The sequence below is a fragment of the Streptomyces sp. PA03-3a genome, from assembly GCF_033792735.1.
Lineage (GTDB): Bacteria > Actinomycetota > Actinomycetes > Streptomycetales > Streptomycetaceae > Actinacidiphila.
This window is the reverse complement of record NZ_JARAVM010000009.1, coordinates 1-224,931: the sequence shown is the minus strand read 5'-3', so window position 1 is coordinate 224,931 and position 224,931 is coordinate 1. Positions and strand designations below refer to the sequence as shown.

Sequence of the window (224,931 nt, the reverse complement as noted above, 5' to 3'; positions counted from 1 at the left end):
TGAACAGCACGCCGTGGGCGACGAGGGCCTCGGTGTGCGAGACCGTGTCGGGCGGCAGTTCCGTCACCAGCTCGCCGATCCGGGCCGGGTACAGGGACCGTTCGACCATCACCGGCTCCCCGGACAGCGTCCGCACCCGCAGCACCAGGTGGACCTCGGCGCCGTCCTCCAAGCCGAGCTGGCCGGCTTCGAAGGGCTCGGCGGGCCGCCGCACCACGCTGTCCACCCGGCCGCCCGGGGTCTCCCCGATGGAGCGGGCCCAGTTGGTGAAGCTCAGCAGTTCCGAGAAGCTCTGCGCACGGGGGCCGCCGAGCACCGTGCGCCGGGTGCCGCGGCGCGAGGTGACCAGGCCGTCCGTGCGGAGCACGGCCAGCGCGTGCCGGACCGTGCCGCGCGATACGCCGTAGCGCTCGGCCAGGGTGCCCTCGGGGGGCAGTTTCGTGCCGGCGGCGTACTCGCCCGCGATGATCGCCTCGCGCAGTTCTGCCGCGACCTTCCGGTAGCGCAGCTCGCTGTCCGGGGTGCCCTGCTCCTGCCGCACCGTGGTCTCCTGCGCTGCTCGTGCCGTGCGGGCCGCGCGCGGCCGGTTCCCCCGACCCTACCCGGAGGGGACGGGGGCAGGGGCGACCGCCCGCTCCCCGTCCCCTCCCGCGCGCGTCACACGGCGTGGACGGTTCCCGCGTACCGCTGGGCGAAGCGGGTGCCGGTGCCCGCGGTGACGGTCACGTCGTAGCGGCCGCCGTCCGTGCGCCAGGTCACCCGGGTACGGTCGCCCGGCCGGACCCACACGGTCTGCTCCTTGCCCGCGAAGTCGTTCGGCGTGAGCGTGAAGGCGACCTCGGTGCCGCCGTCGTTGCGCAGGTAGAACTCGACGTTCGCGTTCTCCGGCCGGCCGTCGTGCCGCAGGGTCGCGGTGACGCCGGGCACGGCGACGTCGTCCTGCCCCTCGGGAACGATCGTCCCGGAGAAGCGGCGGACGAACCCGTCGGCGCCGTGAACGGAGAAGTCGTAGCGGCCGTCGGTGGCCGCCGCGTCCCACACATAGGTGCGCGACGAGCGCGGCGGAACCGTGAACGGCGTGCCGGTGAAGGGCAGCGCGATGTTCGGCAGCACCGTGAAGTGGTAGCCGACGGTGCCGTCGTTGATCAGCCGGCAGGTGACCTTGCCCGTGTCGCGGTCGACGGTCGCGTCGGCCCACGGCCGGTACGGCAGCGGGCGGTGCGGCCGCCGCCCCTCCTCCTGCTCGGGCATGGCCGACCGGTCCGGCACCTTCACCGCGGGCAGCGAGTTGTTGGCGTCGGCCTTGGCCATCAGCGCGACGGTGTCCGGCAGCCCGGGGATGCTGTAGTCGGGCTTGCTGAAGTCGAAGCAGCTGGTGAGGTCGCCGCACACGGTGCGCCGCCAGTCGGAGATGTTGGGCTCCTTCACCCCGGTGACGCGCTCCAGGAAGCGCAGCACCGACGTGTGGTCGAAGACCTGGGAGTTGACCCAGCCGCCGCGCGACCACGGCGACACGACCCACAGCGGCACCCGGCTGCCCAGTCCGATGGCCTTGCCGTTCGCGAACTCGTCCTTGGTGCCCGGCTCGGGGAACGGCGGGATGACGTGGTCGAAGTAGCCGTCGTTCTCGTCGTACATGACCAGGAAGACGGTGTGCTTCCAGACCTCGGGGTTGGAGAACAGCGACTGGAGCGCGGTGTCGACCCAGTGGGCGCCGTAGTCGGGGCCGGCCGACGGGTGCTCACTGAACAGGTACGGCGCCACCAGCCAGGAGACGGTGGGCAGGGTGCCGTCCTTGCAGTGCTTGTCGAACGCCGTGGGGTCGAACTTCGTCATGGCGTTGATGTAGCGCGGGTCGTCCTTGGGGAACGCGTGGAACTGCTTGAAGTACGACAGCGCGTTGTCGTCGTAGTCGCCATAGCGGTCGTCCGAGCCGTCCGGGTTGTGGTAGACGCGCCAGCTGACGCCGGCCTCTTCCAGCCGCTCCGCGTACGTCGTCCAGTCGGCCACCGGGTTGCCGGTGACCGGGGTGTTGTCGGTCCACGGGCCCGTGGTGCCGTCGACGCCGGGGCCGGCGGTGCCGGTCCACAGGTAGAGGCGGTTGGGGTCGGTGGGGCCGTTCAGCGAGCAGAAGTAGCCGTCGCAGAGGGTGAAGGCGTCGGCGAGCGCGTACTGGTAGGGGATGTCCTCGCGGGTGAAGTAGCCCATGGTGCGCTCGCCCTTGGCGGACACCCACTTGTCCATGGCGCCGTTGTTGACGGCGGAGTGGCCGCTGTCCCAGTCGTGGGGCAGGCCGCCGGCGTTCTGGGCGTTGTACTTGGTGGTGTCCATGCGGAACGGCAGGAGGTGGCCCTCCTCGCGTCCGCGGGCGGGCTGGCGGAACACGGGGTCGCCGTTGGACAGGACGGCCGCCTGGCGGTCGCCGAAGCCCCGTACGCCGCTGAGGGTGCCGAAGTAGTGGTCGAAGCTGCGGTTCTCCTGCATCAGGATCACGACGTGCTTGACGTCCTCGATGCTGCCCTGCCGCGGGCCGTGCCCGGCGGCCTCGGCCGTTCCGGAGAGCCCGACGGCTGCGGCGGCTCCCGCAGCGGTGCCGATGAAGGCGCGGCGGCTGAACTCGGTCATGGGTGAATGTGTCCTTAGATCGTTCGGGGTCAGCCGCGGGCGGACAGGGAGAAGGTGACGACGGCGGCGGCGTGGTCGGAGGGCCAGCCGTTGCCGGCGGTGTCCGGGACGGGCCGGGGCCGGCCGGTGACCAGGGTGTGCGCCTCGACGACCTTGAGGGGGCCCGCGTACTGGACCTGGTCGATGCGGTCCTGCGGTTCCGCGCCGCCGCCCTCGTGCTGCGGCCTGACGGGCGACCAGGTGGTGCCGGGGTTCTTCACGGGGCTGGAGTGCTCGGCGCGGAAGGCGTCGGTGAGGCCGGCGTCCTCGAGGGCCTCGGTGACGGGCCAGCGGAGCCGGCCGGTCCCCCCGTGTGCGGACGACGTGCGGTTCGTCCAGTCGCGGTGCGATGGCGAGGCCAGGCCGGCGGCGAGCACGACGGGACCGCGCGAGGCGATGTCCTGGCGCATCGCGGCCACCAGGGCCTGCGTCTGCCGGTAGCGCGCGCTGCCCTTCTCCGCCGCCTCGACCTGCGCGGCGGTCCGGCCCGCGAGCACGGCGTACGGGCCGTATCCGGCTTCGTCCAGCTGCGCCGTCCACAGCCGCACGGTGCGGTCGCCGGGCAGCCGCAGCGTCGCGGCGGCGGCGGGCAGCGAGGCAGTGGGGGCGACGGTGCCGGTGAGCGGGTAACGGCTCACGATGCCGAGGCCGCCGGCCTGGTGCACGTGCCAGCCGAGCGCGGCGGCGAGCCGCTGGGCGGCGTCGTCACCGCACTCCTGGAGCGCGACGGCGTCGAGGCCCTGGGTCAGCACCAGCCGCAGCTGCTTCTCCAGCGCGCCGTCGATGTGGCTGCCCGCGTCCCACAGGTTCAGCGTGGCGACCTTGAGGGTCAGCCGGTCCCTGCTCGCGCGGACCGGCACCTGCACGGTGACGGTGTCGGTGCCCACGGCGCTGTCGGTGACGGCGACGACCAGCCGTCCGGGCGTGCGCGGCGCGAGGGACGGGGCCTTGCCGCTGACGGTGCCGTCGGCGGCGACGGTCAGCCAGGGGTCGCCGCCCGCCCGCTTGAAGGTGGCGCTTCCCTCGGCGTTGCCCTCGGGGCGGATCCACAGCCCGCCGAGCGAGAGGGAGAAGGCGGTGCCCGCCGTCTGCGCGGCGGTGGTGAGGGCGTCCACGACCGCGTGCGGGCGGGGGATGACGGGGCGCGGCACGAAGCTGAAGGGCGCGGTGCGGGCCAGGATGCCGTAGCCGTCCTTGGCCAGCAGATAGGCGGTGTACGGGCCGCCGCTGAGGCCGGAGGTGTCGATGGTGATGTCGCCGGAGGCGGCGGGGGTGTACTCCCAGGCGAGGGAGGCGCCGTTGCCGGGGACCCGGTCGCCGTCGTAGACGCCGATCCAGTTCTTGGCGTGGGGTGCGTCGGTCGTCCAGTGGAAGGAGACCTTGTCGCCCTCGAACGGGTGGGGGGTCAGCAGTTCCACGGAGTCGCCGGTGGGCGGGCCGGCGAAGGTGAACGGCTCGCTCTTGGCGAGGATGCCGTAGCCGTCCTCGGCCAGCAGGTACACCGTGTACGGCCCGCCGCTCAGGCCGGAGGTGTCGAGGGTCGTGCGCCCCGAGCTGCCGGTGACGTACGTCCACACCAGCGACCCGCTGCCGCTGCCGGGCTGCCGGTCGCCGTCGTAGACGCCGATCCAGTTCTTGGGGTCCGGAGCGTCCGTCGACCAGGTGAAGGTGAGTTTGTCACCGCGTTGCGGAGGCGTCGTGGAGTCGAGCGCGACGCTGCTCCCGGATGCGGCGACCTGTGGGAGGGATGGCACGGTGTTGGGTCCTCTCCGCCCCGGCGCCGCCGCGGCGGCGTACGGGTGGGCAAAGTTGTCTAGATAACTTCGCTCCCAGCAAGCCGTCCCATGGCGACCATTCCGTGAACGACGGGTTGCCGCCGACCGGGGATCAGAGGGAAATCTGAGGATCGCCCGCGGGGCGGGGCGGGTCGCCCGTCGCCCGCGCAACCCCTCTGAACAGCCGCGTCGCGGCGAACGGGGCGCTCCACAAGGGTTTCTGCACGCGCGGTCGCTGCCTCCCCCCGGGCCACCGCTCGGGGGGAGGCGGCGTCATGCACTGTTCAACGGCGCACGTTCCGCTGCGCACAGGTGGAGTCGTTCAGCAGGTGAGGTTGCCACCCGGGGCGACGCCCAGGATCTGGGTGAAGCGCTGGTAGTTGTTGACGCGGCTCTGCACCTGCGCCGGGTTGCGGCCGTCGCATTCCAGGGAGCCGTTGATGGAGCGGATGGTCTGGCCGAAGCCGGCCTGGTTCACCATGGCGTTGTGCGGGGTCATGGTGCCGGGGCCGCTCTGGGTGTTCCAGTACCAGAGGCCGGTCTTCCAGGCCACGGCGGCGTCCTGCTCGACGAGCCAGGGGTTGTGGAGGAGGTCGATGCCGAGGGCGTCGCCGGCGGCCTTGTAGTTGAAGTTCCAGCTGAGCTGGATCGGGCCGCGGCCGTAGTAGGCGGCCTGGCCGGCGGGGCAGCCGTAGGGCTGGCTCGAGTCGCAGTAGTGGGGGTAGTTGGCCGTGTTCTGCTCGACGATGTGGACCAGTCCGCCGGTCTCGTGGGCGATGTTGGCGAGGAAGGCGGCGGCCTCCTGCTTCTTCACCGTGTCGCTGCCGGTCTTGGCGAAGCCGGGGTACGCGGAGAGGGCCGCGACCAGGCCGCTGTAGCTGTAGAAGGAGTTCCGGCTCGGGAACATCTGGTTGAACTGGGCCTCGCTGACCACGAATCCCGACGGGTTGCCGGGGTTGCCCGGGTCGGTCGTGCCACCGCCGCAGGCGCCCTGGTCGGCCCAGACGCCCCATTCGCCGGTGGTGCCGGGGGTCTCGCCCTGCGTCCACCACTTGGCCTGCCAGTTGTGGCCGCTGTGGGAGGCGGTCATGCCGCCGGTGTAGACCGCGCCGGCGCTCCATGGCGTGGCGCAGGTCGCGGCGGAGGCCGTACCGGCGGGGAGGGCCACCGCCAGGCCGGCGGCGGCCGTGAGTGTCGTCAGGGCGGCGAGGATACGTCGCATCACCGTAACTGCTCCTTGCGTGGGGGGAGTTGTTGCGCTTCGCACTGAGCAATGAACCGGATTGGCCTATACCTGTCAAGGTCTAGACCAACATCCCCCACATGGCCCTGCCACGGCCCCGGGTTGAGGCTCCGCCCCTTGGGCGTAGCGTGGAATCAGGCCGGCGCCGGCGGACGGGCGGGCCCGCGGGCGAGGCGCGCGCCACGTCGATCCGCACCGCCGGTCCCAGGCGGGCCGTGCCCCGGGCGGGGCTCGCGTACGAAGCGCACGAGGAGTGTCGGCCATGGGCAAGCCCTCAATCGACCACTTGCGGGAGCGTGTGCACGGGGCGGTGATCACCGCGGACGACGGCGCCTACGACGAGGCCCGGAGGGTCTACAACGCGATGATCGACCGGCGTCCCGCCGTCATCGTGCGCTGCGCCAACGCCGGCGACGTCATCGCGGCGGTGGACTTCGCCCGGGAGAACGGTCTCGACCTCGCGGTGCGCGGCGGCGGGCACTCCGTACCGGGCTTCGGCACCTGCGACGACGGGGTGGTGGCGGACCTGTCGGTGATGCGCTCCGTACGCGTCGACCCCGGATCGCGCACCGCCCGCGCCGAGGGCGGCGCCACCTGGGCCGACGTCAACGCCGCGACGTACGCCTTCGGGCTGGCCACCACCGGCGGCATCATCTCCACCACCGGCGTCGGCGGCCTCACCCTCGGCGGCGGCATCGGCTACCTGTCCCGGGGGCTCGGGCTCAGCTGCGACAACCTGGTCTCGGCGGACGTCGTCACCGCGGACGGACGTTTCCTCGTCGCCAGCGAGAAGGAGTACGACGACCTCTTCTGGGCGCTGCGCGGCGGTGGCGGCAACTTCGGGGTGGTGACCTCGTTCCGGTTCCGGCTCAGCCCGGTCGGGGACATCTACGGCGGCCCGGTCTTCTACGACCTCGAGGACGCCCGCAGCGTGCTGCACGCCTACCGCGAGATCATCGCCGACGCCCCCGAACAGCTGGGCGCCTTCCCCGCGTTCCAGATCGCCCCGCCCCTGCCCTTCATCCCGCCGGAGCGGCACGGCAAGGTCCACATCGCCGCCGTGACCTGCTGGGCCGGACCCCTGGAGGAGGGCGAGCGGGCACTGCGGCCCTTCCACGACATGGCGCCGGTCGTCGCCGAGCACGTCGGCCCGATGCCGTACCCGGCGCTCAACACCGCCTTCGACGGGCTCGTGCCTCCCGGCCTCCAGCACTACTGGAAGGCCAACTTCGTCACCGAGCTGACCGACGAGGCCATCGCCGCGCACCTCGAGCACGCGCCCGGGCTGCCCGCCCTGAACTCGACCGTGCACATCTACCCGATCGACGGCGCCTGCCACCGCGTCCCCGCGGACGCGACCGCCTTCGCCTACCGCGACGCGTCCTTCGCCACCGTGATCGCCGGCATGTGGCCGGATCCCGCGGCCAACGAGGCCAACACCGCCTGGGTGCGCGACTACTACCGCGACCTGGCACCGCTCTCGGAGGAGGGCGGGTACGTGAACTTCATGGCCGGGGACGACCAGGGACGGATCCGGGCCAACTACAAGGACAACTACGACCGCCTGGTCGAGGTCAAGCGGACGTACGACCCCGGGAACCTGTTCCACCTCAACCAGAACATCACGCCGTGACGACCGCCCCGTCCGGGACCGGGGTCCCGGCCCCGGCCCGGTGGCGGCTCAGGAGAAGCCGACGACGGCGTGCGGCCGGTACGGGCTCTCCAGCTCCTTCAGCTCCTCCTCGGTGAGGCGCACGTCCAGCGCGGCGACGGCATCGCGCAGATGCGCCTCCTTGCCGACGCCGACGACGGGCGCCGTCACCCCGGGCTTCCCCAGCAGCCACGCCAGGGCGATCTGCGCCCGCGACAGCCCGCGCCGTGCCGCGATGGACGCCACGGCCTCGACGATCACCCGGTCCTCCTCGAGGTAGAGGGTGCCGCCGAACGCGTCGGTGTCCTGCCGGGCACTGCCCGCGTCCCAGTCACGGGTCAGCCGCCCCCGGGCGAGCGGGCTCCACGGGGTCACGCCGACGCCCTGGTCGGCGCAGAGCGGCAGCATCTCGCGCTCCTCCTCGCGGTGGAGGAGGTTGTAGTGGTTCTGCATGCTGACGAACTTCGTCCAGCCGTGGCGCTCCGCCGTGTACTGGGCCTTGGAGAACTGCCAGGCGTACATGGAGGACGCGCCGATGTACCGCGCCTTGCCCGACCTCACCACGTCGTGCAGGGCCTCCATCGTCTCCTCGACCGGGGTGTGCGGGTCCCAACGGTGGACGATGTAGAGGTCCACGTAGTCCGTCCCGAGGCGGCGCAGGCTCGCGTCGATCTCGGTGAGGACGGCCTTCCGCGACAGACCCGCCCCGTTCGGGCCCGGGCGCATGCGGCCGTGCACCTTGGTGGCCAGCACGATCTCCTCACGCGGGGCGTACTCGGCGAGGGCACGGCCGACGATCTCCTCGCTGGTGCCGTCGGAGTAGACGTTGGCGGTGTCGAAGAACGTGACGCCGGCCTCGACCGCGGCGCGTATGAGCGGGCGGGCGGCGTCCTCCTCCAGCGTCCACGGATGGCCGCCGCGGTCGGGTGTGCCGTAGCTCATGCAGCCCAGGCAGATCCGCGAGACGTCCAGACCGGTGCTGCCGAGTTTCGTGTACTCCACGTCCATGCCTCCGCGTGTGATGTGGTGGCTTCGATCGCCGTACGGCGCACCCGAGTATGCAAGCCGGTGGATCTTCGCGTCGACGACCCCTGCCCGGAACACGGATGCATTAGTCCGTATCATCCGGAATCTGACCATAAAATCCCTATCCACCATTACAGGACTTCCGCCCCGTCAGCGACGTGGGCGATGTCACATGCACCGATTTGCGCGGTTCATCATGGCTTTGACCTGCGACTTTCCGGAGCATGGCACTCCGCTTCCGACGACTGCGCAGGTCAGGCCCTTGCGCCGGCGGGAATGCTCGCGCAGAGTCCTGACGTATCCGGCCCCGGCCGCGCAGCGCGGCAGCCGGCATTCCGGGCGGGGGCTAGCCGAAAGGGTCCTCGTCTCACATGCGCAACCAGGCCAAGCACCGCCGCGGGCGTTCCCTGCGGCTCAAGCTGTCCGCCGCGGCTGTCGCCTCCGCCGCGGCCTTCGGCGGCACCGCATGGGCACTCCAGCAGTCCGGCTCGGAGGGCTCCGGGGCGGACCGCTCGTCCGGCTCCTCCAAGGTCCACGTCACCTCGATCGTGCCGAGCGCGTCCGGGCAGCCGGAGCGCGGGCTGGCCGAGGCCGACAGCGGTCACCGCGACGCGGCCCCGGAGGCCGAGGAGAAGAAGGACACCGGCACGACGCCCTCCGAGCGCCCCGCCCCGGCGAAGGCCAAGCCGAAGGCGAAGCCCGAGAAGCCGAAGCCCGCGAAGACCACGGCCGGGCCCACGACCACCAAGCCGGCCCAGCCGAAGCCCCCCGCGAGCACGCCGACCCCGAAGCCGACCCATTCCACCACCCCGCCGGCGACGCCCACCCCGACGCCGACGCCGACGCACACACCGGACCCCACTCCGCCGGCGACCACCCCGGCCCCGACTCCGGCACCCACGACCAGCGCCCCGTACACCCCCGCACCCCCGGCTGCCGAGGCGGCCGAGCCCCCGGCGGCGTCCGCCCCGCGAACCGCGCCGCCCACCGCCCCGCACCGCGCGGACACCGAACTGCCGCCGCCCTTCGCGGGGATACCGCACCTCCACGGCCGCGGGCACGCCCACGGCCCCTGGCTGCCCTTCCCGGCGACCGCCCCCGGTCACTCCGCCGGCGCTCCGGGCGGCACCGGCCCGGTCGGCTGAGCCTCCCCCGGAGGCCGCCCCGGGAGCCGTACCGTGGGCGTCCTACGGAAGCGAGGGCGCCGGGGCATGGGTGACAAGAAGGGGCAGGACCGCCTGCCGCGCGGTGTGTACGAGCGGGAACTGCTGCGGCTGCAGGTCGAGTTGGTCAAGCTGCAGGAATGGGTGCGGGCCGGCGGACACCGGCTCGTCGTGGTCTTCGAGGGGCGCGACGCCGCCGGCAAGGGCAGCACGATCAAGCGGGTGACGGAGCACCTCAACCCCCGCATCGCACGCATCGCCGCGCTCCCCGCGCCGACCGAACGCGAGCGCACCCAGTGGTACTTCCAGCGCTACGTCGACCATCTGCCGGCCGCCGGGGAGATCGTGCTCTTCGACCGGAGCTGGTACAACCGCGCGGGCGTCGAGCACGTGATGGGCTTCTGCACCCCCGAGGAGCACGTGCGCTTCCTGCACCAGTGCCCGATCTTCGAACGGCTGCTGATCGAGGACGGCATCATCCTGCGCAAGTACTGGTTCTCCGTCAGCGACGCCGTGCAGGAGCAGCGTTTCCGGGCCCGTCTGGAGGACCCGACGCGCCGCTGGAAGCTGTCGGGGATGGACCTGGAGTCCATCACGCGCTGGGAGGCGTACTCGCGGGCCAAGGACGAGATGTTCGTGCACACCGACATCCCCGAGGCCCCCTGGCACGTCGTCGGGAGCGACGACAAACGCGCCGCCCGCATCAACATGATCGCCCACCTCCTGGCCGGCATCCCGTACGAGGAGGTCCCGCTCCCCGCCATCGAGCTCCCGCCCCGCCCCGAGTCGACCGGCTACCAGCGCCCGCCCCGCGACCTGCAGACCTACGTCCCGGACCACGCGGCGACCCTGCGCCGTTGACGCCGCCGGTGACGCTGTCGGGGATCCGCCGGAAATCCCCTGGAAAACATCGCCAGGCGTGCCCGGGAAAGGCACCGCGGAGGGCCTCGGAGGGGGCGGGGGCGTGCCCGCGGGCGGGGTGCGGACACGGCGGCCGGAGGGCGGGTCCGGTGTGGGGGAGGCGGGCGCACGCGGGGTTCGCACACTGCCGCTGAGCTGGGCTTTCGGGCTCGCACGGCCTAGCGTCTCCACATCGGGAAAGGGGATCTGATGGACCGTGGAATCCGAGACGTCGACGATGTGCTGAGGCTCCTGGACGACCTGTTCGCCGCGGGCGCCGACCGCTGGACGGACGGGGCGGCCGACTGGTGGGACGCGTTCTACGCGGACCGGGCCCGGCCCGTGCCGTTCTTCGTGGACAAGCCGGACGAGAACCTCGTGGAGTGGCTCGACCGGGGCGTGATCGCCCCGGGCGGCAGGGTCCTCGACCTCGGGTGCGGTCCGGGGCGCAACGCGCGGTACCTGGCCGCACGGGGGTTCACCGTGGACGCCGTCGACCTCTCCTCCGCCGCCATCGCCTGGGCCGAGGAGCGGGCCCGCGAGGCCGGGGCGGCGGTGCGTTTCCACCGCGGTGACGCTTTCACGCTGGCCGGGACGGTGCTGCGCGGCCCGTACGACCTGGTCCACGACTCGGGCTGCTTCCACCATCTGCCGCCGCACCGGCGCATCAGCTACCTCTCGCTGCTGGACCGGGTCCTTGCACCCGGCGGGCATCTGGCGCTGACCTGCTTCGCCGCCGGCGCCATGGGGTCCGAGCTGGACGACGCCGACTTCTACCGCGAGTCCCGGCTGCACGGCGGCCTGGCCTACACCCCGGAGTCGCTGCGCCGGATCTTCTCCGGCCTGACGGAGGTCGAGCTGCGCCGCATGCGCGACGAACCGGCGGACTCCGCCCGCTTCGGCGAGGACTTCCTGTGGGCGGCGTTGTTCCGGGCGCCGCGGGGGGCTCGGCCTCCTGCCGGACCAGGGGCCGCCGCGGCTCGGTGACGAGGGCGGCCGGAGCCGCAGCCGGGGCGGAACCGTGCCGGACCGGCACCTGCTCTTCCGCCACCGGGCAGCCGCGCCGCCGCGGCCGGATGCGCGCGGCACGGTACCGCACGCGACACCGCGGGACTTCCGGCCGCGCCCGCGGTAGGGGCGTCGATGCCTTCCTGAGCGAGGCACCACGCACCCGGGTCGACCCGATGCGGGTGACCCTCCCGGGTGATGGCGCGCCGGGGCAGGAGCGGGCACTGTGTGCACATGCCGGAGGGGAGGACGCACATGGACGGTGCCCGGCTCGCCGCCTCACGCCCCGCGCGGGCGCTCGCCGCCGCGCTGCTGTCCCTTGCCCTGCTGTCCGCCTGCGGCGGCTCCGGCCGGGAGCCCTCCGGGGCCCCGTCCCGGACCGGCACACCCGTCGGCACCCCGAGCCGCACATCGCCGGACCCCACCAGCCCCGCCTCCGCGCGCCCGCCCGTGTCCGCGCCCGCGTCCGCCACGGCGGCGCCCCGCCCGGTCCGGGCGGCCGTCTACTTCCTCCACGAGGGCAGGCTGTCTGCCGCGCCGCGCACCGTCACCGGCCCGGCGACCGCCGCGGCGGCCCTGCGGGCCCTGCTCGCGGGGCCGAGCGGCGTCGAGCGCGGCCACGACCGGGTGACGGCGATCCCCTCGGGAACGGCGCTGCGGTCCCTGGCGGTACGCGACCGCGTCGCCACCGTGGACCTCTCGGGCCGCTACGACGACGCCCCCGGCGCTTCCGCGGACGCCCGGCTGGCCCAAGTGGTGTTCACCGCGACCCGGTTCCCCGGCGTCGAGAGGGTGCGCTTCCGCGTGGACGGCGGGCCGGCGGCGGGCCTCGGTCCGGCCGCCGGCGGCCGCCCGCTCGGCCGCGGCGACTTCGAGGACCTCTCGCCCGGCGTCCTCGTGGAGTCACCGCTCCTGGGCGAGACCGTCACCGCCCCGCTGCGCGTGCACGGCACGGCGAACACCTTCGAGGCGGAGTTCCGGCTGCGGGTCTCCGACGGCTCCGGCCGCACGGTCGCCGACGTACGGGTGGCGGCCTCCTCCGGCAGCGGCACCCGGGGCACCTTCGACGTGACCGTGCCCTACCGCGCGGCCGGCGGACCGGGACCGGGCACCCTGACCGCCTATGTGCTGTCCGCCGAGGACGGCCACCGCGTCGTCCTGGACACGGTGCCGCTCACGCTCGCGCGGTGAGGCGGGCCCGGCCGGACCGTGCGCGCGCCGCCGCACCGGCCGAGACTGGAACCAGGGGCACGTCCCGGGTCCAGGAGGCCGCCATGAACGCCGTCCGACAGCCGATGACGGTGGGCGACGTGATGACGTGCAGGGTCGTCGCCGTGACCCGCCGCGCGTCGTTCAAGGAGATCGTGCGGGCCCTGGAGCAATGGCACGTCAGCGCGGTACCGGTGGTGGAGAAGGGCACGCGTGTCGTGGGCGTCGTCTCCGAGGCCGACCTGCTGCGCAAGGAGGAGCGACGCGGGGACGGGCCGCCCCCGGTGGGCGCTTCCGCCGGATCCCGCGGAGCCTCCGCCCTGACCGCCGAGGAGTTGATGACCTCGCCCACGGTCACCGTGCGCGGCGACGCCTCGCTCGCGTGGGCCGCCGGTGCCATGGCGCGGCACCAGGTCAAGCGGCTGCCCGTCGTCGACGAGCGCGGCATGCTCAAGGGCGTGGTCAGCCGGGGCGACCTGCTCAAGGTCTTCCTGCGGTCCGCCGAGGACATCGCCCGCGACGTCCGGGAGAACGTGGTCGCCCGGCTCTTCCCCGGCGCGTGGCGGTCCGTGGAGGTCGACGTCGAGGAGGGGGTCGTCACGCTGAGCGGGCTGCTCGGGGACCGCTCCCTGGTGCCGGTCGCGGACCGCCTGGCGCGGTCCGTGGAGGGCGTCGTGGAGGTGCGTTTCGAGCTGACGCCGAACCGCGTGTGAGGGGGCGGTCCCGGCGCCGGATGCGAGGGCCGCCGGCCGCGCCCACGCTGGGAGGGGGGACACAGCTCAGCCCGAAGGAGCGGAACGCCATGAAGGCATGGGTCTTCCAGGGTCCGGGACGCGCCGCCTGGCAGGAGGTGGCCGATCCCGTCCTCCAGGACACGAGCGACGCCATCGTCCGCGTCGACACTGTCGCGATCTGCGGCACCGACCTGCACATCCTCAAGGGCGACGTGCCGGACGTCGCTCCCGGCACGGTGCTCGGCCACGAGGCCGTGGGCGAGGTCGTCGAGACCGGCGCGGACGTCGACACCGTCCGGCCCGGCGACCGGGTGCTCGTCAGCTGCGTCTCCGGGTGCGGACGCTGCCGGTTCTGCCGTGAGCAGGCCTATGGGCAGTGCCTGGACGGCGGCGGCTGGGTACTCGGTCATCACGTCGACGGCACGCAGGCGGAGTACGTGCGCGTGCCCTACGCCGACACCTCGCTGCACGCGCTGCCGCACAACGTGAGCGGGCACGACGCGGTCCTGCTCTCCGACGTCTTCCCCACGGCCTACGAGGTGGGCGTCCTCAACGGCCGGGTCCGGCCCGGGGACACGGTCGCCGTGGTCGGCTGCGGCCCGATCGGCCTGGCCGCCGTCGCGACCGCCCAGCTCTGCTCCCCGCACACCGTGATCGCCGTCGACGTGGCGGCGGCCCGTCTGCAGGCCGCGAAGAACCTGGGCGCGGACGCCGTGGTCCCGGCGGGCGAGCAGCCGGAGCAGCTGGTGGACGACCTCACCGGAGGGCTCGGCGCGGACGTGGTGATCGAGGCCGTGGGGCTGCCGGAGACCTTCGAGATGTGCACGCGGATGGTCCGGCCCGGCGGCCGGGTGGCGAACGCGGGGGTGCACGGCAGGCCCGTCACGCTCCACCTGGAGAAGCTCTGGAACCGCAACGTCACCATCACCACGGGCCTGGTCGGCACCTACTCCACGCCCACCCTGCTGCGCCTGCTGGAGGCCCGGAAGCTGCCCACCGGCCCCTTCGTCACGCACACCTTCGAACTGCACGAGATGGCGGAGGCCTACGACGTGCTCGCGGCGGCGGCGGACACCGGCGCGCTCAAGGTTGTCCTGGGCGGGCCGCACCATGACGTGCTCGTGCCCAGGTTCTGACCGGAGCGGGCGTGCGGAGCGGGGCGTAAGGGACGCGTCAGGGACACCACGGCCACTCTTGACGGAATCTTAACGGTGTGAGGCTCCCGTACGGGGGTTCGGGAGCCGGCCGATGCGTACGCTGACCAGGCCATCTCGTGGTGGCGGGAATCAGTCGCAGTACGTCAGGAGCCTCCATGACCTCCCCCGTCCCTACGGGTCGCCTGCGCGCGTGGATGCTCGAGGGCCTGTCCGACATGGCCCGGCACCAGCAGGGCGGACAGGCGGCCCCGGAACGGCGTGACCACGGCCAGCGCTGGTGGCGGGTGATGTGCCTGACGGGCGTCGACTACTTCTCCACGCTCGGCTACCAGCCCGGCATCGCGGCGCTCGCGGCGGGACTGCTGTCGCCGGTGGCCACCGTCGTGCTGGTCGTCGTCACGCTGGCCGGCGCCCTGCCCGTCTACCGCCGGGTGGCCCAGGAGAGCCCCCGCGGCGAGGGCTCGATCGCCATGCTGGAGCGGCTGCTGTCGTTCTGGAAGGGCAAGCTCTTCGTGCTGACGCTGCTGGGCTTCGCGGCGACGGACTTCCTCATCACGATCACGCTCTCGGCGGCCGACGCCTCGACCCACCTGGTGGAGAACCCGCACCTGGCGAGCGCGCTGCACGGCAAGCAGATGCTCATCACGCTGGTGCTGGTCGCGCTGCTCGGCGCGGTCTTCATGAAGGGCTTCCTGGAGGCGATCGGTGTCGCGGTCGCCCTGGTGGGCGCCTACCTCGCGCTCAACGTGGTCGTCGTGGTCGCCGGACTGTGGCACGTGGCCACGGCCGGGCACGTCGTCACCGACTGGTCGAACGCCCTCACCACGGAGCACGGAAACGTCCTGGTGATGGTCGGGGTGGCGCTGCTGGTCTTCCCGAAACTCGCGCTGGGCCTGTCCGGGTTCGAGACGGGTGTGGCGGTGATGCCGCACGTCAAGGGCGACGCGTCCGACACCGAGGAACGTCCCGCCGGGCGCATCCGCGACACGAAGAAGCTGCTGACCACGGCCGCCGTGATCATGAGCTGCTTCCTGATCGCGACCAGCTTCATCACCACGCTGCTGATCCCCGCCGACGAGTTCGAGGCCGGCGGCAAGGCCAACGGCCGCGCGCTGGCCTACCTCGCGCACGAGTACCTGGGCAACGTCTTCGGCACCGTGTACGACGTGTCGACGATCTGCATCCTGTGGTTCGCCGGTGCCTCGGCGATGGCCGGGCTCCTCAACCTCATGCCCCGTTATCTGCCGCGCTACGGAATGGCGCCGCACTGGGCGCGCGCGGTGCGGCCGATGGTGCTGGTCTTCACCCTTGTCGCGTTCCTGGTCACGTGGATCTTCGACGCCGACGTCGACGCCCAGGGCGGCGCGTACGCGACCGGTGTCCTGGTGCTCATCTCCTCCGCGGCGATCGCGGTGACCATCGCCGCCCGCAAGGCGGGGCAGCGCAACTGGACGATCGGCTTCGGGGTGATCTCGGCCGTCTTCCTCTACACCACGGTCGTCAACGTCTTCGAGCGTCCGGACGGCGTGAAGATCGGCGCCTGCTTCATCGTCGGCATCATGCTGATCTCACTGCTGTCGCGGCTCGCCCGCGCCTTCGAACTGCGCATCACCGGCATCAGCACGGACGACATGGCCGAGCGCTTCGTACGGGACATCTCCCACCGCACGATCCGCTTCATCGCCAACGAGCCCGACCGGAGGGACGCCGCCGAGTACCGCGACAAGATCAAGCAGATCCGGTCCGACAACGACCTGCCGGCGGAGGAGGACTTCGTCTTCGTCGAGGTGACCGTGGCCGACCCGTCCGAGTTCGAGGCGGGCCTGGTGGTCCGCGGCGAGGTCCTCCACGACCGCTACCGCGTCCTGACCCTGGAGAGCTCCTCCATCCCGAACGCGCTGGCGGCGTTCCTGCTGCACGTCCGCGACACCACCGGACAGCGTCCGCACATCTACTTCGAGTGGACCGAGGGCACCCCGTTCGCCAACTTCTGGCGCTTCTTCCTCTTCGGGCAGGGCGAGGTCGCCCCGGTCACGCGCGAGGTGCTGCGCGAGGCGGAGCCCGACCGGAGCCGCAGGCCCCGCGTCCACGTCGGCTGACCCCCGCACGTCAGGGGCGTGCCAAGACCGGACCGGCCCTCGTCAAGGGGCCGTCAGGGCCGCGCCGGAAGGGTCCGGTCCTGTCTACGGTCGGCCCCATGGAACGGCGAAGGGCTCCCCGGCCCGAACGGCGGGGCACGATCGGCGACCGCCACTGGCGTGCCGACCTGCGACGCGCGCGGGGGTGCGCGCTCGCCTTCCTCTGCCTGGCGGTGCCGCTCGACGCGGTCGCGGGGACGCTCACCCCGCGGCGCGCGGCACTGTGGCTGGTCCTCGCCGTGATCGTGCTCGTGCTGCTCCACCCGGACCGGGTGACCGCGGGCGACGGGTGGCTGGCGGTGCGCGGCCCGCTGCGGGAGCGGCGGGTGCGGACGGACGCGCTGACCCTGGTCCGCCAGTCCCCCGGGGTGTCGCGGCTTCTGCTCCTGTGCGACGCGCACGGCCGGTGGCTGGAGCTCGATCCCCGCGTCCTGGAGGCGAATCCGCTGCTGTGGCACCGGCTGGAGGCAGGGGCGCGGAGTTCCCGCACCGCGGGCACGTTCAGCGAGGGGGAAGAGGTGCTGAGGCGGCTCGGCGAGCGGATCGACGGCGCCACGGCGCGCTCGGTGCTCGATGCGTCCGGGATCGGCTGACCGGCCGCTGCGTCGTCGGTGGTACGTCGGGAAGTGAGGCAGTCCGTGAGCGAGTCGCCGTACCGCGGCGCGTCAGGTGCGGGCCCGCGGGTGGTCGTCGGCCTGAGCGGTTCCCCCGGCAGTCTGGCCGCGCTGCACCGGGCCGTCGCGGAGGCCCGGTCCCGCTCCGCGGGACTGCTGGCGGTGCTGGCGTGGGAGCCGCCACCCGAGGAGTTCGCGCATCGCCGGACGCCGCTTCCGCCGCGGCCGTTCGACTGGGAACAGGAGGCCCGCGAGCGCCTGCGTGCCGCTCTAAGGGCGGCCTTCGGCGCCGACGCCCCGCCCGGGATGCCGGACTTCCGCGCCGGGACCGGGCGCGGGCCCGCCGGGTACGTGCTGGTGAAGGCGGCCGCCCGCGGTGAGGACCTGCTGGTCGTCGGCACGGGGTCGCGCGGACTGCTGCCGCGTGCGCTGCGCGGTTCGGTCGCCCGCTACTGCGTCGCGCACGCGGCCTGCCCGGTGCTGGCCGTACCGCCGTCACGGCTGCCGGCCGGGGTCTGAGCCTCAGCCCCGCAGGTGCTCCAGGACGGTGCGCATCGCGCGCTCCACGGCGCCGCGCGCCGCCTCGCCGTGGTCGGTCGTCTCGAAGCCGTGGGTGCCGTCGGGGAGGTCGAGGACCTCCACGTCCGCCCCCGCGTCCTTGGCGGCGGAGAGGAACTCCTCGACCGTCGCCGCGACCTCCGCCCGCTCCCGCCCCACCCGGGTCAGGACGATCGGCGGTGCGCCCACCGCGCGCACCGCGGCCGCGGGCCGGAAACGGGGGCCGGTCAGGCCCCAGTTGGGCAGCGGCGCGAGGACGGGGTAGGTGGCGGCCACGCAGCGCAGCCACCGCGGGGGCGCGGCCATCCAGTCCGCGGACAGCAGCCCTCCGGCGGAGAAGAACCACAGCGCGACGCGGTCGGCGTCGACCCGCGGATCGGCGCGGACGCGTTCGACCGCCTCGGCGAGGTCCCCGGCGGCGCGGGGGAAGTCGCCGAGTCCGTGCAGCCGGTGGTCGACCATCACGCCGATCGCTCCGAGAGCCGCCGCGAGCCGGCCGTAACCGACGAAGCCCGGCCAGTCGCGCGGTGCCGGCCGGGCGCCGGCCGGCACCGGGCCGCCGTGGACGAACACCACGGCCGGCCGGGGTCCACCGCCGTGGTCTGGTTCCGGAAGGTACAGGTCGGTCCGCTCGCGGCGCTCGCGGGGACACTCGGGCACATCGAGGAGGAACGGCCGCAGGTGCGCGGGCTGTTCGCCCGTCGCGGTGATGCGGTGGCCTTCCCCGGCGGCGGCCTTCAGCAGGACGCCGGCGAGTTCGCCGGGGGCGGAAAGCATCGGCCAGTGGCCGGTGGCCAGTTCGAAGAAGGTGACGCGCGGGTCGGTGAGCGCTTGGAGTCCTGGGTGCCCCAGGGCCACCAGCGCCTCCACCATCGCGATGCTCGAACCGTTGCCCGCGCACAGGACGCCGGTCGTCGGCAGGGCGGCGGCCGCCCCCGACAGGCGCAGCGGCCGGGTGAGCGTCCCGGCGGGCTGGGGCGCGGCGTCGGCGGCGAGCCGCGCCAGCGCCGCCGCGGGCACGCCGGCCGTGCTGCCCCAGTGCTCCCACGCCTTGGGCGCCGGCAGGGTGACGGGCCGCGCGTCGTCACAAGGGGCGGCCGGGGCCGAGAGCCGGGCGCGCATTTCCTGGTCGGGCACCAGGGCCAGCGGCGGGTCGCCGTCCCGGGGCATGCCCGCGTCCAGGTGGACGACGCGGACGACGCGTCCCGGCCGCCGGTCGGCGGCGGCCACCACCGGGTGGATGCCGTAGCCGTGGCCGACGAGCACCACGTCCGCCGCGTCCGGGGAGCCGATACCGTCGATGACGCGCAGGACGTCGTCGACGTGGGTCTCCAGGTCGGTGCCGGGCCCGGCCGGGCCGCCGGAGCCGGCCATGCCGGTGAGGCTCACCGGATGGGCGGCGGCGCCCGACTCCCGCAGCCGCCCGGCGACGTCCTCCCACACCCAGCCGCCCGTGTGGGCCTCGGGAACCAGTACGAACACGGTCATGTGTGCCTCCCCGCACGCGGTGGTCCGCGGTCCGGCCGTCCCCGCCGTCCGCGCTCGCCGGTACGGTAGGAACTCCCCCTGAGGGAGGTTCAAGCGGTGGAGAACGACGGCACGTTGGGCATCGGGGAGCTCGCCGGGCGGGCCGGCCTCTCCGTCAAGACCGTCCGCTTCTACTCGGACCGCGGACTGCTGCCCGAGTCCGGCCGCAGCGCGGGCGGCCACCGCCGCTACGCCCCCGAGGCACTGGCCCGCCTCCGCCTGATCCGCTCCCTGCGCGCCCTGGACCTGCCGGTGCCGGAGGTGGCGCGGGCGCTGGAGCGGGAGGACGCCCTGGAGGACGCCGTCGCCGGCCACCTGAAGACGCTCGGCTCCCGACTGGCCGCCCTGCGCTGGCAGGAGGCCGCTCTGCGGCTGCTCCAGGACTGCACCGCCGAGGAACGCGCCGAGCGGCTGGAGCTCGTCGGCGCCGTCCCGGTGCCGCCGAGCACCGACCCGATGGCCCGCTTCTGGCGCCGCTGGCTGCAGCCCGCGCGGTTGCCCGCTCCCGTGCTGGCCCGGGTCGTCGACCTCGCCGTGCCGCAGCCGCCCGACGAGCCCGGCCCGGCGCAGGTGCTGGCCTTCGCCCGGCTGCACGCCTTCACCTCGGCCTCCTGCCCGCCCGGTGCCGTGCACCGGCTCGCGGCGCACCGGCCCGACGCGGGCCCCCGTCCGGCCATGCTGTACGAGGGGCTCTACGAGGCCTACGAACTGGCCGCGCCGGACGTCCTGGCCGGCCGCGCCCCGGGCGCCGGCGAGGCGCTCGACTGCTTCGTCACCGCCCACGCGCGGTCGTTCCAGGCACGCGACACCCCCGGCTTCCGCCGCAGGCTGAGCGGAATGCTCGCCGTGGAACCCCGCATCGACCGCTACTGGCAGCTCGTGGGCGAGGTCAGGGGCCCGGGCGAGACGACCCCGGGGGCCGCCCACACCTGGCTGCGCTCCGCGCTGGAAGGCCAGGTCACAGCGCGGTGAGGATGCGCGGGCCCTCGTCCGTGACGGCGACGGTGTGCTCGAAGTGCGCTGCGCGGCTGCCGTCCTCGGTGTGCAGGGTCCAGCCGTCGGTGGCCGTGCGGTAGCCGCCGCGTCCCCCGGCCATCAGCATCGGCTCGATGGCAAGGGCCAGGCCGTGCCGCAGCCGGTAACCGCGCCCGGGGCGGCCCTGGTTCGGCACGTGCGGGTCCTCGTGCATCCGTCGGCCGATGCCGTGGCCGCCGAAGTCCCCGGGCATGCCGCACCGGGCCTCGCTCGCGACGGTGCCGATGGCGTGCGAGATGTCGCCGATCCGGTTGCCGACGGTCGCCGCGGCGATACCGGCGTCGAGGGCCCGCCGCGCGGCCTCGACGAGGCGCAGGTCGGCGGGGCGGGCTGTGCCGACGATGAAGCTGATCGCGGCGTCCCCGGTCCACCCGTCCAGTTCGGCACCGCAGTCGACGCTCACCAGGTCGCCGTCCCGCAGCCGGTAGCCGGTGGGGATGCCGTGCACGACGGCGTCGTTCACGGACGTGCAGATCACCGCGGGGAACGGCGTGGGGGCGAACGACGGCCGGTAGCCGAGGAAGGGCGACCGCGCGCCCGCCGCGTCCAGCACGGCACGGGCCGCCTCGTCCAGTTCCCGCAGCGACACGCCGACGCGCGCCGCCTCACGGGCCGCGGCGAGCGCACGGGCCACGACGCGCCCGGCCTCCCGCATGGCCGCCAGCGCGGCGTCCGTCTTGATCTCCACCATGTCCGTTGCTCCTTGTTCCGCCCCCGGGGGCACCCAATTCTTATACCGGTATTAGTATCACGGTCATGGTGCGAACTCCCCTGACCCCCTGGGAACGACAGCGCGGCGAGCGCTTCGGTGCGCTGCTGCGCCGGGCACGCGGCGACCGCAGCATGGTCGAGGTCGCCGCGGCGGCCGGCGTCTCCGCCGAGACCCTCCGCAAGATCGAGACCGGCCGTGCTCCGACCCCGGCGTTCTTCACGGTGGCCGCGCTCGCCGCGGCGCTGGACATCTCGCTGGACGAACTCGCCTTCGCGTGCGTCCCCGAGACGGGGGATGACAGCGCGATGTCCGCGTAGGCGGCGCCCGGTGGGTGTGTGCGGTCCGTTGCGCCCTGCGGGGGGCTGCGCCGGGCTGCCCGGTAGTCGTGTGCGGGTCGCTCACGCCTGCGGAGCGGGTGCCCCGGCTGCCCGGTTGCTCATGTGCGGGTCGCTCACGCCTGCGGTCCGGGTGCCCCGGCTGCCCGGTTGCTCATGTGCGGGTCGCTCACGCCTGCGGCGGGCATCCCCCGCCCTCCCGCCCTCCCCCAGCCTTCGGCCGGGGGGACCCCCATCCGGCGCGGTCAGTGACCGCGTCGCGCGTGCGTGGTGGGCCGGGGGCGGGGCCTCCGGGGCTGCACGTCCTGGACTGGGTTGTTTACGTGCATGGCGGGCGGTACTTGTTGTGCCGTCTCTGCCGCACACAAATATCCCGCAGCGTCCAGAACATCCACCCTCCCCCAGCCTTCGGCCGGGGGTGCCCCCACCTCCCCCGCCCCCTCCGTAGCGTCAGGCGGCTGACGGCCGGAGGGGGGTGAAGAGGCGGTCCGGGTTGCCGCACGCGTCTTGCCGAACCCCACGACGTCAGGCGTGGTCCGGAGGGGCTTTCGAAGGGCTCGGGCCGATGCCAGTGCCGGCTCGGCCGCTCACCGGTGGGCAGGGGTACGCCACTCCCCTGCCACCGGTGCGCGCAGCGTTGTTCGGCCTGCGGGCCCTCTGCTGGGGGCAGTTTCCTGCGGTGTGGGGAGGGGTGGGCCCCATCACCTCCCACCGGGCGTTGGTCGCCCGACGATACGGAGGGGGCGGGGGAGGTGGGGGCACCCCCGGCCGAAGGCTGGGGGAGGGAGGGAGGGCGGGAAACCCCCAACGCCAACCACAGCGCACCCGCACCCGCGACTCAGTCGCCCCCAAAGCCCCCTCCGCCGCCGAAACCCCCACCGTCGCCGAAACCCCCACCGTCGCCGAAGCCGCCGCCGAAATCGCCGCTGTCGAAGTCGCCGCCCGAGTAGTCCCCGCCCTGGCCGTCCGGCGGCGCGCCGCCGTACCCGCCGAGCGAGCTGCCGAGCAGCGTCCCCACGAGGATCCCCGGCAGCATCCCCCCGCCGAAGTAGCCCTGGGCCCAGGGGGCGTAGGCCGGGCCCGCCTCCCAGTACGGGCGGGGGCCACGGGGTGTGTCGACCTGGCGGGCCATGGGTTCCAGGCCGTCCTCGAGCCGGGCGGCGTCGGCGGCGCAGACGGGTACGGTCCGCTCGGCCCCGCCGCCGTCCGGAGTCCACGGCACGTCCTGCACCGACGGCCCGTGGCGGGGGTCGAAGAAGCACGGCGGGCGGCGCTCGGGCAGCGGCCCGCCCTCGATGCGCGCCTCCAGCGTGGCGAGCGCGAAGCGCCCCTCCTCCAGCGCCCGGCTGACCTGCTGCACGTCGCCGGGCGCGTGCGCCCGGTCCATGGCGGTCTTCGCGGTGTCGTAGGCGTCCAGCGCGCGCGTGTAGTCCTCGCGCATGGCGTCGTCGGCCGTCGCGCCGCCGGGGTCGAACCCGATCCGGCCCAGCTCCTCGCCGAACGCGGTGATGTCCTCGTCCACCACCGGGCGCAGCTCGTCGAGCCGGGCACGGTCCCGCTCCTCGCGGCGCCGCTTGGCGCGTCGGGACACAAGGACGGCCCCGCCGCCCCCGACGAGGACCAGGAGGCCGAGCGCGACGAGCACCCCGGTCCCGCCGCCCGTGCCGACGCCGACGGAGCCACCGCCCCACGAAGTGGGGGCGTGGCCGCCGGCCTGCGGCAGTGCCTGCTCGACGAAGCCGGTGACCATCGCCGCGGGGTCGCCGGGGTCGGACCGGCGCACGGCGCCGGTCAGGTTCTCGACGGAGTTGCGCGACATCACGGCGGGGTCCGCTCCGGCGTCGAAGCGGTCGCCGAGGACGACGGCGTACACGCCGGTGATGCCGACCTTGGTCCGCAGGTCCTGCAGGAGGGTGGCGGCGGAGAACTCCGCGGTGTCCGGGAGGACGGCGACGAAGACCGGCCGGTCCGCCTTCTCGATGCGCCCGGCGAGGGTGTCCGCCTCGGCCCGCGACAGCACGTCGCGCGCCCGCGGATCGACGTACACGGGCCCCTCGCGCAGGGCGGCAGCCGCCGTGTCCAGACCGCCCGCGGCCCGCGCTCCGGCGCCCGTCGCGACGGCGATGCAGAGCACCCCGCAGATCACGGCGAGTACCGGCACGAGGCGGAGGATCCGCCGGACGGTCCCCATACCTACGACGCTAACCCAGATCTGGCTGCCGCGGCGCCGCGGCAGCCCGTTCCCCGGGCGGTCTCCGGCATCTCCGATAGGCTGTTCTGTCAGAATTGCCCGACAATGAGCGACATCTACCGGTTGGTTCCGGCGGGTGGGGGCCTGCGGGGACGGACCACATGAGAACGCCCCTCGTTCCCGGGGATGGGTCGTCGCGGTGGACATACAGCAGTCGGCGAAGGATGTCGGTCAGCCCCAGACGGCGGTGGGGCAGGCAGGTGTGTTCCGCGACCTGCTGCCCATCGCGATGTGGCGGATCGACTCGGAGGGGCGCATATCCCAGTGGTCGCTGGCCGCACAGGAGCTCTTCGGCCACACGGCGGAGGAGGTGCTCGGGCGCAGCGCCACCCCGCTGCTGGTCCCCGTGGCGAACTGGGAACTGGCCGACGAGCTGACGCACCGGGTGCTGTCGGGTGAGGCCGTCGTGGGCACGCTGCCGGTACGCCACCGCGACGGCCATCTGGTGACCATGGAGATGTGGATCTGCCCCACCGCCGATCCGCAGGGGCGCACCGGGCTGATGGGCATCGCCGCCGAGACCTCCGCGGTGCTGCGCATGCGGGACTCGCTGGCCGCCCTGGAGGGGCTGTTCACCCAGTCCCCCATCGGTCTGGCCATGCTCGGGCCCGACCTGCGCTACGTAAGGGTCAACGAGGCGCTGGCCCGAATGAACGGCGTCCCCGCCGCCCAGCACATCGGCAGGCGCGTGAGCGAGGTCGTCCCCGGGCTGAACACCATGGCACTGGAGACCGTGATGCGGCAGGTGCTGGCCCGCGGCGAACCCGTGCTGGACTTCCGGGGCCTGGGGCGGACGGGAGCCGACCCCCGCACCGAGCGGGTCTGGTCGTGCTCGTTCTCGCCGCTCCTCGGCGGCGGCGGCCGCCGGCTCGGCGTGATCGCCAGCCTGATCGACATCACCCGGGAGGAGCGCGCGCAGCTCCAGGCCACCCGCGGACGGCAGCGGCTCGCCCTGCTCGCCGAGGCGGGCACGCGTATCGGCACCACGCTCGACCTGCGGCAGACCGCGGAGGAGGTGGTGCAGGTGCTCGTCCCCCGGGTGGCCGACTCCGCCGACGTGCACCTGCTGGAGGAGGTCCTCGACCCGGACGAGGCCACGGCCTCCGCCCACGGCATGGTGCGCCGTCTCGCGGTCGCCTTCGCCGACCCCGCGGCCCCGGCCGAGGACCTGGCCGTCGGCATGACGCACCAGGTCCCCCGGGCGTCGGCGTACGAGCAGGTCATGGTGGAGGGACGGCCGATGAGGCTCACCAGGGCCGACATACCCCGGCTGGTGCCCGGCCCGGAGAACGAGCGGCTGCGGAGCTATCTGCGCACTCTCGGCTGCGCACGCATGGTCCCGCTGGTGGCCCGCGGCACGGTGCTGGGCATCGTCATGGTCACCCGGTCCCGCAGGCGCGAGCCCTTCGACGACCAGGACAACCTGCTCATCGACGAACTCGCCGCCCGCGCGGCGCTCGGCATCGACAACGCGCGGATGTACTCCGCCCAGCGCCGCGCCGCCCTGACCCTGCAGCGCAGCCTCGCCAACACCGCGCTGCCCACGGTGCCCGGGCTGGAACTGGCCGGCCGTTACCTGCCCGCCAGCGACCAGGAGGTGGGCGGCGACTGGTACGACGTCATCGCCCTGCCGGGGGACAGGACCGCCCTGGTCATCGGGGACGTCATGGGCCACGGGGTGCACGCGGCGGCCGTCATGGGGCAGCTGCGGACCACGGTGCGCACCCTGGCCCGGCACGACATACCCCCGGTAGAGCTGCTCCGGTCGCTGGACGCGGCCGTCGCCGATGTCGGCGAGAACGAGATGGCCACCTGCGTCTACGCCGTCCACGACCCGGCGGACGGCAGCTGCCTGGTCGCGCGCGCCGGGCACCCGCCGCCTGCGGTGGCGGGCGCGGCGGGCGAGGTGGCCTTCCTGGACGGCCCGAGCGGTACACCGCTCGGCGTGGGCCGCCGGGACTTCCAGACCGAGCGGGTGCGGTTGCCGCCGGGCGCCGTGCTGGTGCTCTACACCGACGGCCTGATCGAGGCCCGCGACCGCAACCTCGACCAGGGCATGCGCCAACTCGCCCGCGCTCTGCGCCATCGCGGCCGGCCGCTCTCCCGGGTCTGCGACCGCGTCCTCGCCCGTCTGCTGCCCCGGGGCGCGCAGGACGACGTCGCGATCCTGCTGGCCCGGCCACTCCACCCGACCACCCGCCATGAACCCCCGGACTGAGCGCGCGACGGCGCCCGGCGGGCCACGCGCCACCGGCAGGACGGGCCGATACCGGAGCCGTGCCCGTACGGGCGCCGCTCCCGGGCCCCGGCGGGGAACCACCCCCTGTGACGCAGCTCGCCCGGTTCTCCCGCACGTGCGACGGTGGTAGCGATGGACAACCCGGCCAAGACGTTCAGCGAGTCACCGGAGGACCCGTTCTCGGTGCACGGCGCGGCCTCGGTGGTACTGGACGACGACGCCTCCGTGGTGGGGTGGAGCGCGCGCGCCGAGACGCTGCTCGGCCACCGGGCGGAGGACGTGCTGGGCCGGCCGGCCCCGGAACTCTTCGTCCACCCCGCCGACATGGGGCTGGTCCTGGATGTGACCGCGGCGTGCCTGCGCGAGGACGGCTGGTTCGGGGTCGTGCCGGTGCTGCACCGTGACGGACGCCGGGTGGAGGTGGGCTGCCGGGTCCGGGCCGTCGCGCGGGAGGACGACCGCCGCGAGTGGTACGTGGTCGCGGCGCCCGCCACCGAGGTCGTGCAGTGGGAGACCGACCGATGGGTGCTGGACGGGCTGTTCCGCCGCTCCCCCATCGGGCTGGCGGTCTTCGCGCCCGACCTGACCTTCCTGCGCGTGAACCGGGCGATCACCAAGTTCAGCGGCGTCCCCGCGGAGAAGCACCAGGGTCTGCGCACGGCGGACTTCCTCTTCGGGCCGGACGCCGAGGCCGTGGACGACCAACTGCGCCGGGTCCTCGAGACCGGCCGGTCCTCGATCTTCTCCGAGCAGCCCTGCCGGCTGCGCCGCGACCCGCAGCGCGAACTGTACGTGGCGGTCTCGGCGTTCCGCATGGAGGACACCTACGGGCACGTGCTCGGGGTGACCCAGACCGTCGAGGACGTGACCGAGCGCCACCGGGCCCGCCGCAGGCTGGCCCTGCTCAGCGAGGCCGGGGCCCGCATCGGCACCACGCTGGACGTCGGCCGCACCGCCCGCGAACTGGCCGAGGTGGCCGTGCCGGGGCTGGCCGACAGTGCCTCAGTCGACCTGCTGGAGGCCGTCCCGCAGGGAGAGGAGCCCGCCCAGGACGCCTTCCCCGTGGTCTGCCGCGCGGCGGTGCAGTCGGCCCTCCCGGACACCGAGCGCATCATGTACCCGGTGGGCCGGACCATCCGCATCCCCCCGGGTTCCACGCAGGCGCGTTCGCTGGCCGAGGGCCGCCCGGTCTTCGAGTCGGACATGGACCGGGCGTTGGCCTGGCTCGACGAGGACCCGGCGCGGGCCAGGGCGGCCCGCGAGGTCGGCGCGCACTCCCTGATGGTGGTGCCGCTGGTCGCCCGCGGGCTCGTGCTCGGGCTGATCAGCCTCTGGCGGACGCGCGGCCGCGAGCCCTTCGAGGCCGACGACCTCACCCTCGCCGAGGAGTTCGCCGCACGCGCGGCCCTGAGCATCGACAACGCCCGCCGCTACACCCAGCAGCACCAGGCGGCCCTGACCCTGCAGCACAGCCTGCTCCCGGGCAACGTGCCGTGGCACCCCGCCGCCGAGGTGGCCCGCCGCTACCTGCCCGCCAACACCGCCACCGGCGTGGGCGGCGACTGGTTCGACGTCATCCCGCTCTCCGGGCTGCGTATCGCGCTGGTGGTGGGTGACGTCGTCGGCCGCGGTCTGCACGCCGCGGCCACCATGGGCCGGCTCCGGACGGCCGTGCACACCCTGGCCCACCTGGACCCCACGCCGGACGAGGTGCTGTCGCACCTCGACGACCTCGTGGACCGGCTCGCCTCGGAACAGCTCGAGACCGACGAGAACGCCCCGCCGGTCGTCGGCGCGACCTGCCTGTACGCCGTCTACGACCCGGTCTCCCGGCGCTGCTCGCTCGCCCGGGCCGGCCATCCGCCGCCGGTGGTCGTCACCCCGGAGGGACGGGGCAGCCTGGTCAACATCCCCGCGGGCCCGCCGCTGGGCCTCGGCGGCCTCCCCTTCGAGACCGCCGAGATCGAACTGGCCGAGGGCAGCACGCTCGCGCTGTACACCGACGGCCTCCTGTGCACCCGCTGCCGCGACGTCGACGACAGCATCGCGATGCTGTGCGGGGCGCTCACGGCGCCGTCCGGCTCGCTGGAGGAGACCTGCGGCGCCGTCGAGGACACCCTCCTCAAGGGGCGCCGCGCCACCGAGGCCGCCGACGACGTGGCCCTCCTCGTCGCCCGGACCCGCGTCCTCGCGCCGGAGCAGGTCGCCACATGGGACCTCCCCCCGGACGCCACCGCCGCCGGGCAGGCCCGCTCCTTCGTGGAATCCAAGCTCGCGGAGTGGGGGCTGGAGGAGGCGGCCTTCGTGACCGAACTGATCGTCAGCGAGCTGGTCACCAACGCGTACCGCTACGCGGGCGGTCCCATCACACTGCGGCTGATCCGCGACAGCCACCTCATCTGCGAGGTCTCCGACGCCAGCAGCACCTCCCCGCACCTGCGGCGTGCGCGGACGACGGACGAGGGCGGCCGCGGGCTGTTCCTGGTGGCCCAGCTCAGCGAACGCTGGGGCACCCGCTATACGCGCGAGGGCAAGACGATCTGGGCCGAGCAGCCCCTGCAGGGGGACTTCTGACCGGGTACGGCACGTGGGCCTTCGGCCCGTGCGCCCGCCGTGCCGCGCCCCGCCCCCGGGGCTCCGCCCCGGGGGCGGAAGGCCGGAGGGCGCCATGGCCGCGACCGCGTCAGCCGGCTCCCGCACGCCGGCGGCCCCCGAGACCGGATCCCGCGGCTCGCGGCGCCACGCCCGAGCACGACCGCGGCGCGATCGCCATGCGGTCGGCTGCCCGCCGGAATCGCCCACCCCGTCGCCGCGTCCGGTACGACGCCCGTGCGAACGCGCCGCCGTGGACCGCGTCGCCTTTCGCAGGACGGCCCGGCCGCTGCCCACTGCGGGGCCGAGCACGGCTGCGGCGTGATCGCACCGACGGCCGGGCCCGCTGGGCGGGCTCAGCGCGGTGGCAGGGCGGTGCCGCAGCGGGAGCAGTACAGGGCGTCGCTCTCGCCGGACAGGCGGCCGCACTCCACGCAGACGCGGTGCAGCAGGCAGGCCGCGTCACCCGCTTCCGGCGCGGCGGCGGGACCGGCAATGGTGAGGCCCGGGCGGCGGGCGTGCACCGTGAGGTAGGTCAGTCCCGCGGCGCCGGCGGACAGCGCGCGGCAGGTGCCGCGCGGCAGCCAGGCGAGGGCGCCGGGCGCCAGGGTCGTCTGGCGTCCGCCGTCGTCGCCCGAGAGGTGTCCACCGCCGGCCACGACGTACAGCAGGACGTCCAGGTCGGCCTCGACGTGCGGCCGGACCTCCGTGGCCGCCGGAAGGCGGATGACGTTGGCGTCGAGCTGGCGGCGGTCCGCACCGAGCCGCCACAGCGCTCCGCGCTGCCCGACGGGCGTACGGCCGATCAGGTCCGCCACTTGGGCGAGGACACCCGGCACGGGCTTGGTCTCCACGTTCGTCCTCCCTGCACGTGTGGAACAGCCGAACGCTACTCCGGCCCGCGCGCCGCCGCACGGCGGCGGGGAGCGGCGACGCGCGGCGCCCGACGCGACGCGCGCACCGGGGAGGCGGACGATGGGGTCATGACGCCGCAGCGGACGCCGCCGGGGAGGCCGTGATGCCAGTGGGCCGGATCGGGTTGGTCGTGCACGGGGCGCGCGAGGACGCGAGCGAGGCCGCCGCGGCGGTGCAGCGCTGGTGTGCGCGCCACGGGGTCCCCGCGGTGGAGATCGACGTGTGGCGCAAGGACCGCCCCCGGCACAGCGGTGAGGAGGAGGCGGCCTCGGCGGGCTATCCGGACCTGGTCGTGACCCTCGGCGGCGACGGCACGTTCCTGCGCGGCGCGCGGGTCGCCGCGGCGTGCGGGGCGGCCGTACTGGGCGTGGACCTGGGGCGCGTCGGCTTCCTCACCGAGGTGTGCACCGAGGACATCGAACGGGCGCTCGACTGCGTGCACGAGGGCCGGGCCACCGTCGAGGACCGTATGACGCTGACGCTGCGGGCGTCGCGGCCACTGGAGATCCCCGAGGGCATCGAGTCGCTGCTGCGGTACGGTCGCGGGCCGGCGCTCCCGCCGCCGCGGGTACGGCCCAGCGAGCCCGAGGACGTGGGCTGGGGCGTGCCGATGGCCGTCAACGCCGTCAACGACGTCGTCTTCGAGAAGCTCGCCCGGGACCGGCAGGCCAGCCTCGCGGTGTACCTGGGGGGCCGTCTGTTCGCGTCCTACTCGGCGGACGCGGTCGTGGCGGCCACGCCGACGGGTTCCACCGCGTACAGCTTCGCCGCCGGAGGCCCGGTGGTCTCCCCGCGCATCGACGCGATCGTGTTCACCCCCGTCGCACCGCACATGGCCTTCGACCGCACCCTGCTGGCGGCCCCGGACGAGGTCCTGGCGGTCCGTGTGCTGACCCGCTCCGGCCGGGTCGCGGTCAGCATCGACGGCCAGCTGAGGGGCGTCCTGGATCCGGGCGACTGGGTCGGGGTGTACAAGGCCCGGCACCGGCTGCGGCTGATCCGGCTGGGCCCGACCGACTTCTACGGGCGGGTGCGCGACCGCTTCCGGCTCAGTGACGCCCCGGCCGCGGCCGCCGACGGGGAGGCCCCGCCGCTGTACCGGCCGAAGTCGCCCGTCCCGCCCGACCTGCGGAATCTCCGTCTCCCACCGCCGGAAGGGCACTGACCCCGCCCTGCCGGGCGATTCCCGCCAGCTCCCGCGCCGGCCCGGTCAGGTCGCGCCCGCGGGCCCGCACCACACGCAGCGTCCGCGTGAGGTCCAGTCCGGTCACGGGGACGGCGACGACGCTGCCGCTCGCGAGTTCCGCGGTGAGCGCGAGGGAGCTGAGGACGGCCGGGGCGAGCCCGTCGGCGACGGTGGTCTTGATGGCGGTGGTGGAGGGGAGTTCGAGCAGCGGGTCGGCGAGCGCGAGCCCCGATGCCCGGGTCAGGGCGTGCTCGAGGTGGCGGCGGGTGCCGGAGCCGCGTTCACGGCTGACCAGGGGTGTCGCGGCGAGTTCGGCGGCGCCGATGCCGGACCGGCGGCGCGCCCAGGGATGGGAGGGGGCGACGACGACGGTGAGCTCGTCGTGCGCGACCGCCTGGGCGACCAGGCCCCGCGGTACGTCCGGGCCCTCGACGAAGCCGAGGTGGGCCTCGCCGGCCAGGACGGCCGCGGCGACGTCCTCGGAGTTGCCCGCGGTGAGCGCGACCGTGGTGCGCGGGGCGCCCGCCCGCAGGGCCAGCAGCCACTGCGGCAGCAGGTACTCGGCCACGGTCATGCTGGCCGCCACCTGCAGCCGGCACTCGGTGGTGCCGCGCAGCGAGGTGATCCCGGCGTCCAGGGACGCGGCGGCGTCGACGGCGGTGCGCGCCCAGTCGGCGACGAGCGCGCCGTGCTCGGTGAGCCGCGAACCGCGCGGTGACCGTTCCAGCAGGTGCAGGCCGAGCCTGCGTTCGAGGTGCCGGAGGCGCGAGCTGGCGGCGGGCTGGCTGACGCCGTGGGCACGCGCGGCCGCGCCGACGCTGCCGAGGCTCGCGACCGACAGCAGCAGGTCGAACGCCGCCAGGTCGCTCACTCGCTCGGGCAGGGGCATAAGCCCAGTCTATGACCCCATCCGGAAGTGGTCCCTACCGGCGGGACCCGGCCGGGGCGACGCTGAGGGCGTGCCTTCGACGCTCGCCGCCCCCTCCCCGCCCGGCGCCCACCCGCGGACCGGGGCGCCGCGGGACCCGGAACACCGCTCCCGGCTCTTCCGCGACCTCGGCCCCAACTGGTACGCCTCCGTTATGGGCACCGGCATCGTCGCCACGGCGGCGGCCGGACTCCCCGCGCACATACCGGGGCTGCGGACGGCGGCCACGGTCGTGTGGGCCCTGGCGGCCGTCTGGCTGGTGGTGCTCTCCGCGGCCTGGGCGGTGCACTGGACCCGCCACCGCGAGCGCGCGCGGGCGCACGCGGGCCATCCGGTGATGGCGCACTTCTGGGGCGCACCGGCGATGGCGCTGCTCACCGTGGGCGCGGGCACCCTGGCGCTGGGTTCGGACTGGATCGGGCCCCACACGGCCCTGGCCGTGGCCGCGGTGCTCTGGTCTGCCGGCACCGTGCTGGGGCTGGTGACCTGGGTGTGGATCCCGTACCGGGCGATGACCGACCACCGCGTCTCCGCCGACTCGGCGTTCGGCGGCTGGCTGATGCCCGTCGTCCCGCCGATGGTGTCCGCGGCCACCGGGGCCGCCCTGGTCCCGCACCTCCCGGCCGGGCAGGCCCGGCTGACGCTCCTGCTGGCGTGCTACGCGATGTTCGGGATGAGCCTGATCGCGAGCCTGGTGATCATCCCGCAGATCTGGGGCAGGCTGGTGCGCCACAAGACGGGCCCGGCGGCCATGGTGCCGACCCTGTGGATCGTGCTCGGCCCGCTGGGGCAGTCCGTCACGGCGGCCAACCTCCTCGGGCACGCGGCGCCCACCGCCCTGCCCCGCCCCTACGCCACCGGGGCCGAGGTGTTCGGCTACCTCTACGGCGTGCCCACGTGGGGTTTCGCCATGATGTGGCTGGCCCTGGCGGCGGCTCTCACCCTGCGCACCGCGCGGAACGGCCTGCCGTTCACGCTGACCTGGTGGAGCTTCACCTTCCCGCTGGGCACCTGTGTGACCGGCACGAGCGCCCTGGCGCTGCGGCTGCACTCGGCAGCCTTCCAGGGGGCGGCGCTGGTGCTCTACGCGGGCCTGGTGGCGGCGTGGGCGCTGGTCGCGGTGCGTACCGTACGCGCCGGGGTGCGTGGGACGCTGTTCCTGCCGCCCGCCCCGGCGCCCCGCGCGTGAACCGACGGTTCAGAGACCCTGCCAGGCCGGCTTGGCCGCGTAGGTGGCCCGGAAGTAGTCGGCCAGCTTCAGCTTGGACGCGGCCGCCTCGTCGACGACGACGGTGGCGTGCGGGTGCATCTGGAGCGCGGAGGCGGGGACGACCGCCGCCAGCGGGCCCTCGACGGCGAGGGCGACCGCCTCCGCCTTGGCCTCGCCCGTGGCGAGCAGCACGAGGTGCCGGGCCTCCAGGATGGTGCCGATGCCCTGCGTGATGACGTGGTGCGGCACGTCCTCGGGGCGGTCGAAGAACCGGGCGTTGTCCTTGCGGGTCTGCTCGGTCAGCGTCTTGATCCGGGTCCGCGAGGCCAGCGAGGAGCACGGCTCGTTGAAGCCGATGTGGCCGTCGGTCCCGATGCCGAGCAGTTGGAGGTCGACCCCGCCGGCCTCCGCCAGCGTCCGCTCGTACGCCGCGCACGCCTCGACGACGTCCTCGGCGGTGCCGTCCGGTCCCATGAACGACTCCTCGGCGAGGCCGAGGGGCTCGACGACCTCGCGCAGCACCACCGAGCGGTACGACTCCGGGTGCCCCGCGGGCAGGCCGACGTACTCGTCCAGCTGGCAGATCCGGGCGCGGGACACGTCGGCGCGGCCCTCGCCGGCCAGTGCGGCGAGTGACCGGTAGACCGGGAGCGGGGTCGATCCCGTGGCGACGCCGAGCAGCGCGTCGGGCTTGCGGCGCAGCAGGTCGGCGACGGCGCCCGCGATGAGTTCGCCGCCCGCGGCGGCGTCCGGAACGATGACGACTTCCACTTCGGGACCGCCGATCTGGTGAGAGAGACCGCAAACTGGTTTAGACCAATTTAGCAGCCGGGACCCCCGGAGATCCACCACCGGCCCGGGGGTGCCTTCGGGCGAATGCGGCGCCCGCCGCGTTGGACGGCTCACCCCCGGTGGTAGCAAGCAGGGACAGGCGCTCCGGACGCGGGCGTGCGGGCCGGGCGCGACGGGGAGGTGCGGGACGGTGTCCCAAGGACGGCGGGTCCGGATCCGCGCCGGGCGCCGGGAGGTGCGCGGGCCCGCCGGGCGGCCCGGCGTCCGGGTGTTCCCCGCGCTGAACACGGCCGCCGCCTACTCCTGGCGGCTGCTCGTCGTGGGGGCCGTCGTCTACGCCGTGTTCGCCACCCTGGGACGGTTCCACGAGATCGCGGTGGCCGTCTTCCTCGGGCTGGTCGGCACCGCCATGCTGCGGCCGCTCACCGATCTGCTCGCCCGCGCGATTCCGCGCTCGCTGGCCGTCGCCGTCTCGCTGATCGGCAGCATCTTCGTCGTGTTCGGCATCCTGGCGCTGGTCGGCGAGGTGGTCGCCGGCGAGGCCGGCGGACTGCAGCGGGAGTTCGGCGCGGGACTGACACGGATCGAGCGCTGGCTGGAGACGCCACCGTTCCGGCTCGACCCCGCGGCGCTCACCGACCTGCAGTCGAAGGTCGGGCAGTGGCTCTCCAGCCACCGGGCGGCCCTGATCAGCACCGCGCTCAGCGGCGCCGGACGCCTGGTCGAGGTGCTGACGGTCTTGGCGCTGGCGCTGTTCTGCTCGGTGTTCTTCCTGCACTCCGGCGACCGGCAGTGGTCCTGGTTCTGCGGGCAGCTGCCGAGGTCGGTCCGCGGCCGGGTGTCGCTGGCGGGCCGTGCGGCATGGCGTACGTTCACCGGCTACACCCACGGGATCGTGCTGGTGGCGGCGACCAACGCGATCCTGGTGGGGGTGGCGCTGTACCTGCTCGGGGTGCCGCTCGCGCTGCCGCTGGCACTGCTGGAGTTCTTCGCCGCGTTCGTTCCGCTGATCGGCTCGCCCATCGCCCTGGCGGTCGCCGCCGTGGTGGCGCTGGCGGCGAAGGGGCCCATCATCGCGGCGGTCGTCGTCTGCCTGATCGTCGTCATCGGCCAGATCGAGGGCCATGTACTGCACCCGCTGGTGATGGGCTGGGCGGTGCGCCTGCATCCGGTGGTCGTCGCCCTCACCGTCATCGGCGGGGCCATCGCCGCCGGGGTGATCGGCGCGGTGGTGGCGGTCCCGCTGGTTTCCGTCCTCTGGTCGATCTACCAGGCGCTGCGCGCCACGGAGTAGCACGCGCAAGTTTTTGCGGTGCTTCCGCAACACCCTGTCGGCTGGACGACACTCCAGCGCAAGCGCGTGTCGGCTGAGACGAAAGCCCGGTCGGGGGCATAGACGCCCGGAAACACCTCTGCAACTATCGGCTCGGGCCGCGCAATTACCAAAACATTCGACGCAATTTTCTCTGCGTGGCAGCCGCATCGCTGGGACATGTCATGGCACCAACAACTCTGACGAGAGGCACAGGGACGACATGCCAAGGAAACGGTTCATCCGACGGCTGCTGGCGGGGGTGATCGCGGCCGGCCTGGTGCTGCTCGGCCAGTCGGCCCTGCCCGCCGCGGCCGCCGGCGGTCCCAACCTCGCCGCGGGGGCACCGGCCACCGCGAGCAGTTCCCACGCCGAGTACGGGGTCGCCAACATCACCGACGGCAACCAGAACACCTACTGGCAGAGCGCGGGCAGCTCCTTCCCGCAGTGGGTCCAGGTCGACCTGGGCGGCAGTACCAGCATCGACCAGGTCGTCGTCAAGCTCCCCGCCTCCTGGGAGGCCAGGACCGAGACCTTCGCGGTCCAGGGCAGCCCCGACGGCACCACCTTCTCCACGCTCTCCGGTTCGGCCGGGCGCACCTTCGGCCCCGGCTCGGGCAACACGGTGACCATCGGCTTCGCGGCCACCCCCACCCGGTTCGTCCGGCTGAACATCACCGCCAACACCGGCTGGCCCGCCGCCCAGATCTCCGAGCTCGAGGTGCACGGCTCCGCCACCTCGACCGACAACCTCGCCCAGGGCCGCACCCTCACCGCCAGCAGCGGCAACGCGCCCTACGTCGCCGGCAACGCGGGCGACGGCAACCAGACCAGCTACTGGGAGAGCACCAACAACGCCTTCCCCCAGTGGGTCCAGGTCGACCTGGGGTCCTCCGTCGCGGTCACCAAGGTGGTGCTGAAGCTGCCGCCCTCGTGGGAGGCACGGACGCAGACGCTGTCCCTGCGCGGCAGCACCAACGGCACGTCCTTCAGCGACCTGGTGGCGTCCCGCGACTACTCCTTCAAGCCGGCCGACAACAACACCGTCACGATCAGCCTGAGCAGCACGACCACCCGCTACCTGCGGGTCGACGTGACCGGCAACACCGGATGGGCCGCCGCGCAGCTGTCGGAGCTGGAGGTCTACGGCCCGGCCTCGGGTGACACCACCGCGCCGAACGCGCCCACCGGCCTGGCCTACACCGAGCCCGGCTCCGGCCAGATCCGGCTCACCTGGAACGCCGCGACCGACAACGTCGGCGTCACCGGCTACGACGTCTACGCCGACGGCGAGCTGCGCACCAGTGTCTCCGGCAGCACGCTCGCCTTCACCGACAACCAGCCCGACAGCGCCACCGTCAGCTACTTCGTACGCGCCAAGGACGCGGCCGGCAACGTCTCGGGCAACAGCAACACCGTCACCCGGACGGGCTCCGGCGGCGACACGCAGGCGCCCAGCCAGCCCGGTGACCTCGCCCTCACCCAGCCTGCCTCCGGCCAGGTCAAGCTGACCTGGACCGCCTCCGGCGACAACGTCGGCGTCACCGGCTACGAGGTGTACGCCAACGAGGTGCTGCGCACCACGGTGTCGGGCACCACGCTCACGTACACCGACAGCCAGCCCGACAGCGCGACCGTCTCCTACTACGTGAGGGCCAAGGACGCGGCGGGCAACCGCAGCGTCGCCAGCGCCACCGTCACCCGCAACGGCTCGGGCGGCACCGGCTCCAACCTGGCCGTGGGCAAGCCGATCACGGCGTCGTCCAGCACGCAGAACTTCGTCGCCGCCAACGCCAACGACAACAGCGTCACCACCTACTGGGAGGGCGCCGGCGGCAGCTACCCGAACACGCTGACCGTCTCCCTCGGGGCGAACGCCGACGTCACCTCGCTGGTGCTCAAGCTCAACCCGGACAGCGCCTGGGGAACCCGCACCCAGACCGTCCAGGTGCTCGGCCGGGAACAGGGCGCGAGCGGCTTCACCAGCCTGAAGGCGGCGGCCGGCTACACCTTCAGCCCGTCCTCCGCGAACACGGTGACCATCCCGGTCGGCGCCCGGGTCGCCGACGTACGGCTGCAGTTCACCGCCAACAGCGGCGCCGCCGCGGGCCAGCTGGCGGAGTTCCAGGTGATCGGCACTCCGGCGCCGAACCCGGACCTGACCGTCACCGGCCTGTCCGTCTCCCCCGGCACGCCGGTCGAGACCGACTCGGTGAGCCTGTCCGCGACCGTGCGCAACATCGGCGAACTGGCCTCGGGCGCCACGAACGTCACCTTCTACCTGGGCACCACCAAGGTCGGCACCGCCGCCGTCGGCGCGCTGGCCGCCGGCGCCTCGACCACGGTGACGGCGAACATCGGCGTACGGGACGCGGGCAGCTACCCGCTGAGCGCCAAGGTCGACGAGGCCGGGGACGTCATCGAGCAGAACGACACCAACAACGCCTACAACAGCCCGACCCCGCTGGTCGTCAGGCCGGTCGACAGCTCCGACCTGATCGCCTCGCCCACCGCCTGGTCCCCCGGCAACCCGGCCAAGGGCAACACCGTCACCTTCTCGGTGGCGATCAGGAACCAGGGCACGGTCGCCTCCGCGGGCGGATCCCACGGCATCACCGTCACGGTCACCGACTCCGTCTCCGGCTCCGTCGTCAAGACGCTGACCGGCTCCTACAACGGCGCCATCGCCGCGGGCAGCACCACGAGCCCCGTCTCGCTGGGCACCTGGACCGCCGCGAACGGCAAGTACACCGTCAGGACCGTCCTCGCGCCCGACGCGAACGAACTGGCGGTCAAGCAGCAGAACAACACCAGCACCCAGTCCCTGTTCGTCGGACGCGGCGCCAACATGCCGTACGACATGTACGAGGCGGAGGACGGGGTCCTCGGCGGGAGCGCCGCCCTGGTCGGACCCAACCGCACCGTCGGCGACCTCGCGGGCGAGGCGTCCGGCCGCAAGGCCGTCACGCTGAACAGCACCGGCAGCTCGGTGGAGTTCACCACCAGGGCCAGCACCAACACCCTGGTCGTGCGCTACTCCATCCCCGACGCCGCGGGCGGCGGCGGGATCAACTCCACCCTGAACGTGTACGTCAACGGCAGCTTCCTCAAGGCCGTCGACCTCACCTCCAAGTACGCGTGGCTGTACGGCAGCGAGACCGCCCCCGGCAACAACCCGGCTGACGGCAGCCCCCGCCACATCTACGACGAGGCCAACATGATGCTCGGCACGACCGTGCCGGCCGGATCGAAGATCAAGCTGCAGAAGGACGCCGCCAACGGCAGCCAGTACGCGATCGACTTCGTCAACACCGAGCAGGTCTCGCCGATCGCCAACCCCGACCCCGCGGCCTACACCGCGCCGACCGGGTTCACCCACCAGGACGTGCAGAACGCCCTGGACAAGGCCCGGATGGACACCACGGGCACCCTGAAGGGCGTCTATCTGCCGCCGGGCGACTACGAGACGGGCAGCAAGTTCCAGGTCTACGGCAAGTCCGTGAAGATCATCGGCGCGGGCCCCTGGTACGCCCGCTTCCACACGCCGGCCGGCCAGTCCAACACCGACGCGGGCTTCCGCGCCGACTCCACCGCCAACGGATCGTCCTTCTCGGGCTTCTCCTTCTTCGGCAACTACACCTCGCGCATCGACGGCCCCGGCAAGGTCTTCGACTTCGCCAACGTCGCGAACATGACCATCGACAACGTCTGGAACGAGCACACGGTCTGCCTCTACTGGGGCGCCAACACCGACAGCGTCACCATCACGAACTCCCGGATCCGCGACACCTTCGCCGACGGCGTCAACATGACCAACGGCAGCACGGACAACCACCTCGACAACATCGAGGCCCGTGCCACGGGTGACGACAGCTTCGCCCTCTTCTCGGCGATCGACGCCGGCGGGGCGGACGAGAAGAACAACCTCTACGAGAACCTGACGTCCCTGCTGACCTGGCGCGCCGCGGGCATCGCCGTCTACGGCGGCTACGCCAACACCTTCCGCAACATCCTCGTCGCGGACACCCTGGTCTACTCGGGCGTCACGATCAGTTCCCTGGACTTCGGCTACCCGATGAACGGCTTCGGGACCGACCCGACCAACCTCCAGAACATCTCCATCGTCCGCTGCGGCGGGCACTTCTGGGGCAGCCAGACCTTCCCGGGCATCTGGCTGTTCTCCGCCTCGAAGGTCTTCCAGGGCATCCGCGTCAGCGACGTGGACATCGTGGACCCGACCTACAGCGGGATCATGTTCCAGACCAACTACGTGGGCGGCCAGCCGCAGAACCCCATCAAGGACACGGTCCTCACGAACGTGTCCATCACCGGCGCCCACCGCAGCGGTGACGCCTACGACGCCAAGTCGGGCTTCGGCCTGTGGGCCAACGAGATGCCGGAGTCGGGACAGGGTCCGGCGGTCGGCTCCGTCACCTTCAACAACCTGACGATGAACGACAACCACCTGAACATCAAGAACACCACGTCCACCTTCACGATCAACGTCAACCCGTAGCGCGGGGACGCGCGGGCGCCGTGGTCCGGGCCGGTTCTCCGGCCGGGACCACGGCGCTCCGTCATCCCCGCTGCCCGCGGCCGTACGCCCACGAACCCCACCACGCCGGGATCGGCGGATCGGCGGGGGCGGACGTCGGCTGGTCCGGGTGGAGTCCGAGCCGGCGCAGGGCGTCGGCGTCGACCCGTACGCCGAAGGTGCCGTGCCAGTGCCCGTCCTCCCGGATCCCGCAGACGAGGTCGATCACCAGCTCATGGCCGGCGAAGGGCCACCAGTCGATCCCCCGGTCCCGCAGTCAACGCGCCGTCAGCTCGGCGGGCCGGGGGCAGCCCGGCAGGTTCTCGTAGCCGAAGAGGGTCACCCATGTGCCCGGTTCACGGTCCATGCCGCCATCCTCGCGCAGCACGACGGCGTGCCGCGGCGGATTTCCGCCGCGGCACGCCGTGGAGGGGACGGGGGGCCGTGCCGGCCACGGGGATGCGGCGGCACGGCCCGGATCCGGCGCCGGTCAGCGGCGGCCGCTCCAGGACTTCACGTCGACGACCCGGCGGTGGTCATTGCGCAGGGTCGCGGCGTCCCGGCGGTCCCAGACGGAGTTGCGGCGGTCCTGGAAGACGTCGCGCCGGGTGTCGCGGCCGAAGCCGGTGTGCACGCGCACCTTCGAGTGCCCGACGAGCCACACGTTGTTGAAGCGGTAGCGGTTGCCGTCGCGGTCCGACAGCGTCCAGCCGCGCAGGTTGACCGAGCCGCGGCCGGTGTTCACCACTTCGATCCATTCGCCGCCGCCGCGACCGAAGCGGCCGCCGTGACCGTCGCGGGTGTTGACGTCACCGATGACCACCCGGGAGAACCGGCCGTGGTCGCGGGTCTCCGCCGCTCCGGCCGGCAGGGCTACGGCGGCCACGACCGCTCCGGAGGCGAGGACGGTGGCGACGACACGACGAGTGATACGAGCAGACATGATGCCCCCTCAAAAAGGTGCGTTCCCAGCCCTTTCGGGCCGTTCCCGCGGTGCGGATGCTTCGGCGGTTGCCGATGACCCAACTCTGACCCAGCGGCGGCGCGCACAACCGGAACAATCGCTTCGCGTTACAGAATGCGGACATATCCGTAACTGTTAGCTGTAAGCGACATCTGTCAATCTCGGCTGAAATATCGACTGTCTGCGTGATGCAACCACCCGCCGGGCACCGCCGTGCGGGCTTTTCGGTGTCACCCACACGAGTGTCCTGATCGCCGGGCTGCCCCCGGCGGCCGGCGAAGGGCCCCGGTAACGGAGAATCGCGCCATGACGACACGCGGCACGGACCACGGGGGCGTTCCGGGGCACGACCACGGCTATCTGCTGGACAACCGGCGGGCCGAGGCGGGGACACGTTTCGCCGCCTTCGCCGAGCTCTTCGACCCGGTGACGTTCCGGCACGTCGACGCGCTCGGCGTCGGCGCGGGGATGCGCTGCTGGGAGGTCGGCGCCGGGGGCGCCTCGGTGCCCCTCGGACTGGCCGCACGCGTCGGCCCCGGCGGCGCCGTGGTCGCCACCGACATCGACGTGTCGTGGGCCCGTGCGGCCGCGGGCGGCGTCGTCGAGGTGCTGCGGCACGACGTCGCCGCCGACCCCGCGCCTCCGGGCGGCTTCGACCTCGTCCACGCCCGGCTCGTGCTCGTGCACGTCACCGACCGGGCGGAGGCGCTGCGGCGCATGGTCGGAGCGCTGCGCCCCGGCGGCCGGCTGCTGCTGGAGGACGCGGATCCCGGGCTGCAGCCACTGCTCTGCCCGGACGAGTCCGGACCGGAGCAGCGGCTCGCCAACCGCCTGCGCTCGGGCTTCCGCGCACTGATGGCCGAGCGTGGGGCGGACCTGGCCTACGGGCGGACGCTGCCGCGCCTGCTGCGGGAGGCCGGGCTGGAGGAGGTCGGCGCCGACGCGTACTTCCCGATCACGTCACCGGCGTGCGCCGCCTTGGAGGCGGCCACGGTGCGGCACATCAGGGACCGGCTCGTGGCGGCCGGGCTGGCCGCCGACGAGGAGGTCGACCGCCATCTGGCGAACGTCGCCGCCGGCGCGCTCGACCTGGCCACGGCGCCCATGGTCTCCGCGTGGGGCCGCCGGCCGCTCAGCGCGGCGGGCTCCACCCCGGGTCCCGTCCGGTGAGACCGACCAGCCGGTCCAGCGCCGGCGCGGAGTCCGGGACCGGTACAGGCCGGCCGAAGGGCCCCGAGCCGTCGCCGGATGCCGCCCGGGCGGCCGTGAGCAGGGCGAGCGCGACCTCCGTGGCCGACTCGTCGGGGCGGTGTTCGAGCCCCGTCGCCCGGGCCAGGTCCCAGCCGTGCACCAGCAGCTCGTTCAGCGCGAAACGGCCCGCGGCGTCCGCGGGCAGGGAGATCCCGCCGACCCTCGTCTCGCCCTCCCACGCCCCGGGGCCGTTCCAGGCCTCCGCCACCTCGGTCAGCAGGACGGGCAGCAGCTCGCGCCAGGCGGCCGGGAGCTCGGGGACGGAGGCGCCGGGATCGGTGTCCGTGGCCGGGCCGAAGTCCTTGCGGGCGGCGTCGCGGAAGCCGGCGCAGAGCCCGGCAATGTGCCCGATGAGGTGCGCCACCGTGTAGTCGGGACAGGGCGTGGGTGCGTCGAGGTGCTCGTCGCCGATCCGCTCCAGCAGTGCGCTCACGTCCCGGGAGGCCGGGCGGAGGTCGGGATGAGACGTCATGGGGATCTCCTGGGTCGGTTGCCGTCACCATTGAGGACCGGTGCGGTGCCCCGAATTCGTCGCCGTGCGCCGAAACTGCCTCCGTCGGTCGTGTTCCGGCAGGTCGCGACGGTGGGGCACGCACCGCGTGCCCCAGATCTTGACGGCGGGCAGTATTGGTCTGTGGGAATCCTTGGGTGTGCCAGGGCCGGGTGGGCGTGACGGGTGGACATGCGCGGCACGCTGTTCGCCGACGCCCCTGACGGTTTCCCCCGGTCCAGAGGCGACGCCTTCGCCGTCGTCGACGCACGGGGCACCGTGACGAACTGGACCCCCGGCGCGGAGCGGCTGCTCGGCTGGGCGGCCGCCGAGGCCCGCGGACCGGTGTCCCGGCTGCTGTGGTCCCGCGCCGACGGCGCCCGCCTCGCGGGCCTCGTCTGCCCCGAGCACTCGGTCTTCCTGGGCCCGCTGCTCCTGCGGCACCGGGAGGGCACGCCCGTCGGGGTGGTGCTGTGGGGACATCCCCTCGCGCCGGACCAGTGGCTGCTGCAGGCGGAGAACGCCGAGGCGGTGCGGAACGACGACCTGCTCGGCGCGCTGCTGCACGGCCTGTTCACGGAGTCCCCGTTCATCATCGACGTCTTCGACACGGACCTATGCTTCCTGGCCCGCAACGACTCCCAGATCCGCGCGACGGGCTTCCCCGACGACTTCGTCGGGCGCACCATGCGCGAGGTGTCGCCGCCCGGTCTGCTGGACACGGACGCCTTCGAGGCGCGCCAGCGCCTGGTGCTCACCTCGGGCCGGGCGATGATCGGCAGCGAGGTGCGCGGCCGCGACCCCCGCGACCCGGACCGGGACACCGTCTGGTCGGAGACGATCCTGCCCCTGCGCGGTGCCGACGGTGACGTGGTGGCCCTGGCGCACATGGTCTTCGACCTCACCACCGAGGCCCGGGCCCGGGAACGGCTCGACCTGGTCAACGAGGCCAGCGCGCGGATCGGCAGCACCCTGGACGTGCTCCACACGGCTCAGGAGCTGACGGACGTTGCGGTGCCGCGGTTCGCCGACTTCAGTTACGTCAACCTGCTGGACACGGTGCTGGGCGGTGAGGAGCCGCTGCCCGGGCCGGTCGCCGAGACGGTGCCCCTGCGCCGCGCGGCCGCGACCATGGTCCCCGACGGCCCGGCGCGGACCGTGGTCTCGCCGGGTGAGGTGGACCGCTTCGCCTCCACGCCCGGCACCCCGGCCGCCCGGGCCCTGGCCACCGGGAAGCCGGTCCTGCTGACCGGCGAGGAACTGCTGGTCGAGCTCGAGGCCGCCGATCCCGCCCGGGCGCAGCTGATCCGCGGCTTCTCGGTGCGGTCCTGGCTGCTGGTGCCGATGTTCGCACGGGGGGCGGCGCTGGGCGTGGTGCTCTTCGTACGGTTCAGCCGGGCCCACTCCTTCGAGGCGGACGACGTCCTGCTCGCCCAGGAGTTCGTCGCGCGTGCCGCGGTCTGCATCGACAACGCCAGCCGCTACACCCGTGAACGCGCCACAGCGATGACCCTGCAGCGCAACCTCCTGCCGCAGCGGCTGCCGGTGCTGACGACCGTGGAGACCGCCTCGCGCCACCTGCCCCGCGGCGGCCACGCCGGGCTCGGCGGCAGCTGGTTCGACGTCATCCCGCTCTCCGGCGCGCGCACCGCCCTGGTCATCGGCGAGGCGGGCGGGCGCGGGCTGCACTCGGCGGTGTCGATGGGCCGGCTGCGGACGGCGGTGCGGACGCTGGCGGACCTGGACATGGCGCCCGAGGAACTGCTGACGCATCTGAGCGACCAGGTCAAGCGCTTCCAGGACGAGCAGGGCGGGCCCACGCCCGGGGCCACGGCCCCGACCTGCCTCTACGCGATCTTCGACCCGACCACCATGCGCTCCGTGATGGCGAGCGCCGGACACGCGATGCCGGCGCGGCTGAGCCCCGACGGCGAGGTGTCGGTGGGCGGGACCCCGGCTACCCCCGCGCTGGGCACCGGTGGCGTGCCGTTCGAGTGCGCGGAGATGGCCCACACCGACGGCGACCTCCTCGCCCTGTACACCTACGGGCTGCTCGCCCCGGAGTCCGGGGGCGGTGCGGTGGTGCGGCTGGGCGAGGCGCTGGCCGGGGCCGGTGCCTCCGCCGGGAGCGAGCCGGGCGAGGTAGCCGACGAGACCCTGCGCCGGCTGGTGCCCGGCGGGCAGCCCGGGGAGGAGGTGTCGCTGCTGGTGGCGCGGCTGCACCGGCTGCCGCCGGACCGGTACGCGACCTGGGACCTGCCGGACGCGCCGGAGTCGGTCGGGCGGGCGCGCGGGCTGGTGACCCGGAAACTCACCGAATGGGACCTGGCCGAGCTGGAGTTCACCACCGAGCTGCTGGTCAGCGAGCTGGTCACGAACGCGATCCGCTACGGCTCGCCGCCGGTGCGGCTGCGGCTGATCCGCGACCGGCGGCTGATCTGCGAGGTCGGGGACGGCAGCAGCACCTCGCCGCACGTCCGTCGCGCCCTGGAGACGGACGAGGGCGGGCGCGGGCTGTACCTCGTCTCACAGCTCGCTTCGCTCTGGGGCACGCGCTACCACGCCCGTGGCAAGACCCTCTGGGCCGAGCAGCCGCTGCCCGCACCGGACGGGACGCCGGACGACGCCTGACCGCCGTCGGGGCCGACGGCGGTCAGACGGCCGGCGGGTCAGGCGGCCCCGGTCCCGCACACGCCACCGGTGACGGCGGGGACGGGCTGCTCGGTGACGGGCGCGACACCTGAGGTGCTGCGCAGCAGGAGCAGCGCCGCGTCGTCGTGCAGCCTGCCGCCGACGTGGTGCAGCAGGTCCTCGTGGAGCGCGGCCAGGGTGCGCGCCGGTTCGTCGGTCAGATGCCGTGCGACGCGCTCGTCCAGGGGGTAGAAGCGGCGGCCGTGGTCGCGGGCCTCGACGACACCGTCGGTGTACAGCAGCAACTGGTCGCCCTCGGAGAACGGCAGTACCTGGAGCTCCGGCTCCTCCCCGGCCAGCGCGCGCAGCCCGAGCGGCGGGACGTGGCCGGAGGACTCGACGGCGACGACGTCGCCTCCGCGCAGCAGCAGCGGGTGGGCGTGGCCGCAGTTGACGACCTCCATGCGGCCCGGGCGGGGGTGCCCGACGACGACCGCGGTGACGAAGTCGTCCGGGCCGAGGTTGCGGGCCAGACTGCGCTCGATCCGGTCGACGACGTCGAGCAGATCGGGCTCGTCGTACGCCGCCTCGCGGAACACGCCCAGCACCAGGGCTGCGGTGCTCACCGCCGGCAGTCCCTTGCCGCGGACGTCGCCCACGATCAGCCGCACCCCGTAGGGCGTGGGCACCAGGGCGTACAGGTCGCCGCCGATCCGGGCCTCCGCCGCGGCCGCGCTGTAGCGCACGGCGACCTGGAAGGGGCCGACCGTCTCCGGGACGGGCAGCAGCAGCGCCTGCTGCGCGGCCTCGGCGACCGAGCGGACGGCCGCGAGCACGCGTTCGCGGCGCTTGCGGAGCGCCGCGCCCAACCCGCTCGCCACGGTGACCGCGGTCAGCGCGCCCAGCACGATGGCCAGCTTGTCGCCGGGCGTGTCGTTGTAGGCGCCGAGGACGGCGGCCATCGCCACGGCGAGCACACCGGCTCGCAGCACGCGCCCGGGGCCTCCGACGGCCGCGGCGAGCGCCGGGCCGACGGCGAGCAGCGGCAGCCAGTCCGGGCCGCTGCCGCTGCCGCTGACGAAGGCGACGAGGGCCACCGCGCAGATGATCAGAAAGGGCGTTCCCGAGGCGGCGTGCCACGCCGGCCGGCCGCCGCGCCGCTGGTCCGGGGCTTGACTCATGTTCGTCCGCAATCCCTGCCTGTGTGAGGCGTCACACCACTGCCGTCCGTTTCGACCAGTTAATGGGTGTATGCGGCCCGGCCGCAAGGGCGGGGATTTCAGATAGTGAGCGACAGCCCCCGGGTCACGCGGCTCGCCGTCGCGAGCAGCTTGGCGCGCACCTCGTCGCGCGCGGCGACCCGGTCCGCGCGGAGCGAGACACCGAGCGAGCCCAGGGTGCCGCCGCTGTAGACGGGCACCGCGACGCAGACGGTGCCGAGGGCGTACTCCTCCAGGTCCATGACGGCGGGCGGGGCCGGTACGTCCTCGAGCCGCCGCAGCAGTTCGGTGCGGCGGGTGATCGTGCGCGGGGTCAGATCGGCCAGCGGGTGGCGGGAGAGGTAGTCCTCGCGGGACTCCTCGTCCAGCTCGCGCAGCACGCACTTGCCGAGCGCGGTGGCGTGTCCCGCGTCGTCGAAGCCCACCCAGAGGTCGACCCGCGGGGTGCGGGGCCCGTCGACGATGTCCGCCACCCGGATCTCGCCGTCCTCGTAGAAGGTCAGATAGGCGGCGGCCGACAGGTCGTCCCGCAGCGCGGCCAGCGCCGGCCGGACGCGGCTGAGCGGCATCTGCGGACGGCTGGCGGCATGCAGGGCCTCGAGCTTCTCGCCGAGGGCGAAGCAGCCGTCGTCGAGCTTGCGCACATAGCCGTCGTGGGTGAGGGTCCGCAGCAGGTGGTAGGCGGTGGCGAGCGGCAGTTCCGTCTCGCGCGCCAGCTGCTTCGCCGGCGCGCCGGACTCGTGTGCGCCCACCGCCTCCAGCAGGCGGAAGGCCCGCTGGACGGACGTGATGAGCGTCGGCCCGCCCTGAGCAGCCATGCCTCCAGCCTGCGCCCCCCGCGGGGCCCGGGCAAGCGCCGGGGAACAGCGGGATCGTCCTCGACGGCGGCATCCGGCCGGTCGCGCCCTGGCCCGGCCCGCCCGGCGCGCGGCCCGCCCCTCGGCCCGGAGACGGCCTTCGGACAGGGCGGCGTCACCGCCACCCCCGTCCGGGCAGGACATCGAGACCGCCACCCTCGACCTCGAGGCACCCCCCGCACCCGCCGCGGCGATGAGTTCCGGGGGCCCGCTCCGTCATCAAGGGTGAGGGCGACACCACCGGAGGCATTCGATGATCGACAAGCAGTTCACCGCCGTGTTGCGGAAGAGCCCGGCCAAGGGCGGCTGGACCTACGTCGTGTGGCCCGAGGCCGCGGAGTTCTTCGGCACCCGCGGGCTGGTCAAGGTACGGGGCACGATCGACGGGCAGCCGTTCCGCAGTTCGTTCATGGCCCTGGGCGACGGCACCCACAAGCTTCCGGTGAACGCCGGGATCCGCAGGGCGATCGGCAAGGGCGAGGGGGACACCGTCACCGTGCGCCTGGAGGAACGGCTGGACCGCTGAGGGGCGTGCGGCCCGTTCAGCCCGTCTCCGCCAGGGCGCGCACCGTGCCGGCCAGGGACCGCCAGGCCAGGGCCGAGTCAGGCGTGGCGGCGTGCGGGGAGCGGAAGTCGCCGAGGAAGGCGGCGACGTCCGCCAACCGCCAGCGCAGTCCGTGGAGGGCGAGGGCTTCGGGATCCGGGCGGCGGCCGGCCGCGTCCTGGTAGCGGTCGAGGTCCTCGGGCCCGGTGGCGACCAGCCACAGATCACGCTCGGGCAGGGCGAGTCCCACGGTGTCCCAGTCGACCAGCGCGTACCCCGCGCCTTGGCGCAGCAGGTTGCCGGGGTGCGGCTCGCCGTGGGTGACGACGCGTGCGCTTCCCGCGCCCTCGAGGGCGCCGGCCCGCCGGTCGAACTCGTCGAGCCGCCGGCGGAGCACCGCGGCGTGCTCCCTCGTCAGCTCCCTGGCCCGCCCGGCGTACGGGCCCCCGAGCCAGGGGTCGCGCAGCCCTGCGAGTGCCGACTCCAGGGCGGCGCGCCCGGGGAGCGCGAGCCGCACGCGTGGGGTGGGCTGCGGAGGAGGCGTCCGGTGGAGCAGGGCCAGGGTGTCCAGCACGGCGCCGCGTTCGCGCGCGCCCAGGCGGTCGCCGAAACGCCCGGCGACGCCGTCCGCGTGGGGGAAGACGCTCACCCCATACCGCGCGCCGACGCGGTGCACCGTACCGCCGCCCACGGCGGGGACGGGCGCGACCACGAAGTCCCGTCCCGCGCGCTCCCGCAGGGCGAGGGCGGTGTCCATGGCCCGGCTCAGTCCCTCGAAGGCGGCGTCGGCGCCCGCGCCGCAGTGGCTCTTGTGCGCCAGGTCGGCAACGGTGACGAACCACCGCCGGCCGCGGGTGTCGGCCGCCGTCCAGTGGTAGTCGCCGAAGCCCACTGGTTCGTATGTCCATGACGCCACGTCGATCCCCCACGTGCGCAGCGCGGCACCCAGCTCCGGCTCGCCGATCCCTTCGGGCCGTCCTCTCATACGGCGACCCTACGAAGCGGCTTCCGCCCGGGTCCAGGGCGGGGCGGCGGCCGGGGGAAGGCGCATGCGGCATAGAGTGCTGATCATCCGTCCCCCCGGAAGGATCGACGTGCATGTATGACGCACTCCTCGCCGAGACCGTGACCGTCACCGGCCACGGCGGCGACCTGATCGAGGCGTACTCCGCCCGCCCCATGGCCCCCGGTCCCCTCGGCGGCGTCGTGGTGATCCACCACATGCCCGGCTACGACGACCCCACCAAGGAGATCACCCGGCGGTTCGCCGCGGAGGGCTTCGCGGCCGTCTGCCCGAACCTTTACAGCCGTGAGGCGCCCGGCGCCTCGCCGGACGACGCGGCCGCGGCGGCACGCGCGCGGGGCGGCGTGCCCGACGAGCGGTTCCTGGGGGACGCCGCGGGCGCCGCCGCGTACCTACGGGGCCTGCCGTCGTCCAACGGCAAGGTCGGCGTGATCGGTTACTGCTCCGGCGGGCGCCAGGCCTTCCTCGCCCTGGCCTCGCTGGACGTGCAGGCCGGCGTGGACTGCTACGGCGCCTTCGTCGCGGGCCGGCCGCCGGAGGGCTTCCCGCTCCAGGTCGAGCCCGTCGTCCACCTGACGAAGGACCTGCACGGCCCGCTGCTGGGGCTGTTCGGCGCGGAGGACAGCTACCCCTCCCCCGAGCACGTCGCCGAACTGGAGGCCGAGCTCAAGGCGCAGGGCAAGCCGTACAAGTTCCACACCTACGAGAACGCCGGCCACGCCTTCTTCGCCGTGAACCGTCCGAGCTACCGCAACGAGGCGGCGGTCGACGGCTGGTCGAAGGTCCTGGCCTTCTTCAGGGAGCACCTCTGATGTGCACGTACCTCACCGAGAAGATCCGCATCGACGGCAGCGGCAAGGGCGCCCAGGGCTACTTCGGGCTGACCGAGGCCATGGTCTACGTCGACCACCCGCAGCACGCGCCGTACGAGCACACCGTCAACATCGACTTCCTCAACCCGGCGCTGGGGGCCTCGGCCCGGGTCGCCGTCGAGCTCACCGAGGAGGCGGCACTGGCCCTGGTCGACGCGATCCGCTCCGCGCTGGCGGCGGCCCCGCCGGGGCTGGCCTCCTCCGGGCAGGCCGCGCCGGCGGCGCACTGACGGAGCGGGCCGTCACCCCGGGACCGTGACCTGGATCAGGGCGTGCGTGCCGCTGGTGCGCCACGCGGTGCCGCCGGCGTCCAGCCGGGCCACGGTCTCGGGGGCGAGCCCCGCGACGGTGTCGGACTTGAGGGTGCGCAGGGTGGCGACCGGCCCCGGGAACCAGGCGGTGACGTCCGCGAACGGCACGGTCGCGGGCCAGAGCCGGTCGTCCACCAGGCGCCGGTAGTTGAGGTCGCCCTTCATCACCGTCAGCCGCGCGGCGGCGAAACGTTCCCGCAGGTCGTCCGGCATGTCGCGGTAGCCGAGCGGCGCGCACGCGAAGGGGTGCGCGGTCAGCGTGAGCCGCCCCTCGCGCAGCGCGGCGAGCAGCCGTCCGCCGATGCGGGCCGCCTCACCGGGGGCGGCGGTCATCCGGCGCAGGCAGGACAGGACGTCCTGGGTGGTGGCGTCGGAGACGTAGTAGGGGCGGGGTTTGACGAGCAGGTCGACCTCGCGGGCGCGTCCGCTCGCGAGGAGGTCGTCGACGAGGGCGAGGTCGGCCAGGATCTCGCGGGCGCTGTTGTCGGTGACCACGACGACCGTGCCGCCGTCCAGCAGGGACCACAGCCGCACCGACTCGTCGGCGACGAACGTCCCGGAGGCCTCGGGGGCGGCCGCCTCGGCCACCATGGTGAAGCCGAGGTCCGCCTGGTTGCCCCACACCGCGGCCGCGAGCAGGACGTGTTCGCGGTCGTCGGGGGCGAGCCCGGGCAGCTCGTCGAGGGCGGCGAGGTCGGCGGCGAAGCCGGGACCGTCCAGTTCGGCGTCCTTGAACGGCGCGAACAGGTCGACACCGTGCCACGCCCCGGGGGCGAGGTAGCCGGCGGGGTCGAGCAGCCGGCGGTAGAAGTACGACTCCGACCACAAGAAGGGCAGTTCGGCCCACGGCCGCCCGAAACGCCCTTCGCCCCACTCCTCCCACGCCGCCCGGTCCGGCGCGTCCCGCGGCAGCCCGGCGACCGTGCCGGAGCGCGACTCCTCCAGCAGCGCCGCGAAGGCCCGGCGGCGCTCCGGCCCGTACGGGACGGCGTCCAGGATGCGGCTGACCAGCACGGGGTGCCGGTCCTGGAAGACGCTCCGGGCGAAGGACCCGGGCTCGTCACAGGTGATCGGCGGTGCCGGCGGGAGCGCGGAGCCGGGGAGGCCTTCGGGGTGTCCACCCATACGGCGTCGTCCTCCAGCGGTCGGGGGCGGGGGCAGCGTCCGCGGGCATTCTCACAGGAAGCGGAGGAGAAGTGGGGCACCCAGGCCGTACGCGGGCGCGCGGCACGCGCGGTTCCCCTGCGGCGCTGTGTGGGGCACTCTGTCCGCGGCGGGGAGACGGGGAGCGACGGGGAGGGCCCATGGCCATGGTGCGTGAGGTGGGGGCGGACGGCGGCGCGCCGCCGGCGACGGTGGCGCTCGTGGAGGCGGGGCCGCGGGTGACGGACGTCGTGCCCGTGCTGGGCCGGCTGACGGGACGGGGCGAGGAGCACTGCCGGATCCTCACGGGCCGGGTGCCGGTGGCGGTACTGCGCGACGTGCCGCAGGAGCATGCCGAGGCGGCCGTCGCCGCACTGCGCGCCGCCGGGGCCACCGCGGAGATCGGGTGGCCCGGCGGGTCCTCCGGCCTCGCCGGGGCCGGAAGTCCGGCAGGGGCCGGAAGTCCCGTGCGGGTGTCGGACCTCGACCGGGCCCTCACGCAGGGACGGGAGCGGCCGCTGCCGCCCGAGGTCGAACGGCTGCTGCGGGACGTCGGCGCTCCGCCGCGGCTCGCGGCCCACCTGCGGCTCGTGCACGACGTGGCCTGCGAACTGGTGGAGTGGGTCCGTCAGTACAGCCCGGACCTGGTCGTCGACCGCGAGGCCGTGCTCTTCGGCGCGGCCACCCACGACATCGGAAAGGCGCTGCACGTGGCCGAGTTGTCGGGGCCGGGCAGCGCCCACGAGGGGGCGGGCCGCGCGCTGCTGCTGGCGCGGGGCGTCGCGCCGCGCCTGGCGCGCTTCGCGGCCACGCACGGGTCGTGGACGGACGGGGCCGTCACCATGGAGGACCTGCTGGTGAGCGTGGCCGACAAGGTCTGGAAGGGCAGACGCGTCACGGAACTGGAGGACCTGGTCGTCGACCGGCTGGCCGGGGCGACCGGCGACGAGCGCTGGGAGGTGTTCCTGGCGCTGGACGGATTCCTCGGCGAGGTCGCCGCCGACGCCGACCGGCGCCTGGCCTTCCACACGGCGTTCCCCGTGGCCCGGGGCGTGGGGAGCCCCGCCGCCCTGGGGCCCGGACCGGGCGGCTTCTGAAGGGCGGACGCGGCGGCGGCGCGGTCAGCAGTCAGCACGGTTCAGCGCGGTCAGCGGAGGTGCCGCGCGAAGAAGACGGCCGCCTCCCCGCCGACGCGGTGGCGGACCGCCGGGTCGGCGGGCTCCGGCCCGGGGAAGTCGTCGTGGCGGACATGCGCACCGGCGCAGCGGCCGCTCGCTGTGGGGATGCGCTGCACGTAGGGCCTGGTGTCGGCCTCGTACGGGTTGACCGTGTCCGCACCGCCCCAGCGGATGCCCCCGGGCACCCGGACCGCCGCCAGGATCCCCGGCGTGACAAATCCGCCCACGCCGGGGGCCACTTGGAAGACCGCCCGCACCCGTGCGTCCGAGAGATCCGCCCCCGCGCCGTCGATCGCCCGCCGTACCGAGAGGTCGTCGGGGTATTTCTTGCGGTACGCCTCGAGCACCCCGGGGAACTCGGGGATGTCCGGCAGCGGTACGTCGCCCGACAGCACGGCCCACAGCACGTCGGTGTCGAGGCGGGCCTCGGCGAGCGCCACGTCGTTCCCGGGCGAGTGCGTCGAGGGCGAAGGAGACGTCCCGCGGCCGCTCCCACTCGGGGAGGAAGCCCTCCGGCTCGTATCCGTCAACGGAGTCGTTGCCGTGGTGGTCCAGGGCCAGTACCCGAAGACCCGCCTCGCGCAGCGGACGCACCAGCCACTCCATGTCGCCGCCCGAGCCTCCGGTGCCGTGCGAGACGACGACCAGCGGGGCGGGCCCGGCCGGCGGTGCGTCCGGCTCCCACCGGTGGATCCGCACCGCGCGCGGACGGGCCGGCTCCCCCCAGTCGGGGCGGGACTCGTCGTACAGGACGCAGCGGCTGTTCGGGCCCGGAGATCGCCATGACGCCGTCGTAGGGAGCCGGCCCGGCCGGGTGGCCTCGCGGCCTCGTGGCGTCAAGCCGCCGGGGCGGGCGGAGTCAGGTCGTGCAGCAGGAAGTGGACTTGTGTGTCCTCGACCGTGTCCGCCCACAGCCCCTCGGCGTCGAGAACGGAGGCGGCGACCAGGCGGGCCTCCGCGACCAGCCCGGGGTGGGCGTCGAAGCCGGGCCATGGCAGGACCGGGAAGCCGTTGGCCTCGCCGAACCGCCGTACGCGGTCCATGTCCCCGACGGCGGCCGGGGGCAGCGAGTCGTTCGCCCAGGACCAGAGCCAGGTGCCCTGGGTGAGACTGACGCTGCCGATCATCGTGATCCGGCCGGTGAGGAAAACCTCCCCGCCGCGCGACCAGGCGATGCGGGCGTCATCCAGCGTCCATTCGTGCCGCACGTCACCCGAGAGCCCGAAGCGCTCGACCATGAGTGCCTGCCGGGTGCGCGCTCGCTCGCGCGCCGCCAGGACGGCCTCCTCCCAGGCGGCATGGTCGTGCTGCGTCATGGGCCCTCGCCTCCGGGGTCGGTTTCCCTGCGGATCCTTTCACCGGGCCCAAGGCGCTCCGGCGGCGGGTCCTTTCGGCCGTTCGGGTATCCGCCGCGAATCGGGCGGCATCGGCTCTTGCACATCGGGTAGGCGCGGCATCACGGCATTGTCCGTGACACCCCCGAACGCTTCCTCCGGAAGGAGTCGAGACGATGGGCTGGTGGCGAAGCGCCGCTTGCGCACAAGAGGATCCGGAACTGTTCTTCCCGGTCGGCTCGTCGGGCCCGGGTGCGGGGCAGGAGGCCCGCGCCAAGGCGGTCTGCGAGAGGTGCCCGGTGGTGGGCGACTGCCTTGACTGGGCACTCGCCACCGGGCAGTCCGCGGGTATTTGGGGCGGCACGTCCGAGGAGGAGCGCCGCGCTATTCGCCGCCGCTCCGCCCGCACCAGGTGAGCGCCCCGCGGACCCGGTCACGGTGTGACGGGGCGGGGGTCGGTGCCTGCGGGCGCCGACGGCGAAGACCTCGGGCTCTCCCCGCGGCCCGGCACCCGGGGCCCGGACCCCACCTCGACGGCGGCCCCTCGCCTGTCCGGCAGGGGCCGCCGAGGTGCGCTCGCGGGCGCCGCACCCGCCGTCGTCGCTGATCCGGCGCCGGGACCGGATCAGCGACGACGGCGGGTGCGGCGCCGACGGGCCGTGCCCGGGAGGCGTACGGCCACGACCAGCGTGACGAGCCACGTCACAACAAAGGCGCAGACGACGGCCAGCAGGGTCGTCACGGTCGCGGCGATCAGCAGCCCCAGGCACACGATCGCCAGCAGCGCCAGCAGCAGGGCGCGTGGCCGCCGCAACAGGTCGGCCGGGCCCGGGTGTGCGTCCGGCTCCGGGTCCAGCCGCATGGTGCGCAACTGACGTTCGAGCACGTCGTCGTCGCGCATCAGGTCCTCGATCTCCGCCAGCGCACGCCGTTCGCGCTCCGTGAGCCCCGAACCCTCCATCACCGCCCCCTCCACCACCCGCCCATGCCTGTCACTTACCCCGAATGGCGGAAGGGATGAGGGGTACCCGGTCGCGGAGTCGCAGAATGTGCCCGCGTCGTGACGGAGGGATCCCGATCATGTTGATGGCCCATCCCGTGGTTCTGCACATGCTGGTCGAGCAGTACGAGGCGCTGCGGGCGGCGGACGCCGTGACCGGTGGGAGCGACGGCCCCGAGGCGCGCCGACGGCTGGAGGACGCGGCGTACACGCTGTGCGTGGTCACCGGGACCACGGACCTGGAGGCCGCGCTCGCGGCCGCCCGCGGCAGGGTGCCGGGGGCACGGCCGGCGGACGGCGCCGTTCCCGGTTCCTGAAGTCGGCCCGCGTGAGTGGCCGACTCCCGGGTACGCGCCCCTCAGCGCAGACGGCCCGAACCGGGAGGAACGCATGACGACGAACGCCACGCCCCCCAACGATCCGGTGCCCCCGAGCCCCACACCGTCGCCCGGCCCCACGGGACCGGAGCCGGGCCCCGCACCCGGGCCCCTCCCGCCGGGCGGCCCGGACCCGCTGCCGCCGACGCCCCCGCCCCACGGGCCGGACCCCGTCCCCCCGGACCCCACGCCGCCGGGCCCCGGGCCCGAACCGGGGCCGCTCCCGTCACCGGGACCCGCTCCGCAGCCCGCGACCTGAGGAAGACGAACCGCGGCCGCGGAAGACGCACGGCCCCGTCCGCCACGGCGAGCACGACCGGCCCGCAACGCTGAGGTTCGGGTCAGCCCCCGCATGTCGTGGCGGACCGTGGGCTCGACACATCAGCATCGCGCCCGACGGCGGCAGGTGCGGCCTCGCCAACCGGCGGCGAGCCCGTGACGTGGAGCTTCGTCGAGTCACGCCCGACATCGTCGCGCCAGGTCGTGGACGGTCCGGTCGCCATGCGTGAAGGCCACCTTCGGACCCGCGACATGCGCCCGTCCCCGATCCGCTGCGTCGATGCCCGGCCCGAGCCACGTCGGTTTTCCGACGTCGACACGCATTCGACTGCTTCACTGGTGGCGTGGAACTCGTCGAGGGACCGGTCAAGTGGGACCCGCAGCACCACGCCGTCGGCACGAAGTCCCACGATCGGCGGTGCGCCTGGGGCTCCCCGTGTCCAAGGGATGCGTGCTGGAGCGTGCTTGTGAAGGACAAGGGTGGCGAGAGTCGGTGGGCTGTCTGTGAAGAGCACCGCGCTTCGTCGGCCGTCCTGAACTCCTCGCCTCCCGTTTGTTCATGTTCGCCCGCCGAGGCTGAGGCTCGGCCGACAGGTGACTTGTAAGTTCGGGCCAGGCTCCATTGGTTGACGCGCCCACAGCCCCCCGGGCAGGTCAGCACAGTTCAGCTCGGTCGGGTGATCGACTGAACGGCCTCTTCGTCCCGAAGCCATGGGACCGGCTTCGTGACCTGCGGCCAAACCATTGACGGCCGCGTGCCGCACGGCCGGCGTGGCGTCGTCCAGAAAGGCGGCGACTGCCTGGAAGAAGAGCGGCCGCAAAGCCCGTACCGCCTCGATCTCCGGCGAGACCTCGCCCCGCCTCCGTAGCTTGGCGTACAACTCGTCATCGGTGTCGTAGACCAGTGAAGCCAGCCATTCGAGCAGTTCCACACGGAGCAGGCTGCGGCGTTCCCCTCTGACCGGGCCGTCCCAGGAAAGTAAGTCCCTTCAACCTCGGTACTTGGCTCGGGAATGATCGCGGCAATGAACAACGCCGCAGGGACCGTGGCCCGGGAGACGCCATTTGAATCGCGTAGGCAATTGAGATCCTTGTCCACGACGCGCGCGTGGACGACGGGATCGGTAGCGTCACCGGCACATGCTACGGAGGGCCATCAGATGTGGCTAAGGCGCTTGCCGTCGAGGCCACTTCTCCGCCAAATCCCGCCGATACTCCACCACCCTCGGCGCCCTGCGCCAGGAACGCGCCGATTCCCGCGCCGCCCAGGAGCGCGACGTCCTCGGCCTGGACGACATCGGGCCGGCCAAGCGCCGGCCTCCGGGTGATCCGGCTGCACGATGCCCGGCACGGCTGTCCCACGCTGCTGACCGCAGTCGGCGTCACGCCTCGCGTCGTAATGGAGATCCTCGGGCACTCTCAGATCGCCGTCACGATGAACGTGTACACGCACGTCGTGCAGAACACTCAACGTGAGGCCGTCAGACACATGGACCGGCCGCTCCGGAGGCGTCCCGGCCGTGAGTGAGCGTGGCCGTTGATGTCGGATCCGGGAGTCAAAAACCCCCAGCCATGACCGGCTCGGGGTCTTCTCACTGGTGGGCGTGGACGGTTTCGAACCGTCGGCATCTGCCCTGTAGGTGCAGTCAAGTCGGCCTGCGATCGGGGCAGACACCACTACGTCGACTCCAGAATGCGGTCGAGGGTACGGCGCCCCATTGCGCTCATCGTCGGATTGCTCTCGACGTAGTACCAGACAAGACCCATCGCCTGTTCGAAGGCCCATGCCTTGCCCCGCTCCCACTCCAGATCGTCGCAGGCCAGTGTCCGCCGGAGCACTTCCCGTGGGCCCGGTTGCAACAGGTGCCAGGCGCTGACCAGATCCAGCGCCGGGTCGGCCGGGCCGAAGCCGCCGGTGTCGAGTACGCCGCTGAGCCGGTCTCCCGCGACCAGTACGTTGCCGGGGATCAGGTCACCGTGGCTCATCACATCGGCAGCCGTGCGTGGCAACTCCCTTAGCCGACTCCACACTAGGCGCAGCCGGGGTACGTCGAGCAGGTCCTCGCTCTCCTCGAAGCACTTCGCCATCCAGTCGTCGTGGTGAGCGAGAACGCCGCCACGGTTGTCGCCGTCGAAACGCCGCCCCCGCGTCTCGGCGGCCCGCAGGGCCGCGATGAAGGCCGCGAGGTCCTCGGCGAATGCGTCCGACCCACTGGGGTCGGCGTCGAAGGCGACCGTTCCCGGCAGCCACGTCTGGACCGACCACGGCATGGGGCAACCGGCTCCGGGCTTTCCCAGGGCGACGGGTTCCGGAACGGGGAACCGGGACACCTGCGCCAGCTCCGCGCTCGCCTGGGCTTCCCGTTCCAGGACCGTGAGCGCCTCCGCCGCATCGGTCAGACGCAGCGGGAACCTCGCGGAGAGGTCGTCCCCGATGCGGAAGATGGCGTTGACCGTCCCGGTCGACGACTGGAGTCGGATCGCCTTGCCGCTCCACTGAGGGAACTGCTCCCGGATCAGGGCCGCAACGATGTCGGTGGTGACGTCGACTTGGTCGTCGTGCATGGTCATTCTCGCGGGGCCTCTCCGAGTCCGAGGTGAACAGTCCCGTGCGAAGCGCCGCCGGCAGGCCGGATCGACGGAGACGACAGCCAGTATTCATGCGCCGCGGTCTGGATCAACTGAAATTTTCGGGTACCCAGGCGTCTCACCCGTTCCGGCCGGCCCCAGGCCACAGTCGCGGCTTAGGAGGGTCCTCGGGCACTCCCCGGTCATCTCGGCTGCGGCACGTGCAACTGGAAACGGCGTCAAGGCGTCCTGCCAGATCATGAGCCGAGCCGAGTCGCGGTCGTATGCATGGATTCCCTGGGTCAGTGCAACCGTCTTCGGGATGTTCGCGGGCTACGGAGCCTGGCTGCCGGCCTTCAGCGCGCGGGGCGTACTGCGATGCCGGGATGGGGGCCGGCGACAGGTTCGGGTTCTGGTACGTCGAGCTACCCGAGCACGTAGTCGGCTACGGACTGTGTGCACTCGTCCTGCACGGCGCCGCCTGGTTGCCGACCTTCCGTGTGCCGACCGCACTACGGGTGTGTGCGTCGATGGTGCTGGTCACGACGACCCTGACCTTCCTGGCCTGGTGGTACTTCAGGACAGAGGGAACGCTCGACGGCACTTTCAGCGATTCCGGGCTGTGCCCGCCCAGCAACATCCCGCCGTGGTGGCCCGGCTGGATCCCCGCCTGACCCGTGTCGCCCACGCGGCAACACGATGGGCTGGCCCGTAGGTGATCTCCACGCCGCTTACGATCAGAGGCCGCCCTCCTCCGTTCCCGGCGATCCTGCGAGGCCACCGTACGTGCACACCCCTGCCGACCACCTCGAACTGGCGCGGACCGAGAGCGACTGTTTCGTCCTGCGTCGACTTGCGCGCTGTCCTTACCCCTTTGTCTGGCAGGCCCTGGCGGCCAGTCCCCACACGGCGCCCGACACCTTGGCGGAGCTGAGCGCGGCCCGAGACAGCGCTTGGAACGACAACAGGCTCCTGTGTCTGCTGGCGGGCCATCCCAGCGCCGACAGCGCGGTCCTGCGAGCCGTCCACGCTGCCGTGGCGGCGAAGCTCGCCGAGGGCGAACGACCGTATGCCGCCGTGCTCACGCTTGCAGGACGTACGGAGATCGAGGCGGAAGAGGTGCGCCGACTCGGGACCTTCCGAGGGGATTCCTCTCGCCTGCGCGGCCGGCTCGACCGCGCCTCGGCGCCGCGGATGACCCGTTGCCCACGTGCGTCGATCCGGAGGTGACGATCCCGGTATTCGGCGGGGCCCGTACGCTGACCGCTCGGGCCGCCGCCCTGCCTGACGGCGCCCGGACACGAGAGGCGGAGGAACGATGGAGCTGCTCCGGTCCGACGACGCGGGCGGGCCGCACGGTGGAGACGCGACGTACGCCGGCGCGGTCGCGGCCTGGCCCGTGACGGCACGGGAGGTCGCCCTGTGGTGCGGGCGGCACGAGCACCCGCTGGCGGGCGCGGTGGTCGCGGGCTGGCGCGACGCGGAGGACGTCGAGGCGTACCTGCTGTACGACGGACCCGAACTCGTCGGCTACGGCGAACTCTGGCTGGACGCCGAGGAGGACGAGGTCGAACTGGCCCGCGTCATCGTCGCGCCCTCGGTCCGCGGGCGCGGCCTCGGGCGGCGTCTGGTCGCCGGGCTGACCGCGCGGGCCCGGCTCACCGGCCTGGCGGAGGTCTTCCTGCGCGTGCACCCCGACAACGACGCCGCGCTGCGCTGCTACCTGGGGGCGGGCTTCGCCCCGGTCCCCGCGGAGCAGGCGGCCGAGTGGAACGTGCCCCAGCCGGTCGCGTACCTCTGGCTGCGGCACGGGAACTGACACAGCGCCACCGAGGGCCGAGGGCACACAGCGGTGCGCGCCGTCGACCACTCCGACGCGATGCATTGACATGTCCGCCTCACACGCCGAGGCTTGAGAGCGCTCTCACGCACTTTTCCGCCACCCCCGGCGTCCCTCCACCCCCCACACGAGGAGGAAGCGCGTGCACTTCCGACGCATCCCCGTCGCGGCCCTGCTGACCGCTCTGCTGATGACGGTCGGCCTCACCGTCCTCGGCACCTGGTCCCCCCGCGCCGAGGCCGCCGTCCCCGCCACCATCCCGCTGACGTTCACCAACAACTCCGGCCGCGACGAACCCGTCTACCTCTACGACCTTGGCACGGAACTCGCCACGGGCCGCCAGGGCTGGGCCGACGCGAGCGGCACCTTCCACCCCTGGCCGGCCGGCGGCAACCCGCCGACCCCGGCGCCGGACGCCTCGATCCCCGGCCCCGCCAACGGCAGGTCCGTCACCATCCGCATCCCCAGGTTCTCCGGCCGCATCTACTTCTCCTACGGCCGGAAACTGGACTTCAGGCTGACCACGGGGGGCCTGGTGCAGCCCGCGGTGCAGAACCCCTCCGACCCCAACCGGGACATCCTCTTCAACTGGTCCGAGTACACGCTGAACGACTCCGGACTGTGGATCAACAGCACCCAGGTGGACATGTTCTCCGCCCCGTACGCCGTCGGCCTCAAGCGCGCCGACGGCAGCACCACGACCACCGGGCACCTCGTGCCGGGCGGCTGGAACGGCTTCTTCGCCGCCCTGCGCGGCCGGACGGGCGGCTGGGCGGACCTCGTGCAGACCCGCTCCGACGGGACGGTGCTCCGCGCGCTCTCCCCCGGCCACGGGACCGAGACGGGCGCGCTCCCGCGCACCGTCATGGACGACTACGTCAACCGCGTCTGGCAGAAGTACTCCGCGGCGACGCTGACGGTGACGCCTTTCGGCGACCGGCCCGGCACGAAGTACTACGGGCGGGTCGCCGACGGCGTCATGCGCTTCACCGACGCCTCGGGGTCCGTCGTCACCTCGTTCCAGAAGCCGGACGCGGACAGCGTCTTCGGCTGCCACAAGTTGCTGGACGCGCCCAACGACCTGGTGCGCGGGCCGATTTCGCGCACGCTGTGCGCCGGCTTCAACCGCTCGACCCTGCTCACCAACCCGGCGCAGCCGGACACCAGCGCGGCCGGCTTCTACCAGGACCCCGTGACGAACCACTACGCCCGCGAGATCCACGCGCGGATGGCCGACGGGAAGGCGTACGCGTTCGCCTTCGACGACGTCGGCCACCACGAGTCCCTGGTCAACGACGCCGACCCGCAACAGGCGTACATCACGCTGGATCCGCTCGACTAGCGTCGAGGACCACGTCGCCCGTGTGCCCGTGCCTTCCGCCGGCGCGGGCGCGGCGGGCGACGTGGTCCCCCTGCTCCGGCCCGGCGAGCCGGACCGGTGCTTGCAGATCCTCCGGCGCCTGCGTCATCCTCGCCGGATCAAGAGTGGCTCCGCGCACCGGCCTTGACCGGGGCGATGACGCGGGTTGCCGGAACTCCCCTGCTCGGGCGATCCGTCCTGTTACGGTCTGCTCATGGGTGCTCAACTGCACGTGATGGTTCCTGACGACCTCTGGCAGTACCTCGACGCGGCCGACTTCGACTCGGTCGATTCGTTCCGAGGGGCCGATCAGTGGGCCGACGCCGCTCACGCCGTTGTCGCCGTGGCCGACGGAGGGCTCGGCATGGGGGCGAATCTCGTCACCGTGATCCTGGGGCGGGATGCCATCGCCTCGTTTCTCGAGCAGGTAGAGCGATGGATCGGCCGCCGGCGCGGGGCGGAAGGAGCCGCCGGCGCCGCCGCGGTGAGCCTGACCCTGCGCACCGGCGACGGAGAGACGACCGTGGCCATCACGAGCACGGGGACGGCCGAGGTCGACGCCGAGACGCTGGCCCGGCTGCTGAACTCGGCGATGAACGGAGACCAAGGTCGGGGGCAGGCTGGATGAAGCTCTTCGGCCGGTCCGAGGCCTCGCGCTACCGGGTCGCGGCTCAGGCCTACAAGAGTATTCAGGACCGCTTCAACGCTGTCGGACAGGACAGCGGGCGCCTGGAAAGCGTCCGCGACGACGTCTGGGAGTTGCAGCGGAAGCTGTCCCAGGACCTTGCCCAGGGTCGTACCTCGGTGGCGGGCCCGCTCTTCTCCGCCGCCCGCCTGTCATTCCTGATCGAGTTCAGCACAGGCGCGGACTGGAGTCGCGCGACCACGTCCGGACTCGCGTTCTCGACCGCGTGCTGCGTCATCGACGTGTCGCGAAGCCAGGACGACGAGCCCATGCCCGAGGGCCTCCTGCGCGAAATGCAGCGCATGGCGCCGACGTCGGCTTACGCGGCGCACCGATGCGGGGTGCCCCTCGCCGGCGTCATGGCCGCGGAGGCGATCACCTCCCTGTCACTGGGCGACCGGATGGTGGCCCGCGAGAGTACGGCCACCGTCACCGACAACGGCCTGGCCGCACTCCAACGGCAACTGACCGGCATGCAGAGGACGGCCGCACGGGAGATGCGGGCGACACGCTCCATGGCGAAGCGCTCCCCGCATGTCGGCCTCAGCCTCCAGGAAGCCGTGAATCAGCAGTTCCTGACGGACCTCGCGACGCTGACCACAGCCGAGGGCACCCACAGACTGGCCATGTCGCCCAACGCCCTCGCATCCGCGCGAGCAGCCCTCTCCAGCGGGCGGACCCTCGTCTACATCGCACCCGCGCCGCGCAGCGCGGCAGCGCTTCGGATCAACTCCCCCGAGTCCGAACGCGAGATGTGCGAGAGCATCGAACTTCCCGCACTTGATTTCGGCTCCGTGCGCACGTTGGTCGAGCAGGTCCGGGACGGCTACGGGGCCGCCCAACGCGGTGAACTCGGCAAGAAGGGTCTGGCCAGGCTCATACGGACCGCCCTCGACACGGTGACCTCGGCATTCTGGGACCCCCTGCTGACCGAGTGGCCCGAACTGCGGGACATTCCCCTTGCCTTGGCCCCCCTGGCGGAGTCCGCCCTGCTCCCCTTCTACACGGCCCTTGTGGGCGGGACGCCGGCCTGCTCGGTGCTGGACGTGACCATGGTGCCTTCCGGGCGCGCCCTCTTCCTGTCCGCAGGTTGGCAGCCGCAGGCCGGGAGTGTCCTTGTCGCCGCCGATCCGTGGGTGGACGGAGGCGGCCTCCGGTCGATCCCCCGGACCGTTCCCGAGGCGCGGGCGGTCGCGGCAGTGCACGGCGTGGAGCCGAGGATCCTCCGGGAGCAGGTGCTCCACGCGCCGGAGCCTCCACCGCGTGAGGGACCGGCCGACGACCCCGACCTGCTGCGTACGACCCGCGGCACGTCCCAGGAGATACCCGCGACGAGCGAAACGGGCCCGGCACCGCCCGACATCGTGGACCGCATAGCCGAGGCGTCGGTGGTGCATCTCGCCTGCCACGGCGAACTGCGCTCCGACGACCCACTGGCTTCCTCGCTGCTCCTGGGCGGAAAGCTGCCTCTTGCGAGCGTATTGCGGAACAATCTGCGCCCAGGGGCCACCGTCGTACTGTCCGCATGTGAATTGGGGAGCATCACCGGTGACCTCCCGGACGAGCAGTTGGGTTTCCCGGCCGCACTGCTCGCCGTGGGCGCGCGTTCCGTCATCGGCGCGTTGTGGCCGGTTCCCGACACCGAGGCGACCGTGACCCTGATGACGAAGACGCATCGAGCCCTGGCCGCATCGTCCGCCACAAGAGCCCTCGGCCGGGCAATCGGCGAAGGGCACGCTCAGGGGGTACCCCCTTCGGCCTGGGCCTCCTTCGCCTGCTTCGGCGCATGACAGAGCGATGCCCGGGGCCCGGTATCGCTACCGCTATCGGTATCGGGGAGACGTGTGCGGGCGTGCCGTCCCGAACCGTCCTGGGACGGCCGTCGAGCAGGCCGGCGTTCCGCGAGGCCACCACAGGTGCACGGGCCGCTCAGGACCGATTGTCAGTGGCCCGGCCTAGGGTGAGGGCGACACTGGAACCGCGACGAGAGACTGGAAGTCCCATGACGACCCTTTCCGACCGTCCGAACACCGCGCTGCTCGTCATCGACGTCCAGAACGGGGTGGTGACCGGCTCCCACAACCGGGACGACGTCATCGCGAACATCAACACCCTGATTGGCAAGGCACGGGCCGAGGACGTGCCGGTGATCTGGGTGCAGCACTCGGACGAGGACCTCCCGAAGGGCAGCGAGAGCTGGCAGTACGTGCCGGAGCTCGTCCGCGAGGAGGCGGAGCCGCTGATCCACAAGCTCTACGGCGACTCCTTCGAGGACACCGAGTTGGAGGCGGTGCTCTCCGACCGCGGCGTGGGCCGCCTCGTCGTCACGGGCGCCCAGACGGACGCCTGCATCCGCTCGACGCTGCACGGGGGGCTCGTCCGCGGCTACGACGTGACGCTCGTCGGTGACGCGCACACCACGGAGGACCTCAGCCCGTACGGGGCGCCAAGCCCGGAGCTGGTGATCGCGCACACCAACCTGTACTGGAAGTTCCAGAGCGCTCCCGGGCGCCGCGGTGGCACCGTCGACACGGCCGAGGTCTCCTTCGCGGCGGCCGAGGAGAACTGAGCCGTCCGGAGTCGGCGACCGGTCCGCCCGGCTGTGACGGCCTCGGCCGGGCGGGACGGCGCCGGCCGGCTCCGTGGTCGGGGACGTACGTCGGCGGCCGGCCCGCCTGCGCTTCGATGAGGTGATCATCACCAGGTGGGTGTGTCGGGGTCGGGTGGTCGGAATCATCGGCATGTACAGCGCCGCACAACAGAGCGGCAATCCTTCGCCGGCGCATCTCCTCGGTATCGCGGTCGGCTTCCTGCCGCCGGGCTCTTCCTGCTCCACCGACGTCGGCAACTCGCCCAGGAACCGCCCGTGATCGGACGCCCCGCGGGCGCCGTCGCGCGGCTGCGCCTCGCCTATCTGGTCTCCGGCTGGCTCTGCACGGGCTTCGGGGCGTTCGCCCTGCTGGTCTCCGCGCTGACCGCGCTGACCTCAGGGGGCTGAAGCGACCCCCGGGAGCCGCCGGATGATCGGGTTCACACCGCGCTCCGCGGGTGGTGGGGCCGCGGATCCCGCGGGCTTCGCCATCCGGCGGATCACGGCCCGTCGAAGGTCGGTCCGGAAACTCCCGTGAGCGCGGGCACGGCGGCGGCGTGGATCGGCCCCGCCGTGCCGCGGAGCGGGGATCCGGAGCCGCCGCGCCGACCGGCGATGATCTCGGCGGCGATCGAGACGGCCGTCTCCTGCGGGGTCAGGGCGCCGATGTCGAGGCCGATCGGCGAGCTGAGGCGGGCGAGTTCGGACTCGGTCAGGCCCGCGCGCCGGAGCCGCTCGAGGCGGTCCTCGTGGGTGCGCCGGGAGCCCATCGCCCCGACGAACCCCAGGAACGGGAGCCGCAGCGCCACCTCCAGCAGCGGGACGTCGAACTTCGGGTCGTGGGTGAGGACGGCCACCATCGTGCGGGCGTCGACACGGCCCGCCGCGGACTCCGCGGCGAGGTAGCGGTGCGGCCATTCGACGACGACCTCGTGGGCGTCGGGGAAGCGGGCCGCGGTGGTGAACACGGGGCGCGCGTCGCAGACCGTGACCCGGTGGCCGAGGAGCGCGCCCTGGCGGGCGAGGGCGGAGGCGAAGTCGGTGGCGCCGAAGACCAGCAGGCGGGGCGGCGGGGCGTAGGAGCGGACGAAGACCCGCCGGTCGCCGTAGCGGCGCTGCGCGCTCGTGCCGCGGGCCAGCATCGCGCGGGCGTCCTCGGTCACGGCGTCGTCCAGTTCGGCGGAGCCGAGGCGGCCCGAGCGTTCCCCGGGGCGCACCACCATGCGGGTTCCGGCGCCGGGCCCGGCGACCACGGTGGCCACGGCGACGGCTCGGCCCGCCGCCATGTCGTCGAGGACGCCCGGCAGTTCGGGGAAGCCGGCCGGGGAGACCGGCTCGACGTGGACGTCGATGGTGCCGCCGCAGGTGAGGCCGACGGCGAAGGCGTCGTCGTCGCTGATCCCGTACTGGTGCAGCTGCGGCGTCATGGTACGGACGACCTCGCGCGCCACCTCGTACACGGCGGCTTCGACGCACCCGCCGGACACGCTCCCGGCGACCTCGCCCTCGGCGGACACGGCCATCACCGCGCCCGGGGGCCGGGGCGCGCTGCGGTAGGCGCCGACGACGGTGGCGAGTCCGAAGGTGCGTCCCGCCGCGTACCAGGCGCGGATCGGGACCTCGATGTCACGCATCGCGGGGCCTCAGACGAGCCAGACGACGAGCAGGACGACCACGACGACCGCAACGGCGGCCGGGATCGCCCGCTTGAGCACGGCGCCCCTGGCGACGCCCATGAGGTCGATCGGCTCGGGCTCGGGCGTGGGCCGCACCGGGGCGGGCGCCCGCTCGACGGCGGGCGCCGGGTCTGACGCGTCTGCTTCCGTCCCGCCCTGCGACGTCTCCTCCGCGACAGCCTCCGCGGCTCCGGCTCCGGCGTTCTCCGCTGCCGGGGCCTCGGACGGCGCCGCCGCCGGGGCCTGTACCGCTGCCAAGGCCGAGAGCTCGCTGCCGCCCTCGCCGGCCCCGGCGCCCACGCCGCCCCCGCCGACCGCGGCGGGCTCGGGCGCCCGCTCCTCGGCCAGTTGCCGCTCCAGGGCCTCCACGAACCGGCCCAGCAGCTTCCTGCTGACCTCCTCGATCATGCCCTTGCCGAACTGCGCGATCTTGCCGGTGATCGTCAGGCGGGTCTCGACCGTCACCATCGTCGCGTCGCCCTCGGGGACCAGCCGCGCGGTGATCCGCGCGTCGGCGTTGCCCTGGCCCCTGGCGTCGCGGCCGCGCGCCCGCAGCACCGCGGTGCGGCTCCCGGCGTCCTGCTCCTCGAAGGCGGCGGTGCCCTTGTACTGGACGGTCACGGGGCCGACCTTCACCTTCACGAGGCCGTTGTAGGTGTCGCCGTCCCGCCCGGTCAGCTGCGCGCCCGGCATGCACGGCGCGATCCGCTCGACGTCCGTGAGCAGTGCCCACGCCTGGTCCGGCGGCAGGCTCACTCGGAACTCGTTGGTGAAGTCCATCGAGGGCTGACCTCTCTTCCGGTCGTGACGTCATCGGCGGTCCCGGACGGGTGCCCACACCTTGGGCCTGCCGTCGCGCCCCGTCAACGCACAGTTCAGCGTTCGCTTAATACCGCCGGCATCGCGGCCGCGTCCGGCGGGTCAGCTCCAGAGCGTGACGTGCACGGGCGGCCGGAACTCCGTCAGCGGCACGCCGTTGGAGCGGGCCAGCAGGGCCTGGGTGGCGGCGGGGGTGGTGACGAACCGGCAGAGCGCGGCCGCGACCGAGGAGCGGCGGTCGGGGGCGAGCGTGCTCGCGTAGAGCATGCCGTTGACCGGCATGCCGAGGACGTCGAGGACGACGAGGTGGGAGCGCCGCAGTTCCTCGCGTACGACGTGCAGCAGGGCCAGCGTCACCCCGTCGCCCGCGGCGACGGCGTTGAGCGAGGCGGTGACGCTGGGGAAGGCGGTGGCCTTGGCGGGGTCGACGCCGATGCGGGCGAGGAAGGCGCCGGCGAGGGTGTCGGGGTCCATCCCGGCGGGGCCGAAGAGCCACGGTTCGCGGCTGAGCAGGGCGGGGACGATGCGTGACTGCTGCCGCAGGGGGTGACCGGGCGCGGCGACGACGACCAGTTGGAAGCGAAGGAAGGGCACGGACTCGATCGCCGGGTGCGGGGCGGGCGCGGGCCCGATCGTCACGTCGGCCCTGCGGTCCCTGAGCAGTTCTCCGAACACGCCGACGGGTACCGCCAGGGTGTCCGCGTCCAGTTCGGGCTGGCGCCGCCCGAAGGCCGCGAGCAGGGCGGGGAGCACCTGCTCGGCGCCGGTCTCGGTGGACGCGACCCGCAGCTGGGCGGTGCCGGCGCTGGCCTGCCGCACCCGGTGGCGGGTCTCCTCCGCGAGGCCGACGATCTCGGCGGCCCCCGCGGCGAGGCGCTGTCCGCCCGGGGTGAGGCTGATGCCGCCGCCCGCGCGGATGAAGAGGACGTCGCCCAGTTCGCGGCGGAGCGCCGCGACGGCCCCCGACACCGCGGGCTCGGTGACGCCCAGCGACTCGGCGGCGGCCTTGACCGATCCCAGTCGGGCCACAGCGACGAAGGCCCGCAACTGCGTGAGCGTCATGAGGACATTACATCTGTTCGAGCGTCAACTGTCGCAGTCCGTATTAACCATTCTCTTCAGTTGCCGTTGACCGGTCCCCTCCACGGCGCGAGTGTTCCCCCCACATGCACCCCGCAACGACCCATATCGTCCACCGTCCGGGCAGGGAAGGAGGGTGCCGTGCAGGTACCCGCTTCGTTCGAGTACCAGCGGGCGCAGAGCGTGGAGGAGGCCCTGGAACTGCTGGGGCGCTTCGGCGAGGAGGCCAGGGTCCTCGCGGGAGGGCACAGCCTGCTCCCCATGATGAAGCTGCGCCTGGCCGGGCCGGAGGTGCTCGTCGACATCAACGACCTCACCGAACTCGACCACATCGACGAGACCGGCGGCGAGCTGCGGGTGGGGGCCCTCACCCGGCACCGCACCCTGCTGGAGTCGCCGCTGGTCGGACGGCACTTCCCGATCATCCACGACGCCGAGCGGGTGATCGCCGACCCGCCGGTCCGCAACCGGGGCACCATCGGCGGCTCGCTGTGCCAGGCCGATCCGTCCGAGGACCTGTCGGCGGTGTGCGCGGCGCTGCACGCGGTGGCCGTGATCCGCGGCTCGGACGGCGAACGCAGCGTCGCCATGACCGACTTCCACCGCGGCCCGTACGAGACGGCGGTCGGCGCCGGCGAGATGCTCACCGAGGTGCGCTTCCCGGTCCGGCCGGGCTCCGGCAGCGCCTACGAGAAGCTGGAGCGCAAGGCCGGCGACTGGGCGGTGGCGGCGGCCGGGGTGGCGCTCTGCCTGGAGGACGGGCGCATGACGCACGTGGGCGTGGGTCTGGCGGCGGTCGGCGCCGGCGGGCTGCACGCGGAGGCGGTGCAGGAATTACTCGAGGGCGGTGAGCCGTCGCCGGAACTCTTCGAGGAGGCCGGGCGGGTGGCGTCGGCGAGCTGCTCGCCCGTCACCGACAGCCGCGGGCCGGCCGACTACAAGCGGCATCTGGCCGGAGAACTGACCAAGAGGGCCCTGCGGCGCGCTGTCGCCCGGGCCGCCGCCCCGGCCGCGGCCGTGAGGGAGGGATGACGGACGTGCGGATCACGGTGAACGTCAACGGCGAGGACCACACCCGCGAGGTGGAGGCCCGCCACCTGCTGGTCCGGTTCCTCCGCGACGACCTGGAGCTGACCGGGACGCACTGGGGCTGCGACACGAGCAACTGCGGCACCTGCGTGGTGCTGATGGACGGCGAGCCGGTCAAGAGCTGCACGGTCCTGGCCGCCATGGCCGAGGGCCACGAGATCCGCACCGTCGAGGGGATGGCGGACGGCGACCGGCTCGACCCGGTGCAGCAGGGCTTCATCGAGGAGCACGGGCTGCAGTGCGGCTTCTGCACCCCGGGGATGATGCTCAGCGGCCGGGCGCTGCTGGACCGCAACCCCGACCCGTCCGAGGACGAGGTCCGCGAGGCCATCTCGGGGCAGTTGTGCCGGTGCACGGGCTACCTCAACATCGTCAAGGCGATCCGGTGGGCCGCCGCCCACGAGTCCGCGGGCCGTGAGGAAGCGGGGACCCAGGCATGACCACCGTCGAGGAACCCGCCGCCCCCGCCGCCGAGGAGCGGCCGATCGGCTTCGGCCGGATGAAGCGCAAGGAGGACCCGCGCTTCGTCCGCGGCAAGGGCCGTTACGTGGACGACGTCAAGCTGCCGGGCATGCTCCACGGCGCGGTGCTGCGCAGCCCCTTCGCGCACGCCCGGATCGTGTCCATCGACACCTCCGCTGCCGAAGCGCACCCCAAGGTGAAGGCGGTCATCACCGGGGAGACGCTGGCCGGGCTCGGCCTGGCGTGGATGCCGACGCTGTCGATGGACACCCAGGCGGTGCTCGCCACCGACAAGGTGCGCTTCCAGGGCCAGGAGGTGGCCTTCGTCGTCGCCGAGGACCACTACGCGGCCCGCGACGCGATCGAGCTGATCGACGTGGACTACGAGCCGCTCGACCCCGTCGTCGACGCCCGCCGCGCCCTCGACCCCGCCGCGCCGGTCATCCGCGACGACCTGGAGGGGCGTACCGACAACCACATCTTCGACTGGGAGGCCGGCGACCGGGCCGCCACGGACGAGGTGTTCTCCCGCGCCGACGTCGTCGTCGAGCAGACGATGCTCTACCCGCGCGTGCACCCCGCGCCCCTGGAGACGTGCGGCGCGGTGGCCTCCATGGACCCCGTCGACGGCAAGCTGACGCTCTGGACGACCACCCAGGCGCCGCACGCGCACCGCACGCTCTACGCGATGGTCGCGGGGCTGCCCGAGCACAAGATCCGGGTCATCGCCCCGGACATCGGCGGCGGCTTCGGCAACAAGGTGGGCATCTACCCCGGATACGTGTGCGCGGTCGTCGGCTCGATCGTCACGGGGAGGCCGGTCAAGTGGGTGGAGGACCGCTCGGAGAACCTCATGAGCACCTCCTTCGCCCGCGACTACCACATGACCGGGCAGATCGCGGCGACCGCGGAGGGCCGCATCCTCGGGGTGCGCGTCAAGGTCCTCGCCGACCACGGTGCCTTCAACTCCACGGCGCAGCCGACGAAGTACCCGGCGGGCTTCTTCCACATCTTCACCGGCTCGTACGACATCGAGGCCGCGCACTGCGAGGTCACCGGCGTCTACACCAACAAGGCGCCGGGCGGCGTCGCCTACGCCTGCTCCTTCCGCGTCACCGAGGCCGTCTACCTGATCGAGCGCATGGTGGACTGCCTCGCGGCCGAACTCGGCGCCGACCCGGCGGAGCTGCGGATGCGCAACCTGCTGCGGCCCGAGCAGTTCCCGTACCAGAACAAGACGGGATGGGAGTACGACTCCGGCGACTACCCGGCGTGTCTGCGCAAGGCCATGGACCTCGCGGGCTACGAGGAACTGCGCCGCGAGCAGGCGGAGAAGCGCGAGCGCGGCGAACTCATGGGCATCGGGCTGTCGTTCTTCACCGAGACGGTCGGCGCGGGCCCGCGCAAGCACATGGACATCCTGGGCCTGGGCATGGCCGACGGCTGCGAGTTGCGCGTCCATCCGACCGGCAAGGCCGTGGTGCGGCTCAGCGTGCAGACGCAGGGGCAGGGCCACGAGACGACGTTCGCGCAGATCGTCGCCGGGGAACTGGGCATCCCGCCCGAGGACATCGACGTCGTGCACGGCGACACCGACCAGACGCCCTTCGGGCTCGGCACCTACGGCTCCCGGTCCACGCCGGTGTCGGGGGCGGCCGCCGCGCTGGTGGCCCGCAAGGTGCGGGACAAGGCGCGCATCATCGCGGGGGCGATGCTGGAGGTGTCCCCGGAGGACCTGGAGTGGACCAAGGGCCGGTGGTCGGTCAAGGGCGACCCGGCGATGACCCGGACGATCCAGGAGATCGCCCTGGCCGCGCACGGCGCGCTGGAACTGCCGGAGGGCGTGGAGGGCCATCTGGAGGCCACCACGGTCTACAACCCGCCCAACCTCACATACCCGTTCGGGGCGTACGTCTGCGTGGTCGACGTCGACCCGGGCACGGGCGCGGTCAAGGTGCGGCGCTTCATCGCGGTGGACGACTGCGGGACGCGCATCAACCCCATGATCATCGAGGGGCAGGTGCACGGCGGCCTCGCGGACGGGGTCGGCATGGCCCTGATGGAGTTCATCGGCTTCGACGAGGACGGCAACTGCCTGTCCGGCTCCTTCATGGACTACCTGCTGCCGACCGCGCTGGAGGTGCCCGCCTGGGAGCTGGGGCACACCGTCACCCCGTCGCCGCACCACCCGATCGGCGCCAAGGGCATCGGCGAGTCCGCGACCGTCGGTTCGCCCCCGGCGGTGGTCAACGCGGTGCTGGACGCGATCGGCGTGCGCCACGCCGACATGCCGCTCACACCCGGCCGGGTGTGGCAGGCGATGCGGCACGGCCAGGTCGAGGCGCCGCAGTGAGCCAGGCCCCCGTGCCGGACGCGCGGATCGCCGAACTCACCGCGCGCCACGTGCCGTTCGTCCGCGCGACCGTGGTGCGCGCCCGCCGGCCGGCGAGCGCGCGCCCCGGGGACACCGCCGTGGTGCTGGAGGACGGGCGGATCGAGGGGTTCGTCGGCGGCGTCTGCGCGGAGGCCACGGTCCGCGCGCAGGCGCTGCGGACGCTGGCGAGCGGAGAGGCGCTGCTGCTGCGGATCTCCCCGGAGGCGGCCGAGGAGGGCGCCGCCGGGGAGGCGGAGGCGGTCGAGGGGGCGCTGAGCCTGCGCAACCCGTGCCTGTCGGGCGGGGAGCTGGAGATCTTCCTCGAGCCCCGGCGCCCCGCCCCGCGGGTCCTGGTGCTGGGCGAGACGCCCATCGCCCGGGCGCTGACGGGCTTCGGACCCGGCCTCGGCTACGAGGTGGCCGGGCCGCCCGCCGGCGGGTTCGCCGCCGAGTCGCTGGCCGGGGTGCACGCGGTCGTCGTGGCCTCGCACGGCCGGGACGAGGAGGCCGCGCTGACGGCGGCGGTGCGCGCGGGCGTGCCGTACGTCGGGCTGGTGGCCAGTCCGCGGCGCGGCGCGGCGGTGGTCGGCGGGCTGGACCTGACGCGGGAGCAGCGGGACGCGGTCCGCACTCCCGCGGGCCTGTGGATCGGCGCCCGCACGCCGGGCGAGATCGCGCTGTCCATCCTCGCCGAGGTGGTCGCCTCGGTGCGGGGCCGGGACGGTGCGCGGAGCGCGGCCCCGGTGGGCGGGCCGGCCGCCACGGGTCGGCCCGAACCGCGCACCGCGCCGGACCCGGTGTGCGGGATGACGGTGGCCGCCGTACCGGGCACCCCGTACTCCGACGCCGGGGGCGAGCGCCGCTGGTTCTGCTGCGAGGGCTGCCGCACGGCGTTCGAGGCCGAGCCCGGCCGTTACGCGGAGGCGCGGTGAGCACGTTCACGCAGGAGCGCGTCCCCGACCCCGCCGGTCTGCGCCGGGCGCTCGACGAGCGCGGCTACCTCGCCGACCCCGGGCTGGTCACCGCGCTGTTCCTGGCGCTGCGGCTGCCGCAGCCGCTGCTGCTGGAGGGCGAGGCCGGGGTCGGCAAGACAGAGGCCGCGAAGGCCCTGGCCGACGTGCTGGGCGGCCCGCTGGTGCGGCTGCAGTGCTACGACGGCCTCGACGCGGCGGAGGCGCTGTACGAGTGGAACCACGCCCGCCAGCTGCTGGGCATCCGGCTCGCCGAGTCGCGCGGCGAACGTCTCGCCGAGGCGGACCTGTTCACGGAGGAGTACCTGCTGCGGCGGCCCGTGCTGACCGCGCTCACCCACCCCGGACCGGAGCCGGCGGTGCTGCTGATCGACGAGATCGACCGGGCGGACGACGACTTCGAGGCGTTCCTGCTCGAGGTGCTGGCCGAGGCGGCGGTGACGATCCCGGAGGTCGGCACGATCCGTGCCGTGGTGCCACCGGTCGTGGTGCTCACCTCGAACCGGACCCGTGATCTGCACGACGCCTTGAAGCGGCGTTGCCTCTACCACTGGATCGACTACCCGGACCCCGAGCGCCTGGTGCGGATCGTCCGCCGCCGGGTGCCGGGGACCTCGGCGGAACTCGCGGAGGCGATCTCGGCGGCGGTACGGCGGCTGCGCACCCTGGAGATCCAGAAGGCCCCGGGGATCGCCGAGAGCATCGACTGGCTCGCGGCGCTCGCCCTGCTCGGCGTACGGCGGCTGGACGCCGAGGCCGCCGGGGCGACCCTGGGCACACTGCTGAAGTACCGGGAGGACCAGGAACTGGCGCGAGAACGCGGCCTGGAGTGGCTGGTGGGCAGCGGCCGTGACGCCTGAGCGGTCGCCCGCGCCGCCTCCGCCCCTGCCCCTGCACCTGCCCCTGCCCCTGTTCGACACGGCCGAGTTCGGCGGCCGGCTCGGCGGGGCGCTGCGCCGCGCCGGTCTGCCGGTCACCCCCGAGCGGACGGTGTGCTTCCTGCGGTCCCTGCAGCTGGCGCCCCCGGTGGACCGCGAGGCCCTGTACTGGACCGCGCGGCTGGCCTTCGTCACCGACCGGGAACTGATCGCGCCCTTCGACCGGGTCTTCGAGGCCGTGTTCGGCGGTCCCGGGGGCGTCCCCGCGGAGCGCGGCGGCCGCACCGCCGCACCGCCGGGCGCCGAGGAGGAACAGATACGGGCCCCGGCCCCCGGCGCCCGCACGGCACCGGGCCGGGCCCCGGCCGGTGCGGGTCCGGTACGGGCGGCTGCCGCGCCCCGTTCCGGGGAGGAGGCGGACGGCCCCGCGGGGACGGTGCCGACGGCGGGCAGCACCGCGGAGGTCGTCGCCCACAGGGACTTCGCCGCTCTGGAGGCCGCGGAACTGGCCGACCTGGACCGGCTGATGGAGCTGATCGCGTTGCGCACCCCGCTGCGCAGGACCCGGCGCCGCGACGCCGACCCGCACGGCCCCCGCGTGGACCCGCGGCGTACGCTGCGCGCGATCCGCGGGACGGGTCTGGAGCCCGTGCGCCTGGCCCGGTCGCGCCACCGGTTGCGGCGCCGCCCGCTGGTGCTGCTCTGCGACGTCTCCGGTTCGATGGAGCCGTACGCCCGTGCCTACCTCAGGCTCTTCCCCCGCGCGGCGGCGGTGGGTCTGTCCGCCGAGGTCTTCGTCTTCGCCACGCGCCTGACCCGCCTCACCCCGGTGCTGCGTCACTCGGGGCGGTACGGGGTGGACGCGGCGCTGCGCCGGGTGGGGGCCGTCGCGTCGGACTGGTCGGGCGGCACCCGGATCGGCCACGCGCTGGCGGAGTTCAACGACCGCTTCGGGCGCCGGGGCATGGCGCGCGGCGCCGTCGTGGTGATCTTCTCCGACGGGTGGGAGGGCGAGGACCCGCGGGCCGTGGGACGCGAGGCGGCCCGGCTGCGGCGGCTGGCCCACCGCGTGGTGTGGGTCAACCCGCGCAAGGCGGCGCCGGGTTACCTGCCGCTCGCGGGCGGCATGGCGGCGGCACTCCCCCATTGCGACGAGTTCGTGAGCGGCCACACCTTCGCCGCGCTCGCGGAAGTGGCCGAGGCGATCGGCAAAGGCGCGGACGGAAGAGGAACCGGAAGCGGAAACGTCGCGTTCAGGACCGGGAGCGGTGGCGGAAGGTGCCCGCGTACGCGCGGAGCAGGGTGAGCAGAGCGGGACCGAGCGGACGCGGGGCGGGCCGCCGGGCCAGCGTCGCGCCGGCGCGCTCCGCGCCGCGCAACCGGTGCCCCTGGAGCGTGACGAGGGCCCGGACCATGGGCCGGTTGGGCTCCGGTACGAGGTCCACCAGTTCCCACGCGCCGGCGAGGCCCGCCCGGACCAGCCCGGCCTGGTCCCCGACGAGGGCGGTCACCGACCCCGGATCGGGGTCCTGCTCCATGGCCGTCCGGCTCAGGCCGTGGCGGGCGAGGGCGTCCTCGGTGACGCCCAGCCGCCCGTCCGCGAGGTCCTCCGCCATGTCCTCCAGGAAGTCCAGGCGCTGGGCGGCCTCGATGAAGGTGCGGCAGGCGGCGCGGTAGGCGTCGAAGCCGGCCGGCGGCGCGAGCAGTCCCGCGACGAGGAGGAAGGCGGGCAGCGAGTACGCGTCGACGTAGGCCTGGAAGTCGGCCTCGGTGGCGAAGCCGCGCCACTGCGCGTCGGCGGGGGCGGCGACCAGGTAGTCCGCGACGATGGCGCGCAGCACCGGCCGCCGGGTGACGGTGTGCGCGAGGGCACGCGTCAGGGGGTCCGCCGGGGCGCCGGCGAGGGCCGCCCGGACCCGGCCCTCCCACTCGGCGAAGGCACGGCGACCGTCCGGGCCCCGGTCCAGGAGGTTGTCGCCGTGGTGCATGAAGGCGGTGGCCGCGAGGGCGTCGGGGACGACCGGCGCCGGCAGCAGCAGCCGCACCGCGGCGTACGAGGCCCGGTCGAAGCCCGCGACCAGGCGGCGTTGCGCGGTGTACGCCTCGCGGAGCGCGGGGTCGGTGATGCCGGCCCGGTCGAGGGTCTTCCGCCACCTGGTCATCGCCGCACCGCTCCCGTCGTCGCACCGGCCGGACGCCACCGATGATCACCCAAACGCAGAAAAACCCGCAAACTCACGGGCGTGATCCCGCCGGACCATCGCTGACCTGCGCCACCACCCTCACGGAAACGGGCAGAAACGGGCGGACTCCGCCCTTGTACGGGCTGACCGCCTCGCTGTCCCCGGCGGTATAAATCTCGGACGGGCGTAAACGGGCGGCCGATGCCCGAACGGCCATGACGGAACCGGGACGAGGGAGGTGCGGCCATGCGCGGCGACGAACGGCAGCACAGGATCCTGGCCCTGGTACGGCAGTCCGGACGGGTGGAGGTCACCGCGCTGGCCGCCGAGTTCAAGGTGGCGCCGGAGACGATCCGCCGCGACCTGAGCGAGCTGGAGCGGCGCGGACTCGTCCGCCGTACCCACGGCGGGGCCTACCCCGTGGAGAGCGCCGGCTTCGAGACGGACCTGGCCCGCCGCGAGACCCACCAGGTGGAGGGCAAGCGCCGGATCGCCGCGGCGGGGGTGAAGCTGCTCGGAGAGGCGGAGACGGTCTTCGTCGACGAGGGCTACACCCAGCAGTTGCTGGCGGCGCTGCTCCCCACCGACCGTCCGCTGACCGTGGTGACCGCCTCGCTGCCGACCGCGGCGGCGGTCGCCCAGTCCCCGGAGACCACCGTGCTGCTGCTCGGGGGCCGGGTACGGGGCCGCACCCTGGCCACCGTCGGCTCCTGGGCCACCCAGATGCTGTCCTCCTTCGTCATCGACCTGGCGATCATGGGAGCCAACGGCATATCCCGCGACTTCGGCCTGACCACCCCCGATCCGGTCGTCGCGGACGTCAAGGCGCAGGCGGTGCGCTCCGCGCGGCGCCGCGTCCTGGTGGGCATCCACACCAAGTTCGGCGCCTCGAGCTTCTGCCGGTTCGCGGAGGTCGGCGACTTCGAGACGATCGTCACCGACACGGGCCTGCCGGCCCCCGAGGCCCACCGCTACTCGCTGCTCGGCCCCAACGTCATCCGCGTCTGAGCCACCGCACCCGCCTCACCCTGCGCGCGAGCCGCCGCAGGTCGCCCCGGCACGCCCCGAAGCGCCCCGAGCCCTCGGAGCGCCGCCGGGATCCCCCTCACAGGAAGGCCTCCCCATGCCCGGTTCCGACACCGACCGCGGAAGGGCGCCACGGCGCCGCTCCACCGTCCGGCTGACCGCACTCGCGGCCTGCACGGCCCTGCTCGCCACCGGCTGCGCCGGCGCGGGCGGCGGCGGAGGGGACGGCGGGGGCGGCGCCTCCGTGAACGTCCTGATGGTCAACAACCCGCAGATGCTGGACCTGCAGAAGCTGACCGCGTCGGACTTCACCAAGGACACCGGCATCGAGGTCAACTTCACGGTGCTGCCCGAGAACGACGTCCGCGACAAGATCAGCCAGGAGTTCTCCAGCCAGGCCGGTACCTACGACGTCGCCTCCATCAGCAACTACGAGGCGCCCATCTACGGCAAGAACGGCTGGCTGGCCCCGATGGACGACACGGTCGCCAAGGACCCCGGCTTCGACCAGGCGGACATCCTCCCCTCGATGAGGGAGAGCCTGACCGGCGCCGACGGCAGGCTGTACGCCGAACCGTTCTACGGCGAGTCGTCGTTCCTGATGTACCGCAAGGACGTGTTCGAGGCGAAGGGCCTCACCATGCCCGAGCGCCCCACCTGGCAGCAGGTCGCCGCCCTCGCGAAGCAGGCGGACGGCGCCGAGCCCGGCATGAAGGGCATCTGCCTGCGCGGACTGCCCGGCTGGGGCGAGGTGATGGCGCCGCTGACCACCGTCGTCAACACCTTCGGCGGCACCTGGTTCACCAAGGACTGGAAGGCGCAGGTGAACGCGCCCGCCTTCAAGGAGGCGACGAAGTTCTACGTCGACCTGGTCCGCGAGCACGGCGAGGCGGGCGCGCCGCAGGCCGGCTTCGCCGAGTGCCTGGGCGCCTTCCAGCAGGGCAAGTCCGCCATGTGGTACGACGCCACCTCGGCGGCCGGGATCCTCGACAGCGCCGACTCCCCCGTCGCCGGCAAGGTCGGCTACGCGCCGGCGCCCGTGGTGAAGACGGACAGCTCCGGCTGGCTGTACACCTGGGCCTGGGGCATCCAGAAGGCGAGCAAGCGCCAGGACGACGCGGCGAAGTTCGTGGCCTGGGCGTCCGGCAAGGGGTACGAGGAACTCGTCGGCGAGAAGCTCGGCTGGGCCCGTGTCCCCGCGGGCAAGCGCACCTCCACGTACGAGAACGCGGACTACCTGAAGGTGGCGGGCCCCTTCGCCAAGGCCACCGAGGAGGCCATCGCCGGGGCCGACCCGCGCGACCCCGGCGTCCAGCCGAGGCCGACGCTCGGCATCCAGTTCGTCGACATCCCCGAGTTCCCCGACCTCGGCACCAAGGTCTCGCAGGAGATCGCCTCCGCCATCGCCGGGCGCACCTCGGTGGACGCCGCGCTCGACAAGTCCCAGCAGCTCGCGGAGAAGGTCGCCGCCCAGTACCGGAACGGGTGATTCGGCCATGACCGGTACGTCGAGCACCGTCACCGAGGAGGTGCGCGGCCGGGCAGCGGTCCGGCCGGTGCCCGCCCGGACCCCGGGCCCGGGCCGGGCCGCCGCCTGGGCCCGGCGCGCACCCCTGATGCCGGCGCTGGTGTTCATGGTGGTCGTGACCCAGCTGCCCTTCGTGGCCACACTGGCGATCTCCTTCATGGACTGGAACGCCCTCTACCCCGACCGGCGCGGCTTCACCGGACTGACCAACTACGCCGACGTGTTCGGCGACGCCGGCCTGCGGGCGTCGGTCCTGACCACCGTGTGGCTCACGGCCGGTGTCGTCCTGGTCAGCCTGCTGCTGGGGCTGGGGCTCGCGCTGCTGCTGGACCGCCGCTTCCGGGGCCGGGGGCTGGTGCGGACCCTGCTGATCGCGCCCTTCCTGCTGGTGCCGGTCGCCTCGGCGCTGCTGTGGAAGCACGCCCTCTACAACCCCGAGTACGGGCTGTTCAACGGCGCGCTGACCTGGCTGTGGCAGCTGTTCGGCAGCGAACGCCCGCCGCAGCCGGACTGGATCACCTCGATGCCGCTCGGGGCGATCGGGGCCTCGCTGGTGTGGCAGTGGACCCCGTTCATGATGCTGATCCTGCTCGCCGGGCTGCAGAGCCGTTCCACGGAGGCGGTGGAGGCGGCCCGGGTGGACGGCGCGAACGCCTGGCAGGTCTTCCGCTTCCTGACCCTGCCGCACCTGCGGCGCTACCTCGAACTGGCGGCGCTGCTCGGCTCGGTCTACGTCGTGCAGAACTTCGACGCGGTCTTCACCCTCACCTCGGGCGGCCTGGGCACCGCCAACCTGCCGTACACGGTCTACGAGTCCTTCTACAAGGCCCACGACTACGGACGGGCGTCGGCGGCCGGCGTGGTCGTCGTCGCCGGGACCATCGTCGTCGCCACCCTGGCGCTGCGCCTGGTGTCGACCCTGCTGAGGGAGGAGTCCTCATGAGCGCCCTGGCCGCGCCCGAGGTCCGCAGGCGCCGCTCCGCCTCCCTGTGGGGGCTGGCCGCCTGGGCCGCCGCCCTGCTGTTCGTCCTGCCGATCGCCTGGATGGTACTGACCTCGCTGCACAGCGAGACGGACGCCGCCACCAACCCGCCCTCATCGGGCGCGGGGCTCACCCTGGACGGCTACCGGGAGTTCTTCGGCGCCGCCACGGGCGCGAGTCCCTGGCCCGCCCTGGTCAACTCGGCCACGGCGAGCGTGGTCTCCACCCTGCTGGTGCTGGCGCTCGCGATACCGGCCGCGTACGCGTTGTCGATCCGGCCCGTCCGCAAGTGGTCCGACGTGCTGTTCTTCTTCCTGTCGACGAAGATGCTGCCCGCGGTCGCCGGGCTGCTGCCGGTCTACCTCGTGGCGCAGAACCTCGGACTGCTGGACAACGTCTGGCTGATGGTCCTGCTCTACACCTCGATGAACCTGCCGATCGCGGTCTGGATGATGCGGTCCTTCCTCGCCGAGATCCCGGTGGCGATCCTGGAGGCCGCCGCGATCGACGGAGCCGGGCTGTCGGCCGTGTTCCGCCGGATCGTCATCCCCGTCTCCGCCCCCGGCATCGCCGCCACCTCGCTGATCTGCTTCATCTTCAGCTGGAACGAGATGCTCTTCGCCCGGGTGCTCACCGGTGTCCGCTCGGTGACCGCGCCGGTCTTCCTCACCTCCTTCGTCACCAGTCAGGGACTCTTCCTCGCCAAGGTCTGCGCCGCGGCCGTCGTGGTGTCCCTGCCCGTCCTCGTCGCCGGATTCGCCGCCCAGGACCGCCTGGTCCAGGGCCTGTCACTGGGAGCCGTCAAGTGAAGGCAGTCGTCATCGCCGAGCCCGGGAAGATCGAGCTCGCCACCGTCGAGGACCCCGCACCCGGTCCGCGCGACGTGGTGGTCGCGGTCGCGGCCTGCGGGCTGTGCGGAACCGATCTGCACATCCTGCAGGGTGAGTTCGCGCCGACGCTGCCCATCGTGCCGGGGCACGAGTTCGCCGGGGAGGTGGTCGCGGTCGGCTCGGCCGTCACCGAGGTGGCGGTCGGCGACCGGGTCGCCGTCGACCCCTCGCTGCACTGCGGCGAGTGCCACTACTGCCGGCAGGGCCGCGGCAACCTGTGCGAGCGGTGGGCCGCGATCGGGGTCACCGAGCCGGGCGGAGCGGCGGAGTTCGCCGTCGCGCCGGTCGCCAACTGCGTCGTCCTGCCCGACCATGTGGCGACCGCCGACGCGGCGCTGATCGAGCCGCTGTCGTGCGCCGTGCGCGGCTACGACGTGCTGCGCGGCCGGCTCGGCGCCCATGTGCTGATCTACGGCTCGGGAACGATGGGCCTGATGATGCTGGAACTCGCCAAGCGCACGGGCGCGGCGAGCGTGGACGTCGTCGACGTCAACCCCGAACGGCTCGCCACGGCGCGGCTGCTGGGCTGCGACAACACCGCCGGCTCGGCGCAGGAGATCACCCGGCCGCGCGGCTGGGAGGTCGTCGTGGACGCCACCGGCAACGCCGCCGCCATCCAGGACGGGCTGCGACGGGTCGGCAGGGGCGGCACCTTCCTGCAGTTCGGGGTGGCCGACTACGCCGCGCGCGCCGTCATCGAGCCGTACCGGATCTACAACCAGGAGATCACCATCACCGGCTCCATGGCCGTCCTGCACAGTTACGAGCGGGCCGCCGAACTGTTCGCCGCCGGGGTGCTGGACCCCGGGGTGTTCATCAGCGACCGGTTCCCGCTCACCGACTACCCCCACGCCATCGAGCGCTTCAAGGCGGGCATCGGCCGCAAGATCCTGGTGCGGCCGTGACGGCGCCCGCCACGCTGGTCGCCGGCGAGTCGCTGACCGACGTGGTCGTCGCACCCGACGGGACGCGGCAGACCCACCCGGGCGGCAGCCCGGCCAACACCGCGCTCGGCCTCGCCCGGCTCGGGCACCCGGTCACCCTGGCCACGCGCATCGGCCGGGACGCCCACGGCGACGCGCTCGCCGAACGGCTGGCGGAGGGGAGCGTCCGGCTGCTGGCGGGGTCGGTCGTCCACGCCCCGACGTCCACGGCCAGGGCGGAGCTCGACGGGAACGGCAGCGCCGCGTACCGGTTCGACATCACCTGGGACCTGCCCCCGGTCGCCCCGCTCGACGTGCCCGGGCACCTGCACACCGGATCGATCGCCACCGCGCTGGAGCCGGGCGCGGGACGGATCCTCAGCCTGGTCGGGGCCGTCCGGCGCCGGGGGCACACCGTCTCGTACGACCCGAACCTCAGACCGGCGTTGCTCGGCCCGCCCGGTGACGAACGCCCGCGCGTCGAACGGCTGGTGGCGCTCGCCGACGTGGTGAAGGCCAGCGAGGAGGACCTGGGGTGGCTGCACCCGGGACGGGATCCGGGGGAGGTGGCCGCCGAGTGGGCGCGCCGCGGTCCGCGCCTGGTCGTCCTCACCCGGGGCGCGGCGGGCGCCGAGGCCCACTGGGCCCCGGGCGGACGTCACCGGGTCCCCGCCCACCCGGTGCGCGTCGTCGACACGATCGGCGCCGGCGACGCCTTCATGGCGGGTCTGCTCTCCGGCCTCCTCCGCGCCGGGCTGCTCGGCGGGGCGGCGGCCCGCGGGCGGCTGCGCGGCACCGCGGACGGCGGCTCCCCGCCGCCCGCGGTGGCCGGGGCACTGGAGCTCGCCGCGCGGGTCGCTGCTCTGACCTGCGGGCGCGCGGGGGCGGACCCGCCGTTCCTGGCGGAGGTGGCGCCCGTCATGTGATGATCCGGCGGACGGCACTCCCACGCACCGAGGGGCGGTACGACGATGTGGCCGCGGGTCGACGGAATGCGCTCCATGGAGCTCGGCACGCCCGACGCGCTCCGGGACGAGCTCAACTCCCTGGTCCTGGCGGGCAAGAAGACCGCCACGACCGGACTGCTGTCCGAGTACGTGGAGGAGACCGAGGGTCTGGAGTTCGCCGGCGAGCGCCTGGCGCTGCTGGACCGGGAGTGCCACTGCGTCGGCGTCATCGAGATCACGGACGTGGAGGTGACGTCCTTCGCGGACGTGAGGTGGGAGCACGCCGCCGCCGAGGGCGAGGGTGACGCCTCCCTCGACGCGTGGCGGGCCGGGCACCGCCGCTTCTGGGAACGGGCGGGCACTCCCGTCGAGGACGCGACGCCCGTGGTGTGCCTGGCGTTCCGGCTCGTCGGGGCAGGCGGCTGACGGTGCGGCTCCGCATCGAGGGGAGCGACCTGCCCGGCCGTACCTTCGGCGGCCACCGCGGCGTCCACGTCGCCGTGCAGCGCCGCGCCCGTCCCGCGGAACTCCTCGATCCCCGGCCTGGCGACGCCGCGGCGGCGACGTGGGACCTGGACTGCCGCATCCGTGCGACCCAGGACGGGTTCGACGTCACGGGGCCCCACGTCCAGGGCGGCCCCGGTGCCCGCTTCGTCTACCTGTCCTGGGGCACGGTCGGCCATTCCGGCGACTTCACGATGTTCCGCCGGGCCAAGCTCATGCTGGACGGCGTCGATCCCGCGACGCTGCGCGCGGCCGCCCGCTCCGGGACGCTCCTCGGACGGCTGGGCCTCACCGACGTCAGGGGCGGCCCGCTCTGCGCCGCCGTGCGGCCGCCGCTGGTCACGTGGTCGGCGGGGACACCGGACGCCAGGGGCTGACGACGGAACGTGAACGGGACCACCACCCCGCCGGTGGGCGCGCCCACGGTCCGCACGACCGCTTACGCCTTCCCACCGGCGCCGGGCAGTGGTCCCGCTCGGTCACACAGGGGTACGGGTCCCTCAGTCCTCTCCCCTGACGATGTTCCATTCCTTGCCGCTGTCGGGCTCCCGCTGCGGCGGATTGCCCCGGCCCTCCTTCACGACAGCAGGCCTGCACGTGCGTATCTGCTGATCTCGGGGGATGCGGGTGCTGGTCGGGTGGCCGTTGCGTGTGTCCACGGCTGGGCGCCTCCTCATGTCTTCTCGACACCGCATACCCATTCGAACGTGATTTACACGACAAGACATTCCTGATCAGGACAGGTTTATCGCAGGCGTCCGCCCGGCACCCGACGGGTGTCGCGCTGCGCGCCGGGCCCGGCACCGGCCGTGTTCGCCGCCGCGCGGGCACGTCGCCCACCCCAGGCTTCGGCTGCCCTGGGCCGCGCGGTGGAAACCACCTCGGCCGGCCGGGTTCAGCGCGTGGGGTGCCACTCCGCGAGGAGCACGGTGGCGTCGTCGTCGAGGCGCCCGTGCCGGTGCGCCAGGATGGCGTGGACCAGCCGCCGAAGGACCTCCGCGGCGGGGTCGCCGAACGCGGTGGCGTGCACGACGTACTCGGTGAGGCGCCGCTCGCCGAACTCGTCGCCGCCCTCGGCGCGGGACTCGGTCACACCGTCGGTGTGGACGAGGACCCGGTCACCGGGCTCCAGACGCGTGGAGTGGACGGACCGCGGCCGGCCGCCGTAGCCGGAACCGAGGCCGAGGGGCAGGTCCGCGTCGCGCTCCAGGGCGCCGGGGACGACGTGCCGGCCGCGGATCAGCCGGGGCGGGGGGTGCCCGCAGTTCGCCCACGCGAACTGCCCGCTGCGGACGTCGAGGTCGGCGAAGACCGCGGTGGCGAACCGGTCCGGGATCCATTCGGCGAGGGTCTCGTCCACGGTCTTGACGATCTCGCCCAGGTCGGCGCCGGCACGCCGGGCGCCCCGGCAGCCGGCCAGCGCCACGGCCGCCGTGAGCCCCGAGGCGAGGTCGTGGCCCATCGCGTCGACCACCGCCAGGTGCAGGTGGTCGTCCTGGAGGCTGTGGTCGAAGGCGTCGCCGCCGATCTCGTAGGCGGGTTCCAGCACGGCGCTGGAGGTCACCTCGGTCGTACCGATGGTCCGCCGGGGCAGGAAGGCCCACACGAGTTCCGCCGCGGTGGTCATGGGGCGGCTGCGGACGAGCCGCAGCAGATCGTCACTGGACCCCGCCCCGGAGACGATCGTCAGGGTCGTGACGTCGGCGAGCGCGCGGCAGCGGGAGAGGAGTTCGGGGTCGATCCGGTGGGCGGTGACCTCCATGACGCCGACCCGCTCCACGCCGTCGACGAGCGGCAGCCACATCGTGATCCGGTCGTCGCGCTCGCTCAGGCGCAGGGACGCCGTCCGGTAGGCGGCGCCCGCCGGCGTGCCGTCGACGGCCACGGCCCCGCGGGCGCGGGAGGCCGGATCGCCCGGCAGCGGGACGAGCCTGACCTGCCGGACGTCGGCGAGCAGGACCGTCACGTCGTCCAGGCCCACCTCGTGCGCGGCACGCTCGAGGGCCGCGCCCCAGTCCTTCGGGGCGACCTCGTGCGAGCGCTGCAGGAGCCCGCTCAGCAGGGCGCCAAAGCCGGTGTCGTCCACCGTCACCATCACCTGTCGGTGCGCCGACCCCGGCGCGGGGCCGGGACGACCGGCGCCTGCCCCGGACACCGGGGCCGAAACATCGCACCGCCCCCGGCCTCGTCGGCGCCGCGACCGCGGCGCGGACCTCCCCGGATCGCCCACAGCCGCCGGTTCCACAGAACGTCATATTCCAGCAAATCGTGTGCCAATACGGGCGTGGCACACCGCGACGGACATGCCGGGGCACGACGCTTCTCGTGTTCCACCCGAGCGGGTGCCGACGGCACCCGCGGAGACAGGAGTCGATCCATGCGCGTTTCCCGTTTCGTGGCCGCGGTCGGTGTGGCCGTCGCCGTCGTCCTGGGCGGTGCGGCGGGTGCCGGTGCCGTCACGCCGGAGTCCGTCCGCACCCCCGGCACGCACGCCACGCACGGCGACCACGGCCGCGGCCACCACAGTCACCACGGCAAGCGTCACCACCACCGCTGGCACGGTCACCGCCACCACCGTCACCACCACCACGTCGTCAACCACCACCGCCGCTGACCCGCGGCCCGATCCGCGCGGCCCCCGGGGGCGCCGCTCCGCCGACGCGGAGGGCGCCCCCGGGCGCGTGCGGGCGGGGGCTCAGGCGGTCTGCGCGCTGCGAAGGGCGGTGTACGGGCCGCCGGCCCGTAGCAGTTGCTCGTGCGAGCCGACCTCGGTGATCCTCCCGCCGTCCATGACGACGATGCGGTCGGCGTTGCGGATGGTGGACAGCCGGTGGGCCACCACGAAGACGGTGCGGTTGCGCACCAGGCGTTCCAGCGCCTGCTGGACGAGGGCCTCGGAGCGGGAGTCGAGGGCGGAGGTGGCCTCGTCCAGCACCAGCACACGCGGGTCGCGGATCAGCGCCCGGGCGATGGCCAGCCGCTGCTTCTGCCCACCCGACAGCCGCGCGCCCCGCTCGCCGACGACCGTGGCGAGGCCGGCGGGGAGGCGTTCCACGAACTCCAGGGCGTTGGCGGCCCGCAGCGCCTCCCGTACCGCCTCCTCGGGAACGCCCGGCATGCCGTAGCCGACGTTCTCCCGGATGGTGCCCTCGAAGAGGATGGACTCCTGGGGCACGACGGACACGAAGCGGCGGTAGCTGCGCAGGTCCAGGGTCTCCATGTCCGCACCGTCCAGCAGGATCCGGCCCTCGGTGGGGCGCAGGAAGCCGATGACGAGGTTGAGGAGGGTGGACTTGCCGGCCCCCGAGGTGCCCACCAGCGCGATGGTCTCGCCCGGGCGGACGGAGAGGGAGAAGTCGCGCACCGAGTGGTCGGCGGCGTCGTCGTAGGCGAAGCCGACACCCTCGAAGTCCACCCGTCCCCGGACGCCGGCCACCTCGGTCTTCCCCGCGTTCTGCTCGAGGTCGGGCGCCTGCAGCACCTCGCCGACCGAGCGCACCGACTCCAGTCCCTTGCTGACCACAGGAGTGAGGCTGAGCAGGGTCGTCACGGCGGCGGTGAGGGCGGAGAAGTAGGTGGTCAGCATGACGACGTCGCCGGGGGTCACGCCCAGCCACCCGTGGTACGCGGCGAGCGCGGACCCGAGCAGGCAGCAGACGCCGAGGACGTTGAGGACGATCCAGGCCAGTGAGCCGAAGCGCCCGTTGAGCCGGTCCAGGCGCAGCCCCGCGGTGAGGACCTGGCTGAGCGTGCCGTCGACACGGCGCAGCGCGGTGGACTCCAGGCCGTGGGCGCGGGTGATGGGGATGAGGGTGGTCATCTCGGTGACGCGGGAGGAGAGTTGCTCCACCTCCTGGCGGAACGATTCGTTGGACTCGCGCAGCCGTCCCCGCAGCCACATCACCAGCGCCGACGTCGCGGGCACGACGACCAGGAAGACCGGCAGGAAGGACGGCGCCTGCACGGCGATCACCACCAGCGCGCCCAGCAGCGTCGCGAGCGCCGACAGGCCCATGTCGCCGGTCTGCTGGACCGCCTGCTCGATGGCCTCGACGTCACGGATGACCTTGGTCTGCAGAACGGCGGAATTGACCTTCGTGTGGTAGCCGATGGAGAGCTGCTGCATGCGCTGGCAGAGCGCGGAGCGCAACCGGGTGCCGGTACGGCGTGCGCTGCCGTACCAGCAGCGCACGTACAGCAGGTGGAAGGGGTAGTTGAGGACCAGCATCAGCAGCAGCACACCGGTGCCGAGCAGCATGCCCGACAGCGGCCGGTGCTGCACGATGACGTCGATGACCTGTGCGGTGACCAGCGGGGTCAGCCAGATCGGGGTGTGCTTGACCATGAAAGCCAGCACGGCCAGGGCCAGTCGGCCGCGGTCGTGGCGGAAGAGGTAGGCGAGGGTGCGGATCGGGTGCTCACCGCGGTAGCGGTGGTCGAGCGGGCCGTGCGGCGACGCCATGCGGGAACTCCGGGTGCACGAGGGCGCGGGGTGATGAGACGGCACTGGCTCATCGTCCGGTCACCGCGGAATCCTAGGCTGCGAGCGCCCCCACGGACACGGCCCGGGGGTTCCTGACCGGTCCCGGCCGACTGGGGTGGCGGTCCGGGGGCAGACGGTGGGGGAAGGGGCGGCAGGAGAGCGCGCCCCCGGACCACTGGGAGGGCCGATGCTGGCCATCGTTGCGGCCGTCGTCTTCGCGGTCGCGTTCATCATCAACGCCACCGGGACGTCGACGGAGGCCGTGTTCACCCCGACGAGCCTGCTGCTGGTCGGGCTGACGCTGCTCGCCGCGCACCTCGGCGGGGTCGGCTCGGGCGCGGGCGCCCGCTGGTCGGGGTACCGCGGGCGACGGCGCTGAGGTCTGCGGGGAGGGGAAGGGCCATGACGGACCGTCCGGACAGCCCGCGCGAGGACGCGCCGACGCACCACCCGGGCTTCAGCAGTCCCGGGTTCTCCACGTCCGCCCACGGCCCCGGCCCGGAACCCGGCTCCGGGGACGGCGCGGCGGTTCCGCCGCCCCCGCGGATCCCGGAGTACGAGGTCCCGGAGCCGGAGGTCGCGGACATCGCGGAACCCGGTTTCGAGTCGCCGGGTTTCGAGTCCCCCGGTTTCGAGTCGCCGGGTTTCCGCGGGCCCGGGTACTCCAGCCCGGACTTCACCAGCCCGGGCCCGCCGCGCGCCGCGGACCGGGACAACGAGGGTTCATGAGGCGGGCGGCTTCGCGGCCGGTGGCGCAGCCGGGGAGGTGACGCCCATGCGGGCCCGGCTCTCGGCGACGAGCTGCTGGACGTTCCGCTCGACCTCCTCGGGGTCGAGGCCGAGGGCCCGGCCTATGTGCGAGGACCAGACCTCGGAGCGCACGTTCGTCTCGAAGGCGAGGTCGGCGCGGATGTTGTCGCGTGCGGCCTGCCGGTTCTGGCTGACCATGACGAAGGTCGAGAGGAAGATCGCCTCCAGGCTGACGATCATGGTGAGGAGTCCGAACGGGTAGGGGTCGAAGATTCCGCCGGGCCCCGCGAGCCCCTGGTTCAGCAGGATCCAGACCGCGAACCAGAGGATGTGCACGTAGACGAAGGCCATCGAGCCGGCGAAAGCGGTGATCGCGTCCGCGACCCGGTCCTGCGCGCCCCTCCCGCGGGCGAACAGGACCCGCTCGTGCGGGGAGCGGACCAGCGGGTGCGGCGGCGTGGGGACGGCGGGGCCGTCGGCGGGGGAACTCATGGGCCTCATCCTGCCCCCGGCCCCGCGCGGCCACGGCACGGGGAAGCGGCGGGAAGAAACCGCGCCCTCCCCGCGTTGGCATGGGCGGATCAAGAACCGCCCGAAAGGAGGCGACCGGTGAAGGTACGTGCCTCGCTGCGTTCCCTCAAGAACGCCCCCGGCTCGCAGATCGTCCGCCGTCGCGGCCGTGTCTACGTGATCAACAAGAGGGACCCCCGCTTCAAGGCCCGCCAGGGCTGACCCGCGGAACACCACGGGCGCCGCGCACCGTCCCAGGACGGCGCGCGGCGCCCGTTCGCGCACCCGTCACCGGGACCGGCTCCGGGGGGAGCGCAGCAGGAGCAGCGCGATGTCGTCGGTGCGCAGCCGGCGCTCGGAGGTGAGGGCGAGCACGCCGTCGGCGACCCGGTCGAGCGGCAGCCCGCCGACGGCGCCGAGGTGGTCCGAGAGGGCGGCCAGTTCCGCGTCGACGTCCGTCCCCGGACACTCGACCAGGCCGTCCGTGTAGAGCATGAGCACCGATCCCGGGGGAAACGCGAACTCGACGGTGCGGTAGACCGCCTCCGCGTCGATGCCCAGCAGCGGGCCCTGGGCGAGGTCGAGCGGCCGCACACGGCCGTCCGGCTCCCGCAGCAGCGGCTGCGGATGGCCCGCGCCCGCCGCCATCACCCGTTTCCCGTCCGGGTCGAGGTGGAGGTAGACGCAGCTGGCGAGCAGCTCCACGTCCAGGTCCAGCAGCAGCCGGTTGGTGCACTCCATCACCTGGCCGGGCGACTGCCCGACGGCGGAGTACGCCCGGACCGCCGTGCGGACCTGGCCCATCAGGCCGGCCGCGGTGACGTTGTGGCCCTGCACGTCGCCGATCACGGCGGCGGGCCGGTCCCCCACGCGGAGCAGGTCGTAGAAGTCGCCGCCGATGTCCATGCCCTCGGTGCCCGCGAGGTACCGCGCGGCCGCCTCGAGGCCGGGGAGCTCCGGCAGGGTCCGCGGGAGCAGCGCCGACTGGAGGCCGTGGGCCAGCCGGTGCTTGGCGTCGTAGAGCCGCGCCCGCTCCAGGGCCTGGGCGACCAGTCCGCCGAGGCTGGTCAGCAGGGCCCGCTCGTCGGCCCCGAAACGGTGCGGTTGCGGGTATCCGAGCACGCAGGTGCCGACCGGGCGACCGGAGGCGATCAGCGGGAGGTAGGCCCAGGCCGCCATGCCGTCGGAGACCGGCGGGCGGTCGGGGAAGCACTCCCGCATCTCCTGCTCGGACTCCAGGAACGCGGGCGCACCGCTGGCCAGCACCTGGGCGGCGGGGGTCGGCGACGACATCGCCATGCCGTCGCACCGGTCGACGATCGCCGGATCGCGGTAGCCGCGGTGGCCGAGGACGCGCATCCGCCCTGCCTCCGGGGCGACGACGGCCAGTACCCGGCTGCCGACCGCGGGCATGATCTCGTCGGCGACCAGGTCGATCACGTCCTGGACGCAGACGGCCTCCGTGAGCGCCCCGGACAGGTTCACGAGGTGGGAGATGGCCACCAGCCCGACCGCGGGCGGCGCCGCGGCGCGCACGGCCTCGGGTACGGGAGCCTCCGCCGCCGGGCCGCGGGCCGGTGAGATGCGCACGCTGACGCCGTTGCTGCTGGGATGGAGCTGGAAGGTGAGCCAGTCGCCGGGCGGCCGCAGCGCGGTGAACGAGGTGGGCTGCCTGCTGATCAGCGCCGCGCGGTGCCGCTCCTGGTGCACGGGGTCCTCCAGCCACGGCAGCGTCCGCCACAACGGGTGACCGAGCAGCTTGCGCACCGGCACGCCCAGCCGGCGGGACGCCGCGCCGTTGGCGTAGGTGACCCGCCCGTCGAGGTCGAGGGAGCACAGGCCGTCCGGCAGCCGGCCCACCATGCGCACCGCCTCGACCGCCGAGGAGACCCCGGCGACGGGGGCGCCGATCTCCACGTCCTGCCCGCGCCGGACCGGCCTGCCCTCGGCGGTCCGCCGCTCCAGGCTGCGGGCGAGCTCCCCGCTGGCGGTGAGCAGGCGCTCGCGCTCCCAGTCGGACAGCTCGGGCGGATGGGCGCCCGGCCAGGTGACGAACACCGAGCCGAAGGCGGTGGCGGCGGTCGCGACGGGCAGCGCGGCGAGGGTGAACGGATAGGGCAGGACGAGCGCGATCCGCGGGTACCGGCGCGCCATCTCCTCCTCGCCGCCGACCCAGACGAGCCGGCGTTCGCGCAGTGCCTCCGCGACGGGGATCGGGGCGCCCAGCCCCACCCGTTCCCATGGCGCGGCGAAGGCGCGCGGCAGACCGGCCATCACGGCCATCTCCAGCACCGGCTCGCCCGGCGCGAGGAGGTAGATCCCGCCCGCGTGCGCCCGCACACCGTCCATCATCGCGAACAGCGCCGGTGCCAGGAGGCTTTCGTCCGTCCACTCCGCGGCGTCGGGGTGGGACGGTGCGGGAGGGGGCCCGTCCGGCACGGGTACCACCTCCTCAGTCTCTTCCCGTCCAGACTGCATCCGGGCGGCGGACCGCGCATGCGGGGGCCCGCGAGGTCGGGAGGGCGCGGGCTGCGTTCGGGATGTTGCCGCCAACTCCCCTGATTCTTCGAGCAGATCACATGCGGCGTTTTTGTTCGAACCTCTTGGCGTTCGACTGGCCCGGTGCTTCAATGTGGCGCTGTTAGGAAGGTTTCCTAACCTCTGACCCACGGAGTCACCCGTGCAGATCCCCCCACACCGTCATGCACGCTCCCTCCCCCGCCGGCGCGTCGTCCTCTACGCGACCGCCGCCCTGACCGCGGGCGTCCTGGCCGCCGGCGCCGGCACCCTGGCCTCGGCCGCGCCGGGGCAGCCGGCCGCCGCGGCGGCCGGCGTCGGGCTCGACGACGCGCACAAGAAGGACATCGCCATGCAGCTGGTGTCCAGCGCCGAGAACTCCTCACTGGACTGGAAGGCCCAGTACAAGTACATCGAGGACATCGGCGACGGCCGCGGCTACACCGCGGGCATCATCGGCTTCTGTTCGGGCACCGGTGACATGCTCGAACTCGTCGAGCTGTACACCGACCGCAAGCCGGGCAACCCCCTCGCCCGCTACCTGCCCGCACTGCGCCGGGTCAACGGGACCGACTCGCACAGCGGCCTCGGCTCCGGCTTCGAGAGCGCCTGGCGCAGCGCCGCCGCCGACACGGCGTTCCAGCAGGCGCAGAACGACGAGCGCGACCGCGTCTACTTCGACCCCTCGGTCACGCAGGCCAAGGCCGACGGGCTGCGCGCACTGGGCCAGTTCGCCTACTACGACGCGATCGTGATGCACGGCCCCGGCGAGGACAAGGTCAGCTTCGGCGGCATCCGCAAGACCGCCCTGTCCAAGGCCAAGAGCCCCGCGCAGGGCGGCGACGAGACGGCGTACATCAACGCCTTCCTCGACGCGCGCAAGGCGGCGATGAAGACCGAGGAGGCGCACAGCGACACCAGCCGGGTCGACACGGAGCAGCGCGTCTTCCTCAACAACGGCAACCTCGACCTCAACCCGCCACTCAAGTGGAAGGTCTACGGGGACAGTTACACCATCAACCAGTAGCCCCCCGCGCACGGCGTTCCGGGCGGCCTCCCTGACCGGGGGGTCGCCCGGAGCGGCGCCGGGCCCGGGATCCGGGGCCTAGGCCAGACCTAGCCGAGTTCCAGGCTGGTGACGCCGTACATGCCCGCCAGGTCGACGTCCGGGACCGGGCCCGTGTACATGCGCGCGGCCTCGAACGAGGGCGTCAGGCCGAGGTGCTCCACCAGGCGCACGGCGGCCTCGTTGGGCTCGGGCACGTCGATCACGAGGGGCTCCCCCGGCGCGGTCCGCGCGAGCCCCATGAGCAGCGCGAGGGCGACCTTCCCCGACGAGGCGTACAGCGGTCCCACGCGGGACGGCCCGCGGGCGGCGCGCAGCACCCCCAGTCCCCGCAGCCGGCCGTCGGCGACGGCCGCGAGGGCGGTACGGTCCGGCAGGGTGATCCAGGAGGCGAGGAACGCGTCGCGCTCGGCGGGGAAGAACCGCTTGTCGTAGCGGGCCAGTTCGCCGAACCCGACGCTCCTGGCGTCGATCAGCGCGACGCCTCCGGGCATGACCCCGCCGGACGGCGTCCCCTGGTAGCGGATGTTCCGCCAGGCCGTGCTGAAGCCCGACCTGCGGTAGTTCTCCTGCTGCGCGACGACCCCGTCGAGGCCCACGTTGCGGCCGGCGAGATGCTCCAGCCCGGCGCGCCAGACCCGGATCCCGTAGCCGTGGCCGCGGAAGGGCGGCCGGGCGATGTAGAGGCCGACGAAGCCGAAGTCCGCTCCGTAGCGCACCGCGGAGACCGAGGCGACCGGCTCGCCGTCGAGTCTCCCGAACAGGAAGCCGGCCGGATCGGCGGGGAAGAAGGCCTGCCCGTCGGACCTGCCGGGGTTCCATCCTTCGTCCTCGGCCCAGTCGGAGAGCCGGCTGATGTCCTCGGCGCCTGCGGAGGAGACGTGGAACGCGGTCATGGGGACCTACCTCGGGAATCGGTTGCCGGGACGCGGCGCCGGGCACCGCGTGCGCGAGGGCGCCGAGGACGCGGCGCGGGTACGGGCGATCAGGAGGGTGACGTCGTCGGGCGGTGTGGCGCTCGGCAGGGTGCCGAGCACCGCCGCGCAGAGGTCGTCCAGGCGTCCGGGCCGGTCGAGGGCGCGGCGCACACGCTCCATCCCGGTGTCGACGTCGTGCCGGCGGTCCTCGATGAGGCCGTCGGTGTAGAGGGCGATGAGGCTGCCCACGGGCAGCTCCACCTCGGCGGCCTGGTACGGGGGCATCCCGAGGCCGAGCGGTGTGCCGTTGGGCAGGTCGAGGAAGGTGACGCCGCCTTCGGGGTGGCGGACTGCCGGCGGCGGGTGCCCCGCCCTGGCCATGGCGCAGCGGCGGCTGGCGGGGTCGTAGACGGCGTACAGGCAGCTGGCGCTCACGGAGGAGGCGTGCGGGCCCTCGCCCTCCTCCTCGGCGAGGCGGATGATCGTCTGGTCGAGGTGGGCGAGGAGCTGTTCCGGCGCCAGGTCGAGGTCGGCGAGCGTCCGTACCGCCGTCCGGAGCCGCCCCATCGTGGCCGCGGCGTCGATGCCGTGCCCGACCACGTCGCCGACGACGAGCGCCACCCGCTCGCGCGGCAGCGGGATCACGTCGTACCAGTCCCCGCCCACGCCGTCCTCCAGGTCCGCGGGGAGGAAGCGGGAGACGACGTCGAGGCAGGGGCCGCCGCACACCCGGCGCGGGAGCAGGCCCCGCTGGAGGGCGAGGGCGGTGGCCCGCTCGTGCGTGTAGCGGCGCGCGTTGTCCAGGCTCAGCGCGGCCCTGGCGACCAGTTCCTCGGCGAAGCGCAGGTCGTCCTCGTCGAACGGCCGCGGATCGTCCGTGCGCAGGAGCAGCACCACCCCCAGGACGACGCCGCGGGCCCTGATCGGGACGATCATCAGCGAGTGCATCCCGAACTCCTCGATCTTCCCGGCCCGCGCCGGGTCGCGGGTCAGCCACGGGGAGGCCGTGTCCAGGACCGGTTCGAGCAGGGAACGGCCGGTGGTCAGCACGCGTTTGAGGGGCGAGGACGAGGGCACGTACACCACGTCGCCGACCCGGGAGACCGCCTCGGGGGCGCCCTCGTGGACGGAGGACAGTCCCGCCCGGCGGAACACCGCGACGTAGTCGCCGTCCGGGCCGAGCCGGGACAAGGGCTCCTCACCGAGCCGCAGGGTGTCGGCAAGGTCGACGGTGACGTAGTCGGCGAGGCTGGAGATGGTGAAGGCGGCCAGTTCCTGCGCGGTGCGCATGACGTCCAGCGTGGTGCCGATTCGGGCACCGGCCTCGCCGAGCAGCGCCAGCCGGTCGCCGGCCCGGTGCTCACCGGTGATCCGCAGGACGACCAGGCAGACTCCCGTCGGCCGCCCCTCGGCGTCGTCCAGGCGGATGCAGCAGGCGGAGAGCGCCCCGTCGCGGCGGACGCCGTCCACCGCCGGTACGAGGTACTCCCGGCCGCTGACGGGCGTGCCGGTGGCCAGCACCTGGCGCATCACCGCCTCCAGCTCCCAGGACCCGGCGGGCAGCGCCGTGTCCGCGCGGTGGCCCAGCCGCCGCTCCCGCGGGATGCCGTCGTGGTCCTCCAGCGAGTCGCTGACCCAGGTGCACCGAAGGTCGGTGTCCCACAGGGCGATGCCGATCGCCGAGGGGGCGAGGGGGGAGCCCAGCGCCGCCCCGGTCACGCCCACCGCCCGCTGGAGCAGGTCGGCCAGGTCGATGGGTGCGGGTGATGCCATGTGCGTCGGTCCTTCGTCTGGGCTGCGGGGATGTGACGGGGCCCGGATCCGGCAGGGGGGCCGGAGCCGGGCCGAGGGGGTCAGCGCCTGAGGAGGTCCGCCGCGCGTTCCGCGATGGCGTAGACCGTGGCGGCGATGTCGCCCGAGGGGATGGCGGGCATCACCGAGGCGTCGGCGACCCGCAGGCCGTCGACGCCGTGGAGGCGCAGATCCGTGTCGACGACGGCGAGGTCGTCGACGCCGATCCGGCACGTGCCGACGGGGTGCATGCGGGAGGCCAGGGTGCGGCGTGCGTACGCCCGCAGTCCGGCGTCGTCCTTCACGTCGGGGCCGGGCAGGACCTCGTGGGCGCGCCATCCGTCGAGGGCGCGCGCCTGGCCGATCTCCCGTGCCAGGAACAGCGCTTCGACCATCGTGGCCAGGTCGCGGTCGTCACCGTAGTAGTCGGGGTCGACCAGGGGCAGGGCGCCCGGTTCGGCATTCGCGAGCCTGACGGTGCCGCGGCTGTGCGGGCGCATCGGGGAGACCGCGATCCGGTATCCCTGATCGTCCGGCACGTCGGCCGCGGGCGTCCGGCATCCCGGGGTGTCGGACAGGAGCACCTGCACGTCGGGGTCGCAGATGCCGAGCCGGCTGCGCACCAGGCCGATGGCCTCGCCGTGGTTGTTGGCCCCGGTCGGAACGGGCCGGGCCGCGCGGTGGACGACGGCGGCCACCGGGTGGTCCTGCAGGTTCGCCCCCACGCCCGGCCGGTCGAACGCGACGTCGATGCCCTTGTCCCGCAGGTGCCCCCGTGGGCCGAGGCCGGAGAGCATCAGCAGTTGCGGCGTCCCGATGGTGCCCGCGGTGAGCACGACCTCGCCGTGGCAGCCGATCGCGACGGTGCCGGTGCGGCCGGCGTGCCCGTACTCCACCCCGGCGCACCGTCCGTCGCGCAGGAGCAGGCGGTGGACCAGGGCACCGGTCACCACGGTGAGGTTGCGGCGGTGCCGGGCGGGGGTGAGGTAGGCGTCGGCGGCGCTCTGCCGCCGGCCACCGACGATGTTGAGGTCGCTCCAGCCGAAGCCCTCCTCCAGACCGGCGGCGATGTCGGCCGCCCGCCGGTAGCCGGTCTGGGTCGCCGCCGTGAGGAGCGCGGCCACGACGGGGTGGGGCGGGCTCGCCGGCCCCACGGTCAGGGGGCCGCCGACACCGCGGAGGGCGGGGTCGCGCCCGGGGGCGTTCTCGCTGCGCTTGAAGTACGGGAGCAGGTCGTCGTAGCCCCAGCCCTTGGCGCCGCCGGCGGTCCACGCACCGTAGCCGGAGTGGTGACCCCGCACGAAGGTCATGGCGTTGATGGCCGACCCTCCGCCCAGGCCGCGACCGCGCGCGAGGGGCGTGGTGGTGCCCGTGGCCGACTGCCGGACGGTGGTGTCGCCCCAGTTCGCGGACGTCCCCAGCAGCGTCGGCCAGGCGGACGGCGTCGCCGCCGCGGCCGGCGGCCCGTCGCCCCCCGCCTCCAGCAGGAGCACGCGTGCGCCGTCCGGCTCGGAGAGGCGCGCGGCGAGCACACTGCCCGCGGTGCCGCCGCCGACGACCACGAAGTCGTAGCTGTCCGTTATCGCATGCATGGATCACCTCTGACCGGCCACGTCCGGCGTTTCCAGTGATAGCCCTGACCGGCTAACACCGGACACCATAGCCCCAACCACCACCAATCGAACAGATCGTTCGCTATTGCCACTATCGCCAATGGATATGGACGAAACCTACCGAACCATCACAGGCGTCCCGGACCCCCTCGATCCCGGGACGCGTGCGCGGACGTGCGCCCCGCCGCAGGCGGGCGAATGCCTCGCGAATCCCGGACACCCCTTCCGCTCAGGCAAGTTCATCGCCAAACGCCCTACCCAGGGATGGATGAAAGTTGTACGGTCCACGGGATCATGTCCCCTCACGGAGGTACTCGCCATGGCGTCAATGGGCGTACCCGACGTCCTCACCCGTGCCCGCACCGTCGCACCGCCGGGGTGGAGCCGCTGGCTGGTACCGCCGGCCGCACTCTCCATCCACCTCGCCATCGGGCAGGCGTACGCCTGGAGCGTGTTCAAGCCCCCGCTGGAGTCCTCGCTCGGGCTGAGCGGCACCCAGTCCGCGCTGCCGTTCCAGCTCGCGATCGTCATGCTCGGGCTGTCGGCCGCGTTCGGCGGAACCCTCGTCGAGCGCAACGGCCCCCGGTGGGCCATGTGCGTCTCGGCCCTCTGCTTCGCCTCCGGCTTCCTCATCTCGGCCCTCGGCGCCGCCACGAGCCAGTACTGGCTGATCGTCGTCGGTTACGGACTCGTCGGCGGCATAGGCCTCGGCATCGGCTACATCTCGCCGGTCTCCACGCTCATCAAGTGGTTCCCCGACCGGCCCGGGCTCGCCACCGGCATCGCCATCATGGGCTTCGGCGGCGGCGCCCTCATCGCCTCCCCCTGGTCGACGGAGCTGCTCTCCTCCTTCGGCGCCGACTCCTCCGGCATCGGGCAGACCTTCCTGGTCATGGGCCTGGTCTACGCGGTCTTCATGACCTTCGGGGTGCTGCTCGTCCGGGTCCCCGCGGACGACTGGCGGCCCCCCGGCTGGAACCCGTCGGCCACGGCCGCGCGCCCGCTCGTCACCAACGCGCAGGTGTCCGCGCACAACGCGCTGCGCACCCCGCAGTTCTGGTGCCTGTGGGTGGTGCTCTGCATGAACGTGACGGCGGGCATCGGCATCCTGGAGAAGGCCGCGCCGATGATCACCGACTTCTTCGCCGAAACCTCCACGCCGGTGACGGCCACGGCCGCGGCCGGATTCGTCGGCCTGCTGTCGCTCGGCAACATGCTCGGCCGGATCACCTGGTCCTCCACCTCCGACCTGGTCGGGCGGAAGAACATCTACCGCCTCTACCTCGGCGCCGGGGCGCTGCTCTACCTGCTGATCGCCCTGGTCGGCGACGACTCCAAGCCGCTGTTCATCATCGCGGCCGCCGTCATCCTGTCCTTCTACGGCGGCGGGTTCGCCACCGTCCCCGCCTATCTCAAGGACCTCTTCGGGACGTACGAGGTGGGCGCCATCCACGGGCGGCTGCTGACCGCCTGGTCCACCGCGGGCGTGCTCGGGCCGCTGATCGTCAACGCGATCGCCGACCACGAGAAGTCGGCGGGCCAGACGGGACCCGACCTGTACTCCACGTCCTTCGTCATCATGATGGTGCTGCTGGTGATCGGCTTCGTCGCCAACGAACTGGTACGCCCGGTCCATCCGCGGCACCATGACGGACCGTCCGCCGGGACGAAGGCAACCGTCGGACCCGAGTCGGAAGGAGCCGTCCGATGACCGCTTCGAACCCCGCGCCCGCCCAGGCCACCGAGTCCCCCGCCGGGAACGGCCGGCTCCCGCTGATGGCCGTCGCCTGGCTGTGGGTCGGCGCGCCCTTCGCCTACGGCGTGTACGAACTCGTACTGAAGCTCAAGCAGTTGTTCACCGGCTGACCGACTGACCGGAACCGCGGCGCCCGCCACGGGCCGCCCCGTCCTGATGGACCCGGCGGCCCGTGGCGGTCCCGTGTGCGGACGGCCTCCGGACGCACCGCACGGGCGTGTCCGGGTCGCCGAGAACCGCCCGTACCGCGCTGCGGGACGGGCACCGGCCCATGGAGTGAGGAACCATGCCCGACAACAGCCTTACCCGTACCGGCGCGAGCCCCCGCACCCTGGGCGTCGGCCTGATCTGCGCGGTCGCCGGATTCTTCGTCCTCGGCATCGTCCTCGGCCCGGCCGCCGTCGTGTGCGGCCGGCTCGCCATGCGCCGCACGCCCCGGGGCGCCAGGCGGGTGTTCCCGCTGATCACCGTCGTGCTGGGCACGATCGACACCCTCATCGCCTTCCTCTGGCTCACCGGCGCCCACTGGGACGGCGGCGGGTTCATGTGAGCCGCGGCACGGACCCGGTCGACGGCACCGCGAGGCCGGACGGGAGGATGGCGGTCCCCCGTCCGGCCTCCGCCGTCCAGGAGCGCGTGTGCCCCTCTCCGACCCGTCACCGGTGCCGCGTGCCGTCGCCGCCCTGCTCGCCGTCGTGGCGGCCCTCGCTCCGACGGCGGGATGCGGCAGCGGCGACGGCTCGTCCGCGGGCCCGCGCGTCGTGCCGCCGCAGGCCGGGGCCTCCTTCGACTACCAGATCGGCGGCGGCTACCCGCCGCCCGGCGGTGTGCGGGTGGTCTCCCGCGACCGCACGGACAAGCCCGCCCCGGGTGTGTACTCCGTCTGCTACGTCAACGCCTTCCAGGCCCAGCCCGGCGAGCTGTCCTCGTGGCGCGCCCGGGACCCCGGCCTGCTGCTGCGTGACGAGGACGGCGGACTCGTCGTGGACGACGAGTGGGACGAGGCCCTGCTGGACACCTCCACCGCCGCCAAGCGCGAGGCACTGGCGGAGGTCGTCGGCGGGTGGATCGACGACTGCGCGGAGCGCGGGTTCCGGGCGGTCGAGCCGGACAACCTCGACTCCTTCGAGCGCTCCGACGGCCTGCTCACGTCCGCCGACAACGCCGCGTTCGCCCGGCTGCTCGCCTCACGCGCCCACGCCGCGGGGCTGGCCGTCGCGCAGAAGAACACCACCGAACTCCTCCCCCAGCGGTCCGCCATCGGCTTCGACTTCGCGGTCGCCGAGGAGTGCGGCGAGTTCGACGAGTGCGGGCGGTACGCCGCCGCGTACGACGACCGCGTCCTCGTCGTGGCCTACGACGCGGCCGACTTCACGGCGACCTGCCGCCGCTGGGGCGCCCGCCTCGCGGTCGTACTCCGCGACCGCGACGTCGCGCCCGCCGGGGAGCCGGGCCACCTCTTCCGTACCTGCTGACCGGAGCGAGGCGGCCACGCAGCGGGACCGGCCGGGGCGACGAGGCTCCCGCCCTGGCTAGGCCGTTTCTCTCGGATCACCTCGCCGACCAGATGAAGATGGCCGCGACCGGCGTAGGACCGTCCGAGGGCGTGGATGCGGCTCGCCGGGAGAGGCGCCCTTCGACGTGCCCCGGCGGCGTGCTGATGAGCCCGGACGATCGTGGAGTCGACCGCGACAGCGCAGTCGAGGTCGCCTTGGAGCCCGCGCGAATAGGCGGCGTGGAAAGCCTCGGCAGCAAGGTGGGCACAGGCCCAGTGAATATCGAGTTGCGATGCTCTGTGAGGCGTTGGTGAGACCTGTGCGCATCCTTCGTTTCAGGTCGCCTGCGTGGCCAGCCTGCGCAGGGCCCGCACGGCAGGTGATCCGGGGTCGGCCGTCATCAGGACGACTTCCTGGTCATCCTCGGGCACGAGCAGGACGTCGCAGTTCAACCGCAGCGCACCGACCTCTGGATGGTCCAGGGTCTTGGTGCGATGCCCGGGAGCGTGGACCGGACGCGCCTCCCAGATCTGCCGGAACTCCTCACTGCCGGTGTGCAGTTCGGCCAGCAGCGCGGCCAGCTGCGGGTCATGCGGGTAGCGGTCCGCGGCCCGGCGCAGCCGCGCCACCACGATGTGCCCGAATTCCTCGGCGCTGGAGCTCTCGTACATCCTCCCCTGTCCCAGGAAGCGGCGTCGGGCCAGGTTCGTCGTCCCGCCTCCAAGGTCGGCGCCGAGCAGTGCTCGGGCCAGGGGGTTCCAGGTGACAACGTCGTACGCCGCGTCAGTGACGATGGCACCGGTCTCCGGCAGCCGCTCCAGCATCCGGGCCACGTGCGGGCGCACCCGCCGCACGGCGCTGATGCCAGGCGGCGCGCTCGAACCCGCCAGGCCGAACAGATGGCTGCGCTCGGCCGGCGTGAGCCGCAGCGCGCGGGCCAGCGCGTCCAGGATCCGGGCCGATGGCCGCGGCCCCCGGGCCTGCTCCAGCCGCGTGTAGTAGTCGACCGACATGTGGGCGAGCTCCGCCACCTCTTCGCGGCGCAGACCCGGCGTGTGGCGGTCGGTGCCCGTCTCCGCCAGGCCGATCTCGCGTGGACGCAGGGCCGCCCGGCGGTCCCGCAGGTAGTGCGCCAGCTCCAGCCGCGCCATGTCGCCTCCTCCACTGCCTGGTACAGGCTGTCCCTGGCAGGGCACCCACGACCAGGGAAGTGTGGTTGCCATGAACGAACGCACAGCTCTGGTCACCGGTGCCAACAAAGGCATCGGTAAGTGTATCGCCCAGCTGCTCGCTGCCGAGGGCCTCACCGTGTACGTGGGCTCCCGTGACCTCGGGCGCGGGCAGCGGGCCGTCGAGGAGATCGGAGCCGGGGCCCGTCTGCTGGTCCTGGACGTGACAGATCCCGACGCCGTCGCACAGGCCGCGGCTCGGATGGACCGCTTGGACGTGCTGGTCAACAACGCCGGCATCTCGCCGTCACTCGCTCCCCCGACCGACACCGGCGTTGAGGAGTACCGGCGCACATACGAGACCAATGTGTTCGGGGTGGTGGCAGTGACCAATGCCTTCCTGCCCGCCCTGCGCCGGTCCCCGCACCCGCGCATAGTCAACATCTCCAGTGGCACCGCGTCGCTGACCTGGAGCACCACCCCCAACCCCCAGTTCACCCCGGGAAGCGGCGCCGCCGCCTACCGGTCGTCCAAGGCCGCTCTCAATGCCCTCACCGTCCTCTACGCCCAGACGCTGGCCGAGGACGGCTTCAAGGTCAACGCGCTCGCCCCCGGCCTGCGGGCCACTGATCTCAACCCCCGGGCCGCCGCTGCCGGCGGCGACCCGGCCGAGGCCGCGCAGGGTGCCCTCCGCCTGGCCCTGCTGCCGGACGACGGCCCCACCGGTGGCTTCTTCTCCTGGGACGGAACGCCCGTGCCCTGGTGAGTCATTGGCGGCGCCGGGGACGGGTGTCCCAGCCGCGAACCACAAACGCCGCGGCAGCCGAGGCGGCAGGCCGCCGCCAGGCTTCGACCGCGACGCCTACAAGCACCGCAACACCGTCGAGCGGTACATCAAAGGCTCAAGCAATGGCGCGGTCCGGCCACTCGCTATGACAAGACCGCCGCCATCTACCTGACCGGACTCCACGTCGCGGCCCTCTTCATCTTCTCGGCGAGGTGATCCGAAAGAAACGGCCTGGCCCAGGGCCGCGGACGCGCTGGCACGGTCGTTGCGGGCGGGGCGGACGGCGGCGACCGGCTCCACCGGAGCCGGGGGTTCACCGTCGTGGACCCCTGGGACGACCGGGGGCGCCCGGTCCGCGGGGAACAGGCCACGGGCCGCCCGCCACGCCCGGGGTCATGAGGTCGTCACGGCGTACCAGCGGCCGTCGCGCTGGTGGACCAGGTGGTGCGCGGCGAGGCTGTCGATGTGCCGCACGATGGTGGCGGGCTGGTAGCCGACGCTGGCGCTGAGGGCGTCGATGGTCGTCCCGTCGCGGCCGGCCGCGCGAAGCTGCTGGAGGGTCTTGAGAGCCGTACGGGCGAGGCCGGACTCCTCCGGGCCCGACACATCGGGGCGGGGCCCGGCGGGAGGCGGCACGGCGGCCGCGGCGGGCGCCGGCGCAGGCGCCGGGGCGACAGCCGGGGGCGGGACCGTCAGGACCGCGGCCGACCGGGCCGGGGCCGTCGCCGGCGGCGCGGCCGGAGCGGGGACGGGAGCGGTTGCCGCGGTGCGGGACGGTGCGGCCGGGGCGGGCGAGTCGGGCGAGGCCGGCGGGGTGGCCGTGGCGCCCGTCACGGCGGTTCCGACGGGGGCGACGGGCCTCGGCGTGCGATTGACCGTGCGGTGCTTGCGGCCCTTCTGGTGACGGCGGGTGCTCATCGGGCGGTCCTCCTTCACTGTGATCTTGAAGGGCCAACGGGGGACCGCCGCCGGAGTCACGCAGATGCGTGCATGCGGGGGACCCCCGTCGTCACCGGAGGGGCGCGAGGGGAATGTGCGGCGGCACCGCCGCCGTTGCAAGGGATCCGGACGGACCCGAGGAAGGGAAGCCCATGCCCCCCACGGACAGCCGGCGCGGTCACCGCGTCGACGCGGTACCCGGCACACAGCACGTGACGGTCAGGATCGACGGCAAGGTGGTGGCCGAGACCCGGCGGCCGGTGCTGGTCCACGAGACCGGACTGCCGGTGCGCTACTACATCCCGCCGCAGGACGTGGACCTGGCGCTCTTCCGCGGCAGCGACACCAACACCACCTGCCCCTACAAGGGCGTCGCCTCCTACAGGTCGTACGGCGACCACAACGACGTCGCCTGGTTCTACGAGGAGCCGCTGCCGTCGGTGCCGGAGATCGCCGGTCATCTCTCCTTCTACGACACCGTGGCCGAGGTCGCGGTCGAGGAGGCCTGACCGGCCGGACGGTGCGCGTCGGCGCACCGTCCGTCACACATCGACGACCATGCCCGGGGCATGTGCCGGTGCCCCATGCCCCACTCGAGGCACGACTGTTCGGTTTGCTGCGCACGACGGCCGCCGGGGAGCAATGATGGTCACATGGCGAATCCGACGATCCTGACCGTCGACGACGATCCCGCAGTCTCCCGTGCCGTGGCCCGGGACATTCGCCGCAGGTACGGGGACCGCTACCGGGTGGTGCGCGCCACCTCGGGGGACGAGGCCCTGAGCGCGCTGCGGGAGATCAAGCTGCGAGGGGAACAGCTCGCGGTGATGCTCGCCGACTACCGCATGCCGCAGATGAACGGGGTGGAGTTCCTCGAGGCGGCGATGGACCTGTTCCCGCTCGCCCGCCGTGTGCTGCTCACGGCGTACGCGGACACCAGCGCGGCCATCGACGCGATCAACATCGTCGACCTCGACCACTACCTCCTGAAGCCGTGGAGCCCGCCGGAGGAGAACCTCTACCCGGTGATCGACACCCTGCTCGACACGTGGATCGCCACGCCCGACCCGACGGCGTCCGAGACCCGCGTGGTCGGCCACCGCTGGTCGGCACCCTCGTTCAAGGTGCGCGACTTCCTCACCCGCAACCTGGTGCCCTACCGCTGGCTGCCCGCGGAGGAGCCCGAGGCCGAGCAGCTGCTGAACGCGGCGGGGCTGACCTCCGCCGACGTGCCGCTGGTGGTGACCGGGGACGGGACGACGCTGCTGCGGCCCACGGAGGCCGAGCTCGCCGCCCACGTGGGGCTGAGCACGGTTCCGGCCTCCGACTTCTACGACCTGGTGGTGGTCGGCGGCGGTCCCGCGGGGCTGGGCGCGGCGGTGTACGGCGCGTCCGAGGGCCTGCGCACGGTCCTGGTGGAGCGCCGGGCGACCGGCGGCCAGGCGGGGCAGAGCAGCCGCATCGAGAACTACCTCGGCTTCCCGGACGGCGTCTCCGGCGCCCAGCTGACCGACCGGGCGCGCCGCCAGGCGACGAAGTTCGGAGCGGAGATCCTCAGTACCCGGGAGGTCGTCGCGCTGCAGGCGGCGGGCAGCGGAAGGGTGCTGTCCTTCGGCGACAGGACGTCCATCGCGGCGCACACGGTGGTACTGGCGACCGGGGTGTCCTACCGCCGGCTCGAAGCGCCGGGGCTCGCGGAGTTCACCGGTGCCGGGGTGTTCTACGGCTCGGCCATGACCGAGGCCATGAACTGCACGGGCCAGGAGGTCTACATCGTCGGCGGGGCCAACTCGGCCGGGCAGGCCGCCGTCTACTTCTCCCGCAACGCGTGCAGGGTGCATCTGCTGATCCGGGGCGCCGACCTGCAGCGTTCGATGTCGCAGTACCTGATCGACCAGATCGCCGCCATCGGCAACATCGAGGTCCGCCCCTGCACGGAGGTCGTCGGCGGCAAGGGCGGCGACCACTTGGAACAGCTGATGCTCCGCGACGCGAAGACCGGCGACGTGAGCACCGTGGACGCCTCGTTCCTGTTCGTCTTCATCGGCGCCGAACCCCGCACGGACTGGCTGGAGGGCGTCGTCGAGCGGGACCGGCGCGGCTTCGTGATCACCGGCCCCGACCTGATCGCCGGCGGCAGGCGGCCGGCGGGGTGGCCGCTCCCCCGCGACCCGTACCACCTGGAGGCCAGCGTGCCGGGCGTCTTCGCCGCCGGCGACGTACGGGCGGAGTCGGTCAAGCGGGTGGCCTCCGCGGTCGGCGAGGGCGCGATGGCCGTATCCCTGGTGCACCGTTATCTGGAGGCGCAGTGACCACGACGGACCGGCTCGGGCCCGAGCAGTTGCGGACCCTGTTCCTGTTCGAGTCGCTCGGCGAGAAGGAACTGGGCTGGCTGAGCGAGCAGGGCCGGGTGGAGCGGATCCCGGCGAACAGCCCCGTCTACGCCGAGGGCGATCCGGCGACCTGCTTCTACGTGCTGCTGAGCGGCACGGTGTCGCTGGGCCGGCTCGTCCACGGCGACGTGGTGGAGGTCAACCGCACCGACCAGCGGGGCGTGTACGCCGGGGCGACGCAGGCGTACCTCGGAGACCGCGTCGAGCAGACGTACCCCAACTCGCTCAAGGCGGTGACCGACTGCGAGTTCTTCCTGCTCCCGGCCGAAGAGTTCGCCGGGGCGATGCACCGGTGGTTCCCGATGGCGGTGCACCTGCTGGAGGGGGCGTTCTTCGGCTACCGCAAGCAGAACACGATCATCGGGGAGCGCGAGCGGCTGCTGGCGCTCGGCTCGCTGTCGGCCGGGCTCACCCACGAGCTGAACAACCCGGCCGCCGCCGCGGTGCGGGCCACCTCGGCGCTGCGCGACCGGGTGACCGGCATGCGGCACAAGCTGGCGATGATCGCGGACGGCCGGCTCGACACCCGGCAGCTGCACGAGCTGGTCGAGCTGCAGGACGCCGCGATCAAGCGCATGGCGTCGGCGCCCGAGCGGTCGGCGCTGGACGCGGCCGACGCCGAGGACGAGCTGACGGACTGGCTCGACGACCACGGCGTCAACGGCTCCTGGGAACTCGCCTCGACGCTGGTCGCGGGCGGTGTGGACGCCGAATGGCTGGACTCCGTGGTCGACACGGTCGGTGAGGAACGGCTGGAGGCGGCGACCCGCTGGCTCACGTACACCCTCGACACCGAACTGCTCATGGGCGAGATCGACGACGCCGTCACCCGGATCTCCGGACTGGTGGGGGCCGCGAAGCAGTACTCGCAGCTCGACCGCGCCCCGCAGCAGACGGTGGACATCCACGCGCTGCTCGACGCGACGCTCACGATGCTCCAGGCGAAGATCCCCGGTGGGGTGCGGGTCGTCAAGGAGTACGACCGCAGCCTGCCGCAGATCCAGGCGTACGGTGCCGAGCTCAACCAGGTGTGGACCAACCTCGTCGTCAACGCCCTGGACGCCATGGGCGGTTCGGGCACCCTGACGCTGCGCAGCTCCTGGGACGGCGCCGACCGCCTGGTGGTGGAGGTGGGCGACACCGGTCCCGGCATCTCGCCGGAGATCCGGCCGCGGATCTTCGAACCGTTCTTCACCACCAAGCCGGTGGGTGAGGGCACGGGGCTGGGCCTGGACATCTCGTACCGCATCGTGGTCAACAAGCACCACGGCGACATCCGCGTCGAGTCCGCCCCCGGCGACACGCGGTTCACCGTGTGCCTGCCGGTCGCACAGCCCGAGACGCAGCCGGGGGACGCGGAACTGACGGGCTGAACCCTCCCCCGGGCGGAGGGGGGTTCAGGCCACCGGGCTCTTGGCCTTGGGAAGGGTCCGAGCACGGTCTCGGCCGACGGGCAACTGCCCGTCGGCCGCGCTCTTGAGCGAGCGCAGCGCCAGCAGCAGCACACCGATGTCGTCGATCAGGATCGGATCGGGCAGCAGGTCCACCGGGCAGACCAGGTAGACGAGCCCCGCCCAGAAGGCCAGTTTGCCCGAGCGCGGTACGTCCGCGCTGCGCAGCAGGGTACGGATCCGCGCCATCTTCACCACGAGCACGACGGCCACCACGAGCATCACCACGACCGCCACCGCGGCGATCACGAGGGCCGTGGTCGACCAGTCACCCAGGTCCATGTCTGCCTCCTGCGATCCCGTGTACCCGGCCGGTGTGCGCGGAAACGGTGCCCAGCCCCTGCGGAAAGGAAGCACAGATTACATGATCACGCCCAAGGAGATCTGGGAGACCGCCGGCCTGCCCGCGCGCCGGCTCGCCGGCCTGGCGCTGAATCCCGCGGCCCCCGACGACGTCCTGCTGCGGCTGCTCGCCGACGGTCCGCCCGCGGCACGGATGGTCCTGTGCCGCGACCGGGCGCTGCCGGACGCCGTGGTCGACGCCGTCGTCCGCCACCCCGACAGGTACACCCGCAGCTTCCTCGCCCGCAGTCCGCACGCCGAGCCGGCCCAGCGGGCGCGGCTGCTGGACGACCCGGAGTGGTTCGTGCGGGCGCACCTGGCCGACGCCCCCAGGATGCCGGGGGGCGTGCGCCCCAGGCCGCTCCCGGACTGGGCCGTCGTCCGCATGATCCTGACCTACGACAACGAAAGTTTGGGCGGCAACCTTTGCTTCCAGACCTCCGCCAAGCTGATGAAGTCGATGCGCACCCACCCGGAGCCGAAGGTGCGGCGCATGGGCGTCGCCTGGAACGGTGTGCCGGACGAGGCCCGCGACGCCCTGCTGGCTGATCCGGACGACGAGGTACGGGACAGCGTGCGGCGGCACCTGCGGCACGAGGACCCGGCCTGGGTGGAGCGGGAGCTGCCCGACCGGCCGTGCCATGGGCGGGCTCATGCGCTGATGCACTGCGCCCTGAGCCGAGGCGTCGTGGAGGGCGTGCTCAACGCCCCCGTGGGTGAGGGGGACCGGTGGATGATCGCCGGCAACCCCACCCTTCCCGCCGATGTGGTGGCCCTGCTGGCCGCCGACGCCGACCCCGAGGTGCGGGAGCGGATCGCGCACCGCTCCGACCTCGGGCCGGACGAGCGGCGGGCGCTCGCCGCGGACACCGATCCGCGGGTGCGGCTCGCGCTCTCGGTGCATCCCGCGCTGAGCGAGGCGGAACGCGCGGCGATCGACTACGAGGTGCCGGCGGGCGGCATTTTCGGACCCGTACTGCAACGCCTGGTGCCGCGGGATCCCGCGGCGGTACGGCGGGACGCCCTGTCCGGCCATCCATTGCTGCGACGACGCGCCGCCAGGGACCAGAGCCTGCCGTCCGACCTGGTGCCACGGCTGGCCGCGGACGACGACCTCGGCGTGCGCGTACTGCTCGCGCAGAACCATCCGGAGGCGCCCGCCGAGCTGCTGCTGAGCGCCTTCCTGGAGTACACCGGGTACGAGCGCGAACTCCTCCTCACCCGGCCGCGCTTCCCCACCGCCGGGCTGTCCCGCCACGCCGGGGACGAGGACCCCGCGGTCCGCGCCCTGGCCGCCCGCGACCCGGCCACCGCGGCGGAGACGGTGGACCGGCTGACCCGCGACCCCGATCCCGGTGTACGGGCGGCCGGGGCGGGCCATCCGAACCTCCCCCGGGCCCGGCTCGCGGAGTTGCTCGACGACGAGGAGCTCGCGCACCGGGCGGCGGCGAACCCGGCGCTGGAGCCCTCGGTCATGCGCAGGCTGGTGGCGCACCTTCCGCTCCCGGCCGATGCCGCCGGATGACCGCCGTCAACCGCTCGTAGGCAGTGCGCAGTTCGCGTCGGGCGAAGTCCTGGCGCACATCGATGAGGGCGCCGTGGGAGGCGGTGGGGTCGACCGTGAAGCGGTCGTGCCAGCCGCCTCCCGAGGCGATGATCACGGGGGTGTCGACCCCGTCGAACTGGTCGGCGGTGATGTCGACGCGCAGGCCGTTCTTCTCGATCCACGCGTGGGTGGCACGGTCCTCCCACCCGCTGACGTACGTCCACACCCCCTGCCCGTTCTCGTACAGGTACTGGCCGAGGAGGATCGAGGCGTCTCCGCAGGAACCGTGCGGGAAACGCCCCAGGGAGACCAGGCCCGGGTCGGGGCAGTCGACGATCGCCTGCCGGAATCCGAGGACCAGTGTGCGGAGTTCGGACACCCGCGGAGTCTAACCCGTGAAGATCATCTGTGGGACCCGTGGAGTCGGTCCTTCTGCTCGACGTGGGCCCGGGCGCCGGAGGACGGGGGGCACGAGGGGGCGGAGGGCATGCCGGCGGCAGCGGCCGGACGCGGTACCCGAGCCGGTTGCGGCCGCTGCGGCGGCAGTCAACCGAGCGGGCCCGGTGCCGTCAAGACTTCACGTCAGGATCGGTGCGGAACGCATGGCGGAGCCGGATGAGGTCGGTCCACTTCAAGTCCCGAACGCATTCGACTCCCCGCAGGTCACGGCGGCGCAAGTACCTGAAGCCCCCGTCGAACTGTTGACTCCTCGGAAACACTTTGTGCGAGGAGTCTTGACCGCGACTTCTGTCACGTCTTAACTCACGCCCTGAATTAAGTCGTGAGGCTGACACAGGAGTTCCTATGAGACCCGAAGTCAACGCCGCCCGCCGCAGACCCCTGGGGCTGATCGCCCTGCTGGCCGTGCTCCTCGCCCTGCTCACCGTCCCCGCCGGCCCCCTCACCGGCGCCCACGCCGCCGCCTGCGGCACCGCCAACGCCGCACAGGGCAGGACCGCCACCGCCTCCTCCACCGAGAACGGCTCCTTCGCCGCCGCCAACGCCGTCGACGGCAACACCGGCACCCGCTGGTCCAGCGCGTTCAGCGACCCCCAGTGGATCCAGGTGGACCTCGGCGGCTCCCAGACCGTCTGCGAGGTCGTCCTCGGCTGGGAGGCCGCGTACGCCAAGGCCTACCAGATCCAGCTCTCCGCCAACGGCACCGACTGGACCACGGTCGCCTCCACCACCACAGGCGCCGGCGGCACCGAGACCCGCGCCGTCAGCGGCACCGGCCGCTACCTGCGCGTGTACGGCACCACCCGCGCTACCGCATACGGCTACTCGCTGTGGGAGCTCGCCGTGCACACCACCGACGGCGGCACCGGCCCGGTGATCCCCGGCGGCGGCGACCTCGGCCCGAACGTCCTGGTCTTCGACCCCTCGACACCGGGCATCCAGGCCAGGCTGGACCAGGTCTTCCAGCAGCAGGAGTCGGCGCAGTTCGGCACCGGGCGCTACGCGCTGCTGTTCAAGCCCGGCACCTACAACAACATCAACGCCAACATCGGCTTCTACACCTCGATCGCCGGACTCGGCCTCTCCCCCGACGACACCACCTTCAACGGCGACGTGACCGTGGACGCCGGCTGGTTCAACGGCAACGCCACCCAGAACTTCTGGCGCTCCGCGGAGAACCTCGCCCTGAACCCGGTGAACGGCACCGACCGCTGGGCCGTCGCCCAGGCCGCGCCCTTCCGCCGCATGCACGTCAAGGGCGGCCTCAACCTCGCCCCCAACGGCTACGGCTGGGCCAGCGGCGGCTACATCGCCGACAGCAAGATCGACGGCACCGTGGGCCCGTACTCGCAGCAGCAGTGGTACACCCGCGACAGCTCCGTCGGCGGCTGGACCAACGGCGTGTGGAACATGGTCTTCTCCGGGGTGCAGGGCGCCCCCGCGCAGAGCTTCCCCAACCCGCCCTACACCACGCTCGACAGCACCCCCGTCTCCCGTGAGAAGCCCTTCCTCTACCTCGACGGCAACGACTACAGGGTCTTCGTCCCCGCCAAGCGCACCAACGCCCGTGGCACCAGCTGGGGCAACGGCGCGCCGCAGGGCTCCTCGATCCCGCTGAGCCAGTTCTACGTCGTCAAGCCCGGTGCGACGGCCGCCACCATCAACGCCGCGCTCGCCCAGGGCCTCAACCTGCTGTTCACCCCGGGCATCTACCACATCGACCAGACCATCGACGTCAACCGGGCGAACACCGTCGTGCTCGGCCTCGGCCTCGCGACGATCATCCCCGACAACGGCGTGACGGCCATGAAGGTCGCCGACGTCGACGGCGTGAAGCTCGCCGGGTTCCTGATCGACGCCGGTGCGGTCAATTCCCAGGTGCTGCTCCAGGTCGGCCCGCAGGGCGCGGCCGCCGACCACGCCGCCAACCCGACCACCGTGCAGGACGTCTTCATCCGCATCGGCGGCGCCGGACCGGGCAGGGCGACCACCAGCATGGAGGTCAACAGCGACGACACCGTCATCGACCACACCTGGATCTGGCGCGCCGACCACGGCGCCGGAGTGGGCTGGGACACCAACCCCGCCGACTACGGCCTACGCGTCAACGGCGACGACGTCCTGGCCACCGGCCTGTTCGTCGAGCACTTCAAGAAGTACGACGTCCAGTGGAGCGGCGAGAGGGGCAGGACGATCTTCTTCCAGAACGAGATCGCCTACGACGCGCCCAACCAGGCCGCCATCCAGAACGGCGCCACGAAGGGCTGGGCCGCCTACAAGGTGGACGACTCGGTGAACAGCCACGAGGCCTGGGGCCTGGGCAGTTACTGCAACTTCACCACCGATCCGACGATTCGCATGGACCACGGCTTCGAGGTCCCGGTGAAGTCCGGGATCAAGATGCACGACGTCCTGGTGGTCTCCCTGGGCGGCATGGGCCAGTACGACCACGTCATCAACGGCACCGGTTCCGCGACCTCCGGCACCTCGACCACGCCGTCCACGGTGGTCTCGTTCCCCTGACGGCTCAGGACAGGGGCGCCCCGCTCCTCCGGCGGGGCACCCCGTGAGCCGTGCTCAGGCGGCCGGCCGGTGGCGGGAGTGCAGCACCTCGCCCACGGCGACCGCGGCCGCCATGGCGAGCCCGGCCACCGGCACCGCCGCGGGCCCGCAGAAGGTGCTCGCCAGCACCGCCAGGGCGCAGCCGGGCAGCACCGCGTGCTCGGCGAACCCGCGCTTGGCGCTGCGGGAGTGGATCAGCCAGACCGTCAGCAGGAAGACGGCGGTCGGCAGCGTGACGGCGGCCGCGGCGGCCGTCTGCGAGATGTGCGCCTTGCCCACGGCCTGCTCGACCACCACCTCCAGTCCCGCGCCGATGGCGGCGGCCGAGCCGAATACGAGGTAGTGCCCGTAGCCCCACAGGAACGCCCGCGCACTGCTGGTGAGGTGCTGGTGGATGGGGACGGCGAAGTAGATCCAGTAGGCGGAGAACACGATCAGCAGTCCTCCGAGGCCGACGGGCAGCAGCTCGCCGAGCGCGGAGAACTCGTCCACGGCGGACTGCACGGCCACCGTCGCGGCGGCCACCGACTCACCGAGCACGATGATGGTGAAGAGGCCGTAACGCTCGGAGATGTGGTGCGGATGCCAGGTGGTGCGCTGCGCCCGCTCGGCCCAGACGGGCACCGAGAGTTCCGCCACCGCCAGGATCAGGAAGCCCCAGTACCACAGCCCGCCGACGGGCTGGAGCAGCAGGAGCACCCATCCCACCTGGACGACGACCAGACCCGCGGCGTAGCTCAGCGCCGTGGTCCGCGCCGGTCCGCCCGCGTTGCGTGCCGCGCGCAGCCACTGGAATGCCAGTGCGATGCGCATGATGACGTAGCCCGCTACGGCGATCGAGAAGTCGTTGGCGTCGAACGCACGGGGAACCCCGGCCGCCAGCACCAGGACCCCGGCGATCTGGACGAACGTGGCGATGCGGTACGGCACGTCGTCGGTGTCGAAGGCCGAGGCGAACCAGGTGAAGTTCAGCCACGCCAGCCAGATCGCGAAGAAGACCAGGCAGTAGCCGAGGACACCCTGCCCGGCGTGGCCCTCGGCGACCGCGTGCACCAGCCGCACGCCGGCCTGGGCCACCGCCACCACGAAGCAGAGGTCGAAGAACAGCTCCAGCGGCGTGGCGACCCGGTGCGGCTCGTGCGGGTCCCGGGCCGTCATCCGGACCAGCGGGCGGAAGCGGCGGTCCGGCACCGCCTGATCGTGATCGGTCATCCGCGCATCGTAGGCGGTGCACACGTGCCCGCGCCCGAAGGGACCGGGCACGGGCACGTGGCGGGGGACGGGATGGAGGTCAGGCGCAGCCGTCCTGGAGGAGTCCGGCCCGCAGCCGGGCCAGGGTGCGCGAGAGCAGCCGCGAGACGTGCATCTGCGTGCAGCCCATGATCTCGCCGATCTGGGCCTGCGTCAGTTCCTCCACGTACCGCAGATGGAGCAGCTGCCGATCGCGTTCACCGAGCTCCACGACGAGCGGTGCGAGTGAGCCGAGGTCCTCGACGAGTTCCATGGCGGGGTCGACCGCGCCGATGAAGTCGGCGAGCACCGTCTCGCCGTCGTCGCCGTCGTCTCCGTTCATGGCCGCGTCCAGCGAGGAGGCGGTGTAGCCGTTGGAGGCCACCTGGGCCTCGACGACCTCGGCCTCGGAGAGGTCCATGAGCGCCGCGAGCTCGGCCACCTTCGGGGCGCGGCCCAGCCGGGAGGACAGCTCGTCCCGGGCGCGGGCCAGTTCCACCCGGCGCTCCTGGAGGCGGCGCGGCACGTGCACGGCCCAGGTCGTGTCGCGGAAGAACCGCTTGATCTCACCGACGATGTAGGGCACGGCGAAGGTGGTGAACTCTACCTCGCGCGAGATGTCGAACCGGTCGATGGCCTTGATCAGCCCGATCGTCCCGACCTGGACGATGTCCTCCATCTCGTCGCTGCGGTCGCGGAAGCGCCTGGCGGCGAACCGCACGAGCGACATGTTCATCTCAATGAGGGTGTTGCGGGCGTACTGGTACTCCTGGGTGCCCTCCTCGAGCACCGTCAGGCGCTCGAGAAAGAGCTTCGACAGGCGGCGCGCGCTCGTGGGAGCCACGCTGCTCGGGTCGGTGATCTGCGGCAGTACGTCGACCTCGGGGCTCTCGACCCCGGTGCTCGTCCCGCTCACGGTGGCGATCACGGCTCCTCCTCGCACCTCTGCACCTCTACGTCATGTTCGCTTGCGTTGCCCCTCGCGTACCCGCTACTCCGCGAAGCATTCCCACCGATCTCAGATGGACGTGAATCGCGCCAAGGGCAGCGTAGGACCGGCCAGTCCGGGCAGACCAGTCAGGGACCGAGGATGCCTACGGGGTGATCGTGCGTGTACAGCATTGACCTAGACACGGAAGGCGCCGGGACCGTGCGGCCCGCTCCGGCGGACCGGCCGCTGCCCACCACCATCGGCGAAGCACGTGACTTCGCCCGTGCGCGGCTGCGAGGAGTCGATCCGGAGCGGGTCGAGGACTGCCTGCTGGTCGTCTCCGAACTGGTCACCAACGCCTTCCGGTACGGCGGCGGGCTGGCGGGCTTCGACGTCGTGGCGGCGCCGGACGCGATCCGCGTGTCCGTCCAGGACCACAACGACCGGCTGCCGGCCCCGCCCCCGCCCTCCGAGCGCTTCCTGCCCGGCGGCTACGGCCTGCGCCTGGTGCGCCGGCTGGCCCGGGACATCCGGGTGACGCTGCTGCGCGCGGGCGGCAAGACCATCCACGTGCACCTGCCGCGCTGACGCGCCTCCTCCCCCGACGTCGTACGTGTGGACGAACGGATCGCGGTAACACGCACCCTTGGTGCAACGAGACCCGCACCACGGCCAGTTCGAACGTCGGGGCCGGACGACGGCCCCCGGGAGGCACACCATGACCACGGGCATCATCATCGGGGCGGTCGTCGTCGCAGTCCTGATCGCCCTCGCCGCGGTCGTCACGACGCGGCGTGGCGGCGGCGGTACCGGACAGCTCAGGCGCCGCTTCGGACCGGAGTACGAACGCACGGTCGCCCGGCACGAGGGCGACACGGACGCCGCGCACCGCGAGTTGCAGGAGCGCGTCGACCGGCACGGCGGTCTGGCCACGGAGCCGCTGAGCGCACGCCGGACCGAGGAGTACCGCGTCGAGTGGGCCGCCCTGCAGGAGCGGTTCGTCGACTCCCCCGCGAAGGCGGTGCGCGACGCCTCGGCGCTGCTGGACCGGCTGGCGCACGAACGCGGCTTCCCGGAGCACACCTCGGGCGAACAGATCGACGCCCTGTCGGTCCACCGCCCCCGGCACCTCCAGGCCTACCGCGACCTGCGCGGCGCCGCGGAACCCCGTAAGGACGGTGACCGCACCACGGCGGACACCGAGGAACTGCGCGCGCGGCTGCTCGGCGCCCGGGCGCTGTTCGACGACCTCATCGCGGTGGACAAGGAGCCCCGCACCACCTCGCGCGAGGACGGCGCGGGTGACGCGGACTCCGGCCGAAACGGCTCCCATCGCTTCCACCTGCCGTCCTGGAGCAGCCGATGAACCCCACGCACGAGCACCACGACACCGACGGAACCCACGGAACCGACAGGAGCGACCGGGCCGCCACGACGGACGGCACCGGCACCGGCACCGGACGCGAGGGGAGCACGGCCCCCTCCGGGCAGACCCCCGGCAAGCCGAAGTCCCCCGTGCCCGAGAGTGCCGACAAGACCGACAAGGCTGACAAGTCCGACAAGAGTGACGAGCCGTCTGCCGCGCGCCGACCCACCAATTGGTCACGGCCCGAGGACGGGGCGAGGCCCACGACGGCCGGCACGAAGCCCGAGCACGACGCCAAGCCCGAGCAGGACGCGAACCCGGCGACGGCCGGCGGCCCCGGCACCGGCTCCGGCTCCGGCCCCGCAGCGGCCGAGAAGCCCGGCGGCGGCCCGGTGCGACAGGAGGAGCGGGTGCCCGTCCCGGGCGCTCCGCCGCGCGTGGACGGCGCGGTGGACAAGTTGCAGCAGCGGCTGCAGCACGCGGTCGGCGGCTTCGTCGACGAGCCTCGCCACGCCGTGGAGGAGGCCGACGAGGTCCTCGGCGAGGCCACCGAGCGGCTGGTGGAGGAACTGCGCAGCCGGCGCGACGAACTGCGCTCGGGCTGGCGGGCCGGCGGAGGGAACGAGAGCGAGCGCGGCGACACCGAGAGGCTGCGCCTGGCCCTGCAGGGCTACCGCGACCTCGTCGACCGCGTCCTGCACATCTGAGGACCGCACGCCACGGACGGCACGAAGGCCGGTGGGCCGGGAAACCCGAGGGTTTCCCGGCCCACCGGCCTTCGTGCGCGCCCGGTCGCGCGTCAGTCGCCCGTGTGGCGGTACCGGGCCCACAGCGGCAGGCCGTACCAGCAGACCAGGTACCAGACCAGGACGGCGGCGACGAGCCACGGCACGAAGTCGTCGTGGGTGGCGGCGCGCAGCACCAGCAGCAGCGCCGAGGTCATCGTCGCCAGCAGCAGCACGAGCCCGACGAAGGTGAGCCGCGAGGCCCAGCGCACCGCCTGCGGCTTGATGCGGCTGCCGGAGACGATCCGGTGGAAGGAGACCGGGCCGATCAGCGCCCCGGTCGCACAGGCGCCGAGCACGACGGTGACGATGTAGATCGTGTGGTCGGTCGACCCGAGCCGGTCGTAGTGCGGGGTGAACACGACGGTCAGCAGGAAGCCGAAGAGGATCTGCACGCCCGTCTGGGCGACCCGCACCTCCTGGATCAGCTCGCCCCACTTCCGGTCGGCGCGCTCGTCCTCGGTCTCGTCCCGCCCGTCCCTCGGGCCGGTCCGGCCGTCCGGGTCGTCACTGGACATGGCACCCTCCCCTTCCTCTGTCGTGCACGTCATAGCTGACTTACCATCGGCTGCCCGTGTCGCGCCGGGCGTGGCCCGGGCACGACGAGGACGGCGGCCGGTCCGGTCGCCGTCCTCGTACGCGGTCCGGCTGCCCCCGCCCGGGGCGGGGGCAGCCGGACCGCGGTGCTCACCGCCGCGACCTGCTGCGCGCCAGCAGGCTCACTCCGACGGCCGCGAGGCCGATCTGTATCAGCCACTCGACCCAGTCGACCCCGTCGGTGTCGGCGACGCCGAACCCCTGGGCGATCGCGCTGCCGATGAAGGCCGCCACGATGCCGACGACGATCGTCCACAGCACTCCGATCGGCTGCCGCCCCGGCGCCACCAGACGCCCCAGCACACCGATGATCAGACCGATCACGATGGCACTGATGATGCTCGAGATCTCCATCTCCACCTCAACCCCAGCTTCGTCCGGCGCCTGGCCGGAAGTGTGTTCGCATCACGCGGATACCCCGGGCCGGACACTCCACGCAGCCCGCCCCGCACCGTGTCGCCGGGTGTGTTCCGGCCGCGACGGGGCACCCGGTGGACCGGAGGCAGTCGGGGCAGGGAGGCCAGTATGGACACGACGGTGGGTGCGGGTGCGGTACGGCCCGGGACGCGGGGGAGGAAGGCGATCCGCGCCGGGGCGCGGGCGGGTCTGGCGGCGCGTGGGGTCATCTACGCGCTGCTCGGGGTGCTGGCGCTGCGGGTCGCCTTCGACGGTTCCTCGGAGCAGGCCGACCGGGGCGGCGCGGTGACCCGGCTCGCGGCGCAGCCCTTCGGCGGGTTCCTGGTCTGGGCCCTGGCGGCGGGGTTCGCCGGGATGACGCTGTGGCGGTTGTCGGAGGCCGCGTTCGGCGCGGCGGGCCCGGACGGGGACAAGGCCGGCAAGCGGCTCATGTCCGCCGCCCGCGCGGTGTTCTACGCCTTCGTGACGTACTCGGTGGTGACCTTCGCGGTGAACGGCTCCTCCGCGGGCGGTTCGAGCGACAGCACCTCCAAGGACGTCACCGCGCACGCCCTGGGTTGGCCCATGGGCCGCTGGCTGGTGGGGGCGGCGGGGCTGATCCTCGCGGGAGCGGGGGTGTGGATCGCGGTACGGGCGCTGCTGCGCCGCTTCCGCAAGCACCTGCGGACCGGAGCGATGTCGCCGCGGGCGCGCCGGGTGGTCGACTTCCTCGGGGTCGCCGGAGGGGCCAGCCGGGGCGTGGTGTTCGCCGCCGCGGGCTGCTTCGTCGTCGTGGCGGCGGTCCGCTTCGACCCGGACCGGGCGAAGGGCCTGGACGACACTCTGCGCACGTTCCGGGACACCCCCGCCGGGCCGTGGCTGCTGGCGGTGGTCGCGGCGGGGCTGGCGCTGTTCGGGGTGTTCTCCTGGGCGATGGCTCGCTGGCGGAGGGTCTGAACCGCGCCGGGCGCGCGGATCAACGGCCCGGGAGCTTCACCACCGTCACGAAGAAGTCGTCGATCTGCCGGACCACGTCGATGAAGCGGTCGAAGTCCACCGGCTTGGTCACATAGGCGTTGGCGTGCAGCTTGTAGCTGCGCAGGATGTCCTCCTCGGCCTCGGAGGTGGTGAGGACGACGACCGGGATGGTGCACAGGTCGGCGTCGGCCTTGATCGCGGCGAGCACCTGGCGGCCGTCGAAGCGGGGCAGGTTGAGGTCGAGGAGGATCAGCCCGGGGCGCGGCGCGCCGGCGTGGGCGCCGCGCCGGTGGAGGAAGTCAAGGGCCTCCTCGCCGTCCCGTACGACGTGCAGGACGTTGCGGACCTTGTTCTCCTGGAACGCCTCGCGGGTCATCAGCTCGTCGCCGGGGTCGTCCTCGACGAGCAGCACGATGATCGGTTCCGGTTCCTGCAGGTTCACGCGGACTCCTCCTCCGGTGCGGGTGCCCGCTCGGCGGCCGCCGGCAGGGTGAAGCGGATGCGGGTGCCCTGCGACCGGCCGGGGTCGAGCCGGATCCGGCCGCCGTGGTACTCCACGATCTTCTTGCACAGCGCGAGCCCGATGCCCGTGCCCCCGTAGCTGTCCCGGCTGTGCAGGCGCTGGAAGATGACGAAGATCTTGTCGGCGAACTCGGCCGGCACGCCGATGCCGTTGTCGGTGACCGAGAAGTGGAGCATGCCGTCCCCGTCGGGGCGCCCGGGGTCCTGCGGCGCTCCCGGCCCGTCCAGGGTGATGGTCACCCGCGGCGGCCGGTGCTCCGCACGGAACTTGACGGCGTTGCCGACCAGGTTCTGCCAGAGCATGGCCAGCAGGGTCGGGTCGCCGACGACGCCGGGCAGCGCGGGCGGGCGCTCGATCACGGCGCCCGACTCCTCTATGGCGACGGACAGGTTGCCCAGCGCGCGGTCCAGCGGCTCGTCCAGGGCGACCGGCACGCTGGCGTCGTTCAGCCGCCCGACCCGGGAGAAGGTCAGCAGGTCGTTGATGAGCACCTGCATGCGCTTGGCGCCGTCGACGGCGAAGGCGATGTACTGCGTGCCGCGTTCGTCGAGGCTCTCGGCGTAGCGCTTCTCCAGCAGCTGGCAGAAGGACGCGACCTTGCGCAGCGGTTCCTGCAGGTCGTGTGAGGCGACGTAGGCGAACTGCTCCAGTTCCGCGTTGGAGCGGCGCAGTTCCTCGGCCTGCGCCTCGCGCAGCTCGCCCTCGTGGCGCAGTTGCTCCTCCTTGCGCCGTGACTCGCCCAGTTCGGTGACGATGCGCCGCCGCATCCCCTCCACGGCGGCCCCGACGGCGTGCAGGTCGGCGGGCCCGTGGGACGGGATACGACGCTCGTACTCGCCGCCCGACACGTCCTGCACGGCCTCGCGGAGCCGGTTCAGCGGCCGGACGACCATCACCCGCACGAGGACGGCGAGCGCGACGGCGGTGAGGAAGAAGGCCACGACCATGAGCCCGAAGACCCGGTCGCGCAGGGTGCGGGCGTCGGCCAGCTGCCGCGTGCCGGCGACGCGTTCCCCGTCCAGCCGGCGGGCCTGGGTCGCGGACAGGGCGCGGACCCGGTCGAAGGCCTCCTTGCCCCGGCGCGTGGTGGCCGCGTCGGGGGTGCCGCCACCGAGGGCCTTGGTGCGGTCGACGACCTGCTGCGCGTACCGCCGGCGCCAGTCGACGGCGGCCTGCCGCAGCGCCTCCAAGTCGCGGACGAGTTCCGGGAGGCCGTCCACGAGGCCGCGCATGCGGCGCGCGGCGTCCTCCTCGACGGCCCGGCCGCGGGTGTAGGGCTCCAGGAAGTCCGGGTCGCCGGTGATGGCGTAGCCGCGGACCCCGGTCTCCTGGTCGACGAGGGCGGTCTGCAGCCGGTAGGCCTCGACACGGGCGGGGGAGATCCGGGCGATGAGGTGGTCCGAGACCTCCGCCGTGCGTCGCAGCTGGGTGAAGCCGACACCCGCGGCCACCGTCATGAACACCCCCAGGGCGGCCAGGACCAGCGCGATCCATCCCTGGACGGTCAGCCGCGCGCGGGCGGCGGTCACGACGAGGCGCTCCACGTGAGGTGGACCACCGCCAGGTCGTCGTCCAGGCCGCCGTGATCGGCGGCCAGCGCCTCCGCGCGCGCGATCAGGGTGTCGACGAACTCGGAGGCGGGCAGTGTGGCGTGCTGCCCGGCCAGGGCGAGCAGGCCCTCCTCGCCGAGCCGTCCCTCGTCGGTGCGCCCCTCGAACAGCCCGTCCGTGAAGAGCATCAGCGACTGGCCGGGGCGCAGTTCGAGCCGGCCCTCGGGCCACTCCCCCACGCCGGGCACCACGCCCAGGGCGGGCCCGCGGGGCGGCTCGGTGTACTCGACGGTGCCGTCCGGGGTCAGGTTGAGCAGTCCGTGGTGGCCCGCCCGCCAGACCCGGGCCGTGCGGCGGTCGGGGGCGAGGGCGACGATGGTGGCCGTGGCGAAGATCTCGGGGGCGGCGCGTTCGGCGACCAGCACCTGCTCCAGCAGGGCGAGTTGCCGGGCGCCCTCGACGCCGGTCAGCACCAGGGTGCGCCAGGCGATGCGCAGTCCGACGCCGAGCGCGGCCTCGTCGGGACCGTGCCCGGAGACGTCCCCGATGAGGGTGTGGACGACGCCCTCGGCGGTCTCCACGACGTCGTAGAAGTCACCGCCGAGCAGGGAGTCGGCCCGGCCCGGGCGGTAACGCGGTGTGACGGTGACGTCCTTGGTGCGCAGCATGGGCAGCGGGAGCAGCCCGCGCTCCAGGCGCGCGTTCTCCTGGGCCCGCATCTGGCTGGCCCGCAGGGCGAGGGCGGCCCGTTCGGCCTGCTTGCGTTCGACCGCGTAGCGCAGCGCGCGGCCCAGGAGTTCGCCCTCGACCCGTCCCTTGACCAGGTAGTCCTGGGCGCCGGCGGAGAGCGCGGCCAGGCCGGTCCGCTCCTCGGCGAGACCGGTGAGCACGACGACGGCGGCACGGTCGGTGAGCGACAGCGCCCGGCCGAGGGCGTCCAGGCCTTGGCCGTCGGGCAGGTGCAGGTCGAGCAGGACGCAGTCGGCGGGGCGGGCGGCCAGCTCGGTGCCGGCCTCGGCCAGCGTGCGTACCCAGCGCAGTTCGACGGGCACCCCGCTGTCGGCGACCAGCTCCTCGACGAGCAGCGCGTCCCCCGCGTCGTCCTCGACGAGGAGGACGGAGAGCCGGCTGCGCCGGCCGTCGCCCTGTCTGGGGATGACGCCCTCGGGGGGCGTCAGCGTGTTGCCTTCCACATCGTCTCCCCGCCCCTGTGGTGCCCCAGGTGGGGCGATGGGATCGTACGCGAACGGCACCCTGGCCGGATGCCCTTTGGTCAGTGCCGATCATCTTCGATCATTGCCGTTTGGCAACAGTAGTCGAACACAACGATCGCATGCGGGTCGGCCCGCCTGTGGGCACCCCCGGCGCCGGACGCGCGTGCGGGCGCACGGTCCGGACGGCTACGCGCTGTGGCTGCGGCCTCCGGGGAGCGGCCGCACGGCGCCGAGCCCCGTCGCCTCGGCGGCGGAGCGGAAGGCGGTCAGCCCCTCCAGCAGGGCGCGACGGGCGCGTTCGGGCATCGCCGACACGACCGTCGCCAGTTCCTGCTCCCTGCGTTCCCGCAGCTGGGCGAGGAAGGCCGTACCGCGCGGCGTGAGCCACAGGCACACCTCGCGCCGTGAGGTGGGGCTGGTGTCCCGGGTGAGATAGCCCACAGCCTGCAGCCGGTCGCAGAGCCGGCTCACCGCGGGCGGCCCGGCGCCCAGGACGTCGCACAGCGTCCGCAGATTGATCCCCTCGTTGCCCTCCAGCGCGAACAGCACGCGCAACTGCGAGGGCGGCACGGGAGGGTCTCCCGCGTCCCGGCCGCGGCCCCACAGCACCTCGAGTGCCTCGACCACGGACGACGCCGCGGCCACGGCGGCGTCCCGCTGCGATCCGGCGGTGGCGGGCAAGGCGGCCTCCTCACGGCGTGCCGCCGGAGGGATACCGCCGGCGAGCGGGTAGACGAAGACAGGACAGGGCGCGCCAAACGGCGCGCCACCACGCTAACCGACCCGCCCCCGCACCCAGAAGGACCGTCGCACCCCGGTGAACCGACACGCCCCCCTCGCCGCCGAACGCGCCCTGCGCGCCGCGCCCCCGCACGCCCTGCCCGCCGCCCTGGCGGACGTCCTGCGCACCCACTGGGCGGCCCGCTCCGTGGAGATCCTGCTCGCCGACTACGGCCTGGCGGTGCTCCAGCCGGTCTCCGCCCCCGAGCCCACGGAGGCCGCCGTACCCCTCACGGGAACGCCCGAGGGCCGGGCCTTCGGTGCCCAGGAACCGTACGCCGAGGCGGCCGGCGACGAGGGCGTACGCCTGCACCTTCCGGTGAGTGTGCGCGGTGACCGGATCGGCGTGCTCAGCGTCACACTGCCCGGTGGACCCGCGCCCGAGGAGGTGCGCGACCTCGCGGAGATCGCGGAGATGCTCGGCCACCACCTCCTCGTCGCCGACCGGGACACCGACCGCTACCTGCACGCCCGCCGCCGGGACCGGCTCACCCTCGCCGCCGAGGTGCAGTGGGAGCTGCTGCCCGGAAGGGCCTGCGCCCGCCCCGAGTACGCCCTCGGCGCCCAGCTGGAGCCCGCCTACGACATCCACGGCGACAACTTCGACTGGTCGGCCTCCGCGCGGGACCTCACGCTGACCGTCACCAACGGCATGGGACAGGGCATCGAGGCCGCCCTGCTGACCAGTCTCACCGTGAACGCGCTGCGCAACGCCCGGCGCGCCGGCGTCCCCCTCGCCGACCAGGCGATGCTCGCGGACCAGGCCGTCTACGCCCGGTACCGGGGCGAGCAGTACGTGTCGGTCCTGCTGATGCGCTTCGACCTGGCGACCGGCGCGGCCGAGGTGGTCGAGGCCGGATCGCCGCGTGTGTACCGGCTGCGCGGTTCGACGGTGGACCGGATCGACTTCGAGGCCCAGTCGCCCCTGGGCATGTTCGAGGACACCCCCTACGTCCCGCAGCCCTTCGAGGTGCGCTCCGGGGACCGGCTCCTGATCATCAGCGACGGCGTGTACGCGACCGCCTCCCCCGCCGGCGAGACGTACGGGGAACGGGCGCTGGCCCGCGCGGTCCTGGCCACCCGGCTGCTCCCGCCGGCGGACGTCCCGCGGGCGATCCTGGGCGAACTGCCGGGTCACCGCGTACTGCCGGAGGCCGAGGACGACGCGCTGGTGGTGTGCCTGGACTGGCGTTGACATCCTCCTAGCCCCTGAAGAACAAGGATTCCTGGCTCCCGTGGGCTGGGGACCAGCGGTCCGCCAGCGCTCACACGATCGGCACCAGCCGGGTCGAGACCAGCCCGGACCAGCATCACGCGGGCGGAGTTCCTGTCCCTGGGGGACACGGCTCCGCACGCGGTGCAGGTGTAGGTACCCCTGCTGCTGCGGTATCGAACTGCCTCCCGCAGCCACGCCATCGACCGCCGCGCCCCGGTCAGCATCCTGTCCGACTGCGCCGGGCCACACGTGATCCTTTGCCCGGCGGCCCTGTTCAGACCGTGGACCTTGCGGGACACCGCCGCACACTCGTTCCACACCCACCGGCACCGCGCCCACTCCGCCTCCAGACCGGTACCCGCCGACGACGACACGCGCAGCCCGTAGGTGAACCGGGCATGCCCCGACCCCTGCGGCATCACTGTCATCGTCACGCTTCGGAACCTCACAGACTCGCACTGACAAGGAAGGAGAGTGCAGGTCACAACATCCACGCAGAGAGCTCCGCGGCTTCGCGGCACCGGCCCGAGCACCCGTTCCCCCGGCCTGAAGGCACCGGCACCCTGGGAGACCCCAGGTGAACCGCTGGGAGGAGCTTGCCTGGTGACGGGCGATGGGGAAGACTCTTGCCGAAGGGCAACTGTTTGCCCGGCCCACCTTCGTCCAGGTACGAGAGGACCGGAGCGATCCCGACGGTCCCACACGGCCCCGGCCTTGCTCCCACCGCATCGTGACGTCTCTCCCGCCTCCGCGCTCGCCAGTGGCCCGAGAGCAGGGGTCAGCCACCTCCGCTCGGATCGGGCAGCGGGTGCTGCGCGCGCTCGTCGAGTCCCTGACCGAGACCGCCGTCCTGGTGAGTGATCGCGCCGGGGTGATCCGTGCCGTCAACGCCGTGATCACCTCCTGGGCGCCCCGGCTGGTGGCGGGCCGGGTGCTCGCCGAGACGGCCCCCGCCTGGCTGACGGCGGCGGACGCCTCGGGCACGGTCACCGCGCACGGCGGCATGGGGAGCCGGCAGGTGACGGCACGCCGCGCCGAGCTCCCGGGCGGGCACCACGCCTGGTATCTCACCGACGTGACGGACGCCCGCAGCACCGACCGCGAGCTGCGGCTGGCCCACGGCCGCGCGGAGTTCCTGGCCGAGGCATCCGCCGGGCTGCTGTCCTCGCTCGACCCGCGCACATGCGTGACCGCCACGGCGGAGCTGGCCGCCTCGCGGCTCGCGGACGCAGCGGTGGTCGTCACCCCGCCCGACCGGCAGCGGCTGCGGCTGACCCGGGCCGTGGCGGGCCGCCCCGGCGTGGAGGAGTGTGCCCTGGCCGTCGACCCCGCCGAAGTGCCGGGGCTGCCCGAGGCACTGGCCGGGTCGCCCCCGCCGCCGCCCCGCCGGACCGACCCCGTGCGGGCCCCGGACTGGCTGCTTCCCGAGGACTTCGGCGCCCCGGTGTCGCTGCTGGTCACCCCGCTGCCCGGCAACGGGGTCCCGGCGGGCGCACTCGTCCTGATGCGCCGCCTCGGAGGGCCGTTCACGGTCGAGGAGGAGGCCTTCGCCCAGGTCTTCGCCGCCCGCGCCGGCGCCGCGATCTCCGCATCCGTGCTCTACACCGAGCAGGCGCGCAGCGCCGCCCTGCTCCAGGAGGAACTGCTGCCGCCGCGGCTGGGGCCCATCAGGGGCACCGAGGTGGCGGGTTCCTACCGGCCGTCCCGTGAGACGCTGCGGATCGGCGGGGACTTCTACGACACCTACCCGGCGGAGGACTCCGACGGCGAGAGCACCGTGGTGCTGGGGGACGTGTGCGGAAAGGGCCTGGAGGCCGCCGTCCTCACCGGCAAGATCCGCAACACCCTCAGCGCCCTGCGGCTGGTCGAGACCGACCACGTACGGCTGCTGACGCTGCTCAACCACGCGCTCCTCAACACCGCCCACGCGCGCTTCGCCACCATGGTGCTGGCGGGCGTCACCCCGCTCGGCCGCGGCCAGGTGCGGCTGCGGCTGACCACGGGCGGCCATCCGGCACCGCTCATCCTGCGGGTCTCCGGCGATGTGGAGGAGGCCGGCACCTCCGGCACCCTGATCGGCGCGGTGCCCGACGTGCGGGCCACGACCTTCACCACGGTGCTGCAGCCCGGCGAGAGCTGCCTGCTCTACTCGGACGGCGTCACCGAGGCCCGCGGCGGGGTGACGGGCCGTGAGTTCTTCGGTTCGGAGCGGCTGAAGACGACCGTGGCCGGGTGCGTCGGCATGCCGGTGGAGGCCCTGGTCGAGCATGTGGAGCTGCGCACCACCGAATGGCTCGCCGACCGTCCCCACGACGACATCGCGCTGGTCGGCGTGGCCGCCCCGCGCGGCACCCTCCGAGTGCGGTGAACGGCCACGCACCGTCCGGGCGCACGGGACGGGCACCGTCTCCCTCGGGCCGCCGGGCGAGTGCGCACGGCCCCGGCTCCGCACCGTGACCGGTCATACTGGTGTCATGACCAGCGCGGCGAGGCAGAGAGCGAGATCCGGCGCATGACGCAGTCCCCCGCCCGGCAGACCGCGCCGGCGGCCGAGGGGCCGCGTCTGACGGTGGACGAGCTCGCGGCACGGTCCGGTACGACGGTCCGCACGATCCGCTTCTACAGCGCCAAGGGCCTGCTGCCGCCGCCGGAACTGGGCACCCGCCGCATCGGTCTGTACGGGCCGGACCACCTCGCCCGGCTGGCGTTGATCGAGGAGCTTCAGCGGCAGGGGCTGACGCTGGCCGCGATCGGCCGCTACCTGGAGCAGCTGCCCGCCGACATCACCCCCGAGGACCTCGCGCTGCACCGGGCGCTGGTGGCGACATGGATGCCCGACGCCGCGGAGGAACTGGCCCGGGACGGGCTGGAGCAGCGGGCGGGACGGCCGCTGAGCGGCCACGACCTGGACCGGCTCGCCGCCATGGGCGTCCTGCACCCCACCGCGGACCCCGGTGTACTGCTGGTGAACCCGGCGCTGCTGCACCTGGGGGTGCGCCTGCTGGACATGCCGATCCCGCTGGAGACGCTGCTCGCCACCCGGGAGATCGTGCTGAAGCACGCCCGCGCGGTCGCCCACGAGCTGCACCGGCTCTTCCAGCAGGAGGTGTGGCAGCCGTACGTGGCCGGGCGCCCGGCGCCCGAGGAGCGGGCCCGGATGCGCAGGCTCACCGACGACCTGCAGCCGATGGTCGTCCAGGCCCTGGTCACCGCCTTCCAGCGGTCGCTCGCCGAGGAACTGCGGGCCACGGCGACCGGGTTCGGCGACCGGGCGCGCGGCGAGGAGTGAGAACGGCGGCGCCGCGGTCCCCCAGACGGGGGCCGCGGCGCCAGCCGGGCTTGTCAGCCGTCGGTGAAGGTCTCGCCCCGCCCGGCCTTCCGCACCAGCAACTCCGGGGCCGCGAAGCGCTCGCCGTAGGCGGCCCTCAGCTCCTCGGCGCGGGCGAGGAAGCCGGCCGGTCCTCCGGGGTAGCCATTGACGTACTGCAGGACGCCACCGGTCCAGGCGGGGAAGCCGATGCCCAGGATGGAACCGATGTTGGCGTCGGCGACGGAGGTCAGCACGCCCTCCTCCAGACAGCGGACGGTGTCCAGCGCCTCGACGAAGAGCATGCGCTCCTTGAGGTCCTCGAAGGGGACGGCCGCCGCCTCCGGCTTGGTGAAGTGCTCGCGCAGTCCGGGCCACAGGCCCGCGCGCTTGCCGTCGGGGTACTCGTAGAAGCCGGCGCCGCCGCTGCGTCCGGTGCGTCCGAACTCCTCGACCATGCGGTCGATGACGGCGTCGGCGGGATGCGGCTGCCAGGTGCCGCCCGCCTCCTCCACGGCGCGCCGGGACTCCTCGCGGATCTTGCGGGGCAGCGTGAGCGTCAGCTCGTCCATCAGGGAGAGCACCTTGGCCGGGTAGCCGGCCTGGGCGGCGGCCTGTTCCACGGTCGCGGGGTCGACGCCCTCGCCGACCATCGCCACGCCCTCGTTGATGAAGTGCCCGATGACGCGCGAGGTGAAGAAGCCCCGCGAGTCGTTGACGACGATCGGGGTCTTGCGGATCTGCCGGACCAGGTCGAAGGCGCGGGCGATCGCCTCGTCGCCGGTGCGGGCGCCCTTGATGATCTCGACCAGCGGCATCCTGTCGACCGGCGAGAAGAAGTGCAGGCCGATGAAGTCCTCGCGCCGCTGCACGCCCTCCGCCAGGAGCGAGATGGGCAGGGTGGAGGTGTTGGAGCACAGCAGGGCGTCGGGGGCGACGACGCCCTCGATCTCCTGGAACACCTTGTGCTTCAGGGCCGGGTCCTCGAAGACCGCCTCGATGACGGCGTCGCAGCCCGCCAGGTCCTGCGGGTCGGTGGTGGCGTGGATCCGGGCGAGCAGCTCGTCCCGCTTCTCCGGGGTGGTACGGCCCCTGGCCACGGCCTTGTCGAGGAGCCCGGCGGAGTACGCCTTGCCGCGCTCGGCGGCCTCGGCGCTGACGTCCTTCAGGACCACCTCGATGCCGGCCTTCGCGCACGAGTAGGCGATGCCCGCGCCCATCATGCCGGCGCCGAGCACGGCCACCTTGGTGACGGTGCGGGCCGGCACGTCCTTGGGGCGGCTGGCACCGGAGTTGACGGCCTGCATGTCGAAGAAGAAGGCCTGGATCATGTTCTTGGCGATCGGGCCGGTCACCAGCTCGGTGAAGTAGCGGGCCTCGATGGCGAAGGCGGTGTCGATGTCGACCTGGGCGCTCTCCACGGCGGTGGCCAGGATGTTGCGCTGCGCCGGGTAGGGGGCGCCGGCGAGCTGCTTGCGCAGGTTGGCCGGGAAGGCGGGCAGGTTGGCGGCGAACTTGGGCGTGCTGGGGGTGCCGCCGGGGATGCGGTAGCCCTTGGCGTCCCAGGGCTGCGCGGACTCGGGGTGGGCGTCGATGAAGGCGTGTGCCTTGGCGAGCATGTCGTCGTGGCCGGTCGCGACCTCGTGGACCAGCCCGTTCTCCAGCGCGCGCCGCGGGTCGTACTGGTTGCCCTGCAGCAGCACCTTCAGCAGCGCGTCGGTGATGCCGAGCAGCCGTACCGTGCGGACGACCCCGCCGCCGCCGGGGAGCAGGCCGAGGGTGGCCTCGGGCAGGCCGATCTTCGAGCCGGGCGCGTCGAGCGCGACGCGGTGGTGGCAGGCGAGCGCGATCTCGTAACCACCTCCGAGGGCCGCGCCGTTGACGGCGGCGACGACGGGCTTGCCGAGGGTCTCGATGCGGCGCAGGTCGCGCTTCATGCCCATGCCGGCCTCGTAGATCTGCGGGGCGTCCTCGGGCCCCGCCTTGATCATGTCCTTGAGGTCGCCGCCGGCGAAGAAGGTCTTCTTGGCGGAGGTGACGATGACACCGCGGACGGAGTCGCGTTCCGCCTCCAGGCGGTCGGCCACGGCCCGCAGGGACTCCCTGAAGGCCTGGTTCATGGTGTTCGCGGACTGGTTCGGGTCGTCGAGGACGAGGGTGACGACCCCGGTCCCGTCCTGTTCCCAGCGGATGGTGGTGTTCGTCGGAAGAGCGGTCATGTTCGGTCGGCTCCGTAGCGGGGTGCGGGACAGCGGGTCAGAGGCGCTCGACGACGGTGGCGATGCCCATGCCGCCGCCGACGCACAGCGTGGCGAGTCCGTACCGCTGGTCGCGGCGTTCCAGTTCGTCGACGAGGGTCCCCAGGATCATGGCGCCGGTGGCCCCGAGGGGGTGGCCGAGCGCGATGGCGCCGCCGTTGACGTTGACCTTGTCGTGGCTGAGGCCCATCTCGCGCATGAAGCGCAGGACGACCGCGGCGAAGGCCTCGTTGATCTCGACGAGGTCGATGTCGTCGACGGTCAGCCCGGCCTTGGCGAGCGCCTTGCGGCAGGCGGGCGCGGGGCCCGTGAGCATGATGGTGGGGTCCGAGCCGGAGACGGCGGCGGAGACGATGCGGGCGCGCGGGGTCAGGCCGAAGCGCTCGCCGGTCTCACGGTTGCCGATGGCCACCAGTGCCGCGCCGTCCACGATGCCGGAGGAGTTGCCCGCGTGGTGGACGTGGTCGATCCTCTCGACCCAGTGGTACTTCTGCAGCGCGACGGCGTCGAAGCCGCCCGCCTCGCCGATCGCGGCGAAGGACGGCTTGAGCCCGGCCAGGCTCTCCGCGGTGGTGCCGGGCCGGATGTGCTCGTCGCGGTCGAGGACGACCAGGCCGTTGCGGTCGACGACGGGGACGACGGAGCGGTCGAAGCGGCCCTCCTTCCAGGCCTCGACGGCGCGGGCCTGCGACTCGGCGGCGTAGGAGTCCACGTCGTGGCGGCTGAAGCCCTCGATGGTGGCGATGAGGTCGGCTCCGACGCCCTGGGGCACGAAGCCCGTGGTGTAGCTGGTCATCGGGTCCATGGCCCAGGCGCCGCCGTCGGAGCCCATGGCGACGCGGGACATCGACTCCACGCCGCCCGCGAGCACCAGGTCCTCCCAGCCGGAACGGACCTTGGCGGCGGCCATGTTGACGGCCTCCAGTCCGGAGGCGCAGAAGCGGTTCTCCTGGACGCCGGCCACGGTCTCGGGAAGCCCGGCGGCGATGGCGGCGGTCTTGGCGATGTCGGAGCCCTGGTCGCCGATCGGGGTGACGACACCGAGCACGATGTCGTCGATCGCGGCCGGGTCGAGGCCCGGCAGGCGGCGGCGCAGTTCGTCGATGAGACCGGTGACCAGGTCGATGGGCTTGGTGCCGTGCAGGGAGCCGTTGGCCTTGCCGCGCCCGCGCGGGGTGCGGATGGCCTCGTAGACGTAGGCGTCGGTGCTCAACGTCGGATGCCTTTCGATGAGGGTGTCGGTGTGGTGCCGGGTCGGATCAGCCGGGCGGCGAACGGCCGAGGGTCTCCTTCATGATGCCCGTCGTGCCGCCGTAGCCGGTCCGGACACGTCCGCCAGTGACGGCCGGCGGTCTCCCGGAACGCCGCGTGCCCGGCCGTGAAGAGGTCGCGCCGCATGCTGGTGCCCGCCTTCCGCCGGTGGCCCCGGCTACGGGAGCCGGTCCCCGGCCCGTTCGACGAGGGGGGTGGGCGTCGCGGCCCCGGGGACGCAGACCGGAAGGTCCCAGTCGCGGGCGACCTCCGCGGTGTGCGCGCCGGGCAGGGCGGGTGGCCGCCGCAGGGCGCCTGGGGTCGCGGAGAAGCGCGGGGCGGGAGCGGGCTGGGTGATGCCGCCGGTGCCGGCGAAGGTGCCTCGGGCGGCCAGGTGGGGATGGGCCGCGGCCTCGGCCAGCGACAGCACCGGAGCCGTGCAGGCGTCGCTGCCCTCGAAGACCTCCGTCCACTCCCGGCGGGTACGGGACGCGAAGCGGGCCGCGATGAGCGTGCGCAGTTCGTCCCAGCGTCCGAGGTCGCCCCGGTCGGGCGCGTCCTCGGGGAGGCCGAGCAGCCGGACGAACTCCGCGTAGAAGGCCGGTTCCAGGGCGCCGACGGCCATCCAGCCGCCGTCGGCGGTCTCGTAGACGGCGTAGTAGGGGCAGCCGCCGTCCAGCAGGTTGGCGCCGCGCCGGTCCTGCCAGCCGCCGGCGGCGACCATGCCGCGGATCATCGCGCCGAGGTGGGCCACGCCGTCGACGACGGCCGCGTCGACGACCTGGCCGGTGCCGGTGGCGCGGGCGTGGTGCAGGGCCGCGAGCACCCCGGTGACCAGGTAGAGGGAGCCGCCGGCGTAGTCGCCGAGCAGGTTGGCCGGGATCGCGGGCGGTCCGTCCCCGGGGCCGATCATCCCCAGCACCCCGGCGACGGCGATGTACCCGATGTCGTGCCCGGCGCGCGGGGCGAGCGGCCCGTCCTGGCCCCAGCCCGTCATGCGGCCGTAGACGAGGCGGGGGTTGCGGGCGTGGCAGTCGGCGGGACCGACGCCGAGGCGCTCCGCGACGCCGGGGCGGTTGCCCTCCAGCAGGACGTCGGCGCGGGCGGCGAGGTCCAGGACCAGCCGGACGCCCTCCTCGCTCTTGAGGTCGGCGACCACGGAGCGTTTGTTGCGGTTGGTGACGTCGCGCGCCGGGTCGATGCCGAGCCGTGAGCCACCGGGCCGGTCGACGCGGACGACGTCGGCACCGAGGTCGCCGAGCAGCATGGCGGCGAAGGGGGCCGGGCCGATGCCGGCCAGCTCCACCACGCGCACACCGTCGAGCGGCCCGCCGGCGGACGCTGATCCCCCCGGTCGTTCGCCCGGTCGTTCGCCCGGTCGCGTTCGCGCCTCGGTCATCGGGGCCTCCGGCTTCGCGGCGAGCATGACAGTATTGCTGTAACACTGGCGATGCTATGGATGCGCGATGCCGATGACAAGGGCCGCAGCCCCGGCGGGCCGCGGTTCGTGTGAGGATCACCGCCATGGAGGAGGCACAGTGGCAGAGGTGACGGACATGGCGCCGGCGGACGAGACCGTACGGGTGAGGCAGCTCTGGCAGGGCCTGGGCCTGCCGGGGATCGTGGACGTGCACACCCACTTCATGCCGGACCGCGTGCTGGCCAAGGTCTGGGCGTACTTCGACTCCGCCGGTCCGCTCACGGGCCGGCCGTGGCCGATCGCGTACCGCACCGACGAGGACGAGCGGGTCGCCACGCTGCGGGCGTTCGGAGTGCGCGCCTTCACCTCGATGCTCTACCCGCACAAGCCCGCGATGGCCGCCTGGCTGAACTCCTGGGCGGCCGGCTTCGCCGCCCGGACGCCCGACTGCCTGCACACGGCGACCTTCTTCCCGGAGCCGGAGGCGCCGGGCTACGTCCGGCAGGCGCTGGAGGCGGGCGCCCGGGTCTTCAAGTGCCACGTGCAGGTCGGGGCCTTCGACCCCAACGACCCGCTGCTCGACCCCGTCTGGGGACTGCTCGCGGACAGCGGCGTCCCCGTCGTCACGCACTGCGGGTCGGGGCCCGTCCCCGGCCGCCACACCGGTCCCGGCCCGATCGCCCGGCTGCTGGCCCGGCACCCCCGGCTGCGGCTGGTCGTCGCGCACATGGGCATGCCGGAGTACGGGGCGTTCCTGGACCTCGCCGAGCGGTACGAGGGCGTGCACCTGGACACGACGATGGCGTTCACGGACTTCAGCGAGGCCGACGCGCCCTTCCCGCCGCCGGAGCGCAAGCGGCTGGACGGCCTCGGTGACCGCGTCCTGTTCGGCAGCGACTTCCCCAACATCCCGTACGCGTACCCGCACGCCCTGCAGGCGCTGACGCGGCTGGAACTGGGCGAGGCGTGGACGCGGGCCGTCCTGTACGGCAACGCCGCCCGCCTCTTCGGGATCCCGGCGTGACGCCGCCCGCGCGGCCCGGCGGGCCCGGGACGATCACCACGCCGCGGCTGGTCCTCGAACCGCTGCGGGTCGATCACGCGCGGGAGATGGCCGACGTGCTCCGCGACCCCGGGCTGCACGAGTTCACCGGCGGCACCCCGTACGACGCGCCGGGTCTGCGCGCCCGCTACACCCGCCTGGTCGCCGGCTCCGGCGACCCCGCCGTGTCCTGGTGGAACTGGGTGGTCCGGCTGCGCGCGGAGGACCGCCTCACGGGCACCGTGCAGGCGACGGTGGCGTGGGACACGCCGGACGGCACGGTCGCGGAGGTCGCCTGGGTGACCGGCACCCCCTGGCAGGGCCGCGGCATCGCCACCGAGGCCGCCGCCGCCCTCGTCGCCCGGCTCGCCGCACTCCCCGTGGACCGCGTCGTCGCCCACGTCCACCCCGGTCACCTGGCGTCCCGTTCCGTCGCCGCGGCCGCCGGCCTCGCCCCCACCTCCGTCGTCGTGGACGGCGAGGTCCGCTGGCAGCGCGACGTCACCCGGCCCGGCGGGGCGCAGGGCGGCTGACCCGGCCCGGGGCGCCGCACTCCGGCGCTCCGGCATCCCGGTACTCCGCCACGACGACATCGGCGGCCCGCCACGGGCGCCGTTGCGAGCGTCGTTGCGGGCGTCGGGGGCCGCCGTGATGAAGGATGTCCCCGCCCGGGACATCCGGCACATCCCGGATGTCCGCCCCACGTCGCACGGGAGGTACGCCCGCATGGCGCCACGTCCGCACTGGCTCTTCGGCGACCAGTTGGGGCCGCACTTCCTCGACCCCGGCGCGCCCGTGGTGATGATCGAGGCGCGCTCGGCGTTCGCCCGGCGCCGCTCGCACCGGGCCAAGGCCCACCTCGTGCTGTCCGCGATGCGGCACCGGGCGGCGGAACTCGGCGACCGTGTGCGCTACGTGCGGGCAGGCACCTATCGCGAGGGGCTGCGCGAGGCGGCCGGTGACGCGCGGGTGACGGTGTGCCGGCCGAGCTCGCGGGCCGCGCTGCGGCTGGTGGAATCGCTGGACCGGGTCGAGGTCCTGCCGGACCGCGGATTCCTGGTGTCGCGCGAGGAGTTCGCCGGCTGGATCGAGGACCGCGGCGGGGCACGCCTGCGGCTGGAGGACTTCTACCGCTGGGTGCGCCGCTCCCACGACCTGCTGATGGACGGCGGCGAGCCGGCCGGCGGCCGCTGGAACCTGGACCACGACAACCGTGAGCCCCCGCCGCGGGGCCGGGACGACCTCGGGGTACCGCCGCCCTGGCGGCCGCAGGAGGACGAGATCGACGACGAGGTCCGGCGCGACCTGGACCGCTGGGAACGCGAGGGCCGGGTCCGCTTCGTCGGCCGCGACGGCCCGCGGCTGTTCCCCGTCACCCGGCGCGAGGCACTGTCGGCACTTCGCTCCTTCGTCGCGCACCGACTGCCGGAGTTCGGGCGGTACGAGGACGCCATGCTCGCCGGGGACCCGGTGATGAGCCACAGCCTGCTCTCCGCCCCCCTGAACCTCGGGCTGTTGCACCCCGCCGAGTGCGTCGAGCGGGCGGAGCGCGCGTTGCGCTCCGGCGACGCACCGCTGAACAGCGTGGAGGGCTTCGTCCGGCAGATCGCCGGATGGCGCGAGTACGTGCAGCAGGTGTACTGGCACTTCGGCGCGGACTACCGGCACCGCAACGAACTGCGCCACCACACGCGGCTGCCGCGCTGGTTCCTGGAACTGGACGCGGACGCGGTGCGCGCGCGCTGCCTGTCGACGGTGCTGGCCCAGGTCCGCGACACGGGGTGGACCCACCACATCCCCCGGCTGATGGTGCTGGGCAGTCACGCGCTCCAACACGGCTGGGATCCGGAGGCGTTGACCGACTGGTTCCATCGCTGCTTCGTCGACGGCCACGACTGGGTGATGGCGCCGAACGTGGTCGGGATGTCCCAGTACGCCGACGGCGGGCTGATGACGACCAAGCCGTACACCTCGGCCGGCGCCTACATCCACCGCATGAGCGACCTGTGCGACGGCTGCGCCTACCGCCCCGCCGAACGGACGGGCGAGCGCGCCTGCCCGTACACCACCGGCTACTGGTCGTTCGTGCACCGGCACCGGGATCTGCTCGCGGCCAACCACCGTACGGCGAGGGCGGTTCGGGGTCTGGAGCGGCTGGGAAACCTGCCCGAGGTACTGGCGCTGGAGGAGGAACGCGGGCGACGGGCTCCGTGACGGTGTGCAACCTCGGGCGTGCAGCGGGTACCCGTACACAGGTGCCCCTTGGCGATACCTACGAAAGAGAGTCACTTCGTCACTCTGAGTAGCGAACTCAATGCACTTCAGGCACGTATAGTTACCTGCGTCACACCAGTTACAGGGAACGGTTCGGGGCACCACGTGAGTCTCATACGTAGGGCCGCAGTTGGGCACTGGAGCTGGTTGCTGCCCGACGCGCAGGAGAAGTGAGGAGAAGCCATGCGACCGTTCGCGCTGATTCATGCCCGGCCGGCCACACCCGAAACATTCGTAGCGCCGTACACCTACGATTCCGCCCTGCAGCTGAACGTGCTCCCCGACGGACGCCCCGTCATCACCGACCGCGCGCTGCTGCTCGCCACGGCCGCCACCGTCTCCACCGCCGGCTCCAAGACGCACTTCGACGACTGAGCACCCCGAACCCCCATGACCGTCCTGATCCTCACCTCCCCCGAGGACGTGACCGCCGACCTGGTGGTGGCGGCGCTGCACGACCGCGGGACGCCGGTGGTCCGCCTGGACCCTGCGGATCTGCCCGGCGAGGTCTCCATGTCCGCCGAGTACGTACGCGGTGACGTACGCGGGTACCTGTCGGTCCAGGAGCGCATGGTGAGCATGGACAGCGTGCGCTCCATCTGGATCCGAAGACCCGGCACACCCGGCGCCGGCGCGGCGGAGCAGTCCGAGTGGCTGACCGCCGAGGCCGGCGCGGCACTGTACGGGGCGCTGCGCTGCGTGCGGGCCCGGTGGATGAACCACCCGGCCGCCGCGGCCCAGGCCCGTTACAAGCCATGGCAGTTGTTCACCGCGCACCACTCGGGGTTCGCGGTGCCCGCCACGCTCATCACCACCTTCCCGCAGGCGGCACGGGAGTTCGCCGAGCAGCATCCGCAGCTGGTCGTCAAGGCGGTCTCCGGCACGCACCCGGGCGATCCGCCGATGGCGCTGCCGACCACGCTGGTCGCCCCGGACGCCGACTTCTCCGCGGTCGCGGCGGGGCCGACGCTGCTGCAGCAGTACATACCCAAGGCCGCCGACATCCGCCTGACCTGTGTGGGGACGGGGTTGTTCGCGGCCCGCAAGAAGTCCGGTCCCGACCAGGTCGACGGCCGGTTCGACAGCCCCGAGGACGCCGACTGGGAGCCCGTGGAGCCACCGGTGCGCATAGGGCGCTCGGTGCGGGAGTACATGGCCGCGGCCGGACTCGCCTACGGAGCCTTCGACTTCGCCGAGGACACCGACGGGACCTGGTGGTTCCTGGAGTGCAACCAGGGCGGCCAGTTCGGCTTCGTCGAGCTGGCGACGGGGCAGCCCATCACCGCGGCCATCGCCGATTGGCTGGCCGGCTGTCAGGACTCCCGCACGCCCCACGGGGAGCCGTAGGAGGTCAGCAGGTCGAGGAAGGGACGCGGGGCCAGGGCCTCGGGACCGAGGACTCCGCTGCCCGCCCAGGTGCCCGCGGCCATCAGCTCCAGGGCCACGACGGGGTTGACGGCCGTCTGCCAGACGACGGCCTGCGAGCCGTACTCGCGCATCGACCACTGGTTGTCGACGACGTGGTACAGGTACACCTCGCGCGCCCGGCCGTCCTTCGTCCCCTTGACCCACGTTCCGGCGCAGGTCTTGCCGTGCATGCGCTCGCCCAGCGTGGCCGGGTCGGGCAGGCAGGCGGCCACGACGTCCCGCGGGCTGACCCGGACCGGCCCCCGGTCGCTCTGCACGGTGACGGGTCCGGTGCGGTCCAGGCCGAGCTGGTGGAGGGTCCTGAGGGTGCCGATGAACTCCTCCCCCAGGCCGTACTTGAAGGTCACGCGTCCGGCGTCGACCCAGCGCGGCATCAGGAGCACCTCCTCGTGCTCGACGTTCACGCAACCGACGGGCCCGATGCCCTCCGGGAAGTCGAAGACCTCGGGCTCGCTGAAGGGCTCGGTCGTGAACCAGCCGCGTCCGGCCTCGTACACCACCGGCGGGTTGAGGCACTCCTCGATGGTGGTCCAGATGCTGAACGACGGCGCGAAGTCGACGCCGTCGACGGTGAGGTTCGCGCCGTCGCGCACCCCGATCTCCTCGATCGTGTCGAACAGCTCGTCGGCGGCGTAGCGGGCGAAGACGTCCGACAGGCCCGGCTCCACACCCATCCCGACCAGGGCCAGCCGTCCGGCCTTCTCCCACTCGGCGGCCCGCTCGAACTGGGCGTCGCCGAGCTTGATCCCGCACTCCTCGTAGGGGTGCTCCGGGTGCGGTCGGGACAGCGACATCGCCATGTCGAGGTAGTCGGCGCCGGCGGCGAGGGCGGCGCCGAACAGGGGCATCACGAAGCGCGGGTCGGTGGCGTTGAGCAGGACGTCGCAGCGCCGCTCGGTGAGCAGCGCGGTGACCGCGGCCTCGTCGGAGGCGTCGACGGGAACGGCGGAGAACCGGCCGGTCCCGTCGTCCACGGCCGCCACGGCGGCCTCGGCGCGGGCGAGGTCCCGGTCGGCGACGACCATGGCCTCGAAGAACGAGCGACGGGCGGCGATCCGGGTGATGGCGGTACCCACCCCGCCGGCTCCCACAAGCAGTACACGCATGGCTGACAAGTCTCCGTTCCGAGGCGGAGGCGCCTCTGCCCTGGGATGAAACGCCGCCCCCCGACGTATGGTCAATGGTGTTGGCATAAGCTCGGCGCTGCGCGAAGGGAGGGGCTCGTGCCCAAGAGGGTGGTCCAGGAGGCGGCACGCCGGCGCCGCCGCCCCACCAGGAACGGGGCGGTGCTCTCGCACCGGCTGATCGTCGACACCGCGCTGCGCATGCTGCACGAGCACGGCTCGGCCGGGCTGACCGTACGGCGGCTCGGCACCGCGCTGGGCGCCGACCCGAGCACGCTGTACCGCTATTTCCGCGGCATGGACGACCTCACCCTGGCCATCGCGGACGACCTGATGGGCCGGGCGATGGAGGGCTGGGAGTCCACCGGCGCCTGGCGCAGCGACCTGCGCGGCCTGGGGCTGCGCATCCACACCGCCTACCTCGCCCACCCGCAGGCGGCGGTGCTCACCGCCAGCCGGGTCTCCGGGCGCGCCCACGAGACGGCGGCCGACGAGGCGGTCCTGGGCATCCTGCGCACCGCCGGGTTCCCCGACCCCGCCGCGGTCGCGATCTACCAGGCCTTCATCGACCAGGCCCTGGCCTTCGCCGCGCTGGACGCGGCGACGCTGGCCCTCCCCGAGGCCGCCCGCGCCGCCGACAGGGACGTGTGGCGGGAGACGTACGCGCGGCTGCCTGCGCGTACCCATCCGCACATCGCGGCCACCGCCGGCCTGCTCGTCGCCCGCATGAACCGCAGCGCCTACCCCACCGCGCTCGACATGCTGCTCGACAGCGCCACGGCCCGGCTGGCGGCGTCGCGGCAGGACTGAGGGCCCGTCTCCCGTTCACCTCGACTCCGCATACTGGAGGGCCGGACCCGCCCGTGACCTGCGGGGGTCCCGGTACGACGGAGCGAGTGGGGTTGGTGAAGGTGCGGGATCCGGTCGTGGTGGACGAGGAGGCACTCGCGGACGCGACGGCCGAAGGACCGCGGCATCGGTCGTGCGGGCTCGGCGCCCGGCGCCCGTTCAAGCGCGGCCGTACGGAGTGTGGGACATGACACGCTCCCGGACGAACCGGCCTGCGGCGACGGGGCCCCGGCGGCGCACGGCGGTGCCGCGCCTGGCGGTCCTGCTGGTCCTCGCGGTCTGCGCCGTGGGGCTGTACGCCGTGACGGCCGGGCGGAACGCGGGCGAGCGGACTGCTCCCGCGGCCGCCGAGCACGGACCGGCCGCCTCCGCCGTGCCGTCGCCCGCCCCCACCCGGACGGCGAAGCCGAAGCCGGCCCGGTCGCAGGTGCCCGAGCACGGCGACGGCAGGTTCACCGAGGCCCCCGGCACCTCGCGGACCATCGGTCACGGCACCCCGCTGCGGTACGGAGTGGAGGTCGAGGACGGCACCGGCTTCTCCGCCGCCTCGGTGGCCGCGGAGGTCGACCGCATACTCGCCGACAAGCGCGGCTGGACGACGGCCGGCGCCGCCTTCCGCCGCGTCGACTCACCGCCGTACGACTTCCTCGTGCGCCTGGCCACCCCGGACACCACGGACGCGCTGTGCGCCGAGTACGGCCTGGACACCGGCGGCGAGGTGAACTGCAGCGGCGGCAAGGACGTCGTGGTCAACCTCAAGCGCTGGGTGCTGCTGAGCCCCTACTACAAGGGCCGCCCGGCCGAGTACCGGGCCCTGATCATCAACCACGAGGTCGGCCACCGCCTCGGCCGCGGCCATCGTGGCTGCCCCGGCCCCGGGCGCCCCGCCCCGGCGATGATGCAGCAGATCAAGGGCCTCCACGGCTGCACCCCCAACGCCTGGCCTTACGACCGCCACGGCCACGCGATCACCGGCCCCGCCGTCCCGTGACCGCCGTCCCGTGACCGCCGTCCCGTGACCGCCCGAACACCGGAGGGTCCGCGTCCTTCCCCCGGTGCCGCTGACCGGCCGGTGGCGCCTGGGCCGAGCGGGCCATCGACGCCGCGCAGCGGGGGTCCTCGACCCGTCGAGCGCGAACCCGCCGGGCTACACCCGCCCCCGGCCCAGCCGCCGGGGCCTGCTCGGCACGGCCGCCCGGCGGCTCGCGCAACTCCGGCCTGTCGCCACCCCCGGCAGGCACGCGGTGGCGCACACCCGCCTCGCCCCGTCATCCGGCCGGCCGCGCCATGCCGTACTCCGACGCCCCGTGACACCTCCCCGGGCTGAACCGCCGAGCGCGACCGCGCCCCTCCCCATGCCCTCGTTCCCGTCGGCATCTCGCCGCCTCGCCGCTGGACACGCCTACCCGGCCGGTGGTCGCTCCGCGGGTCGCCTCCCCTGCCCGGCGCGGACTCCGGCCGGACTCGGACCGCCTCACCCAGGCCCCGCTGGAGGGTCCGCCCGGTCGACCCCCCGAAGGCGGCCCCGCAGCCACGCCCCGAGGCCCTCTGGCGCACGGGGCGCCGCGCCGGTTTGCTGGGGTGCGGACCGCTCTGCCCGTGCCCCGCCGTCGAGCCCAGGACAGGACGACATGCCCGCGGAGACCACAGCACAGCCCGAGGACGCCGCTGCGGACGTCCTGCCCGTCCCCGGCCCACGAGGTCTGCCGCTGATCGGCAGTCTCCCGGCCTTCGCCCGCGACCCGCTCGCCTTCTTCGTCACGCTGCGCGGGCACGGCGACCTCGTGCGCTGGCGGCTCGGCCCGCAGCGTGCGCTGTTCCTGTCCCGGCCGGAGCACATCGGCGAACTGCTGACCGGCGTGGAGACCGTCTTCCGCCATCCCGAACTCGGCTGGGCGTTCAAGCTGGTGCTCGGGGACGGCGTGGTCACCAGCGAGGGTCCCGCATGGCGCCGCAAGCGGGCGCTGGTGCAGCCCGCCGTCCGCCCCCGTCAGGTCCGGTCGTACGCGGCCACGATGGCGGAGAGCGCGGCGGCCACCGCGGAACGCTGGTGCGCGGGCAGGCGCATCGACGTGCGGCGGGAGATGCTGGCCCTCACCCAGCGGATCGCGGTGCGGACCCTGTTCGGCGCCGACACGGCGGGACGGGAGGACGTGATCGGCCGGGCGATGGACGTCGCCCAGCGCGCCATCGGCGACGAGTTCCGGGGCGTCACGCTGTTCCTGCCGCCGTGGGTTCCGACGCCGGGCCGAAGAAGACTCAAGGCGGCGGTCCGGGTCATCGACGCGGAGGTGGCCCGGGTCACCGACGCCCGGCGGCGCGGCGGCGAGGAGCGCGACGACCTGCTGAGCCGGCTGCTCGCGGCCGTCGACGAGGGGGGCCGCCCGCTCACCGACCGGGAGGTCCGGGACGAGGCGGTCACGCTCTACATCGGCGGCCACGAGACCACGGGCACCACCCTCACCTGGGCCTGGTACCTGCTCGCGCGGAACCCCGCCGCACGCGACCGGCTCACCGACGAGCTCTCCCGGGTGCTGGGCGACCGCGACCCGCGCTTCGACGACCTCAAGGACCTGCGCTGGACCGAGCAGGTCGTCAAGGAGACGTTGCGGCTCTACCCTCCCGTGTGGCTGATGACCGGCATCGCCAAGGAGGACTCCGTGCTCGACGGGCGGCCGGTCCCCGAGGGGACGGTGCTGTGGTCCAGCCAGTGGAGCGCGCACCGCGACCCGCGCTGGTTCCCCGCGCCCGGGGAGTTCCGGCCCGAGCGGTGGGAGGGCGAGGAGGCCGCCGCTCTGCCGGACCACGCCTGGTTCCCCTTCGGCGGCGGCGCGCGGGCCTGCCTGGGCGCGCGCTTCGCGATGGTGGAGGCGGTGCTGGTGCTGGCCACCCTGGCCCGGCGCTTCCACGTCGACGTCGACCCCGGCGAGATCCCCCCGCGCCCGGGCCTGACCCTGCAGCCGGGCCGGGAGGTGACCGCGACGCTGCGCGCCGTCTGAGCCGGCTGCCCCGCCGGTGCGGGTAGGCTCGCGACAGTGGCACAGGAACCCGACGGGCTGTTCCCGCTCGACGACGTCCTGCCCCCGCGGAAGCCGGTGGTGGGCGGCGCGTCGTTCCGCGACTCCCCCGCAGCCGCACGGCTGCTGGACGTCGGCACCGTGTACGCCGAGCCGGAAGCGGCCGCCTCCCCGCGGGGGCGCGAGATCCTCGCCCGCTTCCCGGACGCCGAGGTCGTCGAGGTGCCGTCGCACTGGCGGATCCCGGGCCTGCACGGCAACGAGGGCAACGCGGCGCGCTGGGTGCGGGTGAAGACGCGGACCCTGGTCCTCGGGGTGAAGAAGACGCTGACCGTCCGCCCCAACGGCCGTTCCGCCGACTGGATCGCGCCCGGCGCCTCCAACGGCTGCGCCATGGCCTGCGCCTACTGCTACGTTCCGCGCCGCAAGGGCTACGCCAACCCGGTCACCACCTTCACCAACATCGACCGGATCATCGGCCGCATCGCCCGGCATGTCGCCGAGCAGGGCCGCAAGCCCGAGGCGAACCAGTGCGACCCGCGGGCGTGGGTGTACGACGTCGGTGAGAACGGCGACTGCTCGGTGGACGCCCTGATCTGCGACAACACCGCCGACCTCGTGGCTGCCTTCCGGCGGTGGCCCACGGCGAAGGCGTCCTTCGCGACCAAGTTCGTCAACCCCGACCTGCTGGGGTTCGACCCCCGCGGGCGTACGAGGATCCGCTTCTCGCTGATGCCGCCCGAGGACTCCCGGCTGCTGGACGTCAGGACCAGCCCGGTGGCCGAACGGATCGCCGCCGCGGGCGACTTCCTCGAGGCCGGGTACGAGGTGCACTTCAACCTGTCGCCGGTCGTGGTGCGCCCCGGGTGGCAGGGCGCGTGGGCGGAGCTGTTCCGGCACCTGGACGACGTCCTTCCGGCGGCGGTGAAGTCCCAGGCAGCGGCCGAGGTGATCATGCTCACCCACAACTCCGGGCTGCACGAGGTCAACCTGGGCTGGCACCCCCGGGCCGAGGAACTGCTGTGGCGCCCGGGGCTGCAGGAGCCCAAGCGTTCGCAGAACGGGGACCTCAACGTGCGCTACCGCGCGGCGGAGAAGGCGGCGTCCGTACGCCGACTGCTGGCGCTCGCCGCGGAGCACGCGCCGTGGCTCCGCGTTCGCTACGCCTTCTGAGGATCCCCGCGGAAGTTCCCGTCCACGGCGTGACACAGCCCACGTACGAAACCGTTTCGTTTCGATGAGCCACAACTCTATGCTCTGATGAGTACGAAACCGTTTCGTTCAGGACGGAGAAGGTCCATGACCGCACCGGTCGTCACCACCCGCCGTGGCAGCCGCCTCTCCCCGGAACGCGAGGCCACGGTCCACGCGAGCACGCTCGACCTGCTGCGCGAGGTCGGCTACGAGGCCCTGACCATGGACGCCGTCGCCGCCCGCGGTCACTGCAGCAAGGCCACCCTGTACCGCCAGTGGGGCGGCAAGGCCGCGCTGGTCGCCATGGCCCTGCGGCACGGGAGGCCCGTGGGCCCCGGGGACATCGACACCGGGAGCCTCCGCGGCGACCTGCGCGCCCTGCTGACCCTCGACGACGACCGGCAACTGGAGCGCGACTGCGCCCTCATGCGCGGCCTGGCCATGGCCCTGCACGGCAACCCCGACCTGATGCGCGCACTGCACGAGGTCATGATCCAGCCGGAGCGCTCGGGCCTCGACACCCTGCTGCGGCGCGCCGTCGACCGCGGGGAGATCCGCGCGGACGACCCGGCGCTCCCCTATCTCCTGCAGATGCTGCTGGGCGCCTTCTTCACCCGGAACGTGCTCGAGGACCTGCCGCCCACGCGTGCCTACCTGCTGGCCTTCCTCGACGCGGTGATCCTGCCCGCGCTCGGCCTCCGTCCCGGCACCGACCCCGACCCCGACCCCACCCCCGGCACCGACCCCGCCGCCGGGTCCGCTCCCTGACGGCGACCGTCCTCCACCGCCCCTCGAACCCGACAGGGAGTACACCCCGTGGCCACATTCCTCTACCGGACCGGCCGGTTCGCCTTCCGGCGACGGCACTTCGTCGTCCTGATCTGGGTGGCGCTGCTCGCCCTCGCCGGTGTCGGCGCCGCCAACGCGCCCGCCGCGGGCAGTTCGTCCCTCTCCGTGCCCGGCACCGAGTCCCAGAAGGCCTTCGACCTCCTCGACGAGCGCTTCCCCGGCACCGGCGCCGACGGCGCGACCGCACGCGTGGTCTTCAAGGCCCCCTCCGGCGAGAGGCTGACGGAACCCGCCGGCAAGAAGGCCGTCCGGAAGGCCGTGAGCGAGTTGCGGCAGGGCGCCGAAGTCGCCTCGGTCGACGACCCGTACACGGCCGGGGCGGTGAGCAGGGACCGGACGATCGCCTACGCGAGGGTGGCGTACGACGTTCCCGGCATGGAACTGCGGGACTCCTCCCGCGAGGCCCTGGAGACCGCGGCCGAGCACGCCCGCGACAGCGGACTGACCGTGGAGATCGGCGGTGACGCCCTCCAGACGGCGCCGGAGACCGGGGCCACCGAGGTGATCGGCATCGCCGTCGCCGCCGTCGTGCTGGTGATCACCTTCGGCTCCCTGGTCTCCGCCGGGCTGCCCCTTCTCACCGCGCTGATCGGCGTCGGGATCGGCGTCAGCTCCATCACCGCGCTCGCGAGCACCCTCGACCTGGGGTCCACCACATCGATCCTGGCCATGATGATCGGCCTGGCCGTGGGCATCGACTACGCCCTGTTCATCGTCTCCCGCTTCCGCGCCGAACTCGCCGAGGGGCGGCGGGGCGAGGAGGCGGCCGGGCGCGCCGTCGGCACCGCGGGCTCCGCGGTGGTCTTCGCCGGGCTGACGGTCGTGATCGCGCTGGTGGGCCTGTCCGTCGTCGACATCCCGATGCTGACGAAGATGGGCGTGGCCGCCGCCGGCACGGTCGTCATCGCCGTCCTCATCGCCCTCACCCTCGTACCCGCGCTGATCGGCTTCGCGGGCAAGCGCGTCCGGCCCGCGAACGCCGGCGGCCTCTTCCGCCGCCGCGGAGGGGACGCCCGGCACCACGCCCACCACGCCCACCGCGCGCCCCGCGCGGAGCGCCCCAACATGGGCACCCGCTGGGCCCGGTTCGTCATCCGGCGCCCCGTCGCCGTCCTGCTGCTGTGCGTCGCGGCCCTCGGCGCGGTGGCCGTGCCCGCCGGCTCGATCGAACTCGGTCTCGGCGACGACGGGTCGCAGCCCGTCTCGACCACCCAGCGCCGGGCGTACGACTTGCTCTCGGAGGGATTCGGGCCCGGTTTCAACGGCCCGCTCGTCGTGGTCACCGACGCCAAGGGCACCGACGACCCCCGGGGCGCGGTCCGGGACGTCGCCGCGGACCTCAAGGGGCTCGACGACGTGGCGGCCGTGACCCCCGCGACCTTCGACCAGGCCGGGGACACCGCGATCATCACCGTGGTCCCCGCGTCCAAGCCGAGCAGCGGCGAGACCGAGGAACTGGTCGGCGCGATCCGCGCCGCGGGCGCCGGGATCACGGACCGTACCGGGGCCGAGGTCTCCGTCACCGGCACCACGGCACTCAACATCGACACCTCCCAGAAGCTCACCGACGCGATGCTGCCCTACCTGGCGCTCGTCGTCGGCCTCGCCTTCCTGCTGCTGATCGTCGTGTTCCGCTCGGTCCTCGTCCCGCTGAAGGCCGCCCTCGGCTTCCTGCTCTCGGTGATGGCGGCACTGGGAGCCGTCGTCGCGGTCTTCCAGTGGGGCTGGCTCGGTTCGCTGCTGGGGGTCGAGCAGACCGGCCCCATCATGTCGATGATGCCGATCTTCCTGGTGGGCGTGGTCTTCGGTCTCGCCATGGACTACGAGGTCTTCCTGGTCACCCGCATCCGCGAGGCACACGTCCGCGGGGAACGGCCCGGGCAGGCCATCGTGACCGGCTTCCGGCACAGTGCCCGGGTCGTCACCGCCGCCGCGGTCATCATGATCGCCGTCTTCGCCGGCTTCATCGGATCCCACGAGGCGATGATCAAGTCGATCGGCTTCGGCCTGGCGACGGCCGTCTTCTTCGACGCCTTCGTCGTGCGGATGGCCATCGTCCCCGCGGTGCTGGCACTGCTGGGCCGGCGGGCCTGGTGGCTGCCGGGCTGGCTGGACCGGATCCTGCCGAACGTCGACGTCGAGGGCGAGGGGCTGCGCCCCGCCGACACGGCGGACGAGCTCGAGGCGCCGGGTCCGGCGGCCGAGCCGGAGCCCGCCCGCGTCTGAACCCCGCGTACGCACCGCCGCGTGCCCCGGCCCCGCCGCCTCTGCGGCGGGGCCGGGGGCTGGGTAGCGTGGGGGCGGGCCGTACGAGCGCCGTACCGGCCGCGAAGGGACGGCACGCAGGTGCAGCAGGAATCGGCGGACTTCCCCGCCCTCGCCGCCCCCCGGGCGCAGGACCTGGCCGTGCTCGACGAGCGGCTGACCGGGTGCCGGGCCTGCCCGCGGCTGGTCGACTGGCGCGAGGAGACCGCCCGGGTCCGGCGCCGCGCCTACGCGGGGTGGGAGTACTGGGCCCGTCCGGTGCCGGGCTTCGGCCCGCCGGACGCCGCGCTGGCCCTGGTCGGTCTGGCCCCCGCGGCGCACGGCGGCAACCGCACCGGCCGGATGTTCACCGGCGACCGCTCCGGCGACGTGCTGTTCGAGGCCCTGCACGCCGTCGGCCTCGCCTCCCAGCCCACCTCCACGGAACGCGGCGACGGCCTGGAGCTGTACGGGGTGCGGGTGACCGCGCCCGTCCACTGCGCGCCGCCCGACAACAAGCCCACTCCGCGGGAGCGGCTGACCTGCCGCCCGTGGCTGGTGCGCGAACTGGAGCTGCTGCGGCCCACGCTGCGCGCGATCGTCGTCCTCGGCGCGTTCGGCTGGCAGGCGCTGCTGCCCGTGCTCGGCGGCGCCGGGTACCGGCTGCCGCGCCCGCTGCCGCGCTTCGGGCACGGCGCGCACGTGGAACTGGCGGCCCCCACGGAGGGGGAGCCGCCGCTGCACCTGTACGGCTGCTACCACGTCAGCCAGCAGAACACCTTCACCGGGCGGCTCACCCCCGCCATGCTGCGCGAGGTCCTGGCGGCGGCCGGCGAGCGGGCCGGACTGCCCGTGACCCGCTGAGGCTCAGCCCGCCGCGGGACCTGCGGCTCGGCCCGCGGCACGCACGATCGCTCCGGCGACCTCGGGCAGCGAGTCCGGGTGGTCCTTGAGGAACAGGTTGGGCTCGATGAGCTCCAGCTCCATCACGCGCGGCGTGCCGTCCTCGGCGTCGACCAGGTCCACCCGGGCGTAGAGCAGCTCCGGCCTGCCCGGAACGGCGGCCAGCGCCCGTTCCGCGGCGGCCAGTTCGGCCTCCGTCGGGGTCCATGGGCGCACGCCGGGGTGGGCGACCTTGCGCTGGTCGTAGCGCGTGTCCGGGGAGAGCACGGCGTTCTTGGCGATGGCGTGCAGGAAGCGGCCGCCGAGGAAGACCAGGGCGCGCTCGCCGGTGGTGTCGATCCGCGGCATGTAGGGCTGGACCATGGCGGTGATGCCCTCGTCGTGCATCCTCGCCACGTGCGCCCGCGCCTGCTCGTGCTGCCCGGGGCGGTAGCGCGCGGCATAGCGGGCACCCGCGCCCGCCGCGGGCTTGACCACGAACTCGTGGTCCGCGGGCAGCCCGTCGGTGCCGCCGCCCGGCGGCAGGTAGCGGGTGGCGACCGCGGGAACGCCGAGGGAGGCCAGCTCGCCCAGGTAGCGCTTGTCGGAGTTCCAGCGCACGACCGCGGGCGGGTTGAGCAGGGTGGTCGCGGCACCGCAGCGGTCCGCCCAGGCCAGGAACTCCCCGGTGCGCCAGGTGTAGTCCCAGGTCGAGCGTATGAGCGCCAGGTCGAATCCGGCCCATTCGACGTCCGGATCGTCCCAGTGCACGACCGCGGCCTCGGCGCCCGCGGCGGCGACGGCGTCCCGCAGCAGGGGCAGGTCGCGGTCGACGGTGCCCTCCGGGAGGTGCGCGGTCGTCACCAGGGCGATCCTCGGCTGCGGCACGGGGGCTCCTCGGGGTCGGGCGGGCGGAGATCTTTGCCGTCCCGCAGGCTACCCGGGCGGAATCGCCGGTGGTCACGGGGCCTGCGGGCGGGCTCGCGGCGGCGGTGCACAATGGGCGGCATGCCCAAGTCCCGCCCCGGCCGCCGTTCCGCCCCGCGCCCCCACACCCGTCCCGTGCCGCACTCCCCCGGCGCGCCCTGCCCCTGCGGGCTGCCCGCCGCGTACGGCGACTGCTGCGGCCGGTACCACTCGGGCCATGCCGCCGCCCCCACCGCCGAGGCCCTGATGCGCTCCCGCTACAGCGCCTACGCGGTGCACGACATGGCGTACGTGCTGCGCACCTGGCACCCGCAGACGCGGCCCGCGGAGCTGGACCTCGACCACCACGTGCGCTGGGAACGGCTGGAGATCCTCGCCACGACCGACGGCAGCGCCTTCCACAGCGAGGGCACCGTCGCCTTCCGCGCGCACTACGGCGTGCGCGGTGAGCACGAGGTGATGGAGGAGAACAGCCGCTTCGTCCGCCACGACGGCGCCTGGGTCTACGTGGCGCCCCTGCCCTGAGCCCCGAACCGCACAACAGGACAGCCGGGGGCGAGGAACGGAAGCGGGGAGGACGTCGTGGAGCGCGGGCCGTCGCTGGGGCGCGAATTCGGATGGCTGTGGACGGCGTACGCCACGAGCATGGCGGGCACGTGGTTCGCGCTCGACGCCTTCCCGCTCATCGCCATCCGCCTGCTGGACAGCAGCCCGGCGCAGGTGTCCCTGCTGTCCGCGGCAGGCCTGGCCGGTGCGGCGCTGATCGCGATCCCGCTGGGCCCCTGGGTGGACCGGCGCCGCAAACGGCCCGTGATGATCGGCGCCGACCTGCTCCGGTTCGCGGTCCTGCTCTCGCTCCCGGTGGCCCATCTGGCCGGGGTGCTGACCTTTCTGCAACTGGTCCTGGTGTCGATCGTCGTCGCCGCATCCAACGTCGTGTTCACCGCGGCGAGCGGAGCCTGCCTGAAGGCGCTGGTGCGCCCGGAACACCTGCTGAGCGCCAACGGCCGTTTCGAGTCGACGATGTGGACGGCGACGGCGCTCGGCCCGCCGTCGGGCGGTCTCGCCGTGGGGGCGTTCGGGCCCCTGGTGACCACCGTGGTGAACGCGGCCAGCTTCCTGCTGTCGGCGTTCGGCATCCGGGCGATGGGCGGTGAGGACGCGCCACCGGCGCCGAAGACGGCGCGGCCCTTCCGCCCCGGCGACCTGCTCGACGGCTGGCGGCGCATCCTGGGCCACCCCACCCTGCGCCTGCTGTTCTTCAACACCACCCTGGTCAACGGCCTGATCATGGCGACCGCACCGCTGCTGGCCGTCCTCCTCCTGCGCGACCTGGGATTTGCCCCCTGGCAGTACGGGCTCGCCTTCGGGGTGCCCTGCCTCGGCGGCCTGGTCGGCTCCCGGCTCTCACGGCGGCTGGTCCCCCGGTACGGGCAGCGCCGCGTGATGGTCGCCAGCGGGGCCCTCAGGGCCTGCTGGCTCGTCGGCCTGGCCTTCGTCCGGCCCGGCCCGTGGGGACTGGTGCTCGTCATCCTGGTCGAGTTCGGCCTGGTCACGTGCGTGGGGGTGTTCAACCCCGTCCTCGCCACCTACCGGCTCGAGCACAGCCCCGCCGACCAGGTCGCCCGCGTCCTGTCGGCGTGGTCCGTCACCAGCAGCGCCACCATCGCGGCGCTGACGGCGAGTTGGGGCCTGCTCGCCGCCGTCACCGGTCCCCGTACGGCCGTCGCCGCCGCCGGCGTCCTCATCCTGGGGACGGCCTTCCTGCTGCCCTACCGGCGGCGCCTCGCCGCCCCGGACCCCGTCCCCGCGGCCGACCGCGTCTGAGGCGGGCGAAAGAGGGGCGGACGGCCGGTCAACGCCCGGGGGAGGATGCGGCGCCGGGGCCGCCCGGCCGTACCAGGCCGGTCTCGTAGGCCAGGACCACCGCCTGGGCCCGGTCGCGCAACGCCAGCTTGGCGAAGATGCGGGCGACGTGCGACTTCACCGTCGCCTCGCTCAGCGTCAGCTCCGCGGCCAGTTCGAGGTTGGACAGGCCTCGGCCGAGCAGCGTGAGGACCTCCCGTTCGCGCGGCGTCAGGGCGGCGAGGCCGGCGTGGGCCGAAGGACCGTCCTGCGCGGCCCCCGCCCCGGAGGCGAAGCGCTCCACCAGCCTGCGCGTGATCGACGGCGCCAGCAGGGCGTCCCCGGTGTCGACGAGCCGCACGGCCGCCGCCAGGTGCTCGGGCGTGACGTCCTTGAGCAGGAAGCCGCTCGCCCCGGCCGACAGCGCCGTGTAGACGTAGCGGTCGAGGTCGAAGGTGGTGAGGATGAGCACCCGGCACTCCGGGATCTGCTCCAGGATGCGGCCGGTGGCCTCCAGACCGTCCATGGTGGGCATGCGGATGTCCATGAGCACGACGTCCGGCCGCAGCCTGCGTGCCTCGGCGACCGCCTCCGCGCCGTCCGCCGCCTCGCCGACCACCGTGATCCCGCGCGCGGTGAGGATGAGCCGGAAGCCGGTCCGGATGAGCCTCTGGTCGTCGGCGATGAGCACACGCGGGGACGCCCCCTCCGCCGCCGTCACGGCCGGTCCAGCGGGATGCGCGCCCTGACCCGGTAACCGCCGCCGAGACGGCGCCGGGCGTCCAGGTCTCCCCCGTACACCGCGACCCGTTCACGCAGGCCCAGCAGCCCGCGCCCGGTGCCTTCCCGGCGGCGCGGAGCGGCAGTGGCCCCGGGCCCTGTTCCGGTTCCGGCCACGGGCCCTGGTCCGGTTCCGGTGCCGGTCCCGGTTCCGTTCAGCACGCTGGGGCCGGTGTTGAGCACCTCGACGCGCAGCGCGCGCTCCGCGTACCGCACCGTCACCTCCGCCCTCCCTCCGTCACCGTGCCGGAGCGCGTTGGTCAGCGCCTCCTGGATGATGCGGTAAGCCGTCACGTCGACGCCCTGCGGCAGCGGGCGCGGCTCCCCGGCGACGCGCACCTCGACGGGCAGCCCGGCGAAGGAGACCCGGTCGACCAGCATCCCCAGCCGGTCGAGGCCGGGCTGCGGGGCCAGCGCCACGGCGCCGCCCTCGCCGGCCCCGTCCGGATCGCGCTCCCCGCCCTCGTCGTCCACGCCGCCCGCGGACGGCGCCAGCAGTCCCAGCATGTGCCGCAGGTCCGTCATGGCGCCGCGCCCCGCGTCCTCGACCGACCGGAGCGCCGCCGCGGCCTCGTCCGGCATGGTGCCCAGCACCTCGCGGGCGGCCCCGGCCTGCACCACCATCAGGCTGACGTTGTGACTGACGATGTCATGCAACTCCCGCGCGATGCGCTCCCGTTCGGCCGCCACCGCGGTACGCGCGGCGCTCTCCCGCTCCCGCTCCAGCAGCCAGCCGCGCTCCCCCAGGGCCGACTGCCAGCGCCGCCGCGTGCGCACCAGGGCCACCGCCAGGCACACGGCGACCGCGCACGCCACCCCCAGCGCCGCCAGCAGCACGTCCGGCTCCCCGATCGCCACGGGTCCACCTTCGCAGACGATCACCACGGGCGCATCAGCCCCTGGATGCAGGGTTCTGCATCCCCGGGATGAGGTCCCCGCCAAGATGCCATCCGGGGAGGGATGTCCGGGCCGCGCCGGGCGCCTAGCGTCCTGTGCATGGTCACTGAGGACAGCAGCGGGAAGACGGTCGTACGACTCGACAGCGTACGCAGGGAATACGGCGAGACGACGGCACTGGACGGCGTGACGCTGGAGATCCGCGCCGGCGAGGCGGTCGCGGTGATGGGTCCCTCGGGGTGCGGCAAGTCCACCCTGCTCAACATGATCGCCGGTCTCGACCGCCCCACGGGCGGCACCGTGCTGGTCCACGGCGAGGACGTGGGGCGGTTGAGCGAGAAGGGCCTCGCCCTGTACCGGCGACGCCGCATCGGCATGATCTTCCAGTTCTTCAACCTCGTCGACGACCTGTCAGCGCTGGACAACGTCGCGCTCGCCGCCCAGCTCACCGGCACCCCTGCCCGTCCCGCCCGGCGCCGCGCCATGGAACTCTTCGAGGAACTCGGCATCGCGGACCGCGCCAAGGCCCACCCGGCCGTGCTGAGCGGCGGCGAGCGCCAACGGGTCGCCGTGGCACGCGCGTTGATGAACCGGCCCGCCCTGCTGCTCGCCGACGAACCGACCGGCGCCCTGGACAGCCGCGCGGGCGAGCAGGTGATGGACCTGCTCCTCGACCTCAACCAGATCGGCCAGACGCTCGTCCTGGTGACGCACGACGAGCACCTGGCGCGCCGCTGCGCCGGCCGCCTGATCACCCTCGCCGACGGCCGGGTGACCGGGCAGCACACCCTGGAGCCGTCCGCATGAGGGCGGTGTGGCGGGCCGCGCGGGCGGCCGTACGGCGGCGCAGGCTCCAGACCCTCGTCATCGCTCTGGTGACGCTGACCTCGACGGGGGCGATCGTCGTCGCGCTCGGACTGGTCGACGCGGCCTCCGCGCCGTTCGACAGGGCCTTCGGCGAGCAGCGCGGGCCCCATGTCGTCGCCGCGTTCGACCGGTCCGTGGCCTCGGACGCGCAACTGGCGCGGGCAGCGCGGGATCCCGGCGTCGAGGCCGTCGAAGGGCCGTTCCCCCGTGCCACGGTCGCGCTGCCGCGGGACACCGCGCAGTACGGGGTCTTCGGCGAGGTCACGGTCGTCGGCCGGGCGGAGCCGGGCGGCGAGGTGGACCGGCTCGACCTCTGGGCGGGCCGCTGGGCGACCGCGCCCGGCGAGGTGGTCCTCAACCGGCAGTCGGACTGGACCGCCGACGACCTGGGCAAACGGATCCCTGTCCCTTCCGGCCCCACGCTCACCATCGTCGGCTTCGCCTTCGACCTGAGCCGTACCGCGGACGCCTGGGTCGCACCCTCCCAGATCGACGCGCTGCACCCGGCCACCACGCAGCTGCTCCTCCGCTTCTCCGACGCGTCGTCGGACACCCGGCTCCGCGAGCGGATGGGCGCGGTGACCGCGCGGCTCCCGCAGGGCGCCCTCGCCGGCTCCGAGTCGTACCTCACGCTCAAGCACCGGATCGGCGCGGCAGCGCGGGCGTACGCGCCGTACCTGTCGGCCTTCGGCATCCTCGGCATCGTCGTGTCCGTGCTGATCGTCGCCAATGTGGTCAGCGGTGCCGTGATCTCCGGCTTCCGGCACATCGGCATCCTCAAGGCCCTGGGGTTCGCCCCGGGGCAGGTGCTCGCGGTGTACCTGGCGATGGTGACCGCGCCCGCGGTCCTCGGCTGCGCCGCCGGCGTCGTCGCCGGGAACCTGCTGGCCGCGCCGTTCCTCCGGTTCACGTTCACCGGGCCCGACGCGGGCGTCTTCCACGACAGCGTCGGCATCGCGCCGTGGGTGAACGTGCTCGCCCTGCTCGGCATGCCGGCCGTCTGCGTCCTCGCCGCGCTCGCCCCCTCGCTGCGCGCGCGCCGGCTCTCCGCGGCGCGGGCGATCAGCGCGGGCACCGCCCCGCGGACCGGCCGCGCCCTGGGCGTGCAGCGGCGCCTGGCCGGCAGCCGGCTGCCGCGCTCGGTGAGCCTCGGCGTGGGGCTGCCGTTCGCCCGGCCCGGCCGCAGCGCCCTGACGGTGGCGGCGGTGGTCCTGGGCGTGACCACCGTGACGTTCGCCTCCGGTCTGGCCACGACGATGACCCGGTTCGGCAACGCGGGCCGGGACGCCTACCAGGTCACGGTGTACGCGAGCACCGTGCGGCACGGCAAGCTCGTCGGGCCCGAGCACTCCGACCCGGAACTCCACTCCCTGCTCGCCTCGTTGCCCGGCGTCGCCGGGATCACGGCCCGGGGGGACGTGGAGGTGACGGTCGCCGGTTCCGCCCGGAAGGCGATGCTCGAGGGCCGCCGTGGCGACGGACCCGAACTGGACAGCGTGCTCACCGAGGGCCGCTGGATGCGGCGGGCCGGCGAAGTCGTCGCGGGGACGGCCTGGCTCCGGCAGTCGGGGCTGCGGGTCGGCGACGAGGTGCGGTTGCAGAAGGGCGGGCGGAGCCAGGAGACGACCGTCGTCGGCGCGTTCATGGAGACCAACGGTGAACTGCTCGCAACCGACTGGACGACGTTCACGGCACTCGCCCCCGAGGAGAGGCCCATCGCCTACCACGTCAAGCTCCGCGACGGCACCGACCCGGCCGTGTACGCCCGCGCGGCCGCGGCCGCCGACCCGGGCGTCGGCCCGGCGATCACGGGCCCGAACACCATCACCCAGACCGTCGTCGGCTCCGCCTCGGTGCTCACCACGATGCTGGCCGTCGTCGCGTCCCTCGGCGTCTTCAACACGGTCGTCCTCAACACCCGCGACCGGCGGCGCGACCTGGGCATGCTGAAGTCCATCGGCATGACCCCGCGCCAGGTCACGGTGATGATGACGACCTCGATGACGGCACTCGGCGCCCTCGGCTCCGTGCTCGGCGTCCCGCTCGGCATCTGGGCCCACGGGCAGGTCGTCCCGCGCATGGCGGACGCCGTCGACACCACCCTCCCCCCGTACATGACGGACGTCTGGCACCCGGCGGCCCTGACCGCCCTCGCCGTCACGGGCATCGCCATCGCGGTCCTCGGCGCCTATCTCCCCGCCCGCCGCGCGGCCCGCCTGACGATCGCCCAGGTGCTCCACAACGAGTGACGGCGCGAACGCGGTTCGTCCGCGGGTCACCACCCCGTGAGCCCCTGCCCCGGCGGCAGGGGCTCATGCCGCGGCCTGCGGCACCCGGACCACGGTCGGGAGCCGTGGCACCGCCCGCTCCCCGCACGGGCCTGTCACCGTGCGGAGTTGTGCCTGCCCACGGCGCGCGGCGCCGCTCGCCGAAGCGGACGCCGAGGTCACGGCCCGGCCGAGCACGCGCACGCCTCAGCGCGTACCGCGCAGCCGTTCCATGTCCCGCCGCTCGCGCTTGGTCGGCCGGCCCGCGCCGCGGTCGCGGAGGACGGGCGCCGGCATCTGCTCGGGGGTGGGCGGCGGAGGGCTGTTGTCGACGAAGCACTCCGCCGCGACGGGGGCGCCGACCCGCTTCCGCACCAGACGTGTGACGACGACGATCCGCTCGTGCCCCACGCCGCGCAGGCGCACCTCGTCACCGGGGCGGACCGCGTGCGCGGGCTTGACGCGCTCGCCGTTGACCCGCACGTGCCCGGCACGGCACGCGGTGGCGGCCATGGAGCGCGTCTTCGTGAGCCGTACGGACCAGATCCAGGCGTCGACCCGCACAGGGCCCTCGTCGTCAGCCATGTCACGACCCTAGCGCGCCCGGTTCCCGGAACGCGGCGTCCGGTATGCGCTCTTGACGGGAGGCCCCGCGAGCCACAGGATGCGCGCAGGCATGCACACGTCAAAAGTGCCGACGTACCGCCCGCACAGTCCCGCGCAACTCCATCCCCCACACACCGGAGTGACCTGTGCCCGCATTCAAGATCGTCGCGGCCGGCGCCGCCACCGCGCTCGCGGCGGCCCTGCTCACCGCCTCCGCGACACCCGCGTCCGCGCGGCCCACCACCCTCGCCGCCGCCCCCGACATCCCGGTGGCGAACGTCAAGGCGCACCTGAGCCAGTTGCAGTCGATCGCCACCGCCAACGGCGGCAACCGGGCCCACGGCAGAGCCGGCTACCGGGCCTCGATCGACTACGTGAAGGCCAAGCTCGACGCCGCCGGTTACACCACCGTGCTCCAGCAGTTCACCTCGAGCGGCGCCACCGGCTGGAACCTGGTCGCCGACTGGCCCGGCGGCGACACCAACCACGTGATCATGGCCGGGGCGCACCTCGACTCGGTCACCGCGGGGCCCGGCATCAACGACAACGGCTCCGGCTCCGCCGCGGTCCTGGAGACCGCCCTGGCCGTCGCGCGCGAGAACCTGCAGCCCACGAAGCACCTGCGGTTCGGCTGGTGGGGCGCCGAGGAACTCGGCATGGTCGGCTCCCGGGCGTACGTCAACGGCCTGGCCTCCACCGAGCGCGCCAAGATCGACGGCTACCTGAACTTCGACATGATCGGCTCGCCGAACCCGGGCTACTTCGTCTACGACGACAACGCCGCCCTCGAGAAGGTCTTCAAGGACTGGTACGCCGCCAAGGGCATCGCGACCGAGATCGAGACCGAGGGCGACGGCCGCTCCGACCACGCGCCCTTCAAGAGCGCGGGCATCCCGGTCGGCGGGCTGTTCTCCGGCGCGGACTACACCAAGACCTCGGCGCAGGCGCAGAAGTGGGGCGGCACGGCCGGACAGGCCTTCGACCGCTGCTACCACTCGTCCTGCGACACGACGTCGAACATCAACGACACCGCGCTCGACAACAACAGCGACGCGATCGCCAACGCGATCTGGACCCTGGGCACCGCCACCGCTCCCCCGCCCGGCACGGTCTTCGAGAACACCGCGGACGTCAGCGTCCCCGACAACGGCGCGGCCGTGACGTCCTCGATCACCGTCAGCGGGATCAGCGGCAACGCCCCCTCGGCCCTCGCCGTCGGCGTGGACATCCGGCACACCTGGCGCGGCGACCTCGTCGTGGACCTCGTCGCCCCGGACGGGAGCAGCTACCGGCTGAAGAACTCCAGCGGCAGCGACTCCGCGGACAACGTCATCGCCACGTACACGGTCAACGCGTCGAGCGAGGTCGCCAATGGCACGTGGAAGCTGCGCGTGCAGGACGTGGCCTCCCAGGACACCGGCTACATCAACAGCTGGAAGCTGACCTTCTAGCCGCCCGCGCCGGTGGCGGTCCCCGTTCCCGCACGGGGGCCGCCACCCGGACCGCGGCAGGCGCCGCCCCCGCGGGCGGCGACGGAACGTGACCCCGCCCTCGCCCTACGCGGCGGCGCGCGGGGCGCCCTCTGCGGGTACCCGGTCGCCGTCCTACGCTGAAGAGGGGCGCGGCGTGCGGTGCCGGACGTACCGTGCCGGGCCTCCCGCGAGAGGAGAAGCGCTGATGAGCAGTCATCACACCAATTCCCACGTCGACGTCCTCCTCACCGGCTGCGAGCGGCAGGACGCCGGAGCCGTGCTCGGCGCGTTGGAGGCCGCCTTCCCGACGCGTCCCGGCGAGTCGCTGACCGAGGCCGTGGAGCCCCGTCCCGGGTCCTCCCACCCGACCGTGTGGGCCGCCTCCGTCGACACCCGCAGCCACGGCCACGAACTCGGCCCCGTCCACCTCGACGGCTCCCTCACCGCGGACCTCTCCGGCGGACCCCGTCACGTACGCGAGGTCAAGAAGGTGCTCGGCGACTCCTTCCGCCTCGAGGAGCAGGGATCGGTCTCCGGCGACCAGGAGGTCGAGCTCCGGCTCCGCCTCACGGAACTCCCCGACAGCCGCTGAGCCGGACGGCGTCCCCGCGCCCGGGACGGCCCGCCTGGCGGGCCGTCCCGGGCACTGTCCCGGGTACCGCCAGGTCAGGCCACGAAGAGCCCCGCGCCCTCGCCCTCGGAACCGCCGCCGTCGCGGACGGTCTGCGCGGCCGCCGCCAGGCGCTCGACGGCGTCACGCGCGACGGGACCGCCGACGGTGAAGGGCAGCCGGATGTAGCCCTCGAACGCGCCGTCGACGCCGAACCGCGGACCGGAGGGGACGCGGACGCCGAGGCGCTCGCCCGCGACGGCGAGGCGTGAGCCGGAGACGTCGCCGGTTCGCACCCACATCGTCATGCCGCCGGACGGGACGGCGAACTCCCAGTCGGGCAGCCGCTCGCGCAGCGCCGCGACCAGGTCGTCGCGGTGGGCTCGGGCTCTTTCCCGCCGAGCGGCGACCGCCTCGTCCCACGCCCCGGTGCGCAGCAGCCAGGCCACGGCGAGCTGGTCCACGACGGGCGAGCCGAGGTCGAGGTAGGCACGGGCGCTGACGAGGCGGCGTACGACGTCGGGGGCGGCGCGGACCCAGCCGATGCGCAGGCCGGCCCAGATCGCCTTGCTCGCGGAGCCGACGGTGATGACGCTGCCGCCGCGGTCGAAGGCGGCCATCGGGCGCGGCGCGGACTCGTCCCCGTCGAGGGGGAGCTCGGCCATCGTCTCGTCGGCGACGAGTACGGTGCCGGCGGCGCGGGCGGCCTCGACGAGGGCGCGGCGCTGGTCGTCCGGGACGAGGGTGCCGGTGGGGTTGTGGAAGTCGGGCATGACGTAGGCCATGCGGGGCGCCGCGTCGCGCAGGACGCGCTTCCAGGCGTCGAGGTCCCAGCCGCCGAGGCCCTCGCGCATGGCGACGGGGACGAGCCGGGCGCCGTTCTCCCGCAGCAGCTCCAGGACGTTGGCGTAGCTCGGCGACTCGACGGCCACCCGCTCCCCGGGGGTGCCGAGCCGCCGCACGGCGGCCGCGATGGCGCCCATGGCGCCGGTGGTCACCATGATCTGCTCGGGGAGGGTGGGGATGCCGCGCGCGGTGTAGCGCGCCGCGATGGCCTCGCGCAGCACGGGCAGCCCGGCGGGGAAGTCGCCGTGGGTGGCCGAGTAGGACGGCAGGTCGCCCAGGGCGCCCTGGACCGCGCGGGTCAGCCACGGCTCGGGCGCGGGCAGCGCCGCGCAGCCGAGGTCGATGACGGTGCCGGCGGCGTCCGGCGGCAGCGGCTCCAGACCGCGGGTGGGCAGGGCGTGGCCGTCCGGGACGGCGGTCCACGTGCCGGCGCCGCGCCGCGACCGGGCGAAGCCCTCGGCGCGCAGCGCCTCGTAGGCGGCGGCGACGGTGGTGCGGCTGACGGCGAGGGCCAGCGCCAGTTCGCGTTCCGCGGGGAGCCGCGCCGCCACGGGCACGCGTCCCTCCAGGACCAGGACCCGGATGCCGTCGGCGAGCCCACGGTAGGCGGGGACGCGGCGGCCGGCGGCGCGCTGCGCCGGACGGGGCTCGAGCAGGCGCGCGAGATGAGTGACCCCTACCGTTGCGGTCCACTGCGACATGGTTACCGGTCCACCTTCCGCATATTGGCCATGGATTTCTCCCAGGACCATGCCACATAGTGTCCCGCATCCCGTCGTCACGGCCAGAGGGGGGCCTCGTGGAGGGCCAATCCAGAACAGCACGCCGCCTGTTGCACCTGTACGCGGGACTGGCCCTCTACGGGGCGAGCGCGGCCCTCCAGGTGCGCGCCGCGCTGGGCCTCGACCCGTGGGACGTCCTCCACCAGGGCATCTCACGGCACACCGGCGTCAGCATCGGCCTGGTCTCGGTGGGGGTGGGCGCGCTCGTCCTGCTGCTGTGGTGGCCGCTGCGCCAGCGGCCCGGGCTGGGCACGGTCTCCAACGTCTTCGTCGTCGGCCTGTCGATGGACGCGACGCTGGCCCTGCTGCCGCAGCCGGACGGTCTCGGCGTGCGGATCCCGCTGCTGGTGGCGGGCGTGCTGCTCAACGGCGTGGCGACCGGCCTCTACATCACCGCCCGGTACGGCCCGGGCCCCCGCGACGGCCTGATGACGGGCCTGCACCGCCGCACGGGCCGCTCCATCCGCCTGGTGCGCACGGCGATCGAGGTCACCGTGCTGGCGGTCGGCTTCGCCCTCGGCGGCAGCGTCGGCGTGGGGACGGTCGTCTACGCGGTCTCGATCGGGCCGCTGGCCCAGTTCTTCCTGCGCCTGTTCGAGCTGCCGCGGTCCGGGCCGCAGGACGACTCCGTGGTCGTCGCACGCGGAGGGCAGTCGGTGGCCGACACCGCGGAGGGGCGCGCCATACTGCCGGAGTGAGCGACATACGCCATCCGTACCTCGACAGCCCCGCCCCGATCGCCTTCGCCCACCGCGGCGGCACCGCGGACGGCCTGGAGAACACCGCCTGGGCCTTCCGGCGGGCCGTCGACCTCGGCTACCGCTACCTGGAGACCGACGTCCACCTGACCTCGGACGGCGTACTGGTGGCCTTCCACGACGCGTCCCTGGACCGGGTCACCGACGCCGGCGGGCGGATCGCGGACCTGCCGTTGAGCGAGGTGAGCCGGGCCCGCGTGGCCGGGCGGGAGCCGGTGCCGCTGTTCGAGGAACTGCTGGAGGAGTTCCCGGACGCCCGCTGGAACGTGGACACCAAGTCGGACGCCGCGGTCGAGCCCCTGGTGGAGGCGGTGCGCCGGGCCGGCGCGTGGGACCGGGTGTGCGTGGGCTCGTTCTCCGAGGCCCGGCTGGTCCGCGCCCGGGCACTGGGTGGATCGCGGCTCGCCAGTTCCCTGGGCACCAGGGGCGTGGCGGACCTGCGCCTGCTCTCCCGCGGCGGCCGTACCGCCGAACGGCTGCTCCTCGCCGCGGCGCGGCGGCGCGGCGCGGTGTGCGTCCAGGTGCCCGAGCGGGCGTACGGCGTCCGGGTCGTAGACCCCGCGTTCATCGCGGCGGCGCACCGGCTGGGCCTGCAGGTGCACGTGTGGACGATCAACGACGAGGCCCGGATGCGCGCCCTGCTGGACCTCGGCGTGGACGGGATCATGACCGACCGGCTGGAGGCCCTGCGCGCGGTGTTCACCGAACGCGGGGTCTGGGCCTGACGGCCGGTACCGACCGGCCGCCGGCGCCCGTCAGATCTTGGCCTGCTTCGTCTTGGACATGCGGGCGAAGACCACGACGTTGCCCGAGTATCCCGAGTCCTTGGTGTAGGTGCCGCCGCAGGTGATCACGCGCAGCTCGGGGTCCTTGGTGTCCTTGTAGATGCGCTTGGCGGGGAACTCGGCCTTGGTGAACACCTCGATGCCGTAGATGGTGAAGATCGCCGTGGTGCCGTCGTCCCGGACGACATCGATGGTCGAGCCCTTCTTCAGCGCCCCGAGACTGTAGAAGACCGCGGGGCCGCTCTCGTTGTCGACGTGCCCCACGATCACGGAGGAGCCCCGGGCCCCCGGGCTGACCGAGTCCTTGAACCAGGCGGCCTCCCCCGCCTTCTCGAGCGGCGGCGCCGCGATCACGCCGCGGCTGTCCAGCCCCACGTTCATGATCGGCGCGTCGATGCTCACACCGGGGATGCGGATGCGCGTCGGCTGGGCCGGGGGGAGCGGCGGCGGCGCCTTGATCGCGGCCGCGTCGGAAAGGGCCGCGGAGGCGGCGGAGGGCTGGGGCGGACCGTCCATGCCGGTGAAGCCCTGGAAGGTCAGCACCACTCCGGCGACGAGGACCGAGCACACGAGCACCCCGACCGCGCCGCGACCGCGCCGGGTGAGCTTCAGCTGCCGGGGACGGCCGCCCCCGGGGCGCGCGGCGGAGCCACCGGCCGGACGGGCGGGACGGCGCATCGGCCGGCGGCGGGGCGACGCAGCCGGCCCGGAGCGGGCCGGGGGCTTCGCGGGGACGGAGACCGGCGGCTTCCCGGGCGCCGGTGCCGGGGGCTTCGCACCGGCCGGTGCGGGCGGTTTTCCGCCGGCCGGCGCCGGAGGCTTCCCGCCGGCCGGCACGGGCGGCTTCGCCGCGCCCTTCGACAGGCGCGGAGCCTTCGCGGCCGGTTCGCCCTTCGGCTTCCGCTTCTTCTTCCTGGGCGGCTGCCCCGCCTGCGCGGCGGCCGGGTCCGCGGGCCGGGCCCGGGCCGGGGGCTGCGGCGCGCGGTCAGGCCGGCCGTGCGCGCCGGGCGCGTCAGCGGTGGGCTCGGGCACGAACGGCTGGCCGAACCAGGGGTCGGGCTGCCCGTACCAGGCGTCGGGCTGTCCGTACCAGGGCACGGGGGTGGTGTGATCCCCGGAGTTTCGCAGCATCGCAGTCCTTCGGCTCCGACCGGTCAGTCATGAGTGACAGCCCGTCATAAATGATGGTAAACCGAAGTATGCGTCAAACGCGGATGGATCAGCGCGAACCGGGCAATGTGCGTCCCACTCGATCGGGTGGCGTCGCTGCGGCAGCGGGGGCAACCGGCGCTGCGCCGCCGGAAGCAGCGCCGATGATGCCGGCCGTGTCCTGATGGGCGCTCAACACCCGTGCGCCGTCGGCCCCGAAGCCCCGCACGCGCTGGCCGCGCCCACGGTCGTCGTGTACCGCGCGCGCACCACGACTGCCGGGCACCGCCCGTCGAGCGGGCTGCCGTACGCATGGCCGAAGCCCGGCCGGGGACCTTCCGGCGCCCGGGGAGGGCCGCCGGTTCCGGGGTGCCGTGAACGACGCGCCGGGACGGTGGCGGTGAGCGGGCGTGAGAGCACGTTCCGCGAGGCGCTGTTGCGGCGCGCACTCGCCACTCGGTCGCCCCGTAGGGGCGGTCCGTCAGGCGGTCGCATTTTCCGGCCGGCGCGGGCCGCGCATTTGACGTGCCGTTGCCTGATGACCCGTCGCCTGACGACACATCCGTCGCCGCGGGCCCGTGAGATTTCCGGGTCACCCGTTTGACGAGCTCTTCACATTTTTCTGACGCCGCCACGGGTATGGCTCCTCACCTGCGACAACGCTGTTCCGGCCAGAATGCTGATGCCCCGTCCGGGGGAAGGCCTGTGCCGATTCCGAGGTGCGTGAAGATCCCCGCCCTCGTGCCATGGATCTCAAGGACGCGGTCGCAGTACGTGTCGCGGTGATCTCCGATCCCGCCTGCCCCGTCCGCAAGGAGGTTCCCCCCATGCGTGGTTCACGCATTCTCGCAGCGGCGGCGATGACGGCCGCCGCCGTGATCTACCCGGCATCCATGGCATCCGCCTTCCCAGGCGACCAGCTCGTCATCTCGCCGCTCGCCGTCAAGACCGGCGAGACGGTGACCGTCTCCACCAACGGCAACCCCTGCGCCGTCGGCCAGACCGCCAACGGCGTCAGCGACGCCGACGGAAGTTTCGTGCTGACGACCACCGACACCAACCCGAACGCCAACTCCACGCGAACGGGCCAGTTCAAGGTTTCCGACTGGGCGACTCCCGGCATCCACACCGTCACGGTGACCTGCGCCACGGGTCAGACCTACACCGGCCGGTTCGAGGTCACCGGCAGCGGGGCTTCGCCGAGCCCGAGCCCGGGCGACGGTCACGGCAACGGCGGCGGCCGCGGTGACGAACACGGCGGTTACGGCGGCGGCCACGGCGGTGGCGGCGGCGGCGGCCGGTAAGACCCCCCACCGGGAACCGGTCCACGACCGGCACCCGGCGCCGTCCGAACGTCCGGCCACTGGCAACCACAGGCCTGCGACCAGCGTTTCGGCGGCGCACCTCACGGAAGCGGAAGCCGCGCCCACGGGAGACCGGTGGGCGCGGCTTCCGCGCGTGACTTCCCGCGCGGCGCCCGACAGATCGAACAGGTCGCGAATCATCCCTTACGGAATATTTCCCGTGAAACATTCCGTAAGGGGCATATCGACACCTGCCCAGGTCACGGGACCCCGCCGCCCGGGTCGCGGCGGTCCGGCGGGTTCGGGGAGTCGCCATGCGCGGAGGAAGGACTGCCGCACCCGCCCGAGCGGGCCGCCCGTCCACGGCGACCGGCCGACGAGGCACTCCGGCGGGCGGCCGCCGCCGGCCCTGCTCAGCGCGGCCCGGGCCGGCGCAGCGGTCGCGTTCGCGGAAGGGTTCGCCCTGGCCGGCGTGAGCCGCTACGGGCAGCTCGCCGAGTGAACCCGCCGGCGACCTGAGGGGCCGGGTTCCTCGAAGGAGATTCGATGATCGTGTACGACAGGCTGTACATCGGTGGTGTCTGGACCGCCCCGGCGCATCCGGGACCGCGGGACATCCGCTCCCCGCACGACCGCTCCCTGCTCGGGCGCGCCGCGCAGGCCGCACCGGGCGACGCCGACGTCGCCGTTGCGACGGCGCGCGCGGCCTTCAACAGCGGGCCGTGGCCGCACATGGACCCCGAGGAGCGGCAGGAGGTGATCCGCCGGGTGAACGGGCTGCGCGAGGAACGCGCGGCGGAGGCCGCGGCGCGGGTGTCCGCCGCGACGGGGACGCCCCGCCGGTTCGCGGACGCGGAGCAGGCCTCCCTCACGCGGCGGGTCGACGCATGTCTGAAGGCCGCCGAGGAGCAGGGCTGGGAGGAGACCGTCCGTTCCCGCGACCCCTCCCCGGCGTTCGACACCATCGTGCGGCGCGAGGCCGTCGGCGTCGTCGCCGCGGTCATCCCCCTGCGGTGCCCGTTCTCGGCGGCCACGGCACGGCTGACGCCCGCCCTCCTGGCGGGCAACACCGTCATCCTGAAGGCCACTCCGGAGAACTCGCTGTCCATGGGGCTGCTGGCCGAGCTGTACGCCGAGGCCGGACTGCCCGACGGCGCGCTGAGCGTCCTGCCCGCCGACCGGGACACCGGCGAGTACCTGGTCGCGCACCCGGACGTGGACGCGATCGCCTTCACCGGCTCGACGCGGGCCGGGCGCCGCGTCGCCGCGCTCGCCGGCGAGCAGCTCAAGAGGGTCCGGCTGGAACTCGGGGGCAAGGCGGCCGCGATCCTGCTGGACGACGCCGACCTCGCGCGGACGGTGCGGGGGCTGTTCGCCTCACTGGGCGACAACGGCAGGATGTGCGCCGCACGGACCCGCGTCCTCGCCCCCCGCCGCCGGTACGAGGAGGTCGTCGCGGCGGTCGCGGAGGCCGTGGGATCCCTGAAGGTGGGCGACCCGGCCGATCCGGACACCTCGATCGGGCCGATGGCCGGCGGTGAGCGGCGGGAACGCCTGATGTCGTACATCGACCTCGGCAGAGAGGAGGGCGCCCGCCTGGTGACGGGCGGTTCCCGGGTCCCCGCCGGCCTGGAGCAGGGCTACTACGTGACCCCGACGGTCCTCGCGGACGTCGACCACCGCATGCGCATCGCCCAGGACGAGATCTCCGGCCCGGTCCTCACGGTCATCGCCCACGACGGGGACGACGACGCCGTGCGACTGGCCAACAACTCCGAGTACCGCATGTCCGGCGGCGTCTGGTCGGCCGACCCCGAACACGCCGTCGCCGTCGCGCGCCGGCTGCGCACGGGCGCCGTGGCCGTCAACGGGACCGCGACGGGCCTGGAGGGGACGGCCGGGCTCGACGGGTACGTCGTCCACCACACGATCACCCGGCCCCGCTGAGCGCGCCCCTATTTCCGACCTCCGGTGTCCTCCGGCCGCGGAAGGGGCCTGGAACCGCGCCGATTCCACCCCACCGGTCCCCCCGGCACCGCACCGGGGCAGAGGCGGAGTGAGTAGCCGTACTCATGCCCGGGCCCCGACCGGACGGGACGATGAAGGCAACGAAAGCTCGGCTGAGGGGGGTTGGAGGCGGGCATGGGGAGATTCCTGGGCGCGGCGCTGGCGTTGGCCGTGACGGCGGGTGCGCTGGCGCTGGTCTACGCGGTGGGTGCGCCGCTGCCGGTGGTCCTGGGTACGGGAGCCGGGGTGCTGTGCCTGCTGTGGCTGCTCGTCCTGCTCACGGTGCCGTGGAACGTCTACTTCCGGGCGCGGTCGGTGCTGGCCGAGATCGCCGTGAGCCGGGAGAAGGGACTGACGGTCCCTCAGGCACGGGACGCCGAGGCCGCGCGGATCGCCCGGACGATGCTGCGGGTCGCCCTGGCGGGTCATCTGCTCACGGCGGCCGGGGTGGTGGCGGCAACGGTGGCGTCCGGCCGCGGCGCGGGGTACTGGATCGCCGGCTTCTTCCTCCTGAGCACGGTGTTCCGTCCGGCGGGCGCGTGGTTCGGACAGCTGCGGAGACGGCTGGGCACCCTGCTGAAGGACGTCACCCATCCGCGGGACGACGTCCTGGCGCTGAAGCAGCGCGTCGAGCGCACGGACAACGGCGTCAAGGTCCTTGAGGGCAAGGCCGAGGAGCAGTACCGGGCCCTGGCCGAACTGCGGCGGACGATCGACGCGCTGGGTGTCTCGGTGTACGAGCGGGCCGAGGACGCCGACCGCCGGATCACCGCGCTGGCGCGGGAGTTCGAGGCCACGATCGACCGGCTCACGGACAACGAGGAGATCATCACGGGCCTCAAGGCCTTCCTCCGGCTGCTGCGCGCGGGGGACGTCGCCCCCGGCCGGACCGCGGCCGACGCCTGACCCGAAAGCTCCCGGTACGACCCGGGCCGGGCCTACGCGGACGGCTCGGCCGGGCCCGCCGCCACGGAGCTGAAGCCCGTCAGCTTCGCCGGGTTGAGCACCCACATCAGCTGGTCGATGCCCCGCTCGGAGGCGGTGATGCTCAGCAGGGCCATCGGCGTGCCGGCGTGGATGACGAGTGCCGCGGTCTGCCCGTTCGCCTCGACCCACACCACGTCCGTGTCGAGCCAGAAGCGCGGGGCGAAGGCGGTGATGAACCGCGCCACCTTGGCACTGCCGAACACCGGGACCTTGGCGGCGTTGCGCACGGCGCCGCCACCGTCGCCGTAGTTCACCACGTCCGTGGCGAGCAGCTTCTCCAGGCCGGCCATGTCGCCCGCCCGGGCGGCCGCCACGAACGCCTCGAGGAGCCGGCGGTGCTCCGCCGTGCCCACCTGCTCGCGCCGCCCGGCGGCGATGTGCTTGCGGGCGCGGCTGACCAGTTGACGGGAGTTGGCCTCGCTCAGGTCGAGTACGCCGGCGATCTCGCGGTACGGGTAGTCGAACGCCTCGCGCAGCACGTACGCAGCCCGCTCGGTGGGCGTCAGCCGCTCCAGCAGGAGCAGCACCGCGATCTCCACCGCCTCGCCGCGTTCGGCGCCCAGCGCGGGGTCGGAGCGGGTGTCGACCGGTTCGGGGAGCCAGGGCCCGACATAGCCTTCGCGCCGGACGCGGGCGGACTGGGTGACGTTGATGGCCAGCCGGGTCGTCGCGGTGGTCAGGAAAGCGGTCGGGTTCTCCACCGCGTCGCGGTCCGTTGCCTGCCATTTGAGCCAGACGTCCTGGACGACGTCCTCGGCCTCCGCGGCGCTGCCGAGCATCCGGTACGCGATGCCGAACAATCGGGGGCGCAGGGCCGTGAACACCGCCGCGGCCTCGTCGAGCGAACCGTCGCGCTCCGCGTCCCCTGGCTGCATCGTCGCGTTTTCCTCCACCGTCACATCTGCCCTGCCAGCCGTTCCAGCCTACACAGAGGGCGATTTCCTCCGGGCCGGGGGGCACGCCGTCCCCGGGCCCGGTCCCGCGTGATTCCGGGGTTGCCATCGCCGTACGGGTCGCCGGGCGGATGTTCCCGCCGGGTTGGGGAATTGCGGCCGCATTCCGGTCCGATTCCCGCCCCATTCCGCTCCGGCCCCCCGAACACACGACCCCCAATGGTCGACCGGGCGGCCGCTCGGTTTGTGACAGCGAAATCAGCGCGCGATCCCCGCCCGTTCCGCGCGGCGTGCGCACGGATCTTCACGGAATTTCGCACACGCGTTCCAAAAGCGTCCTGGAGCAGGGTAACGTTACGTATCGCAGCGAGATCCGCACAGGGAGGGACGGGGCATGGAGCCCACCACTACGACAGTGCGCCGTGGGCGCCCGCAGGGCTCGGACAATCCCGGCCCGGACGGGCTGACCAACCGTCAGACCCGCATCGTCGAGGCGATCCTGAGCTCGGTGGAGAACCGCGGATTCCCGCCCTCGATGCGCGAGATCGGTGAGGCCGTGGGCCTGGCCAGCACCTCCTCGGTCGCGCACCAACTGGCGGTGCTGCAGCGCAAGGGCGTCATCGAACAGGATCCGCACCGCCCGCGCGCCTACCGCGTGCGGTGCTCCTGGCCCTCGCAGCACGACGCCGAGCCGGGCGCGCAGCCCGTCAGCGCCTCGCCGTCCGCGCGGGTGCCGGTGATCGGCCGCATCGCGGCCGGTACGCCGATCCTCGCCGAGGAGCAGGTCGACGAGGTCTTCGTGCTCCCCCGGCAGATCGTCGGCGCCGGCGAGCTGTTCGCCCTCAAGGTGGTCGGCGACTCCATGACGGGTGTCGCGATCTGCGACGGCGACTGGGTCACGGTGCGCAGTCAGGACGCGGCCGACCACGGCGACATCGTGGCCGCGATGATCGACGGCGAGGCCACCGTCAAGCGGCTCAAGCACGAGGGCGACCGGGTCTGGCTCATGCCGCACAACCCGGCCTACGACCCGATCCCCGGCGAGGAGGCGGTCATCCTGGGCAAGGTGGTCGCCGTGCTGCGGCGCCTCTGAGCGCGGGCACGAAGGCCCCGCTCAGTCCGCCGCCCCGGGCAGCACCGACCGGAGCCCGCCCAGCAGGTGGGCCCGGAAAGCGGCGTCCTGGTAGGCCTCCGCGGAGTGTCCCAGCGCCGTGTAGAAGACGGGCCCTCCGCCGTACTCGTGGCACCAGACCAGCGGATGGTCGGCGCCCATCGAGCCACCCGTGTACGAGGACTCGTCGGCGGAGGCCAGGACCCGCACCCCGGGGCGGGGGCTGCGGTCGAAGTCGTACCACTCGTCGGTGACCTTCCAGGCCCCGCCCAGGTGCGCGGTGGCCGGATGGGCGGCGTCCTCGACCAGGACCGTGCCCTTCTGCAGGGGCGGATGCCCGGTGAAGCGGGCGCCCAGCAGCTCCCCGTAGTACGGCCAGTCGTACTCGGTGCAGGCCGCGGCGTGCACGCCCATGAACCCCGCGCCGTCCGCGTGGTGCGCCGCGAGGGCGGCCCGGCCCGCGTCGCCGAGCACCTCCCCGCTGGTGGAGAGGAACACCACGGCGTCGTACGGGCGAAGGCGCGTCCCCTCGAAGTCCTCGGGCCGTTCGGTGACGTCCACCCGGATACCGTGCTCCTCGCCGAGTTCGGTGAGGGCTCTGACCCCGTCGGGGATCGAGTCGTGTCGGTAGGCGGTGGTACGGGTGCAGACGAGCACGCGGGGGTGGCGGCGGGACAATCGGCTCTCCCAGGGCGGTGACGGACGGCGGCCGGCAGTCGTCGGCCGGCGGCGCCCACCAGTCTCCCCGGCACCGCCGCGGGGTCAAGAGCCGCCCCGGGTCCCGTCAGTGCCCGATGCTGTCGATCAGCTCGCGGGCACCCTGCCGCAGCAGTGCCACCGCGACCGACGTCCCGAGGGTGGCGGGGTCCAAGGGGCCGGCCCACTCGTGGGCGTCGAGGACGGTCTTGCCGTCCGGTGAGAAGACCCGGGCCCGCAGCGAGAGCCTGCCGTCGCGTTCGGCGCGGGCGTAGCCGGCGATCGGGCTGTTGCAGTGGCCCTGAAGGACGTGCAGGAACATCCGCTCGGCCGTGGTCTCCCGGTGCGCGGCCGGGTCGCCGAGGTCGCTCACGACGTCGATCGTGTCGGCGTCGCCCTCCCGGCACTGCAGGGCCAGGACGCCGGCACCGATCGGCGGGATCATCGTCTCCACCGGCAGCACCTCGCTGATGACGTCGGTCCTGCCGATGCGCTCCAGCCCCGACACGGCCAGGAGCAGCGCGTCCGCGTCGCCCGCCGCGAGCTTCTCCAGCCGCCGGTTGGCATTGCCCCGCATGGGGACGCAGGTCAGGTGCGGGTGCGAGGCCATGATCTGCGCGATGCGGCGCACGGACGAGGTGCCGATGCGCGTGCCGGGAGGGAGCCGGTCGAGCGTGAGCCCGCCGGGGTGCACCAGCGCGTCACGGATGTCGTCCCGCTTCAGGAACGCGGCGAAGACCGTACCGGCGGGCAGCGGACGGTCGGCGGGGACGTCCTTGACGCAGTGAACGGCCAGGTCGGCCCGGCCCTCCAGGAGTGCGGCGTCCACCTCCTTGGTGAACGCGCCCTTGCCGCCGAGCCGGGCGAGGTCGCCCATCCAGCGGTCACCGGACGTGGTGACGGGCACGACCTCGGTCCGGATGCCGGGGTGGAGCGCGGCCAGTTCCGCGCGGACGCGCTCGACCTGGGCCAGCGCCATCGGGGAGGAGCGGGAGACGATGCGGATCAGCTCGGGGACTGCCATGAGCCCACGGTACGGCGTCCCGCACGCGTCCCGCGCAACAGCCCCAACCCCACGCGCGGGGGCGACGGCGGGGCTAGTCTGTGCCGCGGCGCCCACCCGCAGGGCGCCGGCGCGGGGACGTGGCGCCACAGGGACACGCGACGGGGTAAGCGCACCATGACGCAGGAACGGCCCTCGCCCGCCGCGGTGTCCCCCGATCCGGCGACCCCCGCCGCCGTCGTCACGGTGCCGGTGCGCCGCTTCCCGGTTCCCGCGCGGCACCGCCGCACCCTCTACGTCCTGGCCGTGCTGGCGCTCCTCGCGCAGATGGCGTTCGCGATGGTCACGACGGCCGTCCGGCAGACGCCCACCATCGACGAGCCGGTGTACGTGGGCACCGCGACGGTCTATCTGCGGGAGCACAGCCTGCGGTTCAACCCCGAACACCCGCCGCTCGGGAAGCTGGTCATCGCCGGCGGCCTGGCCTTCGCCCACCCGCGCCTCGACCCGGCCTTCGAGGGCGACCAGACGGAGCTCGGGCGCAGCGTCCTGTACGAGTCCGGCAACGACCCCTGGCGCCTGATGCTGGCGGCCCGGCTGCCGATGATCGCGCTGACGCTGCTGTTCGGACTGGTGGTGCTCGCGTTCGCGCGCGATCTCACCGGGCCCCCCGGGGGGCTGCTCGCGCTCGCCCTGTACGCGTTCTCCCCGGACGTGATCGCGCACGGCTCGCTCGCCACCCTCGACGTCCCGGCCGCCGGTTTCCTGCTGACGTCGGTGTGGGCGCTGTGGCGGGCCCGCGAGCGTCCCCGGCTCCATCTGCCGCTCGCCGGGGCGGCGTTGGGCGCGGCGCTCGCCACGCGGATGAGCGCGCTCCCCGCGGTGCCGGTCCTGCTGCTCCTGGCCGCGCTGTCGGTACGGCACGCGGACGGGCGGCACGCGGACGGGCGGGGCGCGGAGCGGCCCGCCACCGCACGGTCGCTGCGGCGCGCCGCCGTCGCGGCGGGCACGGTCGGGCTCGTCGCCGTCGCCGTGGTGTGGGCGGCCTACCTGGCCGTCGACCCGCGGCTGCGCTGGACGGCGCCGGACACCCTGCCGGACCTGCACGGCCTGCGGGCCCTGGCCGTGGACGCCCTCCCGCTCCCCCGGGCGTACGCGGACGGGATGGCGGTCCAGTTCGGTTTCGAGGACTCGACGTTCGAGGGCTTCCTCTTCGGCCGCCACTACAGCGGGGCGCTCTGGTACTACCTGCCCGCCGCGGTGCTGGTGAAGACCCCGCTCGGCATGCTCGCCCTGTGGCTCGCCGGCACGGCCGCGCTGCTCGCCGTTCCCCGGCTGCGCGCCGCCGCGCCGTATCTGCTCGTCCCCGCTGCCGTGCTGACGGCGGCCGCCATGACCGGATCGCGGGACTTCGGCGTCCGCTACGTGGTCTTCCTGCCGGTGTTCGGGGCGGTCGCGGCGGCCTGCGTCACCGCCCTGCGGCGCCGGTGGGCGGACGCGGCGGCGGCGGCGCTCGTCGCCTTCGTCGCCGTCAGTTCGCTGCGGACCTTCCCGTACTACCTGCAGTACTCCAACGAGGCCTTCGGCGGCACGTCGAAGACCCATCTGCGCCTGCACGACTCCAACGTCGACTGGGGCCAGGACCTGGGCCTTCTCGCCGACCGGCTCCGCGAGAGCTATCCCGGGGAGCGGGTGTGGCTGGTCTACAAGGGCAGCGGAGTCCCCGCCCACTACGGCATCGACGCCGCCGACCCGCGCAAGGTACCCGAGGACCGGGTGCACGGGCTGCTCGTGGTGTCGGACTCCTCGGTCGCCAAGGCAGAGGGCCGGCTGGCCGAACTCATCGCCGGCAGCGAGCCGATCGACGAGGTGGGGCACTCGATCACGATCTACCGCCGCGGCTGACGCGCGGCGCCGCCCCCCTCCGCTTCCGGGAAGGCGGCGCCGGGCGCCGCGGCGTCAGGGCTTGCGCGCCACCACGGCGTAGACGTTGATGTCCGCGTCGGTGACGTCGGTGATGCTCCGGTAGCGGATCTTGTCGATGTCCTCGAGGCCCTCGACGAACTCCGGGGAGGCGTCGGCATGGGCGGCGAGGGTGTCGTCGGCGTCGTCCGGGCGCCAGTGGTGCACGGGGACGAGGCCGGGCTCCACGATCTCCAGGCCGTTGTCCGTGACGAACCGCAGCACCTCGGCGTGCTCGCGGAGCACGAAGGAGAAACCGCGGTCCTTGTAGGTCTTGGCGACCTTGGCGATCTGCTCCGCGTTGAGGTCGGAGGTGAGGTGGCTGAGCACGAGGTGGCTTCCCGAGGGCAGCGCGTCGACGAGGTGCTTGACGATGCCGTAGGCCTCGTCGTCCTCGACGAAGTGCAGGACGGCGACGAGCACGAGCGCGACGGGCTCGGTGAGGTCCAGTGTGCCGGCCGCCGCGCGCAGGATCGCGGCGGGGTCGTGCAGGTCCGCGTCGATGTAGTCGGTCCGGCCCTTCGGTCCGCTGGTCAGCAGCGCCCGCGCGTGAGCCAGGACGACCGGGTCGTTGTCGACGTACACCACGCGCGCGTCGGGAACGATGCGCTGGGCGATCTGGTGCACGTTCTCCTGCGTGGGCAGCCCTGTGCCGATGTCGAGGAACTGGCGGATGCCGGTCTCGCCCGCGATGTGATTCACCGCGCGGCGCAGGAAGTCCCGGTTGTGCCGCACGTCCAGGTAGCCGCGGGGATTGGCGGCCAGCGCGGCCGCGGCCGCCTCGCGGTCGACGGGGTAGTTGTCCTTGCCGCCGAGGAAGACGTCGTAGACGCGCGCCGGATGCGCCTTGGTGGTGTCGATCCGCCTGCGGAGCTGCTCGGCGGAGTCGTAGTCGTTGGGAGCTTCGCTGCCGCTGGTCATGGCCATCCCCTGGGGACTCGAATACGCGATCTGATCTGCACACAACTTAGCTGGTGAAACGGCGAGTTGGTGCCACCCCCACGGACTTGTCCCAGCGGTCCGCGGGGGTGCGCGCAGAAAGGCCGGAACGGGCCTGCCGTCGGACGTATCCGATCGTTGACCTGGTGACCGCACGTCCCCGGAACCGCCCTGGAGGCTCGCTTGACCTCGGTCCACGCCGCTGAACCGGCCGCAGAACCCCGCAACGCCTCGGTGCTCGTCCACAACGACCGCGGCGAGTACCTCCTGCACCTGCGGGACCGCGGTCCCGGCATCCGGAACCCCGGCACATGGTCGCTGCCCGGCGGCGGCCGTGAACCGCACGACGTGTCCCTGGAGGCGACGGCCCGCCGTGAACTGCGCGAGGAGGCGGGGCTCGACCTGCCGGCGCTGCGCGCCTTCGCGGTGGAACTCGTCCACGACCAGGGAGGGTCGCTCCTCCCGGTCCAGGTGTTCACCGCCCGCTGGAACGGCGACCCGGACGCCCTGGAACTCACCGGAGGCGTCATGCTCCGGTGGTTCCGGCCCGAGGTCATGCCGCGGCTCCGGTTGGGCCACTCGACCTTGGAGCTCGTCCGCCGGCACGCCGGCCCGGCCGCCGCGCCCGGCGCCGGCGCGGCGGCGGGCGGCCGGAGCGAGCTGCACATCGTCGGCGCGCACCTGTACCTGGAGAACCCCGCCGGCGAGGTCCTGCTGGGGCTGCGCCACCCCGACTCCGCATTCGCCGGCGGTGAGTGGCACTTCCCGGCCGGGCACTGCGAACGGGAGAGCGCCGTGGCGTGCCTGGTCCGGGAGGCGGACGAGGAGGCGGGCCTGCGGATCAGCCCGCAGGACGCAGAGTTCGCGCACGCCGTGCACCTCCTGGACGCGGCGGGCGGCCGGCCCCGGATGCAACTGGTCTTCCGGGTACGTCGCTGGCAGGGCGAACCGGTGGTCCGTGAGCCCGACAAGTGCCTGTCCTGGCGCTGGTGGCACCCGGACGCCCTCCCCGAACGCCTCGTGCCGTACACCCGGGCCGCGATCGAGGGCATCCGGGCGGGCCGCGCCTACACCGAGTCGGGTTGGGCGTGAACTCCGCACCGGGCGGCCCGGGCTCCGCGGTGCGCCGCTTCGCGGAGCGCGCGGTCGGCCCGATCGCGCGCTGGACGGACGCGTCCTGGCCCCGTGAGGGCAGCCGGGTGTGGCGGGCCGACGGTGCGGACGGCCTCGTCAGGTACGTCAAGGTCCACCAGAACGACCGCTTCCACGGCCGTGAGGTGACCGCCTACCGGACGTGGGTGCCTGCCCTGGGAGATGCCGCACCGCGTCTGGTCGCGGCCGACGAACGGCTGCCGGCGGTCGTCGTCACCGCCGTCCCCGGCCGCCCCCTCGGCGACGGTGTGCTCCGCACCCCGGAGGAGGAACGAGCCGTCTTCGTCCGCATCGGCGCGCTCGCCGCCGCCGTCCACGGCAGCACGCCGCCCCGCACTCCTTCCGCGGGCGAAGGGCAACCTGCCGTGCGCAGGCTGGACCGGCACCTGGACGGCGCCCGTGCCCACCTGGGCCCGGGGGACCGGCCCTGGTCCGCGCCCTGCGCCAAGGGGACCGCGCGGCAGCGGCCGCGGTCGCCCAGAAGCACGTGCAGACCCTGCACCGAACGATGTTCATCGGCCTCCCCGAGGCCGTGCCCGGGCCCGCCGCCACCGCCGGGGGCTGATCCGCCCGCCCCACCAGTACAGTCGTGCCACACGTGCGGCGTGCGCCGCCACAGGGGCTGGAGGGGACGTCCGTGGAGGGGCTGGCACTGGTCACGCTCATGGTCGGTGCGGTGCTCGTCACCGCCGTCGCCCGGCGTCTGGGGGTGTCTCCCCCGCTGCTGCTGGTCGCCGTCGGCCTGTGCGCGTCCTTCGTGCCGGGGATCCCCGCCTACGCCATCGAGCCCGAACTGGTGATGGTGCTGGTCCTGCCCCCGCTGCTGTACTCCTCGGCGCGGGAGAGTTCCTACCTGCGCTTCCGGGACAATCTGCGCCCCATCGGTCTGCTGGCCGTGGGGCTGGTGCTGTTCACCACCGTCGTGATCGGCTACGCGGCGTTCTGGCTGGTTCCGGGGCTGCCGCTGGGCTCGGCGCTGGTGCTCGGCGCGGTGCTGTCGCCGCCCGACGCGGTGGCGGCGACCTCCATCGGGCGCCGGCTGGGGCTGCCGCGCCGCCTGCTGACCGTACTCGGCGGCGAGAGCCTGGTGAACGACGCCACCGGGCTGACGGCCTACCGCGTGGCCATCGCGTCCGTGGCCGGCGCCGGCTACACCCTGCTGCAGGGCGTGGGGGTCTTCCTGATGGCGGCGGTCGGGGGCTCGCTGATCGGCCTGGCGATCGGCTGGCTGGCCCGCATCGGCCACCGCTTCCTGCCCGGTGACCTGGCCAGCGCGCTCGGGCTGCTCGTGCCGTTCCTCGCCTATCTCGCCGGCGAGGAGGCGCACACCTCGGGGGTACTGGCCGTGGTCGTGGCCGGCCTGTACCTGGGGCACCGCTCCCCCGACACGGAGGCGACCTCCCGGCTGCAGGTGTACGCGGTGTGGAGCGCCCTCGACACGGTGCTGGAAGCCCTCGTCTTCGCCCTGATCGGCCTGCAGGTGCGGGGCATCGTCGACACCGTCGACACGGGCGTGGCGCGACTGGTCGCGGCCGGTGCCGCGCTGACGGCGGTGACCGTGGTCGCGCGCGTCGTGTGGGTCTACCCCGGGACGTACCTGCCACGGCTGATGTTCCCGCGGATCCGGGCACGCGACCCGTATCCCCCCTGGCAGTACCCGGTGGTGCTCTCCTGGGCGGGCATGCGCGGCGTGGTCTCGCTGGCCGCCGCCTTCGCGGTGCCGGAGACCACCGACAGCGGCGCGCCGTTCCCCGGCCGCGACGAGATCCTGTTCCTGACCTTCTTCGTCACGGTCGGCACGCTGCTGCTGCACGGCATGACGCTACCGCCGCTCATCCGGCGGCTCGGCATCTGCAACAAGGAAGCGTACGAGGACGCTCTGGCCGAGGCGAACGCCCAGCACAGCGCCGCCCGTGCGGCACTGGCGCGCCTGGAGGAACTGGCCGGGAACCAGGGCTCCCACCAGGCCGTGCTGGAGACCCTCCGGCAGACCGCGGAGGCCCGCCGCAACGCCGCGTGGGAACGGCTGGGCGGCCCGACCGGCGGCGGCGCGGAACCGCCGAGCGTGGCCTACCGGCGGCTGCGCCGCGCGATGCTGGACGCCGAACGGCAGGAGTTCGTGCGCTTCCGCGACGAACGGCTCATCGACGACGAGGTGCTGCGCCACGTCATGCGCGAACTGGACCTGGAGGAGGCGGCGCTGCAGCGCGAGTAGCGGTGGGCCTCGGCCTCAGGGCCCTGCCCTCACGACCCTGGCCGCAAGATCCTGGCCTCAGCCCATGGACTCGTGGACGAAGCACCAGCGCCAGGCCTCGCCCGGCTGGTACGAGCGGATCACGGGGTGGCCGGTGGCCTCGTAGTGCGCGGTGGCGTGCCGGCCCGGGGAGCTGTCGCAGCAGCCGATGTGGCCGCAGGTGAGGCACAGCCGCAGATGGACCCAGTCGTGGTGTCCGGCGGCCAGGCAGTCGGCGCAGCCGTCGTCCGGCGGCGTGGCGGCGACGTCGGCCGGGGCCTGCTCGAGATCGGGACATGTTGCTGTCGTCACGCCGGCCCCCTGTGCCGTCTGCGGATCACTGCCGATGGAGGCCCCAGGCTACGTCAACCCCGCGCCGCGCGCGATCAACGTCGTCCCGGGGCGTCCAGGCGCGGGGGCCGCGGCTCAGTCGCGGAGTTCGCCCTCCAGGAGGCCCATGGTGAACATGTCGTACCACCGGCCGTCGCGCCGGAAGACCTGACGCAGCCGGCCCTCTTCGACGAAGCCGACCTTCCGGTAGACGTGGTGCGCCGCCTCGTTCTCGGTCACGACGGTGAGCGAGATCTTGTGCAGGCGCATCTTCTCGAAGCCGTAGCGGCACATCGTGCGCATGGCGTCCGTGGCATAGCCGCGGCCCCAGTACTCCTTCTCGCCGAGGTAGATGTCGAGTTCGGCGCACCCGGTCTCGGGCTCGGCGTCGCGCAGCCGGACGAGGCCGATGAGCCGTCCGTCCTCCCGCACCTCGATCCCGTGGAGCACGTCGCCGTAGGCGTTGCGGGGCCGCTCCTCCATGCGCTTCCTCACCTGCGCGAGGGGCTGGGCGTAGCCGTCGTCCATCCAGCGCATGACCTCGGGGTCGTGGTTCCAGCGCCACAGCGCCTCGGCGTCCGATGGCTCCATCGGGCGCAGGGTCACCAGTCGTCCGGGCACCATGGGGCGGCCCCCCCTTCGGGTCGGCATGATCGTCGTCACGGAAACCCGCCAGAATTAGCACGGCCGCCGTCGCACGATCAACCGGATTGCCCTCCGCGGGCCGCGCGTTCAGCTCGCCTCGGCCCTGCCCTCGCCCTCCGCCGCGAGCACGCGCTCGACGTCGGCCCACGAGGCGCCGTGCTCGGCGAGGACGTCCGCGACCACGCCGGGGCCGACGGCGAGGGCGAGCAGGATGTGCTCGTCCCCGATGTGGCGGTCACCCCGGGCCACGGCGGCCCGCAGGGAACGCTCCAGGACGCCCTTGGCCCCGCGGGTGAACGGACGCCGCCCCGCCGGCCGCCACCGGCGGGGCCCGCGTCCGGTGGCGAGGGCGCCGGCGCCGTGGGCGTCCTCGACACGGGCGACGATCTCGGCGACGTCGATGCCGAGGCCGGCCAGCGCCTCGGCATCGCCCCGCGACACGCCGCCGCGCCGGCGGGTCTCGTCCAGCGCCTCCTCCAGCGCCGCGCGGCGCCGGTCGACGCCCAGCGCGGCCAGGGCCGCGGAGGCCCGGGTGCCCTCCCGGTCGAGCAGTGACAGCAGCAGGAGGTCCTCGGTGACCGCCGGGTCGCCCGCTCGCTCGGCGTGCCCGACCGCGCCCTCGACGACCCCCCGCGCGCTCTTGGTGAACTTCTCGAACATCCTCAATGCCTCCCGTACTTCTTGTGCACGGCCTGCCTGCTGACGCCGAGTTCGTGGGCGATCTCCTGCCACGACCACCCCTGCGCCCGCGCGCTCCTGACTTGTACGGTCTCCAGCTGCTCCAGCAGCCGCCGCAGCGCGGCGACGGCCCGCAGCCCGACCCTCGGGTCGCGGTCACCCGCCCGCTCGGCGAGATCGGTTGCCTCGGTCATGCCTGTCAATTTACGTTGACACACATGGGGGTGTCAACCCGAGTTGACAGCGGCGGTGGGGTCAGAGGCGATGTGTCAGGGGCGAAGTGTCAGGCGTCTCCTCGCGCGGCGGCACGGCGCTGCCTCTTCCCCAGCGGTGCCTGGGAGAGGTCCTCGGCCTGGGACCTGAGGTTCTTGTGGCCGTAGCCGCGCTCTGCCAGCCACGCCCTGGCCGCCTCCTCGGCACGTTCGGTCGCCTCGAGGATGTCCTCCTCCGCCTCCCCGGAGTCGAGGAAGCGGAAGGTGAAGGCGGGGCGTGCCGCGATGTCGTAGGTGAGGTGGCCCTCGGGGGTGAAGGCCGCGCGCAGGACGTCGTGTTCCGGTGCGCGGGAGCGGAGTTCCGAGCGCTGCTCGGCGGTGAGTCCGTCGAAGACGCCGCGGACGGTGACGCGGAAGGTGCGTGTGCTCATCCGCCGACTCTAGGCAGCGGGTTCCTACCCGCTCCACCGCATTTCACGAGGCCCGGCGACGTGGACGGGAGCCCGGCGACAGAAACCGGTCGTCGCGCATCACCGCCAGGAGTGCCATGTCGTCGTCCGTCGGGCCGCCCGTGTGCCGGTGCACGTCCGCGAGCAGCGCCTCCAGCAAGCCGGCCGGACTGTCGCGCTGCACTCCGGCCAGCCGGGCCTGCGGGTCGTAGAAGCGGCCCCGCGCGTCACGGGCCTCGGTGACGCCGTCGGTGCACAGCAGCAGCGTCGAACCCGGCGGGAACGGCACCGTGTCCACCACCGCGTCCCCCTCCCCCACGGCCTCCCCCAGCCCCTCCACCAGGAGCAGCCCGTACTCCGACGGCTCGACGGCGCGCACCTGTCCGCCCCGCAGCAGCAGCGGCGCCGGATGGCCGAGGTTCACCAGGCGGACGTGCTCGCCGCCGTGCGGGAACTCGGCCAGCACCGCGGTGGCGAACCACTCCAGCCGTTCGCCGTCATCGCGCCGCCTCAGCTCCCGCCGCAGGGCCTGGTGCATCTGCCCCGCCACGTCCGAAAGGGTCGCCCGCTCGTCGGCCGCCATCCGGAAGGTCCCCAGGACCAGGGTCGCCGCCTCCACGGCGTCCAGGCCCTTGCCCCGCACGTCCCCGACGACGCAGCGCAGCCCGTACGGCGTGTCCTGGACCGCGTACAGGTCCCCGCCGATCTCGGCCTCCGCCTCCGCGGCCTCATAGCACGCGGCGATCCTCAGGTCGCCCACGCGCGCGGGCGGTTCGGGGAGCACCGCACGCTGCACGGTCGCGGTGACCGAGCGGGCGGAGCGCAACCGGGACTCGCGCACCTGCAGCAGCCGGTTGATGAACACCGCGACCACGGCGACCAGCGAGACCGTCAGCAGCTCGCTCATCCCGCTCAGCCCCCGCAGGCGGCCGAAGTGGGCCAGGACCGCCGCGTCCGCGGTGATCGCCACGAGTCCGACCACCATCGTCCCCTGCAGCGACAGCAGCGGCGCCGCGAGCACCGGCGCGACCGAGTAGAAGGCGGCGCTCGTGTACTGCGTCGGGTTGAGCATGTCGACGAGGAAGCCGCCGACGAGGACCACGACCGGGAGCAACCTGATGTACCAGGCCACCTCGGCCGGACCGCAGAGGCCCCCTTCGTCGGCCCTCCCCACGCACCCTCCCGGTCTCTGCCGCTGGCGATCCCTTCAGGCTCCCCCGGCGAACCGCTCCGCGGCCACCGCAGGCCCTCCCCCGGAGTGAACCGCCCGGTGGGAGGCCCGGCCGGCGTGGGCCACGGGGCGGTCCTGCCGCCGCTGTCCCGTTCCGGTGACCGGCCCGCCGCGGCGGTCTGCCCGGACGTCAGGTGCTCCCCCGCCCCGCCGGCGCGGCCGGCCCCGGCCGGTGGGCCGGCGGGGTGGTGAACCCGTCTGGCCCACAGGGCTTCAGCCCGGGGCCGAAGTTGTCGATCATTGCGCCAGGAAGCACGGAACTGGTTCCCGACACCGCCGAGGAGTCGCGCCGATGACGACGTGGACGATGGACGAACTGGACCGCATCGAGAGTGCCGACGAGCTCTCCATCGCGCCCCGGCGCGACCCCGGCACCCTCGACCCGCCGACCACGATCTGGGTGGTCCGCGACGGTGCCGACCTCTACGTACGGGCCTACCGCGGGCGCGGCGGCACCTGGTTCCGCGCCGCGCAGGCCCGGCACGAGGGCCGGATCAGCGCCGGCGGGGTCGAGCGGGACGTCACCTTCGTGGAGGTCGACGACCCGGCCGTCAACGAGCGGCTCGACGCCGCCTACCGCGGCAAGTACGGCCGCTACAGCGCGGAGTACGTGGAGCCCATGGTGGCCGGGACCGCGCGCGCCGCGACGCTCAAGCTCGTACCGCGCTGAGCGCCGGCACAACGGAGCACGGGACAGACATGACGACCATGGTCATCGTCGGTGCGGGGCGGGGGCTGGGCGCCGCCGTGGCGCGCCAGTTCGGCAGCGACGGCTTCGACGTCGCGCTCGTCGCCCGGGACCAGGACCGTCTGGACACCCTGGCCGCCGCCCTGGACAAGGACGGCGTGACCGCTCGGGGCTTCGCGGCCGACGTCCGCGAGCCGCCGGCGCTCGGCGCCGCGCTGGACGCCGCCGCGGCCGCGCTCGGGCCGATCGAGGTGCTGCAGTACAGTCCGGCCCCGCCCGCCGACTTCATGAGGCCCCTCCTGGATACCACCCCGGCCGACTTCGCGGGGCCCTTGGAGTTCTCCCTGTACGGCGCGGTCACCGCCGTCCATGCGGTGCTGCCCGACATGCGCTTCCTGGGCCGCGGCACGATCCTCTTCGTCAACGGCGGCAGCGCGGTGCGGCCGCTGCCCGCCCGCGCCGGGACCTCGGTGGCGTACGCGGCGGAGAGCGCCTACGCACGGATGCTGCACGACACGCTGGCCTGCGAGGACATCCACGTCGCGCAGCTGGTCGTCCCCGGGGTCATCAGACCGGGGCACCCCCGCAACGATCCCGCCACGCTGGCGGGCGCCCTGTGGGCGTTGCACAGGGACCGGACGGGGTTCCGGCACTTCGCGGGCGTGCTGGAGGGCGAGGCGTGAGGACGGCACGGCCGCCGCGGAACCGCCGGGCGCGACCGCCCCGAACGGCCGCCCCGGCGGCGAGCCGACCCGGGCGGTGACGGTACGTGAGGTAGACAACCAGCGCGGACACCGGCGGTGACGGGTCCGCCGATCGCGACGCCACCCCGAGGAGCCAGCCGTGACCCAGGAGTTCTCCGGATCCACCGCCCTCGTCACCGGCGGCACCGCCGGCATCGGGCGCGGCGTCGCGCTGCGGCTGGCCGCGCTGGGCGCCGACGTCGTCGTCCACGGGCGGGACCCCGAGCGCGGCGCGGAGGTCGTCGCGGAGGCGGGCGCCGCGGGCGGGCGGGCGCGGTTCGTCGCCGCCGACCTGTCCGACCCCGGCGACGTGCTGCGCCTGGCCGCGGCGGCGGGCGCGGTGGACGTGCTCGTCAACAACGCGGGCGTCTACCGCTTCGCGGCCGCCGCCGATTCCACGGCCGAGATGTTCGACCTCCACATGGCCGTCAACGCCCGTGCGCCCATGCTGCTGGTCGGCGCCCTCGCCCCGGGCATGGCGGAGCGCGGCCGCGGGGCGATCGTCAACCTGAGCACCCTGGCGGCGAGCATCCCCGCGCGCGGGGCCGCCGTCTACGGGGCGTCCAAGGCGGCGCTGGAGATCATGACACGTGTCTGGGCGGACGAGTTCGGGGCCCGCGGGGTACGGGTGAACGCCGTGGCGTCGGGGCCGGTCCGCACTCCCGGCACCGTGGAGATGGGCGAGGACACACTGGCGGCCGTCGCGCACAGCACGGTCCTTCACCGGGTCGGCGAACTCGACGAGATCGTCGAGGCGATCGTCTTCCTCGCCTCGGAGCGCGCGGGATACGTCACCGGCACCGTCCTCGGCGCGTACGGCGGTCAGCAGGCGATCGGCTGACGGCGGCGACCGCCCGGCGCGCCGCCCACGCCCCCTCCGGACCCGAAGGGACCCACCCCCGATGAAGGTGCCGCCGCATCCCGGCCTCGACGAGGACACCGTCTACCTGGATCACAACGCCACCACACCCGTCGACCCGCGGGTGGCGGAGGCCATGGGGCCCTGGCTCACCACCGGGTTCGGCAACCCCTCCAGCGGCCACGCCTGGGCCGCCGAGCCGGCCGCGGCGCTCGCGCGGGCCCGCGCCCGGGTCGCCGCGCTGATCGGGGCGACGGCCGAGGGGATCGTGTTCACCGGATCGGGGTCCGAGGCGGACAACCTCGCGCTGCGCGGCGCGGTGCTCGCCGCGGATGCCGACCGTCCCGAGGTGATCACCCAGGTCACCGAGCACCCGGCGGTGCTGGAGACCTGCCGCGCGCTGCGGCGGCTGCACGGGGTGCGGGTGACGTGTCTGCCGGTGGACCGGGAGGGGCGCCTCGACCCGGCCGTGCTGGCCGGGGCCCTGAGCCCGCGGACCGTGCTGGTCTCCGTCATGGCCGCCAACAACGAGACCGGCACGCTGCAGCCCGTCGCGGAGCTCGCCCGGATCGCCCGCGACCGGGGCGCGCTGTTCCACTGCGACGCCGCCCAGGCCGCCGGGAAGGTCCCGCTGGACGTGGAGGGTCTGGGCGTGGACCTGCTGACGGTGGTGGGACACAAGATGTACGCGCCGAAAGGGATCGCCGCCCTGTACGTGCGCCCGGGCCTCCGTCTGGAGCCCCAGGTGTACGGGGGCGGGCAGGAGGGCGGACTGCGGGCCGGCACCGAGAACGTCGCTTTCGCGGTGGCCTTGGGCGTCGCCGCCGAGCTGGCCGCCGCGGAACTCGCCGACGGCGCCGCGGAGCGCGCGGCAGCGCTCCGCGACCGCCTGCACCGGGGCCTGGCCCGGGCGCTGCCCGGCCGGGTCCACCTCAACGGGTCCGTCCGCCACCGCCTGCCCACCACGCTGAACGTCCGCATCGACGGCGTCCCGGGCCACGAGCTGCTCGCCGCGGTGCCCCGGATCGCGGCCTCCACCGGGTCCGCCTGCCACGCCGGCGGCCGGGCGCCCTCGCCGGTGCTGCGGGCGATGGGCCTGTCGGACGACCGCGCCCTGTCCGCCGTACGGCTGTCGGTCGGGCGCTGGACGACAGGGGACGAGGTCGACCGGGCGGCGGGGGTGCTCGCCGCCGCCGCGGGCGCGCTCACCGCGCGCTCCGGCTCCGCCGGCTGAGGCCTCCGCCGGACTTGCGGGCGGCTCCCCGCCCGGTAGCGTCGGAAGGAGGTGGGGACCACCGCACGAAGGAGCAGGCGGATGGGCATGAAACGGTGGCTCGACGCCTGGCCGGTGTTCCGGCAGCTCACCGGGACGGACCCGCTGGGGCGGGGCGCGGCCGCTCAGTCGGCCCGCTCGGCCGGGCTGGGAGCCCGTACGGAGAGCGCCGACCGGGTGGCCGGCTCGGTGTGTCCCTACTGCGCCGTGGGCTGCGCGCAGCGCGTCTTCGTCAAGGACGAGAAGGTCGTCCAGATCGAGGGCGACCCGGACAGCCCGATCTCGCGCGGCCGGCTGTGCCCGAAGGGCTCGGCCAGCAAGCAGCTGGTCACCGGTCCGCAGCGGGAGCAGCGGGTGCTCTACCGCCCGCCGTACGGCACCGCCTGGCAGGAACTCGACCTGGACACGGCCATGGACATGGTCGCCGACCGGGTGCTCGACGCACGGCGCAAGGGCTGGCAGGACACCGACGCGGACGGGAAGACCCTGCGCCGCACCATGGGCCTGGCCAGTCTCGGCGGGGCGACGCTGGACAACGAGGAGAACTACCTCATCAAGAAGTTGTTCACCGCACTCGGCGCCCTGCAGATCGAGAACCAGGCCCGTATTTGACACTCCGCCACGGTTCCCGGTCTGGGAGCCTCGTTCGGACGTGGCGGCGCCACGGACTACCAGCAGGACCTGATCAACTCCGACTGCATCGTCATCATGGGCTCCAACATGGCCGAGGCCCATCCGGTCGGGTTCCAGTGGGTCATGGAGGCCAAGGCGCGCGGCGCCAAGGTCTTCCACATCGACCCGCGGTTCACGCGCACCAGCGCGCTCGCGGACCAGCACGTCACCATCCGGGCCGGCACCGACATCGCCTTCCTCGGCGGCGTGATCAACCACGTCCTCACGCACGGCCTGCACTTCCGGGAGTACGTGGAGGCGTACACCAACGCGCCCTACCTGCTGAGCGAGGACTACCAGGACACCGAGGACCTGGACGGGCTGTTCAGCGGCTACGACCCGCACACCGCTTCCTACGACGCGTCGAGCTGGTCGTACGCGAGCGTCCCGGCGGAGGCGCAGCCGGGCCACCGCCACAAGGAGGTGTCCGCCCCGTTCCAGCACGGCGCGGGCGGCCCGTTCATCGAGGGCGCCGCGGGCGGCATCGAGTCCGACCCCACCCTGGAGCACCCGCGATGCGTGTTCCAGGTGCTCAAGCGGCACTTCTCCCGCTACACGCCCGAGATGGTGGAGCGCATCTGCGGGGTGCCGCAGGAGCTGTTCCAGCAGGTGTGCCGGGCCTGGACGGAGAACTCCGGCCGGGAGCGCACCACCGCGCTGGTGTACAGCGTCGGCTGGACGCAGCACTCGGTGGGCGCCCAGTTCATCCGGGCCGGGTCGATCGTCCAACTGCTGCTGGGCAACATCGGCCGCCCGGGCGGCGGGATCTTCGCGTTGCGCGGCCACGCCAGCATCCAGGGCTCCACGGACGTCCCCACGCTGTTCAACCTGCTGCCGGGCTACCTCCCGATGCCCGACGTCACGCACGAGGACCTGACCACCTACCTGGACGGGGTGCGCGGCCGGGGGCAGAAGGGCTTCTGGGGCGCCGCCGACGCCTACATGGTGTCGCTGCTCAAGGAGTACTGGGGCGACGCCGCGACGGCGGAGAACGACTACTGCTTCGACTACCTGCCCCGGATCAACGGTGACCACGGCACCTACCGCACCGTGATGGACATGGTCGACGGCAAGGTCTTCGGCTACTTCCTGCTCGGGCAGAACCCCGCGGTCGGGTCCGCCCACGGACGGCTGCAGCGCCTGGGCATGGCGAACCTCGACTGGCTGGTCGTCCGCGACCTCGCCATGATCGAGAGCGCCACGTTCTGGAAGGACGCGCCGGAGATCGAGACCGGGGAGATCGTCACCGAGCGCTGCCGCACCGAGGTGTTCTTCTTCCCGGCCGCCTCGCACGTGGAGAAGGCCGGCACCTTCACGCAGACGCAGCGCATGCTCCAGTGGCGCGACCAGGCCGTCGAGCCGTCCGGGGACCAGCGCTCGGAGCTGTGGTTCTTCCACCAGCTCGGCGTGCGGCTGAAGGAGAGGCTGGCCGGTTCGACGGACGAGCGCGACCGCCCGCTGCTGGACCTCGCATGGGACTACGAGACCGAGGGCGACGAGCCGTCCCCGTCGGACGTGCTGCGCCACATCAACGGCATCGACCTGCGCACCGGCCGGACCGTCGACGGCTACCTCGACCTGAAGGCGGACGGCTCGACGATCTGCGGCTGCTGGATCTACAGCGGGGTCTACGCGAACGAGACCAACCAGTCCCGCCGCCGCACCTCCCGCTTCGAGACCGGTCCGTACGACGCGGAGTGGGGCTGGACATGGCCGCTCAACCGCCGCGTGCTGTACAACCGCGCCTCCGCCGACCCGCAGGGGCGGCCCTGGAGCGAGCGGAAGAAGCTGGTCTGGTGGGACGCGGAGGCCGGCGAGTGGACCGGCCGCGACACCCCCGACTTCGAGAAGCACAAGCCGCCGGACTACAAGGCCCCGGCAGGGGCGTCGGGCATCGAGGCGCTCGACGGCGACGACGCGTTCATCATGATGCGCGACGGGAAGGGCTGGCTGTTCGCCCCGGCCGGTCTCGCGGACGGCCCGCTGCCCACGCACTACGAGCCGCACGAGTCGCCGATGCGCAACCTGCTCTACGGCCAGCAGGGCAACCCGGTGCGCAAGGTCTACGGGCGTCCTGACAACCCGTCCAACCCCGCGCCGCCCGAGGCGCACTCCGAGGTCTTCCCGTACGTGTTCACCGCGGCGCGGCTGACCGAGCACCACACGGCGGGCGCGATGAGCCGGCAGCTGCCCTATCTGGCGGAGCTCCAGCCGGAGTTGTTCGTGGAGGTCTCTCCCGAGCTGGCCGCCGAGCGGCGGCTGCGGCACCTGGACTGGGCCCACGTGGTCACCAGCAGGACCGCGGTCGACGCGCGCGTGGTGGTGACCGACCGGATGGCGCCGCTGCGCGTCGACGGACGGGTCGTGCACCAGGTCTGGATGCCGTACCACTGGGGGCAGACCGGACTCACCAAGGGCGACGTGGTCAACGACCTCATCGGCGTGGTCGCCGACCCGAACGTGTTCATCCAGGAGAGCAAGGTGCTGACCTGCGACGTCCGGCCCGGCCGGCGCCCGAGGGGACCCGCCCTGCTCGAGTACGTCGCGGACTACCGCAGGCGGGCCGGCATCACGACGGAGACCGGCACCCGCATAGCGACGGCGGGCGGCCACGTCGAGCGGGCGCACATCGAACCGGACCGGCCGGAGGAGCCGTCATGACGCAGGACAACAGCTTCTACGGGCCGCTCTCCGACCCCGCGGGGAACGCCGGCCACCGCGACCACCCGGAACGGGTGGGCTTCTTCACCGACACCTCCGTGTGCATCGGCTGCAAGGCGTGCGAGGTGGCCTGCAAGGAGTGGAACGCCATCCCCGAGGACGGCATCGACCTGCTGGGCATGTCGTTCGACAACACCGGCATGCTGGGCGCGAGTTCGTGGCGGCACGTGGCCTTCGTCGAGCAGCAGCGCCCGCTCGGCCACCAGGACGCGGGCCTGGCCGGGCTGCCCGTCGGCCCGTCCAGCACGGAAGGGACGGCCGAGGTGGTGGCCGACGCCCTGGAGGTCGCCGCGCGGGGCGGCGGCGACCTGGGCACCGCTCCGGTGGACCTGGGCTTCCCCTCCTTCGACCTGCCCGGCGCCGGGACGGGCGCGGAGGCCCGCACCGAGTTCCGCTGGCTGATGTCCTCCGACGTGTGCAAGCACTGCACACACGCGGGCTGCCTCGACGTGTGCCCCACCGGCGCGCTGTTCCGCACGGAGTTCGGGACGGTCGTCGTACAGCCCGACATCTGCAACGGCTGCGGCTACTGCGTGTCCGGCTGCCCGTACGGCGTCATCGACCGGCGGCCCGACGACGGCCGGGCCTGGAAGTGCACGATGTGCTACGACCGGCTCCGCGACGACCTGGAACCGGCCTGCGCCAAGGCCTGTCCCACCGACTCGATTCAGTTCGGCCCGCTGGACGAGCTGCGCGAACGCGCCGACCGGCGCCTGGCGCAGCTCCACGAGGCGGGGGTCACCGAGGCCCAGCTGTACGGCCGCGACCCGGAGGACGGGGTGGGCGGGGACGGGGCGTTCTTCCTGCTGCTGGACGACCCGGAGGTGTACGGCTTCCCGCCGGACCCGGTGGTGCCGACCCGCGACCTGATGTCGATGTGGAAGCACGCGGGCGTCGCGGCGTCGGCGCTGCTGGCGGCCTCGGCCGCGGTGTTCCTCGGCGGAGCGCGGCGGTGACCCGCGAAGGGGCCGGGCGGCACGGCCGGGGCGGTCGCGACGACGACGGCAGCCGCGAGCGCTCCATGGTGCCGAAGGCGACGTTCAGCTCCTACTACGGGCGCCCGGTGCTCAAGCCGCCGGTGTGGGAGTGGAAGATCCCCGCGTATCTGTTCACCGGCGGGCTGTCGGCCGGTGCCGCCCTGCTCGCGGCGGGCGCGGACCTGACGCGGCGTCCCGAACTGGCCCGAGCGGGCCGGCTCGGCGGCTTCGGCGGCCTGCTCGTGAGCATGTACCTGTTGATCGCGGACCTTGGGCGGCCGGAACGCTTCCACCACATGCTGCGGGTGGCGAAGCCGAGTTCGCCCATGTCCGTGGGCACCTGGATCCTCGTCGCGTACGGGCCCGGCAGCGCGCTGGCGGCCGCGGCCGAGGTGCTGCCCGCGGGCGTGCGCGGAACGCTGCCCGGGAGGCTGCTGCGCACGGCCGCGCGCCCGGCGGGGCTGTCGGCGGCGCTCCTCGCGCCCGGCGTCGCCTCGTACACGGCCGCGCTCCTGTCGCAGACGGCCGTGCCCGCGTGGCACGACGCCCGCCGCGAGCTGCCCTTCGTCTTCACCGGCTCGGCGGCGGCCAGCGGCGCGGGCCTGGGCATGCTCCTGGCCCCCGTCGCCGAGGCGGGCCCCGCCCGGCGCCTCGGCGTGGTCGGCGCGGCCGCCGAAATCGTCGCCTCCCGGCTCGTCGACCGCCGCCCGGGCCTGGTGACGGAGGCCTACACCACCGGCCGCCCGCACCGGCTGCGCCGGGCCTCCGAGTACCTCACCCTCGGCGGCGCGCTGACCGCCCTGACCCTCGCCCGCCGCAGCCGCACCGCGGCGGCCGCGGGCGGCCTCGCCCTCCTCGCCGGCAGCGTGCTGCAGCGCTTCGGCACCTTCGAGGCGGGCGTGGTCTCCGCGAAGGATCCGGCGTACGTGGTCAAGCCGCAGCGGGAACGCCTCCAGGCTCGCGCCGAGGGCGCCTCCGGCGGGGGGTGAGCCCGGCGCGGCGTCCCCGTCTGCGGGTACGTTGCGCCTGCGGCCGGCATCCCCCACCCTCCCACCCAGCCTAGGGCGGGGGATGCCCGCCGCAGGCGCGAACAACCCGCACACGACAACCGGGCCCCCCGGAACCGGCCGGTGTGGCGGGAGCGCCCCCGGGCTGCGGCCGCCGTACCCTTGGCGGCAGCCAGGCCAGAGCGAAGGTGCTGCTGATGGACCGCGACCAGACCTCCACCGCTCCTTCCCCGTCCTCCGACGCACGCAGGCACGTGCCCCGCACCGACGCCCTGCTGGCGGAACCCCGGCTCGCCGCGGCGGCGGATCGGCTGGGGCGGTCCGTGGTCAAGGAGGTGGTGGCCGGGGTGCAGGAGCGGGCGCGTGCCGGGGAGGTGCCCGTCGACGGGCTCGCCGAACTCGCCGTCGCGGCGCTCCCGGCGACCGCGGCCGGGCTGCGTCCGGTGCTCAACGCCACCGGGGTGCTGCTGCACACCAACCTCGGCCGGGCCCCGCTGTCGCGGGCCGCCCGTGACGCCGTGCTCGCCGCCTCCGGAACGACGGACGTGGAGCTCGACCTCGCCACCGGCGCGCGTTCCCGCAGGGGGCGGTCCGCGCTGGAGGCGCTGCTGCGGCAGGTGCCCGCCGCCGAGGCGGCGCACGTGGTCAACAACGGTGCCGCGGCGCTGGTGCTGGCGGCCACGGCGCTGGCACAGGGGCGCGAGATCATCGTCAGCCGCGGTGAGCTGGTGGAGATCGGGGACGGCTTCCGGCTGCCCGACCTGCTGGTCTCCACCGGCGCCCGGCTCCGCGAGGTGGGGACGACCAATCGGTCCGCGCCACAGGACTACGCCGCGGCCGTCGGACCCGACACCGGGTTCATCCTGAAAGTGCACCCCTCCAACTTCCGCATCACCGGCTTCACCCGGGACGTGCCCGTCGCGGAACTGGCGCGGCTCGGCGTGCCGGTGGTGGCCGACATCGGTTCGGGGCTGCTCGTCCCCGACCCGGTGCTGCCGGACGAACCGGACGCGGCCTCCTGGCTGCGTGCCGGGGCGTCCCTTGTCACCGCCAGCGGCGACAAACTGCTGGGCGGGCCGCAGTGCGGGCTCGTGCTGGGCCGCGCCGACATGGTGCGGCGGCTGGCCCGCCATCCGCTGGCCCGCGCGCTGCGGGTGGACAAGCTGACCCTCGCGGCGCTGGAGGCGACCGTACGCGGTCCCGAAACCCCGACGTGGACGGCCCTGCACGCCGACCCCGCACGCCTGCGGGACCGCGCCGAACGCCTCGCCGCCGAGCTGCGCGCCCACGGCTTCGACAGCCGGGCCTGCGACACCCTGGCGGTCGTCGGAGGCGGCGGTGCGCCGGGCGTCACCCTGCCCAGCGCCGCCGTGTCGCTGCCCGCCGCGTACGCCACCCTGCTGCGGCGGGCCGATCCAGCGGTGATGGCCCGCGTGGAGGACGGCCGGTGCCTGCTCGACCTGCGGGCCGTGCCGGAGGAGGCGGACGAGGAGCTGGCCTTGGCCGTGCGCCGGGCCGGTGTGCCCCCCGGGACGGGGGACTGACGTGCACGTCGTCGCCACCGCGGGCCACGTCGACCACGGCAAGTCCGCCCTGCTGCGGGCCCTGACGGGCATGGAGCCCGACCGCTGGGCGGAGGAGCGGCGGCGCGGCATGACTCTGGACCTCGGGTTCGTGTGGACGCGGCTCCCCGGCGCCGGGGACGTCGCCTTCGTGGACGTGCCCGGCCACGAGCGCCTCGTGGGCAACATGCTGGCCGGTGTCGGCCCGGTTCCCGCGGTGCTCTTCGTGGTCGCCGCCGACCAGGGCTGGCAGCCGCAGTCCGAGGAGCACCTCGCCGTCCTGGACGCGCTCGGCGTACGGCACGGTGTCCTCGCCGTCTCGCGCTGTGACCTGGCTGACCCCGACGCGGCGCGGAAGGAGGCGAGGGCCCGCATTGCGGAGTCCTCCCTCGGCGATGTGGAGTGCGTGGCCGTCAGCCCCGTCACCGGCGCCGGGCTCGACGGGCTGCGGGCGGCCCTGGTACGGCTGGCTGGCACGCTCCCGCCCTCCGACCCGGCGGCGGACGTGCGGCTGTGGGTCGACCGCGCCTTCACGGTGCGGGGCCGGGGCACGGTCGTCACCGGGACGCTGGCCGCCGGCACCGTCCGGGTCGGCGACCACGTCCAGCTCGCACGTGACGGCCGGTTGTTGCGAGTGCGGGGCCTGGAGTGCCTGAAGGAGCCGCGGCAGGAGGCGCGCGCGGTGGCCCGCGTCGCGGTCAATGTGCACGGACCGGGCGCCGGGTCGCTGCGGCGCGGGGACGCGCTGCTGACCCCGGACCGCTGGCTGACCACCGATCTCGTCGACGTGCGGCTGCGCGGCGACGCCGCCGGCGACCTGCCCCGCGAGCTCATGCTGCACGCCGGTTCGGCCGCCGTGCCGGTGACGGTCCGCCCGCTCGGCGACGACAGCGCACGCCTGCGGCTGGCCTCGGCGCTGCCCCTGCGGGTCGCCGACACCGCCCTGCTGCGCGATCCGGGGCGGCACCGCGTCCCCGCGGGGCTCACCGTCCTCGACGTGCGTCCGCCCCGGCTGACCCGCCGTGGCGCGGCGGCGGCACGGGCGGGCGAGCTGCGGTCCCTCCCCGAAGTCGCGGACGGGGCCGCGGAGTTGCGCCGCCGGAAGCTGGCCCGGCGCGCGGAGCTGCTCGCCATGGGCGTCCGGCCGCCGGGCGACCCCGTGGCGGGCGACTGGCTGGCGGACCCGGACCACTGGGCCGCCCTGCGCGACCGGCTGCGGGAGGCGGTCGAGGAGCACGCCGTACGCAACCCCCTGGATCCCGGTCTGCCCCTGGAGGCGGCCCGCCAGGCGCTCGGCCTGCCGGACCGCTCCCTGGTGGAGGCGCTCGCCGGGGCCGCGCCGGGCCTTCGGCAGGGCGGCGGCCGGCTGTACGGGAGCCACGCGCGCCCGACGCTGCCGCCAGCGGCGCGGGCCGCCGTCGACGCGGTGCGGGCCGACCTGGCACGGACGCCGTTCCGCGCGCCGGAGGCCGAACGGCTCGAACGGCTCGGGCTGACCCCCAGGCTCCTCGCCGCGGCCGACGCGGCGGGAGCGCTGCTCAGGATCGGCGAGGGCATCGTGCTGCTGCCGGGCGCGGACGCACGGGCGGCGGCCGTACTGGCGCGGCTCGGTCAGCCGTTCACCGCGAGCGAGGCGCGCCGGGCGCTGGACACCACCCGGCGGGTCGTCATCCCGCTGCTGGAGCACCTCGACCGGCAGGGCCGCACCGTACGCCTGGACGGTGCCCGGCGGCGCTGCGCGGAGTCCCCCGGGGCGGAGGACGGGCGCGATGCGCGGTGAGACACGGAGGCGGCGGACCGGCCGGCGGAGACGGACGGGAATCGAACCCGCCTGCCCGAGTTGCTCGGACACCTCGGTTTTGAAGACCGGGAGGGCCACCAGGCACCCTGACGTCTCCCTGCCGGGCCGGACGCCCATCGAACCTCCGGCCCGCACCCAAGTCAACGCGCCACACGGCGGTGTCACCCCGGCCCGGGCGACCGCGCTTCCGGCGCCCATCTCGGAAGGAGCACCACAGCCATGACGGGAACCGGCGTCCGGCAGGACAGCGTGCGGCTGACGCAGTACGCCCACGGCGGCGGCTGCGCCTGCAAGATCCCCCCGGGCGAACTGGAGGAGATGGTGGCCGGGCTGGCGCCGGGGGGCCCGGCGGGCTTCCCCGGGGGCGACCTGCTCGTCGGCCTGGACACCGGTGACGACGCCGCCGTCGTCCGGTTTCCCGGCGGGCCCGGCGCGCGGGCGGTGGTAACCACCGCGGACTTCTTCACCCCGGTGGTCGACGATCCGTACGACTGGGGCCGGATCGCCGCCGCCAACGCCCTCTCCGACGTCTACGCCATGGGAGGCACCCCGCTCGTGGCGGTCAACCTGCTGAGCTGGCCGCGGGACCTGCTGCCCCTGGAGCTGGCCCGGGAGGTGCTGCGCGGCGGGCTGGAGGTCGCGACCCTGGCGGGCTGCGTCGTCGGAGGCGGCCACAGCGTCGACGACCCGGAGCCGAAGTACGGCATGGCCGTCACGGGTACCGCCGACCCGGACCGCCTGCTGCGCAACGACGCGGGCCGGCCGGGTGTGCCGCTGTCGCTGACCAAGCCCCTGGGCCTGGGCGTGCTCAACAACCGCCACAAGACGACCGGCGAGGTCTTCCCGCAGGCCGTCGAGACCATGACGACACTCAACCGGGAGGCCGCCCGGCGGGCGCTGGCGGCGGGTGCGGTGTGCGCGACCGATGTGACCGGCTTCGGGCTCCTGGGCCACCTGTACAAGCTGGCACGGGCATCCGGGGTGAGCGCCGTGGTCCACGCCTCGGCCGTCCCGTACCTCGACGGGGCGCGGGAGGCCGCCGAGGCCGGCCACGTCAGCGGCGGCACCCGCCGCAACCTCGCCTGGGTGGCACCGCACACCGACTTCGGCGGCGCGGACGAGCTGACGCGGCTGCTGCTGGCGGACGCCCAGACCTCGGGCGGCCTGCTGGTGGCCGGTGAGGTGCCCGGCGCCCCGGTCGTCGGGGAGCTGGTGGCGGCCGGTGAGCACCGGATCGTCGTCCGCTGATCGTCGCGCCGAAGGCCCGACCTGCCGGAACAGTGGTTGTTACACTGTTTCTCCGGACTCGCCCACCAGCCCGGAGCACATCGTGACCCTCACCCACGCCGACGTACGGTCCGCGACCGCCCGTATCTCCGGGCACACCCGCCCCGTCACGCTCACCCCGGTGGACCCGGGGGCGTTCGGCGCCGCCGTACAGGGCTGGCTGGCGCTGGAGTCGATGCAGCACACAGGGTCGTTCAAGGCGCGCGGCGCGTTCAACTTCGTCCGGAGCCACGTCGAGCGGGACGCCATGCCCGAGTCCGACGTGGTCATCGCCTCCGGCGGCAACGCGGGCCTGGCCTGCGCCTGGGCCGCGGCCCGGCACGGCGTGCCCGCCACGGTCTTCGTCCCCGAGACCGCGCCCGCGGTCAAGGTCGGGAAACTGCGCGAACTGGGCGCGGACGTGCGCCAGACCGGCAGCGAGTACGCCGAGGCCCTGGAGGCCTCGCAGAAGTACGCCGCCGAGTGCGGGGCACTGGAGTCCCACGCCTACGACCATCCGCTCATCGCGGCCGGGGCGGGGACCTTGATGGAGGAGGTCGTCACGGCGCTCCCCGGCCTGGACACCGTGGTCGTCGCCGTAGGGGGCGGCGGACTGTTCGCCGGGGTCGCGGCGTCCGCCCTGGAGCACGGGGTGCGGGTGGTGGCGGTGGAGCCCGAGGGGTCGTGCGCGCTGCACGCGGCCGTCGCGGCCGGCGAGGTGGTGGACGTGCCCGTCCACTCCGTCGCGGCGGACTCCCTGGGCGCGCGCCGGGCCTCCCGCACGGCCCTGGAGTGGGCGCTGAGGGACGGCGTACGCTCCGTCCTCGTCCCCGACGAGGCGATCGTCGCCGCCCGCCGCACGCTGTGGGACCACCGGCGGCTCGCCGTCGAGCACGGCGCCGCGACGGCCCTCGCCGCCCTCACCTCCGGCGCCCACCGGCCCGCCCCCGGCGAGCGCGTCGCCGTCATCGTCTGCGGGGCGAACACGGATCCGTCCGACCTGGTGCGCGCCTCCTGAGGGCGCGTCCGACGGAGCGTCACGGCCCCGGCGCCCGGCGCCTCCGGGACCGATCTGCGCGCGATCGTGGAACGGCACCTCGCGCCGCGGCCGCGCGCCGTCAGCGGCGACCGGCCGGAAGGTGCTCGGCCCGGGCTGCGTGGATGAGGGCACGCAGCGCCTCGTAGTAGACCCCGTGGTCGACCAGGACGGGAAGGACCGCGTTCATCGCCCCGGTCAGCGTGGGGAAGTCCTCGGGGTCGAGTGCGGCCAGGGCCGCACGGGCGGAGGCCACGGCCTTCTTCTCGTCCCGGTGGTCGCCGAAGGCGACGGCGCCGAGGGTGAGCAGGTACAGCCTGCGGTAGACGCGGATGGCCGTGTCCGCGTCCATCCCCGCGGCGACGCTGTGCGCCATCTGCGGCTCGACGAGCCGGCCCAGCATCTGCGGCCCCAGCCAGGAGCGCCCGGCGCGCAGCGCCACCAGTCCCGGGTGCCGGCTGAGCAGGCGGTAGAGGCCGGTGAAGCGGGTCTCCGTCGCGGCGGCCCAGTCGCCCTCCGGGGGCACCAGCGGGAGTGACGCGGCGACGTGGTCGGCGCAGGCGCTCAGCAGCCCGTCGACGTCACCGCAGCGCCGGAAGACGGTGGCGTGCGAGACGCCGAGGCGCTGGGCCACCGCACGGAAACTGAGCCCCGCGGGACCGTCCTCGTCGATGACGGCGAGAGCCGTCTTCGCGACGGCGTCCAGCGTCGGCTGCTCGGCGGCCGCCGCCTGCTTCCTCTTCACGCGTCACAGCCTACCGATCGGTAGGTCAGGCGGTGACGACGTCGAAGCGGACCTTGCCGCGCGGCTCCCCGTTGACCTGCAGTTCCAGGGCGTGCTCGCCGGGGTGGAAAACCCGGGTGCTGATCGGCTTGAACGAGCGCGTGCCGGTGTGCTCGCTGCGCTCCCCCGGCTGGAGGGTGCGGGTGGTCAGCTTGTAGACCTTGGGCGCCGTGCTGCCGTTCGCCTTGCGGTAGTGCACGACGTAGTCGACGACGAGGCGGAGCGGCCGGTCGCCGTGGTTCTCCAGGCCGAAGGCGAAGCGCAGTTCCCCGCCGACCGCGACGACGGGCCGGGGCACGGACGGTCCTTCGACGGTCAGGCCCGTGGCCGGCTCGAATCCCAGCAGCGCCAGCGCTCCTCGGTCTCCGCGCTTGACCGCGGTGCGCAGCGCGTGGCGCACGACCCGGGGCGTGTGCGCGTCGGGGGCCGCCGACCACCCGCGGACCGTCTCGACGGCCAGGTCCACGCGGGCGTGGCTGATGTCGTTGACGTGGTTGGCGACGGACCTGCGGACGTACTCCGAGGGGTCCTTGTAGAGCTCGCCCAGGATCGGCAGGGTGGCCTCGGGCCGGGCGAGGATCGCCGGAACGCGCACCGCCCACGGCAGGCGGGGGCGGGTTCCCTCACTGGCCAGGCGGCGTACGTGCTCGTCCGGGTGCCCGGTCCACCGGTTGACGACGGCGAGCGCCCGGTCGAGGTCGGCGTTGAGCATGCGGCGGATGGCGAACTCGGCGGTCAGGCGCGGCGTCAGGTCGGCCAGCAGGTGGAGCCCGTCCTCGAAGGCCGTGCCCTCGGACGTGCCGGAGGCCAGGGCGGCCACGGCCTCGGTGACCGGCCAGATCATCCAGCCGGTGAAGCGCGGGTCGGGCAGCGCGGCCCGTACGACGGCCTCCAGGGCCGCCGGGTCCGCCGCGCCGGAGGCGAGCATCGCGTCCCGGACGAGGTCGCTGCGCTCGCGCAGCGCCAGGCCGTCCAGCGCCGGCAGGGTGTCGCGCACCGCGGCGGCCATCGGTGCCGGGCCGGCCGCCGCCAGGCAGTCGGCCAGTCCGGCGACGGCGGCTGGGCCGAGCAGTTCGTCCGCGGTGGGCACGGGGCCTGTTCCTCCGGTTCGTGTGATGGGTCAGCCGCGGTCGCGGTCGGCGTAGCGGGCGCGCATGAGCTCGCTCGCGGCGGGGCCCGCCGCGTAGACGAAGGCCTCGCTGTCGTCGAGCCGCCGGCCCGTGGTGGCGTCGACCACGACCGGCTCGACCTCCTCGCCCGTCTCCACGTCGACCAGGATCATGCTGCGCTGTTCCGGCGCGAGGCGGGAGTTGCCCCATGCGGCGAGGGCCACGACGACCGGGCGCAGTGAGCGGCCCAGGTCGGTCAGCAGGTACTCGTAGCGGGTCGGCTGGGTCTGGTAGGGCCGCCGTTCCAGCAGCCCGTCCGCGACGAGGGTCTTCAGACGGGTGGTGAGCATGCTCGACGAGATGCCGAGGTTCTCCTGGAACTGGTCGAAGCGGGTGTACCCGTCGAAGGCGTCGTGCAGGATGAGCAGCGTCCACCACTCGCCGACGTGCCCGACGGTCGTCGACAGCGGGCACTCACGGTCCTCCAGCCGGATGCGGCTCACCATCTCGACCACCTCCGTGCGATCGGTGCCAGGGGCTGCGAACATTGTCACTTTCATGTTAGCAGCAACCCGGCCACCGTCCGCCCGGCCCGGCGGTCAGAGCTCGACGGCCAGTCGTGCGATGAGGCCGTCGCGCAGGGTGAAGCGGTAGCGCAGGTCGACGGTGCCGCCGGGGAAGTCCCCCTCCAGGCGCTGGACGGCGACGTAGTGGTCGGCGTCGGCGCGCTCGGCGCCGGTCAGTTCCGTGGTGTAGGTGTACTCGCTCGCCGCGGTCTCCAGCCATTCGCCGATCGCCGCCGTGCCGTGCCGCGTCGCGCCCTCGTCGGTCACGACCGCGTCGGCGGTGAACGCCGAGACGGCGGTGGCGGTGTCGCGGACGCGGTGGGCGGCCAGGTAGCGGGTGATCACCTCGGGCAGGTCAGTGGTGGGGATGGACTGCGGGCGGGTGGTGTTCATCGTGTCCTCCAACGGTCGGTCGGGAAGTGGGGGCAGGTCAGAGAGTGGGGACGGTGCCGCCGTCGATGACGTGCTCGGCGCCGACGATGGCCGACGCGCGGTCGGAGACGAGGAAGGCCACCAACTCGGCCACCTCCTCGGGTTCGTTGGGGCGGCCGAGGGGGATGCCGCCGAGGGAGCCCATCAGGCGCCCGAGGGCGGCCTCGGTCGTGATGCCCGCCTCGCGGGCGATGCGGTCGACCAGGGCGTCGGCGGCCGCCGTCCGGACGAAGCCGGGCGAGACGGTGTTGACGCGGACGCCGTGCGGGGCGACCTCGTTGGCCAGTCCCTTGCTGTAGGTCGCCAGGGCGGCCTTGGCCGCGGCGTACGCGAGGGTGCCGTTCCACAGCGGCATCCGGCGCTGGATCGAGGTGACGTGGACGATGGCGCCCCGGCCGGAGCCGATCATTCCGGGGAGGAGGCCGCGGTCGAGGCGGACGGCGGCGAGGAGGTTGGTGTTCAGCTCCTTCGCCCAGTGCTCCTCGCCCAGTGCCGCGAAGCCCCCGGCGGGTGCGTCGGAGTGACCGAGGTTGTTCACGAGGATGTCCACCCCGCCCACCCGGTCGATGACCTCCCCGACGACTGCGGCGGCCCCCTCGGGGGTGGTCAGATCGGCCGCGACGAAGGTCTTCGGGTCGGCGTCCTCCGGCGCGTGCCGGGCCGTCACCAGGGCGGTCGCACCGGCCTCGGCCAGTTTGCGGGCGACGGCCGCCCCGACGCCTTTGGTACCTCCGGTGACCAGGGCGCGACGGCCGGCAAGGGACTCCTTCGGGGCGATGCTCACGCTGCACTCCAGGGTTACTGCTAGAACAGAAGTTATGACTTCGACCTTAGCACCTACTGGCGCCCCCACCCCGTGTCGCTCGCCCCGCGTCGGGTACGACGTGGCCGACGGCACGCAGGTGGCTGCCGCGGTGGAAGCGGGGCCTGGCACGGATGGCCCGCGGGAACCACGGCTCGCTACGGTGAGCCGGTCATGCGGATCCGCTGCGGCGGCAGCTCTGCCCGAACTGTGCCGGGCCCCTCATCCGCGCCGGTCATGAATGCGCGCCCCCCAGGCGCGACCTGCGCGGGCGGTCAGTGGTGGCCGCGGCCCTGGGAGAAGGGCTGCGCAACGAAGGGCGCACGCCCTGCGGATGCGGGAAGCAACCCACGTACCGCCCGCGCACACGGGCCGAACCGCGGCAGCGTCGCATCGCCGCCGCACGCGAAGGGCTGCCGCTGTCCGAGACGTTGTCCCGACCGGACCCTCCGACCCTGCCGGGCTGACAGGCCTCGCACGTCGACGTGTCCGGCTTCGGCGTCCGCCGCGCGCGGTACGCGCGGCCGAACGACCGGGGACGGGTCGACAGCGCGCCGGTGCGGAAGGCACGGTTGCCCCATGGCGACTCTCGGACTGATCGGCAGCACCCTCGCACGGCTGGCGGTCGACGCCGGCCTCGACGTGGTGCTGAGCAACTCCAGGGGCCCGGAGACGCTCTCCGGCCTGGTCGGCGAACTCGGCCCGCGCGCCCGAGCCGCCACCCCGGCGGAGGCTGCCGGGGCCGGCGACTGGGTCGTGGTGACCGTCCCGCTCAGGGCCGTCCCGCAGGTGCCGCACACCCCGCTCGTCGGCAGGACCGTCATCGACACCGGCAACTACTACCCGGAGCGAGACGGGCGGATCCCGCAGCTCGAGACCGGGGAGCTGACCGACAGCGAGCTGCTGCAGCGGCACCTGACGGGCGCTCACGTGGTGAAGGCCTTCAACAACATCTTCTTCCGCCACCTCGCCGTCCTCGCCCGCCCCGCGGGGGCCCCGGACCGCAGCGCCCTGCCCATCGCCGGCGACGACGCAGGCGCGAAGAACGCCGTCACCGCGCTGCTCGACACCCTCGGCTACGACACCGTGGACGTCGGCCCGCTCGCCGAGGGCCGGCGCTTCCAGCCCGGCACCCCCGCCTACGGCACCCCCTACCTCAAGGACCCGCACGCCCGGCTCTGGGAGGACCCGGGGAGCCCGGCCGGCCTAGCCGAACTGCGCCGGGCCCTCGACGCCGTCTAGATGATCAATTCCAAGGGGTGTCTTGTGCCTGTGCACCGCTGTGGCATGACGCGTTGGTTGGAACCTGGCCAGGCGGATGGGAACCAGGCGGCTAGGCTTCGGCTATGCCGCCTCAGCACCAGTCCGCAGGCCCCGCTGACGAGCAGTTGTCGATCATCGACAACTTGAGCTCTCTGCCCTTCCCTGAGGTGGAGGGAAGGCCGGGACCGGACGGCCAGTGGGGTGGGCCCGGGTTTCACCTGGCCGTGCTCCGAGAGAGCCGGGACTTCTGGGAGGACCGGAGCACCGAGATCGTCGAGGCGGCCGAGCAGGAGTTGGAAGCCAACCTCGCCGCTCTGGCTGCCATCCTCACGAAACGTTGGGGTGCCCCGGAAGCGGTTGATCTGTGGCCGTATCTCGGACTCGACGACCCCGACCCTGACGTCACGACTCGCGAGCCACTCAGCTTCCTATGCAGTGTCGCCGGGACCATGCAGATGTGGCGGTTGCCGAACTCGGAGCAATGGCTCGGCCTGGCCATCGGTCAAGCCGATCCGGAGTGGCAGTTCCAACTGCTGGCGGCCGTTGGTGAAGCGTCCTCGCTCGCCCGGTGAACCGCAACCTGAACTTCTTGCGGTCGAAGGGAAACGAGACGGGTCAGGCCGTCTGGATGATCGATTCCAAGGGAAGTGGTCGTAGTCGGTCAAGGACCGCAGCACGGGCTGGCCGGTGTGGTGGTTGTGCCAGATCGCGGCGGTCAGGGCGAGGAGCCGCTGGAGGATGCGGACTGCCACGCCGCCGGGTGTGCGGCCGCCGTGCCGTTCCAGGTCGAGCTGGCCTTTGAGGGTGTCGTTGACCGACTCGATCAGGGAGACGCTGTTGCGCATGGTGCGGGGGCTGTCGGAACTGCGGGACCCGGCGGCGTTCCGGTCCTGGCTGGTGGCGATCACGATCCGACAGGTCCGCGACCGTGAACGGGACCCCGCCGTCGCGCGGCACCGCAGCGCGGGGCTGGAGGACGCCGAGCGCATACCGGACCCGGCCCTTGAGGCACTGCCCTACGTGCAGCGCCACGCCTGGTTCGGCCTCGGCGCCGACCCGGCAGGACCCAGCAGCGGCCTGTTCACCGACGGCACGCACACGACCCCCGCGGGCCGCGCGTTCCAGGCGGCCGGCTGACCACGCGCAACTGAAGGCCGCGCCCGGCGACCGGGGGGGGTGGGTAGTCGCGGGGCGCGGCCGTACTGCTCGGGTTCCCGGGCGGGGCGGGTTCATGCAGCGGCTTCCGAAAAAGGGAACCTCGGCCCGGGCGAGGGCTGTTGGGAAAGCCGGAGGGGTGGGCCATGAGGACACGTCAGAGGGATCGTGAGGTCCCCGGGCCGGACGCGGCGTGGAACAGGTCGCGCCGGGGCTGTGGATGGGCGGGCACTACTGGACCGGCCCGCGGGGCGAGCCGCAACCGGCCGTGGTGGGTGGCGGGTTCGACCTCGTCGTCAGTCTGTTCACACGCTCAGGGCACGGCCCGCCGCCCGGCGTGGAGCACATCGTGGCCGAGATCCCGGACGGCCGGCTCGCCCCGGGTCAGATCGAGGTGGTCCAGCGGCTCGCCCGCACGGTCGCCGGGTCCGTGCGGGACGGACGCCGCACCCTGGTGCGCTGCCACTCCGGGTGCAACCGGTCCGGGCTCGTCGTGGCGCAGGCGCTCGTGGAGAGCGGCCGCGAGGTGAGCGCCGCCGTCGCGCTCGTCCGGGAGCGGCGCTCACTCTGGGCGCTGAACAACGGGACCTTCGTGGAGTACCTCACCGCGGGCCTGGACGTGGCGCGTCTCTGACGGGCCTGGAGCGCACAGCCGGATGACCACCGGGCCCGCTCCCGGCTTCCGGTGGCGAGGCCCGCGGTACGGCGCCTTACTGGGAGGTATGCAGGCCACGACCCTTTCTCCTTCCCCCCGGCGTGCCGGCGCGCCTCCGCCCGGCCCGGTGATCCCGTGACGGCCCGCGACGGTTTCGGACCCGCGCACGGGGTCCTGTGCGGGGCGGCCGCGGGCGCGGCGGGCACGACGGCGCTCAACACCGTGGGCTACCTGGACATGCTGCTGCGCGGCCGCGGCGCGAGCTCCGCACCGGCGACGACTGTCGAGCGGCTCTCCGAGACCGCACACGTGCCGATCCCCGGCGACGGCGACGCCCGCCACAACCGCATCTCGTCCCTGGGTGCCCTCACCGGCATCGTGGCCGGGGCCGGCATGGGCGCGACGCTGGGCCTGGCCCTGGGCTGCGGCTGGCGGCCGCCGACCGCCGTGCTGACGGCGACGGCGACCGTGGGCGCGCTGATCGGCACCAACGGCCCGATGACCGTGCTGCGCGTGACCGACCCGCGCACGTGGTCGCGCTCGGACTGGATCTCCGACATCGTGCCGCACGTGGCGTACGCCCTGGTCACCACGGCCGTCCTCACCGGGCTCCGGGCGGGACGCGTCCGTGTTCCGCGGTGAGCGCGAGCAGCGCGGTGAGGGCGGCGCCGGGCCGGCGCACCGCGGGGCTCCCGCCGTTCCGGGATCGGAGCCGGGCTGGTGGCCGCGGCGGCCCGGCGGGCGCGGGGGGCGGGATGCGCGTGGCTGAACGTGGACTTCGAGGACGCGTTGCGGGGTTCCACCTCGACGCCTGCGGGTTCGAGCCGACGGGGCGCGGGCCTCATCGCGCCCCAGTAGCCGGGGAAGAGGGCGTGGAGGTCGTCCAGGGTGACGCCGTCGCGCGCGCTCACGCCGTCCTCGGGGCGGTTGCGGCCGTACACCAGGCGGAGCACGGCCTCGGCCGGTCCGGACACCGTCCCCGTGGGTTCGGCCGCCTCGCAGGGGAGGAAGTGCACCTCCGAGCCGAGGGCGAGGCACAGCCGGCGCCCGGGGTCGGTGAGCTCCACCGCGATCTGGCGCGGGCCGAGCCGGGCGAGCGTGTCCCCGTCGCGGCTCATCGAGGCGACCATGTCGATCCGGTCCCACAGCAGCGCCACCTCGGGTTCCGGGATGGCCGCGGTCCCGTCGAGGCCCACCGCCACGTCCCAGGTGTGCACGGATTGCTCGGACAGCCAGTAGCCGGTGAAGTCCGCGAAGCCGACCGGCCCGGTGAAGGACGGCACCGTCACCGAGGCGCGCACCTCGGCGTCGAGGGAGTCCAGCAGCCGCAGCAACGCGGATTCCGCCTCCTGCCAGGCGTCGCGTCGCGCCGTCGGCTTGAGGGGGATCCACTGCTCCGAGACGTCGGCGATCTCCTCCCGGGAGGGCCTGGTGAGATCCCCGGTGAGACCGCGCCGCACGGCCGCCGTGCACAACTCGGCGCCCGTGCCCAGGTGGACGAGCACCTGCGCGAGACTCCAGCCGTCGGCGAACGACGGAGTGAGCAGCTGCTCGCCTGACAGGCCGCCGACCGTGGCGCCCAAGCGCCGCGAGGCCGTGTGCATCGCCGCAAGTCGGACGTCGCTGGTGTCCATGGTCCTCCTTTTCACGGGGACGCTCCGTACGGCCGGGAGGGCGTGGGCCCCTTCGTCCCAGACCACCTCGCGCTCCGCCCGATCCCAAGCGGGCCGCCATGCGCGCCCCCGAAGGGCGTCATAAGCGGCGCTTCTGCCGGTGCTCCCGGGGTCCACGGGAAGGCACAGGGACACGATGCGCCGGTTCACCACCCCGCCGCCGGCGACGCGGTGCACACGCGGACGTCGGCCGAGGAGACCCGCGGGGTGATGAAGTCCGTACCGGGACGCCGACACCGACACCGACGAGATCCTGGGGGCCGCCCTCACGAGCGTCGACGCGCACGCACCCGTCGGGACCGTCGCTCTCGCGACGCGGCGCGGACTCAGGGCCGCCGCCCCGCGCGACGCGATCCGCACCACCCGCCCCACGTGGGCGGAGGAGGCCTTCGCCGACGTCCTGGTGGCGGTCGTCCGATCCGGCGGCCGGCGCGAGGGGGCGGGCCGGCCGCCGCGTTCACAAGGTCGCGTCCAGATCCTCGGCGTAGTACGCGACGGCGCCCCGGTAGCGAGCGATGTCGGGGTCGGTGCTGCTGTCCGCGAGCAGCGTCAGCAGGATCCGCATGGCCTCGCGGTGTCCGCCGGTGTTGTACAGGGCCATCGCGAGGAAGGTCCGCAGCGCGCCGTCGTGGGGGAAGTCGATGAGGGCCACGCGCAGCAGCCGGACCGCCTCGTCGTAGCGGCCGAGGATCCGGTAGGTGCTGCCCAGGCCGAGCAGCGCGCCGCGCCGGTCGTCCTCGGACAGCCCCGCCCCGCGCAGGGCCAGCTCGTAGAAGGGCACCGCCTCCGCCTCCAGGCCCAGCACGTCGTGCGCCCACGCCGCCTGGTAGGCCACCTGCGCGTCCCCCGGGAACCGCTCCGCGAGGGCGACCAGCTGCTGCCTGGCCGCCTCCGCCTCTCCACGTTCACGCAGCCCCACCGCGGCCGCCAGCAGTGCGTCCCGCCCCTGATCGTTCTCGTTCATGCGCACATCCTGGCAGCCCCGCGTCCCCCTCGTGCACGACACCGGCACAGTGACGACCTGGCGGTATGCGCCCGTTGCCGACCGGTTTCCTCGCTTGCGAAGCCATGTTCCGGAAAGCCCGACTCCGGTTCACCTGAAGTGGTTTGATACCTCGCAGGACGTCGGCGGTGGAGCCGGCCGCCCGGCACGCGCGGGCGGCGGCGACGCGTGCCGCGCGCGTCGGCGGGGACCGGAACGCGTCCCGGAACGGCGAAACGTTCACCGGCGCACCCCGGCTCTGATGTAACGTCCTGCTTCCGCCGCGCGCATGGCCCGCGCGACGCCCGTTCCCACAGGGGGGAATCCCATGACCAAGCACGCCCGCATCGGGGTGGCCGCGTTCGCCGCGGCCTGTGCCACCGCCGTCCTCATACCGACCCAGGCGCACGCCGCCGAGTACAGCTCGGCCCTCAAGATCCGCGGGGCGCAGTACGACGCGCCCGGGCGGGACTCCAACAGCTGCTCCTCCGGCAACACCCGCGCGGAGTACCTGACGATCAAGAACTACTCGGCCTCGGCGACGGTCAACCTCAGGGGCTACGTCGTCAAGGACGCCACGGGCAACCGCTTCGCCTTCACCGCGAACCACTACCTCCAGCCCGGGGACTTCGTGAAGCTGCGCGGCGGCAACGGCACGGACTCGGACAAGAACAACGTGGTCTACCGCGACAACTGCAACTTCATGTGGAACAACGACCGCGACACGATCTACCTCTACAAGCCCTCCGGCAGCCGCTCGGACGTCCACGCGTACACCAAGCGCGGCTCCGACGCGGACGGCGACGGCTACATCCGCTTCCACAGCTGACGCACCGCCACCCCCGCCCCGGACGCCCCCTCCGCGCGGAACGGCCCTGCTCAGGCGGCCGCGGCGCCGGGGACGGGCACGGGGCGGGGGTGGTGCAGGCGCAGGCGGTGGACCCGGCCCGCGGAGTCATGGGTCATCAGCCAGGCGACGGTGGGCGGGCAGTGGTCGGGGTTGTCCGGCGGATTGACGATGTCCATCTCCCAGACGGTCAGCGAGCGCCCGGCGACGGCGTGGACGAGGCGCTGGCGGATCCCGGCGGCCAGGTCGCAGTCCATACCGCGGATCAGCAGGTCCCGGTCACCCACCCGCTCCTTCCCGCTGAGCAGGGCGACCTCGGGGGACCAGCGTTCCCGCAGGAGGTCCGCGAAGTGCCCGCGCTCGGCCGCCGCGAGGGTCTCGTGGGCCTCGGTCCTGCTGGCCCTGGTGCGCCGGGCGGTGTCGTCGTGCGCGTCGTCAGCGGTGGCGGCGAGCGCCTGCGCGAGCTTCGCCCGCGCCTGGCTGAGCCGGCTGCGGACGGTGCCGACGGGCAGCCCGCAGGCCGAGGCGATCTGCTCGTACGAGCTGACGCCGGTGGTGAAGTGGCGCAGCACGAGCGGCAGCCGCAGCGCCGGGGAGAGCCGCTCGACGGCCTCCCAGATCCAGTCCCGCAGCGCGTTGTCCTCCAGCCACCGCTCGGGGCCGGAGTCCGCCGCGCGCAGGACGAGGTCGTCGAGCGGCCCGGTCGGTACCGTCCCGCGCAGCAGCGAACGGGCGCCGTTGCGGACGACCATCCGCAGCCACGGCCCGACCGCGGCGGGGTCGCGGACGTCTCCCACGCGGCGCAGCGCCGTCAGGGCGGCGTCCTGCAGCACGTCGTCCACGTCGGGCCCCGGGCCCAGGATGCTCAGGGCGACGGCGCGCATGCCGGCCCGGTGACGTTCCAGGAGCAGGCCGAGCGCCGCGACGTCGCCGGCCTGCGCGGCCCGGGTGAGCGCCACGTCCTCGGCGCGTGCGTCCTCGGACCCGTTCAGGCTCATCGCGTCCTCTCCGCCGTCGTGCCTCTCCAGCGGATGCTACGGCGTCGGCGCGACGACCCGGAAACGCGTGGTCCGCGGGGCCGCGGCGGCCCTCGCGGGCGCCGCGGCCCCGCCCGGCTCCCGGACGTCGCCGCCCGGACCGGGCCTAACCGGCCTCGCGGACCTCCGCCACGTAGCGCAGCAGGGCCCGCATCCGGTCCGGGGACCACGGCAGGGTCCGCGCGAGTTCCTCGCCGCGCTCGTCCCAGAGCCGCCGCGCGGCCGCCTTGGTCGCCTCACCGTCCTCCCCCGCCGCATGGAAGCGGCTGCCCAGGGCGTCCCATCGTGCGACCAGGTCCGCGGCCTCGGGGTCGTCGGCGGGGGTGCCCGCCTCGGCGTGGGACAGCAGCGCCTCGACGAGCCCGGTCCACTCGGACTTCGCGGCCTCGACACCCTCTGGGCCCATCCCGGCCCTGCGCGCGGCCAGTTGCTCCTGCTGTTCGGAGGTGAAGTGGGTCTCGAACACGGACATCGTCTCCAGGGTCGTCATGAATTGTTCGGGATCGGGCATCGACGCCCCGTCCATCCGCCCCAGGAGCCCGCGGAGCCGCGCGGTGAGCTGCTCGATCCGTCCGGCCTGCGCCTCCAGCGCGGACAGCTGGGCGGTCAGCAGCTCGCGCATGGACCCGAGGTCCTCCGCGGTGTCCGCGAGGACGCGCCGGATCTCGTCCAGCGGCAGCCCGAGCGCGCGCAGTGCCCGCACCCGGTAGAGCCGCCGTACGTCCCGCGCGGTGTAGCGGCGGTGTCCGGAGGCGGTGCGTGCGCTCGCACCGAGCAGGCCTGTCTCGTCGTAGTGGCGCAGCGTGCGGACGGTCGTCCCGGTGGCACGGGCCACCTCGCCGATGCTCCACAGACGCCTGTCGTCGTCGTTCCCGATCACGCGGACAACGCTATGACCTCCCGTTACGGCCGGTTCAAGCCCGCCGCTCAGGGGCGTTCGGGCTTCCGCGCGAGGAGGGTGGCCACGGGGCGCTTGGCACCCGCGGCGGGCTCCTGCACCAGTCGTGCCGTGACGGTGAGGCCGGACTCCTCGATCAGCGCGGCGATCCGCGGGGCCGGGAGCAGGTGCAGACCGTAGGAGACCGGATGGCCGCCGTAGGCGTGCCCCGGGTGGACGTGCTCGTCGTCGCCGGCCCAGCCGGCCAGCATCAGGTGGCCGCCGGGTGCCAGGACGCGGTGGACCTCGGCGAAGACGACGGGCAGCAGCTCAGGCGGCGTGTGGTGGGTCGAGTAATAGGCGAGGGCGCCGCCGAGTTCACCGTCGCCGATGTCGAGCGCGGTCATGGAGCCGACCGTGAAGCGCAGGTGCGGGTGGGCCTCCCGGGCCAGCTCGACCATCCGCGGCGACAGGTCGACCCCGTACGCGGGCACGCCCAGGGCGGCGAGGTGCGCCGTCACGTACCCCGGGCCGCATCCCAGGTCCGCCAGCGGGCCCCGGTCGGCGCTGCGGACGGTCTCGGCGAAGGCGGCCAGCATGGCGCGGGAGAGCGGGTCGAGTCCGTCCGGCCTGCTGACCTTGGCGGCGTAGTCGGCGGCCACGGTGTCGTACGACTCTCGGACCGCCGCGAGATAGGCGTGTTCGGGCACCGTGCGAGGCTACCGGCCGCAAGGGTCAGCACAGCACCCGGAGGGCTCCCGGCCGGATCCGCGCGGTGACCGGGAGGGCGGCCTCCACCTCGCCGTCCGCGCCGTACGGGACCGCTCGGTCGGCCTCGATGCGGATCTCCTTGCCGCGCACGATCTCGACCTGGGGGCGCGCTGTGTGCGCCCCGGTCTTGAGCTCGTTCATCAGCGCGAAGAAGAGCCGGCGCGGCACGTCGTGGATCATGACGACGTCGAGCAGCCCGTCGTCGACCCGGGCGCCGGGCGCGATGGCCCGGCCGGAGCCGTAGTAGCCGGAGTTGGCGGCGACCACGGTGTAGCCGCGGCGTTCGTGGACGACGCCGTCGACGGTGACGCGGTAGGCGGCGGCGCGCCAGCCGGCCACCGCCCGCAGGCCGCCCGCGTAGTAGGAGGCCGGGCCGCGCAGCAGCCGGGCGGTGTTGGCGTGGTGGTTGGCGACCGCGTCGACGCCGGCGTAGACGCTGCCGAGGACGACGGCACGGTCGTGGACCGCCGACTCGACCTCGATGGTGTCGACGGCGCGCGGCTCGCTCCGCAGCAGGATCCGGGCGAGTTCGGCGGGCCCGGAGGGCAGGCCGAGGGCGCGCGCGAAGTCGTTGCCGCGGCCGGCAGGGACGAGGCCGAGGACGGCGCCGGTGCCACTGAGGGCGCCGCCGATGCCGCCCACGATGCCGTCGCCGCCGACGGCGAGGACGACGTGGCCGCGCTCTCCGGCCCGGCGTGCCAGGTCCTGCGCGTGCCGGAGGCTGTCGCTGTAGGCCGTCTCCAGTTCCGCGCCCGCCTCCCGGAGCAGTCTCGCCAGCGGGAGAAGGGCTGCCGCCCCGGTGGAGCCCCCGGCGGTGGGGTTGACGACGGCCGTGAACTGTCGCATGTGGCGTGCCTCCGGGGCGGGGACGGCGGATCGGCGGGCGGGTGTCGGGCCGGCCTGCGGTCAGCGGGCGGGCAGCAGGATGCCGGGGTTGAGGAGCCCGTCGGGGTCGAGCGCGTCCTTGACGGCGCGCAGGGCCTCGATGCCGAGCGGGCCGGCCTCCCGGACGTACCAGTCGCGGTGGTCGGTGCCCACGCCGTGGTGGTGGGTGATGGTGCCGCCCGCGGCGAGGATGGCCTCGTTGGCGGCCGCCTTGGCGGGGGTCCAGTGCGCCACGGGGTCCTCGCCCTGTGCCGAGACGACGGTGAAGTAGAGCGAGGCGCCGTTCTCGTAGACGTGCGAGATGTGGCACATCACCAGCGGCGGGGTGCCGGCCGCCGCCAGCGTCGTGGTGAGGGCCTCGCGCACCGAGTCGTACAGCTCCGCGATCCGGGACCAGAAACCGGCGGTCTCCAGGGTCTCGGCGAAGGCGCCCGCGTCGAGGAGCGAATCCCGCAGGTAGGGGGCGGAGAAGCGGCCGTGCGCCCAGCGTTCGCCGGGCTCCTCGCCCAGGTACTCGCCGCCGCACTCACGCAGTACCGCCGCGACCTGCTCCCGGCGCAGTGCGGTGTCCCGCGCGGTGCCCTCGTAGCCGGCGATCGCCGTGCACCCGGCGGACGCCGCCCCTTCCGAGCCGATGGCGCCGGGCTGGGCGAGGCCGACCATCGTCTCGGTCTCGTCGGACAGGCGGAGCACCGTCGGGCGGGGCCCGTCCTGGGCGAGCCGGCGCAGGGCCGCGGCGCCCTCGGCGAAGGATGCGAAGCGCCAGCCCTCGTAGACCTTGACCTGGGGGATCGGGCGGATCCGCACCGTCACGGAGGTGATGACGCCCAGAGCGCCCTCGGAGCCGAGGACGAGCTGGCGCAGGTCGGGGCCGGCCGCGGAGCGGGGGGCCCGCCCGGCGTCGAGGGTGCCCTGCGGGGTGGCGACGGTCAGGCCCAGCACCATCTCGTCGAAGCGGCCGTAGCCCGCGGAGGCCTGGCCGCTGGAGCGGGCGGCGGCGAATCCGCCGATGGTGGCCCACTCGTAGGACTGGGGGAAGTGGCCGAGGGTGAAGCCCTGTTCGGCCAGGAGTGCCTCGGCCTCGGGGGCGCGCAGCCCCGGTTGGAGGATCGCGGTTCGGGAGACGGCGTCCAGGGACAGCAGCCGGTTCATGCGGCGCAGGTCCAGCGCGACGAAGGGGCGCCGCCCCTGCGGGGCGAGTCCGCCGACGACGGAGGTGCCGCCGCCGAAGGGGACGACGGCGAGGCCGTGTTCGGCGCAGACCGCGAGGACCGTCAGGACCTCGTCGTGGCCGGCGGGCAGCACGACGGCCGCCGGAAGGTCGTCGACGTCGCCGGCGCGGATGCGCAGCAGGTCGGGGGTGGACTTGCCGCGCGTGTGGCGGACCCGGGACTCGGCGTCCGTGCGCACGTGGACCGGGTCGCCCACGCAGTCGACGAGGTCCTGCCGGGCCTCTTCGGCGAGCGGGGACCCGGGTACGGCGATGTCCTCCAGTGCGATGGTCTGCGCGCCTCGGGGCTTGACGCCCAGCAGGTCGCGCAGCAGGCCGATCACGGTGTCGGGCAGCGGGGCCGCTTCGGCCGGGTCGCCCCAGCCGCTCCACAACATGTTCACGGGCTCGTCCTCACCGGTCGATCTGGAGTGCCGTCTTCTGCGGGCCCTCACTGGGCGTTACACTGTGACACATGGCGCCCATTCGTCACAACACCTCGGACAGCGATCCGGTGCTCGACGCGGTCCGCGACTGCGTCCTGGCCGTCGGCGTCCGCCGCACGACCCTGACCGACGTGGCCCGCCGCGCCGGCGTCTCCCGTATGACGCTCTACCGGCGGTGGCCCGACGTGCGCACGCTCGTCGGCGACCTGATGACCCGCGAGTGGGTCTCGGTCGCGGTGCAGGCGATGCCCGAGCGGCACGGGGGCACCCCCATCCGGACACACATGGTCGAGGGGCTGGTGGCGGGCGTGCGTGCCTTCCGCCGCCATCCGCTGTTCGTCAAGATCCTCGACGTCGACCCCGAACTGCTGCTCCCCTATGTGCTGGACCGCCGTGGGGCGAGCCAGGACGCACTGCTGGAGCTCATCGCCGGCGCCCTGGAGGAGGGCCACGCGGACGGCTCGGTCCGCGCCGGCCACGCCGTCCGTCAGGCCCGCTCCGTGCTCTTGGTCGTCCAGTCGTTCACCCTCTCGCTGCGCACCATGACCGACGAGGAGGACCCCGATCTGACCTCCGCGGCCTTCCTCGGGGAGCTGCGGGACATCCTGGAGAGGACCCTCGCCCCATGAGCCCGATGAGTCCCATGCGCCACTCAAGCCCCTCAAACCTCACGAGCCCCGTCGGCCCTTCGGGCCCCGCGCCCGCGTCCTCGCTCACCGCGGCGCGGCGCGCCCGCGAGCTGGCGGGACTCGCCGCCGGCGAGCAGGTGGACGTCCTGGTCGTCGGCCTCGGCGCCACCGGCGCGGGCGCGGCTCTCGACGCGGCGTCCCGCGGGCTGTCGGTCGCCGCGATCGACGCCCACGACCTGGCCTTCGGCACCTCCCGATGGAGCTCCAAGCTGATCCACGGCGGCCTGCGCTACCTGGCCTCGGGTCAGTTGGACGTCGCGTACGAGAGCGCGGTGGAGCGCGGCGCGCTGATGGAGCGCACCGCCCCCCATCTCGTCCGCGCACAGCCCTTCGTGCTGCCGCTGACCCCGCTGGTCTCCCGCGGCCAGGCCGCGCTGGCCTGGTCCGGATTCCGGGCCGGCGACGCGCTGCGCCTGTCGGCCCGGACGGCGCGGGCCACGCTCCCGGCACCGCGCCGGCTGTCCGCGGTGGAGACCCGACATCTCGCGCCTGGCCTGCGCACGGCGGGGCTGCGCGGCGGCCTGCTGTCCTGGGACGGGCAACTCGCCGACGACGCCCGCCTGGTGACCGCGATCGCCCGGACCGCCGCGGCGCACGGGGCGCGTGTCCTGACGCGGGTGCGCGCGGTCTCGCTCGACGGCTCGGGCGCCGTCGTACGCGACGAGCTGACCGGCGAGGAGCACACGATCCGGGCCCGCGCGGTCGTCAACGCCTCCGGCGTGTGGGCGGGCGGCCTGGTCGACGGCGTACGGCTGCGGCCGTCCCGGGGCACGCACCTGGTCCTGCGCTCCGACGGCCTCGGCGACCTGCCCGCAGGGCTGCACATACCGGTCCCCGGTCAGTCCAACCGCTTTGTGCTCGTCCTGCCGCAGGGCGACGGCAGGGTGTACGTCGGGCTGACCGACGAGCCGGTCGACGGTGCCGTCCCCGACGTGCCCGAGGTGCCCGAGACGGACATCGGCTTCCTGCTCGACGTCCTCGGCACGGCGCTCGACGTCCCCGTCCACCGGGGCGACGTGGTGGGGGCGTTCGCCGGGCTGCGCCCGCTGCTCGACTCCTCCGCCGACGGCTCGGGGAGCACCGCCGACATCTCGCGCAAGCACGCGGTGCTCACCTCCGCCGAGGGGGTGGTGACGGTCGTCGGCGGCAAGCTCACCACCTACCGCCGCATGGCCCAGGACGCCGTCGACGCGGCCGTCGCGTCCCGCGGGCTCGGCGCGGGCCCCTGCCGAACCATCTCGCTGCCGCTCGTGGGCGCCGCGGCGCCGCACGTGCTCAGCGGCCTGAAGGCCCCGCGCCGCCTGGTGCAGCGCTACGGCACCGAGGCCCCCGCCGTGCACGCCCTCGGTGCCGCCGACCCCGCCCTGCGGGAGCCGGTCGTCCCCGGCCACCCCGTCACGCGCGCCGAACTGGTGTGGGCCGTACGTCACGAGGGGGCGCTCGACACCGGCGACCTCCTCGACCGTAGGACCCGCGTCGGGCTCGTCCCGGCCGACCGCGAGGCGGCGCTCAAGGCGGCCGAGGAGGCGCTGGCCGGGGCGTGACACCCGGTCCCGGATCAGGTCGCCGCGGCGGGCCCGGGGGTGCGGTCCCCGGCGCGCCAGCCGGCTTCGAGGCGGTCGAGGAGCGTGCGGAACGCGGCGTCCACGCGCTCCTCGTCGCCGTCGGCGAGGAGCCCGATGACCATGCCGAAGGCGGCGTCCACCAGGACGCGCGCCTCGATGCGGGCGCGTTCCCCGCCCATGCCGAGGCCCTCGAAGACGGGGACGACGAGATCGGTCCACTCGCTGATCAGGCCGCCCAGATAGGGGCCGTGCTCCTCGGGCCGCACCATGGAGGAGGCCATCAGCTGGAAGTACAGCGGCAGCAGCGCACGCCGCTCGGGGCCGCGGACCTCCTGCCACAGCGCCTCCGCCAGGCGCCGCATGCCCGACGCGTCCCTGGGTACGCCGACGGCGTCGACGACCTTGCGGAAGCGCAGGATCGGGCGGTCGGCGTCCAGCGCGAGCGCCTCTGAGACCAGGCGTTCCTTGCTGCCGAAGTAGTAGAGGAGCATCCGGTCGCTGGTGCCCAGGGCCTTGGCCATCGGCCGCAGGGACAGATCCGCCAGGCCGTGTGCGACCACGTACCCCCGCACGCGGTCGAGGAGTTCGCGCCGTTTGGCGGGATCGGCCCGTCGCGGCATCGCAGTCCCCCAATTGACCGATTCATGTGGATTGCCTTTTCTTTACCGTAGCACCCGCTACATGTACATTCGATAGATGTAGCGGGTGCTACAGGAGCGACCGTCCGGCTCCGCGCCCCGGCAGCGAAGGGAATGATCACCATGGCCACCCAGGCCGTCGGCACAGACGAGGCGCACTCCCCCGCGTCCTGGCTCGCCAGGCAGTTCCGACTGTGGTCCCGCACCCTGGAGCCCGTGCGCCCCCTGCACGCTCCGGCCGGACGCACCACCGCCCGGCATTCCTCCTGGCCCCTGGCGCACGACCTGACCTCCGTCGGCCGCGCCCGCAGGATGGTCACGGCCCAGGCGGCCGGCTGGGGTCTCGGCGATCTCACCGACACCCTGGAACTCCTGGTCAGCGAGCTGGTCACCAACGCCCTGCGGCACGCGCGCGGGCCGGTCCGGCTGAACCTGCGCGTCCGGGACGCCTTCCTGCGGTGCGAGGTCGAGGACATCAGCTCCCGCGCCCCCGTCCGACGCGTCGCCGACGGCGAGGCGGAGGGCGGACGCGGCATGGAGATCCTCGCCCTGCTCAGCGACGCCTGGGGCACCGACCGGACGGCGACCGGCAAGACGACGTGGTTCGAGCTCACGGTGCCCGCGGCCTGACGGACCGGTCCGCCCCGGTGACACGGCACCTACTCGCCAGTAGCCTCGATTCCGTCGTCAGCGGGCGGGAGATCAGCGGTGAGCATGCCGGACCACAGTGATGTCGAGGCCTTCTACGAGCGGGTGGCGGACGATCGCTTCGTCCCGACCGCCCGCACACGCGGCCCCTGGGACGCCGCGAGCCAGCACGCCGGGCCGCCCGCGGCCCTGCTCGGGCGCGCGGTGCAGACGCGTCCGGGCGCCCGCGAGGACATGCGCCTGGTACGGATCACCTTCGAGATCCACAGCCCGGTACCGCTGGCACCGCTCACCGTGACCACCCGCGTGCTGCGCGAGGGCCGCAGCGTGGAACTGGTCGAGGCTTCCCTGGCCCCGGACGGCGGCGCGGAGATCATGCGGGCGCGGGCCGTGCGCATCCGCGTCGCGCCCGGCACCGTACCCGCCGCGGACCACGGTGGCGAACCCGGTGCCGCAGCCCCCGAGCCCGCCCCTCCCGGCCCCGGACAGGCCCGCCCCGAGCCGTTCTTCCCCGTGCCGTGGGACACCGGCTACCACACGGCCATGGAGACCCGCTTCACCTCCGGTTCCTTCCTCGACCGCGGGCCCGCCACCTGCTGGCTGCGGATGCGCGTCCCGCTCGTCGCGGGAGAGAAGACCGCTCCCCTGGACCGCGTGCTGGTCGCCGCGGACTCCGGCAACGGTGTGAGCAACGTGCTGGACTTCGCCACGCACCTCTTCGTGAACCCCGATCTGACCGTCCACCTCCACCGCCACCCCGTGGGCGAGTGGGTCTGCCTCGACGCCCGCACCACCGTCGACCCCTACGGGGTGGGCATGGCCGAGACCGCCCTGCACGACGAGCAGGGTCCCATCGGGCGCGGTGTGCAGAGCCTGTTCGTCGCCCCGCGCCGCTGAGCCGTGGCGGGGCGGTCGCGGCGACAGCGGCCCGGCGCCGGCCTCAGCGCGGGAGTTCCCGCACCACCGCCGAGGCGACGGCTGCGTCGAGGGCGCCGACGCCCGTGAGGTCGGCGATCGTCACAGCGGTGCCGGTGCGCTCCGGCGGGGCGAGGAGCAGGGTCCTGAGGGGGACGTCGGCGTCCTGCGGGACCGCGCCCGCGCGGACGGCGTGCGCGAGGTCGCCGTGGTGGAGGCACTGCTCGTGGTCGTCGGTGGCGATCTTCACGGTGAAGTCGTCGGATCCGTCGATCCAGCCCGTCTTCACATGGCAGTCGCCGTCCGCGGCGGGGAAGTTCAGGTGTGTCGGCGCCGGCACGGTGGTGCGGCCGGCCGCGTGGGCGATCAGCGCCGCGCGGACGGCGTCCGGCACCAGACCGGGCCGGGCGGCGGCCTCGATCTCCGCCCGGCCCAGGATGGGGACGGTCATCGGCGGGCTCGCAGCCAGCCGTCGAGCGCCTCCAGGGCGGGGGCGGGGTCGCGGCGCGCGATGCCGACGCGGAAGCGGTCGGCCGGCGTCTCGGTGAGCTCGGAACGGTAGATGCTCGCGGGCAGCAGCAGGACCCCTGCCTGCTCGACGAGCCCGGTGCAGAAGCTCTCCACGCCCTCGGCGCCGTGGTAGCGGGGGTAGGCGACGCAGCCGCCGTCCGGTGCCCGCCAGCTGAACAGGTCCTCGAACCCGGCGAAGAAGGCGTCGAAGAGCGGGAGGTTGGCGGCGATCAGGGCGCGGTTGCGGTCCAGGATCCGGTCGCGGGCCTTGAGGGCGATCCGGGCGAGCACCTCGCTCGGCGCGGAGTTGCAGATGGTGGTGTAGTGCTTGGCGCGCTCCAGCCGCGAGCGCAACTGCGGGTCCCGGCAGGCGATCCAGCCGATCCGCAGTCCGGGCAGGCCGAGCGACTTGGACGTGACGTTCAGCGACAGTGCGCGATCCGACAGGTCGGCGGCCTGCGGCAGGGTCCGGGCCGGGTCGCGTTCGAGGCCGCGGTAGACCTCGTCACTGAACAGGTGGATGCCGCGCTCGTCGCAGAGCTCGGCCAGGCGCGCGAAGTCGGCGGCGGCGATGACCTTGCCGGTCGGGTTGTTGGGGAAGTTGACGGAGACGACGCGGGTGTTCGGCCGCAGCGCGGCCGCCACCCGGTCCACGTCCAGGGCCCAGTCCCGCTCGGGGTCGAGCGGCACGCCCGTCACCTCGCACAGCGAGAGCGGCACGGTCTCGGCCGCCTGGTAGTTGGGGGTGACGACGACCGCGTGGTCGCCGGGGCCGAGGAGCACCTGCATCACCAGGTAGAGCGCCTCTTCGGCGCCGGCGAAGCAGATCACGTCGTCGGCGCCGGCGCGCTCGTAGGTCGCGGCGATCGCTTCGCGCAGCCCTGGGTCGCCGTAGGTCTGCGTGTAGCCGAGGGAGAGCGTGTCCCAGGCGTGCCGGTCCTCGGCGTCGGCGAGTTCCAGAAGCTCGGGGAGGGTCATGGTCTCCGCGTCCGAGGCGGTCAGATGGTGCCGGGCGCTGAACTCCCAGCGGGAGAAGTACGTTTCCAGCCGGAAGTCGGGCAGTCGGCTCACGGGTGCTTCCTCTGCGCTTTGAGATCGGCGAGCAGGGCGTAGACGGTGGAGCGGGACGCCTGCAGGGCGCCGGCCACGACGGGCACCGCGCGGCGCATCGCGAACACCCCGGCCCGGTCGAGCTCCTCGAGGATCGCGAGGCGGTCCTCGCGGCCGAGGCGATCCACCGGGCAGCCGTGCTCACGGGTGTACGTGCCGACGGTCCGCTGCACGTGCTCGGTCCAGTCCTGCTCGAAGAGCGGCTCGGGGCGCGGCACGCTGGGCGCGGCGAAGGCGGCGAGCACCGAGGCCGCCTGCTCCAGCGGCGTCCGGTCGAGGTTGACGCACAGCACGGCGGAGGGCTCGCCGTCGGCGTCCCGCAGGACCGCGCTGACGGAGGAGAGCCTGCGCCCGTCGGCGAGCAGCTTCTCGTACGGGCCGTAGACGTCGTGCGCGGACGGGTCCAGTCCGTCGAGCTCGCCCAGCAGCGAGGGGTCGCCCGCGGTACGCCGTGTCATCGGGTTCCAGATCCCCAGCACGCGGTCGTCGGCCACGTCGTGCAGGACCACCTCGGCGTACGGGCTCAGCAGCAGGGCCACGGCCTGGCACACCGGTGCCCACTGCCGCACCCGGGGGTCGCTCTCGTCGACTCGCGCCTTCTCCATGACTGGACTGTAAGTCCAGCCTGGACGAAAAGTACAGCCCCTGTCTAAGCCGCGTCGAGGTCCCGGTGGATCGCGCGGGAGACGGCCTGGATGGTGGCGATGCCGGAGGCCATCGTCTTGTCGCCGTCGGTGAGGACGGTGATGGTGTAGTCGTGCCCGCCGCCGGTGAACGCACCCAGGCTGTGCACACGCCAGCCGTGGGTCGCGCGGGAGAGCCAGCCGTTCTTGACGTGCACGACCGCGGAGCCCGGGGCGCCCGCGGGGGTGCCCCAGCGCTGGGAGGGGACGACCTCGCCCATCAGTTTGAGGGCGTAGGCGCGCGCGTTGTCGCCGAGCACGGCGTTCGGACGCGTGAGCAGGTCCATCAGCTTCTGCTCGTCCCCGGCGGTGATCTGGGTGAGTCCCCAGGCCCCGGCGCCGCCCGGCGTGGTGTGGTTCATCCCGGCCGCGGCCAGGAAGTCGCCGACCTCGGCGACGCCGAGCTGCTTCCACAGCGCGGTCGTCGCGTCGTTGTCCGACTTCGTGATCATGGCGGTGGCGAGTCCGGCCTCGCGGGAGGTGAGGTGCCGGTGGTGCTGCTGCGCGTCCCGCAGGAGGGTCGCCAGGACGGTGACCTTGACCGTGCTGGCGGAGTCGAAGTGCTGGTCCGCGCGCAGCGTGCACGCCGTCCCGGTGGTGCGGTCGTGCAGGGAGACGGCGGTACGGGCGGTGCCGCCCGCCAGCGCCTTCGTGATGTCCCGCTGGAGTTCCGCGGCCAGGCCCGGAGCCGCGGAGGCGCAGCTCACCTCGGGCGTCGCTGAGGCCGCCTCCGCCGTCGCGGCTCCCGCGGCCACGGGGACCGCCACGCCCGCGACGACCGCGGCCGCCACGGCTCGCCGGGATATTCGCGTATGACCCATGTCACTCCGTCCGTCGGGTTGCTTCAGGCCGGGCTGACTGCCCAGTGTGGGCGGACGGTTGGACAGAGCGGGATGTGATGTCGGCTACGTCCGGCCGGGACGGCGACGGCTGCGGCGAGCCCGCCGCGGCAAGGTCTCCGGCCGGCCGGAGGGTTCACCACGGCGTCCCCTGGGGGCAGGCTCGCGGCCGCGGCGGGAGGCGGTTCCACGAGGCCGTCACGGTGTTCCCCCTGCCGCGAGTCCCCCCATCCGTCCGGTTGTTGACGGCCTGTCAGTCGCGACGGAGCGGCAGCCGCAGGAGGTCCCTGTCACCCGGGGGGCGAGCGTCACCCCCGCCCTGGGCAGCCGCCCCGTGGCGGGTTCCCGGGCGGGGCCTCACACCTCTGTCCGAACCGTGGCGATATGACCCGAATGTGATGAAGCTCGCACGCGCCCGATCACCCCCGGCGATTACCTCCGGCGTCATCGACCAGCCCGCAGGGGCCCCGGCAGGATCAGGGACGTCGGGCAGAACGGACGCCGGACCCCACGACACCCAGGGAGCAGCCATGACCGCCTACGCCGTCGGCCACCTTCGTCCCGCGCGGCCCCACGAGGAGGTCTTCGTCTATATGGAGCGCATCCAGGACACCCTGGACCCCTTCGGCGGCCGCTTCGCCGTCCACGGGGCGACGGTGGAGGTCGTCGAGGGGCAGTGGCCGGGGACGATCGTCCTGATCGAGTTCCCGGACATGGAGCGGGCGCGCGCCTGGTACCGGTCGGACGCCTACCAGGAGATCCTCCCGTTGCGCACCCGCCACCTGCACGGCGAGGTCGTCCTCGTCGACGGCGTCGGTGCCGGCTACGACGTCACCAGGACCGCCGCGCGGCTGAGGGAGGAGGCCGTGCGGACGGGCGCGCTGCCGGCGTGACCCGCCGCACCCCGCACGCCCGCCGGGCTCAGCCGCCGGGACGGCAGCCGGAGGTGTGGGAGGCGGCTTCGCCGGCCGCCGTGGCGGCGTCGCCTGCGCGGATGGCGTCCAGCAGGCGCGCGTGGTCCATGCGGTCCCCGGGGCGCAGCACGGGGGCGCCGAAGTGCTCCTTCAGGGAGTCCCTGACGACCTGGCCCAGGTCGGCGTAGAGCTCGGCCAGCACCTCGTTGTGCGAGGCGGCCACCACGGCGAGGTGGAAGGCGCTGTCCGCGTCCACGAAGGCGTCCCGGTCACCCGAGTCCCACGCGCGTTCCCGCCGGCCCAGCAGCGTGCCGAGCCGGGCGAGGTCCTCCGCCGTGCGGCGTGTCGCGGCCAGGCCGGCCGCGGCCGACTCCAGGGCGCCGCGCACCTCGGCGACGTCCCGCTGCCCGGCCTCCTCGAAGCGGCGCCGCATCACCCCGGCCAGCTCGCTGGTCGCGGCGACGTACGTGCCGGAGCCGTGGCGTATGTCCAGCAGCCCGTTGTGGGCGAGGGCGCGCACGGCCTCGCGGACGGTGTTGCGGGCCACGCCCAGCTGCCGGACGAGTTCCGGCTCCGTCGGGATGCGCGAGCCCACCGGCCAGGCCCCCGAGGTGATCTGACGGCGCAGTCCGGAGACCACCTGCTCGAAGAGCCCGGAAGGGCGGGACACGGGACGTAGACTCATCCCATGATTATACGCCGCAAGGTCCCGGCGCGGTCGGCGCGACGGCGCGATCCGGCCCGGGCGGGCGGCCGCGGCCTGGCGGTGGCGGCGCTGCTGCTGGTGGCGTTCAACCTCCGTCCCGCGGTCACCAGCCTCGGCCCCGTCCTGGCCGAGGCGCGCTCCGCCCTCGGGATGAGCGGTGCCGCGGCCGGGCTGCTCACCTCCGTGCCGGCGCTCTGCTTCGCCCTGGTCGGCGTCGCCGCGCCCCGGCTCTCCCGCCGGTACGGGCCCTCGGCGGTCGTCGCGGCGGGTACGGCCGTGGTCGCCGTGGGACTCGTGCTGCGGCCGCTCTCCGGCGGCACCCTGCTGTTCCTGGCACTCAGCGCCCTCGCGCTCGCCGGGATCGCCGTCGCCAATGTGCTGCTGCCGGTGGTCGTCAAGCAGCGCTTCCCCGACCAGGTCGGCCGTATGACCGGCCTGTACTCCATGGCGCTCAACCTGGGCGCCGCGGTCGCGGCCGCCGCGACCGTGCCGCTTTCCGGGGCGTTCGGCGGGCAGTGGCGGTGGGGGCTGGGGGCCTGGGGTGTGGTCGCCGCACTCGCCGTGCCCCCGTGGATCGTGCTGGCACGCCTCCGTACGGCGGACCGGCCGCCGCGGACCGCGTCGGGGGCAGGCCCCGCGCCCGCGCCGCCGCCCGGTCCCGCGTCCGGCCCGGGGCCCGGCGCCCGAATGACCCGCTCCCCCACCGCCTGGGCCCTCGCCGCGTACTTCGGCCTGCAGGCCGGTGCCGCCTACGTCGTCATCGGCTGGCTGCCCCAGATGTACCGCGACGCGGGGCTGCCTGCCGGCAGGGCGGGCCTGCTGTTCGCCGTCACCTCGCTGCTGGGGGTGCCGCTGTCCTTCGCGCTGTCCGCCCTCGCGGGGCGGCTGCGGCGGCAGAGCGGCATCGCGGTCGCCCTCGGCGTGTTCGGGCTGGCCGGCTACGCGGGGCTGTGGGCGGCGCCGGCCGCCGCGCCCTGGGTGTGGGCGGTGCTGCTCGGCGTCGCCAACTGCTCGTTCCCGCTCGCCCTGACGATGATCGGGCTGCGCGGCCGGAACAGCGCCACGGTGGTACGGCTCTCCGCCTTCGCCCAGAGCACCGGCTACCTGCTGTCGATCCCCGTCCCGTTCCTGGTCGGCGCGCTCTATGAGCGCACCGACGGCTGGCGGGTCCCCCTGGTCTTTCTGGCGGTCCTGATGGTGGCGCAGCTGGCCGCCGGCGTGCTCGCGGGGCGGGACCGCAGCGTGGGCTGACCGCGTGGATCACCAGGGCAGGGGGCCGTCCGGGCCGGAGAAGGCCCCGGTGGGACCGTCCGGCAACTCCCGGTAGGGGTCCTGGCCTGCAGCACACGGTGCCGCCCCGAACTCGTCGGCCGGGGCTCGGGCTTGTCCGTGCTCACGTACCACGTTCCGGCCGCGTTCTCCGGGCTGCTCTTCGCCCGGCTCGCCGACGCGCTCGGCTGGGGCGCCGGCTTCTGGCAGCTGACCGGCCTGCCCCTGCTGGGGTCTGGCCGGGCTCGCGCTGGTCGACACCTCGAGGACGGTCGTACCGAACCGGGCGTCCGCCCGCGGCCGCTAGGCCGTGTCGTCACATGCCCTCCCCCAACCTTCGGCCGGGGGTGCCCCCGCGCTGCGTCGCCGAATCGTCCGAGTAGCCCGTAGCCCGCTGCGAGGACGATCCTCCGCCTCGCGGTGCACCGCACCTGGGAGCGAGCCCCTCCCAGCGTCAGCTGGGGGAGCTCACGTGACGACAAGGCCCGGCCCGGAACGGGCAGGTCACTGACCGACCCTGCCGTCGACGCACTCGCGCAGCAGGTCGGCGTGGCCGCAGTGGCGGGCGTACTCCTCGACCCTGTGCACCAGCAGTTCCCGGACCGCCATCCCGTCCTTCCCCACGCGCACGCCCGGCTCCGGGTACCGCGCCAGCGCCGCGTCGGTCTCGGCCTGCTCGCGCTCCAGATCGCGGAACGCGGCGTCGACCACGGCCTGGTCGGCCACGGCACCGTCGAAGTCCGCGTCACGCGGGCCGTACAGCTTCGGCAGGGGTTCGCCGTCGCTGATCCAGTTCCGCCAGTCGCGTTCCACCTCCGCGAGGTGCCTGACCAGGCCGAGCAGCGACATCGTCGACGGCGGGACCGAACGACGGGCCAGCTGCCCGGCGTCCAGGCCCTGGCACTTCATCCGCAGGGTCATGCGATAGCTCGTCAGGTAGTCGTGGAGGGTCGCGAGTTCGCCCTCCGGACTCGGGCCGTCCGTGTTGCGGGGGTCGTCGTCCGGGTCGACCCACATGTCGGGGTAGACGGTCGCCCGGGTCCATCGCGTCGCTTGATCGGTCATGCCCCGCATGCTGGTCCCTCACGGCCCGGGTGCGCCACCGGGTTTGCCCGGAGCAGCTAGCCGAGGTGCTCGGCGACACTCTCGAACTGGACGGCCATGCCCGCGAGGGAGCCGGACTCCATGTGGTCCATCACGCGCCTGCGCGCACTGGCCAGGAGCGACGGGTAGGCGGCCTCCAGCCGTTCCAGCCCGCCCGGCGTCAGGGTCGCCACGCTGCCCCGCGCGTCCACCTCGTGACGGCGCTTGGCCACCCAGCCGCGTGCCTTCAGCGAGTCGACCACCCGTGAGATGCGGCTGGCCGAGAGGCGGGTGAGCTCGGCCAGATCGATCATCCGCAGTTCGCGGTCCTTGGCTTCGGACAGGAACATCAGCACCGAGTACTCGGACAGCGTCAGCCCCGTCGACTTCAGAAGGTCGTCATCCAGAGCCTTCGGCAGCGCGGTCATCACACGCTGCAGGGCACGCCAGAAGCGTTCTTCTTCTGCGTCCAGGGGAGCATCCGCCGTCATTGCCATAGCTTAACCCGCCGGTACGGCGCCTACGGCCCCCTCGTCCGCGTCAAGAACACGGGCTCGGAACCGGCCATATCCAGTTGAATCGTTGACCACTTCCTCGCGGCCGGGTCAGGCTGGGAGGCCTCAAAACCCCGTCGTCCCGCCCGGGGTCACGAAGGAGAGTCATGCACGGATTCGGTTGCCAGCGCGCCGCGGCGGCCGCCGCGGCGATCGCCGCCGGCCTTCTGCTGGGGCCGGCCCCCACCTCGGCGTCCGCGACGTCCGGCCCGATCGCCGTGGGCACGGGGGACTCCCGGTGCACCACCGCGGGCAGCCTCTGCGTCTTCGAAACGGAGTGGTTCACGGGACGCACGGCGCTCTACCAGGACGTCGACACCGAGTGCGTGACGGCGCCGTTCGGGATCCTCGCGAACATCAACATGACGGACCGGCCCGTCACGTTCCACAAGGACGCGGACTGCACGGGCTTCTCGACGACCGAGCCCGCGGGAAACCTCCACTCCTGGAAGTCCCTCGGCCCCATGTACAGCTTCCGCGCCTGACCGCCCGCACGCCCCGCTGACGGCGCGCTTCGGGCGGCCGATCCCCCGCCCCCTCGCGGCGGCCCGCTCAGGGACGCCGTCGGGGGTCGGCGAGGGGGCCGGTCGTCACCAGGGAAGCGCGCCGTTGCGGTCGAAGTAGCCGCCGGTCGGGCCGTCGGAGCCGACGAGCGCCATGCGGACGATGATCTCGGAACCCTGCTCGACCGTCTGGAAACCGGTGTTGCCGTTCAGGTCGGTCTTCGTGAAGCCCGGCTCGACCGAGTTGATCCGGAAGTCCGGCAGCGCCTTCGCGTACTGCACGGTGATCATGTTCACCGCCAGCTTCGACGCCGGGTAGTCCATGCCCGGGAACATGTAGGCCGGCTGGTCCGGGTCCGCGACATGGTGCAGCGAACCCAGACCGCTGCTGACGTTGACGACGACCGGGGAGGCGGACTTCCGGAGCAGCGGTACGAAGGCGTGGAGGACGCGCACGACACCGAAGACGTTGGTGTCGAAGGTCTTCCTCATCTCGTCGGCGGTGGTCTCCACGGTGGGCACGACGCTGTTGTCCGCCCGGCGCACCTCGATGCCGGCGTTGTTGATCAGCACGTCCAGGCCGCCCTGGGCCTCGACCGTCCGCACGGCGGCGGCGACCGAGTCGTCGTCCGTCACGTCGAGCTGCACGAAGGACGCGCCCAGCCGTTCGGCGGCCTGACGGCCCCGCTCGGCGTCACGGGCGCCTATCCACACGGTGTGGCCCTCCGCGATCAGGCGGCGCGCGGTCTCGTAACCCAGGCCCTTGTTGGCTCCCGTGATCAGTGTGGTCGTCATGGTGTCACTCCCGACTCAGGTGTGTTCGTTCTCCGACGCATCCACAGTGCGGCGCAGCGGGGCGCGCAGGGAGTCGTCTCGTTTTCCTGGGACTCGCGGTACCAGCCCCCTTCCGTCCCACGCGCCGCCGGGCTGTGACGCGGTCCACAGGCTCTGCGGGACCGTACCGGACCCCGAGGTCCGGTACGGTCGTACATCCGGACCCCAAGGTCCGGATACTCTCCCCCACGAAGGAGCATCTGTGGCGATCCCGCGTGCCCGCGTCAGTGAGGCCCTCCGGGCACTGGTCTTCGAGCCCGAGCCCGGCGTCGCGCTGGACGAGGTCCTCGACCGCTACTACGCGCCCGACTACACCCACCGCAACAACGGCGGCGTCCTGACCCGCGAGCAGTTCGCGGCCATGGTCGCCGGCCTCCGCAGCCGGATCACCGGCGGCACGCTGACCGTCCTCGACGAGGTCTGCGACGGCACGACGTACGCCGAACGGCACACCTACCGCGTCAGCCTGGCGGACGGCTCGACCCTGCACCGCGAGGTCGCGGTCTTCGGCACCCACGCCGAGGACGGCCGCTTCCGGCACCTGAGCGACGCCGGTTTCGACCTCCCCACCGACACCCGCTGACGCACCCGACCGCACGACCGCACGACCGCACGACGCAGGAGCGACCATGCCCCGACTGACCGACCCGGACCCGGCGTCCTTCCCCGACGACGTCCGTCAGTACCTGACCACACTGCCGCCCGACCCCATGGTCAAGATGCTGTCCCACTCGGCCGGCACCGTGAAGCCGTTCGTGGAGCTCGCCCGGGCCCAGGTCACCGCCCAGCGTCTGCCGGCCCGTTCGCGTGAACTCGTCATCCTCACCGTGGCCGCCTGCACCGAGTGCGCCTTCGTCGCGGCCCAGCACGAACCCGTCGCGCAGTCCGCCGGCGTCGACGAGACGACCCTCCGCCTCATCCGGGCGGGCGACCTGGACAACCCTGCCATCGCCCTCCCCGACCGCGCCCTGATCCGCCTCGCCGCGGAAGTGGTGCGGCACCCGCGCGTCAGCGACGAGGTGTTCGGTCTGGCCCGCTCCTTCCTCAGCGAGCGCGAGTTCGTCGAGGTGCTCCAGGTGGTGGGCTACTACTGGTCGTTCGCCCGGATCGCCACCGTGCTCGACGTCGAGGTGACCAGGGTCTACCGCGACGGCGAGGTCCTGGACACCCCCGCGGACACCGGCACGGCGGAGGTGCCGCCGGCGTCGATGCGGTAGCCGACGCCGGGCACCGTGGTGATGAGCCATGGTTCGCCGAGGCGCTTGCGCAGTGCGGAGACCGTGATGCGGACGGCGTTGGTGAAGGGGTCGGCGTTGTCGTCCCAGGCTCGTCCCAGCAGCTCTTCGGCACTGATGACACCGCCTTCCGCGGCGACGAGGACTTCCAGGACGGCGAACTGCTTGCGGGTGAGCGCGACTTGGCGACCGTCGCGGAAGACCTCCCGGCGGAAGGGGTCCAAGCGCAGGCCCGCGATCTCGCGGACCGGCGGCCGGGCGTGCGCGCGTCTGCGGTCGAGCGCCCTCAGCCGCAGGACGAGCTCCCGCAGCTCGAACGGTTTGGTGAGGTAGTCGTCCGCGCCGAGCCCGAACCCGGAGGCCTTGTCGTCGATCCGGTCGGCGGCGGTGAGCATGAGGATCGGGATGCCGCTGCCGGAGGCGACGATGCGCCGGGCGACCTCGTCGCCGGACGGGCCCGGGATGTCGCGGTCGAGGACCGCGAGGTCGTAGGAGTTGACGCTCAGCAGTTCCAGGGCCGAGTCGCCGTCGCCGGCGATGTCGGCGGCGATCGCCTCCAGCCGCAGACCGTCACGGACGGCCTCGGCCAGATAGGGCTCGTCCTCCACGATCAGTACACGCATGCCCGAAGCCTAGACAGCACGGCATATCGCCGGTGTATGCAACGGCGGGTGCACCCCGGACGCGCGACCCGGCCCGCGGACGACGGGCCGCCGCCGCACGCCCGGTCAGCGGAGTTCCGAGGCAGGCGCGAGCCCCCCGGCCCTGGGCCGGGGGGCTCGCGGATGGGGCGAGGCCCTACGAAGTGGTGCGGTAGGCCCCGGTGCCGTCCGCGAGCAGCCGTTCGGCGTCGCGTGGCACCGCGAAGGCGTGCCCGCCGGCCGCGCGGGATATGCGGAACGTCGTGCCCTCCCGGCCTTCGGCGGCCGAGACGCCGGTGACCTTGCCCGCGCGGTCCACGGTCACCGTGTCGCCGGTGACGAGGGTGACCGTCCGCGCGGGGCCTCCGGAACCGGACCCCGCGCCGAACACCGACCCCGGACGGAGCACCGGGCGGGACGCGCCCTCGGCCGGAGCGGCCTGGACGTTCACGGCCGCCCCGTCCAGCAGGGCGGTGGCGAGCGCGACTGCGGTGATCGGGCCGAAAGCGCCTGCCGGCCTTGGTCTCTCGGGGTTCAAGGCGTGCCTTTCTTCCGCTGCCGGCCCGGGCGGCCGGTGCTGGTGGGAGGAGCCGGTGCGGACACGTGACGCACTGCTCGCGCCGGACGGAACGCGCGTCATGGAGCGCCTCACACCGGCGGCGGGACCTCGGGAACGGGCGGTTCGGCGAGCGCGGCCGTCAGACGACGCGCTTGCGACCCCGCAGCAGAATGAAGACCGCCACTCCGGCGGCGAACGCGAGGAGGACCGAGGCGTCCAGCCACTGCGTGGTGCTCACCTGCGACAGGGGCAGGTAGTCGACGGAGTGGCCCACCACGTCCTTCTGCCGGAAGCAGACCTCGGCGGCCTTCGCGGAGGGCTCCTGAACACAGGTGCTCAGGGGCAGAGTGTGTCCGGAGCCCGTCAGGTACGACTGGTCCACCTCCAACCCGCCCGCGGGAACGGCCGGTGCCGAACCGCCGTGCCCCGAGCGGCTGACGATCCTCACCGGTTCCGCGAAGGCCAGGCGGTGCATGGACCAGGCCACCTGGACGGCGACCGCGAAGAAGAAGGTCACGACCATCGAGAGCAGGGTGCGGCGCAGGACCATGCCGATCGCGACGCCGCCCAGAACGGTGAGGACGGTGAGCGCGACGGGCACGGGGCCGGTGTTGGTGAAGACCGTCAGGTCCCAGCCCATCCTCCCGTCCTGTTCCGTCAGCGGCGTCCACCACGCGTCGCACACGAGGGAGAGGGCGACCGTGCAGACGACGACCACGGGGACGGTGACACCCAGCTTGGTGGCGAGCCAGCGGGCGGGGCTCGCGGCCTGGGTGGTGACGAGCTTGGCCGTGCCGCTCTCCAGGTCACCGGCGAGCAGCGGGGCGCCGAGGAACACGCCGGCGATGACGGGTACAAGAAGCAGGCCCAGACCGGCCTTGAGGGTCTCGGCCTGATAAGGCTGTATGTCCTCCATCCATGTGTCGGGGGAGGAGTGCGGCCAGCCCTTTGCGGTGAGGTGGTCGAGCAGGCCGGCGCGCTGGTAGAGCATCCACGCCACGGCG

212 protein-coding genes, 1 tRNA gene and 6 pseudogenes (1 of these 219 only partly in view) are annotated in these 224,931 nt (G+C 73.6%); 124 read left to right on the top strand and 95 right to left on the bottom strand.

The features are described from left to right. From PV342_RS14040 to PV342_RS14025, 4 genes are all read right to left on the bottom strand, one after another. On the bottom strand, window positions 1-541 hold the 5' portion of the coding sequence (locus PV342_RS14040; protein ID WP_400807813.1) for a GntR family transcriptional regulator. It extends 239 nt beyond the left edge of the window; 541 of the gene's 780 nt are visible here — the first part of the coding sequence; the start codon lies at window positions 539-541; its stop codon lies beyond the left edge, outside the window. A 116-nt stretch (window positions 542-657) separates the two neighbouring features. After that, window positions 658-2,625, bottom strand: a complete 1,968-nt coding sequence (locus PV342_RS14035) for a phosphocholine-specific phospholipase C (RefSeq protein WP_400807810.1) — start codon at window positions 2,623-2,625, stop codon at window positions 658-660. A gap of 29 nt (window positions 2,626-2,654) precedes the next feature. Beyond that, window positions 2,655-4,418: an endonuclease/exonuclease/phosphatase family protein gene (locus PV342_RS14030; protein ID WP_500317301.1), complete on the bottom strand. Its 1,764-nt coding sequence runs from the start codon at window positions 4,416-4,418 to the stop codon at window positions 2,655-2,657. A gap of 343 nt (window positions 4,419-4,761) precedes the next feature. Further along, complete coding sequence (locus tag PV342_RS14025; RefSeq protein WP_386993243.1) at window positions 4,762-5,661, bottom strand: glycoside hydrolase family 19 protein; 900 nt, start codon at window positions 5,659-5,661, stop codon at window positions 4,762-4,764. Window positions 5,662-5,944: 283 nt separating this feature from the next. Here PV342_RS14025 and PV342_RS14020 point away from each other — a divergent pair, with 283 nt between their 5' ends. Then, window positions 5,945-7,315, top strand: coding sequence for an FAD-binding oxidoreductase (locus PV342_RS14020; protein WP_400807805.1), 1,371 nt, complete (start codon window positions 5,945-5,947; stop codon window positions 7,313-7,315). Between the two features lie 48 nt (window positions 7,316-7,363). Here PV342_RS14020 and PV342_RS14015 read toward each other — a convergent pair whose 3' ends face one another. Beyond that, the gene (locus PV342_RS14015) at window positions 7,364-8,335 is read right to left on the bottom strand and encodes an aldo/keto reductase (protein ID WP_400807802.1); all 972 of its coding nucleotides are present in this window, start codon (window positions 8,333-8,335) and stop codon (window positions 7,364-7,366) included. Window positions 8,336-8,730: 395 nt separating this feature from the next. Here PV342_RS14015 and PV342_RS14010 point away from each other — a divergent pair, with 395 nt between their 5' ends. The 9 genes from PV342_RS14010 (at window position 8,731) to PV342_RS13970 (ending at window position 17,801) form a co-directional block, all read left to right on the top strand. Continuing rightward, on the top strand, window positions 8,731-9,504 hold the full coding sequence (locus tag PV342_RS14010; protein WP_400807799.1) for a hypothetical protein: 774 nt from the start codon (window positions 8,731-8,733) through the stop codon (window positions 9,502-9,504). A 66-nt stretch (window positions 9,505-9,570) separates the two neighbouring features. Next, a complete protein-coding gene (ppk2, locus tag PV342_RS14005) occupies window positions 9,571-10,383 on the top strand; it encodes a polyphosphate kinase 2 (RefSeq protein WP_400807797.1) in 813 nt (270 codons plus the stop codon). A 249-nt stretch (window positions 10,384-10,632) separates the two neighbouring features. Next, on the top strand, window positions 10,633-11,409 hold the full coding sequence (locus PV342_RS14000) for a class I SAM-dependent methyltransferase (protein ID WP_386993180.1): 777 nt from the start codon (window positions 10,633-10,635) through the stop codon (window positions 11,407-11,409). A gap of 276 nt (window positions 11,410-11,685) precedes the next feature. Further along, complete coding sequence (locus PV342_RS13995) at window positions 11,686-12,621, top strand: GerMN domain-containing protein (RefSeq protein WP_400807793.1); 936 nt, start codon at window positions 11,686-11,688, stop codon at window positions 12,619-12,621. An 83-nt stretch (window positions 12,622-12,704) separates the two neighbouring features. Beyond that, entirely contained in the window at window positions 12,705-13,352 is a 648-nt protein-coding gene (locus tag PV342_RS13990; protein WP_400807791.1) for a CBS domain-containing protein, read from the top strand. 89 nt (window positions 13,353-13,441) lie between these two features. Continuing rightward, window positions 13,442-14,509, top strand: a complete 1,068-nt coding sequence (locus PV342_RS13985; RefSeq protein ID WP_500317297.1) for a zinc-binding dehydrogenase — start codon at window positions 13,442-13,444, stop codon at window positions 14,507-14,509. A 176-nt stretch (window positions 14,510-14,685) separates the two neighbouring features. Continuing rightward, on the top strand, window positions 14,686-16,629 hold the full coding sequence (locus PV342_RS13980; RefSeq protein ID WP_391576216.1) for an APC family permease: 1,944 nt from the start codon (window positions 14,686-14,688) through the stop codon (window positions 16,627-16,629). Between the two features lie 98 nt (window positions 16,630-16,727). Further along, the gene (locus PV342_RS13975) at window positions 16,728-17,261 is read left to right on the top strand and encodes a hypothetical protein (RefSeq protein WP_400807784.1); all 534 of its coding nucleotides are present in this window, start codon (window positions 16,728-16,730) and stop codon (window positions 17,259-17,261) included. Between the two features lie 45 nt (window positions 17,262-17,306). After that, window positions 17,307-17,801 (top strand): universal stress protein, encoded by a 495-nt coding sequence (locus PV342_RS13970; RefSeq protein ID WP_400807783.1) that lies wholly within the window; start codon window positions 17,307-17,309, stop codon window positions 17,799-17,801. A gap of 3 nt (window positions 17,802-17,804) precedes the next feature. On the opposite strand, the gene PV342_RS13965 is transcribed toward PV342_RS13970, so the two are convergent. Then, window positions 17,805-19,328: an alpha/beta hydrolase gene (locus tag PV342_RS13965; protein ID WP_400807782.1), complete on the bottom strand. Its 1,524-nt coding sequence runs from the start codon at window positions 19,326-19,328 to the stop codon at window positions 17,805-17,807. Between the two features lie 96 nt (window positions 19,329-19,424). Here PV342_RS13965 and PV342_RS13960 point away from each other — a divergent pair, with 96 nt between their 5' ends. Then, window positions 19,425-20,339: a helix-turn-helix domain-containing protein gene (locus tag PV342_RS13960; RefSeq protein ID WP_400807781.1), complete on the top strand. Its 915-nt coding sequence runs from the start codon at window positions 19,425-19,427 to the stop codon at window positions 20,337-20,339. Here the strand turns inward: PV342_RS13960 and map are convergent. Next, the gene (map, locus tag PV342_RS13955; RefSeq protein ID WP_386993172.1) at window positions 20,326-21,093 is read right to left on the bottom strand and encodes a type I methionyl aminopeptidase; all 768 of its coding nucleotides are present in this window, start codon (window positions 21,091-21,093) and stop codon (window positions 20,326-20,328) included. The two genes, PV342_RS13960 and map, sit on opposite strands and share 14 nt — an antisense overlap. A 65-nt stretch (window positions 21,094-21,158) precedes the next feature. On the opposite strand from map, the gene PV342_RS13950 reads away from it, so the two are divergent. Beyond that, complete coding sequence (locus PV342_RS13950; RefSeq protein WP_018562545.1) at window positions 21,159-21,431, top strand: helix-turn-helix domain-containing protein; 273 nt, start codon at window positions 21,159-21,161, stop codon at window positions 21,429-21,431. 856 nt (window positions 21,432-22,287) lie between these two features. Here PV342_RS13950 and PV342_RS13945 read toward each other — a convergent pair. Then, entirely contained in the window at window positions 22,288-23,640 is a 1,353-nt protein-coding gene (locus PV342_RS13945) for a hypothetical protein (protein ID WP_500317293.1), read from the bottom strand. A gap of 199 nt (window positions 23,641-23,839) precedes the next feature. Between PV342_RS13945 and PV342_RS13940 the strand changes: the two genes are divergently transcribed. Together PV342_RS13940 and PV342_RS13935 are read left to right on the top strand one after the other, a co-directional pair. Then, complete coding sequence (locus tag PV342_RS13940) at window positions 23,840-25,918, top strand: SpoIIE family protein phosphatase (protein WP_500317291.1); 2,079 nt, start codon at window positions 23,840-23,842, stop codon at window positions 25,916-25,918. Between the two features lie 153 nt (window positions 25,919-26,071). Continuing rightward, window positions 26,072-28,513 carry a SpoIIE family protein phosphatase gene (locus PV342_RS13935; RefSeq protein ID WP_500317289.1) on the top strand — a complete coding sequence of 814 codons (2,442 nt, stop codon included), beginning with the start codon at window positions 26,072-26,074 and terminating at the stop codon, window positions 28,511-28,513. 374 nt (window positions 28,514-28,887) lie between these two features. Here PV342_RS13935 and PV342_RS13930 read toward each other — a convergent pair whose 3' ends face one another. Continuing rightward, window positions 28,888-29,385, bottom strand: a complete 498-nt coding sequence (locus tag PV342_RS13930) for a hypothetical protein (protein ID WP_400807773.1) — start codon at window positions 29,383-29,385, stop codon at window positions 28,888-28,890. 164 nt (window positions 29,386-29,549) lie between these two features. Between PV342_RS13930 and PV342_RS13925 the strand changes: the two genes are divergently transcribed. Next, the gene (locus tag PV342_RS13925) at window positions 29,550-30,611 is read left to right on the top strand and encodes an NAD(+)/NADH kinase (RefSeq protein ID WP_400807771.1); all 1,062 of its coding nucleotides are present in this window, start codon (window positions 29,550-29,552) and stop codon (window positions 30,609-30,611) included. On the opposite strand, the gene PV342_RS13920 is transcribed toward PV342_RS13925, so the two are convergent. Beyond that, a complete protein-coding gene (locus PV342_RS13920) occupies window positions 30,496-31,521 on the bottom strand; it encodes a LysR family transcriptional regulator (RefSeq protein ID WP_400807769.1) in 1,026 nt (341 codons plus the stop codon). The two genes, PV342_RS13925 and PV342_RS13920, sit on opposite strands and share 116 nt — an antisense overlap. Before the next feature lie 70 nt (window positions 31,522-31,591). Between PV342_RS13920 and PV342_RS13915 the strand changes: the two genes are divergently transcribed. After that, window positions 31,592-32,749, top strand: coding sequence for a TDT family transporter (locus tag PV342_RS13915; protein WP_500317287.1), 1,158 nt, complete (start codon window positions 31,592-31,594; stop codon window positions 32,747-32,749). Window positions 32,750-32,758: 9 nt separating this feature from the next. Here PV342_RS13915 and PV342_RS13910 read toward each other — a convergent pair whose 3' ends face one another. Beyond that, on the bottom strand, window positions 32,759-33,541 hold the full coding sequence (locus tag PV342_RS13910) for a glucosamine-6-phosphate deaminase (protein WP_400807764.1): 783 nt from the start codon (window positions 33,539-33,541) through the stop codon (window positions 32,759-32,761). 256 nt (window positions 33,542-33,797) lie between these two features. Between PV342_RS13910 and PV342_RS13905 the strand changes: the two genes are divergently transcribed. Continuing rightward, window positions 33,798-34,856: an AI-2E family transporter gene (locus tag PV342_RS13905; RefSeq protein ID WP_400807866.1), complete on the top strand. Its 1,059-nt coding sequence runs from the start codon at window positions 33,798-33,800 to the stop codon at window positions 34,854-34,856. Between the two features lie 241 nt (window positions 34,857-35,097). Then, window positions 35,098-39,390, top strand: a complete 4,293-nt coding sequence (locus PV342_RS13900; RefSeq protein WP_400807763.1) for a discoidin domain-containing protein — start codon at window positions 35,098-35,100, stop codon at window positions 39,388-39,390. 61 nt (window positions 39,391-39,451) lie between these two features. Here PV342_RS13900 and PV342_RS13895 read toward each other — a convergent pair whose 3' ends face one another. Both PV342_RS13895 and PV342_RS13890 read right to left on the bottom strand, forming a co-directional pair. Further along, window positions 39,452-39,637: a hypothetical protein gene (locus PV342_RS13895; RefSeq protein ID WP_018562534.1), complete on the bottom strand. Its 186-nt coding sequence runs from the start codon at window positions 39,635-39,637 to the stop codon at window positions 39,452-39,454. A gap of 261 nt (window positions 39,638-39,898) precedes the next feature. After that, window positions 39,899-40,351 (bottom strand): lamin tail domain-containing protein, encoded by a 453-nt coding sequence (locus tag PV342_RS13890; RefSeq protein ID WP_386993160.1) that lies wholly within the window; start codon window positions 40,349-40,351, stop codon window positions 39,899-39,901. A gap of 327 nt (window positions 40,352-40,678) precedes the next feature. Between PV342_RS13890 and PV342_RS13885 the strand changes: the two genes are divergently transcribed. After that, window positions 40,679-41,542 carry a methyltransferase domain-containing protein gene (locus tag PV342_RS13885; RefSeq protein WP_400798453.1) on the top strand — a complete coding sequence of 288 codons (864 nt, stop codon included), beginning with the start codon at window positions 40,679-40,681 and terminating at the stop codon, window positions 41,540-41,542. Here the strand turns inward: PV342_RS13885 and PV342_RS13880 are convergent. Further along, window positions 41,505-42,095 (bottom strand): TIGR03086 family metal-binding protein, encoded by a 591-nt coding sequence (locus PV342_RS13880; RefSeq protein ID WP_500317286.1) that lies wholly within the window; start codon window positions 42,093-42,095, stop codon window positions 41,505-41,507. The two genes, PV342_RS13885 and PV342_RS13880, sit on opposite strands and share 38 nt — an antisense overlap. Window positions 42,096-42,305: 210 nt before the next feature. Here PV342_RS13880 and PV342_RS13875 point away from each other — a divergent pair, with 210 nt between their 5' ends. Further along, entirely contained in the window at window positions 42,306-44,744 is a 2,439-nt protein-coding gene (locus PV342_RS13875; RefSeq protein ID WP_500317285.1) for an ATP-binding SpoIIE family protein phosphatase, read from the top strand. A 38-nt stretch (window positions 44,745-44,782) separates the two neighbouring features. Here the strand turns inward: PV342_RS13875 and PV342_RS13870 are convergent, their stop codons facing one another. Then, window positions 44,783-45,925 (bottom strand): PP2C family protein-serine/threonine phosphatase, encoded by a 1,143-nt coding sequence (locus PV342_RS13870; RefSeq protein ID WP_500317283.1) that lies wholly within the window; start codon window positions 45,923-45,925, stop codon window positions 44,783-44,785. A gap of 98 nt (window positions 45,926-46,023) precedes the next feature. Further along, window positions 46,024-46,782 carry an IclR family transcriptional regulator gene (locus tag PV342_RS13865; protein ID WP_391576199.1) on the bottom strand — a complete coding sequence of 253 codons (759 nt, stop codon included), beginning with the start codon at window positions 46,780-46,782 and terminating at the stop codon, window positions 46,024-46,026. 292 nt (window positions 46,783-47,074) lie between these two features. On the opposite strand from PV342_RS13865, the gene PV342_RS13860 reads away from it, so the two are divergent. Then, the gene (locus tag PV342_RS13860) at window positions 47,075-47,347 is read left to right on the top strand and encodes a DUF1905 domain-containing protein (RefSeq protein WP_329183805.1); all 273 of its coding nucleotides are present in this window, start codon (window positions 47,075-47,077) and stop codon (window positions 47,345-47,347) included. Window positions 47,348-47,363: 16 nt separating this feature from the next. Here the strand turns inward: PV342_RS13860 and PV342_RS13855 are convergent, their stop codons facing one another. Next, window positions 47,364-48,350: a phosphotransferase gene (locus PV342_RS13855; RefSeq protein ID WP_400798439.1), complete on the bottom strand. Its 987-nt coding sequence runs from the start codon at window positions 48,348-48,350 to the stop codon at window positions 47,364-47,366. A 113-nt stretch (window positions 48,351-48,463) separates the two neighbouring features. On the opposite strand from PV342_RS13855, the gene PV342_RS13850 reads away from it, so the two are divergent. Together PV342_RS13850 and PV342_RS13845 are read left to right on the top strand one after the other, a co-directional pair. Beyond that, window positions 48,464-49,201, top strand: coding sequence for a dienelactone hydrolase family protein (locus tag PV342_RS13850; RefSeq protein ID WP_400798436.1), 738 nt, complete (start codon window positions 48,464-48,466; stop codon window positions 49,199-49,201). Then, a complete protein-coding gene (locus PV342_RS13845) occupies window positions 49,201-49,491 on the top strand; it encodes a DUF6295 family protein (RefSeq protein ID WP_329183808.1) in 291 nt (96 codons plus the stop codon). The genes PV342_RS13850 and PV342_RS13845 overlap by 1 nt, the downstream gene beginning before the upstream one ends. Before the next feature lie 12 nt (window positions 49,492-49,503). Here PV342_RS13845 and PV342_RS13840 read toward each other — a convergent pair whose 3' ends face one another. Beyond that, on the bottom strand, window positions 49,504-50,697 hold the full coding sequence (locus PV342_RS13840; RefSeq protein ID WP_400798433.1) for a damage-control phosphatase ARMT1 family protein: 1,194 nt from the start codon (window positions 50,695-50,697) through the stop codon (window positions 49,504-49,506). Between the two features lie 491 nt (window positions 50,698-51,188). Between PV342_RS13840 and PV342_RS13835 the strand changes: the two genes are divergently transcribed. Then, on the top strand, window positions 51,189-51,812 hold the full coding sequence (locus tag PV342_RS13835) for an HD domain-containing protein (RefSeq protein WP_400798489.1): 624 nt from the start codon (window positions 51,189-51,191) through the stop codon (window positions 51,810-51,812). Window positions 51,813-51,862: 50 nt separating this feature from the next. On the opposite strand, the gene PV342_RS13830 is transcribed toward PV342_RS13835, so the two are convergent. Beyond that, window positions 51,863-52,333 (bottom strand): type 2 periplasmic-binding domain-containing protein, encoded by a 471-nt coding sequence (locus tag PV342_RS13830; RefSeq protein ID WP_400798430.1) that lies wholly within the window; start codon window positions 52,331-52,333, stop codon window positions 51,863-51,865. A 396-nt stretch (window positions 52,334-52,729) separates the two neighbouring features. Beyond that, window positions 52,730-53,209 (bottom strand): DUF6882 domain-containing protein, encoded by a 480-nt coding sequence (locus PV342_RS13825; RefSeq protein ID WP_400798427.1) that lies wholly within the window; start codon window positions 53,207-53,209, stop codon window positions 52,730-52,732. 194 nt (window positions 53,210-53,403) lie between these two features. Between PV342_RS13825 and PV342_RS13820 the strand changes: the two genes are divergently transcribed. Then, window positions 53,404-53,643, top strand: a complete 240-nt coding sequence (locus PV342_RS13820; RefSeq protein WP_400798424.1) for a WhiB family transcriptional regulator — start codon at window positions 53,404-53,406, stop codon at window positions 53,641-53,643. Window positions 53,644-53,852: 209 nt separating this feature from the next. Here PV342_RS13820 and PV342_RS13815 read toward each other — a convergent pair whose 3' ends face one another. Continuing rightward, window positions 53,853-54,188, bottom strand: a complete 336-nt coding sequence (locus tag PV342_RS13815; RefSeq protein WP_018562518.1) for a DUF3040 domain-containing protein — start codon at window positions 54,186-54,188, stop codon at window positions 53,853-53,855. Between the two features lie 119 nt (window positions 54,189-54,307). Here PV342_RS13815 and PV342_RS13810 point away from each other — a divergent pair, with 119 nt between their 5' ends. After that, complete coding sequence (locus tag PV342_RS13810) at window positions 54,308-54,544, top strand: DUF5133 domain-containing protein (protein ID WP_400798421.1); 237 nt, start codon at window positions 54,308-54,310, stop codon at window positions 54,542-54,544. An 896-nt stretch (window positions 54,545-55,440) separates the two neighbouring features. On the opposite strand, the gene PV342_RS13805 is transcribed toward PV342_RS13810, so the two are convergent. Beyond that, complete coding sequence (locus PV342_RS13805; RefSeq protein ID WP_400798418.1) at window positions 55,441-55,815, bottom strand: hypothetical protein; 375 nt, start codon at window positions 55,813-55,815, stop codon at window positions 55,441-55,443. 250 nt (window positions 55,816-56,065) lie between these two features. On the opposite strand from PV342_RS13805, the pseudogene PV342_RS13800 reads away from it, so the two are divergent. Together PV342_RS13800 and PV342_RS13795 are read left to right on the top strand one after the other, a co-directional pair. After that, a pseudogene (locus PV342_RS13800) lies at window positions 56,066-56,179 on the top strand (replication initiator); the annotation flags it as partial. 13 nt (window positions 56,180-56,192) lie between these two features. Continuing rightward, window positions 56,193-56,411: pseudogene (locus PV342_RS13795) on the top strand (tyrosine-type recombinase/integrase); the annotation flags it as partial. Between the two features lie 149 nt (window positions 56,412-56,560). On the opposite strand, the gene PV342_RS13790 reads toward PV342_RS13795, so the two are convergent. After that, complete coding sequence (locus tag PV342_RS13790) at window positions 56,561-57,454, bottom strand: aminoglycoside phosphotransferase family protein (RefSeq protein WP_400798415.1); 894 nt, start codon at window positions 57,452-57,454, stop codon at window positions 56,561-56,563. A gap of 383 nt (window positions 57,455-57,837) precedes the next feature. On the opposite strand from PV342_RS13790, the gene PV342_RS13785 reads away from it, so the two are divergent. The 7 genes from PV342_RS13785 to PV342_RS13755 all read left to right on the top strand — a co-directional run bounded on the left by PV342_RS13785 (window position 57,838) and on the right by PV342_RS13755 (window position 64,334). Beyond that, on the top strand, window positions 57,838-58,125 hold the full coding sequence (locus tag PV342_RS13785) for a hypothetical protein (RefSeq protein ID WP_400798412.1): 288 nt from the start codon (window positions 57,838-57,840) through the stop codon (window positions 58,123-58,125). A 644-nt stretch (window positions 58,126-58,769) separates the two neighbouring features. Then, on the top strand, window positions 58,770-59,270 hold the full coding sequence (locus tag PV342_RS13780; protein WP_400798409.1) for a GNAT family N-acetyltransferase: 501 nt from the start codon (window positions 58,770-58,772) through the stop codon (window positions 59,268-59,270). 211 nt (window positions 59,271-59,481) lie between these two features. Continuing rightward, window positions 59,482-60,633, top strand: coding sequence for a glycoside hydrolase family 64 protein (locus PV342_RS13775; protein ID WP_400798486.1), 1,152 nt, complete (start codon window positions 59,482-59,484; stop codon window positions 60,631-60,633). A gap of 232 nt (window positions 60,634-60,865) precedes the next feature. Further along, window positions 60,866-61,279, top strand: coding sequence for a hypothetical protein (locus tag PV342_RS13770; RefSeq protein ID WP_400798406.1), 414 nt, complete (start codon window positions 60,866-60,868; stop codon window positions 61,277-61,279). Continuing rightward, window positions 61,276-63,126: a CHAT domain-containing protein gene (locus PV342_RS13765; protein ID WP_400798403.1), complete on the top strand. Its 1,851-nt coding sequence runs from the start codon at window positions 61,276-61,278 to the stop codon at window positions 63,124-63,126. The genes PV342_RS13770 and PV342_RS13765 overlap by 4 nt, the downstream gene beginning before the upstream one ends. 212 nt (window positions 63,127-63,338) lie before the next feature. Further along, window positions 63,339-63,905 (top strand): cysteine hydrolase family protein, encoded by a 567-nt coding sequence (locus PV342_RS13760; protein WP_018562509.1) that lies wholly within the window; start codon window positions 63,339-63,341, stop codon window positions 63,903-63,905. A gap of 297 nt (window positions 63,906-64,202) precedes the next feature. Further along, window positions 64,203-64,334: a hypothetical protein gene (locus PV342_RS13755; protein WP_400798399.1), complete on the top strand. Its 132-nt coding sequence runs from the start codon at window positions 64,203-64,205 to the stop codon at window positions 64,332-64,334. A gap of 92 nt (window positions 64,335-64,426) precedes the next feature. On the opposite strand, the gene PV342_RS13750 is transcribed toward PV342_RS13755, so the two are convergent. From PV342_RS13750 to PV342_RS13740, 3 genes are all read right to left on the bottom strand, one after another. Then, the gene (locus PV342_RS13750) at window positions 64,427-65,560 is read right to left on the bottom strand and encodes an XdhC family protein (protein ID WP_500317279.1); all 1,134 of its coding nucleotides are present in this window, start codon (window positions 65,558-65,560) and stop codon (window positions 64,427-64,429) included. A gap of 9 nt (window positions 65,561-65,569) precedes the next feature. Continuing rightward, window positions 65,570-66,382 (bottom strand): SRPBCC family protein, encoded by an 813-nt coding sequence (locus PV342_RS13745; RefSeq protein ID WP_400798393.1) that lies wholly within the window; start codon window positions 66,380-66,382, stop codon window positions 65,570-65,572. A gap of 141 nt (window positions 66,383-66,523) precedes the next feature. Then, entirely contained in the window at window positions 66,524-67,483 is a 960-nt protein-coding gene (locus tag PV342_RS13740) for a LysR family transcriptional regulator (RefSeq protein WP_400798390.1), read from the bottom strand. A gap of 159 nt (window positions 67,484-67,642) precedes the next feature. Between PV342_RS13740 and PV342_RS13735 the strand changes: the two genes are divergently transcribed. From PV342_RS13735 to PV342_RS13710, 6 genes are read left to right on the top strand one after another with little or no spacing between them, the layout of a single operon-like run. Further along, complete coding sequence (locus PV342_RS13735) at window positions 67,643-68,533, top strand: FAD binding domain-containing protein (RefSeq protein WP_386993133.1); 891 nt, start codon at window positions 67,643-67,645, stop codon at window positions 68,531-68,533. Further along, window positions 68,530-69,030 carry a (2Fe-2S)-binding protein gene (locus tag PV342_RS13730; protein ID WP_202470578.1) on the top strand — a complete coding sequence of 167 codons (501 nt, stop codon included), beginning with the start codon at window positions 68,530-68,532 and terminating at the stop codon, window positions 69,028-69,030. Before PV342_RS13735 ends, PV342_RS13730 begins: the two co-directional genes overlap by 4 nt. Next, window positions 69,027-71,405, top strand: a complete 2,379-nt coding sequence (locus PV342_RS13725; RefSeq protein ID WP_500317276.1) for an aerobic carbon-monoxide dehydrogenase large subunit — start codon at window positions 69,027-69,029, stop codon at window positions 71,403-71,405. Before PV342_RS13730 ends, PV342_RS13725 begins: the two co-directional genes overlap by 4 nt. Continuing rightward, entirely contained in the window at window positions 71,402-72,358 is a 957-nt protein-coding gene (locus tag PV342_RS13720; RefSeq protein ID WP_386993131.1) for an XdhC family protein, read from the top strand. Before PV342_RS13725 ends, PV342_RS13720 begins: the two co-directional genes overlap by 4 nt. After that, on the top strand, window positions 72,355-73,257 hold the full coding sequence (locus tag PV342_RS13715) for an AAA family ATPase (RefSeq protein ID WP_018562500.1): 903 nt from the start codon (window positions 72,355-72,357) through the stop codon (window positions 73,255-73,257). The genes PV342_RS13720 and PV342_RS13715 overlap by 4 nt, the downstream gene beginning before the upstream one ends. Beyond that, window positions 73,247-74,581, top strand: a complete 1,335-nt coding sequence (locus PV342_RS13710; protein ID WP_500317274.1) for a vWA domain-containing protein — start codon at window positions 73,247-73,249, stop codon at window positions 74,579-74,581. Before PV342_RS13715 ends, PV342_RS13710 begins: the two co-directional genes overlap by 11 nt. Here the strand turns inward: PV342_RS13710 and PV342_RS13705 are convergent. Next, the gene (locus PV342_RS13705; RefSeq protein WP_500317272.1) at window positions 74,529-75,437 is read right to left on the bottom strand and encodes a squalene/phytoene synthase family protein; all 909 of its coding nucleotides are present in this window, start codon (window positions 75,435-75,437) and stop codon (window positions 74,529-74,531) included. The genes PV342_RS13710 and PV342_RS13705 overlap by 53 nt on opposite strands. 267 nt (window positions 75,438-75,704) lie before the next feature. On the opposite strand from PV342_RS13705, the gene PV342_RS13700 reads away from it, so the two are divergent. The 8 genes from PV342_RS13700 to PV342_RS13665 all read left to right on the top strand — a co-directional run bounded on the left by PV342_RS13700 (window position 75,705) and on the right by PV342_RS13665 (window position 82,635). Then, a complete protein-coding gene (locus tag PV342_RS13700) occupies window positions 75,705-76,466 on the top strand; it encodes a DeoR/GlpR family DNA-binding transcription regulator (RefSeq protein WP_400798371.1) in 762 nt (253 codons plus the stop codon). 115 nt (window positions 76,467-76,581) lie between these two features. Then, complete coding sequence (locus PV342_RS13695) at window positions 76,582-77,973, top strand: ABC transporter substrate-binding protein (protein WP_500317270.1); 1,392 nt, start codon at window positions 76,582-76,584, stop codon at window positions 77,971-77,973. A gap of 7 nt (window positions 77,974-77,980) precedes the next feature. Beyond that, window positions 77,981-78,955 carry a carbohydrate ABC transporter permease gene (locus PV342_RS13690; RefSeq protein WP_500317269.1) on the top strand — a complete coding sequence of 325 codons (975 nt, stop codon included), beginning with the start codon at window positions 77,981-77,983 and terminating at the stop codon, window positions 78,953-78,955. Further along, entirely contained in the window at window positions 78,952-79,803 is an 852-nt protein-coding gene (locus PV342_RS13685) for a carbohydrate ABC transporter permease (protein ID WP_500317267.1), read from the top strand. Before PV342_RS13690 ends, PV342_RS13685 begins: the two co-directional genes overlap by 4 nt. Next, complete coding sequence (locus tag PV342_RS13680) at window positions 79,800-80,789, top strand: zinc-dependent alcohol dehydrogenase family protein (protein WP_400798359.1); 990 nt, start codon at window positions 79,800-79,802, stop codon at window positions 80,787-80,789. Before PV342_RS13685 ends, PV342_RS13680 begins: the two co-directional genes overlap by 4 nt. Further along, window positions 80,786-81,733 (top strand): carbohydrate kinase family protein, encoded by a 948-nt coding sequence (locus PV342_RS13675; protein WP_400798356.1) that lies wholly within the window; start codon window positions 80,786-80,788, stop codon window positions 81,731-81,733. The genes PV342_RS13680 and PV342_RS13675 overlap by 4 nt, the downstream gene beginning before the upstream one ends. 75 nt (window positions 81,734-81,808) lie before the next feature. Beyond that, complete coding sequence (locus tag PV342_RS13670; protein ID WP_386993125.1) at window positions 81,809-82,180, top strand: ASCH domain-containing protein; 372 nt, start codon at window positions 81,809-81,811, stop codon at window positions 82,178-82,180. Between the two features lie 2 nt (window positions 82,181-82,182). Continuing rightward, entirely contained in the window at window positions 82,183-82,635 is a 453-nt protein-coding gene (locus PV342_RS13665) for a DUF5990 family protein (protein WP_400798352.1), read from the top strand. Between the two features lie 123 nt (window positions 82,636-82,758). Here PV342_RS13665 and PV342_RS13660 read toward each other — a convergent pair whose 3' ends face one another. Beyond that, window positions 82,759-82,917: a hypothetical protein gene (locus PV342_RS13660; RefSeq protein ID WP_179279708.1), complete on the bottom strand. Its 159-nt coding sequence runs from the start codon at window positions 82,915-82,917 to the stop codon at window positions 82,759-82,761. Between the two features lie 236 nt (window positions 82,918-83,153). Next, a complete protein-coding gene (locus PV342_RS13655; RefSeq protein ID WP_400798348.1) occupies window positions 83,154-84,353 on the bottom strand; it encodes a PP2C family protein-serine/threonine phosphatase in 1,200 nt (399 codons plus the stop codon). Window positions 84,354-84,635: 282 nt separating this feature from the next. Between PV342_RS13655 and PV342_RS13650 the strand changes: the two genes are divergently transcribed. Further along, on the top strand, window positions 84,636-84,872 hold the full coding sequence (locus PV342_RS13650) for a hypothetical protein (protein WP_361006768.1): 237 nt from the start codon (window positions 84,636-84,638) through the stop codon (window positions 84,870-84,872). An 81-nt stretch (window positions 84,873-84,953) separates the two neighbouring features. Here PV342_RS13650 and PV342_RS13645 read toward each other — a convergent pair whose 3' ends face one another. Next, the gene (locus PV342_RS13645) at window positions 84,954-86,720 is read right to left on the bottom strand and encodes an ABC transporter ATP-binding protein (RefSeq protein ID WP_386993122.1); all 1,767 of its coding nucleotides are present in this window, start codon (window positions 86,718-86,720) and stop codon (window positions 84,954-84,956) included. Between the two features lie 208 nt (window positions 86,721-86,928). Between PV342_RS13645 and PV342_RS13640 the strand changes: the two genes are divergently transcribed. Both PV342_RS13640 and PV342_RS13635 read left to right on the top strand, forming a co-directional pair. Then, a complete protein-coding gene (locus PV342_RS13640; RefSeq protein ID WP_018562493.1) occupies window positions 86,929-87,120 on the top strand; it encodes a hypothetical protein in 192 nt (63 codons plus the stop codon). 23 nt (window positions 87,121-87,143) lie between these two features. Then, complete coding sequence (locus PV342_RS13635; protein WP_500317263.1) at window positions 87,144-87,470, top strand: hypothetical protein; 327 nt, start codon at window positions 87,144-87,146, stop codon at window positions 87,468-87,470. On the opposite strand, the gene PV342_RS13630 is transcribed toward PV342_RS13635, so the two are convergent. Further along, the gene (locus PV342_RS13630; protein ID WP_386993120.1) at window positions 87,465-87,983 is read right to left on the bottom strand and encodes a DUF1003 domain-containing protein; all 519 of its coding nucleotides are present in this window, start codon (window positions 87,981-87,983) and stop codon (window positions 87,465-87,467) included. The two genes, PV342_RS13635 and PV342_RS13630, sit on opposite strands and share 6 nt — an antisense overlap. Window positions 87,984-88,100: 117 nt before the next feature. Between PV342_RS13630 and ykgO the strand changes: the two genes are divergently transcribed. Further along, window positions 88,101-88,223 (top strand): type B 50S ribosomal protein L36, encoded by a 123-nt coding sequence (gene ykgO / locus PV342_RS13625; protein WP_018562490.1) that lies wholly within the window; start codon window positions 88,101-88,103, stop codon window positions 88,221-88,223. 66 nt (window positions 88,224-88,289) lie between these two features. Here the strand turns inward: ykgO and PV342_RS13620 are convergent, their stop codons facing one another. Beyond that, the gene (locus PV342_RS13620) at window positions 88,290-90,479 is read right to left on the bottom strand and encodes a SpoIIE family protein phosphatase (RefSeq protein ID WP_500317261.1); all 2,190 of its coding nucleotides are present in this window, start codon (window positions 90,477-90,479) and stop codon (window positions 88,290-88,292) included. 202 nt (window positions 90,480-90,681) lie between these two features. Here PV342_RS13620 and PV342_RS13615 point away from each other — a divergent pair, with 202 nt between their 5' ends. Next, a complete protein-coding gene (locus tag PV342_RS13615; RefSeq protein ID WP_400798334.1) occupies window positions 90,682-91,545 on the top strand; it encodes a chitosanase in 864 nt (287 codons plus the stop codon). 89 nt (window positions 91,546-91,634) lie between these two features. Here the strand turns inward: PV342_RS13615 and PV342_RS13610 are convergent, their stop codons facing one another. From PV342_RS13610 to PV342_RS13600, 3 genes are all read right to left on the bottom strand, one after another. Continuing rightward, complete coding sequence (locus PV342_RS13610) at window positions 91,635-92,480, bottom strand: GNAT family N-acetyltransferase (protein ID WP_400798329.1); 846 nt, start codon at window positions 92,478-92,480, stop codon at window positions 91,635-91,637. A gap of 6 nt (window positions 92,481-92,486) precedes the next feature. Further along, a complete protein-coding gene (locus PV342_RS13605) occupies window positions 92,487-94,274 on the bottom strand; it encodes a SpoIIE family protein phosphatase (RefSeq protein ID WP_400798324.1) in 1,788 nt (595 codons plus the stop codon). Between the two features lie 80 nt (window positions 94,275-94,354). After that, window positions 94,355-95,884, bottom strand: a complete 1,530-nt coding sequence (locus PV342_RS13600) for a GMC family oxidoreductase (protein ID WP_500317258.1) — start codon at window positions 95,882-95,884, stop codon at window positions 94,355-94,357. Between the two features lie 340 nt (window positions 95,885-96,224). On the opposite strand from PV342_RS13600, the gene PV342_RS13595 reads away from it, so the two are divergent. The 4 genes from PV342_RS13595 to PV342_RS13580 all read left to right on the top strand — a co-directional run bounded on the left by PV342_RS13595 (window position 96,225) and on the right by PV342_RS13580 (window position 99,136). Further along, window positions 96,225-97,616 (top strand): L-lactate MFS transporter, encoded by a 1,392-nt coding sequence (locus tag PV342_RS13595; protein ID WP_500317256.1) that lies wholly within the window; start codon window positions 96,225-96,227, stop codon window positions 97,614-97,616. Beyond that, complete coding sequence (locus PV342_RS13590) at window positions 97,613-97,771, top strand: MFS transporter small subunit (protein WP_500317254.1); 159 nt, start codon at window positions 97,613-97,615, stop codon at window positions 97,769-97,771. Before PV342_RS13595 ends, PV342_RS13590 begins: the two co-directional genes overlap by 4 nt. A gap of 176 nt (window positions 97,772-97,947) precedes the next feature. After that, complete coding sequence (locus PV342_RS13585) at window positions 97,948-98,211, top strand: hypothetical protein (RefSeq protein ID WP_500317252.1); 264 nt, start codon at window positions 97,948-97,950, stop codon at window positions 98,209-98,211. A gap of 88 nt (window positions 98,212-98,299) precedes the next feature. Next, window positions 98,300-99,136, top strand: a complete 837-nt coding sequence (locus PV342_RS13580; RefSeq protein ID WP_400798309.1) for an endo alpha-1,4 polygalactosaminidase — start codon at window positions 98,300-98,302, stop codon at window positions 99,134-99,136. Between the two features lie 107 nt (window positions 99,137-99,243). On the opposite strand, the pseudogene PV342_RS13575 reads toward PV342_RS13580, so the two are convergent. After that, window positions 99,244-99,348: pseudogene (locus tag PV342_RS13575) on the bottom strand (IS5/IS1182 family transposase); the annotation flags it as partial. A 144-nt stretch (window positions 99,349-99,492) separates the two neighbouring features. Further along, on the bottom strand, window positions 99,493-100,308 hold the full coding sequence (locus PV342_RS13570; protein WP_500317250.1) for a helix-turn-helix transcriptional regulator: 816 nt from the start codon (window positions 100,306-100,308) through the stop codon (window positions 99,493-99,495). A 70-nt stretch (window positions 100,309-100,378) separates the two neighbouring features. Here PV342_RS13570 and PV342_RS13565 point away from each other — a divergent pair, with 70 nt between their 5' ends. Together PV342_RS13565 and PV342_RS13560 are read left to right on the top strand one after the other, a co-directional pair. Beyond that, window positions 100,379-101,092 (top strand): SDR family oxidoreductase, encoded by a 714-nt coding sequence (locus PV342_RS13565; RefSeq protein ID WP_500317248.1) that lies wholly within the window; start codon window positions 100,379-100,381, stop codon window positions 101,090-101,092. Window positions 101,093-101,135: 43 nt separating this feature from the next. Then, window positions 101,136-101,329 (top strand): annotated as a pseudogene (locus PV342_RS13560) (IS5/IS1182 family transposase); the annotation flags it as partial. A gap of 177 nt (window positions 101,330-101,506) precedes the next feature. Here the strand turns inward: PV342_RS13560 and PV342_RS13555 are convergent. Further along, window positions 101,507-102,031 (bottom strand): helix-turn-helix domain-containing protein, encoded by a 525-nt coding sequence (locus tag PV342_RS13555; protein ID WP_500317246.1) that lies wholly within the window; start codon window positions 102,029-102,031, stop codon window positions 101,507-101,509. Between the two features lie 173 nt (window positions 102,032-102,204). Here PV342_RS13555 and PV342_RS13550 point away from each other — a divergent pair, with 173 nt between their 5' ends. The 3 genes from PV342_RS13550 to PV342_RS13540 all read left to right on the top strand — a co-directional run bounded on the left by PV342_RS13550 (window position 102,205) and on the right by PV342_RS13540 (window position 105,818). Further along, window positions 102,205-102,561, top strand: a complete 357-nt coding sequence (locus tag PV342_RS13550; RefSeq protein ID WP_386993107.1) for a DUF427 domain-containing protein — start codon at window positions 102,205-102,207, stop codon at window positions 102,559-102,561. Window positions 102,562-102,705: 144 nt separating this feature from the next. Further along, on the top strand, window positions 102,706-104,364 hold the full coding sequence (locus PV342_RS13545; protein ID WP_018562478.1) for an NAD(P)/FAD-dependent oxidoreductase: 1,659 nt from the start codon (window positions 102,706-102,708) through the stop codon (window positions 104,362-104,364). Next, window positions 104,361-105,818 carry an ATP-binding protein gene (locus PV342_RS13540; protein ID WP_500317244.1) on the top strand — a complete coding sequence of 486 codons (1,458 nt, stop codon included), beginning with the start codon at window positions 104,361-104,363 and terminating at the stop codon, window positions 105,816-105,818. The genes PV342_RS13545 and PV342_RS13540 overlap by 4 nt, the downstream gene beginning before the upstream one ends. A gap of 24 nt (window positions 105,819-105,842) precedes the next feature. Here PV342_RS13540 and PV342_RS13535 read toward each other — a convergent pair whose 3' ends face one another. After that, the gene (locus tag PV342_RS13535) at window positions 105,843-106,178 is read right to left on the bottom strand and encodes a YkvA family protein (RefSeq protein WP_386993105.1); all 336 of its coding nucleotides are present in this window, start codon (window positions 106,176-106,178) and stop codon (window positions 105,843-105,845) included. Between the two features lie 82 nt (window positions 106,179-106,260). Between PV342_RS13535 and PV342_RS13530 the strand changes: the two genes are divergently transcribed. After that, window positions 106,261-107,763: a hypothetical protein gene (locus tag PV342_RS13530; protein ID WP_500317242.1), complete on the top strand. Its 1,503-nt coding sequence runs from the start codon at window positions 106,261-106,263 to the stop codon at window positions 107,761-107,763. Here PV342_RS13530 and PV342_RS13525 read toward each other — a convergent pair. After that, window positions 107,711-108,163, bottom strand: coding sequence for a hypothetical protein (locus PV342_RS13525; RefSeq protein ID WP_386993103.1), 453 nt, complete (start codon window positions 108,161-108,163; stop codon window positions 107,711-107,713). The genes PV342_RS13530 and PV342_RS13525 overlap by 53 nt on opposite strands. Before the next feature lie 425 nt (window positions 108,164-108,588). On the opposite strand from PV342_RS13525, the gene PV342_RS13520 reads away from it, so the two are divergent. Further along, on the top strand, window positions 108,589-110,766 hold the full coding sequence (locus PV342_RS13520; protein ID WP_400798285.1) for a pectate lyase-like domain-containing protein: 2,178 nt from the start codon (window positions 108,589-108,591) through the stop codon (window positions 110,764-110,766). A 54-nt stretch (window positions 110,767-110,820) separates the two neighbouring features. Here PV342_RS13520 and PV342_RS13515 read toward each other — a convergent pair whose 3' ends face one another. Both PV342_RS13515 and PV342_RS13510 read right to left on the bottom strand, forming a co-directional pair. Next, complete coding sequence (locus PV342_RS13515) at window positions 110,821-112,017, bottom strand: low temperature requirement protein A (RefSeq protein WP_400798283.1); 1,197 nt, start codon at window positions 112,015-112,017, stop codon at window positions 110,821-110,823. A gap of 79 nt (window positions 112,018-112,096) precedes the next feature. Beyond that, the gene (locus PV342_RS13510; protein ID WP_018562471.1) at window positions 112,097-112,963 is read right to left on the bottom strand and encodes a SigB/SigF/SigG family RNA polymerase sigma factor; all 867 of its coding nucleotides are present in this window, start codon (window positions 112,961-112,963) and stop codon (window positions 112,097-112,099) included. A gap of 222 nt (window positions 112,964-113,185) precedes the next feature. Between PV342_RS13510 and PV342_RS13505 the strand changes: the two genes are divergently transcribed. The 3 genes from PV342_RS13505 (at window position 113,186) to PV342_RS13495 (ending at window position 115,039) form a co-directional block, all read left to right on the top strand. Further along, window positions 113,186-113,554: an ATP-binding protein gene (locus PV342_RS13505; protein ID WP_400798280.1), complete on the top strand. Its 369-nt coding sequence runs from the start codon at window positions 113,186-113,188 to the stop codon at window positions 113,552-113,554. Between the two features lie 130 nt (window positions 113,555-113,684). After that, window positions 113,685-114,332: a hypothetical protein gene (locus PV342_RS13500; RefSeq protein WP_400798277.1), complete on the top strand. Its 648-nt coding sequence runs from the start codon at window positions 113,685-113,687 to the stop codon at window positions 114,330-114,332. Then, a complete protein-coding gene (locus tag PV342_RS13495) occupies window positions 114,329-115,039 on the top strand; it encodes a hypothetical protein (protein WP_500317239.1) in 711 nt (236 codons plus the stop codon). Before PV342_RS13500 ends, PV342_RS13495 begins: the two co-directional genes overlap by 4 nt. A 92-nt stretch (window positions 115,040-115,131) precedes the next feature. On the opposite strand, the gene PV342_RS13490 is transcribed toward PV342_RS13495, so the two are convergent. After that, window positions 115,132-115,635: a DUF6328 family protein gene (locus PV342_RS13490; protein WP_018562467.1), complete on the bottom strand. Its 504-nt coding sequence runs from the start codon at window positions 115,633-115,635 to the stop codon at window positions 115,132-115,134. A 169-nt stretch (window positions 115,636-115,804) separates the two neighbouring features. Beyond that, window positions 115,805-116,068 (bottom strand): GlsB/YeaQ/YmgE family stress response membrane protein, encoded by a 264-nt coding sequence (locus PV342_RS13485; RefSeq protein ID WP_400798271.1) that lies wholly within the window; start codon window positions 116,066-116,068, stop codon window positions 115,805-115,807. A gap of 171 nt (window positions 116,069-116,239) precedes the next feature. On the opposite strand from PV342_RS13485, the gene PV342_RS13480 reads away from it, so the two are divergent. Continuing rightward, complete coding sequence (locus PV342_RS13480; protein ID WP_500317236.1) at window positions 116,240-117,067, top strand: DUF1206 domain-containing protein; 828 nt, start codon at window positions 116,240-116,242, stop codon at window positions 117,065-117,067. A gap of 19 nt (window positions 117,068-117,086) precedes the next feature. Here the strand turns inward: PV342_RS13480 and PV342_RS13475 are convergent, their stop codons facing one another. The 4 genes from PV342_RS13475 to PV342_RS13460 all read right to left on the bottom strand — a co-directional run bounded on the left by PV342_RS13475 (window position 117,087) and on the right by PV342_RS13460 (window position 121,056). Next, window positions 117,087-117,524 carry a response regulator gene (locus tag PV342_RS13475; RefSeq protein WP_392605361.1) on the bottom strand — a complete coding sequence of 146 codons (438 nt, stop codon included), beginning with the start codon at window positions 117,522-117,524 and terminating at the stop codon, window positions 117,087-117,089. Window positions 117,525-117,526: 2 nt separating this feature from the next. After that, window positions 117,527-119,140, bottom strand: a complete 1,614-nt coding sequence (locus PV342_RS13470) for a sensor histidine kinase (protein WP_500317234.1) — start codon at window positions 119,138-119,140, stop codon at window positions 117,527-117,529. Continuing rightward, window positions 119,137-120,354 carry a PP2C family protein-serine/threonine phosphatase gene (locus PV342_RS13465; protein ID WP_400798262.1) on the bottom strand — a complete coding sequence of 406 codons (1,218 nt, stop codon included), beginning with the start codon at window positions 120,352-120,354 and terminating at the stop codon, window positions 119,137-119,139. Before PV342_RS13465 ends, PV342_RS13470 begins: the two co-directional genes overlap by 4 nt. Window positions 120,355-120,561: 207 nt before the next feature. Continuing rightward, window positions 120,562-121,056 carry a MarR family winged helix-turn-helix transcriptional regulator gene (locus tag PV342_RS13460; protein WP_018562461.1) on the bottom strand — a complete coding sequence of 165 codons (495 nt, stop codon included), beginning with the start codon at window positions 121,054-121,056 and terminating at the stop codon, window positions 120,562-120,564. Between the two features lie 136 nt (window positions 121,057-121,192). Between PV342_RS13460 and PV342_RS13455 the strand changes: the two genes are divergently transcribed. Beyond that, a complete protein-coding gene (locus PV342_RS13455; RefSeq protein WP_500317232.1) occupies window positions 121,193-122,350 on the top strand; it encodes a PP2C family protein-serine/threonine phosphatase in 1,158 nt (385 codons plus the stop codon). Here the strand turns inward: PV342_RS13455 and PV342_RS13450 are convergent. Next, window positions 122,290-122,535: pseudogene (locus PV342_RS13450) on the bottom strand (hypothetical protein); the annotation flags it as partial. The gene PV342_RS13455 and the pseudogene PV342_RS13450 sit on opposite strands and share 61 nt — an antisense overlap. A 644-nt stretch (window positions 122,536-123,179) precedes the next feature. Between PV342_RS13450 and PV342_RS13445 the strand changes: the two are divergent. Both PV342_RS13445 and PV342_RS13440 read left to right on the top strand, forming a co-directional pair. Next, window positions 123,180-124,739, top strand: a complete 1,560-nt coding sequence (locus PV342_RS13445; protein WP_400798255.1) for a SpoIIE family protein phosphatase — start codon at window positions 123,180-123,182, stop codon at window positions 124,737-124,739. Window positions 124,740-124,883: 144 nt separating this feature from the next. Further along, window positions 124,884-125,660, top strand: a complete 777-nt coding sequence (locus PV342_RS13440; RefSeq protein ID WP_400798252.1) for a MerR family transcriptional regulator — start codon at window positions 124,884-124,886, stop codon at window positions 125,658-125,660. Window positions 125,661-125,713: 53 nt separating this feature from the next. Here the strand turns inward: PV342_RS13440 and PV342_RS13435 are convergent, their stop codons facing one another. The 3 genes from PV342_RS13435 to PV342_RS13425 form a co-directional block, all read right to left on the bottom strand. Continuing rightward, window positions 125,714-127,897, bottom strand: coding sequence for a 3-hydroxyacyl-CoA dehydrogenase NAD-binding domain-containing protein (locus PV342_RS13435; RefSeq protein WP_386993089.1), 2,184 nt, complete (start codon window positions 127,895-127,897; stop codon window positions 125,714-125,716). 37 nt (window positions 127,898-127,934) lie between these two features. Further along, a complete protein-coding gene (locus PV342_RS13430) occupies window positions 127,935-129,149 on the bottom strand; it encodes an acetyl-CoA C-acetyltransferase (protein ID WP_354797978.1) in 1,215 nt (404 codons plus the stop codon). A gap of 216 nt (window positions 129,150-129,365) precedes the next feature. Further along, window positions 129,366-130,586 (bottom strand): CaiB/BaiF CoA transferase family protein, encoded by a 1,221-nt coding sequence (locus PV342_RS13425; protein ID WP_500317229.1) that lies wholly within the window; start codon window positions 130,584-130,586, stop codon window positions 129,366-129,368. Between the two features lie 157 nt (window positions 130,587-130,743). Here PV342_RS13425 and PV342_RS13420 point away from each other — a divergent pair, with 157 nt between their 5' ends. The 5 genes from PV342_RS13420 (at window position 130,744) to tgmB (ending at window position 135,270) form a co-directional block, all read left to right on the top strand. Then, window positions 130,744-131,631: an amidohydrolase family protein gene (locus tag PV342_RS13420; protein WP_400798482.1), complete on the top strand. Its 888-nt coding sequence runs from the start codon at window positions 130,744-130,746 to the stop codon at window positions 131,629-131,631. Further along, entirely contained in the window at window positions 131,628-132,182 is a 555-nt protein-coding gene (locus tag PV342_RS13415; RefSeq protein WP_386993086.1) for a GNAT family N-acetyltransferase, read from the top strand. The genes PV342_RS13420 and PV342_RS13415 overlap by 4 nt, the downstream gene beginning before the upstream one ends. A 193-nt stretch (window positions 132,183-132,375) precedes the next feature. Further along, window positions 132,376-133,863 carry a cryptochrome/photolyase family protein gene (locus PV342_RS13410; protein WP_500317227.1) on the top strand — a complete coding sequence of 496 codons (1,488 nt, stop codon included), beginning with the start codon at window positions 132,376-132,378 and terminating at the stop codon, window positions 133,861-133,863. Between the two features lie 243 nt (window positions 133,864-134,106). Continuing rightward, window positions 134,107-134,298, top strand: a complete 192-nt coding sequence (gene tgmA, locus PV342_RS13405) for a putative ATP-grasp-modified RiPP (RefSeq protein WP_018562451.1) — start codon at window positions 134,107-134,109, stop codon at window positions 134,296-134,298. A gap of 15 nt (window positions 134,299-134,313) precedes the next feature. Beyond that, window positions 134,314-135,270, top strand: coding sequence for an ATP-grasp ribosomal peptide maturase (gene tgmB, locus PV342_RS13400; protein ID WP_433428507.1), 957 nt, complete (start codon window positions 134,314-134,316; stop codon window positions 135,268-135,270). Here the strand turns inward: tgmB and PV342_RS13395 are convergent. Continuing rightward, window positions 135,237-136,457 (bottom strand): saccharopine dehydrogenase family protein, encoded by a 1,221-nt coding sequence (locus tag PV342_RS13395; RefSeq protein WP_400798236.1) that lies wholly within the window; start codon window positions 136,455-136,457, stop codon window positions 135,237-135,239. The genes tgmB and PV342_RS13395 overlap by 34 nt on opposite strands. Before the next feature lie 117 nt (window positions 136,458-136,574). Here PV342_RS13395 and PV342_RS13390 point away from each other — a divergent pair, with 117 nt between their 5' ends. From PV342_RS13390 to PV342_RS13360, 7 genes are all read left to right on the top strand, one after another. Then, on the top strand, window positions 136,575-137,285 hold the full coding sequence (locus PV342_RS13390) for a TetR/AcrR family transcriptional regulator (RefSeq protein ID WP_391576137.1): 711 nt from the start codon (window positions 136,575-136,577) through the stop codon (window positions 137,283-137,285). A 226-nt stretch (window positions 137,286-137,511) separates the two neighbouring features. Beyond that, on the top strand, window positions 137,512-138,315 hold the full coding sequence (locus PV342_RS13385) for a DUF3152 domain-containing protein (RefSeq protein WP_500317224.1): 804 nt from the start codon (window positions 137,512-137,514) through the stop codon (window positions 138,313-138,315). Window positions 138,316-138,955: 640 nt separating this feature from the next. Further along, entirely contained in the window at window positions 138,956-140,323 is a 1,368-nt protein-coding gene (locus PV342_RS13380) for a cytochrome P450 (protein ID WP_500317223.1), read from the top strand. Between the two features lie 36 nt (window positions 140,324-140,359). Next, window positions 140,360-141,514 (top strand): spore photoproduct lyase family protein, encoded by a 1,155-nt coding sequence (locus tag PV342_RS13375; protein ID WP_400798227.1) that lies wholly within the window; start codon window positions 140,360-140,362, stop codon window positions 141,512-141,514. Window positions 141,515-141,640: 126 nt separating this feature from the next. Continuing rightward, window positions 141,641-142,303, top strand: a complete 663-nt coding sequence (locus PV342_RS13370; RefSeq protein WP_500317221.1) for a TetR/AcrR family transcriptional regulator — start codon at window positions 141,641-141,643, stop codon at window positions 142,301-142,303. A 48-nt stretch (window positions 142,304-142,351) separates the two neighbouring features. Next, window positions 142,352-144,610: an MMPL family transporter gene (locus tag PV342_RS13365; protein ID WP_500317219.1), complete on the top strand. Its 2,259-nt coding sequence runs from the start codon at window positions 142,352-142,354 to the stop codon at window positions 144,608-144,610. A 120-nt stretch (window positions 144,611-144,730) separates the two neighbouring features. Beyond that, the gene (locus PV342_RS13360) at window positions 144,731-145,492 is read left to right on the top strand and encodes a uracil-DNA glycosylase (RefSeq protein ID WP_400798218.1); all 762 of its coding nucleotides are present in this window, start codon (window positions 144,731-144,733) and stop codon (window positions 145,490-145,492) included. Between the two features lie 3 nt (window positions 145,493-145,495). Here the strand turns inward: PV342_RS13360 and PV342_RS13355 are convergent, their stop codons facing one another. Next, window positions 145,496-146,398: a DcsG N-terminal domain-containing protein gene (locus PV342_RS13355; protein WP_400798215.1), complete on the bottom strand. Its 903-nt coding sequence runs from the start codon at window positions 146,396-146,398 to the stop codon at window positions 145,496-145,498. Between the two features lie 111 nt (window positions 146,399-146,509). Between PV342_RS13355 and PV342_RS13350 the strand changes: the two genes are divergently transcribed. Then, window positions 146,510-146,962: a YchJ family protein gene (locus tag PV342_RS13350; protein ID WP_500317217.1), complete on the top strand. Its 453-nt coding sequence runs from the start codon at window positions 146,510-146,512 to the stop codon at window positions 146,960-146,962. A 57-nt stretch (window positions 146,963-147,019) separates the two neighbouring features. Then, complete coding sequence (locus tag PV342_RS13345) at window positions 147,020-148,264, top strand: MFS transporter (RefSeq protein WP_500317215.1); 1,245 nt, start codon at window positions 147,020-147,022, stop codon at window positions 148,262-148,264. A gap of 28 nt (window positions 148,265-148,292) precedes the next feature. Here the strand turns inward: PV342_RS13345 and PV342_RS13340 are convergent, their stop codons facing one another. After that, entirely contained in the window at window positions 148,293-149,003 is a 711-nt protein-coding gene (locus PV342_RS13340; protein ID WP_329183900.1) for a response regulator, read from the bottom strand. Further along, complete coding sequence (locus PV342_RS13335; protein WP_500317213.1) at window positions 149,000-149,920, bottom strand: sensor histidine kinase; 921 nt, start codon at window positions 149,918-149,920, stop codon at window positions 149,000-149,002. The genes PV342_RS13340 and PV342_RS13335 overlap by 4 nt, the downstream gene beginning before the upstream one ends. 138 nt (window positions 149,921-150,058) lie before the next feature. Here PV342_RS13335 and PV342_RS13330 point away from each other — a divergent pair, with 138 nt between their 5' ends. Both PV342_RS13330 and PV342_RS13325 read left to right on the top strand, forming a co-directional pair. Then, a complete protein-coding gene (locus tag PV342_RS13330) occupies window positions 150,059-150,766 on the top strand; it encodes an ABC transporter ATP-binding protein (protein WP_500317211.1) in 708 nt (235 codons plus the stop codon). Further along, window positions 150,763-153,075: an ABC transporter permease gene (locus PV342_RS13325; protein ID WP_500317210.1), complete on the top strand. Its 2,313-nt coding sequence runs from the start codon at window positions 150,763-150,765 to the stop codon at window positions 153,073-153,075. The genes PV342_RS13330 and PV342_RS13325 overlap by 4 nt, the downstream gene beginning before the upstream one ends. 225 nt (window positions 153,076-153,300) lie before the next feature. On the opposite strand, the gene PV342_RS13320 is transcribed toward PV342_RS13325, so the two are convergent. Then, on the bottom strand, window positions 153,301-153,678 hold the full coding sequence (locus PV342_RS13320) for an RNA-binding S4 domain-containing protein (protein ID WP_026251618.1): 378 nt from the start codon (window positions 153,676-153,678) through the stop codon (window positions 153,301-153,303). Between the two features lie 167 nt (window positions 153,679-153,845). On the opposite strand from PV342_RS13320, the gene PV342_RS13315 reads away from it, so the two are divergent. Next, window positions 153,846-155,150, top strand: coding sequence for a M28 family metallopeptidase (locus tag PV342_RS13315; protein ID WP_400798202.1), 1,305 nt, complete (start codon window positions 153,846-153,848; stop codon window positions 155,148-155,150). Between the two features lie 226 nt (window positions 155,151-155,376). Then, window positions 155,377-155,763, top strand: a complete 387-nt coding sequence (locus tag PV342_RS13310; protein ID WP_018562434.1) for a hypothetical protein — start codon at window positions 155,377-155,379, stop codon at window positions 155,761-155,763. Between the two features lie 74 nt (window positions 155,764-155,837). Here PV342_RS13310 and yczR read toward each other — a convergent pair whose 3' ends face one another. Next, on the bottom strand, window positions 155,838-157,328 hold the full coding sequence (yczR, locus tag PV342_RS13305) for a MocR-like transcription factor YczR (RefSeq protein WP_400798199.1): 1,491 nt from the start codon (window positions 157,326-157,328) through the stop codon (window positions 155,838-155,840). 98 nt (window positions 157,329-157,426) lie between these two features. On the opposite strand from yczR, the gene yczE reads away from it, so the two are divergent. Both yczE and PV342_RS13295 read left to right on the top strand, forming a co-directional pair. Next, window positions 157,427-158,107, top strand: coding sequence for a membrane protein YczE (yczE, locus tag PV342_RS13300; protein WP_400798196.1), 681 nt, complete (start codon window positions 157,427-157,429; stop codon window positions 158,105-158,107). Next, window positions 158,104-158,892: a glycerophosphodiester phosphodiesterase family protein gene (locus tag PV342_RS13295; RefSeq protein WP_400798193.1), complete on the top strand. Its 789-nt coding sequence runs from the start codon at window positions 158,104-158,106 to the stop codon at window positions 158,890-158,892. Before yczE ends, PV342_RS13295 begins: the two co-directional genes overlap by 4 nt. A 30-nt stretch (window positions 158,893-158,922) precedes the next feature. On the opposite strand, the gene PV342_RS13290 is transcribed toward PV342_RS13295, so the two are convergent. After that, the gene (locus PV342_RS13290; protein WP_500317338.1) at window positions 158,923-159,630 is read right to left on the bottom strand and encodes a class F sortase; all 708 of its coding nucleotides are present in this window, start codon (window positions 159,628-159,630) and stop codon (window positions 158,923-158,925) included. A 1,298-nt stretch (window positions 159,631-160,928) separates the two neighbouring features. Between PV342_RS13290 and PV342_RS13285 the strand changes: the two genes are divergently transcribed. The 3 genes from PV342_RS13285 to PV342_RS13275 all read left to right on the top strand — a co-directional run bounded on the left by PV342_RS13285 (window position 160,929) and on the right by PV342_RS13275 (window position 164,318). Next, window positions 160,929-161,405: a hypothetical protein gene (locus tag PV342_RS13285; RefSeq protein WP_500317207.1), complete on the top strand. Its 477-nt coding sequence runs from the start codon at window positions 160,929-160,931 to the stop codon at window positions 161,403-161,405. Window positions 161,406-161,951: 546 nt separating this feature from the next. Beyond that, window positions 161,952-163,352, top strand: coding sequence for an aldehyde dehydrogenase family protein (locus PV342_RS13280; RefSeq protein WP_500317205.1), 1,401 nt, complete (start codon window positions 161,952-161,954; stop codon window positions 163,350-163,352). A 195-nt stretch (window positions 163,353-163,547) separates the two neighbouring features. Further along, window positions 163,548-164,318: a hypothetical protein gene (locus PV342_RS13275; RefSeq protein ID WP_400801288.1), complete on the top strand. Its 771-nt coding sequence runs from the start codon at window positions 163,548-163,550 to the stop codon at window positions 164,316-164,318. A 32-nt stretch (window positions 164,319-164,350) separates the two neighbouring features. On the opposite strand, the gene PV342_RS13270 is transcribed toward PV342_RS13275, so the two are convergent. Continuing rightward, window positions 164,351-165,274 (bottom strand): RNA polymerase sigma-70 factor, encoded by a 924-nt coding sequence (locus tag PV342_RS13270; protein WP_018557895.1) that lies wholly within the window; start codon window positions 165,272-165,274, stop codon window positions 164,351-164,353. A gap of 412 nt (window positions 165,275-165,686) precedes the next feature. Between PV342_RS13270 and lexA the strand changes: the two genes are divergently transcribed. Continuing rightward, on the top strand, window positions 165,687-166,385 hold the full coding sequence (gene lexA / locus PV342_RS13265) for a transcriptional repressor LexA (protein ID WP_078619785.1): 699 nt from the start codon (window positions 165,687-165,689) through the stop codon (window positions 166,383-166,385). Window positions 166,386-166,406: 21 nt separating this feature from the next. On the opposite strand, the gene PV342_RS13260 is transcribed toward lexA, so the two are convergent. Continuing rightward, window positions 166,407-167,081 (bottom strand): ThuA domain-containing protein, encoded by a 675-nt coding sequence (locus tag PV342_RS13260; protein WP_329190099.1) that lies wholly within the window; start codon window positions 167,079-167,081, stop codon window positions 166,407-166,409. A 106-nt stretch (window positions 167,082-167,187) separates the two neighbouring features. Continuing rightward, window positions 167,188-168,123: a hydroxymethylbilane synthase gene (hemC, locus tag PV342_RS13255; protein WP_361004031.1), complete on the bottom strand. Its 936-nt coding sequence runs from the start codon at window positions 168,121-168,123 to the stop codon at window positions 167,188-167,190. 156 nt (window positions 168,124-168,279) lie between these two features. On the opposite strand from hemC, the gene PV342_RS13250 reads away from it, so the two are divergent. Then, on the top strand, window positions 168,280-170,007 hold the full coding sequence (locus PV342_RS13250; RefSeq protein ID WP_500317202.1) for an ArnT family glycosyltransferase: 1,728 nt from the start codon (window positions 168,280-168,282) through the stop codon (window positions 170,005-170,007). Between the two features lie 54 nt (window positions 170,008-170,061). Here PV342_RS13250 and PV342_RS13245 read toward each other — a convergent pair whose 3' ends face one another. After that, window positions 170,062-170,985 carry an SAM-dependent methyltransferase gene (locus PV342_RS13245; RefSeq protein WP_361004028.1) on the bottom strand — a complete coding sequence of 308 codons (924 nt, stop codon included), beginning with the start codon at window positions 170,983-170,985 and terminating at the stop codon, window positions 170,062-170,064. A 201-nt stretch (window positions 170,986-171,186) separates the two neighbouring features. Between PV342_RS13245 and PV342_RS13240 the strand changes: the two genes are divergently transcribed. Beyond that, window positions 171,187-172,095 (top strand): NUDIX hydrolase, encoded by a 909-nt coding sequence (locus PV342_RS13240; RefSeq protein ID WP_400801298.1) that lies wholly within the window; start codon window positions 171,187-171,189, stop codon window positions 172,093-172,095. Window positions 172,096-172,792: 697 nt separating this feature from the next. After that, window positions 172,793-174,370, top strand: coding sequence for a Na+/H+ antiporter (locus PV342_RS13235; protein WP_391580750.1), 1,578 nt, complete (start codon window positions 172,793-172,795; stop codon window positions 174,368-174,370). Window positions 174,371-174,427: 57 nt separating this feature from the next. Here PV342_RS13235 and PV342_RS13230 read toward each other — a convergent pair whose 3' ends face one another. The 6 genes from PV342_RS13230 to PV342_RS13205 all read right to left on the bottom strand — a co-directional run bounded on the left by PV342_RS13230 (window position 174,428) and on the right by PV342_RS13205 (window position 177,876). Then, entirely contained in the window at window positions 174,428-174,700 is a 273-nt protein-coding gene (locus PV342_RS13230; RefSeq protein ID WP_400801300.1) for a UBP-type zinc finger domain-containing protein, read from the bottom strand. Window positions 174,701-174,814: 114 nt separating this feature from the next. Further along, window positions 174,815-175,342, bottom strand: a complete 528-nt coding sequence (locus PV342_RS13225) for a GNAT family N-acetyltransferase (RefSeq protein WP_018557906.1) — start codon at window positions 175,340-175,342, stop codon at window positions 174,815-174,817. A gap of 108 nt (window positions 175,343-175,450) precedes the next feature. Continuing rightward, window positions 175,451-176,023: a Clp protease N-terminal domain-containing protein gene (locus tag PV342_RS13220; protein WP_500317199.1), complete on the bottom strand. Its 573-nt coding sequence runs from the start codon at window positions 176,021-176,023 to the stop codon at window positions 175,451-175,453. A gap of 2 nt (window positions 176,024-176,025) precedes the next feature. Continuing rightward, window positions 176,026-176,235, bottom strand: a complete 210-nt coding sequence (locus tag PV342_RS13215; protein ID WP_018557908.1) for an HTH domain-containing protein — start codon at window positions 176,233-176,235, stop codon at window positions 176,026-176,028. A gap of 89 nt (window positions 176,236-176,324) precedes the next feature. After that, entirely contained in the window at window positions 176,325-176,684 is a 360-nt protein-coding gene (locus PV342_RS13210) for a DUF6204 family protein (RefSeq protein ID WP_500317197.1), read from the bottom strand. Window positions 176,685-176,727: 43 nt separating this feature from the next. Further along, on the bottom strand, window positions 176,728-177,876 hold the full coding sequence (locus tag PV342_RS13205; RefSeq protein WP_400801307.1) for a PP2C family protein-serine/threonine phosphatase: 1,149 nt from the start codon (window positions 177,874-177,876) through the stop codon (window positions 176,728-176,730). A gap of 349 nt (window positions 177,877-178,225) precedes the next feature. Here PV342_RS13205 and PV342_RS13200 point away from each other — a divergent pair, with 349 nt between their 5' ends. From PV342_RS13200 to selB, 9 genes are all read left to right on the top strand, one after another. Next, window positions 178,226-178,603 carry a DUF2255 family protein gene (locus PV342_RS13200; RefSeq protein WP_018557911.1) on the top strand — a complete coding sequence of 126 codons (378 nt, stop codon included), beginning with the start codon at window positions 178,226-178,228 and terminating at the stop codon, window positions 178,601-178,603. A gap of 29 nt (window positions 178,604-178,632) precedes the next feature. Then, window positions 178,633-179,304 (top strand): SDR family NAD(P)-dependent oxidoreductase, encoded by a 672-nt coding sequence (locus PV342_RS13195; RefSeq protein ID WP_400801309.1) that lies wholly within the window; start codon window positions 178,633-178,635, stop codon window positions 179,302-179,304. 160 nt (window positions 179,305-179,464) lie between these two features. Further along, a complete protein-coding gene (locus PV342_RS13190) occupies window positions 179,465-180,205 on the top strand; it encodes an SDR family NAD(P)-dependent oxidoreductase (protein WP_500317195.1) in 741 nt (246 codons plus the stop codon). Window positions 180,206-180,266: 61 nt separating this feature from the next. Next, entirely contained in the window at window positions 180,267-181,457 is a 1,191-nt protein-coding gene (locus PV342_RS13185) for a cysteine desulfurase family protein (protein ID WP_500317194.1), read from the top strand. Between the two features lie 81 nt (window positions 181,458-181,538). Then, complete coding sequence (fdh, locus tag PV342_RS13180; protein WP_500317192.1) at window positions 181,539-184,829, top strand: formate dehydrogenase; 3,291 nt, start codon at window positions 181,539-181,541, stop codon at window positions 184,827-184,829. Then, window positions 184,826-185,845: a 4Fe-4S dicluster domain-containing protein gene (locus PV342_RS13175; protein WP_018557917.1), complete on the top strand. Its 1,020-nt coding sequence runs from the start codon at window positions 184,826-184,828 to the stop codon at window positions 185,843-185,845. The genes fdh and PV342_RS13175 overlap by 4 nt, the downstream gene beginning before the upstream one ends. After that, complete coding sequence (nrfD, locus tag PV342_RS13170) at window positions 185,842-186,855, top strand: NrfD/PsrC family molybdoenzyme membrane anchor subunit (protein WP_400801317.1); 1,014 nt, start codon at window positions 185,842-185,844, stop codon at window positions 186,853-186,855. The genes PV342_RS13175 and nrfD overlap by 4 nt, the downstream gene beginning before the upstream one ends. Window positions 186,856-187,070: 215 nt before the next feature. Continuing rightward, window positions 187,071-188,417, top strand: a complete 1,347-nt coding sequence (gene selA, locus PV342_RS13165) for an L-seryl-tRNA(Sec) selenium transferase (protein WP_400801319.1) — start codon at window positions 187,071-187,073, stop codon at window positions 188,415-188,417. 1 nt (window position 188,418) lies between these two features. Next, window positions 188,419-190,215: a selenocysteine-specific translation elongation factor gene (gene selB / locus PV342_RS13160; RefSeq protein ID WP_386994843.1), complete on the top strand. Its 1,797-nt coding sequence runs from the start codon at window positions 188,419-188,421 to the stop codon at window positions 190,213-190,215. A gap of 25 nt (window positions 190,216-190,240) precedes the next feature. Here selB and PV342_RS13155 read toward each other — a convergent pair. After that, window positions 190,241-190,333 (bottom strand) — tRNA-Sec (locus PV342_RS13155). Window positions 190,334-190,455: 122 nt separating this feature from the next. On the opposite strand from PV342_RS13155, the gene selD reads away from it, so the two are divergent. Both selD and PV342_RS13145 read left to right on the top strand, forming a co-directional pair. Continuing rightward, window positions 190,456-191,484: a selenide, water dikinase SelD gene (gene selD, locus PV342_RS13150; RefSeq protein WP_500317190.1), complete on the top strand. Its 1,029-nt coding sequence runs from the start codon at window positions 190,456-190,458 to the stop codon at window positions 191,482-191,484. A gap of 79 nt (window positions 191,485-191,563) precedes the next feature. Further along, the gene (locus tag PV342_RS13145) at window positions 191,564-192,520 is read left to right on the top strand and encodes a serine/threonine dehydratase (RefSeq protein WP_500317336.1); all 957 of its coding nucleotides are present in this window, start codon (window positions 191,564-191,566) and stop codon (window positions 192,518-192,520) included. Between the two features lie 100 nt (window positions 192,521-192,620). Here PV342_RS13145 and PV342_RS13140 read toward each other — a convergent pair whose 3' ends face one another. The 5 genes from PV342_RS13140 to PV342_RS13120 all read right to left on the bottom strand — a co-directional run bounded on the left by PV342_RS13140 (window position 192,621) and on the right by PV342_RS13120 (window position 196,213). Further along, the gene (locus PV342_RS13140; RefSeq protein WP_386994840.1) at window positions 192,621-193,283 is read right to left on the bottom strand and encodes a TetR/AcrR family transcriptional regulator; all 663 of its coding nucleotides are present in this window, start codon (window positions 193,281-193,283) and stop codon (window positions 192,621-192,623) included. A 25-nt stretch (window positions 193,284-193,308) separates the two neighbouring features. After that, complete coding sequence (locus PV342_RS13135; protein WP_400801323.1) at window positions 193,309-194,412, bottom strand: DNA alkylation repair protein; 1,104 nt, start codon at window positions 194,410-194,412, stop codon at window positions 193,309-193,311. A gap of 30 nt (window positions 194,413-194,442) precedes the next feature. Then, entirely contained in the window at window positions 194,443-194,937 is a 495-nt protein-coding gene (locus tag PV342_RS13130) for a winged helix-turn-helix transcriptional regulator (RefSeq protein ID WP_433415517.1), read from the bottom strand. Between the two features lie 93 nt (window positions 194,938-195,030). Continuing rightward, complete coding sequence (locus PV342_RS13125; RefSeq protein ID WP_500317187.1) at window positions 195,031-195,390, bottom strand: nuclear transport factor 2 family protein; 360 nt, start codon at window positions 195,388-195,390, stop codon at window positions 195,031-195,033. 37 nt (window positions 195,391-195,427) lie between these two features. Next, window positions 195,428-196,213, bottom strand: coding sequence for an SDR family oxidoreductase (locus tag PV342_RS13120; protein WP_500317185.1), 786 nt, complete (start codon window positions 196,211-196,213; stop codon window positions 195,428-195,430). A gap of 597 nt (window positions 196,214-196,810) precedes the next feature. Between PV342_RS13120 and PV342_RS13115 the strand changes: the two genes are divergently transcribed. Further along, complete coding sequence (locus PV342_RS13115) at window positions 196,811-197,473, top strand: NADPH-dependent F420 reductase (protein ID WP_500317183.1); 663 nt, start codon at window positions 196,811-196,813, stop codon at window positions 197,471-197,473. A 104-nt stretch (window positions 197,474-197,577) separates the two neighbouring features. Next, on the top strand, window positions 197,578-198,066 hold the full coding sequence (locus PV342_RS13110; protein ID WP_500317182.1) for a hypothetical protein: 489 nt from the start codon (window positions 197,578-197,580) through the stop codon (window positions 198,064-198,066). A 75-nt stretch (window positions 198,067-198,141) separates the two neighbouring features. Here the strand turns inward: PV342_RS13110 and PV342_RS13105 are convergent. Further along, window positions 198,142-198,321 (bottom strand): annotated as a pseudogene (locus tag PV342_RS13105) (IS982 family transposase); the annotation flags it as partial. On the opposite strand from PV342_RS13105, the gene PV342_RS13100 reads away from it, so the two are divergent. Together PV342_RS13100 and PV342_RS13095 are read left to right on the top strand one after the other, a co-directional pair. Beyond that, the gene (locus PV342_RS13100; RefSeq protein WP_400801331.1) at window positions 198,305-198,631 is read left to right on the top strand and encodes an RNA polymerase sigma factor; all 327 of its coding nucleotides are present in this window, start codon (window positions 198,305-198,307) and stop codon (window positions 198,629-198,631) included. The pseudogene PV342_RS13105 and the gene PV342_RS13100 overlap by 17 nt on opposite strands. Window positions 198,632-198,842: 211 nt before the next feature. Further along, a complete protein-coding gene (locus PV342_RS13095; RefSeq protein ID WP_500317180.1) occupies window positions 198,843-199,283 on the top strand; it encodes a protein-tyrosine phosphatase family protein in 441 nt (146 codons plus the stop codon). Between the two features lie 248 nt (window positions 199,284-199,531). On the opposite strand, the gene PV342_RS13090 is transcribed toward PV342_RS13095, so the two are convergent. Both PV342_RS13090 and PV342_RS13085 read right to left on the bottom strand, forming a co-directional pair. After that, complete coding sequence (locus tag PV342_RS13090; RefSeq protein WP_500317178.1) at window positions 199,532-200,938, bottom strand: maleylpyruvate isomerase N-terminal domain-containing protein; 1,407 nt, start codon at window positions 200,936-200,938, stop codon at window positions 199,532-199,534. Between the two features lie 496 nt (window positions 200,939-201,434). Then, entirely contained in the window at window positions 201,435-201,941 is a 507-nt protein-coding gene (locus PV342_RS13085; RefSeq protein ID WP_386994824.1) for a tetratricopeptide repeat protein, read from the bottom strand. A gap of 346 nt (window positions 201,942-202,287) precedes the next feature. Here PV342_RS13085 and PV342_RS13080 point away from each other — a divergent pair, with 346 nt between their 5' ends. Beyond that, window positions 202,288-202,788, top strand: a complete 501-nt coding sequence (locus PV342_RS13080) for a lamin tail domain-containing protein (protein ID WP_018557934.1) — start codon at window positions 202,288-202,290, stop codon at window positions 202,786-202,788. A gap of 50 nt (window positions 202,789-202,838) precedes the next feature. On the opposite strand, the gene PV342_RS13075 is transcribed toward PV342_RS13080, so the two are convergent. From PV342_RS13075 to PV342_RS13055, 5 genes are all read right to left on the bottom strand, one after another. Beyond that, window positions 202,839-203,804 (bottom strand): RNA polymerase sigma factor, encoded by a 966-nt coding sequence (locus tag PV342_RS13075; RefSeq protein WP_386994821.1) that lies wholly within the window; start codon window positions 203,802-203,804, stop codon window positions 202,839-202,841. Between the two features lie 145 nt (window positions 203,805-203,949). Next, window positions 203,950-204,723 (bottom strand): MerR family transcriptional regulator, encoded by a 774-nt coding sequence (locus tag PV342_RS13070; protein ID WP_400801341.1) that lies wholly within the window; start codon window positions 204,721-204,723, stop codon window positions 203,950-203,952. A 47-nt stretch (window positions 204,724-204,770) separates the two neighbouring features. Beyond that, window positions 204,771-205,430, bottom strand: a complete 660-nt coding sequence (locus PV342_RS13065; protein ID WP_400801343.1) for a class I SAM-dependent methyltransferase — start codon at window positions 205,428-205,430, stop codon at window positions 204,771-204,773. A 25-nt stretch (window positions 205,431-205,455) separates the two neighbouring features. After that, entirely contained in the window at window positions 205,456-206,337 is an 882-nt protein-coding gene (locus PV342_RS13060; RefSeq protein ID WP_500317175.1) for a diacylglycerol kinase family protein, read from the bottom strand. Window positions 206,338-206,397: 60 nt separating this feature from the next. Further along, window positions 206,398-207,990 carry an FAD-binding oxidoreductase gene (locus PV342_RS13055; RefSeq protein WP_400801346.1) on the bottom strand — a complete coding sequence of 531 codons (1,593 nt, stop codon included), beginning with the start codon at window positions 207,988-207,990 and terminating at the stop codon, window positions 206,398-206,400. A 71-nt stretch (window positions 207,991-208,061) separates the two neighbouring features. Here PV342_RS13055 and PV342_RS13050 point away from each other — a divergent pair, with 71 nt between their 5' ends. Both PV342_RS13050 and PV342_RS13045 read left to right on the top strand, forming a co-directional pair. Further along, window positions 208,062-208,661, top strand: coding sequence for a TetR/AcrR family transcriptional regulator (locus tag PV342_RS13050; protein ID WP_026250767.1), 600 nt, complete (start codon window positions 208,062-208,064; stop codon window positions 208,659-208,661). Between the two features lie 5 nt (window positions 208,662-208,666). Then, window positions 208,667-210,265 (top strand): glycerol-3-phosphate dehydrogenase/oxidase, encoded by a 1,599-nt coding sequence (locus PV342_RS13045; RefSeq protein WP_500317334.1) that lies wholly within the window; start codon window positions 208,667-208,669, stop codon window positions 210,263-210,265. A 14-nt stretch (window positions 210,266-210,279) separates the two neighbouring features. On the opposite strand, the gene PV342_RS13040 is transcribed toward PV342_RS13045, so the two are convergent. Then, complete coding sequence (locus PV342_RS13040) at window positions 210,280-210,906, bottom strand: TetR family transcriptional regulator (RefSeq protein WP_500317172.1); 627 nt, start codon at window positions 210,904-210,906, stop codon at window positions 210,280-210,282. A 141-nt stretch (window positions 210,907-211,047) separates the two neighbouring features. On the opposite strand from PV342_RS13040, the gene PV342_RS13035 reads away from it, so the two are divergent. Next, window positions 211,048-211,554, top strand: coding sequence for an ATP-binding protein (locus PV342_RS13035; protein ID WP_400801354.1), 507 nt, complete (start codon window positions 211,048-211,050; stop codon window positions 211,552-211,554). An 84-nt stretch (window positions 211,555-211,638) separates the two neighbouring features. Continuing rightward, entirely contained in the window at window positions 211,639-212,469 is an 831-nt protein-coding gene (locus PV342_RS13030; protein WP_500317333.1) for a thioesterase family protein, read from the top strand. A gap of 43 nt (window positions 212,470-212,512) precedes the next feature. Here PV342_RS13030 and PV342_RS13025 read toward each other — a convergent pair whose 3' ends face one another. From PV342_RS13025 to PV342_RS13010, 4 genes are read right to left on the bottom strand one after another with little or no spacing between them, the layout of a single operon-like run. Then, window positions 212,513-212,938 carry a hypothetical protein gene (locus PV342_RS13025; protein ID WP_400801356.1) on the bottom strand — a complete coding sequence of 142 codons (426 nt, stop codon included), beginning with the start codon at window positions 212,936-212,938 and terminating at the stop codon, window positions 212,513-212,515. Next, window positions 212,935-214,068, bottom strand: coding sequence for an aminotransferase class I/II-fold pyridoxal phosphate-dependent enzyme (locus PV342_RS13020; protein ID WP_400801358.1), 1,134 nt, complete (start codon window positions 214,066-214,068; stop codon window positions 212,935-212,937). Before PV342_RS13020 ends, PV342_RS13025 begins: the two co-directional genes overlap by 4 nt. Next, window positions 214,065-214,712, bottom strand: coding sequence for a helix-turn-helix transcriptional regulator (locus tag PV342_RS13015; protein ID WP_400801360.1), 648 nt, complete (start codon window positions 214,710-214,712; stop codon window positions 214,065-214,067). Before PV342_RS13015 ends, PV342_RS13020 begins: the two co-directional genes overlap by 4 nt. Before the next feature lie 44 nt (window positions 214,713-214,756). Next, window positions 214,757-215,611 (bottom strand): serine hydrolase, encoded by an 855-nt coding sequence (locus PV342_RS13010; RefSeq protein WP_500317169.1) that lies wholly within the window; start codon window positions 215,609-215,611, stop codon window positions 214,757-214,759. A 548-nt stretch (window positions 215,612-216,159) separates the two neighbouring features. On the opposite strand from PV342_RS13010, the gene PV342_RS13005 reads away from it, so the two are divergent. Further along, the gene (locus tag PV342_RS13005; protein WP_329190055.1) at window positions 216,160-216,522 is read left to right on the top strand and encodes a DUF1330 domain-containing protein; all 363 of its coding nucleotides are present in this window, start codon (window positions 216,160-216,162) and stop codon (window positions 216,520-216,522) included. A gap of 28 nt (window positions 216,523-216,550) precedes the next feature. Here PV342_RS13005 and PV342_RS13000 read toward each other — a convergent pair whose 3' ends face one another. Further along, the gene (locus tag PV342_RS13000) at window positions 216,551-217,228 is read right to left on the bottom strand and encodes a FadR/GntR family transcriptional regulator (protein WP_396347569.1); all 678 of its coding nucleotides are present in this window, start codon (window positions 217,226-217,228) and stop codon (window positions 216,551-216,553) included. A gap of 3 nt (window positions 217,229-217,231) precedes the next feature. Here PV342_RS13000 and PV342_RS12995 point away from each other — a divergent pair, with 3 nt between their 5' ends. Further along, window positions 217,232-218,500, top strand: a complete 1,269-nt coding sequence (locus tag PV342_RS12995; RefSeq protein ID WP_500317167.1) for an MFS transporter — start codon at window positions 217,232-217,234, stop codon at window positions 218,498-218,500. Window positions 218,501-219,022: 522 nt separating this feature from the next. Here the strand turns inward: PV342_RS12995 and PV342_RS12990 are convergent. Beyond that, on the bottom strand, window positions 219,023-219,583 hold the full coding sequence (locus PV342_RS12990) for a DinB family protein (RefSeq protein ID WP_400801367.1): 561 nt from the start codon (window positions 219,581-219,583) through the stop codon (window positions 219,023-219,025). Between the two features lie 56 nt (window positions 219,584-219,639). Then, window positions 219,640-220,092 (bottom strand): MarR family winged helix-turn-helix transcriptional regulator, encoded by a 453-nt coding sequence (locus tag PV342_RS12985; protein WP_037731435.1) that lies wholly within the window; start codon window positions 220,090-220,092, stop codon window positions 219,640-219,642. A gap of 170 nt (window positions 220,093-220,262) precedes the next feature. On the opposite strand from PV342_RS12985, the gene PV342_RS12980 reads away from it, so the two are divergent. Continuing rightward, window positions 220,263-220,640 (top strand): hypothetical protein, encoded by a 378-nt coding sequence (locus PV342_RS12980; protein ID WP_500317165.1) that lies wholly within the window; start codon window positions 220,263-220,265, stop codon window positions 220,638-220,640. A gap of 105 nt (window positions 220,641-220,745) precedes the next feature. Here the strand turns inward: PV342_RS12980 and PV342_RS12975 are convergent, their stop codons facing one another. Beyond that, window positions 220,746-221,453: an SDR family oxidoreductase gene (locus PV342_RS12975; protein WP_400801372.1), complete on the bottom strand. Its 708-nt coding sequence runs from the start codon at window positions 221,451-221,453 to the stop codon at window positions 220,746-220,748. 241 nt (window positions 221,454-221,694) lie between these two features. Here PV342_RS12975 and PV342_RS12970 point away from each other — a divergent pair, with 241 nt between their 5' ends. Together PV342_RS12970 and PV342_RS12965 are read left to right on the top strand one after the other, a co-directional pair. Then, on the top strand, window positions 221,695-222,075 hold the full coding sequence (locus tag PV342_RS12970; protein ID WP_500317163.1) for a nuclear transport factor 2 family protein: 381 nt from the start codon (window positions 221,695-221,697) through the stop codon (window positions 222,073-222,075). Between the two features lie 46 nt (window positions 222,076-222,121). Continuing rightward, window positions 222,122-222,709, top strand: coding sequence for a carboxymuconolactone decarboxylase family protein (locus PV342_RS12965; RefSeq protein WP_400801376.1), 588 nt, complete (start codon window positions 222,122-222,124; stop codon window positions 222,707-222,709). On the opposite strand, the gene PV342_RS12960 is transcribed toward PV342_RS12965, so the two are convergent. The 3 genes from PV342_RS12960 to PV342_RS12950 form a co-directional block, all read right to left on the bottom strand. Further along, window positions 222,634-223,350, bottom strand: a complete 717-nt coding sequence (locus tag PV342_RS12960) for a response regulator transcription factor (RefSeq protein WP_400801378.1) — start codon at window positions 223,348-223,350, stop codon at window positions 222,634-222,636. The two genes, PV342_RS12965 and PV342_RS12960, sit on opposite strands and share 76 nt — an antisense overlap. A gap of 175 nt (window positions 223,351-223,525) precedes the next feature. Next, window positions 223,526-223,906, bottom strand: coding sequence for a hypothetical protein (locus tag PV342_RS12955; RefSeq protein ID WP_400801380.1), 381 nt, complete (start codon window positions 223,904-223,906; stop codon window positions 223,526-223,528). Between the two features lie 160 nt (window positions 223,907-224,066). After that, window positions 224,067-224,931, bottom strand: an 865-nt coding sequence (locus PV342_RS12950) for an ABC-2 membrane transporter-related protein (RefSeq protein ID WP_500317160.1), incomplete at its 5' end; no start/stop codon positions are given.

What these genes read in the sequence shown, in the direction of transcription:
- PV342_RS13520 (WP_400798285.1), top strand. Translation starts at nt 108,589, where the DNA reads ATGAGACCCGAAGTCAACGCCGCCCGCCGCAGACCCCTGGGGCTGATC.
- PV342_RS13640 (WP_018562493.1), top strand. Translation starts at nt 86,929, where the DNA reads ATGCTGGCCATCGTTGCGGCCGTCGTCTTCGCGGTCGCGTTCATCATC.
- PV342_RS13790 (WP_400798415.1), bottom strand. Translation starts at nt 57,454, where the DNA reads ATGACCATGCACGACGACCAAGTCGACGTCACCACCGACATCGTTGCG.
- PV342_RS13185 (WP_500317194.1), top strand. Translation starts at nt 180,267, where the DNA reads ATGAAGGTGCCGCCGCATCCCGGCCTCGACGAGGACACCGTCTACCTG.
- PV342_RS13495 (WP_500317239.1), top strand. Translation starts at nt 114,329, where the DNA reads ATGAACCCCACGCACGAGCACCACGACACCGACGGAACCCACGGAACC.
- PV342_RS14000 (WP_386993180.1), top strand. Translation starts at nt 10,633, where the DNA reads ATGGACCGTGGAATCCGAGACGTCGACGATGTGCTGAGGCTCCTGGAC.
- PV342_RS13995 (WP_400807793.1), top strand. Translation starts at nt 11,686, where the DNA reads ATGGACGGTGCCCGGCTCGCCGCCTCACGCCCCGCGCGGGCGCTCGCC.
- PV342_RS13040 (WP_500317172.1), bottom strand. Translation starts at nt 210,906, where the DNA reads ATGCCGCGACGGGCCGATCCCGCCAAACGGCGCGAACTCCTCGACCGC.
- PV342_RS13210 (WP_500317197.1), bottom strand. Translation starts at nt 176,684, where the DNA reads ATGAGCACACGCACCTTCCGCGTCACCGTCCGCGGCGTCTTCGACGGA.
- PV342_RS13935 (WP_500317289.1), top strand. Translation starts at nt 26,072, where the DNA reads ATGGACAACCCGGCCAAGACGTTCAGCGAGTCACCGGAGGACCCGTTC.
- PV342_RS13420 (WP_400798482.1), top strand. Translation starts at nt 130,744, where the DNA reads ATGGCGCCGGCGGACGAGACCGTACGGGTGAGGCAGCTCTGGCAGGGC.
- PV342_RS13490 (WP_018562467.1), bottom strand. Translation starts at nt 115,635, where the DNA reads ATGTCCAGTGACGACCCGGACGGCCGGACCGGCCCGAGGGACGGGCGG.
- PV342_RS13655 (WP_400798348.1), bottom strand. Translation starts at nt 84,353, where the DNA reads ATGGTGACGGTGGACGACACCGGCTTTGGCGCCCTGCTGAGCGGGCTC.
- PV342_RS13865 (WP_391576199.1), bottom strand. Translation starts at nt 46,782, where the DNA reads ATGGCTGCTCAGGGCGGGCCGACGCTCATCACGTCCGTCCAGCGGGCC.
- PV342_RS13330 (WP_500317211.1), top strand. Translation starts at nt 150,059, where the DNA reads ATGGTCACTGAGGACAGCAGCGGGAAGACGGTCGTACGACTCGACAGC.
- PV342_RS13515 (WP_400798283.1), bottom strand. Translation starts at nt 112,017, where the DNA reads ATGACCGATCACGATCAGGCGGTGCCGGACCGCCGCTTCCGCCCGCTG.
- PV342_RS14025 (WP_386993243.1), bottom strand. Translation starts at nt 5,661, where the DNA reads ATGCGACGTATCCTCGCCGCCCTGACGACACTCACGGCCGCCGCCGGC.
- PV342_RS13855 (WP_400798439.1), bottom strand. Translation starts at nt 48,350, where the DNA reads ATGAGAGGACGGCCCGAAGGGATCGGCGAGCCGGAGCTGGGTGCCGCG.
- PV342_RS13325 (WP_500317210.1), top strand. Translation starts at nt 150,763, where the DNA reads ATGAGGGCGGTGTGGCGGGCCGCGCGGGCGGCCGTACGGCGGCGCAGG.
- PV342_RS13750 (WP_500317279.1), bottom strand. Translation starts at nt 65,560, where the DNA reads ATGCGTGACATCGAGGTCCCGATCCGCGCCTGGTACGCGGCGGGACGC.
- PV342_RS13350 (WP_500317217.1), top strand. Translation starts at nt 146,510, where the DNA reads ATGGGCGGCATGCCCAAGTCCCGCCCCGGCCGCCGTTCCGCCCCGCGC.
- PV342_RS13480 (WP_500317236.1), top strand. Translation starts at nt 116,240, where the DNA reads ATGGACACGACGGTGGGTGCGGGTGCGGTACGGCCCGGGACGCGGGGG.
- PV342_RS13820 (WP_400798424.1), top strand. Translation starts at nt 53,404, where the DNA reads ATGGGCTGGTGGCGAAGCGCCGCTTGCGCACAAGAGGATCCGGAACTG.
- PV342_RS13220 (WP_500317199.1), bottom strand. Translation starts at nt 176,023, where the DNA reads ATGTTCGAGAAGTTCACCAAGAGCGCGCGGGGGGTCGTCGAGGGCGCG.
- PV342_RS13080 (WP_018557934.1), top strand. Translation starts at nt 202,288, where the DNA reads ATGACCAAGCACGCCCGCATCGGGGTGGCCGCGTTCGCCGCGGCCTGT.
- PV342_RS13015 (WP_400801360.1), bottom strand. Translation starts at nt 214,712, where the DNA reads ATGGAGAAGGCGCGAGTCGACGAGAGCGACCCCCGGGTGCGGCAGTGG.
- PV342_RS13765 (WP_400798403.1), top strand. Translation starts at nt 61,276, where the DNA reads ATGAAGCTCTTCGGCCGGTCCGAGGCCTCGCGCTACCGGGTCGCGGCT.
- PV342_RS13565 (WP_500317248.1), top strand. Translation starts at nt 100,379, where the DNA reads ATGAACGAACGCACAGCTCTGGTCACCGGTGCCAACAAAGGCATCGGT.
- PV342_RS13745 (WP_400798393.1), bottom strand. Translation starts at nt 66,382, where the DNA reads ATGGACTTCACCAACGAGTTCCGAGTGAGCCTGCCGCCGGACCAGGCG.
- PV342_RS13610 (WP_400798329.1), bottom strand. Translation starts at nt 92,480, where the DNA reads ATGACCGCGTTCCACGTCTCCTCCGCAGGCGCCGAGGACATCAGCCGG.
- PV342_RS13500 (WP_400798277.1), top strand. Translation starts at nt 113,685, where the DNA reads ATGACCACGGGCATCATCATCGGGGCGGTCGTCGTCGCAGTCCTGATC.
- PV342_RS13005 (WP_329190055.1), top strand. Translation starts at nt 216,160, where the DNA reads ATGACCGCCTACGCCGTCGGCCACCTTCGTCCCGCGCGGCCCCACGAG.
- PV342_RS13570 (WP_500317250.1), bottom strand. Translation starts at nt 100,308, where the DNA reads ATGGCGCGGCTGGAGCTGGCGCACTACCTGCGGGACCGCCGGGCGGCC.
- selD (WP_500317190.1), top strand. Translation starts at nt 190,456, where the DNA reads ATGACGGGAACCGGCGTCCGGCAGGACAGCGTGCGGCTGACGCAGTAC.
- PV342_RS13535 (WP_386993105.1), bottom strand. Translation starts at nt 106,178, where the DNA reads ATGGACCTGGGTGACTGGTCGACCACGGCCCTCGTGATCGCCGCGGTG.
- PV342_RS13275 (WP_400801288.1), top strand. Translation starts at nt 163,548, where the DNA reads ATGGGGAGATTCCTGGGCGCGGCGCTGGCGTTGGCCGTGACGGCGGGT.
- PV342_RS13985 (WP_500317297.1), top strand. Translation starts at nt 13,442, where the DNA reads ATGAAGGCATGGGTCTTCCAGGGTCCGGGACGCGCCGCCTGGCAGGAG.
- PV342_RS13860 (WP_329183805.1), top strand. Translation starts at nt 47,075, where the DNA reads ATGATCGACAAGCAGTTCACCGCCGTGTTGCGGAAGAGCCCGGCCAAG.
- PV342_RS13195 (WP_400801309.1), top strand. Translation starts at nt 178,633, where the DNA reads ATGACGACCATGGTCATCGTCGGTGCGGGGCGGGGGCTGGGCGCCGCC.
- PV342_RS13690 (WP_500317269.1), top strand. Translation starts at nt 77,981, where the DNA reads ATGACCGGTACGTCGAGCACCGTCACCGAGGAGGTGCGCGGCCGGGCA.
- PV342_RS13290 (WP_500317338.1), bottom strand. Translation starts at nt 159,630, where the DNA reads ATGCGCCGTCCCGCCCGTCCGGCCGGTGGCTCCGCCGCGCGCCCCGGG.
- PV342_RS13950 (WP_018562545.1), top strand. Translation starts at nt 21,159, where the DNA reads ATGGTGCGAACTCCCCTGACCCCCTGGGAACGACAGCGCGGCGAGCGC.
- PV342_RS13485 (WP_400798271.1), bottom strand. Translation starts at nt 116,068, where the DNA reads ATGGAGATCTCGAGCATCATCAGTGCCATCGTGATCGGTCTGATCATC.
- PV342_RS12960 (WP_400801378.1), bottom strand. Translation starts at nt 223,350, where the DNA reads ATGCGTGTACTGATCGTGGAGGACGAGCCCTATCTGGCCGAGGCCGTC.
- PV342_RS13075 (WP_386994821.1), bottom strand. Translation starts at nt 203,804, where the DNA reads ATGAGCCTGAACGGGTCCGAGGACGCACGCGCCGAGGACGTGGCGCTC.
- PV342_RS13685 (WP_500317267.1), top strand. Translation starts at nt 78,952, where the DNA reads ATGAGCGCCCTGGCCGCGCCCGAGGTCCGCAGGCGCCGCTCCGCCTCC.
- PV342_RS13890 (WP_386993160.1), bottom strand. Translation starts at nt 40,351, where the DNA reads ATGTCTGCTCGTATCACTCGTCGTGTCGTCGCCACCGTCCTCGCCTCC.
- tgmB (WP_433428507.1), top strand. Translation starts at nt 134,314, where the DNA reads ATGACCGTCCTGATCCTCACCTCCCCCGAGGACGTGACCGCCGACCTG.
- PV342_RS13060 (WP_500317175.1), bottom strand. Translation starts at nt 206,337, where the DNA reads ATGCGACAGTTCACGGCCGTCGTCAACCCCACCGCCGGGGGCTCCACC.
- PV342_RS13850 (WP_400798436.1), top strand. Translation starts at nt 48,464, where the DNA reads ATGTATGACGCACTCCTCGCCGAGACCGTGACCGTCACCGGCCACGGC.
- PV342_RS12965 (WP_400801376.1), top strand. Translation starts at nt 222,122, where the DNA reads ATGCCCCGACTGACCGACCCGGACCCGGCGTCCTTCCCCGACGACGTC.
- tgmA (WP_018562451.1), top strand. Translation starts at nt 134,107, where the DNA reads ATGCGACCGTTCGCGCTGATTCATGCCCGGCCGGCCACACCCGAAACA.
- PV342_RS12975 (WP_400801372.1), bottom strand. Translation starts at nt 221,453, where the DNA reads ATGACGACCACACTGATCACGGGAGCCAACAAGGGCCTGGGTTACGAG.
- PV342_RS13550 (WP_386993107.1), top strand. Translation starts at nt 102,205, where the DNA reads ATGCCCCCCACGGACAGCCGGCGCGGTCACCGCGTCGACGCGGTACCC.
- PV342_RS13270 (WP_018557895.1), bottom strand. Translation starts at nt 165,274, where the DNA reads ATGCAGCCAGGGGACGCGGAGCGCGACGGTTCGCTCGACGAGGCCGCG.
- selA (WP_400801319.1), top strand. Translation starts at nt 187,071, where the DNA reads ATGGACCGCGACCAGACCTCCACCGCTCCTTCCCCGTCCTCCGACGCA.
- PV342_RS13925 (WP_400807771.1), top strand. Translation starts at nt 29,550, where the DNA reads ATGCCAGTGGGCCGGATCGGGTTGGTCGTGCACGGGGCGCGCGAGGAC.
- PV342_RS13280 (WP_500317205.1), top strand. Translation starts at nt 161,952, where the DNA reads ATGATCGTGTACGACAGGCTGTACATCGGTGGTGTCTGGACCGCCCCG.
- PV342_RS13760 (WP_018562509.1), top strand. Translation starts at nt 63,339, where the DNA reads ATGACGACCCTTTCCGACCGTCCGAACACCGCGCTGCTCGTCATCGAC.
- PV342_RS13590 (WP_500317254.1), top strand. Translation starts at nt 97,613, where the DNA reads ATGACCGCTTCGAACCCCGCGCCCGCCCAGGCCACCGAGTCCCCCGCC.
- PV342_RS13125 (WP_500317187.1), bottom strand. Translation starts at nt 195,390, where the DNA reads ATGAACACCACCCGCCCGCAGTCCATCCCCACCACTGACCTGCCCGAG.
- PV342_RS12985 (WP_037731435.1), bottom strand. Translation starts at nt 220,092, where the DNA reads ATGACGGCGGATGCTCCCCTGGACGCAGAAGAAGAACGCTTCTGGCGT.
- PV342_RS13700 (WP_400798371.1), top strand. Translation starts at nt 75,705, where the DNA reads ATGCGCGGCGACGAACGGCAGCACAGGATCCTGGCCCTGGTACGGCAG.
- PV342_RS13885 (WP_400798453.1), top strand. Translation starts at nt 40,679, where the DNA reads ATGACGACACGCGGCACGGACCACGGGGGCGTTCCGGGGCACGACCAC.
- PV342_RS12995 (WP_500317167.1), top strand. Translation starts at nt 217,232, where the DNA reads ATGATTATACGCCGCAAGGTCCCGGCGCGGTCGGCGCGACGGCGCGAT.
- PV342_RS12990 (WP_400801367.1), bottom strand. Translation starts at nt 219,583, where the DNA reads ATGACCGATCAAGCGACGCGATGGACCCGGGCGACCGTCTACCCCGAC.
- PV342_RS13395 (WP_400798236.1), bottom strand. Translation starts at nt 136,457, where the DNA reads ATGCGTGTACTGCTTGTGGGAGCCGGCGGGGTGGGTACCGCCATCACC.
- PV342_RS13730 (WP_202470578.1), top strand. Translation starts at nt 68,530, where the DNA reads ATGACGGACGTGCGGATCACGGTGAACGTCAACGGCGAGGACCACACC.
- PV342_RS13670 (WP_386993125.1), top strand. Translation starts at nt 81,809, where the DNA reads ATGGAGCTCGGCACGCCCGACGCGCTCCGGGACGAGCTCAACTCCCTG.
- PV342_RS13370 (WP_500317221.1), top strand. Translation starts at nt 141,641, where the DNA reads ATGACCGCACCGGTCGTCACCACCCGCCGTGGCAGCCGCCTCTCCCCG.
- PV342_RS13115 (WP_500317183.1), top strand. Translation starts at nt 196,811, where the DNA reads ATGGCGACTCTCGGACTGATCGGCAGCACCCTCGCACGGCTGGCGGTC.
- PV342_RS13285 (WP_500317207.1), top strand. Translation starts at nt 160,929, where the DNA reads ATGCGTGGTTCACGCATTCTCGCAGCGGCGGCGATGACGGCCGCCGCC.
- PV342_RS13620 (WP_500317261.1), bottom strand. Translation starts at nt 90,479, where the DNA reads ATGCAGTCTGGACGGGAAGAGACTGAGGAGGTGGTACCCGTGCCGGAC.
- PV342_RS13585 (WP_500317252.1), top strand. Translation starts at nt 97,948, where the DNA reads ATGCCCGACAACAGCCTTACCCGTACCGGCGCGAGCCCCCGCACCCTG.
- PV342_RS13030 (WP_500317333.1), top strand. Translation starts at nt 211,639, where the DNA reads ATGCCGGACCACAGTGATGTCGAGGCCTTCTACGAGCGGGTGGCGGAC.
- PV342_RS13780 (WP_400798409.1), top strand. Translation starts at nt 58,770, where the DNA reads ATGGAGCTGCTCCGGTCCGACGACGCGGGCGGGCCGCACGGTGGAGAC.
- PV342_RS13990 (WP_400807791.1), top strand. Translation starts at nt 12,705, where the DNA reads ATGAACGCCGTCCGACAGCCGATGACGGTGGGCGACGTGATGACGTGC.
- PV342_RS13090 (WP_500317178.1), bottom strand. Translation starts at nt 200,938, where the DNA reads ATGGACACCAGCGACGTCCGACTTGCGGCGATGCACACGGCCTCGCGG.
- PV342_RS13725 (WP_500317276.1), top strand. Translation starts at nt 69,027, where the DNA reads ATGACCACCGTCGAGGAACCCGCCGCCCCCGCCGCCGAGGAGCGGCCG.
- PV342_RS13110 (WP_500317182.1), top strand. Translation starts at nt 197,578, where the DNA reads ATGCCGCCTCAGCACCAGTCCGCAGGCCCCGCTGACGAGCAGTTGTCG.
- PV342_RS14010 (WP_400807799.1), top strand. Translation starts at nt 8,731, where the DNA reads ATGCGCAACCAGGCCAAGCACCGCCGCGGGCGTTCCCTGCGGCTCAAG.
- PV342_RS13845 (WP_329183808.1), top strand. Translation starts at nt 49,201, where the DNA reads ATGTGCACGTACCTCACCGAGAAGATCCGCATCGACGGCAGCGGCAAG.
- PV342_RS13840 (WP_400798433.1), bottom strand. Translation starts at nt 50,697, where the DNA reads ATGGGTGGACACCCCGAAGGCCTCCCCGGCTCCGCGCTCCCGCCGGCA.
- PV342_RS13440 (WP_400798252.1), top strand. Translation starts at nt 124,884, where the DNA reads ATGACGCAGTCCCCCGCCCGGCAGACCGCGCCGGCGGCCGAGGGGCCG.
- PV342_RS13945 (WP_500317293.1), bottom strand. Translation starts at nt 23,640, where the DNA reads ATGGGGACCGTCCGGCGGATCCTCCGCCTCGTGCCGGTACTCGCCGTG.
- PV342_RS13410 (WP_500317227.1), top strand. Translation starts at nt 132,376, where the DNA reads ATGGCGCCACGTCCGCACTGGCTCTTCGGCGACCAGTTGGGGCCGCAC.
- PV342_RS13870 (WP_500317283.1), bottom strand. Translation starts at nt 45,925, where the DNA reads ATGAGTCAAGCCCCGGACCAGCGGCGCGGCGGCCGGCCGGCGTGGCAC.
- PV342_RS13085 (WP_386994824.1), bottom strand. Translation starts at nt 201,941, where the DNA reads ATGAACGAGAACGATCAGGGGCGGGACGCACTGCTGGCGGCCGCGGTG.
- PV342_RS13530 (WP_500317242.1), top strand. Translation starts at nt 106,261, where the DNA reads ATGATCACGCCCAAGGAGATCTGGGAGACCGCCGGCCTGCCCGCGCGC.
- PV342_RS13175 (WP_018557917.1), top strand. Translation starts at nt 184,826, where the DNA reads ATGACGCAGGACAACAGCTTCTACGGGCCGCTCTCCGACCCCGCGGGG.
- PV342_RS13920 (WP_400807769.1), bottom strand. Translation starts at nt 31,521, where the DNA reads ATGCCCCTGCCCGAGCGAGTGAGCGACCTGGCGGCGTTCGACCTGCTG.
- PV342_RS13035 (WP_400801354.1), top strand. Translation starts at nt 211,048, where the DNA reads ATGGCCACCCAGGCCGTCGGCACAGACGAGGCGCACTCCCCCGCGTCC.
- PV342_RS13425 (WP_500317229.1), bottom strand. Translation starts at nt 130,586, where the DNA reads ATGACCGAGGCGCGAACGCGACCGGGCGAACGACCGGGCGAACGACCG.
- PV342_RS13545 (WP_018562478.1), top strand. Translation starts at nt 102,706, where the DNA reads ATGGCGAATCCGACGATCCTGACCGTCGACGACGATCCCGCAGTCTCC.
- PV342_RS13965 (WP_400807782.1), bottom strand. Translation starts at nt 19,328, where the DNA reads ATGACCGTGTTCGTACTGGTTCCCGAGGCCCACACGGGCGGCTGGGTG.
- PV342_RS13775 (WP_400798486.1), top strand. Translation starts at nt 59,482, where the DNA reads ATGACGGTCGGCCTCACCGTCCTCGGCACCTGGTCCCCCCGCGCCGAG.
- PV342_RS13320 (WP_026251618.1), bottom strand. Translation starts at nt 153,678, where the DNA reads ATGGCTGACGACGAGGGCCCTGTGCGGGTCGACGCCTGGATCTGGTCC.
- PV342_RS12980 (WP_500317165.1), top strand. Translation starts at nt 220,263, where the DNA reads ATGCACGGATTCGGTTGCCAGCGCGCCGCGGCGGCCGCCGCGGCGATC.
- PV342_RS13815 (WP_018562518.1), bottom strand. Translation starts at nt 54,188, where the DNA reads ATGGAGGGTTCGGGGCTCACGGAGCGCGAACGGCGTGCGCTGGCGGAG.
- PV342_RS13385 (WP_500317224.1), top strand. Translation starts at nt 137,512, where the DNA reads ATGACACGCTCCCGGACGAACCGGCCTGCGGCGACGGGGCCCCGGCGG.
- PV342_RS13200 (WP_018557911.1), top strand. Translation starts at nt 178,226, where the DNA reads ATGACGACGTGGACGATGGACGAACTGGACCGCATCGAGAGTGCCGAC.
- PV342_RS13310 (WP_018562434.1), top strand. Translation starts at nt 155,377, where the DNA reads ATGAGCAGTCATCACACCAATTCCCACGTCGACGTCCTCCTCACCGGC.
- PV342_RS13245 (WP_361004028.1), bottom strand. Translation starts at nt 170,985, where the DNA reads ATGACCAGCGGCAGCGAAGCTCCCAACGACTACGACTCCGCCGAGCAG.
- PV342_RS13785 (WP_400798412.1), top strand. Translation starts at nt 57,838, where the DNA reads ATGGGGGCCGGCGACAGGTTCGGGTTCTGGTACGTCGAGCTACCCGAG.
- PV342_RS13025 (WP_400801356.1), bottom strand. Translation starts at nt 212,938, where the DNA reads ATGACCGTCCCCATCCTGGGCCGGGCGGAGATCGAGGCCGCCGCCCGG.
- PV342_RS13740 (WP_400798390.1), bottom strand. Translation starts at nt 67,483, where the DNA reads ATGACGCTCACGCAGTTGCGGGCCTTCGTCGCTGTGGCCCGACTGGGA.
- PV342_RS13250 (WP_500317202.1), top strand. Translation starts at nt 168,280, where the DNA reads ATGACGCAGGAACGGCCCTCGCCCGCCGCGGTGTCCCCCGATCCGGCG.
- PV342_RS13225 (WP_018557906.1), bottom strand. Translation starts at nt 175,342, where the DNA reads ATGGTGCCCGGACGACTGGTGACCCTGCGCCCGATGGAGCCATCGGAC.
- PV342_RS13645 (WP_386993122.1), bottom strand. Translation starts at nt 86,720, where the DNA reads ATGGCGTCGCCGCACGGCCCGCTCGACCACCGCTACCGCGGTGAGCAC.
- PV342_RS13975 (WP_400807784.1), top strand. Translation starts at nt 16,728, where the DNA reads ATGGAACGGCGAAGGGCTCCCCGGCCCGAACGGCGGGGCACGATCGGC.
- PV342_RS14035 (WP_400807810.1), bottom strand. Translation starts at nt 2,625, where the DNA reads ATGACCGAGTTCAGCCGCCGCGCCTTCATCGGCACCGCTGCGGGAGCC.
- PV342_RS13695 (WP_500317270.1), top strand. Translation starts at nt 76,582, where the DNA reads ATGCCCGGTTCCGACACCGACCGCGGAAGGGCGCCACGGCGCCGCTCC.
- PV342_RS13770 (WP_400798406.1), top strand. Translation starts at nt 60,866, where the DNA reads ATGGGTGCTCAACTGCACGTGATGGTTCCTGACGACCTCTGGCAGTAC.
- PV342_RS13000 (WP_396347569.1), bottom strand. Translation starts at nt 217,228, where the DNA reads ATGAGTCTACGTCCCGTGTCCCGCCCTTCCGGGCTCTTCGAGCAGGTG.
- PV342_RS13605 (WP_400798324.1), bottom strand. Translation starts at nt 94,274, where the DNA reads ATGGCATCACCCGCACCCATCGACCTGGCCGACCTGCTCCAGCGGGCG.
- PV342_RS13810 (WP_400798421.1), top strand. Translation starts at nt 54,308, where the DNA reads ATGTTGATGGCCCATCCCGTGGTTCTGCACATGCTGGTCGAGCAGTAC.
- PV342_RS13705 (WP_500317272.1), bottom strand. Translation starts at nt 75,437, where the DNA reads ATGACCAGGTGGCGGAAGACCCTCGACCGGGCCGGCATCACCGACCCC.
- ppk2 (WP_400807797.1), top strand. Translation starts at nt 9,571, where the DNA reads ATGGGTGACAAGAAGGGGCAGGACCGCCTGCCGCGCGGTGTGTACGAG.
- PV342_RS13600 (WP_500317258.1), bottom strand. Translation starts at nt 95,884, where the DNA reads ATGCATGCGATAACGGACAGCTACGACTTCGTGGTCGTCGGCGGCGGC.
- PV342_RS13045 (WP_500317334.1), top strand. Translation starts at nt 208,667, where the DNA reads ATGAGTCCCATGCGCCACTCAAGCCCCTCAAACCTCACGAGCCCCGTC.
- PV342_RS13825 (WP_400798427.1), bottom strand. Translation starts at nt 53,209, where the DNA reads ATGACGCAGCACGACCATGCCGCCTGGGAGGAGGCCGTCCTGGCGGCG.
- map (WP_386993172.1), bottom strand. Translation starts at nt 21,093, where the DNA reads ATGGTGGAGATCAAGACGGACGCCGCGCTGGCGGCCATGCGGGAGGCC.
- hemC (WP_361004031.1), bottom strand. Translation starts at nt 168,123, where the DNA reads ATGGCAGTCCCCGAGCTGATCCGCATCGTCTCCCGCTCCTCCCCGATG.
- PV342_RS13875 (WP_500317285.1), top strand. Translation starts at nt 42,306, where the DNA reads ATGCGCGGCACGCTGTTCGCCGACGCCCCTGACGGTTTCCCCCGGTCC.
- PV342_RS13900 (WP_400807763.1), top strand. Translation starts at nt 35,098, where the DNA reads ATGCCAAGGAAACGGTTCATCCGACGGCTGCTGGCGGGGGTGATCGCG.
- yczR (WP_400798199.1), bottom strand. Translation starts at nt 157,328, where the DNA reads ATGTCGCAGTGGACCGCAACGGTAGGGGTCACTCATCTCGCGCGCCTG.
- PV342_RS13650 (WP_361006768.1), top strand. Translation starts at nt 84,636, where the DNA reads ATGCGCGTTTCCCGTTTCGTGGCCGCGGTCGGTGTGGCCGTCGCCGTC.
- PV342_RS13435 (WP_386993089.1), bottom strand. Translation starts at nt 127,897, where the DNA reads ATGACCGCTCTTCCGACGAACACCACCATCCGCTGGGAACAGGACGGG.
- PV342_RS13215 (WP_018557908.1), bottom strand. Translation starts at nt 176,235, where the DNA reads ATGACCGAGGCAACCGATCTCGCCGAGCGGGCGGGTGACCGCGACCCG.
- PV342_RS13595 (WP_500317256.1), top strand. Translation starts at nt 96,225, where the DNA reads ATGGCGTCAATGGGCGTACCCGACGTCCTCACCCGTGCCCGCACCGTC.
- PV342_RS13010 (WP_500317169.1), bottom strand. Translation starts at nt 215,611, where the DNA reads ATGGGTCATACGCGAATATCCCGGCGAGCCGTGGCGGCCGCGGTCGTC.
- lexA (WP_078619785.1), top strand. Translation starts at nt 165,687, where the DNA reads ATGGAGCCCACCACTACGACAGTGCGCCGTGGGCGCCCGCAGGGCTCG.
- PV342_RS13050 (WP_026250767.1), top strand. Translation starts at nt 208,062, where the DNA reads ATGGCGCCCATTCGTCACAACACCTCGGACAGCGATCCGGTGCTCGAC.
- PV342_RS14020 (WP_400807805.1), top strand. Translation starts at nt 5,945, where the DNA reads ATGGGCAAGCCCTCAATCGACCACTTGCGGGAGCGTGTGCACGGGGCG.
- PV342_RS13380 (WP_500317223.1), top strand. Translation starts at nt 138,956, where the DNA reads ATGCCCGCGGAGACCACAGCACAGCCCGAGGACGCCGCTGCGGACGTC.
- PV342_RS13880 (WP_500317286.1), bottom strand. Translation starts at nt 42,095, where the DNA reads ATGACGTCTCATCCCGACCTCCGCCCGGCCTCCCGGGACGTGAGCGCA.
- PV342_RS13980 (WP_391576216.1), top strand. Translation starts at nt 14,686, where the DNA reads ATGACCTCCCCCGTCCCTACGGGTCGCCTGCGCGCGTGGATGCTCGAG.
- PV342_RS13130 (WP_433415517.1), bottom strand. Translation starts at nt 194,937, where the DNA reads ATGGTGAGCCGCATCCGGCTGGAGGACCGTGAGTGCCCGCTGTCGACG.
- PV342_RS13635 (WP_500317263.1), top strand. Translation starts at nt 87,144, where the DNA reads ATGACGGACCGTCCGGACAGCCCGCGCGAGGACGCGCCGACGCACCAC.
- PV342_RS13555 (WP_500317246.1), bottom strand. Translation starts at nt 102,031, where the DNA reads ATGAGCACCCGCCGTCACCAGAAGGGCCGCAAGCACCGCACGGTCAAT.
- PV342_RS13630 (WP_386993120.1), bottom strand. Translation starts at nt 87,983, where the DNA reads ATGAGTTCCCCCGCCGACGGCCCCGCCGTCCCCACGCCGCCGCACCCG.